Below are 230,686 nucleotides of genomic sequence, written 5' to 3' on the forward strand. Positions count from 1 at the left end.
AGCTTTGGCAAGGATTACGCCGAAACACTCCGACGCTGGCGTCAGGCTTTTGAGCAAAAGCTCGATGCGGTCCGCAGCCAGGGCTTTGACGAGCGCTTTGTGCGCATCTGGCGATTTTATCTGGCCTATTGCGAGGCTGCCTTTGATATGGGCAACACCGATGTAGTCCAGTTCACCTTGAGAAGGCCTGACCATGACTGATATTCGACGACGCCAAGCCCTGATCGTGGGCATCAGCCTTCTCGCCCCTACCCTTATTGCCATGACCCCTAATCTCTCGGCGGCCGCAGCGGCTGCCCCCCAGGAGCTGCGCTCCACCCTGCCCTCTGCCCATCTTGTTGGCAGTGGTCCCATGCGCTTTTTTGGACTGCGGGTTTACGAGGCGCGACTGTGGGCCATGCCGGACTTCGAGCCCAAAGAGTATGCACGCCAGCCCTTCGCCCTGGAGCTGATCTATGACCGCAAACTGGAAGGCGAAGCCATTGCCGAGCGTTCAGTTGCCGAAATGCGGCGTGTGGGCAGCTTCTCCGAGCAGCAGGCCCGCCAATGGCTGCTCCTGATGAAAAAGGCTTTTCCGGATGTCCTGGCACAAGATCGCCTGCTGGGCGTGACGGACGGAACCGGCGATGTCCGCTTTTTCCACAATGGACGTGAAACCGCCCGTATTCAGGACGCCGAGTACGCGCGCCTGTTTTTTGGAATCTGGCTGTCTGAGCAGACTTCAGCACCGGGCTTGCGAACGGCCCTGTTAGGCAAACGCTGATAAAGGCACAACCATGCGCCCCCCAGGCTCCCGCCCCTTAAAGCCGCTGCATTGGCGTACGGGACTCTCCTATGGAAGTCTTGGCCTGCCGCTGGCATTCGTGTCGCTCCCCTTATATGTGAACCTGCCGCATTACTACGCGGCGGTGGCCGGGGTGCCGCTGGCGGGCCTGGGCGCCGTGCTGCTGGCTACCCGCGCCGTTGACGCGGTGCTCGACCCTGCACTGGGAAGGCTGGCCGATCGTCTTTTGCATCGAGGCCTGGGCCAGGCCTGGCTGGCCGCTTTGTTGGGCAGCCTGATCATGGGCTTGGGTTTTGCCGCACTGTGGCATCCTCCCGAAGGTGGCCCACAAGAGGTGCTGATCTGGCTGGCGCTCAGCCTGCTGGTATGCACCTTGGCCTATAGCGCCGTCAGCATCTTGCATCAGGCCTGGGGGACCCGCTGGGGTGGTGATCCCAATTGGCGTGCGCGTGTCACCGCATGGCGTGAAGGCGCCACGCTTCTGGGAGTCTTGCTGGCCAGCATATTGCCCACCTGGTTAGGCTTTGATGCGACCAGTGTCGTGCTTTTTCTAGCCTTGGCCATAGGCCTGTTCGGGCTGCATCGCCTGCCGCCCGCTATCGCTCAACCCATGGGTTATGCACGGGGGCACAACAGTCCTGCATCAACCGCCTCGCCCTGTGCTGATGCCAGTTTCCGCAGGCTGTTATTCGTCTTCATGCTCAACGGCGTAGCCGCCGCCATACCCGCTACCTTGTTGCCCTTTTTCGTGGCGGACCGCCTGCAGGCCCCGGAGATGCAGCCGCTCTTTCTTCTGTGCTATTTCGGCGCCGCCGCGGCAGGGCTGCCTTTATGGGTACGGGCTGTCTCGCGCTGGGGACTGGCACCCAGTTGGCGGGCCGGCATGCTGACAAGCGTTGTCGCCTTTTCCCTGACACCCTGGCTTGATGCCGGCGACGGTGGCGCCTTCCTCGTTATCTGCCTGGCAAGTGGGCTGGCTCTGGGCGCGGATCTGGCCCTGCCGGGCGCTCTGCTAACCGGTGTCATCCATGAATCCGGTCAGGGCGGCTCGGGCGAAGGACGATATCTGGGCTGGTGGACTTGTGCTGCCAAGCTCAACCTGGCCCTGGCAGCCGGTCTGTGCCTGCCCCTTCTTTCCGCCCTGGGTTACCAGAGCGGCACAAGCGACCCGGCTGGCCTGCAGGCGTTGGCCTGGGCTTATGGCGGCCTTCCCTGCCTGTTCAAACTATTGGCGTGGGCTGGCCTGTGGCGCGCCGAGCATCTGCACTCATCCTGGAGACTGATATGAAACTGACAAACAGCCTTGTCTCAACCCTGCCCTGGCGGCGCGTCGCCCTGGGACTGACACTTATGGGCACCCTGGCCGGATGCGTGGGACCCACGGTGCAGGACTATGCCCAGGAACGCCCCGAATTGGACCTGCGTCAATATTTCAACGGCCCCCTGACGGCCCACGGCCTGTTCACAGACCGTTCCGGCAAAGTGGTCAAGCGCTTTACCGTGCGCATGACGGGCACCTGGAAGGGCGATGAAGGCGTGCTCGACGAACACTTTGTCTACAGCGATGGCACCACTCAGCAACGGATCTGGCATTTGAAGCATCTGGGTGATGGCCGCTACAGCGGACGCGCTGACGATGTGGTCGGCCAGGCCCAGGGCCAGACCGCGGGCAACGCCTTTCATTGGAATTACGTGCTGGCACTGCCGGTGGACGGCAAGGTCTGGAACGTGAACATGGATGACTGGATGTACTTGATGGATGGCCGCACCATGCTCAACCGCGCCGCCATGAGCAAATTCGGCATTCATCTGGGGGATGTGACACTGTCCTTCATGAAGGAGTAAGTGTGATGACACTGCTACACGCAAAACTCAATCCGCCGCTCAGTCACTGGCAAGGAAAATACGCCTGGATTGTCGGTGCCTCATCAGGCATAGGCAGAGCCACCGCGGAGGCGCTTCATGCGCAAGGCGCGCAGGTCATTGTCTCGGCCAGAGACGCCGATGCACTGCACGAGCTGGCCAAAGGCCGAAACGGGTTTGTCGTCGTCCCGCTGGATGTCACCGAACCTGAAACGCTGGCTGCGGCCAAGCTGAAAGTTCAAGCCTGCGTCGATATTGCTCCCGATCTGGTGCTGTATTGCGCAGGCAGGTACCTGCCACAACGGGCGACCGAGTTCAATCTTCTGGAGATGCAGAAACATCTGGCAGTCAATTATGTGGGTGCGCTGCATCTGCTCGATGCGGTCATCCCGATGCTGCTTGAGGCCGGACGCGGCCACCTGGCCCTGGTGGGTAGCGTGGCGGGCTACCGCGGGCTGCCAATGTCCCTGGCCTATGGGCCCACCAAAGCCGCACTGAATAATCTGGCGGAGAACCTCTATTTGGATCTGCACCCGTTGGGACTGGGCATTTCCATTATCAACCCCGGCTTTGTAGACACCCCGCTGACCGCCCAAAACAGCTTCAAAATGCCCGCGCTCATCACCCCTGAAGAAGCCGCCCGTCATATCTTGCACGGCTGGAAACAGGGGCAGTTTGAAATGAACTTCCCCCGTCGTTTTACCCGCTGGGTAAAGCTCATGCGATGCCTGCCCGATAGCTGGTACTTTTCGGCGGTACGTCGTGTCACTGGAATGTAAACGCAGCCGCACATGGAGACAGCACGCCACGCGCACTACCGCGCCCACACTCTGCGCCTGATACTGGGCGACCAGCTCAACCCACAGCACAGTTGGTTCCAGCAGGTGGACAGGCAGGTGGTTTATGTACTGATGGAGGTGCGTCAGGAAACCGATTACGTCTTGCATCATGCACAGAAAATTCTGGCCATTTTCGCTGCAATGCGCGACTTTGCGCAGCAGTTGCGAGCCGCTGGCCATCGGGTGCGTTATGTGACATTTGAAGACCCCAGCAACCGTCACTCCATCCCCGACAATCTGACGGCACTCGCGGCGCATTACGGTGTGCGCCAGGTGCAATGGCAACACGCTGACGAATGGCGACTGGATACTCAATTGCAACAGTGGGCGGACACGCAGGCCCTGACTTGCTCAGCGGTGGATAGTGAACACTTTCTGACCAGTCGTAATGAACTGGCCACTCAGATGCGCGGTCGTCGTCAATGGCTGATGGAGCATTTCTATCGCCGTATGCGCCGCCGATACCGGTTGCTGCTGGATAATCATGAACAGCCGGTCGGTGGCAAGTGGAACTTTGACCATGAGAACCGCAAACCCTGGCGTGGCACACCGGCTGAACCCACTGACTGGCGGCCCTGCCACGACCACCGTGTGCTTTGGGAAAAGCTGCAGCGTTGTGATGTGCCCAGCTTCGGCGACCCCCAGGCCAACGCCTTTCGCTGGCCACTGAATCGCCAGGAAGCGCTGAGCTGTCTGAAAGCCTTCATCACCCATGCACTGCCGCATTTTGGCGACTACGAAGATGCCATGTCCAGCCAAGCACCACGGCTGTTTCACTCCCTGCTCTCGTTTTCCCTGAACGTCAAAATGCTCCACCCGCTTGAGGTGCTGGAACGGGCCGAACGGGCCTGGCGGGAAGGTCAGGCTCCTTTGGCTGCCGTGGAAGGCTTTACACGTCAAATACTGGGTTGGCGCGAATACGTGCGCGGCATCTACTGGGCCCACATGCCGGGCTACGAAAGCCTCAATGCATTCGGGCACGACTTGCCGCTGCCGCACTGGTTCTGGACAGGGAACACCCGCATGCGCTGCCTGCAACAGTGCATTCAGCAGTCCTTGCAAAGCGCTCATGCTCACCATATCCAGCGCCTGATGGTGATCGGCAACTTTGCTCTGCTGGCTGGGCTCGACCCGGCTGCTGTCCACCGCTGGTACCTGGGCATCTACATTGACGCTTTCGAATGGGTGGAACTGCCCAATACCCTGGGCATGAGTCAGCATGCCGACGGTGGCCTGATTGCCACCAAGCCCTATATCAGCAGCGCCGCCTATTTACACCGCATGAGCGACTACTGTCAGGGGTGTGTCTACAAGCCCACGCAGAAGACAGGGCCACACGCCTGCCCCTTCAATGCCTTGTACTGGGACTTCCTTGCCCGCAATGCCCAAGAGCTGGGTGACAAGGGACGGATGACATTGATGTATCGCCAATGGCAGAAAATGCCTCCCGAACAACAAGCTGCTCTACGCACCCACGCAGAGCAGCTGCGCCAGAACCTGGGCACTCTGTAAGCCCCCCACATTGACCGAGGCCTGACATGCAATCCCTGCCCACCGCTTACCGTGCTCTTATTCTGGGCGGCTCTGGCGCCATTGGCGGTGCCATGGCCGCCCAGTTGGCCGCCGACCCTCGCTGCAGCGAGCTTGTTAGCCTGCACCGGCGCAGCACACCCGCCCTGGACTTCGATCAGCCACAGACGATCGCCGCAGCGGCCCGAACCTTGAGCACACAAGGCCCCTGGCATCTCATCGTGCTTGCGACCGGCATGCTCAGTGGTCCTACCGGGGGCCCTGAAAAGCGCTTGGCCGATCTGAATGCCGATCATCTGATGGCCAGCTTTAACACCAACGCGATAGGCCCGGCCCTGGTATTGGCCCATTTTGCACCGTTGCTGCCCAAGCACGAGCGCGGCATCCTGGCTGTGCTGTCGGCAAAGGTAGGCAGCATTGGCGATAACCGCCTGGGCGGCTGGTACAGCTACCGGGCCTCCAAGGCGGCGCTGAACATGCTGCTCAAAACCGCATCGATCGAGCTGGCACGCACCCATCCTCAAGCCGTGCTGGCCGCGCTGCACCCGGGCACTGTTACCTCAGCCTTGTCGGCTCCCTTTCGGGGCGCTCAAATCGGCCGCCCGCCTGCCGATGCGGCGCACGCGTTGCTGGCCACGCTAGACACACTCAGCCCAAAGGACAGTGGTGGTTTCTGGGCCTACAATGGTCAGGGACTGCCTTGGTAAGTTCTTTGCTCACCTTCACACACGGAGAATTCCATGCGCATCCTTCTGACAGGAGGCACGGGCCTCATTGGACAGGCCCTTTGCCGACACTGGCAACAACACGGCCACGAACTCTGGGTGTGGAGCCGAAAGCCCCAGCAAGTCCCCCAACTGTGCCCAGGCGCAACGGGCATCGCCGTGCTGGACGAGCTCAATGGCAGCGCGCCATTTGACGCGGTCATCAACCTGGCCGGAGCCCCAATTGCCAATCAACGCTGGACTGAGGCACGGCGCCAGCTTCTATGGCAAAGTCGGGTCGATCTGACACGCCGTCTGGTGGACTGGATGGGGCGACAAGCGTCGGTGCCCCCCGTCTTGATCTCGGGCTCAGCGGTAGGCTGGTACGGCGATGGCGGAGAGCAGCAACTGACCGAGGCCAGCGCACCGGGCAACAAGGACTTTGGCAGCCAGCTTTGCGTGGCCTGGGAGCAAGAGGCCGAACAAGCTCGCCAATGGGGGGTACGCGTGGTCTTGCTGCGTACCGCGCCCGTCTTGGCCAAAAACGCCGGGATGTTGGCTCGGCTGCTCCCCTCGTTCAGGCTGGGACTGGGTGCCAGACTGGGCGATGGGCAACAATGGATGCCGTGGATACACCTTGAAGACCAGGTCGCGCTTATCGACTACCTATTGCACAACCAGAGCTGTGAGGGCCCTTATAACGCGTGTGCGCCTCAGCCGGTGCGCAATGCAGAGTTCACCCGCGTCCTGGCTCAGGAGCTGGGCAAGCCAGCACTGTTTCATGCCCCGGCCTGGGCGCTGCGTCTGGCCTTGGGAGAGATGTCCGTTCTGCTGCTCGGCGGGCAACATCTGATTCCGCTGCGGGCCCAGCAAGCAGGTTTCAGCTGGCGCTACCCTGATCTGTCCGAGGCCTTGAGGGATCTGCTTCACAAAGCCTGAAAGCACGGTGTACAAGGACAGCGCCGCGATTTTGCCCCACGACCCTGCCCTATGAAACGGCCGCGCCCAATAGGCGCGGCCGTCGTCTTGTCTGCTTAAGTCAGGAAGTTCACAAAGCCAGTGATGATGACGGCGTTGAAAAAATCGATGAACAAGGAGCCGACCAGGGGAATCACAAAAAAGGCCTTGCGCGAAGGGCCATTATCTTCGGTGAAAGCCTGCATATTGGCCATGGCATTAGGCGTGGCACCCATGCCGAAACCACAATGCCCGGCCGACATCACTACCGCGTCATAATCCTTGCCCATGACCTTGAATGTCACATATCTGGCAAAGAAGAACATCAACACCGTTTGCGCAATCAGGATGACCAGCAGCGGCCCGGCCACCTCGGCCAGTTCCCACAATTTCATCACCATCAAGGCCATGACCAGGAAAAAGGCCAGGGACACATTGCCGATAATCTCAAACTCTTTTTCAGGCAGACGATAGCGACGCCAGTCAATCACGTTGCGGATGATGGCAGCCACCAGCATGGCTCCCAGATAGGCGGGCAACACAATCCCGCGCTCGCTCAGCCATTCGATAATGACACTGCCCACACCAATCGCGATGGAGAGCAGCACCACAGCATAAACAGGCATCTCAAAACCGCCCTCGTCGGTCTGAACAACTTCTTTAACCGTGGTTTCTGTAGGGTGAGCGGCATCCGCACCTTCGTGCTGGCGACGGTGGCGACGGTGTGGAGCGGGACCGTCGATCTTGTATTTCTTCATCAAGCGCTTGCCCAACGGACCACCAATGACGCAGCCCATCACCAGCCCCCAGGTGGAAGCGGCAATGGCGGCAGGCAAGGCGCCTACGGCGCCGGCACGCTCAAGCAAGGGACCAAAGGCAGCCGAAGTACCGTGGCCGCCCGTCATGGAGATGGACCCGGCCGCCAGACCCAGGAGAGGATTGGCGTTCATCAAAGCAGCCAGGCTTACGCCCATCACGTTCTGCAGAATAATCAGGGCAACGGCACAGCCCAAAAACAAGCCGACCGCCACGCCCCCTTTTTTCAGCAGCTCGAAACTGGCTGAAAAGCCGATGGTGGTAAAAAAGGCCATCAGCAAGAAGTTGCGTATATCGTCGTTGAACGCAAAGCTAAACGAACCGGTCTGGTGGCCAACCAAGGCGATCAAAGCAAAAATCAAACCGCCAATAATGGGGCTGGGAATAAAATATCGGGCCAGCACAGCAACACGATTCTTTATATATTCTCCCAGCACGAGAAAAACAGCCGCCAAACCTACCGTTTGCGCTATATCGAGCTGAATGTTCATCTATCCGTTCCTTACATCTTTGGGATAAGGGGCCTGTACCTATGTGTCTGACAGAGGCTTCAAACCAATTTGTTCAAATAGGCATGTCCATCGTCGCTACTTCGTCCTTGTGGGGCAAAGGCATGACCACCAACAGCGTAGTAAAACCGAGAAAAATAACACGAACAGGTGCCTAATGCCGCCAATTCCCACGAATAAGACCGCTCTATTACAAAAAAACCCGCCACAAGGCGGGTTGGAGAAAGAAGCGGAGTTAGCGGTCGCGCTCTACCGAAAACGCGCACAAACTTAACAAAACCTGTTTGAATTCGCTCTCGGGCACATCCGCCAGCGCCTGAACCGCCAGTTGTGCTTCGGCCTTGGCCGCTTCACGGGTGTAAGTGAGCGCATCAGTCTGTTCGATGGCGCGGGCCACTGCGGCAAAATCGGCATCGCCGGTTTCAATCGCCGACTTGATGAGTTGAACCTGCTCGGCCGTACCCACTTCCATGACACGGATCAGAGGCATGGTCGGTTTGCCCTCACGCAGATCGTCGCCTACGTTCTTGCCCAGGGCCTGGGCGTCGCCAGTGTAATCGAGCACATCGTCCACCAGTTGGAAGGCCGTACCCAAATGACGACCGTAAGCGGCCATGGCCGCTTCCATGTCGGGCGAGGCGCCCGCAACAATCGCACCTACCTGTGCAGCCGCCTCAAAGAGCTTGGCCGTCTTGTAACGCACCACCTGCAGGTAACGCTCCAGCGAGACGTCGGGATCATGTACGTTCAGCAGCTGCAAAACCTCGCCTTCGGCGATCACGGTAGTGGCTGCCGAGAGCACGGCCATGGCAGGCATGGAATTGGACTGCACCATCATCTCGAACGAGCGCGAATATAGATAGTCGCCTACCAGTACGCTGGCTGCATTGCCATACACCGCATTGGCGGTATGACGACCGCGACGCATATCGGACTCGTCAACCACATCGTCGTGAAGCAGGGTGGCCGTGTGGATAAACTCCACCACGCCCGCCAATAAATGGTGTGTGCTCCCCTGATAGGCCAGCGCGCGGGCTACCAGCAACAGCAGCGCAGGACGCATGCGCTTGCCGCCTGCACTAACGATGTATTCACCAATTGTGCGTATTAGCACCACATCCGAATTCAAGCGTTCACGAATGACGACATCAAGAGCCTTCATGTCGTCGGCAATAGGTTCAATCAGGGTGGACAGGTTCAAAACAGAATTCCGGACGAGTAAGGGAGGGGGCCGCTGTCGGCCAATCGTAACTTGGTGATTATACGATTTTGAATCGCTTTGGGCCCATTGTTACGCCTCAAGCACAACAGTGATCGCAGAAAAAGGTGCCAAATTAGCGATAATAAGCGTTTCAACCTGAATCGGAGACCGTCTTGAGCTCGCAAGACCTGAGTACCCTGATCAGCCGGGCCGAGCGGGTTCTCGCTCAACTGGAAGCCTGGTTGCCGCCTGCTCCCCCCCCTATCGACTGGGACTGCACGGCGTTTCGCTGGCGCAACAATGGTTCGCGTGGCTGGCTGGAGGGCGTGCAGCACGTCGCCACCATTCGCACCGACGATTTGCATCATATTGAACGTCAAAAGAGCATTATTGAGCGCAACACCCGTCATTTTCTGGACGGCAAACCGGCCAATAATGTATTGATGACAGGGGCTCGCGGCACCGGCAAAAGCTCGCTGGTCAAAGCCATGCTGGCCAAGTTTGCCGATCAGGGCCTGCGCCTGATCGAAGTGGACAAATCCGATCTGGCGGACCTGGGGACCATTATCGACCTGATCAGCTCCCGCCCCGAACACTTCATCATCTTCAGCGATGACCTGTCGTTCGAAGAAGGTGAAGCGGGTTACAAAGCGCTCAAATCCGTTCTGGACGGCTCCGTGGCCTCGCCCGGCGACAATGTTCTGATCTACGCCACCTCCAACCGACGCCATCTGATGCCCGAGTACATGAAAGAGAACCTGGGGGTCTCCACATCGGCAGACGGTGAGATCCACCCCGGCGAGGCAGTAGAAGAAAAGGTATCCCTGTCCGAGCGCTTTGGACTATGGTTGTCGTTTCACCCCTTTAAACAAGATGACTACCTGGACATTGTGTACTACTGGCTGGGCGCATTGGGCTGCCCGGCAGAACACATCGAAAGCTCGCGCATGGAAGCCCTGCAATGGGCGCTGGAGCGCGGCTCGCGCTCGGGCCGGGTAGCACGTCAATTTGCTAGAGATTGGACCGCTAGACATGTCTAAACCCACGCTGGAAGTGGCCGTTGGCGTTTTATTGAACCCCGACGGCCGGGTGTTGCTGGGAAAACGCCCGGCCGATAAACCGTGGCCGGGCTGGTGGGAACTGCCGGGCGGCAAGATTGAGGCGGGCGAGAGCGTTCTCGAAGCGCTGGTACGGGAACTGCGCGAAGAGCTCGGAATTGAAACCACGCTTGCGCATCCTTGGGTCACCTACACCCACGAATACCCAAAAAATTTCGTCAAACTCTCTTTTTGTCTGGTGCGGGAATGGGAGGGCGAGCCCCAATGCCTGGAAGGACAGGAGCTTGCCTGGGTCAACCCCCAGGGGCCGCTGGAGGTAGGGCCTGTGCTGCCGGCCACGGAGCCACCCATGAAGTGGCTGCAACTGCCCGAACGCTACCTGATTACCCATATTGAAGAACCAGGCCGCCTGCCCGCCTACCTGGAACAGCTCGAGCAGGCCCTGCAACAGGGACCGGCCCTGGTCCAGTTTCGCGAACCGGCCTGGGCTGCCCGCCCCGATGCCGAATTTCATCTTCATCAGGCGTTCCTGCAGGTCGTCACGCTGTGCCAACGGTATCAGGCCCGCTGCCTGGTCAACAGCCTGCATCCAGAAAGTTGGTGGGATCACGCCGATGGCGTGCACTTGCGCGCCAGCGACGCCCAAGCCTTATCCGCCAAATGCCACGATACCCTGACAAGCGTTCCCGCGATCAGCAAGGGCCTGATCGGCATGTCCACGCACAATGAAAGCGATATTGAAATCGCCCGCAAAATCCAGGCAGATTTCCTCGTGCTGGGTCATGTGCTGGACACCGCTTCGCATCCCGACGAACCCGGCATGGGCTGGGCCCGCTTTGCCCGTCTGGCAGAACAGGCTGGCCTTCCCGTCTTTGCCATAGGCGGACAATCGGCGCATACCCTGGCCGACGCACGCACGCATGGCGCACACGGTATTGCCGGCATGCGTCACATGCTGGACAACAACCCGGCATGACGCCCCACGTCACCATTTCGGAGCACGAAGGTGTCCGTTACCTGCACCTGGGTTCAGCCTGGGTGCAGGGGGCCATGCGCCTGGCCGCCCCCGATCAGCTTGAGCTGCACTACATCCGACAGATGATGATCTGGACGCTGTTTCAGCATGCCCCTCAACGCATTGCCCAGCTCGGGCTAGGCGCAGGCAGTCTGACACGTTTTTGCTACCAGCATTTTCCACAAGCGCGTATCGACGCGGTGGAAATCAACCCGGAAGTGGTGCGAGCCAATCGCCTGTTGTTCCATCTGCCGCCCGATGACGAGCGTTTGAGCGTGCATACGGTCGACGCACTGGACTACCTGGATGCCCTACATGGCGAACTGGATGTGCTGCAGGTGGATGTGTACTCCGATCAGGCCGAACATCCCGCCCTGGAAAGCCAGGACTTTTACCTAGCCTGTCGGCGAGCCTTGGGTCCGCAGGGTTTGTTGACGGTCAACCTGCTGGGCTCTGAGCTGGTTCATGCTCGCAATCTGCATGCGCTGCAAAAAAGCTTTGCCGCCGTAGTCTGGTTACCAGAAACACACGACGGCAACCTGGTCGCGCTGGCGTTTGTTGACCCGCCACAAATTGATTTTGATGATTTATACAAGCGTGCCGATCAGATTCAAGCCACCTTGGGCTTGGCTGACGGCGAAGAATGGGTAGAGGGACTCTACGCCTGGATGGACCAGGAATAAATCCCCCCTCGCAAGCACGCCAAGGCATCCGCAAGCTGGAAGAACGATCCCGTCAGCGGGCAGGACCCCGCACGTCCTCACTGGGCGGCGGCACCTGATGCGCTTGCAGCCGGCTGCGCGGCGACTGTTTTCTTCATACCCGCTTTTGCCACTTCTTCTGCTGTCATCCCGGTTTGTGCGTCCCAGCCCCCTCCAAGTGCCACCATCAGCTTGACCGCTGCCCGCAGGCGCTGGGACTCCAGATCCAGCGCCTGCCGCTCTGCCGACAAGGCCGTTGCCTGAGTTTGTGCCAGACTCAGAAAATCCACCAGGCCAGCATCAAACTGATTGCGCGTCAAACGCAGGGACTCCCGTGCAGCGGCCAGGGACCGTGCCTGACTGGCCTGCTCCCGCTCCAGCCCATAAAGCTCGGACAAGGCATCTTCCACTTCTTTGAGCGCATCCAGAACAGTCTGGCGATAGCCCGCCAATTGCTCGTCATAGCTGGCTTGCGCCTGCTCGACCTGAGCGCGTCGCGCGCCAAAATCCAGCAACGTCAAGGCAAAGGCCGGTCCCAGTGACCAGACACGCGCTGGCGCGGTCAGCCATTCACTCAGATCACTACTACTGAAACCGCCACTGGCTTTCAGGTTCAAACTGGGAAACCAGGCGGCCTTGGCCACCCCGATCTGCGCATTGGCCTGCGCCATGCGACGCTCGGCGCGCGCGACATCCGGACGGCGCTCCAGCAAACTGGAAGGCAGGCCCACCGGAATATCCGGGGCCACCGGCCAAGGCGCATTAGGCACCACGTCAAACTGCGAGGGCGGGCGTCCGACCAGAACCGCCATCGCATGCTGATAGCTGGCCTTCTGGCGATCCAGAGCCAGACGCTGGGTGCGTGCCCCTTCAAGCTGACTCAAGGCAGCGGCTACATCCGCGGGTGTCGAAAAGCCAGCCTCCAGGCGATTCTGATTGATTTGCAAGGAACGCTCATACGCCGCCACGGTTTCATCCAACACCCGCGCACTGGATTCGGCACTGCGGTACTGCAAATAGGTCTGCGCCAATTGGGATTGCAAACTCAGCCGCGTTGCCGCCAGGTCCGCCGCACTGGCCTGCAGGCTCGCATCGCCCGCTTCCACCTGACGGCTGATCCGCCCCCACAAGTCCACTTCCCAATTCACTGTGACGCTAGCGTCATACGCACTGCTGCTTTGGCTGGTAGCACCCGAGCCGCTGCCACGTCGTGTCGTACCGACCGAACTGCCCACCTGCGGAAACTGTGTCGCCCGGGTACCTGACACCGTGGCCTGGGCCTGACGCACCCGTGCCTGAGCCTGCTGCAAGGTGAAATTCTGCTCGTTCAGACTTTGCATCAAGGCATTCAGCACCCCGTCATTGAGACTTTCCCACCAAGGGCCACGGTCATTCAGATCTGCCGGCTCAGCCGGCTTCCAGGCCGTCGCGCGTACTGCTTCCCGAAAATGCTCACCAACTGGCGCCTGCGGCCGCTGATAGTCAGGGCCGACAGCGCACGCAGACAGGGCCATCACCATGGCTGCCAATGCAAAACGCGGAAAAATCAGGACGTTGGAAATAGGCATATCAGCTTATAGAGTCGAAGTTGTCTGGTTCTTGCGGCGCATGAAACGATGACGCAGACGATCCAGATAAAGATAAACGACCGGAGTGGTATAGAGCGTCAGAATCTGACTGAGCACCAGCCCGCCCACAATCGTGACCCCCAAAGGCTGGCGCATCTCGACACCGGGCCCAGAGGCCACAATCAGGGGGATAGCGCCAAAAATGGCAGACAAGGTCGTCATCATGATGGGGCGAAAACGTACCAGGCAGGCCTCATAAATCGCCTCACGCGAGCCCATGCCGCGCTCACGCTCCATTTGCAAGGCATAGTCCACCATCATGATGGCGTTTTTCTTGACGATACCAATCAGCAAAAACACCCCGATCATGGCAATCAGGTTGAACTCGCCACTGGTCATCATCAGGGCCAGCAACGCGCCGATTCCGGCCGAAGGCAAGGTCGACAAGATAGTCAGCGGATGCATATAGCTCTCATAGAGCATCCCCAACACAATATACAAAGCCACCAGAGCCGCCAAAAACATCAAGGGCTGCTTGGCCAGGGCATCGAGCATCTGGGCCGTGTTGCCTTCAAATCCGGCCTGAATCTCGCGGGTGGGCAATTGAATGCGCGCCATGGCCTGCTCGATTGCTGCTGTCGCCTCGCTCAGGGTGACTCCTTCGGCCAAATCGAAAGAGACAGACTCGGCCACCAACAGTCCCGTGTGGTTGATGCTGCGCGGCGCAGTTCCCGCACTAAAGCGGGTAAAGGCAGACAAGGGAACCCGGGTTCCATCCTTGGCCACCACTTCGATTTCCTTAAGCGATTCCAGGTCCTGGGCAAAACGCGGCTCCACTTCCATCACCACGTAATACTGGTTCAAGCGACCATAAATTGTCGAGACCTGGCGCTGGGAAAAAGAGTTATTCAGCGTTCCAGCCACCATGGCCATGTCAATGCCCAGACGGGACGCCATATCACGATCGATCTCCAGCTGAACCAGGCCCGCCTTATCGTCCGTACCGGTATCCACGTCCACCAGTTCAGGCAGTTCGGCCATGGCCTGCTGCACCTTGGGCAACCAGGTTTTCAACAGCTCCAGATCGCTGCCCATCAAGGAGTAATCATAGGAGCCGCTACGCCCCCCTCCTCCGCTGCCTACCGGGATATCCTGTTGCGGCACCATGAACATGCGTGCACCCGGCGTAGTCGACAAAGGCTCGCGCAGGCGATTGACGATGTCCGTCGTGCTGGCCTTGCGCTCATCCATGGGCTTGAGTTCCACCAGAATAAAGGACGAGGTACTGCCGCCCCGGCCCCCGGCAAACACCGCAACCGAGCGAATGTCCGGGTCCTGATTCAGGATGGAGCGAAAGTGCTCCAGCTTGGGCACCATGGACTGAAACGAGGTACCCCTGTCCACCCGGAAAAAACCCATCAACTGTCCGGTATCTTGCTGGGGGAACAGGCCCTTGGGCACCACGGTATACAGATACACATTCAGACCGATGGTGGCAAACAAGGAAAACAGCATCAGACGATGATGTTTGAGGGCCCACTGCAACGAGCGGCGATACGCCCGCCAGCTGACATTGCCAATCCAGCCTAAAAAGCGGCTGATTGGATGCGAACCCTCCGACTCCTGCGGCCCGGGGCGCAGCAAGCGGGCCGACATCATCGGAGTGAGCATCAGAGAGATCACCAACGACACCAGAACGGCCGTACACAGCGTGACTGCAAACTCCATGAACAGCCGCCCTGCCAGCCCCCCGATCAACCACAAGGGGATGAACACCGCCACCAGCGACAAGCTCATGGCCGTTACGGTAAAGCCCACTTCACGAGTCCCGCGCAAGGCCGCCCGCATCGGTGACAGACCTTTTTCCAAATAACGCATGATGCTCTCGAGCACCACAATCGCATCATCCACCACAAAACCCGTCGCCACGATCAAGGCCATCAGGGAAATGGTATTGAGCGTAAAGCCGAACAGATGCATGAACGCAAAGGTACTGATCAGGGAGGCCGGGACCGCAATGGCGGGAATCAGGGCGGCCCGCCAATTTCGCAGAAACACCAACACCACCAGCACCACCAGGGCTACCGCGATAATCAGGGTAAGCTGAGCCTCTTCCAAGGTGGCCCGGATACTGGGCGTGCGGTCCTGTGCGACCGTCAACTGCGCCTGACTGGGCAGCATTTCCTCGATATCGGGCAACCGTTCGCGAATGGTGTTGACGGTCTCGATAATATTGGCGCCCGCCTGACGACGCACAATCAACAACACCGCTTCCTGGTTGTTCAAATAGCCCAGGCTGTGAATGTTCTCCACAGAATCCTCAACCTTGGCGACATCGCCCAAACGGATCACCTGTCCGTCCTGGTTTTTCAGCACCAGAGGCTCAAAAAATCGTGCCTGGTTGTACTGCTTGCCCGAGTTGATCTGCCATTGACCCTGCTCGCTTTCCAGATACCCGTTGGGACGCAAACTATTGGCGTTATTGATGACTGCACGCACATCATCCAAGGCAATGCCAGCCGAGGCCAGGGCTTTGGGGTTCAAGCCAACCCGCACCGCCGGCAAGGAACCGCCCCCCACATCCACCGAACCCACACCCGGAATCTGCGCCAGCTTTTGCTGCACAATGCCGCTGGCCATATCAAAAAGCTGGGCCTTGCTGGCCGTTTGCGACGTCAGCGCCAGCACCATGATGGGCATGGAGGAAGGGTTGACCTTCTCGTAGGTCGGGACGCTGGACATGCCCGAGGGCAGCATGGGCCGTGCCTGATTGATGGCAGCCTGCACATCGCGGGCGGCCCCCTCAATATCTCGATCCAGATCAAAAATCAGCATGATCTGGGTGGAGCCTTCGCTGCTGCGCGAACTCATCTCTGAGATCCCGGCAATGGAACCGAGGGCCTGCTCCAGCGGCGTTGCCACACTGGAGGCCATCGTCTCAGGGCTGGCGCCTGGCAAGTTGGCTGAAATCGCGATCACCGGAAAATCCATTTCCGGCAAGGAGGATACCGGCAAGAGGCGCAATGCCAATGCGCCCACCAGCACCATCGCCAGCGCCAGCAGGCTGGAGCCCACTGGACGAAAAATGAACAAACCTAGCAAACGTTTCATGTCGACTCGCGCACCGACTTGGCACCACGGCGGGTAAAGCGATCAAAAAACAGATAGATCACGGGAGTCGTAAACAAGGTCAGCACCTGACTGACCAGCAGCCCCCCCACCATGACCAGGCCCAGGGGCTGGCGCAGCTCTGCGCCAGAGCCGGTTGCCAGCATCAGGGGGATGGCGCTGAACAAGGCCGCCAGGGTGGTCATCAAAATAGGGCGAAAACGCAGTAAAGCCGCCTGATGAATCGCCTCCTGAGGACTGACCCCCTGCTCGCGCTGAGCCTCCAGCGCAAAGTCGATCATCATGATGGCGTTCTTTTTCACGATGCCAATCAACAGGATGATCCCGATCACCCCGACCATATCCAAATCCCGCCCGGCCAGCAGCAACGCCAGCAAGGCCCCGATCGCGGCAGAGGGCAAGGTAGACAGAATCGTGATGGGGTGTATGTAGCTTTCATACAAAATCCCCAGCACGATATACATGGTCAGCACCGCAGCGAGCATCAGCCACAGCGTGCTGGACAAGGACGCATGAAAGGCTTTGGCCGCACCCAGATAGCGGGTGTCCACCGAGGATGGCATGCCGATCTCGTCAGGGACGGTTTCAATCGCTTCAATCGCGTCGGACAAGGAATAGCCGTCCGCCACATCAAAGGACACATTCACGGCGGGAAATTGACCCAGCCGCTCCACCGACAAGGTGCTTGGCACCAGCTCGATACGCGCCAGGGAGGTAATGGGCACCGGCGTACCTGCCGTGGTCATCACGTAAATATTTTCCAGGTCCTGCGGGTCCTGGCGATACTGGTCCTTGACCTCCAGCACCACCCGATATTGCGCAGACTGCGTGTAGATCGTGGAGATCAAACGCTGACCAAAAGCGTCATACAGGGCATCGTCGATATTGGCCTTGGTCACACCCACGCGGGCTGCGGCATCCCGGTCGATATCGAGCAGCACCTGCAAGCCCTTGTCCTGCAGGCTCATGGAAGCATCTTTAATCTGCGGCAAGGCTTTGACCGCCTCCAGCCAACGCGGCATCCAGCGAGTCAGCACCGCCGTTTCCGGATCGGACAAAGCCATCTGATACACATTACGGCTGATCTGGTCATCCACCGTCAGTTCCTGAATGGACTGCTGGTAAACCGTCAAACCCGGAATATCCTTCAGGCGCGCATCGAGTCGGGCCATGATTTCGTCGGCCGTGGCACGGCCCGAGCCGATCGGCTTGAGGGCAATTTGCAGGCGACCATTATTCAAGGTGGCATTGGTGCCATCCACGCCGATAAAGGAGGTCACGGCCTGCACATCCGGGTCTTCAAGGACGATGGCAACCGCTTGCTGCTGCAAGTCCCCCATGGCACGGAACGACGCGGTTTGAGGCCCCTGCGTAATCGCCTGGATCAGGCCGGTGTCCTGTTGCGGAAAAAATCCTTTGGGAACCACCAGGTACAACAGCCCTGTCATCAGCACCGTGCCCAACGCCACCCATAGAGTCAAGGTCTGGTGACGCAACACGACCCGCAGGCCACGATCGTACGCGGCAATGATGCGATCCATCTGTTCGCCCAGCCAGGTCGTGAAGCGGCCATACTGACGCTCATCCTCGGGCTTGAGCATGCGCGCGCACATCATGGGCGTGAGCGTGAGCGAAATGAACAGGGACAACAGGATAGCCACCGCCAGCGTAATGGCAAATTCACGAAACAGACGGCCGATCACATCACTCATAAAGAGCAAGGGAATCAACACGGCAATCAGGGAAATGGTCAAGGACAGCAGCGTAAAGCCAATCTGCGCAGCCCCCTTCAAAGCGGCCTGCAACGCGGATTCACCTTTTTCAATGTAGCGGGCAATGTTCTCGATCATCACGATCGCATCATCAACCACGAAGCCGGTGGCCACAGTCAGCGCCATGAGGGTCAGATTGTTAACGCTGAAGCCCCACATCAACATGATGGCAAAGGTGGCGATCAGGGAGATAGGCACCACGACGCTCGGTATCAAGGTGGCCGTCCAGGTGCGCAGAAAAACAAAGGTCACCAACACCACCAGCACGATGGCCAGCATCATTTCCTTTTGCACATGGTCAACCGAATCGCGAATGGTCTGCGTGCGGTCCGTGGCCACCTCAACGTCCACGCCCACCGGCAAGGAACGGCGGATCTCGGGCAACAGACTCTGAATCTGATCCACGACATCAATGACATTGGCCCCGGGCTGACGCTGAATATTCAGCAAGATCGCCGGGACTGTGCCCATCCAGGCCGCCTGACGCACATCCTGGGCATCCCGCAGCACCGTGGCCAATTCCCCCAGGCGTACGGCTGCGCCGTCCTTGTAGCTGACAATCAGGTTTTCATAGTCCCGCACCGTCTTCAACTGCTCGTTGGCGCCGATGCTGGTCGAGCGCTGGGGACCGTCCAGATTCCCTTTGGGTTGATTCACGTTGGCGGCAACGACTGCCTGCCGGATGTGGCTGAGAGTCAGATTGCGTGCAGCCAGGGCATTGGGATCTGCCTGAATACGTACGGCAGGCTCCTGCCCCCCGGCAATACTGACCAGGCCCACGCCTGTGACCTGTGACAGTTTCTGCGCAACACGCACGTCAATAAGATCACGCACCTCGTGCAACGGCATATTCGGGGAGGTCACCGCCAGAGAAATGACCGGGGTATCAGCCGGATTGACCTTGTTGTAGATGGGGGGGGCCGGCAAATCATTGGGCAACATATTTGAGGCGGCATTAATGGCCGCCTGCACTTCTTGCTCAGCCACATCCAGGGGCAAGCCCAAATCAAACTGCAAGGTAATGCGCGATGCGCCGCCTGAGCTGGACGAAATCATCTGCGACAGGCCCGACATGCTGCCAAACCGCCGCTCAAGGGGGGAGGTAATTAAAGACGCTACCACATCCGGACTGGCGCCCGGATACAAGGTAACCACCTGAATCGTGGGATAGTCCACCTGCGGCAAGGCGGCTACAGGCAGCATACGATAGGCCAGCAAACCCGATACCAGCAGGGCTACCATCGCCAGGGTGGTAGCCACCGGGCGCAGGATAAAAATACGCGACATGCTCACGGCTTACTCGCTTGCTGGACGTGGACGGCGACCCTCACCCGTACGCGGATTCTGCGCTGTGCCGGCGGCATCAGCCTGAACAGGCTTTTCAACGGCCTGACCATCCTGGTTCATCACCTCGACCTGCGAGCCTTCACGCAGACGATCGGTGCCTTCTACCACAACGCGATCGCCTTCTTTCAGACCGCTTGTCACCAGGGTTTGCTCCAAGGTGGCTGTCCCTAGCTCCACCACTTGAATATGAACCTTGTCCTCGGCATCCAGGGTATAGACATAGGTTCCCACCGCCCCCCGCTGCACCGCATGAGAAGGAATGAGCAATCCCTGGTCCTGCCCCAGAAACACTCGAGCATTGACAAACTGATTGGCAAACAGGGTTTCATCGGCATTTTCAAACTCGGCCTTCACCTTCAAGGTGCCGGTATTGATGTCGATCTGGTTGTCCAGTGCCTGCAAGCGGCCTTTATCCGACAAAATCTGTCCCTTGCTGTCGATCAGGGTCACGCGCAAGGGGGACTCACTTTGTCTCATGGCCTCCAGCAAGCGACTTAGCTGGTTTTGAGGCAAGGAAAATTCCACACCGATGGGGTCAATCTGGGTAATCAGAACAATGCCATCGGTATTGCCGGCTGACACCAGATTGCCCTGGTCCAGCTTGCGCAAACCCAGGCGGCCCTCCAGGGGCGCGGTAATGCGCGTGCGGTCCAATTGAACCTGGGCACGCGCCACCTCAGCCTGATTGGATTTGATCTGCGCCTGCAGTTGCTGAACCGCCGTTTCCTTGGTCTCCAAAGATTGACGGGAAATCGAATTTTGTTGAAATAGGATGCGGTGGCGTTGCAGCTCTTGTTGCGCCCCTTTTAACTGGGCCTGATTTTGCGCCAATTGTCCGCGAGCCTGATCCAGCTGCACCTGATAGGTGCGCGGGTCAATCTCGGCCAGCAGCTCGCCTGCTTTCACACGCTGGCCATCGTTGAAATAGATGCGTTCGAGCACGCCGTCGACCTGCCCACGCACAGCCACCGTTTGTAAGGGCTTGACGGTGGCAATCGCATTAACGGTTTGATCGATCAAACCTTGCTGCACGGTCGACACATGAACCGGAACTTTCGTGGCCCCCATCATGCCGCGCGGCCCCCGCAAAGGGCCGGCGGTATCAGAAGAGGAAGACAGGGCGTAATAAACAAGGCCTGCCGTGACCAGCAGCCCTACCACCACCCAGACATAGAAAGATCGGGACCGCCGACCCCTGCCTGCGTTCAACTCCGACATGAATACTCCCCGGCTAAAACTCAATTGTCTCTACGCACAGTCTAAAGAAGCGTTTAAACGTCTCCATCGCTGTAACGACAGGCATTATGCCGCCAAATATTGGCAGCCCGACCGGTCAAACGACAAAGCGTCCCTCACGCCAGACCGCGCTGGCACAGCAAGTATAAAAGCGGCTGTCTGAACCTTATATGAACAGCGTTTTCAGCCGAAGTTGCAACGAGCCAGCCGAAAGGGAATATCCACGGTCACGGCCTGCGGTTTTAATTGATTGTCTTGCTGTACAAAGCGTATCCAGATGACATACCGGTTCGCGCTCATTTCGGGATAGATGCACGCCCCCGCATCCACCCAGACGCGCAGCAGCTGGAAGGTTTTGCCAGCCAGCATCTCCTGATAGGAGCCATCGCGGGCAATCTGGTCGGCCGAGTCGCCGGACTGACGCAGCAGACGCAAGATCAAGGCCAGGCCTTGATAAAGCGGTAAAAAAGACTCGGACCAGCGGCGCAAATCCTGAACGCGATCCTTGTCCGGCCGCTGTTGCCAGGAATAATAAGAAGGCATATCCACCGGGGAGGTGCCGCCGGGCACGGCGACCCGGCCGCGCAAGCTGGTCAGCCATTCATTCTCACGCAAACCTTGTCCCACCCGCCCTTGGGCAGACAGGTCGGCGGCCGCGCGCACGATCTGCTCGATCATCTTGTCCAGTGCCTGCAACTGCACCCCAGGGTGCTCGCGCAGTGCGGCCAGCGCCACGCGCTGACGTTCCAGATCCTGCAAAACGGCCGAACGCAAGTCGGTTCGATCTGCAATGTCCAGCAAATCAAATAAAGTCGCTACTGCGATCTGGTGCGAGTACGCATCCTGGTTGGCCGAAAAATGAAACAGCCTATCGAACAAGTATTCGACTCTCAGTAAAGCCCGGACACGCTCATTGCATGGGTATTCGTATAGAGTCACGCGTTTAAAAACCTTTATTTGTCGGCTGGGGGTCAGACACGGTGTGGTGTCAGGCAGTCAAGGCACACCAGCGTTGGTGTACAGCCCGCGCCCGCTCTTCCAACACGGGCAACGTCGTCTGCCCATCGTTCAGAACCACATCATCAGCCACCGCCAGGCGTTGCTGACGTTGCGCTTGTGCGGCCATGATACGTTCAATTGTGGCCACTGCCAGCCCGCTGCGCTTTTGCACGCGCGCGATCTGGGTCGCCTCATCACAATCGACAACGCAAATCCGGTCCACACGGTCGCTCCATCGTCCTGACTCCACCAGCAAGGGTACAACCACAACAAGATAACATCCCTGCGCCTTCAAGGTCTGTGCTTTTGTTACGTTCCAAATCAGAGGATGAATGATCGCCTCCAGGCGATGACGGGCGGCCGGATCAGCAAACACGCAGGCTCGCATCCAGTCCCGATCCATCGAGCCGTCAGCGGCCAGGGCTTCGGCACCAAAAGTATCGCGGATAGGCCCAATGGCCAAGCCACCGGGCGCGGTCAGCTCATGGGCGATCACATCCGTATCCACCACCGCCGCCCCCCAGGAAGCAAAAAAATTGGCCACCTGGCTTTTGCCCGATCCAATTCCACCAGTCAGCCCAATTGTCAGCATGTGCAATCCACGGATAAAAAACAAAACTGTAACGTACCCGCGCCAATCCTCCTACCCTCGATAGGTCTGATACTGTCCCGCCAGGCCAGGTCTAGCGTAGAATTCAGCTATCACCAGTCCACGGAAGCCCGCCATGTCTTTCCTCAAGATTTCTCCTCTGCGTTCACTGCCCCTGCTCTCGCTTGTTTTGCTGGCAGCCTGCGCCCAGGCACCCGTTCAGCCCACCCCTAACGAAGGCCGTGACTCTACCCAGAAAGACGCCCTGCGCCAGGCACAAGGCAGCAGCACCGCCCGTGCCCCCTCGCAAATCAATCTGGGTTTTGGCAATCAGGAAGGTCTGCGCGCCATTACCCCGGCCAGCGCCGAGCAAGCCCCGGCCGCCCAGGCCGATCACAGTGTTGCCGAACTGGCCGAGCCCAAAACATTTCTAGGCACCCTGTCCTGCCCGCCCCAAGGTGGCATTTGCGAACCTTACAAAATCAGCGTGACCCTGGCGCCAGCCGGTCAATGGCGTTTAAGAGCCACCCCGCTGGGTGCTGGTCAGTCTTACCACAAGGGCGGTTGCTGGGTCCCCATCGGCACACAGCCCACCCGCATCGCCTTGTTGGCGGACAATGACTCGACCCTGGCAGATCTGAGCTTTGTAAACAACAATGTCTTGCGCGTTAACACCTTCAACCAGCAACGTCCCACGCTGGAGAGCCACTTGACCCGACAAGCGGATCTGGACCCGGTCAGTGAGCTGGACAGCCAGCCAATCCCCGCCTGCCGCTAAGTGCTATGGTGCAGACTGCCCGCCCATCAAACAGGGCGGCAGCACATCGCGCAGCGCCGGCTCACTAAAGACAAAACGAGTCAGCTCAACCGCATTGCGCACGCGTAACTTCTGAAAAACGCGTGCCCGATGCGCTTCGACCGTGCGCTGGGAAATCTCCAATTCGGCCGCAATCACTTTATTCGCCTTACCCGTCGCGATATAGGACAGGACATCGCGCTCACGCGGGGTCAGGCTTTCAAAAAGCACAGAAGCGGGAAGGTGGCTATTCAATACCATATCAGTCTCGTATATCTGTACCAGGCGGCCAGGCCACCTGTAATGTGAAGAATTAACCATAGACAGAGTTTGTCATTTTAGGCAGGGACTACGCGACTGTTAACTTGTGCAGGATGTTTTTGTCATAGGACTAATATAAGTAGCCACGTTTCAGTGATCTAAAAAAACAGCTATTTACCAGCCCATATCGGTGCTTGAAACCTGCGACGGCGAGTGCGCTCCCCCAACCAGACTCCGGCAGCAGCCCTAAAGAGACACCCACCCTGTACAGGCCCGACGCTTGCACTGGGTCCAGGGGCTAGGTACCGCGCCAACTGAGTCCAGCCTGCCCCTGCCCTTCTCGCTTTGGGATGCCCCTGCCCCACGGTCAATAAGACAAAAAGACAAACAGACCAAAAGCACGCAGATATGAAAAAAGCACAGTAAAAACTGTGCTTTTCTAACCAAATAACACAAGAAATCAGGCTTTAGTCATTTCCAGATTATCAATCAAACGCGTTGCACCCAGTTTGGCCGCGGCCAACGCCACCAAAGGCTCGCCTGCCTGTATCTGCTCCTCGCTCGGTTCGAGCAAGTCCGACTGACGACGCAAAGCCATGTAATCCACTTTCCATCCCAGATCGGTCAATTTGCCGGTCGCATACGCCTCAATCTCCTGACGGCTTTGACCTTGTTGCAAGCGTTCCTTCATCTCTTGCAGCGTCTGGTAAATCTGCGGGGCCTGGGCGCGCTCTTCCGGACTCAAATAGCGATTGCGCGAGGACATGGCCAAACCATCCTCTTCTCTGACCGTCTCGTGCGCCAGAATCTCCACCGGCAACTGAAATTGACGCACCATCTGACGCACCACCATCAACTGCTGGTAGTCCTTTTTGCCAAAGACGGCGACACGCGGCTGTACACAGGAGAACAGCTTCAGAACAACCGTACACACGCCTTCGAAAAAGTCGGGACGGAAATGACCTTCCAGAATCCGCCCCAGATGATCGGGCGGGCTGACGCGGAAACTCTGCGGCTCGGGGTACATTTCGCGTTCCGAGGGCGCAAACAAGACATACACATCGCGCTCTTGTTCCATCTTCTGCGCATCTTCCTGCAAGGTGCGGGGGTAACGATCAAAATCCTCGTTAGGACCAAATTGCAGGCGATTGACAAAAATACTGGCCACCACCGGGTCGCCATGCTGGCGCGCCATCTTCATCAGGTCCAGGTGAGCCCGATGCAAATTCCCCATGGTTGGAACAAATGCCACGCGTGTCTGGCCCTGAAGCTGATCGCGCAGTTCTTGGATGTTATGAACGACTTTCAAAAAATTCTCCGCTACGGAATAAGATCAGGCCCATCGGCCTGCGCTCGAATATACGTCAGGCGCAAATAAATAGGAGCGTAGGGCTCGGCCTGCGTGATTTCAAGCAGTGACTCTCGTGCCAATTCCAGCATTGCCAGAAAATGCACGACAAGCACCGCTGTCGGATCACCCTGATCCAGACGTTCATTGAACAGCTCACTAAACTCCATAAAGCGAACATGCTGCAAACGTCGCAGAATCTGGCTCATGTGATCCCGCACCGACAACTGCTCACGGGTAATCTTGTGACTGGCGTTGAGCTTGGCCCGCTTTAAAATCCCCAGCCAAGCCTCGCGCAAATCCTCTGCACTCACCTCCGGCGGGATCGCCTCAATAACCAGTTCGGCCTGGGCATTGGCCAGCAGAAAATCGCGCCCCGCCAGGGGCAACTGGTCCAGACGGCGCGCCCCTTCCTTCATGCGTTCGTATTCCAGCAAACGGCGCACCAGCTCCGCACGCGGATCATCCACTTCTTCACCCGTGTCCGCACGTCGCACCGGCAGCAGCATGCGGGACTTGATCTCGATCAGCAGCGCAGCCATCAGCAGGTACTCACCCGCCAACTCCAGATTGCTGGCGCGAATCTGCTCCACATACGCCAGATACTGCCCGGTGACCTGGGCCATCGGAATATCGAGCACATTGAAGTTCTGCTTGCGGATCAGATACAGCAATAAATCCAGCGGGCCTTCGAACGCATCCAGAAACACTTCCAGCGCATCGGGCGGAATGTACAGATCCTGGGGAATCGCAAACAGCGGCTCACCATAAAGACGCGCCAGCACATCCTCGGGCTGAAGAGCTGGCGTGTCCACAACAGTCTGCTGTGCAATCTCGGTCACAGGCGCCGGCGCAAGGATTTAGTTGTTTTCGTAGTACACGTAAGGTTTCTGGGGCGTGCGGGCCGCCTTGTAACCATCTTGCAGTTCCTGATCAATCTGCTTGTCCCACAGACGATAACGCCCCTCACGCTGACGCGCTTCGGTATCGGGATTCTGAGCTTTATATTGTTTGAGAAACTGGGTAATTTCGGATTCGAAATTCTTTGCCATAATACCTGTACGCCTAAATAAATTGGATAACAGAAAAGTTTGAGTTTACTGCACCGCACACCAGAGAGTTCGCCGCATGGCATCTGAACAGACCGAAGCTGCCCCACCACCGGCAACCCTGTCCCCTCAAGAGCGTCGGGCCATACGCATTATTCCCTACATCGTGGGATGTGCCTTGTTCATGCAAATGCTGGACTCGACCGTAGTGGCCACAGCCCTGCCCACCATGGCCTTGTCGCTGGATACCAGCGTCATCCGCATGAATACCATCATTACCAGCTACCTGCTGGCAGTGGCTGTGTTCGTGCCTATCAGCGGGTGGGCTGCGGACCGCTTTGGAGCGCGCAAGGTGTTCCTGGCCGCCATTCTACTCTTTACCGCCAGTTCTGTTGCATGCGCCCTGTCCCAGACCCTGACCCAACTGATCATTTCCCGGGTGGTCCAGGGCATGGCGGGGGCCATGATGGTACCGGTAGGACGCATTATCTTACTGCGGCGCGTCCCTAAAGATCAGCTTTTAAGCGCCATGGCCGTGCTGACTTTACCCGCCTTGCTCGGCCCTATCATCGGCCCGCCCGTGGGTGGTTTTTTAGTCACGTATGCCAGCTGGCACTGGATTTTCCTGATCAACATCCCCGTCGGAGCCTTGGGTATTGCCCTGGTACTACGCTATATCCGCGAGGACTATCCCACCGACCGGCCTCCCCTGGACTGGCTGGGCTTTATCTTGAGCGCCATCTGCCTGGCCACCCTGGTAACCAGCTTTGAGAACGTCGGCCACGGCACCCTGAACTGGTCCACCCTGGGCTGGCTGACCCTGGCCGGACTGATCGCCGGCCTGTGGTATGTCTGGCACGCCCGCCAGGTAGCCTATCCCATCATTGACCTGTCCTTGCTGCGCACCAAAACCTTTGCCATATCGGTACTGGGCGGCAACCTGTGCCGCTTCTCGCTCGGAGCTTCCCCCTTTCTACTGGCAATCATGTTGCAAACCAACTTTGGCATGAGCGCGCTGGCAGCAGGTCTGATCACCTTTACCGGTGCGATTGGTGCACTGGGCATGAAGCTGGTGGCCCCACCCATCATCCGGCGCTTTGGCTTTCGCAATGTACTGATCATCAATGCCTGGCTGACCGGCCTGTTCATCGCCTTGTGCGCCCTGTTCCAGGCCACGACCCCAATGTGGCTGATGATTGCCGTGCTGACGGCAGGTGGTTTCTTCCGCTCCCTGCAGTTCACCGCAGTCAACACCCTGACCTACGCCGACCTGGAATCCGAGGCCATGAGTCAGGCCAGCAGCTTTGCAGCCATGGCGCAGCAGTTGGCCATCAGTCTGGGCGTGGCTTGCGCGGCCGTCACCTTGAACATCAGCATGGCCCTGCGTGGTGCCAGCAGTGTGCAGACGCAGGATACGATTTGGGCTTTCCTGATTCTGGGTGCGATTACCGCCTTATCCAGCCTGTCTTTTGCCCGACTATCCCCCACTGATGGCGATTCGTTGCAACAGGCGCCACGCACGACCAGAAAAACGAAAGCATAGGGCTCAGTCCGAAGGTATGCCGCCTGCTTTGGCAAGTCTTGCCCAACGTCTCCTGGCGCACCGATCTGCTGTGTCTGCCTTAGTCCGGCTCCGCTGCCCGCGAAGCCTGATCAGTGAGCAGCATCACCAACTTGCAGTCCGGCCGGATAGCCAGCCGGAACGTAAACTGCTGAAAACGCTTGACACCTTTTTTGGGATGGCGGAAATCCCGCAATCCCCCCTCCCGCTCCACCACGGTCTGGCGTCCCCACCAGAACGCGAATACCTGGCTTTGCTGCCCCAGTTCCTGAATAAGCGCCTGTATATCGGCCTCATCCGCATGTGCGCCGACATCGGCGCGAAACTCGGCCACGACACGGCTGGCACGCTGCTCCCAGTCCACCACCAAATCGCGTGCGGCCGGGTCCAGAAAGATGTAACGCAGCAGATTGGGCTGCTCGCTGCGATCGGGCCAGCCATCAAACAAGTCCAGCAAGGCCTCGTTACGCGCGAGAACATTCCAGCTGCGGTCCAGAATATAAGCAGGCGCGGAGATACTGTCGACACAGGCGCTCAAGCCCTGCGGCAAAGGCTGAATATCACCTTGCCAATGCTCAGGATCGGCGCAATCGGCCAGCTCAAACAGGTAATGACGTTCCGCTCTGGCCAACTTCAACACGGTGGCCAGCCGGGCACAGACAGTCGGGGACACGGTCACATCGCGGCCCTGCTCGATCCAGGTGTACCAGGTGGTGCTGATATCGCACAGCTGGGCCACCTCTTCGCGGCGCAAACCAGGAGTACGACGACGCACTCCCGGGGCCAGACCGACGTCGAGCGGCCGGATACGTTCTCGCGCATGACGCAAAAACCGCCCCAAAGCCTGACGTCGGGTTTGGGAGGTGCTCTCGGCGCCTCCCGTACCAGGCCCCGTCGTTCCCATATCAGCCCAGCACGCCCGACAAGGTGCGGCGCACATCTTCTTCCGTACGGCCACTGCGCTTGATGTAGTCCTGCAACTGATCCTCACCAATATTGCCCACGTTAAAATACTTGGACTGCGGGTGGCTGAAGTAAAAGCCCGACACACTGGAAGCCGGAATCATGGCGTAACTGTCGGTGATGAACATCTCGATGTCTTCGCACTGCAGAACACGGAACATGTCGTGTTTAACCACGTGCTCCGGACACGCCGGGTAACCCGGTGCGGGACGAATACCCTGGTATTTCTCGTCGATCAGTTCTTCGTTGGACAGACGTTCGTCCGTCACATACCCCCACAAATCCGTGCGGACACGAGCGTGCAGACATTCTGCAAAGCCTTCTGCAAAACGGTCCCCCAGTGCTTTGATCATCAGATCTGAGTAATCGTCCCCTGCGGCCTGGAAACGCTCGGACAGCTTGTCCACGCCAATCCCGCCGGTGACTGCAAACATGCCGATGTAATCGGCCACGCCGCTTTCTTTGGGAGCAATGTAGTCGGCCAGACACTTGCTATCTACGCCTTCACGCTTGACACCTTGCTGGCGCAGATTACGCCAGGTAAACAGGACTTCGCTGCGCGATTCGTCCGAATAGACCTCGATGTCCTCACCATTGACCGTATTGGCGGGGTAAAAGGCAATGACGCCATTGGCGGTCAGCCAACGGCCCTCAATGATCTTTTTCAACATGGCCTGTCCTTCGGCAAACAAGGTCTTGGCCTGCTCGCCCACCACCTTGTCCTCCAGAATGGCCGGGTACTTGCCAAACAAGCTCCAGGTCTGGAAGAACGGCGTCCAGTCGATGAACTGGGCAATATCGGCCAGATCATAATTCTTGAAGGTGCGGCGTCCAATGAACTTGGGGCGTGGCGGGACATAGGTTGTCCAGTCAATCGCAGGCTTGTCCTGGCGCGCTTTTTCCAGCGAAATCAAAGGGGTGGCTTTACGATTGGCATGGCGCTGGCGCACTTGTTCGTATTCCTCGCGCACTTCGGCCAGAAACTCTTCCACATTATCCGAGACAAGCTGCGTGGCCACACCGACGCAGCGGCTGGCGTCCGGTGTATAGATGACCGGGCCGTCGTAATGCGGCGCAATCTTCACCGCCGTGTGGACCCGGCTGGTGGTCGCGCCACCAATCATCAGAGGGATATTGCGTTCACGGAAGTAAGGGTCACGCTGCATCTCGGACGCAACATAGGCCATTTCTTCCAGACTGGGGGTGATCAGGCCGGACAGCCCCACGATATCGGCTTCCACTTCTTTGGCCTTGGCGAGAATCTCGGCGCAAGGCACCATCACCCCCATATTGACCACTTCGAAGTTATTGCACTGCATCACGACGGACACAATGTTCTTGCCAATGTCGTGTACGTCGCCTTTCACCGTGGCAATCACCATGCGGCCCTTGGAGCGCACATCCCCACCTGCCGCTTCAATCTGGCGCTTTTCTTCCTCAATGAAAGGGACCAAGTGGGCGACGGCCTGCTTCATCACACGCGCAGACTTCACCACCTGCGGCAGGAACATCTTGCCTTGACCAAACAGGTCACCGACCACGTTCATGCCGTCCATCAACGGCCCTTCAATGACGCTGATGGGACGACCGCCCTGAGCAGCGATCTTCTGACGCACCTCTTCCGTGTCTTCCACGATGAAGGTGGTAATGCCATGCACCAGCGAGTGGATCAAGCGCTGCTCGACCGTGGTTTCACGCCAGCTCAGATCTTCCTCTTTTTTGGCGCCCGAGCCTTTGACGCTCTCGGCCATTTCCACCAGACGCTCGGTGGGGGTGCGCTCATCAGCCGGATCGGTTTTGCCCTTAGGTTCGGCCCGGTTCAGAATCACGTCTTCAATCAGATCGCGCAGATGCGGTTCGATATCGGCATACACACCCAGTTGGCCCGCATTCACAATCCCCATGGTCAGGCCTTCCTGAATGGCGTAGTACAGGAAAACGGTGTGGATGGCCTCGCGCATGGCTTCGTTGCCACGGAAGGAGAAGCTGACGTTGGAAATACCGCCGGACAAGCGGGCGTGCGGCAGATTTTTGTGAATCCAGCCTACACCCCGAATAAAGTCCAGCCCATAGTTGGCGTGCTCATCCATGCCGGTTGCCACGGCAAACACGTTGGGGTCGAAGATGATGTCCTCAGGCGGAAAGCCCACCTCATCCACCAGCAAACGGTAAGCACGTTCGCAAATCTCTACCCGACGCTCGTAACTATCGGCCTGACCCTGCTCGTCAAAGGCCATCACCACAATGGCGGCGCCATACTTGCGGCACAAACGAGCGTGCTCCAGGAAAGGCTCAACGCCCTCTTTCATGGAGATCGAGTTCACGATGGCCTTGCCTTGCACGCAGCGCAAACCAGTTTCAATGACGTCCCATTTGGAGCTGTCGATCATGATGGGCACGCGCGCAATGTCCGGCTCGGAGGCGATCATGTTCAGGAAGCGATGCATGCAGGCTGCTGAGTCCAGCATGCCCTCATCCATATTGATATCGATAATCTGCGCACCGTTTTCCACCTGCTGCCGCGCCACCGACAAGGCTTCTTCGTAGTTTTCCTGCTGAATCAGGCGCAAGAAAGCCTTGCTGCCCGTGACGTTGGTACGTTCACCCACGTTCACAAACAGGGTGTCTTCATCAATGTTCAAAGGCTCCAGACCCGACAGGCGGGTTTTAACGGGCACCTCAGGAACAACTCGTGGAGGCAGCTTACGGCACAGCTCGGCAATGGCGGCAATGTGCTCGGGCGTCGTGCCACAGCACCCACCCACCATATTGACCAGACCCGCTTGCGTAAATTCCTGCAGCAGGCTGGAGGTATCGGCGGGGGTTTCATCAAAGCCGGTTTCGGCCATGGGGTTGGGCAAGCCGGCGTTCGGGTAGACACAAACGTAGGTATCGCAAATCTTGGACAGCTCGGCCACATAGGGGCGCATCAAGGCGGCACCCAGCGCACAGTTCAGGCCAATCGTAATCGGACGGGCATGACGCATGGAGTTCCAGAAGGCTTCCACCGTCTGGCCGGACAGAATGCGGCCCGAAGCGTCCGTGACCGTGCCCGACACCATGACAGGAACGCGCTCACCACGTTCGTCAAAGACCGTTTCCAGGGCAAAGACAGCCGCTTTGGCATTGAGCGTGTCAAAAACGGTTTCGATCAGCAGGATATCCACGCCGCCATCGAGCAAGGCACGCACCTGCTCGGTGTAGGCCACCCTCAGTTGCTCAAAGGTGACGTTGCGGGCGGCGGGGTCATTCACATCGGGAGAGATGGAAGCCGTTTTAGGTTGTGGGCCCAGCGCACCAGCCACAAAACGCGGCCACTCGGGCGTGCTGAAGGCATCACGCGCCTGACAGGCCAGTTGCGCCGACGCCAGGTTCAGGTCATAGCTGATGCCCTGCAAATCGTAATCACCCTGGGCTATATCCGTCGCACCAAAGGTGTTGGTGCTGATGACATCGGCCCCGGCCGCCAGGTACTGGTCGTGAATCTCGCGAATAATGTCGGGACGCACCAGCGACAGCAATTCGTTATTGCCCTTCACATCCTTGTGGTGATCCGCAAAGCGTTCGCCACGGAAATCGGCCTCGCCCAATTTGTACCGCTGAATCATGGTGCCCATTGCACCGTCCAGAATCAGGATTTGCTGCCCCAGACGTCGGGCAAACTCCGCACCACGGGTGTAGGCAGAGATCGGGTAAGGCAAAGCGGGATAGGACACTAAAAACTCCGTAACACGAAACGGGATGTTGACAGCCTCTGGCAGCAAGAAGCACAAGAATGGTGGATTGGCGCCACAATTGTAGCGCTTTGTACGGGAAATCCGACCTAAACACTTAACCTTTGCCCCCACGGCATGTAACATTTTCGGCTCGGAAAGAGGTGCTTTCCGGCCCACACTCCGCTGGGCCTGGGAAAGTCAAATGGGAAACGTGAGCGGTTCATACTGAAACTGCCAAACGTGCTGCCCCCGCAACGGTACCTGCTACGCGCAAAGCCCGACACCAGCCTGCTTCTGACCCTGACTTTACGGCCGTCCTCCCGTGGACGGCTTCGCTTATCGATGTGCGGGGACGCACATCTCACAGGAATCTCCATGACTCTACTGTCCATCAGACCCTTGATGGTCGCCCTGGCGGGCGCCCTGCCCTTGATCGCCACGGCCCAAACCACTTCTGTCACCAAGCTGGATCACATTGTGGTTACGCCAAGCCGCCTGGCACAGCCACTGAAAAACGTGGTGGGTGACGTCACTGTCATTGATCAGGAAACCTTGCAAAAAGCAGGCCAGAGCAGCGTCGCCGATATTTTGCAGCGTCAGCCCGGAGTAGAAATCTACAGCAGCGGTGGCCCACAAACCACAACCGGCGTCTACCTGCGCGGCACCAACCCGCAACATACCCGCGTGATGATCGACGGCATGCGCATCAACAGCTCTGCCAGTGGTTCGGTGAACTGGCAGGCAATTGATCCAGCCCTGATCGAGCACATTGAAATTGTGCGTGGCGCCGGCAGCAGCCTGTATGGCTCGGATGCCATCGGAGGGGTGGTGAACATCATCACCAAAAAAGGCGGCAGTGAACGTGCCTTGAGCGCCTGGGGAAATATGGGCCTGGGCTCGCAAGATACCTTCAAGGCCAGCGCCGGTTTTTCTGGTGCGGCCCAAGGCTGGGATTACAGCCTGGCCTCCAGCTACGGTAGCAGCGATGGCTTCAATGCCACCAATCCCCTGTCCTTTAGTTACAACCCCGACAAAAACGGCTACACCCAGCACGGGCTGAACGGCTCGTTGGGATATGAATGGTCAAAAGGCCAGCATTTGGGGCTGACCGCTATCAACAGCTACATGGATGGTCAGTTCGACAACGGTCTGTTCGAGCGCCGTACCCCCAGCACACAGACCCGCCAGCAAGCCTATGGTTTGACCAGCACCAACCAGTTGTCCGAAAAGTGGACCAGCCGCCTGAACGCCTCATTGAGCAAAGAAACCGTAGAGAACCGGGCTTTTGCCGCTCGATACGCCACCTTGCAGCGCCAATACAGTTGGCAAAACGACCTGACTGTCGCCCAGGGTCAAACCGTCTCCCTGCTGGCCGAACGTCTGGAAGAACGGATGAGCCACAGCACCGTGCACAAGGACGACAAGCGCAACACCAATGCCTTTGCCCTGATTTACCGTGGCGATATTAATCAACACCACCTGCAAGCCAGCGTGCGTAATGACAATATCAGTGGCTATGGCAACAAGGTGACGGGCGGCCTGGGCTATGACCTAGACATCACCAGCAACTGGACAGTAGGTGTCGCCGCCAACACGGGCTTTCGTGCACCTACGTTCGCGGACTTGTACTCGCCCTACAATTGGGGCTTTCAGGGCAATCCGGACCTGAAACCGGAGAAATCACGCAATGTGGAAGGCCATATCCGCTATACCGACGACACGACCCAACTGGGGATGGTGGTCTACCAGAACCGCATCCGCGACATGATCAACCCCTATGTGTGTGATGCCAATTTCGAATGCACAACCAGCAATACGGAAAAAGCACGGATCACGGGCCTGACCTTGACAGCCGTAAAGCAACTGGGCGACACCACCTTGAGTGCCAGCGCCGACTTTGCCGACCCCAAGGATAGAAATACGGACAAGCAACTGATCCGCCGTGCCAAGCAAAACTACAAAGTGGCCGTGGAACACACGTTCGGGGATCTGAAAACCGGCGCTGAATACCTGTTCGCTTCCCACCGTTATGACGATGCGAAAAACGAACAACGTCTGGGCAGCTATGGTCTGCTTAACCTGACCGCCAGCTACCCGCTGACCTCCAGCCTGGAAGCCCAGCTGCGCTGGAACAACGTGTTCGACAAGGACTACACCCTGGCTCGCGGTTACAACAACGCTGGCTCCAGCGTGTTCCTGAACTTTGCCTGGCGTATGTAAGCTGTTCACTTGGCCTTGGTCAATTCTGGCGCGGCCCCGTTCAGGGGCCGTGCCATTTACGGAGGCTGCATGATGCCCTCTTTGCCTGCGACTTGTCGTCTACAGCCCGCCAAGCGCTCTGTCTGGAGCGGACTGCGGCGGTGGAGCTTGCGTTGCCTGTTCGTGCTGCCTTTGGCATTGCCCGTCCCGGCCCCAGCACAGGTGCAGACTCAAGTACAGCCCGAGATACAGACCAGCACGGAACACAGCACGCCAGAAATACAGAACAAGCAAGAAGATACAGAAACACAAAACGCCACGACCGATCAGGAAACCCAATCCTCACCAACCGTCGCTACAGCCCGCGCACGCGCAATTAGTCTGGCCCCTCACATCACTGAGATCCTGTTTGCGGCTGGAGCACAAGACAGCCTGATCGCCGTCGACAGTTCCAGCGACTACCCGCCTGCTGCCAAGGATCTGCCCAGCATTGGGGACGCCTTGCGGGTCAACCCCGAACGACTGCTGGCGCTTAAACCCGACCAGGTCTGGGCCTGGCAGCCCAACCAGATCGGACCTGAATTGCAAGGACAATTGCAACAAGCCTCGATCCGCCTGATCTTTGCCGCCCCCAAGACACTGGACGATATTCCCGCCTTCATCCGTCTGGCTGGCGACCGTCTGGACACCGCCGAGGCCGCTGTGCCTGCCGCCGCTTTGCTGGACCAGCAAATCGCAGCCCTGCGCCAGAATAGCCGTCTGGGCCACACCGTCAGCGTATTTCTGGAAATAGGCTCCGAACCCTTGTACACCTTGGCCCGCGACCCCTTGATCCAGGATGTGCTCAGCACTTGCAAAGCGCAGAACATCTACGCCCGCCACGCCGCCGTCGCACCCGCTATCAGTCTGGAAGACGTTCTGCACAAGCGTCCGCAAGTGGTCATCCTGGCTTACCGTGACCCCGCCCAGCTGCGCGCGCGCCATCTGTTCTGGGAAAAGCATCTGGGGCTCAGTCCCCACGCGTTACTGAACCTGAACCCGGACGCCCTGTACCGTCCCGGCCCAAGGCTGATAGAGGCCACTCGCCAGTTGTGCGAACAACTGGACCGCTATCGGGCCCAGGCTTTTTGAACGGTTTTTCTTCTGCCGCTTAAAACTGATACTTCACTGCCAGCATCATATTGCGCGGCTCACCCCAGGTGTAGGTGCTGTACCTGACCGGCGTAACCGGGCCGGCTGACCTCCCCCCACGTTTTGCTTTGCCAACGTGCGCCACCGCCCAAGGTCAGTCCCTTCCAGCCGCCCTCGAAATCATAGGTGGTGTAGCGCTTGAACTGATGCTCGGGTGACAAGATGGACACGTTATCGCCGTCCTGGCGCGAGAGCTTGTAAGCGTAACCCGCATGCATCTGCCGTTGCGACGTCAGTTGACCCGCCAGCTCGAACTCTACCCCATGGGTGCGCACGCCAGGCACCGCTCCATACGCGATGCCGCCCGAGGGCGTACGTCCTCTCGTTTCTTTACCGAAGTTGTCCTGCCGCAGCTGAAAATAAGCCAGGCTGGACGTCAGTCGACCTTCCATGAATTCGCCTTTGAGCCCAACCTCAGAGTTATCCCCGCGCAAGGGGTCCAGGACACGACCGCTCTCGTCTTGCAGGTCTTGAGGCTGGAAAATCGTGGTGTAGCTGGCGTAGACCGAGAAGTTGTCATTAAGGTCATAAACAGCCCCCAAGTAAGGCACCCATACGCCGGTCTCGCACATCTCTTCCTTGCTGTAATTGGCTTGTAGAGGGGAATAAAGACAAAAAAGCGTACAGCGCCAGACAGGACGTCCAATCAACGGGGACGGCACATTAACCGTCCCCGTGGGTCCGCAAACGAGGTAAAGCGAAGCGCGGGCTGGTGGACCATCCTCAGAACCAGCCACACTCAGCGTAGGCTTGCTGCACTCTCACATCACAAAGGACGGCAGGGTCAATACCGCATGGGTAGGTTGACGACGCAAGCCCTCCACATCATCCAGACGGGTTTGAGCACGCCGAGACAGATGCTTGAGCACTTGACTGCGCTCCACAGTAGGCAACGTCGCCAGAGCGTTTTCAATGGCGCGCCCGGACAGATCATTGAGCGCATAAGCGTATTCGCGGGCGCCGTGTGTTTGCAGCAGCTCCAGCAAATAATCCTGACGCTGGCGGGTGGCAGCCTGACGCAGCGCTTCTTGCAAAGCCAGGTTGCAGGGAGCAGAGCGAAACAGCGTGAGACGGAACATAGCATTCTCCTTCAGACCCGGGGTCCAGAAAGAGTGCTCATCTTCTTAGAGAAGCCCGCTTCGTGGTCCGGCGTCCGTTTGATTGGTCATTAAGAAGGCCGCCCTGGAACAGGGACAAAGCCATGAAGAGGGATCAGGGTCCATTGCGTTGTAAACCTGAGTGGTTAAACAAGAAGATCCGAAGGTTTTCCGAACCGGCACTATTTTCGCATCGTGCCCCAGGGCTTGTCTGCAAGGCATTGGCCTACGTGGCCTCACCCTTTGGACATCCCTTTTATACTTAGGGATACCTCCTTTTGCCGTTCGCCTGCAAAGGCTGGCCAGTGTCGTGCCGCGGCCAAACTGCCCATTCCAGCTGGGCGACCGACAAACTGGCGTGGCTTAAAATTGATGGGTCACACCCAGAGCGACACGGCTGGTACGCGGTTCACTGACATGGACGGCTGTCTCCATGTCATAGCGCCGCCCTTTGGCCGCAAAGACATAAAGGCTGGTGCGCGGCGACAAAGGATGCACATAAGCGACAGACATCACCTGGAGGCGGCCAGCCTGTTCCCCGGTCGCTTCCCACCTCCAGTTCGGGCGCCCCAATGACCACTGCCACTGAACCTCGCCCTTGCCAAGCGGAATGGCCGAGCCCACGTACCAGGTATCCAGGCGGCCGCCCTGAACAAACTCCGTCGGCCCCAGGCCACCCAGCCCCCTCTGCTGCCAATACGTCGGGCCTTCATCGCCATTCAAGCCCACAAAACCGTTGCTCTGACGACTCCAGCCTGCCGCCACACGAGCAAATCCGAAGTCATAGCTGGCCCCCAACTGCAAGGCGGTGGGCCGATTGGATTCGATCCGGCTCAAACTCTCATGACTGGCTGCCAGTAACCAAGGGCCCTGCTCATAACGCAGCGCCAGGCTGTATAGCTTTGTGCGCGCATCAGCCAAACCAGACAAGCTCTGCTCGCCAACATCGCCGCTGTAGCTCAGTCCGAGCTGCAGGCCCGCCCACTGTGGGCTACGCCAGCTGAGCTGCTGAGAGACCTGATAAATGTCCGAGGCACGCATCAACGCCCCCATCCCGAAGTCTTTCCAGGAGCCCACTTCAATAGCAGAGACAAACTCCTGACCGACGGTGTGCTGACGTCCAAACCGCAGTTCACCCCACTGATCGCTCCCCAGCCCCAGCCAGGCCTGGTAGTTGAATAGCCGCGCCGACTCGTCGCCCCGTCCTGTGGCCAGATCAATGCCACTTTCAAGATTGAAGGTGGCACGCCCCCCCTCCCCCAGAGAGTCCTGGCCCCGAATCCCCCACAAGGAGTCTGCCTGTCCGCCACTGAGAACGCCTCGTTGCGAGCCTTGACCGCTCACATGCGTCCAGCCCAAACCGGCATCCACAGTGCCATAGAGCTGCGCGGAGGTTTCGGCATCACTGTGACCCGGCACCAACACGCCACCAAGCCCGCCCAAGGCCACGCACACCACCCAATAAGTACTGCGCAAACGCAAAGGCCGGGCGTGGCAGACCCCATGACCCTGGCCACGGTGCCTCAGGTGTCTTGAAGCCGGTTCTGCAAACAGACTGGGGTCAGGGTAAAAAGACTCGGTCGGGTTCATGCGCACCTCTCGCTCGTGATACAAGGACAGCCATCCAGCCCGGCTTGGACACGAGCTGCTTTCTTGTCATCGTAAAAAACAAAAACCGCTATTTATCATCTCAGACGTGCCCAGCCCGACCCTCTGTCCGATCCCTTGATTGCGCCTTAGGACGGCTACAAACGGGAAAACGCCCACCAACTCCATCCCCCGCAGACTCTGACCCGGCGCTGGAACCGACCGGTGTGGGCAGACCCACCCTGCTTGGCAGGCCCGTGCATCAGGAGCAACAGGATTTTCGCATCGCGGCCCTGACAGAGCCAGTGGGCATTAGGCCTGTCTGCATAGACTTGAACATAAGGCGACTATGCCAAGGTATAGCGTTGCCCGGTCGACAGCCCAATGTGGCCAGCACATCGGGTCATGCTTTGGCCCGAGCCGCCTCCCTGCCCCGCACCGGCAAGGCCGCCTAAGGGTTTTCCTGCGGGCCCCGCCCAAATGGATTATTCTTGCAATGTTTGCCCAGCAAAAAACCAATTCTTGATCCGTCCACAGGCACGGATGCGCAACAAAGCACCACCATGACCCAAACAGTGAACAACGATCCTTTTATCCTGGCCGGAACCCACTACCAATCCCGGTTATTGGTAGGCACCGGTAAATACAAAGATTTTGATGAGACGCGTCAGGCGATTGAAGCGAGCGGCGCTGAGATTGTGACTGTGGCTATTCGCCGCACCAATATCGGCCAGAATGCCAACGAGCCAAACTTGCTCGATTACCTGCCGCCTTCCAAATACACGCTGCTGCCCAACACCGCCGGCTGCTACACGGCCGAGGATGCCGTGCGCACCCTGCGCCTGGCGCGTGAACTGCTGGACGGCCACAAGCTGGTCAAGCTGGAAGTGCTGGGCGACTCCGGCAATCTGTTTCCCAATATGCCTGAAACCCTGAAAGCCGCCAAAACCTTGGTGGATGAAGGCTTTGACGTCATGGTGTACTGTGCCGACGATCCTATCCAGGCACGGATGCTGGAAGACATCGGCTGTGTCGCCATCATGCCTCTGGCCTCCCTGATTGGTTCGGGGATGGGCATTATTAACCCCTGGAACCTGCGCCTGATCATCGATCAAAGCAAGGTGCCGGTATTGGTGGATGCTGGCGTGGGCACCGCTTCGGACGCCGCCATTGCCATGGAACTGGGCTGTGATGGCGTCTTGATGAATACCGCTATCGCTGGCGCCCGGCAGCCTGTCCTGATGGCCAGCGCCATGAACCTGGCGGTACAAGCCGGTCGCCAGGCTTATCTGGCGGGCCGCGTGCCGCGCAAATACTACGATGCCGACCCCAGCTCCCCAACCGAAGGGCTGATTCACTCCCGTACCTGAACGAGACATGATTCCCAATACGCTGACCATTGCCGGAGTTGACCCCTCCGGCGGCGCCGGTATTCTGGCTGACGTGAAAGCCATGAGCGCCCTGGGCGCTTATGCCACCGCTGTCATTGCCGCGTTGACGGCACAAAACACCCAAGGGGTAAGCGGCATCAGTCCGGTTCCCGCCGAATTTGTACGCCAGCAGATCACCACTCTGTTTGCCGACGTACGCATTGATGGCGTCAAGATCGGCATGTTGGGCCAGGAGGCCGTCACCACGGTGGTGGCCGAATGCATGGCTCAATTCAAACCCAAGCATCTGGTCCTGGACCCGGTCATGATCGCCAAGAGTGGCGATCATCTGCTGGAAAAATCCGCCGTGCATGCCTTGCGTGAACAATTGGTACCCCAGTGCACCATGATCACGCCCAACCTGCCCGAGGCCGGTGTATTGCTGAACGCCCGGCCGGTAGAGACCGTCAAGGAAATGCGCCAGGCAGCCGAGCGTCTGCGCCGTCTGATGAACCACAGCGATGAACGCTGGGTTTTCCTGAAAGGCGGCCATCTGCCCGGCTCAGAATGCATCGATTTGCTGCATGATGGCGACAAAATGATAGAAATGCCGGCCCGGCGTATTGATACTGCCAATACCCACGGCACCGGTTGCACCCTGTCGGCAGCGCTGGCAGCCCTGCTGCCCCAATACGACCGTGTGCCTGATGCCGCTCTGGCGGCCAAAAAGTACCTGTACGAAGCCATCGCCCGTTCGGGTGAGCTGACGGTGGGCAGCGGCCACGGCCCGGTACACCATTTCCATAAACTGTGGCCATCGTCCTGATACGTGCCGTTTGATCGGGCCGCTTGATGGCCCCTGTCTTATGTCTACACTTGGAATTATTGTCGCCATGCGCGAGGAGCTGGAGATTGTGCTGGAGCGCCTGCAAGCGCCACAGACCATCCAGCGCGCTGGCATGAGCTTTCATCGCGGCAGCTATCTGGGCAAGCCCGTCGTCGCCGTGGTCTGCGGCGTGGGCAAAGTCAATGCCGCGGCATGCACCCAGATGCTGATCTCGGAGTTTTCCGTAGGCAGCATCATCAATATCGGAATCGCCGGCGCCGTTGAACCCAACATCCGGCCTGGCGATATTGTGATTGCCGATACCCTGGTCCAGCACGATGTGGAGCTCAAAGCCCTGGGGCTGGCGCCCGGACAGGTCTTTCGCCTGGATACCTTTGATTTTCCCGCGGACCCGGCCCTGCTGGCGATAGCCCAAACCGCAGCCCAGCAAATCGAAGGGCATCGGGTTCATACTGGCCGAATTGTTACCGGCGACCAATTTATTGCATGTAACGATAAAATACAGTGGTTGAGCACCACCTTTGACGCTATCGCCTGTGAAATGGAAAGTGGCGCCATTGCCCAGGTGTGCTATCTGAATACCGTGCCTTTTGTCTGCATACGCAGTATTTCGGACAATGCCAACAACGAAGCACACATGGATTTTGATACCTTTTTGCCCATTGCCGTCAGTAACGCCAGCACTTTGCTGCATGCGATGGTGCCGTCCTGCTAAGCCCAAGCGCGCATCTTTATCCATGCGCTGGCTTATAATCGGCTCTTTGCCAAGCCTTTAGTTTTCTGGAAGCTATGAACCATATTGCGCTGTCTGAACTCGAACGTGCCCGTTACTACATGGTGGAGCAGCAAATCCGTCCCTGGAACGTATCCGACGAAAACGTGCTGCAAGCGTTGGTCGCGGTCCAGCGTGAACGCTTTGTGCCCCCGTCTTTGCGCTCGTCGGCTTTTTCGGACACCGAGCTGCCACTGATCATCAATGCCGTGGACACGCACGAGACCATGCTCTCGCCCAAAGTGGAAGCCCGCCTGACGCAGGAACTGCTCTTGCAGCCCAGCGACGGCGTACTGGAAATCGGTACTGGCTCGGGCTACCAGGCGGCGTTGCTCGCCCACCTGTCGCAGCAAGTGACCTCTATCGAGATCGACAGCAAGCTGGCCGCGTTCGCTCAGGAGAACCTGCAGCGTAACAATGTACGCAACGTCAAGGTGGAAGTGGGCGACGCCCATGCTGGCTGGGGTACGACCGAATACGACGCCATTCTGGTCACTGGCTCAGTCCCTGTCATTCCTGACGCCCTGAAATATCAACTCTGTATCGGCGGGCGCCTGGTAGTGGTAGTCGGTCAGAATCCGGTCATGACGGCAGTGCGCATCACTCGCACCAGCGCAGCCAGCTTTGAGACGACGCCCTTGTTTGATACCTGGATCAAACCGTTACGCGGCACCGCGGTTTCGCAGTTTCGCTTTTAAGCACGCATGCGGTGCATGATTTCCGTGCGACTGGCGCTGTGCTCGCTGCTTGCCTTGAGCAGCACCGCCCAGGCGCAGGATCTGTTGCAGGCCTGGAATCAGGCCTTGGCTCGTGAACCCCAATTTGGCGCCGCCCAAGCGCTCCGTCAGGCGGATCAGGAACTCGTTCCGCAAAGCCGGGCGCAATTATTGCCACACATCAGTACGATTGGTACGGCCGAGCTCCAGGAGCGCCGTCAGACCGGCCAGCTATCCAATCAACAAGCCAGCAATCGGGCCGCCTGGACGCTGACGCTGAGCCAGCCCATCTACAACCGCAATGCCTGGGCACGCTACGAACGTGCTCAGTTACTGGCGCAAGGAGCCGATATTCAGCTTAGCCTGGAGCGGCAGGACTTGATGTTGCGCGTCAGCCAGCATTATTTTGATGTGCTGGCCGCGCAAGACACGCTCTCTACCCTGACCGCCCAGCAGGCTGCTATTGAGGAGCAGTTACGCGCGGCCGAGCAGAACTTTGAGCTGGGCGGCACCACCATTACCGACGCCTACGAAGCCAAATCACGGCTGGACCTGACCCGTGCCAACGTCATTCAGGCGGAAAATGCCTTGCAGGTAGCGCGAGACAAACTGGCAGCACTGACGCTGGAACGCGCTGAAACACTGGCTCGCCTGCGTGACCCCCTGGTCTTGCCTGCTCCCCAGCCCGCAAATCTTCAGGACTGGCTCGATCAGTCCCGTCAATCTGGCCTGAGCGTTGCCTTGGCGGAGATCAAGGCGCGAGCAGCTGAAGAGCAATTGAAAAGCATCCAGGCACTGCATGAGCCTACCCTGGCACTGAAAGCCCAGACAGGTAGTGGCAGTGACCAAACCCTGTTCGGCCAAACCGGCGGTGGCCCCCGCTCCTTAAACAGCGCGCTGGGTCTGGAACTGAGCATTCCCATTTTCCGGGGGGGTGAGACCCGCTCTCAAGTTCGTGAGCAAAGCTCGCGGCTGCAGCAGGCCCGCTACGACTACCAATTCGCCATTCAGCAGTCTCTTCAGCAGACACGCCAGTACTTCTCGGGTGTCACCACTGGTCTGGTGCGGGTAAAAGCACTGGAAACGGCCACCCAATCCAGCCAAGATGCACTGGAGGCCAACAAGCTGGCATACGAGGTCGGTGTGCGCGTCAATATCGACGTACTCAATGCTCAGCAGCAGCTTTATGAAGCCCGACGCAGTCTGGCACAAGCCCGCTACGAGGTCCTGATGAACAGTCTGCGTCTGAAAGCCGCCAGTGGCACCTTGAACGAAAACGACCTGCGTGCTGTCAACGATCTGCTTGAACCGGCATCCTGAAGCCTGCGCTGGCAAGAGACACGAACCAGGCACCGCAATCTGGCCCTAGAAGCAAGACCTCTCCAGCCAGACTCGAGAACTCATACATACGCTCAATATCTGCCTCCGAGACACATACGCCCAGCCCACCAGATCAAGCACGAGGGCCGCATCACATCTTGCTCAGCCACTGATAAACGCAGGAGCAGTCCTGTCTGGCTTGGGCCCAATACTCCGGCATCTATCAAACACTAAACCATCCTGGGCATCAGCAGACCCTCGAGCTCCCTGCTTGCAAGCAAAAAAAATCCCAGACCAAGCCGGGATTAAACACATCCATTTGTATTTCGCTTTCAGTCGCGCAGCTTCTTGACCAGTGCTGTCGTGGAACGCTGAAACTCAAAGGGAATGGCGACGGCATCGCCTCCCCAGCTACGCACCAGTGCCGTTTCGGGCAAGGCTTCCATATCATAGTCACCGCCCTTGACGATCAAGTCTGGGCGCAGGGCGGCAATCAAGGCTTCCGGGGTGTCCTCATCGAACAGGACCACGGCATCCACGCAAGCCAAGGCAGCCAACAAGGCGGCGCGATCCTGTTCGGAATTGATGGGGCGCTCCGGGCCTTTGTTCAAACGGCGTACCGACGCATCGGTATTCACCCCTACGATCAGTGATGCACCCAGCTGCGCGGCCTCATCCAGGTAGCTGACATGCCCGCGATGCAAGATATCAAACACACCATTGGTAAAGACCAGCGGACGTGCCAGGCGACCCTGCTCCACAGCCTCACGCAACGCCTGCAGTTCCAGCACCTTGGCCTCGAAACGCGCACTCATATCAAGCCTGCACCAGGGACGAGTCCGATCCAACCTGACGAGCCAGTTCCTTACGGTAACGGTTCAATTCCTGAACGGTTTCAAACGAGCTGCCCATCAAAAGCGACATATTGTGCAGGATACGCGAGCTGACTTTATGCTCCCACTCCTTGTCAAAACGAATCTGCGTATCCAGCCAGTTTTCCAGCCAGCCGGGTGAAGGCAGCTTGGACTGCACGGTATCTTCCGGGAACATGGCCTTGTTGACGTGCAAGTTGGTGGGATGCAATGCCTGGGCCGTGCGATGCGCCGACGCCATCAGCACTCCAATCTTGGAGAAGGCCAGTCGGGCTTGCAGACCGAATTCCTGGCCCTTGTGTACCAGGGCACGCTTCATATAGCGCAGGTACGCACCGGCATGACGGGCCTCATCCTGGGCCACGATCTTGTAAATGGCCTTGATGACAGGTTCGGTGTGCCAGTCTGCGGCACGACGGTACCAGTGGTTCAGGCGAACCTCGCCGCAAAAGTGCAGCATCAGGGTTTCCATGGCGGGAGCCGGATCAAAATCAAAGCGCACTTTATGCAACTCTTCTTCGGTAGGCATCAGCTCGGGGCGGAAACGGCGCAGGTATTCGATCAGAACCAGTGAGTGTTTTTGCTCCTCGAAGAACCATACGGACATAAAGGCGCAAAAATCGCTGTCATCTTTATTGTCACGCAGGAACATCTCGGTTGCCGGCAAGGCAGCCCACTCGGTAATGGCGTTCATTTTGATGGTGTAAGCCTGCTCGTCGCTCAGCTTGCTGCCGTCAAAATCATCCCATGGTATGTCATGCGCAAAATTCCAGCGCACCGCTTCCATGGATTTAAATAAGTCATGGTAAAGCATAACGATTCCTAAAAAGAATCAAGCGGTTCCTTGAGGGCGGCCATTTACCGTCCGGAAGGCGCCGGAAAGCGCCAGCTTAGCAATACGCTGGCGGACCTGCGTCTATCGTAGAACCTGCAGTTATCAGAAATATGTCAGCCACAAAAAAACTGACACGCTGCGGGGTCGTCACACTTAACGCCCCACCAAAGCCCAGATGGCCACCCCGACCGCCACCGCCAATACAGCACATAAGGCGGTCAACAATCGGTTGGTCTGCTGCTGCGACTGACGCAGCAGCTTAAGTTCCTGGTTCAACGCCTGCCCTGTCTCTGGTCTATTCAGGCTGGAATAAACCAGACGCGGAAGCTGCGGCATGATCTGGGCCCACTGCCCGGCTTCCTGTTTCAAACGCGAGTAAAAGCCCGATGGTCCAATACGCTGGTACATCCACTTTTCCAGATAAGGTTTGGCGGTATCCCACAGATCCAGTTCCGGATCCAGGTCCCGCCCCATCCCCTCCACATTCAGGAGAGTTTTCTGCAGCAGCACCAGCTGCGGCTGAATCTCCACATTAAACCGGCGCGAGGTCTGAAATAGACGCAAGAGCACTTGCCCCAGCGAGATCTCGGACAAAGGCCGATCAAAATACGGTTCACACACCGCGCGTACCGAGCCTTCCAGCTCTTCCTCGCGGGTTTCTGGCGGCACCCAACCAGACTCAATATGCAGTTGGGCTACCCGGCGGTAGTCGCGCCGGAAAAAAGCCAGAAAATTCTGTGCCAGGTAGTTTTTGTCGAACTCGGACAAGGAGCCCACGATGCCAAAATCCAGGGCAATGTAACGGCCCAGCGTCTCAGGGGCATCCGACACATAAATATTGCCAGGGTGCATGTCAGCATGGAAAAAGCCGTCGGTAAACACCTGGGTGAAAAAAATCTCCACCCCTTTGCGGGCCAGATCTTTCAAGTCCACGTTGGCCGCACGCAAACGATCAATCTGATTGACGGGGATACCCTTCATGCGATCCATGGTGAACACGGTGGATGCGCAGTAATCCCAATGCACTTCAGGCACGATCAGCAACTGGGTGCGCTCGACATCCTTGGTGAAATTGCGGCGCAGCTGACTGCAATTGGAGGCTTCACGAATCAGGTCCAGCTCGTCGTTCAGATACTTGTCGAACTCGGCGACCACCTCACGCGGCTTCAGACGACGGGCATCCGGTCCCAGACGTTCCATGAACGCGGCCAGAACCCGCATCAGGCGCAGATCTTTGTGAATGACCTCACGCATGCCCGGACGCAGCACCTTCACAGCGACCTCGCGGCCATTGTGAAGGGTGGCAAAGTGAACCTGGGCGATCGAGGCCGAGGCGACGGGCGTGCGATCAAACTCCTGGAACAGATCGTAAGGCGAGGCACCCAACGCTTTCTGAATCGTCGCCTCCGCCACGTCGGAAGGAAAAGGCGGCACACGATCCTGAAGCATGGCCAACTGTTCGGCGATATCCATCGGAATCAGATCCCGGCGCGTAGAGAGCACCTGACCGAACTTCACAAAGATGGGGCCCAGACTTTCCAAAGCCAGGCGCAAACGCACACCGCGCGGCAGCTTGGGCTTGCGGCCCAGACGCACAACGCGCAACAGGCGGGACGCCCAGGGATGGCGGATACTGGAGAGCACCAGCTCGTCCAGACGAAAACGGAATACAACCAGCAGGATGCTCAGCAGACGGCACAAGGAGAACATATTCAGGACTCCCGCCGACGTGCATCAAGACGACTCAAGCGCTGGTCCAGCTCGTTCAGACGCTGGACCAAACTGGACGCCTGCCCGCGCATCCGATCCAGTTCGGGACGGGTGACCAGCAAGGCACTTTCCTCGGTCAGGTACTCGGTGGCATTGCCGGCCAGACGCTGCCCCAAATCCCGCAGCCCGGAAACAGCCCGTCGCGCGCCACTGAACAGACGCACCGCCATGACATCGCCCACTATCTTGGCCAGATCATGTTCCGCATCCCAGCGCAGATTGGCCGCCAGATCAGATACCAGATTAGCCAGACCGGCCTCACCTTGCACATGCATCAGTTGCGCCACCCGGCTGAAATCGCCATCCTGCAAAATTTGTGGCAGCTCCGGCAGCTTGTCCTGAGGCAGGGTCAAGGTCACATCAGGAACCACAGCGGGGTGGCCCTGCTCCAGCTTGCCCTGGGAAGTGATGGTGTAGACCAGTTGTAAACGGCCCACAATCAGCGAGACGGTTTTACCTGCATGCGCCTGCAAACGATCGCGCGCCCAGTCCTCGCGATCAAGCAAGGCATTGAGCAAACGCACGCCCACGGCGCTAGGTTCTAGGAATGAAGGGATACCAAGCATGTCCATGCAAGTCTACTGCCGGGGCGAGTAAACCAGTCCAATTAAAACAGCCAGTTTAACCCGACAGACACACGGCCGGATGCACGAGACTAAAGGAACACGGGCAGATGGGATCACAGAGAAACGAGAGCGCTCATAACAGAACAGCCGCCTGAACAAGAAGGCGGCTGTTTGTTTCGATAAAGATCAAGCGTTGGGGTCAACCGGGATCTGCTGAATGCCTGCCAGCAGCCAGCCGGCGCCGTCAGCTTTAAACAGATTCCAGACTTCCTCGAAGCGGAAGGCCTCGGCACCCGCCTCTTCACGCAACATGCCGGAGTAACGAACACTGGCCAGGTGACCATCGGCCACTTTTTCAATGCCCAGCAGCTCCGCATTGAGCAGGACCACCTCAGTCACGTTCTCACCCTGACGCTGGGCGATCTGAGGGGCAGCTTCCTTGAGCAGATCATCGGTCAAGAATGTACGCAGCTGTTCGACATCGCCCTTGTCCCACAGCTTCTGGATTTCCACAAACTGGGTCTTGGCATTGGCCAGGAACGTCGGCGTATCAAAGTCACCAGGGATAAACCAGCTCTCATCGACCGGAGGTGCGGGCATAGCGGCAGCAGCGGCCGGCTGTACAGCAGGGGCAGCGGCAGGAGCCGGTGCCGGCGCAGCCTGGGGCTGTTGCCAGGGGCTGCGAGCAGGCTCGGCATTACGCATCATGGACTGACCACCGGCTTGCTGCATGGCAGGACGAGCCGCCGAACCACGCAAACGGCGCACGATAAACAGCACAGCGAAAATAACCAGGCCAATCAGCAAGAGGCTGGACATCATTTCCAGGAACGCACCACCCAAGCCCATGCTGGAGAGCAAGGCGGCAATACCCAGGCCGGCGGCAATGCCGGCGATCGGGCCCAGGAAGCGGGACATACCCGACTTGGCAGCCGTACCCGCAGCGGCCGTACCGGCAGCAGCAGCGCCAGCAGCAGGAGCCGCCGAGCGAGTCGTGTTATTGGCCGCGGCTGGCGGCGTCGCAGCCGAGCGATTACTGGTGATATTGGAAGACTGGCGGCCAAAACTGGAGCCACCACCCATACGACGTGCTTCCGCATCGTAGGAAACGGTCAGCAAAGCGCCGGTGCTAAAAGCCAGCACAGCGGCCATGAAGTAACGAGAAAGCCGTCCAGACATAGTCACAAACTCCTGACCAGGACAAGCGCTTGACACACAGGGGGTTGAGCCCCCGGCCATACCATCCCAGTCGGTTATTCAAGAAAACTTACGATAAGCTGAACATTAACATGACACGTACACCTGCACCATGTTTTTTTTACCCTGTGTGACAGACAAAAAACAAACGGCACCCAAGGGTGCCGTGATAGAAAGACAGAATTCGCAGCGGATCAGTCCAGACGAATGCCTTCATGCAACGCAGCCACACCGGCTGTCAGATTGAAATACTGCACGCGCTCCAGCCCCACGTCCCGCATCATGTCCGCCAGCGTTTCCTGGTCAGGATGCATGCGAATGGATTCGGCCAGATAGCGATAGCTTTCCTCATCCTTGGCCACCAGCTTGCCGATACGGGGCAGCACGTTAAACGAGTACCAGTCATAAGGAGCCTGCAAAGGCTTGGCCACGCGGGAAAACTCCAGCACCAGCAACTTGCCGCCCGGACGCAGCACGCGTTTCATTTCGGCCAGCGCACGGTCTTTGTGGGTCATATTGCGCAAACCGAAGGCTACCGAGACGCGGTCAAAATAGCCGTCGGGAAAAGGCAGATGTTCAGCATCGCAAACCGCAACCGGGGTAATGATGCCCTTGTCCTGCAAACGATCACGCCCCACGCGCAGCATGGAACTGTTGATATCCGTGTGCCAGACCTCGCCATCGGCACCGGCCTGACGCGCAAAGGTCTTGGTCAGATCCCCTGTTCCCGCCGCAATATCCAGCACCTTCATTCCCGGTCGAACGGCTGCGCGTCCAATGGTGAAGGCTTTCCAGATACGGTGCAGGCCGCCCGACATCAGATCGTTCATAATGTCGTAGTTGTTAGCCACCGAATGAAAAACCTGGGCGACTTTGCCCGCTTTTTCGCTTTCGGCCACGGTTTGAAAGCCGAAGTGCGTATCGGCATTCTGGGCGGAGGGGTGAGAAGGACGCTGTTTTTCCATAATGGCATAATCGTAACGCAGATTTCCCGGTACAGAAACGAAAATCCCGCCCGCTGACAGCCACCCTTTCGCGCACATTCACAAACCTGAAACATTAACGCCATATGATGGCCGTATTACGTGCAGTCAGGAATTGAAGTGCCTCCCGTATTGCCCTTGAGCGGCCTGAGCCCTGCGGCAGGTTCCCGTGCTCAAGCCCGATACAGACAGGCCGCCGACCTGACCCCTCTTTTATTTTTTATCGGACCAGTCTGAAGCTAACAATGAGTACAAGCATATTAGTCGTGGAAGATGAGCCTGCGATCCAGGAGCTGATCTCTGTCAACCTGTCTTTTGCCGGCCATAAAGTGCTGCGCGCCTTTGATGCTGAGCAAGCCCAGATCCTCATCCGTGCCGAGCTGCCAGACTTGATCCTGGTGGACTGGATGTTGCCCGGCTCTTCGGGCATCAATCTGGCCCGCAAATTGCGTTCGGACGAACGCACGCGACACATTCCCGTCATCATGCTGACCGCCAAAGGCTCGGAGCAGGACAAGGTGGACGGCCTGGAGGCCGGTGCAGACGATTACATCACCAAGCCCTTCTCGCCCAAAGAGCTGATTGCCCGCATCAAGGCCGTGTTGCGCCGCCGCGCGCCTCAGTTGACCGACGATGTGATCTCCATTGGCAACCTGCAGTTGGACCCCAGCACACACCGCCTGTCCAGCCAAGGCATGGCCCTGACCATCGGACCGACTGAGTTTCGCCTGCTGCACTTTTTCATGACGCACACCGAGCGCGTTTTCACCCGCTCCCAGTTGCTGGATCAGGTGTGGGGCGACCATGTGTTTGTTGAGGAACGCACGGTAGACGTGCATATCCGCCGCCTGCGCAAGGCGCTCGAACCGAGCGGACACGACAAACATATTGAAACGATCCGTGGCTCAGGCTATCGTTTTGCCCTTTCCCCACTGGAAAAGGCGCCGACCGCCTGATCCCATGTTCAGCATATTTACGTCTATTGTTATCTGGGCCCTGTTGGGCAGCCTGATCGCCTGGTGGCTCGGTCCATTGATCGGTCTTGCCCTGTTTTGTGGAGGACTGCTCCTACTGCTGGTCATCAGCACCTTGCAGTTATCCCGCGTTGAACGCTGGACTCGCAACCTGAACGACCCGCCCCCTCCCGCAGTCGGCCCGTGGGATGCCATTCTGGCCCCCATTTACCGCCAGTTGCGCCGCGACCGCCAGGAAATTCAGGACCTGAATCGTTACGTAGACGGCATCATGATGGCAGCCGAGGCGCTGCCCGACGGCGCCATTACCCTGAACGGGGATATGGAACTGCAATGGTGCAACCAAACCGCCTGTGAGCACATCGGCCTGAATCTGGCCACAGACCGTCACCACAGCATCTTCAACATCCTGCGCGAGCCCGAGTTTTCCCGCTACGCCCGCCAACCCCAGTGGGATGGCCCCCTGATGCTGCATCTGAACAAAGATGGGCGGGAGCGCTCTTTGCTATTGCAATTGACGCCTTACGGTTTGGGCCAGTTCCTGATTGTGACTCGCGATGTCACCCAGGTTGAAATGCTTGAGACGACCCGCAAAGACTTTGTGGCCAATGTGTCCCATGAGCTGCGCACCCCCCTGACGGTATTGCTGGGTTTTCTGGAAACGCTGCAGGATATGCCGGCCGACAGCCTGCCTTTGGAACAGCGTCAGCGCTACGAGCAAATGATGCTGGAGCAAACGCGCCACATGCAGTCGATTGTGTCCGACCTGCTGACCTTGTCCACCCTGGAATCTTCCCCCACCGTCGAAGGTGACGTCGTACAGGTCAGCCAGTTGATTGAAAGCGCCTTGAAACAGGGCGAGGCCATTTCGGGCGGGCAGCACAGCTTTGTCACGGACATAGATCCCCGCATTGCCATTCAGGGCATGGAAACCGAGCTGAGCTCGGCCGTCTCCAATTTGATTACCAACGCGGTGCGCTATACCCCCAAGGATGGCACCATCACCGTACGCTGGTATTTGAATGACAATGGGGAAGCCTGCTACAGCGTTCAGGATACCGGTATCGGCATCGCCGCCCAGGATATTCCCCGCCTGACTGAACGTTTCTACCGTGTGGACAAGGGCCGCTCCCGTTCCACAGGCGGCACCGGGCTGGGCCTGGCGATCACCAAACACATTATCGTGCGACATAATGCCGATCTGCAGATTCAAAGCCGTCTGGGCGTAGGCAGCGTGTTTATGTTGCGTTTCCCCAAGAGCCGGGTCCGACTCCAGGACAGCTAGAACATACGGGGCCATATTGGCCCTACAATAAATGGCTCTGAAGACCACGTTGCCGGCCTTATGCCGCACAGGAGCCAAGCATGTCCCATACCAACGAGCTGCGCCCTTTCCACCTGGCTTTTCCGGTCCATGACCTGGCCGTTGCACGCCAGTTCTACGGACAGACCCTGGGCTGTCCCGAAGGCCGGTCCTCTGACCAGTGGATCGACTTCAATTTCTACGGCCACCAGATCGTGGCACACCTGGCCCCGTCGGAATGTGGCAGCAACGCCACCAGCGCGGTGGACGCTCATAATGTGCCCGTTCGACACTTTGGCGTCGTCCTGGACATGGCCACCTGGCAGGCCCTGGCAGACAAACTGGTCGCCGCCGGCACCCAGTTTGTCATCGAACCGTATATCCGCTTTAAAGGTGAACCCGGTGAACAGGCCACCATGTTCTTCATGGACCCATCGGGCAATGCCCTTGAGTTCAAAGCCTTCAACAATCTGGATTCGCTTTTCGCCAAATAAAGATGCATACCTCCTGGCAACTTAGCGAACAGGGCGACCGCTGTCTGCGCGTGCAGTTCAGCGGCGAGCTATCGTTGGACACGGGCCTGCGCTGTACCCGGGCTGCGCGTCTGCTGCGTGAGCAGGCACCGGCCTGCGTCCGTGATCTGGTCCCCAGCTTTACGGCGGTGGCCATCCACTTCTATCCCGATGGCAGCACGGACCAGCTCGCCCGTTTGCGCGACTATGTCCATCACGCACTGGTCGACCTGGATGCCGTGAGCGATCAGGTCGCCCCCGGCGCATTGGTGGATATTCCTGTTTGCTACGGCGGCCCCTTCGGCCCAGACCTGCCAATCCTTGCCGAGCAGTTGGGGCTGAGCCAGGAACACCTCATTGAGCTGCACGGCAGTCAGCCCCAACTGGTATTTATGGTGGGCTTCGCACCGGGGGCTCCCTATATGGGCATCTTGCCTGAACCGCTGAATGTACCGCGCCGTGCTACGCCGCGCACCGTGCTGCCCAAGGGCTCGGTGGCAATTGCCAACCGGCAGACCATTATTTACCCCAACGAGTCTCCCGGAGGCTGGCATTTGATCGGCCGCTCGCCGGTCAGCTTGTTCGATGCCCGGCGCTCTCCCGCGGCCTTGCTTGCCCCCGGCGACCAGGTGCGCTTTGTGCCATTGCCTCACGAACAATTTGATCTTTGGACTCCCGCATGACGGTACATATCCTCAAGCCGGGCATGCTAAGCAGCCTGCAGGACCGAGGCCGGTATGGACACCAGCATCTGGGCGTATCGCCCAGCGGCGCGATGGACGAGCGTGCTCACCGCCTGGCCCATTTGCTGGCAGGCAATACCCCCGAACAGGATCTGGCCAGTCTGGAAATGACGGTACAAGGCCCCAGCCTGCGCTTTGATGAACCCGCCTTGTTTGTCCTGACGGGCGCAGACCTGGATGCCACCCTGGATGGCCAGCCCGTCGCTGCGCTACGCCCGACGCTGGCGCGCGCCGGACAAACGCTAAGCCTGCAAGCCGCTAAACCCGGCCACGGTGCGCGTGCGTACCTGGCGGTGCATGGCGGATTTCAGGTCGAACCCATACTGGGCAGCCAAAGCACCCATATGCGTGTAGGCCTGGGTGGATTTGAAGGCCGCGCTTTGAAAAAAGGCGACCAGATTGCGCTGGCCCGGCCACTCCCCAAGGACGAAACGGTGCTCAGTCGTCTTCAGGCCGAGCTGGATGAATTGCGCATCTACCTGCCCGCCGCCCTGGCCCTGAGCCCACGGGAGCGCCTGCGCGTCATTCTGGATCAAGCGGATCTGTTTACCGACGAGTCGCTGGTCTTGTTTCAAAGCCAGCACTATCGCATCAGCCCCGCATCAGAACGCATGGGCTACCGTCTGGAAGGTCAGCCCTTACGCCGTACGTCATCTGAAGAACTGCTGTCCGCCCCCACGTGTTTTGGCACCATTCAAGTGCCTAACGATGGACAGCCCATTGTGCTGATGGCCGACCGGCAAACTACAGGCGGCTATGCCCGCATCGCTCAAGTCGCCAGCGTAGACCTGGCCCAGATCGCCCAACGCGTACCCGGTCAGAGCCTGGGTTTCGAAGTGGTGACCGTGGAGCAGGCGCAGGCACTGGCGGCTCGTCAGGAGCAGGCCTTCACGCGCCTCAATGAAAGTCTGGAGTCGTTGCGGCAGGCCCTGAAACGCTGTCTGGCCTAGTTTCACAAGAGGCCAACAACAAAGCCTCTGTCGCGGCTTGCTCTCCTTCGTTCTGCCCTCGGGACGCAAGACTATCCGGCAACCTGAGCCATTCTTTGCTGATGAGCCCTCGGGCAACAACATAAGGCGCCTTGCTGGATCGCGGCTCGGCCTGCCGCTATCGAACTCAAGCACAAAAAAACACCTCACTTGATAAAGTGAGGTGTTTTTATGCGGATGCTGCTGACCGCAAGCCCTAAGACCTTCAAGTCCTCGCCCGTGTTACAGGAACAACTTGTAAGCGGGGTTGCCGGTCTCATCCCAATACGGGTAGCCAAGATTGCCCAAAAAGGCCTTGAACTCTTTCTTGTCCGAAGCAGGAACCTGGATACCGATCAAAATACGACCGTAATCGTCACCCTGGTTACGGTAATGAAACAGACTGATATTCCAGTCCTGATTCATGCTGGAGAGAAATTTACGCAACGCGCCGGGGCGCTCCGGAAACTCGAAACGCAACAAGACCTCGTCGGTCGCCTGACTGGATACACCACCCACCATATGTCGCAGATGGGTTTTAGCCAGTTCGTTACCGGTCAGGTTCAAGGTACCAAAGCCTTTTTTTACAAATCGCTCTTCCAGCTTCTCGATTTCTGCTTCCGAAGAAATCGACATCCCCACAAAAACGTGTGCCTTTTCAGGATCGGACATGCGGTAGTTGAACTCAGTGACCGAACGGGTCCCCAAGGCGTCGCACAGGCGGCGAAAGCTGCCTTTGGCCTCGGGAATCGTCAAGGCAAACAGTGCTTCACGAGCCTGACCTACGTCGGCGCGGTCGGCAACCATGCGCATGCGGTCAAAGTTCATGTTCGCGCCCGAGGTCACCGCAATCAGGGTCTTGTTTTTAAGCTTGTGCTGGGCTGCGTAACGCTTGGCACCGGCCAAGGCCAGGGCACCGGCAGGCTCAAGCACACTGCGGGAGTCCTGAAATACATCTTTGATCGCCGCACAAATCGCGTCCGTATCCACGACGACAAAATCATCCACGTACTGACGCACCAGACGGAACGTTTCCGAACCGACCTGTTTGACCGCAGTACCATCCGAAAACAGGCCCACATCGGTCAGGTTCACGCGGCGACCCGCCTTGATGCTGCGCACCATGGCACAAGAATCTTCGGTCTGAACGCCAATGACCTTGATTTCAGGGCGCAAGGCCTTGATGTAGGTAGCAACACCAGCCGCCAGCCCACCCCCGCCAATCGCCACAAACACCGCCTCAATCGGGCCTGAATGCTGCTGCAGTATTTCCATGGCCACCGTGCCCTGCCCGGCGATCACATCGGGATCGTCGAACGGGTGTACAAAGGTCAAACCTTCGCTTTTTTGCAGCTCCAGAGCATGCTGATAGGAGTCGGAATAGCTCTCGCCCTCCAGCACCACTTCTCCACCCAGGTTGCGCACGCCATCAATCTTTACTTGCGGGGTGGTGGTGGGCATCACGATGACGGCACGGCAGCCGAGCTTGCGCGCTGCCATGGCCACCCCTTGGGCATGGTTGCCTGCCGACGCGGCCAATACGCCCCGCTTCAATTCTGCGGCCGACAAATTGGCCATCTTGTTATAGGCACCGCGCAGCTTGAAGCTAAAAACAGGCTGATAGTCTTCGCGCTTGAGCAGCACCGTGTTACTAATTCGTGCCGATACCTGAGGAGCGGGTTCAAGTGGTGTTTCGATGGCTACATCGTACACTTTCGAGGTCAGAATGCGCTTTAGGTAATCGTTCGACATGACTCAGCTTTACTTAACAACCGGTTTTGCCACCAAGGCCAGCCGCAGGCCCCTGCCTGAGACCGCTCACCGGGAAAGAAAAACAGAATACCATAGGCGCAAGCCCTCACTGGCGTCCATTATTTCCTCTCTTACCCACCCACTTTACTTATGCAAGCCTGGACTTCTGATCTCATTGCTTGGCTCTTGAACACCTTGTCTTTACCGGAAGTGGGCCTCAGTGCCATTTTCATCGTCAGTCTGGTCTCGGCGACCCTGCTTCCCCTGGGTTCCGAACCGGCTGTCTTCGCGTATATCAATCTGGCTCCCGATATGTTCTGGCCCGCGGTGCTGGTGGCAACAGTCGGCAATACGGCGGGTGGCGCCATCAGCTATGCCACGGGCCTGGCGGCCGAAAAAGCCTATGAGGCCTGGCGCGAGAAACATCCCCAAAGCACGGATGAGGACGAGACCAAGCCCAGAAACAAGGCCGCTGGCCGCTGGCATGAGCTGGGGCAGCGCTGGCTGATCCGCATGGGCCCGCCCGCCCTGCTGTTGTCCTGGCTACCCGTCGTGGGCGATCCCTTGTGCGCGGTAGCCGGCTGGCTGCGTCTGCCTTTTTGGCCCAGCGTGTTTTACATGGCGGTGGGCAAACTGGGGCGCTATATCACCATGACTGCCGGTTTGCTGTGGATTTTCCCCAAGCTGGGTTGGTAAATTGCTGCAAACTCGCCGCAAACCTCTCATTAACCCTGTTTCCCGCCGGTAGTAAGGGGGCAGCCCGGCGACGATTCGTATACACTTGTCTTTTGCCTATCTGCTCCTCGTTGAGCCGCCCTTTGACGGGCCTTGCCAATTATCGCCATGAACGCCCCCATTGCAAGCAAGCACCTGGCTGCCCAGGCACGCAACAACGACACGCCGCGCCTGCGTGAAATCCCCTACAACTACACCTCGTACTCAGACCGGGAAATTGTCCTGCGACTGCTGGGTGAGGAAGCCTGGGAAAAGCTGTCCGAGCTTCGCTCCGAACGCCGCACCGGCCGCTCCGCCCGCATGCTGTTTGAAGTCCTGGGTGATATCTGGGTCGTCAAGCGCAACCCCTATTTGCAGGACGATCTGCTGGACAATCCCAAGCGCCAGCATCAACTGATCGAAGCCCTGAATCATCGTCTGAACGAGATCGATCAGCGTCGTGACAGTGCCGTGCCCGATCGCGATGCAAAGGTTTTGCGCCTGTTGCACGCCGCCCGGGGTGCCGTCGCTGCGTTCGAGCAGGAATTTACCGATACCCGCGAACTGCGCCAGAAGATCGTGCGTTCACTCTCGCGTCTGACCGCCAAGGACAACATCAAGTTTGATGGCCTGTCGCGTGTCTCGCACGTCACTGACGCGACCGACTGGCGTGTGGAGTACCCGTTTGTCGTGCTCACGCCCGATCACGAAAACGAAATGGCCGCCCTGGTTCGCGCCTGTATTGAACTGAAGCTGACCATCATCCCGCGCGGAGGTGGTACCGGGTATACCGGTGGCGCCATTCCACTGAGCTGGCGCTCGGTTGTGATCAACACCGAAAAGCTGGACACCATTGGCAAGCCTGAACAAATCACGCTGCCTGGCATGTCCGAACCGGTCACCACGATTCTGACCGGCGCCGGCGTGGTTACCCGCCGTGTCGCCGATGCGGCCGAAGCCGCAGGTACCGTCTTCGCGGTCGATCCCACCTCTGCCGATGCCTCCTGTGTCGGCGGCAATATCGCCATGAACGCGGGTGGTAAAAAAGCCGTACTGTGGGGCACCGCGCTGGACAACCTGGCCTGGTGGCGCATGGTCGATGCCCAGGGCAACTGGCTGGAAGTGACCCGTCTTGAGCACAATATGGGCAAGATCCACGACGTGGAAATGGCCCACTTTGAAGTCAAATGGTTTGATGGCCGTTACGCCCCCGGCGCCCAACTGCTGCGCAGCGAAACCTTGCACATTGAAGGCCGCCGTTTCCGCAAGGAAGGCCTGGGCAAGGACGTAACCGACAAATTCCTGGCCGGTTTGCCAGGTATCCAGAAAGAAGGCTGTGATGGCCTGATCACACAGGCGCGCTGGGTATTGCACCGCATGCCGGCGCATACTCGCACCGTCTGTATGGAGTTTTTCGGCCAGGCCAAACAGGCCGTGCCCTCCATTGTGGAAGTCATTGACTACCTGAATGGCGAAGGCAAGCGTATCGGCGCCATTCTGGCCGGTCTGGAGCACTTGGACGAACGCTATCTGCGCGCTGTGGGCTATGCCACCAAGAGCAAGCGCGATGGCCTGCCCAAGATGGTTCTGATTGGCGACATCGTGGGCGATGACCCCGATGCTGTGGCAACGGCCGCCTCGGAAGTCGTGCGTCTGGCCAATGGCCGCTCCGGTGAGGGTTTTGTGGCGGTCAGTGCCGAAGCACGCAAGAAGTTCTGGGCCGACCGTGCCCGTACTGCTGCCATTGCCCGCCACACCAACGCCTTCAAAATCAACGAAGACGTGGTGATCCCCCTACGCCGCATGGGCGAGTACACCGAAGAAATTGAACGCATCAATATCGAGCTGTCCACGGACAACAAGCTGCGTCTTACCCGTGAGCTGGAAGATTTCCTGCAAGGCGATCTGCCCGTTGGCAAGATCGAGGACCACAACGATGCCGAGCACACCCGCGAAGAAATTCTGAACGAGCGTCGTCACGACGCCCTTCAGGTGGTACGCAGCGTGCGCCAGCGCTGGCAGTGGTTGCAGGACAACCTGGACAAGCCCCTGAAAGACGCGCGGGCCGAGCTGGCCGAGATTGGCGTGCCGCTGGACAGCGCCGCCATCGACGCCCGTTTGCAGGCCGACCCGGACACCTCGATCTTCCAGCTATTACAAGACCACACCATCCGCACATCCTGGAAGAGCGAGATTCGCGAGAATCTGGAACACATTTTCCCAGGCGCCGACTGTGCTGCGGTGCTGGCCGAACTGCAGGCCATTCACGACCGCGTGCTCAAAAGCCGTGTATTTGTCGCCCTGCACATGCACGCTGGCGACGGAAACGTACACACCAACATCCCCGTGAACTCAGATGACTACGGCATGCTGCAGCAAGCCAATGTCACCGTCGCCCGCATCATGCAAATTGCACGCGGTCTGGACGGCGTGATTTCCGGTGAGCACGGTATTGGCCTGACCAAGTACGAGTTCCTGACTCAAGAAGAGCTGGAACCTTTCCAGAACTACAAGCGCGAAGTGGACCCGAACAACCACTTCAACGCCGGCAAGCTGATGCCCGGTGCGGATTTGAGCCGCGCCTGGACCCCCAGCTTCAACCTGCTGGGCCACGAATCGCTGATCATGCAGCGCAGCGAAATCGGCTCCATCTCCCACGCCATCAAGGATTGCTTGCGTTGCGGCAAGTGCAAACCGGTCTGTGCCACCCATGTGCCACGCGCCAACCTGCTGTACTCGCCCCGCAACAAGATTCTGGCCACCTCTTTGTTGATCGAAGCCTTCCTGTACGAAGAGCAGACACGCCGCGGGATCAGCCTGAAGCACTGGGAAGAGTTTGAAGACGTGGGCGACCACTGCACCTTGTGCCACAAGTGCTACAACCCCTGTCCGGTCGATATCGACTTTGGCGATGTGTCCATGGAAATGCGTTCCTTGCTGAACCGCATGGGCAAGAAGTCTTTTAATCCGGGCTCGGCCGCGGCCATGTTCTTTCTGAACGCCAAAGATCCGCGCGTCATCAAAGCGACGCGTACCGCCATGATCGAGGTGGGCTACAAGGCGCAGCGTGCTGCTCACAATCTGCTGGCGGCGCCGGCACGCAAACAGGTCAGTGCGCCGCCTGCCACGATTGGCAAGGCACCGATTCGCGAGCAGATCATTCACTTTGTCAACCGCAAGATGCCCGGTGGCCTGCCCAAACAGACTGCCCGTAAACTGCTGGACATCGAGAACTCGGACTATATCCCTATCATTCGCAATCCCGAAGCCACCTCGGTAGATTCGGAAGCCGTGTTCTATTTCCCAGGCTGTGGTTCGGAGCGCTTGTTCTCGCAAGTCGGTCTGGCAACCCAGGCCATGCTCTGGCATGTTGGCGTGCAGACTGTGCTGCCTCCAGGCTATCTGTGCTGTGGCTACCCGCAGCGTGGCAGCGGCCAAAGCGACAAAGCCGAGAAGATGATCACCGACAACCGTGTGTTGTTCCATCGCATGGCCACCACCCTGAACTACCTGGACATCAAAACCGTGGTGGTGAGCTGTGGGACCTGTTACGACCAGTTGGCAGGCTACGAGTTCGACAAGATTTTCCCCGGTTGCCGTCTGATCGATATTCACGAGTTTCTGCTGGAAAAAGGACTGAAACTGGAAGATGTGCAAGGCGTACGCTATATGTACCATGACCCTTGTCACAGTCCCATGAAGCTGCAGGACCCCATGAAAACGGTCAAATCCCTGGTGGGCGATAGCACCATCAAGGCAGACCGCTGCTGTGGCGAGTCCGGCACGCTGGCGGTGTCACGCCCAGACATCTCCACGCAGATCCGTTTCCGCAAACACGAAGAGCTGCAGAAGAACCAGGATGCTGTTCGCGCCGATGGTTTCCAGGGCGAAGTCAAAGTGCTGACTTCCTGTCCTTCCTGTCTGCAAGGCTTGTCCCGTTACGAGGACGAAACCAAGATGGATGCGGATTACATCGTGGTGGAAATGGCCAAGCACATGCTGGGTGAGAACTGGATGGCGGACTACGTCCGCCGTGCCAACGACGGTGGTATCGAGCGCGTGCTGGTGTAAGCCTCGCGCCTCACATTCCGCAAACAGGCCGGCTTTATGTCGGCCTGTTTTGTAAATGCCATATCGGTATTGTTTAGCACTGGGCAGCCCCCCAGGTAAAAGCGTTCCTCGGTGGGCAGCTACACGAAGAAGCAGCATGGGGCTTTCTTGATCGCTGAGCCATTAGCAAGATAAAGGTGCCCGGCAACGGATAACGCGACAACGGTGCCATGAGGAGGCTTTTCTGTCGGGCCACTCAAGCTAATATCCCCTTCGCAGCACCTCCCGCACAAGACGCTGTATGGAAGCTTTTTCAGAATAGGTGTTTTTATGTCTATGGATGATCCATTGTTGCTCAGCCTCCAACGCCTACTGCGCAGCGAACGGACTGCTTCGCTGGGCACGCTCAGCAACCAGGGTTTGCCGGTGATTTCCCGCGTTCCCTTTGCGATCTGCCCCGAGCAAGCCAACATCATCATTCACATCAGTGAAATGGCGGCCCACACCCGTTATCTCATGCAACGTCCCGACGCCAGTCTGATGGTCAGCCAAAGCGAACATGGACAGGATGCCGTCCATGACCTGCCACGCGTCACCTTTCAGGTGCTGGCCCGCCAGCTCGAACGAGGTCAGGCCGATTTTGATCAGGCCCGGAAAGCCTATATAAGACGCTTCCCCGATATGGAGTTTCTCTGTCATTTCACGGACTTTCACTTCTTTGCTTTGGATCTGGTACGCGTGCGCCATATTGCAGGCTTTGCTGCCGCACGTACGTTGAAGCCTGAACCGGTACGTGCCCTGTTGGCAGAATCATCAACAGGTCAGGACTGACGCCTCCTTGAATCAATACGCACTACCGCTCTACTCCATTGCCTGCGCCTTGACCGCTTACTGCGGTTTTCCACCGCAAATTCAGTCTAGTGGGTTTCGGGTAAAAGGCCGATTTGTTGTCACTTTGCTGCCGCTACCGCAATAAAATCCGGAGCCGCTGTTTCTCCCGGCAGTTGAGTAGTCTCTCGATTAAACGCCTCTCCTCCTACGGAAAGCCCCTGCGCACCCGTCTGCCCAAAAGAAAAAGTTGTCACGTTTTTGTCGCTCTCAAACGCTAGGCATGACAAAACGTAAATTCAGTCGCTATAAGATTCAACGGCCATGACGTTAAATGTACTGCAGGAAACCGATCGGTACCGATGCACGACGACTTGCCGCCCCGTCTAAGACCCCCTGGAGAGAAAGAGATGTCGAACAAGACACGCAGCACCTATGTTCTGGTGCAGATGGCGATGCTGACCCTGGCTTTGCCCGGCATTGCGTATGCTGAGCCTGACAGCACACTGGAACAATGGCGCAGCAAAGAATATAAGCGCCAGCCTGGTCTAGATATGGTCAATGCCGCCAAAGCCTACTCACTGGGTTTTACCGGCAAAGGCGTCACAGTCGGCTATCTGGACTCTGGCATTGAGGCCAAGCACCCTGAGTTTGCAGGGGCCATTGCAGGCGGCTTTGACTTCAACACGAATACCGCCTACGCCAACGACCAAGGCATAGACTCCGACCCACCGTCAGGTCACGGCAGCCACGTTGCAGGCATTATCGGCGCACGTCGTGACGGCGTTGGCATGCATGGTGTCGCGTTCAACAGTCAGCTTTTTGCCGTCGCTTACGACGGCACGGATGAGGACGACGACATGCTTGGCAATGATCCATATGAACCCGACCCGCGTGAAGCGGCCGCCGCCTTTGATCGCGTCGCCTCGCAAGGCTGGAACTATTTGGCACAGTTCAAGCTGCCTATCATCAACAGCAGCTTGGGAGTCAATGGCTGCAATGATGTCAGTTCCCCACCCCCCTGCAATGTCGTGGATTATGGCTCCCCCGAAGGTGTACTGGATTGGCAGCCGCTGGCGATCAACGCATTTCACAACAGCGTAGCAGCAGGCTCTCTCATGGTATTTGCTACCGGTAACGAATCTCAGGACCACCCTGACCTGCTGGCTGGCTCCCCCTATTGGTTCCCCGAGCTGAAAGACAACTGGCTGGCTGTAACGGCCCTGGCTGAGGATGGCTCCCTGGCTTCCTACGCCAATAAATGCGGAGTTGCTGCCGAGTGGTGTCTGGCCGCCCCGGGGGGTGACGATAAGCCCGGCATCAATTCGGTCAATTCCTCGGGTGGCTATATCGCTTTTAGCGGCACCTCCATGGCCGCCCCGCATGTCGCGGGTGGAGCGGCTTTGGTCAAGGAGGCCTTCCCCTATTTCACCGCTTATCATTTGCAGCAAACCCTGCTGACTACCGCCACCGATATGGGCGACCCCAGCACGTACGGCTGGGGCCTGATGAATGTAGGCAAGGCCGTGCAAGGGCCCGCGCAATTTACCCGCCTGTTCGACGTCGATACGCTGGGCTACAACTCGACTTTCGCCAATGACATCAAGGGCACAGGCGGCTTGCACAAGCGCGGCGCCGGCTCTTTGGAGCTGACGGGCAATAACAGCTATACCGGCGACACCACCGTCAGCGGTGGTCGTCTGGCCGTCAATGGCACGCTGGCTTCTGCTGTGATCGTTGAGCGTGAGGGAACGCTGGGGGGGGCCGGTACGGTCGCACAGGTCGATAACTACGGCACCTTGGCCCCCGGTAATTCTGTAGGCACCTTGACCGTCAGCGGCGACTATACCGCCCATGCCGGTTCGGTGCATGAACTGGAAGTCGGCACCGCAGGCGCAACAGATCGTCTGGTGGTTGGCGGTGCTGCCCATATCGACGGCACTCTGAAGCTAGCCGGCGGCCCTTTCCGTCAAAACGTCGCCTATTCTTTCATGGAGGCAGCCCAGGGCGTGACCGGGAAATACAGCCACATTACGTACGACATGGCATTCCTGTCGCCAACGCTGCTCTACGGCCCCGGCCTGTCCTTGATGATCCAGCGCAATGACACCCCCTTTGCAGCATTTGCCCATACCCGCAACCAGAAAGCCGTGGCCAACGCTCTGGATACCGGCTCGGACCAGCCACCAGCCGCGATGGCTGAACTGTATGACACGGTGCTCAATGCCCAGTCCAGCCAGGTCGCAGGCTATATGGAACAACTGCAAGGCCAGATCCATGCGGGCACCACCTCGGCACTGCTCAGCAATGGCGATCTATTGCCCCGTACCTTGGGCAAACAAGCCTCGGGCGCCCGTCATGCCACAGGACAAGACACCGTGCTGTGGGCGGACGTGATCCATCAACAACGCGATCTGGACGGCAACGAGGACAGCCAGGATGTACGCCACAAAGTCGGCGGCCTGTTCCTGGGTGGCGATACCTCCATCGGCGAACAAGGCTGGCGCATGGGTGCGTCTTTGGGCTATCTGGAAAACCGCATCAAACTGGATGATCGCCGTCAGAGCTCGCGCAGCAACAGCTACAGCGCCGCCCTGTACGGTACGCAGGCGTGGGAAATGGGCTCAGGCAGCTTGAACCTGCTGGCCGGTGCCGCCTACACCCGTCACCGTCTGGACAGCGAACGCTCGATCTTCGTTCATCAGAACGAGACGCTGAAAGCCGACTACAAGGCCCACAGCGTCCAGGCCTTTGCCCAATTGGCTTACCGCATGCCGGTGAGCCCTCGCTCCAGCGTGGAGCCTTATGCCAGCGTCAATTGGCACCAACTGCGTCACGGCTCCTTTAGCGAATCAGGCGGTCAGGCAGCACTGCGAGGTAACTCCCAGCGTCAGAACCTGAGTACGGTCACGCTGGGGCTGCGAGGCACCACGGAGCTGGACCTGTCCAAAACCACGGTGGCCCTGAGCGCCGGTTTGGGCTGGCGTCACGCCCTGGGTGATACCACCCCTGAACGTGAACTGGCCTTTGCGGCCCTGCCCGGCAGCAACTTTCGCGTAAGCGGTGCACCCATCGCCAAGAACGCCGCCGTTGCCGAATTGGGTGCCGAACTGAAAGCCGGCAAAAACACCTCTTTTGGCTTGAACTATCAGGGGCAGTTTGGCCGCAACCAGGATCATGCCGGTTCACTGTTCATGAAACTGCGCTTCTGATTGAAACCCTCAAGGCGGGCTTGGCATTTAGCCAAACCCGCTGCGAGCTTACAGGCGACCAACAAAAATCCCTGCGATACGCATGCATGGCATGGGTCCCCACAAGAACACGATCTCGACAATACTGCAGTCCCTAACAGCCGGATTAAACGGCTATGCCGTTAAATGAAAGATGCCTTGAGGACCTCCACGGCAGGTTTTCACAACGAGTGGCCACCCTCCTTAGCAAATCCAAGTAGATAAGACATGTCGAACAAGAAACGCAACACCTCTATGCTGGTGCAGTTGGCTTTGTTAAGCCTGACTTTACCTGGTATCGTCCACGCCGATTCTGAGAGCTCGCTGGAGCAATGGCGCACCAAAGAATATAAGCGTCAACCCGGCCTGGACATGATCAATGCCGCCAAAGCCTATTCGCTCGGCTTTACGGGCCAGGGCGTCACGATCGGTTATCTGGACTCGGGCATTCAGGCAGATCACCCGGAGTTTGCCGGCGCTATTGCAGGAGGCTTTGACTTTACCAGCAACAGCCTCTACGCCAATGGCCAAGGAGTCGATACTCAGCCTCCTGCCGGGCACGGGAGCCATGTTGCCGGAATCATGGGTGCGAGACGTGATGGAGCAGGCATGCACGGGGTCGCTTTCAATAGCCAGCTTTTTGTCGCTGCTTACGGCATGGTTGCTGACGATGATGATGATGATGATGATGATGATGACAATGACGGCACTGCACCGACTCCAGACGATATAAGGGCCTTTCAAGATCGAATGCTCTCTAATGGCTGGAACTATCTCGCCCAATTCAAGCTACCCATTATCAATAGCAGTCTAGGGCTCAATGACTGCTCAAGGTCCTATAACCCGCCCTGCCATATTGTGGACTATGGCTCAGCGCAAAGTGCCCTAGAGGCCCACCCTCTGATCATTGAGTCCTTCAAGAACAGTGCGCAGGCCGGCTCCCTGATGGTGTTTGCTACCGGCAATGAATCTCAAGACCACCCCGATTTTCTGGCCGGTTCTCCCTATTGGTTCCCCGAGCTGAAAGACAACTGGCTGGCCGTGACGGCAGTAGGGGAGGACGGTTCATTGGCCGTCTACGCCAATAAATGTGGGGTTGCCGCCGAGTGGTGTTTGACCGCGCCAGGGGGGCAGTGGGATCCTGGCATCAACGCCGTCAACTCGGACGGCGGCTATACCTATAAAAGCGGCACCTCCATGGCATCACCACATGTGGCCGGAGCAGCAGCATTAGTCAAGGAGGCCTTCCCCTATTTCACCGCTTATCATCTGCAGCAAACCCTGCTGACTACCGCCACCGATATGGGCGACCCCAGCACGTACGGCTGGGGCCTGATGAATGTAGGCAAGGCCGTGCAAGGGCCCGCGCAATTTACCCGCCTGTTCGACGTCGATACGCTGGGCTACAACTCGACTTTCGCCAATGACATCAAGGGCACAGGCGGCTTGCACAAGCGCGGCGCCGGCTCTTTGGAGCTGACGGGCAATAACAGCTATACCGGCGACACCACCGTCAGCGGTGGTCGTCTGGCCGTCAATGGCACGCTGGCTTCTGCTGTGATCGTTGAGCGTGAGGGAACGCTGGGGGGGCCGGTACGGTCGCACAGGTCGATAACTACGGCACCTTGGCCCCCGGTAATTCTGTAGGCACCTTGACCGTCAGCGGCGACTATACCGCCCATGCCGGTTCGGTGCATGAACTGGAAGTCGGCACCGCAGGCGCAACAGATCGTCTGGTGGTTGGCGGTGCTGCCCATATCGACGGCACTCTGAAGCTAGCCGGCGGCCCTTTCCGTCAAAACGTCGCCTATTCTTTCATGGAGGCAGCCCAGGGCGTGACCGGGAAATACAGCCACATTACGTACGACATGGCATTCCTGTCGCCAACGCTGCTCTACGGCCCCGGCCTGTCCTTGATGATCCAGCGCAATGACACCCCCTTTGCAGCATTTGCCCATACCCGCAACCAGAAAGCCGTGGCCAACGCTCTGGATACCGGCTCGGACCAGCCACCAGCCGCGATGGCTGAACTGTATGACACGGTGCTCAATGCCCAGTCCAGCCAGGTCGCAGGCTATATGGAACAACTGCAAGGCCAGATCCATGCGGGCACCACCTCGGCACTGCTCAGCAATGGCGATCTATTGCCCCGTACCTTGGGCAAACAAGCCTCGGGCGCCCGTCATGCCACAGGACAAGACACCGTGCTGTGGGCGGACGTGATCCATCAACAACGCGATCTGGACGGCAACGAGGACAGCCAGGATGTACGCCACAAAGTCGGCGGCCTGTTCCTGGGTGGCGATACCTCCATCGGCGAACAAGGCTGGCGCATGGGTGCGTCTTTGGGCTATCTGGAAAACCGCATCAAACTGGATGATCGCCGTCAGAGCTCGCGCAGCAACAGCTACAGCGCCGCCCTGTACGGTACGCAGGCGTGGGAAATGGGCTCAGGCAGCTTGAACCTGCTGGCCGGTGCCGCCTACACCCGTCACCGTCTGGACAGCGAACGCTCGATCTTCGTTCATCAGAACGAGACGCTGAAAGCCGACTACAAGGCCCACAGCGTCCAGGCCTTTGCCCAATTGGCTTACCGCATGCCGGTGAGCCCTCGCTCCAGCGTGGAGCCTTATGCCAGCGTCAATTGGCACCAACTGCGTCACGGCTCCTTTAGCGAATCAGGCGGTCAGGCAGCACTGCGAGGTAACTCCCAGCGTCAGAACCTGAGCACGGTCACACTGGGGCTGCGGGGCACCACGGAGCTGGACCTGTCCAAAACCACGGTGGCCCTGAGCGCCGGTTTGGGCTGGCGTCACGCCCTGGGTGACACCAACCCCGAACGTGAACTGGCCTTTGCGGCCCTGCCCGGCAGCAACTTTCGCGTGAGCGGTGCACCCATCGCCAAGAACGCCGCCGTTGCCGAATTGGGTGCCGAACTGAAAGCCGGCAAAAACACCTCTTTTGGCTTGAACTATCAGGGGCAGTTTGGCCGCAACCAGGATCATGCCGGTTCACTGTTCATGAAACTGCGCTTCTGATTGAAACCCTCAAGGCGGGCTTGGCATTTAGCCAAACCCGCTGCAAACCTGACAGGCGGCCAACAAAAATCCCTGCGATGCGCGTGCATGGCAGGGATTTTTCTGGACCACATAAGCGGTGATCGATCGGCCTATAAGGATCAGCGATCCGATTCCTTAAAGCTGCAGACGGTATACACCGACAGGCCGGAGTCTGTTACCGCTTTGGAGCCGCCCAGCTCGGGCAGATCAATAATAGCCGCGGCTTCCACCACATTGGCCCCCAAACGCTGCAACAAGCGTGCAGCCGCCAGCAAGGTCCCGCCGGTCGCAATCAAATCATCAATCAGCAGTACGCGCTGACCAGGACGCACGGAGTCAGTGTGCATCTCCACACTGGCATTGCCATACTCCAGGGAATATTCTTCCGCCACCGTATTGAAAGGCAGTTTGCCTTTCTTGCGTACCGGTACAAAACCCAGATTCAGCTCATACGCCAGCACCGAGCCGACGATAAAACCGCGAGCATCCACACCCGCCACCAGATCCAGTTTTTGTCCCATGTAACGGTAGACAAACAGGTCAATCAGTACCCGAAAAGAGCGCGGGTCTTGCAACACCGGGGTGATATCGCGGAACGTCACCCCTGGCTTGGGCCAATCCGGCACATTGCGAATGATTTGACGGATGTACTGGGTGGGATCTATTTGCATGTCAAAGCTTCTACAACAAAAAATCCGGGCGCAAAGGGCGCACTTGGATACGTTGCAAGTGTACACAATTGGGCAGCAGCAACAAGGGCTCATCCCGCTTGTGCCCGCACGTTGTACTAATACGACGCGATTGAGTGGAAACTCCCGCAGACTTGACCGAGAAGGTCTTTTAGTTCGACGCTACAGTCGTTGCACGCGAGACAGCGACACGCTGCAAACGCCCTGCCTCGAACTGATAAACACAATCAACCAACGGCAGCAAACGCGTGTCGTGAGTCGCCATAATCACGGTTTTGCCCCGAGCGGCCGTCAGGATATCTTGCATCAGGGCCTGACTGGTCGGGCCGTCCAGACTCGCCGTGGGCTCATCCAGGAACCAGATATGGGCCGGCGACAACAAAACACGGGCCAGACATAAACGGCGCTGCTGCCCCAACGACAGTTGCTGCCCCCCTTCACCCAGCCAAGTGTCCAAGCCTTGTGGCAAGTCACGCACGACTGAATCCAGCTGGGCATCGTGCAGTACCTGCCACAGGCGCTGCTCGCAGGCCCCCGGATCGGCCAGCAGCAGATTATCGCGTACAGAACCCAGAAACAGCGGCGAGTCCTGCGCCAGCAAGGCGCAATGATCAAACCAACTGGCACGGCTCCAGTGTGGAGCCGGCTCGGCCTGAATAAGGTATTGCGGACCAGGCACCGGCAACAAGCGCATCAATACGCTTAGCAAGGTTGATTTGCCCGAACCGCTAGGGCCAAAAATCGCAATATGCTCGCCGGGCGGAACGTGCAGCGACAAGTGCTCCAGTACCGGCTGCGAACCATAAGCGAAACTCAGATCGGAAACGTCCAAGGAAGCGGGCCCATCCAGAACAATGGCCTGACCTTGCTCCTGCTGTGCTTCAAGCGGTTCATCTAAAATTCCCAACAAGCGTGTACTGGCCGCCTGAACTTCACCCAAGCGTGACGCTCCTCGCATCATGGGAGCCATAATCTCGAACAAACCCAACAAAGCAAGAACCAAACCGACCCATAAGGGCCCGCTCATGGCTTGTACATTCACCTGCTGCGCACCCACCAGCAAGCAGATCAGCAGGGCTACGCCCATAAGAAACTGTTGGAAAAACTGACCGGCAATGCCCCAGCCGTTGCTACGCAACCGGGCCTGACTGAGCGCTTGGGCCAGCTTGTCCACTTGTTGCTGAACCACATCAGCTGCTCCAAACACCTGAATGTCGGCGTAAGCCCGTATCGCTTGATGCACCAGAACACGCTGGCGATTTTCCAGCTGATGGACCTGCTCGGCAGCACGGCTGGCACCCCGGGCGCAAAGGTAGGGAATCAGGCAGGCTGCCACCAGCAGGCAGGCCAGAATCAGCCAGGCCCACCAGGACAACCAGGTTTGCAAAACGGCACTGAACACCAGTCCGGCAAACACGGCAGTGGTCAAAGGCACCAGAATCAACAAGAGCACTAGATCAAGAACGGCGACATCCGAGGTCAGACTGGACGCCAGCTCGCCATCACGAAACTGCGCCAGACGGGACTGACTAAAGCGACTCAAACGCCCAAAAACCAGAGTCCGGATGCGAACCTGCAAATCCAAGGTCAAAGCATGGCCGACCACACGCTCCAGATAACGGGAAGCGATACGCCAAAATGACAAACCACGGATCATGGCGGAGGGGCCGAACAGATTAAAGACGATCCCCAAGGTCGCCAGAAAGGCGCTGCTCAGGAACCAGCCTGCGACCCCGAGCAGGCTGACGCCGGCTGCCACCGTACTGATCGCCAGAAGTACCGTGAACAGAACCGCTCCACGGCGTGCGCGCAAACTGGCACCTAAAAGGCGAAACCACGCTTTCATGCCGTCAACACTCCTTGGGCAATCTGCAAGCGGTTGGAACACATAGCCGCCAATTCCTGATCATGCGTGGCCACAACCAGACAGCGGCCCTGACAAAAGCGCAGAACATTGCGCATAACGCGATCTCGTGTGGCTGCATCCAGGCGGGAACTGGGCTCATCCAGCAAGACAACATGCGGGTCCGTCAAGAACAGACGCGCCAAGGCCAGACGCTGTATCTGACCGCCGGATAGCCCAAACCCCCCTTCACCCAGCTCAGTCTGCAGGCCGGCTGGCAGGGCTCGCACGAAATCGGCTGCACAGGCTTGTTCCAGGGCTTGCCACAGTTGCTCCTCATTGGCCTGCGGTGCTGCCAGACGCAAGCCGTCGGCAATCGTGCCCATCGCTAAAAAAGCCTGCTGTGAAATCAGTACCACCCCGTCATGACGAGTCAGCAAGCGTCCGGCAGTATCGCTGTTGCGCAGCAAAATCTCGCCCTGAGACAGGGGACGCAATCCAATCAGACTCTCCAGCAAGCTGGTCTTGCCCGAACCACTGGCTCCCAGAACCGCGTAAGACTGGTCTATGTACAGCTGCAGTCCGGGCACCTCAAGCAAGGTTCCACACCCACCCAACTGAGGCAAATGGACCTGACGCAGGACAAGAACCGGTAAATTGGGAAATACCGTTTGCACGTCCAGGCTGGAAGGCGCGGGAGGGATCAGATCCTGACCCAGGCTGGCCCATAATCGATCGATTTCCACAGCGGCCGCACGAGCCGCCGCGCGGTCATGGTAATTGGCCGCCAACTGGCGCAGGGGTTGATACGCCTCAGGTGCCAGGAGCAAACAGAACAAGCCTTGTTGCAAGCTGATGCCCGAGAAGGATTCCCCCAAGTAACCCAGATACCCCAGGCCAATATAGACAGCAATACCTGCTACGCCCAGGGCCGCAAAAAACTCCAGCACAGCCGACGATAAAAACGCGATGCGCAGCACTTTCATGGTGCGTGTGCGCAACTCCTGACTGGCCAATTCCACACGCTGCAACTCGTCCTGCCCCCGGCCCATCAGACTCAGGGTAAAAATGCCACGCAGACGATCGGCAAAAAACCCCGACAGACGCAGCGTTGTTTGTTGTTGTTCACGGCTGGCCGCTTCCGCCCCCCAGCCCACCAAGGCCATGAACAGAGGAATCAGAGGCGTGCTCAACAAAAGAATCAAGGAGACAATGCCATCCACCGGCAAGACCGCCAGCACCAGCGCCAAGGGCACCAGGGCCGCCGCAGCCATGCAAGGGATGTAGCGCGTCACAAAGCCATCCAGTGCTTCGATTTGCGTAATCAAGCTAGTAGAAAGTTCACCGCTATTGCTAGCCCGCAAACGCGGCATCGTACTGCGGAACAGTCGGGCAAAAAGCTCCGAGCGCAGATCTTGTTTCAGATGTTCTGAAACTTTTTGAGCGCGGCGTTCCCCCAAAGCGGCAATGGCGGCGCGCAGCAGCAAAAGTGCGGCCACCATAAGGATAGAGAACAACTGCTCTGTCCAGGGCAGCCCGTCGACCACAATGGCCTGCACAATCTGTGCCAGCAACCAGGCCTGGGGGATCAGCAAGGCGCCGGCCAGCACCGGCGCCAACATGGAAACCCGCAAAGCCGTGCGGGCGCGGCTGGAAAACTGCCCCAGCCACTGCTGCGCGTTTGGACTTTGCGGGGTCAATCAGGCCTCGATATCTGCATTGGCCTGGGAGGCGGCTGCATTTTGCAACGCAGTGTTCTCACGCAGCTCGAACCACATCGCATTCAAGATGGAGAATGCGCAGGCCAGACCCAAACCTAGAACCCAAGAGAAGTACCACATAGGTATTGGCCTCCTTAGTAAGAATGAGAAGAATCTTTCATGCTGGCAACCGATACCTTGCCACGCATGACGCTGTACACCCACGAGGTATAGAGCACGATGATGGGCAGAAACACCAGCGTGACCAGCAGCATGATCCACAGGGTCAGGTGACTGGCCGAGGCATCAAACAAGGTCAAACTGGAGCCGGGATTCAAGGACGATGGCAGCAGGAAAGGGAACACGGCAAAACCAAAGGTCAGAATGATGCCGGCCAGTGCCAGGGACGAGAACAGCAGGGCCAGCAAGCCACGACCACGTCCCGCCAGCAAAGCCCCGAGCAACAGGCCTGCAAAACCGATAATCGGTGCCGCCCACAAAGCGGGCCAGGTTCGGTAGTTGGCTAACCATCCGCCTTCGACCATCTCGACTGTCTTGCCAATCGGGTTGGACATGGCATGGGCCACTTCCGGCCAAGGCATGCTGTAGCCATTCATGGCAGTGATCCACCAGCCACCGGCAGCAAACGCCACGATGGCCAGCAATCCCAACGGCATGGCCCAGGCACGAGCACGTCGAGCGACCTGATCGCTGCCTTTCCAGGCCACCACGACCGCCCCCTGAAAGGCCAGCATCAGGATGCTGAGCAATCCACACAGGATGGCAAAGGGCTGGAACAGACCAAAAAAGTTACCTTGATACAGGGGACGCAGCGTGGTTTCGTCAAAGCCAAACGGCACACCCAGCATGACATTGCCAATCGCGACTCCGAACACCAGGGCACAAACCACACCGGAGGCGGTCCAGATCGCATCCCAGTTACGACGCCAGCGCGTAGAACTGAGCTTGCTGCGGTACTTGATGGCAACCGGGCGCACTATCAGGGCCACCAGCAGCAACATCATGGCCAGATAAAAACCCGAGAATGCCATCGCATACAGCAAAGGCCAGGCGGCAAAAGCCACCCCGCCGGCCACAATCAGCCAGACCTGGTTACCTTCCCAGACCGGGCCAATCACGTTGTAGAGCGTACGCCGCTCGTCATCACTGCGCGCCACCAGCGGCAGCACCATGGCCACCCCCAGATCAGCCCCGTCCATGATGGCGAAAGCAGCCAACAAAACGCCCAGCAGCAACCACCAGATGATGCGCAAGGTGTCGTAATCGAGAAGAATCAGGCTATCCATAATGGTTTCCCCTCCTTAACCGCGCAGCAACGGCGCGTTGCGCGAACCATAAGACAAGGCGGACGGTGCAGCGGTCTCGCCCCCCTCGTCCGGGCCTTTGCGTATTGAGTGCAGCATGACCTTGATGCCAATCACCGCCAGGGTGGAGTAGAGCAGCAAGAAGATGCTCATACTGATCATCAGGTCTACAAAGGACAGGCCCGAAGCTGCATAGTAGGTAGGCAGAACGCCTTCAATCGCCCAGGGCTGTCGTCCAAACTCGGCCACAAACCATCCACACTCGATGGCAATCCAAGGCAGAGGGATACTCCAGACAGCCGCCTTGAGCAGGCGTGGGTGGCGTTGCAGGCGGTCACGCGATGCCAGCACAAAGGCCACAATGAAGAACAGGATGAAGTACAGCCCCAGACCCACCATCACACGGAAGCTCCAGAACAAGGGAGCGACCTGTGGCACCGTATCCCAGGCAGCCTGAGCAATCGTGTCGGTGTCGGCCTTGGTGATGTCATCCGTGTAGCGCTTGAGCAGCAGCGCATAGCCCAGATCCTTCCAGTTATTATCAAAGACCCGGCGGGCTTCAATATTGCTGGCATCGGCGCGAACCAGCTGAAGGGCCTCGTAAGCGCGCAAGCCATTGGCAATACGGATCTTGGCATGCTCTACCAGCTCATTGATGCCCAGCATGGGCGTACTGACCGAGCGTGTCCCGATCAGGCCCATCACCCAGGGAATTTCCACGGCGAAGCGGTTTTCACGGGCCTCCTGATCGGGCCAGGCAATCAGATTGAAACTGGCAGGCGCTTCCTCGGTCTCCCACATGGATTCCATGGCTGCAATTTTCATTTGCTGATGTTCGGTCGTCAGATAACCGCTTTCGTCACCCAGGACCACGACAGACAAGGAAGCGGCCAAGCCAAAACTGGCGGCTACGGTCATCGAACGCTTGGCCAGGTCGATATGACGCCCGCGCAGCAGGTACCAGGCACTGATGCCCATCACGAACATGGCCCCCAGCACATAACCAGCACTGACGGTATGCACGACTTTGGCCTGCGCGACAGGGTTGAGAATGACCTGGGCAAAGTCGGTCATTTCCATACGCATGGTATGGGGATTGAAGATGGCGCCTACCGGATTCTGCATCCAGCCGTTGGCGACCAGAATCCATAGGGCCGACAGGTTGGTGCCAATGGCGACCAACCAGGTGACGATCAAATGCCCCAGCTTGGAGAGACGATCCCAACCAAAAAAGAACAGGCCGACAAAAGTGGCTTCCAGGAAAAAAGCCATCAAACCTTCAATGGCAAGCGGGGCGCCAAAAATATCGCCCACATAATGACTGTAATAAGCCCAGTTCATGCCGAACTGAAACTCCATCACAATCCCGGTGGCCACACCCAAGGCAAAGTTAATGCCAAAGAGCACTCCCCAGAACTTGGTCATGCGGCGCCAGATGGCCTTGCCCGTCATGACATACACGCTTTCCATGATGGCCAGCAAAAAAGACAGGCCTAGCGTCAAGGGCACAAATAAAAAGTGAAACATCGCGGTGGAAGCAAATTGCAACCGCGACAAGGTAACGACATCCAGATCAATCATGACGACCCCCAGTTTGATCAGCTTTGCGAATCTTTCCGGCGAAACCCAGCACCTTCTGAACTTTGCTACCTAAGCGCATCAGATTTTGCAGGGTTTCGGGCGGCAAGTGATGAACTTCGTCAAACCACCCACAAGCCAACTCAATCAACTCCAGCATTTCGTTAATGCGCTGCTGCCCGTATGCTTCTTCATCATTGACGGGCGCTTCCATAAGGATACTGCGCAACAAGGTTAATGTGGGGTCAATCTCGCGCTTGCGCTTTTCCTCCACCAAGGTACGAAAAATATCCCAGACATCCTTGGGGGATTCGAAATATTCGCGTCGCTCGCCGATCTTGTGCGTCATATTGACCAGACGCCAAGACTGCAGCTCGCGCAAGCTCATGCTGACATTGGAACGGGAGATGCCCAGCGTTTCGGCAATCTCGTCGGCGTGGAGGGGTTCGGGTGTAATGAACAAGAGCGCATAAATCTGGCCTACCGTTCGGTTGACCCCCCAGCGCCCGCCCATTTCCCCAAAGTGCAGAATAAAACGTTCTGCCTGTGGTCCTAGATTCATGGCTTCCTGAATTTTCAGTAATTACTGAAATTACAAAACAAGACGTATCTTAACCCTAAACTATTACGCCCGCCACTGGTCCAAACGCTTCTGATCGTACAATGTGCCTCCTGCGAATCAGCATGCCAAGCGCACACTTCACGTTTACAATTCCGCCATGAATACACCGGCACATTTCGATCCCGAACACATTCTGTCCTCGGCACGACGCACCTTCGCCATTGAAGTAGAGGCGTTGCAGGCGCTGGGTCAGCGCCTGGACCAGAACTTTGTCCAAGCCACCCAGTTGCTCGTGCACTGTCAGGGCCGGGTAGTGGTGACCGGCATCGGCAAGTCTGGCCACGTTGCGCGCAAAATCGCCGCGACACTGGCGTCGACTGGCACGCCGGCTTTTTTCATGCACGCTGCCGAGGCCCTGCATGGCGATCTGGGCATGATTACCAAGCAGGATGTGGTCATTGCCATTTCCTATTCGGGCCAGGCCCAGGAGCTGGTCACGGTGCTAACCGTGCTGCGGCGGATGGGTGCCAAGCTGATTGCCATCACAGGGCACGCCCAGTCCGAACTGGCTCAGAACGCCGATTTGCACCTGGATGCTCATGTCGAGCATGAGGCTTGCCCCCTCAACCTGGCCCCTACGGCCAGCACCACCGCCGCCCTGGTCCTGGGTGATGCGCTGGCCGTCGCCTGTCTGGAGGCCCGAGGCTTTAGCCGTGAGGATTTTGCCCGCTCCCACCCAGGTGGAGCGCTGGGCCGACAACTCCTGACGTTTGTGCGCGACATCATGCGCAGCGGCGAGCAGTTACCCGTCGTTTCCCCCGACACCCTGGTCCCTGATGCCCTGATCGAAATGTCCAGCAAGGGAATGGGCATGACGATCGTCACCGATCCCCAGGGCCGGCCGGTGGGCCTGTTCACCGACGGGGACCTGCGCCGCCTGATTGCGCGCGCAGGCGACATACGAAACCTGCCCGTGTCCGAAGGCATGTCGCGTGAACCGCGCAGCATTGCCGCCGAGGCGTTGGCCATTGAAGCGGCCGAGCAAATGGATGCCCTGCGCATCAGCCAAATGCTGGTATTGGACGCAAACGGGCTACTATTGGGAGCTCTGCACATGCACGACCTGTTGGCTGCAAAGGTAATCTGATCATGATGAACACGCCCACTGCCCCGCTTCACCCCGCTGAAGCCCAAATTCTGGCCAAGCTGCCCGAACTCGTTCGAAACCAGTTGCGCCAGTTGCGCATGATGGTCTTTGACGTGGATGGCGTATTGACCGACGGACGCCTGTGGTACAGCGCGAACGGCGAGGAATTCAAAAGCTTTCACGCGCTCGATGGCCATGGTTTGCGCATGCTCGGCGAGAGTGGCATCGGCGTGGCTCTGATTACCGGGCGTGAAAGCGGTATCGTGTCACGTCGTGCTGCCGAACTGGGCATTCCCTTCGTCCACCAGGGCGTACGCGACAAAATTGCCGTGCTGACGCAGCTGGCACAGGAAAATGGTCTGTCCCTGAGCGAGCTGGGATATATGGGCGACGATCTGATCGATTTGCCTGCCATGCAGCGCGTGGGGTTCTCCGCCAGCGTTCCTGAAGCGCCCTTCTATATTAGCCAGATCGCCAGCTGGGTGGCCACACAGCCTGCCGGCCACGGCGCGGTGCGTGAGTGCTGTGATGCCATCCTGGCCTCCCAGGGACGCCTTGCCGCTTTTATCACCGGGGGCCCCTTGAAGACCACGGGAGTCATTCAGTAATCATGCGCGACCGTCTACCTACCTTCATTTCCCTGTTGCTGCTGGCTTTGCTGGTACTGGCAACGCTGTGGGCGGTCGATTACACGCAACGCTCGGTCGCGATTGATCCCCCTCGCCGTGTTACCCACGAGCCCGACTCCTGGGCGCGCAATTTCACCATGATCAGCTCCGATGAAACGGGCATGGCAATCAGCCGCCTGGACGGAGAAATTGCCTATCACTACCCCGATGACGACTCACACGACATCACCTCCCCGCGGGCCGTCAGCAACCGGCCCGACTCGCCCCTGACGATTGCCACCTCGGACACCGCCCATATGAATGCAGGCGGTGACGTCATCACCATGAAGGGCAATGCCCATATCCACCGACAGGCCACGCCCGAGGAAGAGGCAATGGACGTGCGCAGCGAAGTGCTGATCATCCTGCCCGAGGAAGACGTGGTGTACACCAACGAACCGGCATTGGTCGTGAACGGCCAGTCCACCATGCGCGGCACCGGAATGCGTTACGACAATCGCGTTCGCCAATTGAACGTCATGTCGGAATCCGACGTTAAAATCTCGGGCCAGCAAACACAAAAAGCGCGTTCCTCCAATAGCTCTAAGGATTCCCCTCCATGACTACGCCTGACAGCGCCCGCCTGGGCCACAAGCCCATGCTCTCCTTTGGCCTCGTGCGCGGTGCCCTGGCCCTGTGCCTGAGCACAAGCGCTCTGGCCATGCTGCCTGCGGCCCCCGCCCTGGCCCAGGCAGCGGCCTCGGCGGCTGCCGAACCGGACACCTCTGTATTGTCCGATACCTTGACCTACGACGATATTGCCAAGCAAACGGTTTACAAAGGCAACATCATCCTGACGCGCGGCGCCATGACCTTGATGGCCGACCAGCTCGCAATCGAACAGGATGCGGAAGGCTTCCAGCATGGAACGGCCACCGTCAGTGAACGCCCCCGTGTCACGATTCGACAAGAAGACCCGGCCAAATTTGAGCTGATCACGGCCGAAGGCGTTCGGGCCATCTACAACGGCAAGACCGAAGAGGTCGAGCTCATTGGCAAGGCGGTGGTCAATCGTTATATTTGCGGCAAACTACAAGACTCCATTCAGGGGCAACGCGTGATCTACCGGCAAAAAGACGGCACGTACCAAGCGTTCGGGGGAGCCGACTCCGCCACACGAGACGGTCGCGTACGCTCTGTGGCGCGCCCCCGCGCCAATGCCGATGCAGCCCTGGCCGAATGCCAACGCAAGTCTTCCTCCCGCAAATAGACCGGACACCCCTGAACCATGGTTGCTCCTAACAACCCGTCTACCCCCACCCGCGCCAGCCACTCGACCAAAGGCAGCCTGATTGCACAAGGCCTGCGCAAAACCTACGGCAAACGCACCGTTGTGCAGGACGTTTCCCTGAATGTGGAAAGCGGTGAGGTGGTAGGCCTGCTCGGCCCGAACGGAGCTGGCAAAACCACCAGCTTCTATATGATCGTAGGCATTGTGCCTGCCGATGCTGGCCGCATCGAAATTGACGGCACGCCCATTACCGCCATGCCCATGCACAAGCGCGCACGGCTGGGCCTGTCGTATCTGCCGCAGGATGCGTCTGTCTTTCGACGTCTGACCGTAGAGGAAAACATCCGCGCCGTACTCGAACTGCAACTGGACGAGAACGGCCGCCACATCAGCAAGCAAGACATCAACGAGCGCCTGGAAACCCTGATTAACGAGCTGCAGATCGGGCATATCCGGCAAAACACCGCCCTTTCCCTGTCAGGCGGCGAGCGGCGACGCGTGGAAATTGCCCGTGCGCTGGCCAGCAACCCGCGATTTATTCTGCTGGACGAGCCCTTTGCCGGGGTGGACCCGATTGCCGTGATCGAGATTCAACGCATTGTGCAATTTCTCAAGGGGCGCAACATCGGCGTGCTGATTACCGACCATAACGTGCGCGAGACACTGGGCATTTGCGACCGGGCCTACATCATCAGTGAGGGCACCGTTCTGACCAGCGGGCATCCGTCCGAAATCATCGACAATGAAGCTGTGCGCAAGGTTTATCTGGGATCGAACTTCCGGATGTAAGCCAATTTCAAGCCTGGTAACCGGACCGGGCGGGGCCAAGGGTTTTCCTGCACATCACAGATTGATTCAGGTCATGTTATCTGACCCACATATAGGTATACTGGGATATCCAAGATCAGTAGTAAGGAGGCTAAAGACGACGATATCCCCCCTCTAGAACAAGTTGTTTGACTACTACGGAGAGCCTATATGAGCCTTAACATCACTGGCCGTAATCTTGACATAACTCCTGCCATTCGCGACTACGTCAAAAGCAAAATTGGTCGAATTGAAAAGCACTTCGACAACGTGGTTGACTCGCAGGTTATGCTTTCCATTGAACGTCTGAAGCACACTGCCGAAGTGACCGTCCGTGTCCCCGGCAAAGATATTCATTGCGCATCTTCAGACGAGAACTTGTATGCCGCGATTGATCTGCTGGCCGATAAGATTGACCGACAGATCCTGAAATACAAGGAAAAGGCAAACAGCCATGCGCATGAGCCCGCCAAGCGGCTCGAAGTTCCGGCTGCCTGATCACGCCGAACTGGTACAGCAGGCATAGCCCTGCCAACAAACCCCGTACTTTTCATAAGTTCGGGGTTTTGTGTTTCAGGGCGTATCTGTCCGCCTGTTGTTAGCCATCCAAAAAATGTTTAGCTAAAAAACATTCCCCCCTATAATGGCCGTCATGAATCTCTTGTCGCGTATATTGCCTTTGTCCAACGTGGTTCTAGATCTTGCTGTCACCAGCAAGAAGCGCGCTTTTGAACAAGCCGGACTAATATTCGAGAACCATCACGGCATTGCCCGGACAGCCGTTTTCCATAGCCTGATCGCTCGCGAGCGCCTGGGCTCCACCGCTCTTGGTCACGACGTTGCTGTGCCGCACGGTCGGATCAAGGACCTCAAGGAGCCTTGTGCCGTTTTCATGCGTCTGGCCGAGCCGGTGCGTTTCGATCCCAGCGATGGCCGTACCGCCAGCCTGCTGTTCTTTCTGCTGGTTCCCGAGACGGCCACTCAAATCCACCTGGACTTGCTGGCCGAGATCGCCCGCCTGATGGCCGATCAGGATATCCGTCAGGCACTGGCACAGGAAACGGACCCGGTTCAAATACACCAGCTCCTGACCCAGACCCCCGATCTCAACGCGGAACATTCCGATGCTGACAGTTCAAGAACTGGTCAATGATAATCACGACAAGCTCGAGGTAAGCTGGGCAGCCGGAAAACATGCTGCCCTGCGCCCCATCCCCGACCTTGGTGCTTCTGCCGCGGATCTGGTCGGCCATCTGAACCTGATCCATCCGGGCCGCATTCAGGTTTTCGGCCCCGAAGAGCTCTCTTTCTACAGTCGCTTTGACGTCAAGCGTCGCCTGCATCACCTGGATGATCTCAGGCAAGGCGGAGTTCCCGCCCTGTTCATCGCCAATGACGCCGTCGCTCCCGACGACCTGATCCAGTTTTGCGAAGAACAAGGCGTACCCCTGCTCTACACGCCTATTGATGCCGCCCAGCTCATTGATCTGCTGCGCATTTATCTGGGCAGACGTCTGGCCCCGAAAACCACCATGCACGGTGTCTTTATGGATGTGCTGGGTTTGGGGGTACTGATTACCGGCGAGTCGGGACTGGGAAAAAGCGAACTGGCGCTGGAATTGATCTCGCGTGGTCACGGTCTGGTGGCAGACGATGCGGTCGAACTGTCCCGCACCGCCCCCAACATGATTGACGGTCAGTGCCCACCCCTACTGCAAAATCTGCTTGAGGTACGGGGCCTGGGTCTGCTGGACATACGCACCATTTTCGGCGAAACCTCCGTTCGTCGTAGAATGAAGCTTAAACTAATCGTGCACCTGGTCCGTTCCAACCCCGACAGTTTCGAGCGTCTGCCCACCCAGGACCAGACGCAGGAAGTGCTGGGGGTCGACATCAAACGTGTCATGCTCCAGGTGGCCGCAGGCCGAAACCTTGCGGTGCTGGTGGAAGCGGCGGTGCGCAATACCATCCTCGCTTTCCGCGGCATTGACACCATGGGCGATTTCATCGAACGCCAGGCACTGGCTATCATGAATAGCCGCGAAGACTAGGCACCCCAGGGCCATTCGCACTCAGCGTGCCCTGAGGGCTTTGTCCTGTTTCACCTAACCGCCGCCCGCCTGCCGGGCAGCGACTCGGAGCCTTTTGCCACAATGCTGAAAGTTGTATTGATTACCGGCATATCCGGTTCGGGAAAATCAGTTGCCTTGCGTCTGCTGGAAGATACCGGCTATCTCTGCATAGACAACCTGCCTCCCCGATTTCTGGCCGAATTTGTTCAGCGTTCTGCTGAACAGGGGCTGGAGCGACTGGCCGTCGCTATTGACGTGCGCGGCGCCGGTGATCTGGACATCCTGCCCGGAGTCATCAGCAAGCTGAACGAAGAAGGCTATGCCCTGCGCGTACTGTTTCTCAATGCCAGCGATCACACTCTGATGCAGCGTTACTCGGAATCGCGTCGCCGTCACCCGCTGACAGACCGCCTCCGTCAGGACGGCCGCTCCCCCTCGCTGCAGGAATGCATCGAAGCAGAGCGGGAAATGACCGCTCCTTTGCGCGAACTGGGCCACATTATCGACACCACGGACCTGACACCCGGCCAGCTGCGCGCCTGGATTCGCGATCTGGTGCAGGCCGATCGGGCCAGCGTGGTGCTGACCTTTGAGTCCTTTGCCTACAAACGTGGCGTGCCCGGCGATGCCGATCTGGTATTTGACGTGCGCTGTCTACCCAACCCGCACTACGACCCCGAACTGCGTCCCATGACAGGCCGGGACGAGCCAGTGGCCAAATGGCTGGCCCAGTTCGGCTCCGTGGAAACCATGATCGATGACATCGCGGGTTTCGTGCGGCGCTGGCTACCTTTATATATGCAGGACACTCGCAATTATCTGACTGTAGCCATTGGTTGCACGGGCGGTCAGCATCGCTCTGTCTATGTAGCGGAACAACTGGCACTGCGTTTTGCCGATTATGCGCCCTTGCTGGTACGCCATCGCAACCAACCGCCTATCAATCCCGTCCCATGAGTCATTCCCTTTTTTACAAATTAGGCGCCGTGCTGAGCATACTGGCCTTGCTGGCCGGGTGCTCATCCAGCCCCAAGCGCGCCAAACCCAAAGCCAAACCGGGGGCCACCGTTTCAGCGCCGCGAGGCGGAGGTTATTACAAAGACGATGGCCCCCACTCTCGCATACCGGCCAATCTGCACGCCACTCCCAACGCCACCCCTCGCATAGAACCGATCGCCCGCAGCAATACCCGTCCCTATACCGTGCTCGGCAAAAGCTTTGTTCCTCATACTTCCCACAAAGCCTTTACCCAGACCGGCACCGCTTCCTGGTATGGACGCAAGTTTCACGGCAAGAAAACCGCTAATGGCGAAACCTACGATATGTATGCCATGACGGCGGCCCATCCCACCTTGCCTATTCCGAGCTATGCGCGTGTGACCCGGCCCAAGACAGGCAAATCTGTCATTGTGCGCATCAACGATCGCGGCCCCTTTCACAGCTCACGCATCATCGATTTATCCTACGTCGCGGCAGCCAAGCTGGACTTGATTGCGCCCGGCAGCGGCACTGTCCTGGTGGAAGCGATTACCGAGGAAGAAATACGTAATGGCAGCTTTGAGCAGGGCGACATTGAGCTGGCCCAGGCCGAGGCTGAAACACCCCTCGACACACTGGCCATCGCCGAACCCCAATCCAGCCTGACCATCACGGAAACGCTGGAGCCTACGCCCGATGCCTTGTCTGCCCTGCCGCAAGAAGAGCTGACGATAGAGCTGGATGATTCTCCCAGCTGGAGCAGCGATGCCAACGATCAGCAGTTGATTGTGCAGGCGACGACAACAAACACCAGCAAGCCGCAGGCTCCTTCGGGTCAAAGCCGGGTTTACCTCCAGTTCGGCGCATTCTCTGCAAGAGAGAATGCCGCCGCCCTGGCGCAACAGCTCAATCGCCAGATAGCGCAGGTGGAATACCGCGATGCCCAGGTTCAGACCCACAACGATCTGTACCGCGTACAGATCGGGCCCTACCCCAATCGCACCGAAGCGATTAACGCGGCCTACCGCATCAAGCAAAAAACCGGTCTGAGCCCCTCTGTCGCTGTGCGCTAAGGTATTGGGAGAAGCAATCCGACCGGCTCCAGCTCACTAGCCTTGGGGCGCGTTTGCCAAGCCCCAGGCATAGAGTACATCGCGGGAAATCCCGGTTGCCTGACTGGCAATGCGGGCGGCGTCCCGCAATGAAACCTGCTCCAGCAGGGCCTTCATCCACCGCTGCGTAGTTGCATCCAGAACGGGCGCATCCTCATCAGGCTCTCGCGGGGCCTCATGCAAAATCAGCACAAACTCCCCTTGCTCCCGGTGACTGTCTTCATCCAGCCAGGCCAGAGCCTGCCCCAGGGGCACGGTGTGAATCTGCTCGAAACGTTTACTCAGTTCACGCGCAAAAGTCAGCTCCCGCATTGGGCCGCATACTTCTTGCATATCGCGCACGGCGGCACGCAGGCGGTGGGGCGACTCGAACATCAACACCGGCATGCCCAGGCTGGACCAATGCTGCAGCCACTTGCGACGCGCCACCGTCTTGGGCGGCATAAAGCCGGCAAACGCAAATGCAGGGTTCTCGTCGCTCGTGGCGCCACTACCCATCAAGGCGGCAATAACGGCCGAGGCTCCGGGCAAAGGCACGACCTGAAACCCGGCTTGCCGCACTGAGCGCACCACACGCGCACCCGGGTCACTGACAGCAGGTGCCCCCGCATCCGATACCAAGGCCACTCGCTGCCCTTGCTCCAGACGCTGAATAATGGCCTGAGCCGCCTGCGCCTCGTTGTGACGATGAGCCGCCATCAGCGGCGTTTGTATGCCCCAGGCCTGTAAAAAAGGGCGCGTTGCCCGTGTGTCCTCGGCCGCAATAATGTCACACAGCTCCAGCGCCTGCCAGCCGCGCAGGCTAAGGTCTCCCATATTGCCAATGGGCGTGGCCACCACATACAGACAAGAGGATGGCCAGACCTGGCCCTGTACCTTGTCCATCATGCTTTGCCAGACTGCCGCGTTCACTGTCCGGTTTTCGGTATCGCTCATGCTCGATCCTGCTTATTCATCATCGTGTATCCCTATGAACCTCTTTGACTACGCCCGCCAGGCTCAAAATCGGCAACTGCGACGCAAACCGCAGCGTCGCCCAGCAAGCAGAAAGGCTGAGCCCAGGCGCTCTCCCAGTCAGACAAGCGGCGATCAGGCCGAACAGCGCGCCTGCGAACATGTCCTCGCTCATGGAGCCCGCGTTCTGGCCCGCCAATTACGTACTCGCTTTGGGGAAATTGACCTGGTCCTGTGCCATCAAGAGCAACTTGTGTTTCTGGAAGTGCGCCAGCGCAATCACAAGACCTACGGAGGGGCGCTTGCCAGTGTAAACCGGGATAAGCAACGGCGCTTGATCCTGGCCGCCCAACACTGGCTGCCAATCCTGAGCCAACGCTATTTTCATGGCCGGCTGCCAGCCTGCCGTTTTGACGTGATCGCGATTGAAGGCGATACCCTGACCTGGGTCCAGCAGGCCTTCGAACAAACTTGAGCCCGTTCCAACCAGGCCTGACTAGCTGGGAATTTTTCGGCAAGGACACTGTCCTATAGAAAAAATCGGGCACCTGCCCCTATTTCAATCCGGATACAGCATCTGGTTTCAATACCGTGGCGTTTTTTTCAACATGACACGTTCTGCCTGCCCCACAGGGAAATTCTCCATGCGATAATGCGCGCTATGGACCTTATCGCCTTAATGACTTCGCATTTCGACGATTCCGTCGATACCCTCAAAGCCAGCACCCGCGAACTGGCCGAACCTTTGGCCGCCGCTGTCGAGCTATTGTTTGCCACCCTGGCTAACGACGGCAAGATTCTGGCTTGCGGAAACGGCGGATCAGCAGCCGACGCCCAGCACTTTATTGCAGAGCTGGTGGGCCGTTTTGAGCGCGACCGCCTGCCTTTGGCCGGCATTGCGTTGAACACCGATACCTCGATCATGACGGCGGTGGGCAACGATTACGGCTTTGACAGTATTTTTGAACGCCAGGTCAGTGCCTTGGGCCAGACTGGCGACATTCTGGTGGCCATCTCCACCAGCGGCAACTCGCCTAATGTCATCCGCGCCATCGAGGCCGCCCGCGAGCGCGATATGGTCATCATTGCCCTGACAGGCAAAGGCGGCGGAAAAATCGCCGAGCTGCTCTCGGACACAGACATTCATCTTTGCGTACCGCACGATCGAACCATGCGTATTCAGGAAGTACACATTGTTCTGTTGCATGCCATGTGCGATGGCATTGATGCCCTGCTGCTGGGAGATCCCCTATGAAACACCGTTTGATTCTGGCCGCCCTGCTGGCCAGCACCACACTGACCGGCTGCGGACTACTGGTGGTCGGCGGCGCTGCCGCCACGACCGCTGTCGTAGCTACCGACCGTCGCACCACAGGCGAACAGGTCGAGGACAAAACCATTGTCATGAAAGCCGGCGCGGAAACACGTCGCCTGCTGGAGAACAAGGAAGGTCGCATCAACACCACCTCCTACGCCGGGCTTGCCCTGCTGACGGGGGATGTGCCCACCCAGGCTGACAAAGAAGAGGCGGGACGTCTGGTCTCCAAAGTCGACAAAGTCACTCGCGTGGTCAATGAATTGCGCGTGGGCGAGCCCACCCCGTTGAGTGTGCGTTCGAACGACTCCTGGATTACCACCCGGGTCAGCACCGCCTTGCTGAACGCCAAGGACGTGCCTAGCCGCACGATCTCCACCACAACCGAGCGTGGCGTAGTCTACCTGCTGGGCCGTGTCACTCACGAAGAGGGCGAGCGCGCCGCGATTGCCGCCTCCAGCGTGCCCGGCGTGAACAAAGTGGTCAAGCTCTTTGAGTACGTCAGCGCCGAAAGCCTGGCACAACCTTTTAGCACCAACAATCAGCCAAGCACTGCCCCCGCTGGCACAGCGGCTCCGGCAGCACAGCCTGCTCCCGCCTCTTCTGTAGAAGTGATGCCTGTCCAATGAAAAAAGTAGTCATCATTGCCTTTGTCGTTGCCATCGCTGTAGGTCTGGGCGTATGGACCATGTCCGGCAGCGCCAAGGCCAGCGCCCCGGACGTCGCCTTCACCGACCTCAATGGCAAACACTTTGAGACCAAAGATCTGCAAGGCAAAGTAGTCCTGGTGAAGTTCTGGGCCACGGACTGCACCACCTGCGTTGCGCAAATGCCTGACAACATTGAGAACTTCAATGCCTTGTCCAGCAAGGGATTTGATATCGTGGCCGTCGCCATGAAGCACGACCCCATCAATTACGTGCGTAATTTCACCCAGTCCCGCCAACTGCCGTTCACGGTTGTCCATGACGACAAGGGCGATATCGCCAAGGCCTTTGGGGACGTCCGTCTGACGCCCACTGCCTTTTTACTCGACAAACAGGGTTACATCATCAAGCGCTACCTGGGCAACTACGACAAGCAGGAGTTCATTGCTACTGTCGAAAAAGCCCTGGCCAGCAGCTAAGCTCCTGTTTTTGCCCCAGCCACATAACCCCGGGTACCAGCAGTGGACCCGGGTTTTCTTCAAGTGAGCGCATCAATGAGCACCACAGATCCGCAGAATTATTCCTCGACCGTCAAAGCAGAAGTTTTGTCCGAGGCCCTGCCCTATATTCGTCGCTTCCACGGCAAAACCGTTGTCATCAAGTACGGTGGCAATGCCATGACCGAAGAAGCTTTGCAGCGCAGCTTTGCCCATGATGTGGTCTTGCTCAAGCTGGTTGGCCTCAAGCCCGTTGTGGTGCACGGTGGCGGCCCCCAGATCAACGACGCCCTCAAGCGCGTGGGTAAGGAAGGCACTTTTATCCAGGGCATGCGCGTGACCGACGCTGAAACCATGGAAGTGGTGGAGTGGGTTCTGGGTGGTCAGGTACAGCAAGACATCGTCATGATGATCAATGAAGCCGGCGGCAAGGCCGTCGGTCTGACAGGTAAGGACGGTGGCATGATTCGTGTCACCAAAAAAATGCTGCCTGACGCCGAGCATCCCGGCCAACTGCTCGATATCGGTTTTGTGGGCGATATCGAAAGTATTCAGCCCGAGGTGGTCAAAGCCTTGCAAGATGACCAGTTCATCCCCGTGATCTCCTCGATTGGATACGGCGAGGACGGTCAGGCTTACAACATCAATGCCGACGTGGTGGCCGGCAAAATGGCCGAGGTGCTCAGTGCGGAGAAACTGGTCATGCTGACCAACACCCCCGGCGTGCTGAACAAGGAAGGCCAGTTGTTGCGCCGCCTGTCGGCTCAAACGATTGACGAGCTCTTTGCCGACGGCACAATCTCCGGTGGCATGCTGCCCAAGATTTCCTCGGCTCTGGATGCCGCCCGCAACGGGGTCAATTCCGTCCATGTCATCGACGGACGTGTTCCCCATTGCCTGCTGCTGGAAATCCTGACTGACCGTGGTGTTGGCACCATGATCAGCTCGCATTAATCCGTGCGCGCTCCAATCCGTGCCCATGCCTGGGCACGGCCTTTGTCTGCCTGCCAGCCCGATGAGACCATCTGGCTGTTTGACCTGGATAACACCCTGCACAATGCCTCTCAAGGCATTTTTCAGGCTATTGACGGGCGAATGCGTATCGGCGTGGCGCAAACCCTGGGTGTAGACATGGACGAGGCCGACCGGCTGCGTCTGGAATACTGGCAACGCTATGGCGCAACCATGATTGGCCTGCATCGCCATCACGGCGCCGACCCGGCGGCCTTCCTCAAGCACGCGCACGATTTTGATGTGCCTTCCCTGATCAGTGCCGAGCCGGGCCTTGCCTACCAGCTGCGCCGCCTACCGGGCTATAAGCTGTTGTTGACCAACGCGCCCCAGGACTACGCACATCGTGTTCTGAAGGCACTGAATTTGCTACCGGTTTTTGATGGCCTGTGGGCTATTGAGCACATGCAACTGCAAGGTCGCTATCGCCCCAAGCCCTCGCAGGCGCTGATGAAGCAGGCCTTGGCCATGCTCAAGGCGCAGGCTCGCGACATTGTGCTGGTGGAAGATACCTTGCGCAATCTGAAAAGCGCCCGACAGCTGGGGATGCAAACCATCCACATCTATAACGCGGGCACTCCCTTTAGCGCCATGTATCATGGCCGCAGCCCTTATGTCGATCACCGCATCAACCGCATCGCCCAACTGGTCAAGAACTGGCCACGCCTCTAAGGGCCTTACCATCCCTGTCACGATAGCGAGCCAATTCCCTTTTTCAGTGATGTGTCGTCAAGAGCGGCCATTTTTCTGCTCTTGACTCACCGACATACACTGCGGTCAGAAAAAAATCAGACCTGATGGCGCTGTTCCACCGCTTCGGCACCGCATACCGGGCAGGCCGGATCTTTACGAAAACGCACCGTATGCCAATTCATGTTGAAGGCATCCACGCTTAACAAACGGCCGACCAAAGGCTCTCCGAAGCCGCCTAACAGCTTCAAGGCCTCGACTGCTTGCGCACTACCCACCATACCCAGCAAAGGCGACAGAACGCCTGTGGTAGCGCAGCGCAATTCCTCAACATCATCGGCTTCGGGGAACAGGCAGTGGTAGCAAGGGGCGTCGGGCTGACGCAGGTCATAGGTGCTGACCTGCCCCGAAAAACGAATCGCCGCACCGGACACCAATGGTTTACGCAGGGCCACGCAGGCGCGGTTAATGGCGTGGCGGGTCGCAAAGTTGTCGCAGCAATCCAGCACCAAATCGACTTGCCGAACCCAATGCATCAAGCCCGCTTCGTCCAGACGCTGAACGACAGGAGTGACCTTGACTTCAGGATTGAGCTGCTCAATATGCAGCTTGGCAGACTCGACCTTGTCCCAGCCCAGACGATCAGTGGTGTGAGCAATCTGGCGTTGCAGATTGCTCAATTCCACTTGATCATCGTCGACCAGAATGATGGAGCCCACCCCCGAAGCCGCCAGATACGCCACCACCGGGGAGCCCAGGCCTCCCGCTCCAACTACCAGGATGCGGGAGGCCAGCACCCGCTCCTGCGCTTCCACCCCGAACTCGTCGAGCAGAATATGCCGCGCATAGCGCAGTAATTGCTGATCTTCCACGTCAAGAGCCTGTGTTTACGGAGTTACCGGCTCGAGCCCTTTCGGGGTGATTCGGAACCGCTCAACGCTGGGTTGCTGATTCAGGGGACTTTTTTTTTCAGTCGATTCGGACGCCACGTCCTTCTCGCGCTGGGCAGCAGCCTGCTTGGCGGCAGCAACTTTGGCCGGATCATTTTTCATGACCGGACGTCCCGCCAAATGGTTCAGCGCCTGCTGCAACTGATAATCGTCGTCACCACCAAACTCGAACATCTTGAATTCGGGGCTCATACCCAGATCAGGCTGTTCTTCTTCGGTGCTTTCATCCACTTTACTGTTGAGCAAATGGCGTTTGAGATCCACCTCACGAGGCAGACGGAACAAATTACCTTGTGCGGTATCGTCCACCACCACATCTGGCTGAACGCCCGTCACCTGAATCGACGTGCCGTTAGGCGTGTAATACAAAGCGGTGGTCAGCTTCAGCCCTGAGTCCTCGGACAGCGGCACCACGCTTTGCACCGAGCCCTTGCCGAAGGTGCGATTACCAATAATGGTGGCCCGCTTGTGATCCTGCAAAGCACCAGCCACAATTTCCGAGGCCGAGGCCGAGCCCACATTCACCAGCACAACGATAGGCACGGTCTTGAGCCAGTCCAGCTTTTTCAGGACGTCCGCATCCGTGTCGAGCTCACCCAGCACGGACTGCATGGACTTGACGTAATACTCGCGATTGGACGAGGGGATACGACCTTTGGTCGATACCACCAGGTCACCCGAATCCAGGAAGGCGGACGAGACGCCAATAGCGCTTTCCAGCAAGCCACCAGGATCGTTGCGCAGGTCAATGACCAAACCTTTCGGTGCGCCAGGGCCTTTGTAGACTTCGGACAACTGCTTGATCAGATCAGCCGCCGTGCGTTCCTGGAACTGGGCAATGCGCACGTAGGCCACGTCGTCAGCCAGCATCTTGGAGCGCACGCTGCGCACCTTGATGACATCGCGCACCAGATTGAATTCCAGCGGCTTGTCCCGGCCAGCACGACGAATCGTCAGTTTGATCGATGTATTGGGCTCGCCACGCATTTGCTTGACTGCATCATTCAGGCTCAAATCCTTGGTCGGTTTGCCATTGATGTGCGTGATGATGTCGCCAGCCAGAATGCCGGCACGGGCAGCCGGTGTGTCTTCAATCGGCGAGATGACTTTGGGCATCCCGTCCTCGCTACCGATTTCTATGCCCAGACCGCCAAACCCGCCCTGGGTCATGGCTTCCATTTCCTTGAACGCATCCGCATCCAGATAGGCCGAGTGCGGGTCCAGATCGGTAAACAGCCCCTTGATCGCATTATTGACCAGGGTCTGATCCGTCAAAGGTTCCACGTACGTGTTCTTGATGGCAGCGAACACATTGGCGAACTGTTGCAGTTCGCGCAAAGGCAATGGCTCGCCGCGTTGAGCGACCGCAGTAATGCCAAGGCTGATCAAAATACCGCCCACAGCACCTGCTGCCACTAGTCCAATGCTGCCAATCCTTCGAGTGCTCATGCACATTCCCATTATTTTCAGATTCAAGACGGGGCCACCTCCCGGAGCTGACCCGACCATGCATTATAAGAGTAGCGTAAAGCGCCGACCAGCGTGAACTGGGCTTGAGTCGCTACCCTGCGCTACAAATGCGAGCAAAAGTAAACGGCGGCCCAAAAAACTCAGGGCCCCAGCCAAACCTGCGGATTAATGGGCTTGCCCTGATGGCGCAACTCAAAATACAGGCCCGGCTCAACCTGCCCGCCAGTCGCCCCCACCCGCGCAACAGCGTCTCCGCGCCCCACGACATCACCGACCTGCTTGAGCGTGCTCTGGTTATAAGCGTAAACGCTCAGGTAGTCGCGCCCATGATCAATAATCAGCAAATTACCAAACCCGGTCATCCAACTGGCAAAGACCACCCGACCGGGGGCCACCGCACGGACCGTAGTTCCGGCTGACGCCCGCAACACAATACCGCGCCAAATACCGCCGTCAGGCCGCTCGGCACCGAACTTGCCTTGCACTTGTCCCCGCACGGGATAGGGCAAGCCCCGCTTCAAGCCCTGAAATCCACCTTCGGGCTCCAAGGCAGGCGCGGCAGACTGCTCCACAGGCTCTTCCTCCACCTGCACCTCCCGCACCTTGGGAGCAACAGGCTTGCCAATCGGCTCGCTAGGCTCGGATGAGGCCTCCAGACTATCAGACAGCAACCGCTCGTTTGTCGTCGGTGGCGTGTAGGTCAAGGGCGGACGCGGAATGGCTTGTGCCGGCTCTGCTGGCGCCGGTTTGCTGGGCGGCAGGGCTGGCGGCAATGGTGGCTGAGTAGCGCGGGCGCGCTCCAACAGCTCCCGCTCGCGTTCCAGACGCGCCTGCTCACGGGCGGCCTGCTCCTGCTCGGCCTTGCGACGCAATTCCTGCTGGCGAAGCTGCTCGGCCTTGCGCGCCTCCTCGGCACGACGAGCGGCCTCCCGGCGACGTTGCTCTTCAGCACGGCGGGCTAGCTCGGCCTGGCGGGCAATCTCGGTTTCCAGCCCAGAGATCAAGTCTCCCAGGCGCTTGTCATTGCTTTGCAAATTGGCTGCCTGGCCACGCTGGCGCTCGAGCTCCGCGCTGATGTCCGCCACCACCTTGGCCCGCTTTTCTTTCTGTTCCTGCAAGGCCACTTTCTGGGCAGCCGCCTCAGCAGCCAGTTGCTCCTGTTCTTTTTCACGCGCGGCAAGCTGAGCCTGCAGGCGATCCAGTCGCTCTACAGTACGACGCACCTGATGCACCTGCTCGGTCTGTTGACGCGACACATAGCCCAAGTAATACAACTCGCGGTTGATGGCGTTGGGGTCATCGCCGGACAAGAGGGCGGCCCAGGGAGAGACGCCATTGGCGTACTGCGCGCGCAACTGCTCGGCCAGTTCCTGCTGACGCTGCGCTTTAAGCGCCTGTTGTTCGCGAATCTGCTTGCCTAGGGTGCCCAGCTGCTCGTGCAACTGCTCTTGCCGCTGTTCGATCTGGGCCAGCGTGCGATCGATATCGGAGATCGCCTGCTCGGATTCACGCAAGGCATTGGCCGCATCACGACGAGAGCTTTCACTGCTGTCAATGCTCTTGCGTAAGGATTCGATTTTCTGGCGCAGCTCTGCCTGCTGCTTTTGAGCCTGGGCCTGGCGCGCGGCCAGATCCGGGTCCACAGCCAGTACCGGAAAGGTCCAGGCTGCCAGCAACAGGCAAACGCTGTAGCGCCACATTGTTTACTGCGCCTTGCCCTGATTGGCGACCGCTTGCATCTGGGCCGCAATCGCTTCCTGGTCGCCCAGGTAGTAATGGCGGATAGGACGCAGGTTCTCATCCAGCTCGTATACCAGTGGCTGACCGGTCGGAATGTTCAGGTGAACAATATCCTCATCGGAGATGCCGTCCAGATGCTTGATCAAAGCGCGCAGGCTGTTGCCATGAGCGGTTACCAGAACACGGCGTCCGGAACGGATGGCCGGCGCAATGGACTCGTCCCAGAACGGCACGACACGGGCCACGGTGTCTTGCAAACATTCGGTGCGCGGCAATTCATCGGCCGGCACACGGGCGTAACGAGCATCAAAGCGTGGGTTGCGTGGATCATCCTCGGCAACGGGATCAGGAGCGATTGCATAGGCACGACGCCAGATCAGAACTTGATCCTCTCCGTACTTTTGTGCGGTTTCGGCTTTATTTAAGCCTTGTAAAGCACCATAATGGCGTTCGTTCAAACGCCAGCTCAAACCGATAGGAGTGTGCATGGCGTCCATCGAATCCAGGGCGATCCAAAGGGTACGGATAGCGCGCTTGAGGACCGAGGCAAAAGCCAGGTCGAACTCAAAGCCGTTTTCTTTGAGCAGATCACCGGCCTGCTTTGCCTGTTGGCGCCCGGTTTCGGTAAGATCGACATCGGTCCAGCCAGTAAACCGGTTCTCCAGGTTCCACTGGCTTTCGCCGTGCCGCATCAATACAAGTTTATACATGGTAAAAACAGCCTCGAGGTTGAAAAATTGGCGCCACTCTATAATCGTGTGATCCGACCTTTTTTTCTTGCTTTTCTTGGTAATCAACAGGATTTAACGTGGACTTCATCTTAAGTCAGAACAATCTTCTAATTTTAGCAATTGCGGTGCTTGCCGGCATTATGCTGTTAATACCCAGCTTTTTCAAAGGCCGTGCCGGGCGCGCAGTTTCAAGCTCTGAAGCGGTACAGATGGTAAACCAGAAAGACGCTATTTTGATTGATCTACGTAGCGCCGATCAGTTCAAGACCGCGGCAATTGCGCAATCGCGCAACATCCCGGCTGCCGACCTTGACGCCAAGGCCAACAGCCTGCCCAAAGACAAACCTGTCATCCTGGTGTGTGAAACTGGCCGTAGCGCCCAACGCAGCGTTGCGGTTCTGCGCAAACATGGCATTGAGCAGGCCTACACACTGGAAGGCGGTATCCAGGGCTGGATGCAGGCCAGTCTGCCCGTCAAAAAATCGTAAGCTCTCCTTCTACGAGGCTCTCATGGCAAAAGTCACGATGTACTCCACAATGGTGTGCCCTTATTGTGTGCGCGCTGAAATGCTGCTCAAACAACGCGGCGTCACCGAAATCAATAAAATCCTGATTGATCGCGAACCGGAACAGCGCGCCCTGATGATGGAGCGTACCGGTCGACGTACGGTTCCCCAAATCTACATTGGCGACACCCATGTAGGTGGCTACGATGATCTGGCCGCTTTGGACCGTGAAGGTGGTCTGCTGCCTTTGCTGGCTGCCTGATTTTTTTTCTAACCATTTTTTTATCCCATAGGATCACCCATGGCCGACCAGAACAACACAGCCGCTGAACAAGAAGCTCAACAACCCAGCTTCAGCCTGCAGCGCACCTACATCAAAGACCTGTCCATCGAAATGCCCAATGCCCCCCAGATCTTTCTGGAGCAAGAGGCCCCTTCCGTGGAAGTGTCCATCAATGTGGGCGGCCAGCGCCTGGCTGACACGGTTTACGAAAGCACCGTGACCGCCACAGTGACCACACGCATTGGCGACAAGGTCATGTACTTGGTGGAAGCCACCCAGGCCGGTATTTTTGAAGCTGCCAACATTCCTGAAGAGCAGCTCGAGCCCTTGCTGGGCATTGTGTGCCCCACCATGCTGTACCCATACTTGCGCGCTGCCGTGGCCGACGCCATCAACCGTACGTCCCTGCCTGCCCTGCATCTGACGGAAGTGAACTTCCAGTCCCTGTACGAGCAGCGCCTGGCTCAGCAACAGGGCGCAGCCCAAACTGACGGCCAGCCTTTGCAGGCCTGATGATGTCAAACGCGCACACTCCTGTTCGTGTCGCAGTCCTGGGCGCAGGCAGTTGGGGCACGGCGCTGGCCGCCCTGGCCAGCCTCCAGGCTCCCACGATGGTGTGGGCGCGCAAATCATCCACAGCTCATGCCATCGGGCAGGATCATCGCAATCCCGCCTACCTGCCCGATGTCCTGCTCCCCGAATCGCTACAAGCCAGCGACAATCTGAAGCACGTCATGGATTTCGCACTGGCCGACGATACCGGGCCCGCCCTCATCATTCTGGGTGTGCCTGTTCGTGGTCTGGCACAGACCTGTGTGGACCTGGCGCAGCACTTGCCCGCCACACGCCGTCATCCTGTCCTGTTGGTCTGGACCTGCAAAGGCTTTCATCAGGAAAGCGGTTTACTACCCCATCAGATTGTGCGCGAAAGCCTGCCTGAGCGCCCCTGGTTAGGCCGGGCCGTATTGTCTGGTCCCTCTTTCGCGCTGGAAGTGGCCAAAGGCCTGCCTGTCGCCCTGACCCTGGCCTGCCAACCCGCCTCCATGGCGGACATCGCCCTGGCCGCTCTGCATGGCAAGCAAGCCCGCCTCTACACCAGCACCGACATGATCGGTGTGGAAGTCGGTGGCGCTGTCAAAAACATCATGGCAATTGCCTGCGGCATTGCCGACGCACTGGGCCTGGGCCACAACGCCCGTGCCGCCCTGATTACCCGAGGCCTGGCTGAAATGCAGCGTCTGGGTGTCGCTCTGGGCGGTCACGCAGAAACCTTCTTCGGACTGGCCGGTCTGGGAGATCTGGTCCTGACCGCGACCGGCGAGCTCTCCCGCAACCGGCAAGTTGGCCTGGCGCTGGGCGCCGGAGAAAGCCTGGACAGCATCCTGGCCACCGGCATTACGGCCGAGGGGGTACGCTGCGCCCGCGCGGTTCTGGAGATGGGCAAGGCGCACCACATTGAACTCCCCATTACCGCCGCGGTCTGCCAGATTCTGTTTGAACAGCTCTCCCCGCGTGAAGCCGTCCACGCCTTGCTCACTCGCGAGGCCAAGCAGGAAGGCCATTAACCCCGCTTGCCATCTGGTCTGGCTTCTCCTTGTCAGGCCGGCGGTCAACCGTCTTTTTATTCAACATCAAAACAATGTCATTGCTTGCTCGTTCTCGTGATCTTCTGCTCCGCTCCGTGCTGGGGCTGGCCTGCACCGGTTTGCTGGCGCAGGCTGCTCAGGCCCAGTCCAGCTGGCCTGAACGTCCCATTCAGATGGTGGTGCCCTTCCCGGCAGGCTCCTCGCCTGACGCGCTGGCCCGTGCCATTTCCGAACCCCTTTCCCAGGCCCTGGGGCAGACCATCATTGTGGACAATCGCCCGGGTGCAGGCGGCAATATCGGCACCCGCTTTGTTGCTCATGCCAAGCCCGACGGCTACACCCTGCTGCTGACCATTAACGGCCCCATGGTGACGGCTCCCACCCTTTACAAGACCTCGCTGGGCTACGACCCGCTGAACGATCTGCAGCCTGTCTCCATGATTGGCACCAGCCCCAACGTTCTGGTCGTACCGGCTGACTCACCCGCCAATACAGTAGAGGAGTTCATTGCCCTGGCCAAATCCCGCCCCGGTGAATTGAACTACGGCTCTGTCGGCCCCGGCAGCTCGGCCCACCTGGCGATGGCCATGCTCGAGCATGCCGTCGACATCAAGCTGGAGCAAATCCCCTACTCCGGTTTTCCACAAATTCTGACGGCCATTATTGGCGGAGACATTGACGCCGCCTTCATGGTTCCAGGCATTGCCATGCCGCAGGTTGAGGCTGGTAAAGTCAAGGCATTGGCCGTGACGTCCCTGCAGCCCAGCGAATTGCTGCCGGACTTAACCACCATGGCACAAGCCGGTCTGGAAAACTTCGAGGCAATCTCCTGGGATGCTTTCTTTGTCCCTCACAACACCTCGGAGGATGTCGTCAAACGTCTGAACCAGGAAATCACCACCATCTTGCAACGCGACGATATCAAGGCCAAGCTCAAGGCCTTTTACTTTTCGTCCGAACCCTCCACCCCCCAAGCGCTGACGGACAAGATCGTGGCCGACAAAGCTCGTTGGGATGAGGTGATCGAACGCCTGAATCTGTCGCTGGAATAAAAGCCTCGACTCATTCCTCTGCAAATGGCCCTGCGAACCTCTTGGTTGCAGGGCCATCTTTCTGTGGATTCGACCACCATCACGCACAGTCCGTCCAAGCTCAACGGACTGTGCCGCCTCACTGCCAGCCCCATGTCATGGCGAAGCAGACCAGCCCCCCTTTACACCCCGCCCTCATAGCCTGCCTGCCGCCAGGCCTCAAACACACAGACCGCCACCGCATTGGACAGGTTCAAACTACGCTGCCCAGCCAGCATGGGCAAACGAATCCGCTGCTCCTGAGGAAACAATGCAAGCTGTTCGGCCGACAAACCTGCAGTTTCACAACCAAACACAAACACATCACCCGGCTTGAAGCTTTGCTCCGCCAGCAAATGGCTGCCGCGCGTCGTCAGAGCAAAAGCCCGATCGGCCGCGGTGCCGGTGGCGCGCAACGCCTCTTCAAGGCTGTCATGCACCTTGACCTGGGCCCATTCGTGATAGTCCAAGCCGGCACGGCGCAGCTTGCTGTCCTCAAGCTCAAAGCCCAAAGGCCGTACCAGATGCAGGACACAGCCTGTATTGGCCGCCAGACGAATGACATTGCCCGTATTGGGAGGAATCTCGGGCGAAACCAGGACGATATGAAACATGAAGAACCCAAAAAAACACAGAAAAGCCGCCAGCTGGCGACGCAACAGAAAAGACTAGAACCTCGTTGACTTCCAGGGCGCCCGAGCCGCGACCAAGGCATACACCGGGCCGGCGCCGGCCACACGACAGGCACGCGCCAGTGCATCCAGCGTGGCCCCCGTCGTCAACACATCATCGATGAGCAGCACGGCACGCCCGTCAAGCGGCTCCAGCACCTGAAAAACACCCCGCATGGCTTGCCTGCGAGCCTGACGCCCCAGAAACTTCTGGGCCACGTCCTGACGTGGCGACAATGCGACGACATGCAGACATGCCGCTAAACCCAAACGACGCGCTACGCGCTGAGCCAGCACGGCTGCCGGGTTAAAACCCCGACGGCGCAAGGCGTCGCGTTGTGAGGGAACCGCTATGACCCGACACCCATCATCCAGTGCTGGCCCGTAACGGCGCCATTGCTGCAACATCAATTCCGCCAGCACCGCTGCCACCTCCAGCCGACGGGAAATTTTAAACGCATGAATCAACATATCGCCAGGATGTTCATAGTCAAACCCGGCCACGGTGGCTTGCAAGGAAAATTGCCCCGCTCCGCAATCCGGGCAGGCCAGCAAGGCCAGGGGCGGCAAGGCCAGCGCACACCGTGGGCATCGCAAGTCATGAACCGGCCTGAGCAGGGCATGACGACACCAGGGACACAGCGCCCCGCTTGGTGAACGCAAGCCACACAACATGCAGGGGCGGGCCGGCAGGGGAAGCCCTACAAGACGATGGAGCGACTCGCGCCCGAACTGGGGATGCGCCATAATAGATCATTACCTTTCAGAGCCAGGCTGATCCGATCACAGCACAAGCTCCTGATCCACGCCAGCAACGTCCGCGCAATTATGTCCCAGTTACCTTCTTTGCCTATCAACTCCGCCCACGTCGAGCAGCAATTCAATCGCCGCGCTCCCCTGGATCACGCTCAGTTTCTCTACGGTGAAGTCGCCCAGCGGATGTTGTCCCGGCTGGCCTTGGTACGGTTACAGCCCACGCATATTCTGGATGCAGGCTGTGGCGCCAGCCACGCGCTCGAACCGTTACGCTCACGCTATCCGGACATGAAATACACCGGTCTGGATCGCAGCGCGAAGTTGCTGGACGTGGCTCGCGAGCGTTACCAGTCCAAACCCAGCCTTTGGCAGAAACTGCGCAATCAGCCTACCCCGGCTGCCAGCTGGATTCAGGCTGATATGGCCGATACCGGCCTACCGGCTGAAAGCCAGGAACTGATCTGGTCGAATATGGCCCTGCACTGGCACCCCGAGCCCCATCGGGTACTGGCCGAATGGAATCGTCTGCTCAAACCTGAAACGCTGGTGATGTTCTCCTGCCTGGGGCCCGGTTCTTTTGCCGAACTGCGCAGCGCCATGGAGCAGGCAGACCTGGGCACCAGAACGCTGGAATTCGTGGACATGCACGACTTTGGTGATCTGCTGCTGGAAAGCGGCTTTGCCGATCCTGTCATGGATCAGGAACTCGTCACCCTTACGTACCGCAGCGCCGAGAAACTGCTGGATGATCTGCGCCTGCTGGGCGGCAACCCGCACCCTCAGCGCAAGGCTAGCCTGAGCACCTTGCCCTGGCGTCAGCGTCTGCTCAATGCGCTGGAAAAGCAGCGCCACATGGACGGAACCCTGCACCTGAGCCTGGAAATAGCGTACGGACATGCCTGGCGTGCCCGCAGTCGCCGCAGCACTCATGGAGAGGTGAGCGTACCCATCTCCACCATCAGCCGCCGTCCCAAGCCTCAGGAATAGGCGGCACCCCCAAGCCCGTTCCAAGGATGGGCAAGCAGATGGGCCCTCTCTGACAAAAAAATGGTTTAGGGGTACACTTTTGCGGTTAGCCAAGCTGGCTAACAATGTTCTCAGGGCGGGGTGCAAGTCCCCACCGGCGGTAATGGCACAGCCTAGCCCGCGAGCGCCTGACCTTGTGTCAGGGACAGCAGACCCGGTGTGATTCCGGGGCCGACGGTATAGTCCGGATAAAGAGAGAACGGGATATCTTCACCCCTGTACAGGAGCCATCCTGTTGGGGGCTTGAGCTGTCCTGCTTCCTGCATGCCCTGTTTTTGTTGTCATAAAACAGGAAACCAACATGAACAGCATTACCCCAGCCAATCGTCTGGCCCCTCGCATCGCTTTTATTCAAGCTTGCTGGCACAAGGACATTGTGGATCAGGCCCGCCAGGGCTTTATCGACGAAGTCACCTCCTTGGGCCATGACAGCAGCCTGATCGACTTCTTTGAAGTAGGCGGTGCTTTTGAAATCCCGCTACATGCACAGCGTCTGGCCCAATCGGGACAATACGCGGCGATTGTAGCGGCGGGCCTGGTCGTAGATGGTGGCATCTATCGCCACGACTTTGTGGCCACCGCAGTCATTCAGGGCTTGATGCAAGTGCAGCTCAGCACTAATGTGCCTGTGTTTTCAGTCGTGCTGACTCCGCACCACTTCCATGATGGCAAGGAGCACCACGATTACTTCCATCGTCACTTTGTGATCAAGGGCCAGGAAGCGGCCCGCACGTGTCTGGATACCGTCGCCAAGTTGCAGTCCCTGCCTGTGGCACAGGTCGCCGCGCTCTAAACGACAAGGCGGCCTGTCAGGCCGCCCCTCCATCCCCCCCGGCCCGCTGCTCCTGGCAGCGTCGGGACAGACTCAAACCCTGTCGACCCCTATTGGGGCACGGCCCGTCTCAAGACTGGTTACGCTTGCGCGACGAGTCGATACCCAGCTGTTTGAGTTTGCGGTACAAGTGGGTTCGCTCCAGACCGGTACGCTCGGACACGCGAGTCATGCTGTGATTTTCACGGCGCAGATGATATTCAAAATAAATGCGCTCGAACTCGTCACGCGCTTCACGCAAGGGCAAATCCAGGGAAATGCTGCCCAACTGGGACTCATCCTGCTCGACCTCGGGTACGGTCATGGCAGGGGCCATGCCAGGCGCCATCGGCGCTGCCTCAGGACGACGCTCCCCACCCTGCACCACCGGACGAGCTGCCGCTGCCAATGTCTTGGGCGCAACGGTACGCTCCAGACCGGAAGCAACGGTCTTGAGCAAACGCTGCATGGTGATTGGCTTTTCCAGGAAATCCACTGCACCGATACGGGTGGCTTCCACCGCCGTATCCACCGTGGCGTGGCCGCTCATCATGACCACCGGCATATCCAGCAAGCCTTGGGAAGCCCACTCTTTGAGCAGACTGACACCGTCTGTGTCTGGCATCCAGATATCCAGCAAGACCAGATCGGGGCGGCCCCGCAAGCGTGCCTCGCGAGCCTGGGCGGCATTCTCTGCCAATTGCACGGTATGTCCTTCGTCGTAAAGAATTTCCGACAAAAGTTCCCGAATGCCGATTTCGTCATCAACTACCAGAATTCTGGCCATAAAACGTCACCTACGTGATTTTTACGCATTATCGTTTGCTCGCCGCCCAGAGTCCAGACGAATATGCTGGCCAGCAAGCCGGGTAAAGAGGATGGAAATGCGAGCCCCCCCCTCACGGCGATTGGAAACATCGATTCTGCCGCCGTGCTCCTCGATGATTTTCTTAACTATAGCAAGTCCCAGACCCGTGCCGGTGGGCTTGGTGGTTACGTATGGTTCAAAAACACGCACCAGCATCTGCGGATCAAAACCCGGCCCGTTATCTGAGACCACAAAACTGACCGTCGTAGCCGAGTCGGAACCTTCTACGCCTGCAATCATGGTTTTAACAAATACATGCGCCTGGTCAAGTGATTGATCCTGGGCAGCGGCTTCCCGAGCATTGGCCAGCAGATTATGAATAACCTGACGCAACTGTGTGGGGTCCCCCAGGACCATCGGCAAATCCGGGTCCAGTTCCACGTCAATCGCCACACTGTAACCGTCGTCCCGAACCATGCCTTCTTCCGGGTCCCAACCATATAAAGTCAGCACTTCGGTAATCAGCTCGTTCAGATTCAAAGCCTGCATCTGAGTGGCGGGCTTGCGGGCATACTCACGAAAATCCTCCACCATCTTTTTCAGGGAGGCAACCTGGTTGACGATGGTATTGGTGTAGCGCAGCAGCATGGCCGCATGCACCTCGTCCAATTGCGATTCCAGCTTCATGGCCAGACGTTCGGCAGACAGCTGAATAGGCGTTAAGGGGTTTTTGATCTCGTGCGCCAGGCGTCGGGCCACTTCGCTCCAGGCCACCAGACGGCTGGCAGAAATCACGTCAGTAATGTCATCAAACACCACCAGATAACCCGTGGGCTGGCCGTCGACCCGCAGCAAGGTGCCCCGAGCCAAAACGGTGACGATAGTATCACGCGCCTCATTGCCTTCTTTCATGTCCAGCTCAAACTGCTGCTGCCAATAAGGATGATCGGACCCCATGGCCTGATGCGTGGAAAACGCTTCGCGTATGACGGATGCAAACGTCAGCGCTCCGTCCAAGGTCTCCAGCGGGCGACCTTTTATGGAGCGCAAATCCACTTGCAGGATTCGTTGCGCCCCTTGGTTGAACATGGTCACGCGAAACATTTCGTCAAAGGCCAACACCCCGCTGGACAGATTGCTGAGCACTGACTCCAGATACATATTGGAGCGCTCCAGCTGCAAGCGATTTTTCTCGACCATGCGGCGCGCCTCATCCAGTTGCCGGGTCATGGCATTGAACGAGCGGGTCAACTGGCCGACCTCGTCCTTGGCGGGCGGTTCAGGCAAGGCCCGGTAATCCCCCACCCCTACCGCCTGCGTCCCGGCAGCCAGCGTCAGCAATGGGCGCGTCAGACGGCGAGACAGGGCCAGGGCTGCAGCCACAGCGGTAAACACCGCCAGAATCAAGGCCAGTGTCAAGGTGATGCCGTAGAGCTTGCGCAAGCCCTGACGGGACAAAGCCAGCTCCTGATAATCCCGAAACCCCTGCTGGACCTGGTTGGCATTACGGGCGATCTTGTCGGGCACAGGCTGGATCACCTGCAGCCAACGCGAGTCCGCCGTACCGCTCAGGCTTGCTGTAAAACGGTTGGGATCGGCCAGCGGCAGCACCGCCCGCAAACGCAAGCCGGTCGACTCTGCCGGCACACCCCCCTCGTCCAGGCCATTGTCATGTACCGGGGCATCATCATCCACTTCAGCCGCCGCGTAACGACCCGAAATACGCAACTGATTCATTACGCTGGAAGGGGGCATGTCCGGTAGCAAGGTGTCATACCGTGAGGACGAAAAGGCAATCAAGCGGCCATTGCCAGAAAACACCATGGCTTCGGTCACACCGCTGTTTTCCCGCAATGAGATCAGCAGACTGCTGTACTGGGCGCTATCGGCTTTATTCAGCGCCGCCACCATTTCCTGGGCGCGGCCTTCCAGCTCGCTGAGCTGCGAATCCAGAGCCGCCCGCCCCAGACTCAGCCCTGACTCCAAGGCCGAATCCACTCGTACGTTGAACCAGGACTCGATCGAGCGCGACATGAACTGCACCGAGAGCAGATAGATCAGCGCACCCGGAATAATCCCGATCAGTGTGAAATAAAAAGCAAAGCGCGCCGTCATGCGGGCCCCAAACTGGCGCCTGCGTATTTGCCTGAACAGGCGAATCGTCAGCATCAGCACCCAGGAAATCAGGGTGGCCGCCAGCACGCCGTTGAGCACCAGCAAAAGATCATATTGCTGTGCGTAGCGCGAGGCGTTGCCTGTTGACCAGACCAGCAGCGTAAACAGCGCTAACGCGCTGACTCCCGCTCCAAACAGAGCGGTACGCAAGATCCAGCGGATCAAGGTTGGGGCTCGTCGACGGAGACGGAAAAGGAAAAGGTTTTCCATGGGGTGGCCAATGTCCAGGCAGAACTATTGATGGCATCCACTTGAAAGGGGCGAGCCAGCAAGGAGGTATCCAGGCGCAGACGCACACGACCCTGGTATTCCTGGTCGCGGTCCAGATCCGCCACATAGGCAACTGCCCAGCCACGGATATGGCGCAGCATGGCCAGTGCATCATTCATGGAGGATTCGGGCAAAGACAGGTCCCCGGTTCCCACACGCCACTGTCGGGTTAACGCGTTATACACAACCCGCCAGGTTTGTTGTTCTTTAACAACATTTTTATCAAACCAATACCAACGGGGCTGAGCCAACTCAACTTCAACCGTGAAATACAGCGGCACCCCTTTCTCGGCAGCCGTCCGCAACTCCGGACTGAGTTCGAACTCGATATCCGCGTCGATATACAGCTTTTCGTCCCGAATATGGGGCTCGACCTTGACGACCCGCTCTCCCGACGTGGCAACCGGCACAATCGTATTGGCCGAGCTGAGCGCGCAGTTGAAAATCAGCAGAAAAGACAGGAAAACGCGCCACATCGTGATTAACCGCAAAAAGGACAAAGTCAGAGCCCTAATTGTGACAAGTCAAACCGGGCGCGTAAATAAGGCATAGAAAAAACCGTCGCCATCTGCCAGAGATCGTCCTGCAACGCCGGGCAAAATCTGGCCAGGAGAGTCCAAAAGCTGCGCCTCAGGATGACGGGCCAAAAACGCCTCGACCTGTTGCTGACCTTCGGCCGGAAAAATCGAGCAGGTCGAATACAACAAATGTCCACCTGCTCGCAACGTGGACCACAAGGCATCCAGTATAGAGCTTTGCAGACGGGCGGTATCGGCAATGTCCGACTCGCGGCGCAACCAGCGAATATCCGGGTGACGACGCACAATGCCCGATGCCGTACAAGGTACATCGGCCAAAATCGCATCAAAGGGCTGACCATCCCACCATTGGGCCGGACGCGCCGCATCACCCCGTTTCAATTGAACCTTGTCGCTGGCCAAACCCAGACGACGCAGGTTGTGATCCACACGCTCCAGACGCTCGCCGTCCGAGTCCAGGGCCAACAAGGAAACATCCGCCTGCTCCAGCAAATGAGCGGTCTTGCCACCCGGAGCCGCGCAAGCATCCAGCACGCGCATGCCATCCTTGACCGGCAAAAGCAGACCGGCTTGCTGAGCCGACCAGTCCTGCACCGACCACCAGCCCAGATCAAAACCCGGAATCGCCTGAACCGGCATGGCCTTATCCAAAGTCACCGCGCCAACTCCAGGACTGCTCGACGCAATCCCGGCTTCAGTTAGCACCGCCTGCAAACGCTCTACCGAACAACGGCGCTGATTAACACGCAGCGTCAATGGACCGGGGCGGTTGGCCGCTTGCAGCAAGGCTTCCCAATCACGCGGATACGCGCGACGCAATTCCTTGACCCACCAGCCGGGGTGATTCCAGCGTGCCTCGGGACGGCTCTCGACCTGAGACAAGATCATCTTGCGCTCGCGCGTGAAGCGGCGCAGCACGCCATTGACCAAACCCTTGGACAGACGCAGCGCAGCCTGACTGTCTGCCGCTCGCACCGCCTGATCCACCACGGTATGGACGGCATACACTGGCACATCCGGGCGATCCTCAAACGCCTGGGCATCCTCCTGCACCCGCATGGCCGTATCCAGCAAGGCCAGCGACACCATCAGCAGGGCATCCAGCCAGCTATTGCTGGGCTGGCGCGGCACCAGCGTGATACGAATCTGACGAGCGTGGCCCAAACGGCGCAGGACATGAAAGCTGACAGACTGCACGGCCGCACGCGCCGCGGCGGGCGTCGCGGCCAGGCTTTCAGTCAGGGATTTGCCGGCCAGCACGCCTTCAATATTGCGCGCGCTCAGCAGCATGACTTCGGACAGGGGCAAGGAGGGGGAAAGATGGGTGTCGGACACAGAACAACCGCTAGAAAAGAAAAATATGACTGCGACTGTAGCACTATTTACCGCATAAACCGGGCTCAAACACACAAGATCCGCACGCATCGGGGCACGGGACGGTAAAATCAAGCCTATTTCCCAATTTCGAGCCCTCAAGCTCCAGAAGGACCCTCTATGAGCGCCCCCAAAGTCGGATTCGTGAGCCTGGGTTGTCCCAAGGCCCTGGTCGATTCTGAACGTATTCTTACTCAACTGCGCACCGACGGCTATCAGATCACCCCCAGCTACGACAATGCTGACGTGGTGGTGGTCAATACCTGTGGCTTTATCGACAGCGCCAAGGCCGAATCGCTGGAAGCGATCGGCGAGGCACTGGCGGAGAACGGCCGCGTCATCGTCACCGGCTGCATGGGTGTGGACGAAGGACTGATTCGCGAGGTCCATCCCTCCGTGCTATCAGTCAGCGGCCCCCAGCAGTATGAGCAGGTATTGCGCGCCGTGCGTGAGGCCGCCCCGCCTTCGCTGGATCACAATCCTTATATTGATCTGGTGCCTCCGCAGGGCATCAAGCTGACCCCACGTCATTACGCCTATCTGAAAATTTCCGAAGGCTGCAACCACAGTTGCAGCTTCTGTATTATCCCTTCCATGCGTGGCAAGCTCGTCAGCCGCCCGGTAGGCGAGGTACTGGGCGAGGCCGAGCGTCTGGTCAAAGCCGGCGTCAAAGAACTGCTGGTCATCTCCCAAGATACCAGCGCCTACGGGGTGGATATCCGCCAGCGTACCGGCTTTTGGAATGGCCGCCCGGTCAAGAGCAGCATGGTGGAACTAAGCGCTGCCCTGTCCGAGCTGGGCGCCTGGGTGCGTCTGCACTACGTCTATCCCTATCCACACGTAGACAACATCATTCCCCTGATGGCCGAAGGCAAGGTGCTGCCCTACCTGGACATCCCTTTCCAGCACGCCAGCCCCTCGGTGCTGCGCGCGATGAAACGCCCTGCATTTGAGGACCGCACCCTCTCGCGTATCAAGCAGTGGCGCCAGGACTGCCCGGATCTGACCATACGCTCGACCTTCATCGTTGGTTTCCCCGGCGAAACAGAGGACGACTTCCAGTACCTGCTGGACTGGATGAGCGAGGCGCAACTGGATCGCGTGGGCTGTTTCCAGTATTCGCCCGTCGAAGGCGCACCGGCCAACAAACTCGATGGCATCGTCCCTGACGAGGTCAAACAAGAGCGCTGGGAACGCTTCATGGAACATCAGCAAGCCATCTCCACCGCTCGCCTGGCTGCCAAGGTAGGCCGCGAGATGGATGTACTGATCGATGAGATCGACGAGGACGGCGACGCCGTAGGCCGCTCCAGCGCCGACGCCCCCGAGATCGACGGCAACGTTTTCATCACCAGCGCACAAACCCTGGAACCCGGTCAAATGGTGCGCGTGCGCATTACCGACTCCAGTGAATATGACTTGTTTGGCGAACAGGTTTAAGCGCTGACCAGCCCCGATGGCTCAAGCAGGCCCGTGTCACTCTGATGACACGGGCGCTATACATCAAGCTGCCCTTAACCGTCCCGTACTCTTGCCCAACTGTCCCCGCCCCAACACCGGACATGGGCAGCCGGGCACCATTCCAAGGATCTGTCATGCCCGTCTACCAATTAGATCAACATGCCCCGCAAATTGACGACAGCAGCTTTGTTGCCGACGAGGCAACACTGATTGGCAAGGTCGTACTGAAAGAGCACAGCAGTGTCTGGCCAGGTGCGGTCATTCGTGGCGATAACGAAACCATCACCGTAGGAGCAGGCTCCAACGTCCAAGAAGGTGCCGTCCTGCACACCGATCCGGGCTACCCGCTGACCATTGGCGACCATGTCACCATCGGCCACCAGGCCATGCTGCACGGCTGCACGATCGGTGAAGGCGCCTTGATCGGCATTCAGGCTGTGGTCTTGAACGGGGCCGTCATCGGTCGCGATAGTCTGGTGGGTGCCGGCGCGCTGGTCACTGAAGGCAAAGTCTTCCCTGAACGCAGCCTGATCATTGGCTCGCCCGCCAAAGCGGTGCGCACCCTCAGCGATGAAGACATTGCCAAGCTGCGTCAGAACGCCCGCGTTTACGCTGAGCGTGGCGGCCACTATAAAACGGCCTTAAAGCGCATCGACTAATCCCTGTTCTCGATTTGTTTTCAACTGGAAAGACCTATGGCCAAAACCATTCTTGTTACTGGCGGTACCGGCTTTATCGGCTCTCATACCTGCGTCGAGCTGATTGCCCACGGTTATCAGGTTCTGATTCTGGACAACCTGAGCAATAGCCAAAAAAGTGTTCTGGATGCCATCACGAAAATCACCGGCACTCAGGCCGGCTTTATCGAAGGCGATATCCGGGATCGGGCCTTGCTCGACACTATTTTCCAGCAAAACGCGATATCTGCCGTTATCCATTTTGCCGGTTTGAAAGCGGTGGGCGAATCCGTTGCCCAACCCCTCAAGTATTACGACAACAACCTCACGGGCACGCTAAGCTTGCTGCAAGCCATGCAACAGGCCAAGGTACGAACTCTGGTGTTTTCGTCCTCCGCCACCGTGTATGGCGACCCCCAGCAACTTCCCATTCCCGAGACACATCCGCTGTCCGCCACCAATACCTATGGCCACACCAAACTGGTGCTGGAGCAGGCAATGGGCAATCTTTACCACAGCGAGCCGGGCTGGCGTATTGGCTTGCTGCGTTATTTCAACCCGGTAGGCGCCCACGAATCGGGACTGATCGGCGAGGCTCCTCAAGGCATTCCCAATAATCTGATGCCCTACATCGCTCAGGTTGCGACGGGGCAACGCGAACAGGTCCAGGTTTTTGGGCACGACTATGACACGACGGATGGCACGGGCGTGCGCGACTACATCCATGTCTGTGACTTGGCCAAAGGCCATGTCGCCGCCTTGGAGTACCTGGAAGCCAAAGACAGTGAACTGCTGACTGTCAACCTGGGAACGGGGCGTGGCTATTCTGTTCTGGAGATGATTGCCGCCTTTGCGCGCAGTTGTGGGCGCCCTATTCCCTACACGCTGGCCCCACGTCGTCCTGGAGATATCGCGGCTTGCTGGGCAGACACGGAAAAAGCCCGCGAAACCTTGGGCTGGGAAGCCAAAAAAGGCATTCAGGAAATGTGTGATGATGCCTGGCGCTGGCAGTCGGGGCAGGCCTGACCCGTGCATGCGTGCCATCGCCATTGGCGATGGCACGTTGACAGATGGTTGATTTGCAAGGAAGAAAACGGGTCCTAGAATAAAGGTGTCAATCTAAAAACCACCCTCAGAGACAGATTCCCATGAAAACCTATCGCATCGGCCAGATCGTTCCCAGCTCCAACACCACGATGGAAACCGAGATTCCTGCCATGTTGCAGGCACGTTACGCCGAGTTTCCTGAAGAGCGCTTTACGTTCCACTCGTCGCGCATGCGCATGATGCACGTGAACCCCGAAGAACTGAAAGCCATGGACATTGCCAGCGACCGCTGCGCGGTTGAGCTGAGCGACGCCCGCATGAACGTGATGGCCTACGCCTGCCTGGTGGCTATCATGGCCCAAGGCGACGGCTACCACCGCGTCTCGCAAGAGCGTCTGCAGAACACCGTTAAAGACAACGGCGTGGACATTCCCGTGCTGAGCTCGGCCGGTGCCTTGGTCGATACCCTGAAAGAATTCGGCTACAAGAAAGTCTCCATCATCACGCCGTACATGAAGCCGCTGACCAAGCGCGTGGCCGACTACATCGAAGCAGAAGGCATCGAAGTTCAAGACTCCATCAGCCTGGAAGTGTCGGACAACCTGGAAGTGGGTCTGCTGAATCCAGAAAACCTGCTCGAGCACGTCAAACGTCTGAACCACGACGGCGTGGACGCCGTCATCCTGTCCGCTTGCGTGCAGATGCCTTCCCTGCCTGCCATTCAACGTGCCCAGGACCAGATCGGCAAACCCGTTCTGTCCGCCGCAGTGTGTACCGTGTACCAGATGCTCAAGACACTGGGTCTGGAAACCCGCGTTCCCAACGCAGGCCACATCCTGTCAGGCGTCAAGCCACAAGCCTGATCCAGCCAGCCTGGTGACGCACAACCCTGTCGACCTTACATCGGCAGGGTTTTTTTATGCCTGATCAGTTTTCAACAGAGGGGGATGCCCCCATGAGGATGAACACTCCAGCGCACGCGGTCACCTAAACGCGCGGCTTGCCCACCACCGCCGCTAAGGAACGTCTTGAAGGCCGCAGCTTATGCAGACATGCTGAAAAAAACGATATGATGCCAGCATGAAACTGGACCTTCTGACCCTCAAACTATTTGTCCGAATACTGGAAGAAGGCACGATCAGCCAGGCGGCTGAACGTGAGCACATTGCCGCCGCCGCGGTCAGCCGCCGCATCGCGGATCTGGAACAGTCTCTGAACACGACCTTGCTGCTGCGCACCAACAAAGGGGTCAGCCCAACCGCCGCAGGTCTGGAGTTGTTGTACCGCTCCCGGGCGCTGCTCAATAGTGCGCAGGAAATCGAAACCCGCCTGCAGGCCTTCTCACAAGGCCTGCAAGGTTTGGTCCATATTCTGGCCAATACCTCCGCCATCTCACAATTTCTGGCTGAACCGCTGGGCGAATTCGGGCGTCAACATCCGGCGATTGCCCTGCAACTGGAAGAACAAACCAGCCTGGACATTATTCGCGCCCTGTCAGAGGGCAAAGCAGACCTGGGAGTGTTTACCCGCCTGCCTTACGCCGCCGATATCCAGGCCTATCCGTTTCGCAGTGACAAGCTGGTGGTACTGGCGCCCATCCATCATCCTTTGGCCAGGCACGAGAAAGTACGTTTTGAGCAGACTCTGGAACATGAGCAGATCACGTTGCTAAGCGGAACACAGCTGCATTACCAGATCACCAAAACCGCCATGGAGGCCAACCGCTCCGTGCGCATTCGTACCGAAGTATCGGGCTACGACGCCATGTGCCTATTGATCAACGCCGGAATGGGGATTGGCATCTTGCCACGCAAGAGCGCCAGCATTTACCAGATCCCCAATACACGCATGATTGAACTGGACGAAACGTGGAGCCAACGGGAAATTCTGATTGGAGTACGTCGGCGCGATGATCTGCAGCCCAGCGCTGAAACCTTGCTGAGCTTTCTGCTGGACAGCAGTACCTGAGCACGAGCTCTCTGGAGGCAGCAGCAATCTGTGCCCGACAGGCGGTCAAACTGCCACCCCGTCATGGGCAGGTCCGAAGCCCCTGGCATTTAGCTCAGTACGCTGCCCCTGGCTGAGCAACAGGCACGGCAATCTCATCCTTGAACTGACTCAGCAACACCGTAGCGGCTTGCCGCAGCAACACGGCGTCCACGCCGACGGCGACAAACAGGGCTCCCAAGGACAGGTAGCGATGCGCAGCCTGAACATCCGCCTGCAAAATACCCGGCGCCTTTCCCGCCTGACGTATACGTACAATTGCCTCTTCAATCGCCGCCAGAACCGCCGGATGTCCTGGTTCGGTCAAATAGCCCATGCTGGCGGCCAGATCAGCCGGACCAATAAAAACCCCGTCCACGCCTTCCACCGCCAAAATCTCATCCAGGTTTTCCAGGGCTTGCCGTGTTTCAACCTGGCATAGCACGCACATTTCCTGATTGGCCCGCTCCAGATAATCAGACGTGGCCCCCCAGCGGGCCGCGCGAGCCAAGGCAGCACCCACACCCCGGATACCATGGGGCGGATAGCGAACCGCCGCCACGGCCGCCCGGGCTTGCTCGGCATCCTGCACCATGGGAATCAGCAGGTTCTGAGCCCCTATGTCCAGCAGCATCTTGATCTGCACGGGATCATTCCAGCTGGGACGGACAATCGGCGCGATCGGGTGGGCCGCGACCGCCTGCAACTGCGCCAGCAAGGTCTGCACCGTGTTGGGAACGTGCTCGCCATCGAGCAAGATCCAGTCGTACCCCAGGCCAGCACACAAATCCGCCACGTACGGGCTGGCCAAGCCATGCCACAAACCGATCTGTGGCCTGCCTTGCTGCAAAGCCTGCTTGAATGTATTGACCGGATGCATCCTATCTCTCCTTGTGGTCTGCGTGGGCATCAAACAAGCAGTGTAGAACGCACACGGGCAAAATGAACGTGAACACGAGGTTTATGTCCGGTACGTCATCGTCCATGGACGGCAGATGAAAGACAAAAAAAGGCCCCACACCGGGGCCTTTTCAAGGCAAGACAACAGGCGGTGCTACAAAGCCTGCCCAACCTGTTTGACCAACTCGCCAAAACGGGGCGTCGTGCGGTCTCGTGGGCGAGGCAGGTCCACCTCGATCCGAGCACTGACCCCTGCCGGACTGCCTCCCAGCACGATAATGGTATCGGCCAAAAAGACAGCTTCATCAATGTCATGCGTCACAAATAACACGGCCGCTGAACTACGCTGCCACACCTGCACCAGCTCATCCTGCAAAGCCTGACGGGTCAGGGCATCGACCGCCGAAAAAGGCTCGTCCATGAGCAGTAAATCAGGCTGTACGGCCAGAGCACGAGCGATACCCACCCGCTGCACCTGCCCACCCGACAATTGATGCGGCCAACGGTCTTTCAGGTGGGCCAGCCCTACCTGATTCAAGGCCGCCTCAACTCGCTGCTCGCGCTCCTGACGCGACAGCCCCAGACCTTCCAGCCCATACGCCACATTTGAAGCAATGCGTCGCCAGGGCAGCAGGCGGCTGTCCTGAAAGACAAACGCATTGGCGCGCCGACCGGGGCTATCGTGCAGATTGGAGCGCAAATGTCCGAAGCTGGGTTGGCTCAAACCAGCAGCAGCCCGCAACAAGGTGCTTTTGCCAACACCGGAGCCACCCACAATCGCCACAAAATGCCCGGCCTGAACATCCAGGTTCACATCACGGATCACCGGCGCCGGCGCACCGGGGTATTGAAAACCAAATCCCTGGAACTGAATCAAGGCTGCCACTGAAGTACCCATTTGTTAAAAGTCAGAAACAGCATGTCGCACAAGGTGTAAACCACCGAGATGATCAGCATGTAGACCACAACCGCATCGTAAGCCCCTACCCCGGCTGCGGCATTCATTTCCTGTCCCATGCCAGGAACACCCAGCAGCTCGGCTGCAATCAGCGTCATCCATGCCTGTCCGATGCCGGCGCGCACGCCGCTGAGCAATCCGGGGCTGATGGCAGGTAAAACTACCGTCCAGGCGCGGGAGAAATAAGAGTGGTGCCCGAAGGCAGCCGCCAATTCGTAATAGCGTGGATCTACCGAGCGCACAGCACTATACGTGGCAAAGTAGTTCAGCCAGAACACGCCAATAGCGATTACGAAAGCCGCCCCGGCATGGCTAACCTTGAACCAGGCAATCGCAAACACCACCCAGGCCAGTGGCGGGATGGGACGCAGCAGACGCACCAGGTAGGCCTGCAACAAGTCAAAGCGATGGATGGTTGCCGCAGCCAGACCAAACCCAATCCCCAGGATGGTGCCAATGCCCAAGCCCCAGAAATAATGCACCAGACTGGACTGGGCAGCGGGCCAGAGCCGGCCAGCCTCGATTTCCTGAAACAGGGCCGATGGCAGGCTGAAGGGATCAGGCAGCGTACCGCGAGGAGCCCAGCCATAAACATAAGCCAGACGCCACACACCAATAAAAAGCACAAGGCCGGCTACACCGTAAACCATCCGCTCCAGGCCTCGACGCCACAAGGCATCGAGCCAGACGCCGTCAGAAGCGGGCGCAGCAGCGGGCGGCAAACTTGCTTCTTTTGCAACGCTCATCAGGGAGCCGCCTTTTCGTAGAAACGGATATCGAACAAGCTTTGTACATCGTCAAGCTTGGTCGCCAAGGTGCCCAAGGACACCTGGAAATCCTGCAGTTGAGCCGTGCCGTCAATAATCTTGCGGGGGTCAGGCTGAAACTGATCACGCGAGCGTTCGATGGCTGCTTGAACGATCTCTTTAGGCAAACGTCCACCGCCCACATACTTCTGCACATACGGGGTGGCCTTGGCAGGCTCATCGCGCAGCATGGCTGTGGCACGCAAATGGGCATTGACCAGATGCTGAACCAGCTCAGGCCGGGATTCGATCAGACCTTCGCGCACCAGCAGCACCGAACCAGGCTCATTGGGGAACAGTTCACCACCGTGCGCCACAATTTTGGCATCAGGCTGACGCTGCAAAATCTGACTGACCGTAGGCTCCAAAATGGCAGCGGCGTCCACCGCATGATTGCTCAAAGCCTGCTGAATCTGAGCCTCGCCCTGGTAGATGACCTCGACCACATCCGGATCAACTTTCAGCATATTGCGCAGCCAATACTGCAAGGCCGCCTCGGGAACAGCGCCTTTAGGGTAGCTGGCAACCTTGGGCTTACGGCCCTTTTCCTGCGTAAACCGGGCAACGGCGGCGGCAAAATCCGGTTTGTCGGCATCCAGATAAGCAGACAAATCCCCAATCGCCACCACACTGACCTGCTCCACGATATTCGAGGCCAGAACCTTGACGTCGGCCTCTTTGGCTCTGGCGACCAAAGCCGGACCAATACCTACGTAAGCGACATCCAACTGTCCCGCAATCAGCGCCTGGGTCAATGCGGGTCCGCTTTGAAACTGCACCAATTTGGGCTCAGGCTGCCCTTCTGGCAGTAAGTCGCCAGATCCTAAGGCAACGAACAATTGAGCGGCAGGCATGATGGGCAGATAGCCGATCTCCAGCGTTTGCTCAGCAGCCTGGGCGCCAAAAGAGACAGAAAGAGCAAGAAGGCCAGAGGCTACATAACGGGAAAACATAAGGATCTCGTAGAACAGGCTAAAACTGAAGCTTAAACCTGTTGGGGAGACGCATCTTTATTTGCTAATAACCAAAAAGCATTAAAACAACCCTCTTTACACCTTCTGCTCTGATACCTGCCAGGCTCCCCCTCCGACACTCAATGGCGTCCGGGAGCAAGCAAGTGATGCCCCTCCTGAACAAACAACTGCCCCAGCGAGGTGGAGCCATAGACATTCAAATGATTGTTATCGAAATAGGCCATGCGTCCGGCATACCGGCCCTGCTCGGCAAACGGACGCGCCACCGCCCCGACGTCGACCCAATACACATTGGGGATTCGGTCCACAATCTGTTTGATGATCGCATTGGCAGCCTGCGCCTTCTTTCCTGGCGCTCGTTCAATATGTATGCCCAAACGACTAAAAAGCTCTTGGCGAATGGGAGAGACAGCAAGCTCGGGGACATCCGACAATACATAAACCGGTGTGCTGGCCGCGATACTGCGTAAGGTATGTTCGAGCTTTGAGAGGTAATCGGGGTCAGCCGCCTCCGGTTCTTCGCCCAACTGATAAGACCAGAAGGAAGTGAAAATGACGGCCTCATACTGCCGATAGGCTGTGGCTATATATTCCTTAAGATTCTTACAGGGCTCGCGCGAGGATTCAGGCAAGACATGCTCATTAAAACCAAATACCGGAGAGCAGGAGCTGCCTGTTACCACGTACGCCTGCCACCCCTCTTTACGTCCCACTTCGTCCACAAACGAATTCAAAGCCGCTGCATGAGAATCACCTGTCACCAATATCCGCGGAGATTTCTCCGGATCGCCACGCAAACAGCGCTTGTCAAACGTGCCATGGCAAACATCGGTGCCATAACTCAAGAGCGCAGGATCAAGATCCAAAGACGGCTTGACCGCCTTCAAACCCAGCCCCAAGCCCGCCAGAGCAAGGGCCGGGAGCAAGAACAAAGCCAGAAAAGCCGTCGTGAACCCAACGTTCCAGCGTTTGCAGCGCTGCTCCACCAGCCTGTAGGACAGATAGGCCAGAATAAACATGCAAGGCACTGCCACCAGCAACCAGCTGAGCGGCAACACATAAGCGCCATAAACATAGCGCAGATACGCCAAAATCGGCCAATGCCATAGATACAAGGAGTAGGAAATCAAACCTACCGCGACCATATAGGGTCTCTGAAAGACCCACATGACCCAGCCGCCGGTCGCCTGTTCCGAGCGCCCACCGTAAATGAAGAGTCCAGCCCCGAGGCAGGGAATAAGGGCATTGAGCCCAGGAAAAACAGACTGCTTGTCCAGCATCAGCAGCCCGCCCACTATCAGCATGATCCCAGTCAGCTGAAGCAAGTGACATCCGCGTCGATGGCTGTACACCGGCAGAAAAGCAAATAAAGCGCCTACCAACAACTCACTGAAACGTAAACGCAGTAAAAAATAAACCGAATCTCCTGCATGCGTAGACAGCAAATAATACTGGCTATAGGCAAACCCCAGCGCCACCCCGCACGTCACAAACACAGTCAGAGACAGATCCAGGGTATCCTTGCCACGTCTGGAAAAGAACCTGAAAGCCAGCAAGAACACAAGAGGCCAGATAAAATAAAACTGCTCTTCTATGGAAAGCGACCAAATATGCAATAACGGCTTTTCATCGGAAGCAATATCAAAATAGCCACCGTCTTTGGAAAAAAACTGATTCGCCAAAAAAGCAGAAGAATAAAGAACAGAACTAAAAAGCCGATCAAAATCTTCTGGAAGAAGAAGAAAAAATCCAGCCAATAAAGAAAACAGCAAAACAATATAGAGCGGTGGCAGTATTCTTCTAATTCTTCTTTTGTAAAAATCAAAGAAAGAAAACCGCCCCTGCATGACTTCATTTTTTATGATGTGACTAATCAGAAACCCTGAAATCACAAAAAAAACGTCCACCCCGATAAAACCACCGGGCAGCCAATCGGAATTCAGGTGAAAAATCAGGACTGATAGCACAGCCAGGGCGCGTAGACCATCGATGTCACTTCTATATTTCATCATCTTATTTTTACGACCAAGAACGCATCAGTCCTGTATAAAATCCATCAGACCACTGTTATAGTGCGTACCCAGGCAGCGGTCTGCCAAGACACTTCCTGCCGCAAACCAGCCTCGGCATCCTGTCCACAGGGTTCCACATCGGACACCCAGACTGTCACTTCAATACAACAGACATAGTGACAAAAACCACCCAGACACGCACTTACAACCAGCAACAAATACTATCATTGCAGTTCGGCTTTACTTGCTAAGTTTCTCTGATAAGTTAGCGCCAAACGTCCGCCTAACGCAGATGGGACACCATTATTGCTCAAGCACTCCCACACTGGGTCATTCACTCGGTTAGTCCCCCTCACACGCCCTGACTGTACCGGCCAACTTGTAACACATTGGGTTTTTTATTTGATATGCCTGACCAAGGAGCCGGTATTACTGTTTTATAAGGCCCCTACTTCAGAAAAAAGCTCGTTAAAAAATTTCGAAAATAAACGTTTTAAACCCATTGAGATTAGAATTGAAGGTTGAGATCTTCAGTTCAGCGAAACGTTGACTATCATCCGGAGAATGCGTGAACACTGTTAGCCAGAACCCTGAAGCCAATACAAGAAACATTAGTCTGAGCGATCTAATTAGGCTGTTTTGGAAATCAAAAAAAATAATTCTAGCAGTCACTCTGCTGTGCACCTGTCTTTCCATTGGCTATTTGGTGTTGGTACAACCCACCTACCAAGCCACCACGCGAGTGCTGCCTCCTCAGGCAAGCGATTTGGCCGAGTACGTCGAGAGCGTGAATACGATAGACACGGGCATTTCCGAGAAAGACACTCCACGTCCACTGGACTCCGCGCATGTTTACGGGATTTTCTACACCAACCTCAAATCAGACTCGATCAAAAATAAATTTTTGACGCAATACTACCTTCCTTATTTTGCGCCCAAAGATGAAGTCGAGACCGAGCAGGTTGCAAAGCGTCTGGACAAATCCTTGAGTATTACAGGCTCTACGGCAGAGGGTGGCGGCCTGAACGTTTCCATTAAAGCGAAAGATCCAAAACTGGCGGCTCAGTGGGCCAATGACTATACACAACTTGCCGTACAGGCTACTCATGCCGAGCTGCTCAAGAACCTGCAAAGTGAGATCAGCGCAAAAAAACAAAGCACCGAAAACCGGATAGCAACGCTACGTCAGCTGGAGCAGGACCTTCAGAACCTGAAAATAGGGCGCCTTCAGGACGCCTTGACCGTGGCCAAAGCCATGGAACTGGAAGCGCCGATGCCAGGCACAACTGTCATCACGCTGGACAACAGCCCCGGCAATGAAAACAGCTTTATGCGGGGGACACGATCGTTACAGGCCGAGATAGACGTGCTTAGCAAGCGCAAGGATCAGGACGCCTACATTGCTGGCTTGCCCAAACTGCTGACTCAGCAGGCCTTGCTGCAGACCCTCAACAGCAATCCCGAGTTCTCGGTAGCCCGCATCGATATGGCTGCACAGCCACCGTATGAGCCCATCAAGCCAATCAAACCCTTGGTCTTGCTGATAGGGATTATTTTCGGTCTATTCCTGGGGATGTTTGTTGTACTGATTGTCAGCACAATCAGAAATGATTGAAAGCTGCTGTTTGCCACCGCGCTCGCACGTAGCCTTTCACTACCATATACGACCGTAGGATATGAATACCTTACCTAGCCGCCGCTTTCAGAAAAAACACGAGCAAATCCTGCTCTCTTCGCCATTCCTGCTGTTTGTAGGCTGGCTGGTTTCCGTTGCCCTGCCCACTGCCCTGCATTGGGGCTTGAACGGCTTGCTGACACCCGATCTGGGCCAGAAAACGGCCTTGATCGTGGCCTCCATCGCCTTTGTCATTTGCCACTTTGTGGTTCGCAAGATCAACACGTCCTATCCGGGCGGACAGTCGAGCATGTTCATTGCACCGCAAGTCATCACCATTTACGTGCTGGTTGCGCTGGTCTCCCTGCTCTTAACGCTGAACCTGTCTCGCTTTATCCTGCTCACGAGCGGTGCCTGTGCCTTGCTCTGGTTTTACCTGGAGCATTTCAGCACGCAAAAATATCGCCGCTTAAAGCTGGCGATTATCAAAGGGGGGATGAGCGATCATTTGTTTGAGCTGGACAATGTTGACGCTCGAGAGCTGACAACACTGGATTTGCAGAACGTTCGATATGATGCGGTGGTGGCGGACTTCAACGACCTGAGCAAAGACGATGAACGTTTTCTGACGCAATGCGCGCTCAAGCGCATTCCTGTCTATGACGCCAGTCTGGTTTATGAGTCGCTTTCAGGGCGTGTGCGAATCAACCGCATGTCCGAGAACAACCTCGGAGCCTTGCTGCCCACCAAAGTCTACGAGACCACCAAACTGCTGATGGACCTGGGAATCGTCCTGCTGTCCTTACCGATCGTGCTGCCCATTGGTCTGATCACTGCCTTGCTGATCAAACTGGAAAGCCCTGGACCAGTTATTTATACCCAGCAACGCATTGGGCTGGGTAACAAGGAATTTACCATTTATAAATTCCGCAGCATGCGCTTTGATCGCGAGCAGCCCGAGCAGTTTGCGGGCGAGGACGACCCACGCATCACGCGTGTTGGCAAAATCATCCGCAAGCTGCGTATTGACGAGCTTCCGCAGTTTCTTAATATCATCAAGGGCGAAATGAGCCTGATCGGCCCGCGCCCCGAACAGCCCAACTTTGTCAGGGCGTTCGACGAGCAGATTCCGTTTTACAACTACCGCCATGTGGTCAAGCCAGGAATTACGGGCTGGGCGCAAGTGCGGCAAGGTTATACGGATGATGCAGACGCCACCCGCATCAAGATCGAGCATGACTTCTATTACATCAAGAACTGCTCGACCTATCTGGATCTGCACATTGTCTTTCTGACCATCAAAACCATGCTCACCGGTTTTGGCGCTCGTTAAGGAAAACCAAAGAAAATCAACTCAAATAAAAGAAAGACTACAAGCACTAAGTCGAGCGCACTTCCTCGATAATCTTACGAAGGCGCTCAATCACTCATCCTGTTTTTTCAATAGATCAAGAGAGCAAACAAGAATTAAAGAAAACCACAAAAACGGCCAAACATAAGCCTTTGAAATTAAAGAAGAAAAAAATGCATAAACGAACATCAAAACCGGAAAATGAAAATACACATTAGATCGAAAAAATTTTAAATTACAAAATATATAAATAAAAACCAACACAATTATAAATAAAAAAATTAAAAAATAAGCAATTCCGTATGCAGCCCAATATGAAAGCAAGTTGTGTATATATCCACCAGAATCCCCATCCCTCAATATCTCATACCCATAACTACCAAAAATAAAATTGTTAGATATTACCTCCATTCCCTCTTTAAAATAATTAAGCCTCCCAACAAAAGAAGGATCGGACCAAGGGTCTGTCAACAAAACCAAAAACCTACTATTTGAGGACGAACCAAAAATCGCCATAACAAACAAAAAACAGACACCAAGAATAGAGGAAAAAAGAAATAAAATATTTCTTTTAACAAAAATCTCAAAAACAACTATAGAAATAATAAAAAAATATAAACTTGATCTTGAATAAGTATAATAAATACCAAAAAGAGAAACCACTAAATAAAAATACTTATATAAACCGACTGCATATATATAAACTAGAAGACCTATTACCGCAAATGCATCAGACATAGCCAGATATACTAGCGGAGCCCCTTCTTGTTGGTATAGCTCCCAGGTCCCATAAACTTCTCTTCCTCGAAAAACCCCATCTATTACAACGACAATCAAAGGTAAGAGAGAGATATAAATGAATCCACGCTTATCTTGAGATAAATACTGATGAACACGATCAAAAGAAAGACAAAGCGGAAGCAAGCAGGAAATTTGTATTACTGTAGAAGCTAAAGACTTTAACGCCAGAGCAGGACTAACATTATAAATAGAGGACAAACTAAAAAAAGCAACAAAACTGCCATAAAAAAACAATAACAGCGCCAACCAAAAAAAAACGCCTCTTTTTTTATTTTTTAACACATCAAGAAAAAAAATAAAATAAAAAGCCGATAAAACAAAAGGCACGGATATAAAAGGAAACCAAGAAAGAAAATTATGATTATATTTTAAATAAGAATAGGCAGGATAAACTCCAACAAAAAGCAAGAAAATCACCAATGCCACTTTTCCATAAAAAATTTCTTTGGCATTCATAAGAATCATCTACCCGCAAGATATTTTTCCAAAGCTACACGAACCCTATAAGTCGCTTTAGATGCCAATGAAATATTGGCCAAACGATCTTTTATAGACAATTCCTTGAAAAACAGTAAGCCCAATAACTTGCCATTTTTTCTTAAATTTTCTGCACTTATTCTTGCACTTAAGCTCCGCACATCTTTATCGCTTAGATTTAATTTATACTTTTCCAAAAACAATAAATAAGCTTTATTTCTTGAGCCAATAATTTCATTTTTTTTATCAAAATCAACGCCAAAACCCATAGAATTATTTTCATGAATTCTATAAAGCAAAATTATTTCACGAGTCCATTTTATTTCTCTAGCGAAAAATTTTATATGCAACGACGTCCAAATATCTTCATTAGGAAGTTGTTCTGGAATAGGAAATATTTTTTCTGCGAAGAGACGTGTGAATCCAGCAGCCCCACCACTAAGATTTGGAGCATCTTTTTTTGGATAAACAATACCGTCGTACTTTTTATTGTTACTAAAGCTTTTTATTTTTCCTGTCGCAACATCCACATTACCACTAAACAGTGCAACTCGTTTTTCAATAGACTGTGGTGGCAAAATGTCATCACCAGCAAATAAAAAAACATAATCCCCAGAACAAAGCGCCCACCCTTGATTGAAGGCTGCTACCTTTCCTTTTCCACAGGCGCTATAAACCTTCAACCGACTATCCTGCTTAGATAAATCAGCAAGCAAAGCCTCTGTATTATCTAAAGAATTATCATTAATTACAATTATCTCAATATTTTCATACGTTTGAGAAAAAATGCTTTTTATAGCTTCCTCGATATATTTTTCTACATTTCTTACGGGAATAATTATTGAGACACGGCATTCTTTATACATTGACTATTTCCTTTCCCGCAAAAAATTTTTATAGAACAAAAACCGCACCCCACCTCCCAATAACCGCAAAGGAATCCGAGTCATAATATTAAACAAAAATTGTGAATAACTTATAAACCCACTGATCCGAAAATCACGCTGAAATTTATATTCATTTATTGCATAGGACCACCCGCCCCGCCTCTTTATCATTTCAATTCCAGCCCTGGCATACACCAAAGGCATCCCTAAATTTGCAGTTTTCGCACCCGCTTGAATAAGGCGAACCCATAAACCATAATCTTCATACAGGCTCTCATCTCTATACCCCCCTAAATCTTCAACTTTTTTCTTTTTAAACATAACAGTCATATGATTAAAAGGATTTCTGTATTTTGCGAACTTTACTATCTCTAAATGATTTAAAGGCACTTTCTTTAGACCATAGGCATCAGAAATAGAATTTTCGAACTCAACAACCCATCCACCTATAATATCAACACTAGGGTTCTTTTTAATATAAACAATTTGCTTTTCAAAACGATCTGGAAAATTTATATCATCAGTATCAAACCTAGCCACCCACTCAAAACTGCAATTCTTCAAACCCTCATTTAATGCACGCCCTAAACCTTGATTTTGTTTAAGCTTAATAATTTTTAATGGCAGTCGGTCACTATAGGCATCTAGAACAGTCTGCAAATCGTCTGTGATCGGCCCATCCAAAACCATAACAATCTCATCTGCAAGCAGCGTCATATTTAGCAAGCTATTTAACGCCTGATCTAAATAAATAGGTTTTTCTCTAGCATAAAGAGACATTAAAACAGAGAATTTCATTCGGAGCTCCCTGATTTAAGAACAGAACGATAAAACCCTGTTAATTTCTTCCATTTATAATATGATGTTCGATAATAGTCATGCTCAACTCTACCGGCTTTTAAATAAGCATCCAAATCAGACTCTACCCATCCCATTTTTTTGAGAAAGTAAGCTTTATCTTCTTCTAACTCATACCTACTTGGGTACGGTATATTTTTTAAATCTTCTATTGCAATTTCTCTAGTAATTTGCCCAGTAACAATTAAAGTACTAAGATGAACTCGACGTTTATCAATTCCAAATTTTACTGGAAGTATGTAACCTTGATAAAACCGAGTGAACACAGACTCGTAATGTTTATATGGATAAGGTTTATATCCGTATTTTTCCTGGAGTTTTTTCATAGCAGAAAATTTATTAAACTCCATTAGATCCAAGACGGAAACCCAATGCACTTTTTTAACTAAAGCAAATCGAATATAATCAAGCACCCCAAATAAAGGAAAAGTTTTTATTTTTACATCAGAAAATTTTTTTGAGATATCAAGAATATTTTCTTTATCAAACTTAAACCAATTCCAACTTCTTGGAATTCGCATTCCCTCTGTGGCCTCATTGGTCCCGGCCAGCAAATGCTTCAGGCCATATTTAGCCGCCTGCTGGTAATTCACCGCCGTCATCGCGTTGTCGTATAAAAGCTCGATATCGACAACATTGGCATCAAAAAATGCCTGCATCAGCTTGCGGTACTCATGCCAGTCAATCACATGGGTATACAGATCCACGCCCAGACCATTGATCAGGTTCTCAATATTGTTCTGCGCGAGCTCGGAGTTCCAGCCATTATCCATATGCACAGCCAGAGGACGCAATCCAAGCTCAACGGCCTTGACCAGCACCCAGGAGCTGTCTACCCCGCCTGAAACCCCGACAATGCAGTCATAAGGCTTACCTTTGCCCTGCGCCTTGACCTCGGCCACCAAGGCCTGCAAGCGTCGCTCTTTTTCTTCCGGTGCCAGCCCCAACGTGTTCTTGGTGCCTGCCTCCAGGTCCGTGCAGTAGTTGCAGACGCCATCACTGTTGAAAACAATGTCGCGTGCGCTGGTGTCCATCACACAGCGCGTACACACCTGGTAATGTTGATTCATTCAATATCATCCAAAGAGTCAAACTCGGCCCGTTTCGGGTAATTGATCAATACCGCACGGTGTGGGCCTTTGAATACAAACATGGCGCCGGCCGCGACGGCCGAAGCACCGGCCTTCAATGCCAGGTTGAAATCGTCCATCGAACGAGCTCCGCCCAGGGCCACCACGGGCACCGGCAAGCGGCTGGCAACCGAATGGATCAAATCCAGATCGTAGCCGTCCATCATGCCGTCATGGTCTACTGCGCTCAAGAGGACTTCCCCTACTCCCGCATCAACCCGTTCAGCCAAATAATCGTAAATAGGGCGGTTCAGCAATTTACCCGACTGCGAACTATACAGCTTGGGCTGCTTGAGCCAGTTTTTTTTAATATCAACACCCAACACCACACTTTGCTGGCCATACACCCGGGCAATATCCTGTATCAAGCGCGTATCGTTCAGCACAGCCGATTGCAAACTGACCTTCTCAATGCCCAGATCAAAAATCCGCTCGACCTGCTGCATGTTCTGGATACCGCCCCCGTACGTCAAGGGCATAAAGCACTCTTCGGCAAACAGGCGCACCACATCCAGATCAGGCGTGGTACCTGCGCTGGAGGCGCCGATATCCAACACGACCAGCTCATCGACCTCCTTCTCGTTGAAGATACGAATTGCGTTGGTCGGGTCGCCCACGTATTTGGGATCTTGATAGCGGCGGGTTTTAACCAGGCCCCCATTTTTCAAAGACAGGACAGGAATAACACGTGGCTTCATGCGGTCTCAGCCATAAAGTTCTTCATCAAACCAAATCCAAACTGGTGACTTTTCTCGGGGTGGAACTGGACGCCCATGACGTTCTCGCGCTGGAAGGCGGCCACGAACGTGCCGCCATAGTCGGCTGTCGCCAAGACATCCTGAGCACAAGCGGCCTCGACCTTGTAGGCATGGACAAAATAAAAGCGATGACGGCGCTCGCCTTCCTGCAGCAAGGGGTTGGGCTTGGCAATATCCACTTCCGACCATCCCATGTGGGGGATCTTCAAGGGACGTTCGGGCGTGCTTTGAAAGCGCCGTACCTGGGCATCAATCCAGCCAAGACCGGGCAAGGTGCCTTCTTCGCTGGCACGACACATCAACTGCATGCCCAGGCAGATGCCCAATACGGGCTTTTTATCCTGCAGGGCATAGTGCTCCAGAACAGGCAAAAACCCCCGATCGTGCAATTGCTGCATACCGTGGTCAAAGGCCCCCACGCCCGGAATAATCAAGCGCTCAACGGCCATGACCTCCTGCGGGGCAGACACCTTGCAGGCCTCTCCTCCCAGCTTTTGAATCATTCGGATGACCGAATTAATATTGCCACAACCGTAGTCCAGGATGCCGATCATAAACTTGCTCGCTGTTTGTGCGATTCACCACAACTATATCGATACGAAATGGCCAGATACACCACGTACAGCAAGGCGTAGGACACCGAGTAAATGAGGATCGCCGCAGACTCGGTACCCACGTAACTCAGCACTCCGTAGGTCATGGCCAGCAGACAGATCTGCCATATCAGATCGACTTGTTGTTTGTTAAATATATATATTACGTAACTTAACGGGCTGGCGATGAAACGCAAGGTAAACATCGGGACCAGCAATACGCTCATCAAGCCTGCGGGGCGCCACTCTTCACCAAAGGCAATGGCAAAAACGGGCTCCGACAAGAAGTAGGCGCCAATGGCAAAAATGACGGACCCGGCGCCCAGTACCCAAAACGTACGTACGTACTCGTGGCGGCACTCGCCGCGCTCACGAAACGCCATCGATGCCTGGCGTTTGAAGACATCCAGAACCGCCTTGCCAAGAAACGACAAGGGCAACCCCAGCACACGGATCACCAACGCCAGATAACCGGCGCTCTCTGCCCCAAAACGATAGGCCACAATCATGACGGGCAACTGGATTGCCAAGGCATTGATAAAGTCGGCGGGTAAGGAATATGCCAGAAACTTCCGATGGCGTCTGGCATAGGCCTGCATCAATGGTCGCCAGCGCCGTATCCAAGCCATCGACACCGGCAATAGCCACATACCATAGGCCTGCGCCAGCAGCAAACCCAGCACATACGACACCGCCAGCGCCGTCGCGGTAGGCCAAATGAACCCGGCGGCAATCTGCAACACCACCACAAAAATCGACTGGGCCACTCGCATCATGTTCAATTGACGAAAGCGCCCTTCTGCTGCTGCCCAGGATTGCCAGGCCTGATTCAATGCGAACAGGGTGGCACAAGGCACCAAGACAAGTAACAGCATCAAGCTGTCAAAGTAGTTGTAGCCAGTCAGCACATGCACCAAGCCCAACACAAGCACTACCAGTATGGCTGCCAGCAGAGTCGTGGCCAGAACGGCAAACGCAGCGGCATTACGAAACCGCCCATCCCGCTCCAAGGCCAGCGACACCTCCAAGCGTCCCGTCAACGCTGTCGATAAAATAATGACAATCCCCAACCAGGCGGAGAACAGACCAAACTGGCCTGGCCCGAATTGGCGAGCAATCAGCAAAGCGCCCAGCACAGGAATTACCTGAGCGATCGCCGATCCAGTAAAGACGGAGAGTACGGTTTTCCAGTAACTATTTAGCATAAAAATGGCTGCGGAATTAAGCCGCAGCCTTAAACGAGATTAAAGCGGTACGCATGCCTGTAGCGCTTGGACGATGTGATCCATATCGTCGTCTTTCAGGTAAGGCCCCATGGGCAGACTCAGGACCTCGGTGGCGATCAGGTCGCCCACCGGCAGCACCGCATCCAGATCCTGCACGGCGGGCTGTCTGTTCAAGGGGATAGGGTAATGCACAGCAGTGGGCACACCCGCTTTGAGCAAGCTTTCCTGTACCTGGTCGCGCTGTTTGACCCGGATCGTGTACTGGGCATACACGTGACGGTTGTGGGGCTCCACAAAAGGCGTGCTCTCGATGCCAATGGCCTGCAGGCTGGTTTGATAACGCTGGGCCACGCGCTGACGCATCTCCAGCTCTTCAGACAAAATCGCCAGTTTGGGCAGCAAGATCGCCGCCTGCAACGTATCAAGACGACTGTTGATGCCGATGCGGATGTGATGGTAGCGTCGATCCTGTCCATGACGGGCAATCTGGCGCATTACTGTTGCCAGACCTTCATCATTGGTGAAAATCGCCCCGCCGTCCCCGTACCCTCCCAAGGGCTTGCTCGGGAAAAAGCTGGTACAAGCAATCGTCGTCAGGTTACAGGAGTAGCGTCCTTTGTAGGTTGCGCCAAAACTCTGGGCAGCATCCTCAATGACAGCCAGGCCGTGCTTGGAGGCAATCGCATTGATAGTGTCAAAATCCGCGCACTGACCATACATGGACACCGGAATAATCGCTTTCGTACGCGGCGTGATCGCCGCCTCCAGCAAAGCGGGGTCCAGGTTGTACGTCAGCGGTGCCACGTCCACATAAACTGGCTTGGCGCCCAACACGGCCACCGTCTCCGCGGTCGCCACATACGTAAAGCCGGGAGTGATCACCTCGTCACCGGGCCCTACACCCAAAGCCATCAACGCAATTTGCAAGGCATCCGTGCCATTGGCACAACTGATGCAATACTTGGCCTGTACGTAATCGGCCAGCTTTTCTTCCAGCTCTGCCACCTCTGGGCCAAGAATATAGCGACCATGCTGCAAAACCCGCGCAATACCTGCATCAATCTCAGACTTGATGCGCATTTGCTGGGCATGTAGATCCGTAAATTCAATCATTGCTGTTGGACTTCCCGTTTAATCAAACGATCATTGTGCAGCTCATAGATAGCTCCTGAATGCGGGCAGACGCACTGTCCAGTCCCCTTCACAGGCAAATCCAGCTGCTCTCCAAATTCACTCATCCAGCCTTTCTGACGGGCAGGCACACCCAGCATCAGGGCGTAATCGGGCACATCCCTATTGATCACTGCACCTGCCCCCACAAAGGCAAACTTGCCTATGGTGACCCCACAGACAATCGTGCAGTTCGCCCCCAATGTCGCCCCGGTGCGCACCAGTGTGTCACGATACTGATCCTTGCGCTCAATAAGAGAGCGTGGATTATAGACGTTGGTAAAGACCATGCTGGGGCCGCAGAATACGCCTTCTTCCAAGGTGACGTTGTCGTAGACGGAAACATTGTTCTGAATCTTGCAGTTGTCCCCTATCAGCACCTTGTTGCCAACAAAAACATTCTGGCCTAACGATACCCCCGCCCCGATCCTGGCACCTGCACAGACATGCACAAAATGCCAGACGCGTGAACCCGGTCCGATCTGTGCGCCTTCATCCACAATGGCTGTTTCGTGTTTGTAATAGCTCATTTTTTCAGGAAGGGGTGGTAATCACCCTGCAAAGGCATGATGTCTGCGGTGCGAATAAACTGCACAGTCGAGATTGCAGTGCGATTTTCTTCCAGACCAAAGCCACGGCCAGCCAGAATCTCTTCGTAGCTGCGCGTGTGCAGGTCGGTAAAGCCACCCGAAAACTCGATTTCCTCGCCATCTACCGTGATCGAGCGGAACGTGCGCATGCCTTTTTCCTGGGCCGATTGAGGCACGTCTTCCACGTCAATAGACAGGAACCAGCGCACCCGTGCGTTTTCATATTCCAGAAAACCCGCTGCCTTGCTATCCGTACGGGTATGCACCACATTACGTTGCAGATCGCCAAAAATAAAATGCAGCATATCAAAGAAATGCACGCCAATATTAGTGGCAATACCGCCCGATTTTTTCACATCGCCTTTCCACGACTGGTGATACCAGTTGCCACGAGAGGTGATGTAGGTCAAATCCACATCGTATTTATCTTTTTTGTTTTTGTTGTTTAATACTTTTTCCCGCAGTTCGATAATCGCGGGATGAACACGCAATTGCAAAATCGTGTTTACTTTACGTCCAGTATCGCGCTCAATATCCAGCAGGCCATCGATATTCCAGGAATTGAGCACCAGAGGTTTCTCACAAATGGCATCCGCACCGGAGCGCAGAGCAAATCTCATGTGAGAGTCATGCAGGTAATTGGGCGAACAGATGGACATATAATCGACTGCTTCGCCCGTTTGAGCACGACTGAGCTTGTCGATATGACGATCAAAGCGTTCGAACTCTGTAAAAAAATGAGCGTCGGGAAAGTGGCTGTCGATAATGCCTACCGAGTCATTCGGATCCATAGCAGCAACCAGCACGTTACCGGTTGCCTTGATCGCCTGCATATGACGAGGTGCGATGTATCCACTTGCACCAATGAGAGCAAATTTCTTCATGTTTCCTAGTGTTTCTTAAAAAATTTAAAAGCCGATGTCTTGACTCTGGCTAACGATAGGCAACTCTACACTTTACCGAAATATTTTTAATATTTTTTTAAATTGTGCTTAAAAATATAACTGCAAAAAAATAGAACCACTTAATTACTGTCAGTTTTAAAAGGATGCACTTTCCGCAAAAAACCGCTTATACAGCACCATCAACCCGCAGGCAAAACCTACCATAAAACGTTCAAGCATTTCCAACAAGCAGTACAGCACGACGACGCTGATGCATCAAAGCCATCAGAACCGCCAGAGACATCAAAAAGAACAATAAAGTATTATTGCGAATCAACATTATTTGCGTTTGCCCGTAAATAATATAGCCGCCTATCAAGCATAAACCGCCCAGGGCATAACTGCGCAATACTGAATCCGCATGGCGGATATATGACAGAAAATACCATGCCGCGCTGAACATCATCAGCAGCAGGGACAACAAGGCCAGCCCCCCATACAGCATCCAGACTTCCAGAAAAGTATTATGGGTATTGGCCAAGCCCGCAGGTACTGCTCCAATCAAGCCTGCTTCCCGCTTTTCTTTCAGCGTCTGGCGAAACTGAACTTCACCGATACCCAGCAAGGGACTGTCGTCAATCGCGTCCCATGCCGCTTCCCAGATCGCAAACCTGGCCCCCAGAGAGCTATAGCTACTGGCGCCGTTGGCCTGGTATTCGGACAAGTCTGTATAAACCTGTGCCACACGGGTTTTGACAAGGGGAGATTGATACGCCAAGACGCCGGCAGCCGTACCGAGCACGGCCAGGACAATGACACAGGCCATCGCATTGCTGCGTCGCAAATATGCCAGCAAAAACAGAAGAACAAATAAAGGGATGGCTACCCAACCACCACGCGTACCCGAGTAGTAAGAGCCCAGCAGGCCACAGAGCATGCCGACGGCCAGGAGCACCAGCCACAGACGGCGATGGGGATGGGGGTGGGGGTTACTGATTACCCAGCACAAGGCCACACCCAGCAATACCGCCATAGTCAACGACAGATTTCCAAACTGAATGGCCCCGGTAAAGCCAAAGGCCTTGAACTCACCGACTTGCCACATTTTCCAATAGGCCACAGCCAAACCGCTGACCGCTCCCAAGAGCAAGCCAGCCCATAAAGCCCCCGGCTTAGGTGGAAAACGACACAAACATAGAATCAATAATGCGCCGAGAGCAAATTTGACCGGGACCTCAAAGCTGCGCGCATAGCTACCGTGCCAGACTGTCGCTCCTATACTGATGCCCGCAAAAAGCAGCATGCAGACCCCAATAAGCTTTTCCTGTTTTTCCAGGGAAAGAGCTGGCAACGCAGGAATTTTCCACAGTGCAAAAAGGGCCAGCGCCCCCATCGCGTACGAATACAGATCCTTGGTGGACAACAGGCTTGCATAGAACAAGAACACAAGCCCCGATGTCAAACGGTTGCCTGGACCAGTCAAAAGAGAGGGAAGAGTCATATGCGACGAGACGAAAAAAACCTAAAGCGACGGTAAACGATACTCGTACTGACTGGGACCAGGACACTTTCGGGCGGGTCTGTCCTGCCAAGCAAATAAAAGCGACGTAACAAATTATAATCGCCGTAACACCCGGCGTGCCGTTCAAAGAGAGCAACTAACCGTGTAACTGCGTAGCGGTCCTTGATTTATATACGCCCGTACAACAACCCCTGGCCGAAAACTCAAGAAATCGGACTGACACCCCAGGCTTGAATGTCTGCTATCTTGCAAACTGGGTGAAGGCAAACACCTGGCCGCCTACGCCCTTTGAGGGTTTACCGTATCATGACCGTTGCGCAGTTCCCAGCTCACCCCCACGCGCCCACTCCAACTATGCGTATTCTTGTGACAGGCGGCGCCGGCTTTATTGGCTCCGCGCTTATCCGGCATTTGCTTCAAAGCAGCGACCACCACATCCTGAATCTCGATGTGTTGAGCTATGCCGGCAATCTGGAATCACTTGCACAAGTGCAGGGGCATCCAAACTACACGTTTCATCAAACCAATATTTGCGACGCTGCGCAGATAGCCACGCATCTACAGCAATTCAAGCCGGATATCATCATACACCTAGCTGCAGAGTCACATGTTGACCGCTCTATCGACGGACCTGCCCAGTTCATTCAAACCAATATCGTGGGCACCTACACCTTGCTTGAGCAAAGTCGCCAGTATTGGGAAGGACTGAGCACGCGAGACAAGCCGCATTTTCGCTTTCATCACGTTTCCACGGACGAGGTCTATGGTGATCTGGGCAAAACGGATGCACTCTTTACCGAGACGACCGCCTATAACCCCAGTTCCCCTTATTCGGCCAGCAAAGCCAGCTCCGACCATCTGGTGCGGGCCTGGCATCGCAGCTATGGTCTGCCGGTCGTCATCAGCAACTGTTCCAACAACTATGGCCCCTATCAATTTCCGGAAAAACTGATTCCCCATATGGTGCTCAGTGCCCTTAAAGGCCAAGCCTTACCGGTGTATGGGCAAGGAGACCAAGTACGCGACTGGCTGTACGTCGAGGACCATGTGCGTGCCCTGATCGCCGTGGCCACACGGGGAAAGATAGGTCAGACTTATAACATCGGGGGAAACCAGGAACGGAGAAATCTGGAGGTAGTACAGGCGATCTGCTCCATTCTTGAGGAGCTTTGCCCTCGCAAACCGGCAGGCCTGGCCCTTTATTCAGACCTGATTACGTTTGTCGAGGATCGACCCGGTCACGATCAGCGCTATGCCATTGATGCCAGTAAAATAAGGCGGGAGCTTGGTTGGCAGGCTCAAGAAAGCATAGAGACGGGCCTGCGCAAAACCGTACGCTGGTATCTTGAAAACACGTCCTGGTGGGAACGCATCCTAAGCGGCGCCTACCGTCTGGACCGTCTGGGAAAACAGGTGTGAAAGGAATTGTTTTGGCGGGGGGCTCAGGTACACGCCTGCATCCGATTACGATGGGTGTGTCCAAGCACTTACTGCCTGTCTACGACAAGCCGATGATCTACTATCCCTTATCCGTACTCATGCTTGCGGAAATACGGGAGATTCTGATTATCTGCACCCCAGAAGATCGGCCTAATTTCCAGAGCCTGCTAGGTGATGGCTCCCGCTTTGGCATAACACTTTCCTACGCCGAGCAGGCCTCACCAGACGGTCTGGCTCAGGCCTTTCTGATCGGAGCGGACTTTATCGGCAAGGAGTCCGTCTGCCTGATTCTGGGCGACAATATTTTCTACGGCTATGGCTTTAGCCAAATGCTGCGCACCGCCCGCAGCCGCGCTGAAGGCGCCACCATTTTCGGCTATCCCGTCAACAATCCGGAAAGCTTTGGCGTTGTAGAAATAGATGCAGAAGGCAAAGCCCTGTCGATTGAAGAAAAGCCGATGGTGCCCAAATCTCACCTTGCCGTTACCGGCCTGTATTTTTACGATAATCGGGTCGTGGACCTAGCCCGCCAAGTCACCCCATCGGCTCGCGGCGAGCTGGAAATTACCGACATCAACAACGCCTATCTCCGTTTGAATGCGCTACATGTCTCCATACTCGGGCGTGGCTTTGCGTGGCTGGACTCAGGCACTCACGAAAGTTTGATGGAGGCGGGTTCGTTTATTCGTACCATTGAACACCGTCAAGGCCTGAAAGTGGCTTGTCTGGAAGAAATTGCTTTCAATCAGGGCTGGTTACCCAGATCCGCTCTGCAGGCCCAGGCCCAGGCCTTGGAAAAAACAGGCTACGGGCAATATCTGGCCCGCTTGCTGCACCCATGATATGCACATTCATACCACCTCTTTACCCGGCGTTCTGATTATTGAGCCGCGCGTCTTTCACGACGAACGAGGCTATTTCAAGGAAAGCTTTAATGCGGCTCGCTATCAAACGCTGGCCGGCATAGACAGTGTCTTTGTACAGGACAATCAGTCCTGCTCCAGGGCCTGCGTTCTACGAGGACTGCATTTTCAAAGGACCAGGCCTCAAGGCAAGCTGATTGGCGTTACGCGCGGTGCCATATTTGATGTCGTCGTTGATATAGACCCCCACTCCAGCACATTCGGACACCATCTTGGCGTAGAACTCAGCCAGGACAATCACAAACAGCTGTGGGTCCCGCCTGGCTATGCGCACGGTTATTGTGTGCTCAGTGCCGAGGCGGATGTCAGCTATAAATGTACGGACTACTATCGACCCGACGATGAAGGTGGGCTGGCCTGGGACTGCCCACGGTTAGGCATCGACTGGCCCATTCCGAACCCCATCCTGTCTGCCAAAGACAAAATGCACCCGGGATTGGAGCAATTTCTGCGGCCATGACCAGGATTTTGATCAGCGGTGGGCACGGCCAACTCGGTCAAGCACTCACCCAGCAAGCCACCCACTTGCACCTCATATCTTTGGGGCATCAGGAACTCGACGTCACGCAACGCGCCTGTCTTGAACGCGCCCTGGATCGCCACCAGGCAGATATCGTGATCAACGCTGCCGCCTACACCGCGGTAGACAACGCTGAAACCGATGTCGAACGGGCATACCGAGTCAACGCGATCGCTCCGGGCTTGATGGCGTCGGTCTGTGCCGAGCGCGGTATTCAGATGCTGCACCTTTCCACCGATTATGTTTTTGATGGTCTGGCCGCTCAGCCATATGCGGAAGACGCGCCGACCAACCCTATCAGTGTCTATGGACATAGCAAACGAGAAGGGGAACAAGCCGTTCTGCGCGCCCTGCCCTCGGCCCTCATTTTGCGTACCAGCCGGGTGTTCAGCCCATTTGGGAACAACTTTCTGACTCGTCTGTTGACGCTTGCTCAGGAACGCTCGGAATTGAGCCTCGTAGATGATCAAACAAGCGGTCCGACCTATGCCCCCCATCTGGCGCGGATCGTCTTGCAGCTGGCAGAAAGGCTGCTTGCATCAAGTTCAGACACAGGCTCGTTACCGCTTACAGGCATTGTCCATTTCTCTGGCCTTCCCTGCATCAGCTGGTACGGTTTCGCCCAGGAAATCATTGGACAAGCGGTCAAGCTGGGCTTGCTGGGCACCGCGCCGACACTCACCCCCATCCCGGCCAGCCACTACCCGACACCTGCCCGACGACCTGCCCAATCAGGACTGCAGCAAGACCGTGTAGACGCCCTGCTAGGCAAGGACACTATAGAAAGAGACTGGCGCAAGGGAATTGAACACAGCCTTTTGTTTCTGCAAAAAACCCGCTAACCCGGGCATGAAACACCCTGTCTGAGCAACTCAAACCCGGCAGACAACAAGACCAAGCCTAGGCTTGTACGCCAGATTCGAATTTGAAGCCCCCATCTCTTCTCACCCAGCGGGGCAATCAGCATCATTGTCAGTGTGATCGCTGCTGCCCCTCTGAGCCCCCTCCAGACGCAAAAAAGCCACCCCTGGGGGTGGCTTTTTCTCGGACACTGCCGATGTCTGGATCAGTGCTTGCGCACGTCACGCAAACGACGTGCTGCGGCTGCCTGAGCGGCCAGCATGGCCAGCTCGGCTTCCACAACAGCGATATCGGCCTTGTCCTTGGTGTTGCGCAGGGCCTCTTCCGCATGTTTGCGGGCTTCCAGCGCCTTTGCTTCATCCAAGTCGTGTGCGCGAATCGCGGTATCCGACAATACAGTGACTTTCCCAGGCTGAACCTCGAGTATGCCGCCAGCGACAAAGATGTGCTCTTCGCTGCCATCGTCCATAACGATCTTCAGCGTGCCGGGACGAATCCGCGAGATCAGGGGAGTGTGACCGGGCAAAATACCCAATTCTCCAGCCTCGCCGGGCAGCGCCACGAACTTTGCCTCACCAGCAAAGATCGATTCTTCGGCACTGACCACGTCAACATGAAGCTTAGCCATGAGCAATCCTTATTACTGAATAGTCTTGGCTTTTTCGAAAGCCTCGTCGATGGAACCGACCATGTAGAACGCCTGTTCTGGCAGAGCATCACACTCGCCGTCGACGATCATCTTGAAGCCACGCAGGGTTTCAGCCAGTGGAACGTACTTACCAGGCGAACCGGTAAACACTTCAGCCACGTGGAAAGGCTGAGACAGGAAGCGCTGGATCTTACGGGCGCGGGCAACGGCCTGTTTGTCTTCAGGAGACAATTCGTCCATACCCAGAATGGCGATAATATCGCGCAGTTCCTTGTAGCGCTGCAGCGTTTGCTGAACACCGCGAGCCACTGCGTAGTGCTCTTCACCCACGATTTGTGGATCAAGCTGACGGCTGGTGGAGTCCAGAGGGTCCACAGCGGGGTAAATACCCAGAGCAGCAATGTCACGCGACAACACAACGGTGGAGTCCAAGTGCAAGAAGGTCGTAGCAGGCGATGGGTCAGTCAAGTCATCGGCTGGAACGTAAACGGCCTGAATGGACGTAATCGAACCGGTCTTGGTGGAGGTAATGCGCTCTTGCAGCTTACCCATTTCCTCGGCCAGCGTAGGCTGGTAACCCACTGCGGAAGGCATACGACCCAGCAGAGCGGACACTTCGGTACCGGCCAGCGTGTAGCGGTAGATGTTGTCCACAAAGAACAGGATGTCACGGCCTTCGTCACGGAACTTCTCGGCCATGGTCAGGCCGGACAGTGCCACACGCAGACGGTTGCCTGGAGGTTCGTTCATCTGACCGAACACCATGGCCACTTTGGACTCGCTCAGGTTGTCCATCTGGATAACGCCAGCATCGGCCATTTCGTGGTAGAAGTCGTTACCTTCACGGGTACGCTCACCCACACCGGCAAACACGGACAGACCGCTGTGTGCCTTGGCGATGTTGTTGATCAGCTCCAGCATGTTCACGGTCTTGCCCACACCGGCACCACCGAACAGACCAACCTTACCACCCTTGGCAAACGGGCAAACCAGGTCAATCACCTTAATACCGGTTTCCAGCAGCTCTACGGAAGGCGACAGTTCGTCGAAAGTAGGTGCAGGCTGGTGAATGGCGCGGCGCTCGTCGGACTGGATAGGACCGACTTCGTCAATGGGGCGACCCAGAACGTCCATAATGCGACCCAGGGTGCCAACACCCACGGGAACGGAGATGGGAGCGCCCGAACCGGCCACTTCCATACCGCGGCGCAGGCCGTCGCTGGAACCCATGGCGATGGTGCGAACTACACCGTCACCCAATTGTTGCTGTACTTCAAAAGTCAGGCCTTTTTCTGCGAAAGCCGAACTTTCGTCAACGAGCGTCAATGCTTCGTAGACTTTAGGGATGCTGTCGCGGGGGAACTGAATATCCACCACGGCGCCGATGCACTGAACGATGGTACCGTTGCTCATGTTGAGTCCTTGCAATATAACTTTGATGGTGTGCCTTGCCGTGATTACACAGCGGCGGCACCCCCCACGATTTCAGAGATTTCTTTCGTAATCGCTGCCTGGCGAGTCTTGTTATAGACCAGCTGAAGATCGGCAATAACGGTCTTGGCGTTGTCCGAAGCGGCTTTCATCGCCACCATACGAGCAGACTGCTCGGAGGCCATGTTCTCGGCAACGGCCTGATACACCAGACCCTCTACGTAACGCAGCAACAAGTCATCAATAACCGACTTGGCATCGGGTTCGTAGATGTAATCCCAACCGTATTCGGAAGAGTTGACGCTTTCTTGAGCGACTACCTGATCACCAGCCTGGAAAGGATCTTTCAGACCGGAAGGCAGAGGCAACAAGCGAATAAATGTTGGGTCCTGCTTCATCGTATTGACAAAGCGGCTGGTCGCCAGATAAACAGCATCAATGCGGCCTTCCACGAAGTCGTCGATCTGCACCTTGATAGCGCCAATCAGACGTTCCAGGTTAGGCGCATCGCCCAAACCCACTTCCTGAGAAACCAGATTGGCACCCACACGCGCCAATGTTCCCGCGGCTTTACCACCCAGAGCCGTCGTCTGAACTTTAATACCTTTGTCTTCAAACTCGCGAACACGCGCAAGTACCAGACGCAGAATATTGGTGTTCAGGCCGCCACACAGACCTTTGTCCGTGCTGACAACCACGATACCTACCGATTTGACTTCGGCGGGCTCAACCATGTAGGGGTGAGTGTAGTCGGGGTGCGCCTGCATCAGATGCGAAGCAATCTCGCGCACCTTATCTGCATAGGGACGGCCAGCACGCATCCGCTCTTGCGCCTTGCGCATCTTGGATGCCGCCACCATCTCCATGGCTTTGGTGATCTTGGACGTGTTTTGCACGCTCTTGATCTTAGTACGAATTTCCTTGATTCCGGCCATCACACTTTCCTGTAAGGGCATTATCGGGAGCCCGACTAGGTTGTCGACTCCCGCTAATCATGACGCCGGGGTTTCCGGCGCCTGCCAACAATGATTAGAAAGCGCCGTGCTTTTTGAAGTCCTGGATGGCTGTAACCAACTCAGCCTCGTCTTCTTTAACCAGTTCCTTCTTGCTTTCGATACGCTCAACCAGAGCAGCGAACTTGCTGCGCAGGTGATCTTTCAGGCCTTTTTCGAAAGGCAGAACCTGAGCGACTTCCAGATCGTCGAAGTAACCGTTGTTCACAGCGTACAGGCTCACGGCCAGTTCCCACACCGCCAGAGGCTGGTACTGGGGCTGCTTGAGCAGTTCGACCACGCGCTTACCACGCTCCAGCTGGCGACGGGTTGCGTCGTCCAGGTCGGAAGCAAACTGAGCAAACGCAGCCAATTCACGGTACTGAGCCAAGTCGGTACGAATACCGCCGGACAGTTTCTTGATGACCTTGGTTTGAGCAGCGCCACCCACACGGGACACCGAAATACCGGCGTTAATAGCGGGACGTACACCAGCGTTGAACAGGTCGGACTCCAGGAAGATCTGACCGTCAGTAATCGAAATCACGTTGGTTGGAACGAAAGCGGAAACGTCACCGGCTTGCGTTTCAATGATGGGCAGTGCGGTCAGAGAACCGGTCTTGCCTTTCACTTCACCGTTGGTGAATTTTTCCACGTACTCAGCGTTCACACGAGCAGCACGCTCGAGCAGACGGGAGTGCAGGTAGAACACGTCGCCAGGGTAGGCTTCACGGCCTGGTGGGCGACGCAGCAACAGGGATACTTGACGGTAGGCCCAAGCTTGCTTGGTCAAGTCGTCATAAATGATCAGGGCGTCTTCGCCACGATCACGGAAGTATTCGCCCATGGTGCAACCGGAGTAAGGAGCCAGGTATTGCATGGCGGCGGACTCGGAAGCCGAGGCGGCCACAACAATCGTGTACTCCAGAGCACCGTGCTCTTCGAGCTTGCGCACCACGTTGTTGATCGTGGAGGCTTTTTGGCCCACGGCAACGTAGATACATTTAACGCCATTGCCCTTTTGAGCAATGATGGTGTCCACAGCCACGGCAGTTTTACCGGTCTGACGGTCACCAATGATCAGTTCGCGCTGACCACGGCCGATTGGCACCATGGAGTCCACGGCTTTGGTGCCGGTCTGCATGGGCTGGGAGACGGACTCACGGGCAATAACGCCAGGAGCCACTTTCTCGATGACGTCAGTCATCTTGGCGTTGATCGGGCCCTTGCCGTCGATAGGCATACCCAGGGTATCAACCACACGACCCAGCAGTTCGGGGCCAACAGGTACTTCCAGAATGCGGCCAGTTGTTTTAACTGCGTCGCCTTCGGAAACACCGGTGTATTCACCCAGAATCACGGCGCCGACAGAGTCGCGCTCGAGGTTAAGGGCCAGACCGAACGTGTTGTTCGGAAATTCGAGCATTTCGCCCTGCATCACATCGGACAAACCGTGGATGCGCGTAATACCGTCGGTCACGGATACGACCGTGCCTTGTGTACGAACGTCAGTCGACGCACCCAGGCCTTCGATGCGGCTCTTGAGCAGTTCGCTGATCTCGGACGGATTAAGTTGCATGTTCAGACTCCTGAAATCCTGTTTACTGACTCGCGCTATGCGGTCAGCGTATCGCGCATGCTGGCCAGCCGGGCCTGCACGGAAGTGTCGAGCACCTGGTCACCAACAATTACCCGAATACCGCCGATAAGGTCAGCGTCGACGGTCACAGTCGGTTTTAGCTTCAGGCCAAACTTTTTCTCCAGCCCAGCGGTCAGCTCAGCAACCTGAGCCTCAGCCATCGGGAAAGCACTGATAATTTGTGCCTGCGCCGTGCCTTCGAGTTGGTGTTTCAATAGATCAAACTGTTCTGCAATCTGTGGCAGCAGCAAGATGCGCTGGTTATCCACCAACAATTGAAGAAAGTTGCGAGCCTTTTCGGTGACCTGTGACTTAACCAGGCCCGTAAAGAGTTCGAGTCGCTGCCCGTTATTCAGGCGCGGATCGTTCAGTGCCTCGCGCACATCGTGGAGACCGGCCACCTGAGCCATTTCGGACAACAGGGCCGACCACGATTCGAGGCCCTGGCTGTCGTCGCGTACCGCGGCGAACAGGGCTTCGGCGTAAGGTCTGGCAATAGTCGATAGTTCAGCCATGGCCTGCCTTGATGTTAAAGTTCTGCCTTGAGCTGCTCGAGCAGCTGGGCGTGCGCATTCGCGTCAACTTCGCGTCGCAAGATTTGCTCGGCACCCTTGACAGCCAAGGCAGCCACTTCGCTACGCAGACCTTCACGTACGCGTTGCACTTCCTGGTTAGCGTCTTGCTGGGCCTGCGCAATAATGCGGGCTTTTTCGGCTTCAGCTTCACGACGAGCTTGCTCCAAAAGAGCAGTCGCTTGTTTTTCAGCGTCGACAATACGTTGATGGTTGTCGGACTTGGCCGAGGCTTCCATCAGGCTGATACGCGCTTGGGCCTGTGCCAGATCGGCCTTGCCTTTGTCAGCAGCAGCCAAACCATCAGCGATTTTCTGACGACGATCATCGATTGCTTTCGTCAGTGGCGGCCATACGAATTTCATCGTAAACCAGGCCAAAACGAAAAACACGATCATCTGAAAAAAGAGAGTCGCGTTTAAATTCACGGTCGTATCCCTTCAATACCACGTGTGTAGGAGGCGCTAGCGTCCTGACACATGTATGTTCAAGTCGACAAGCGGTGCATGATCAAACCGAGCAACACACCGCTAACGACGACTGCCTGCCCGTCTGCCAGGAATGGCAACGGACTCGCCTTATTACCCAACAAATGGGTTGGCGAATGCAAACAACATGGCGATACCGACACCGATCAGGAAAGCAGCATCGATCAGACCGGCCAACAGGAACATCTTGGTTTGCAGAGCGTTCATCAGTTCAGGCTGACGAGCCGATGCTTCCAGATATTTACCACCCATCAGGGCGATACCAATGCAAGCGCCAAAAGCGCCCAGACCGATGATGATACCGCAAGCAAGAGCAACGAAAGCTACGTTGGTCATGACAACTCCTTGGTTAAAAATCAGGTGTAATTCAAAAAAATCAAAGCGTTAGCAGGCCAGGCCTGCTCCCCCCAACCAGACACCATTGCCCGGTCGGAATCGGATTAATGGCCTTCGTGTGCTTGTCCGATATAGACAAGGGTGAGCATCATGAAGATGAACGCCTGGAGCAACACAATCAGAATGTGGAAAATTGCCCACACAGAACCGGCCAGAATGTGACCGATACCCAGTCCCAGGCTGGCGCCATTAAACCCTGTCCATGCGCCACCCAGCAGAGCGATCAACATGAAAACCAGTTCACCGGCAAACATATTGCCGAACAACCGCATCCCCAAAGACACAGACTTGGCCGCGTATTCGATGCAGTTCAGCAAGAAGTTGAAAGGTGCAAGCACGACAGCCATCAGGCCGCTTGCGGTGAACGGTGCAGTAAACAGCTCTTTGACAAAACCGCCGGGGTGCTTGATCTTGATGCCGTAGTAGAACATCAGCAGCAGCACGCCCAGAGACATACCCATAGGCACGTTCAAGTCGGCGGTTGGCAAAATACGGTGGTAGTACAGCGGGTCGCCATGCTCGGAAGCCAGACCAGTCTGAATGAAAATCCAGCCCAGACCGTCAACGGGCAACAAGTCCAGCACGTTCATCATGACGATCCACAGGAATACCGTCAGCGCCAGAGGCGAGACGAACTTGCGGGACTCGGCATTGGGAACAATGGATTTGGCCTGGTCTTCAACCCAGTCAACCAGCATTTCAACAAAAGACTGCAAGCGGCCTGGCACACCAGCTGTAGCGGCCGAAGCAGCACGCCACATAAAGAAAACCACAACCAGACCCATCAGCAGGGACCAGAACATGGAGTCGTAGTTAATGACACCGAAGTTGGCCAGAACATCCTGTTTTTCACCCAAGTTGTTCAAGTGAACCAAGTGATGCTGGATGTACCCTGACTGAGGCGAAATATCACTAGCAGCAGCCATCTGTATTTACCCTGTGATGTATACGTTATGGGACAAGCCCGTGAAACAAAAATCCCTTATGGCAGCTTGCGAAAAAACAGCAGCAGCACATATCCCTTCAAGACACACAGCAGGCCAAACAGCAAGGCAGGCCAGACCAGCCAGCCTGTATTTGCCATGGCAGCAGTTGCCAGTGTCAATACCGCAAAACCAAGCTTGAAGGCCTCTCCCCAGAAAAAGGAGAGCGCTCCGGCGTTGCCGCCGCCCATCAAACCCAGCAAAAGACGCAATGCGAACAATGCGTTAGGCACAAAATAAGCAGCCGCACCAATCAGTGCTGAGGCTGCTGCAGATGCGCCGGAAATCCATGCCGACAGAACAATAGCCAACAGGCCCATAAAAGCCTGGGCAGCAAGTGTACGCACAATTCCTTGCCCTGCCCGGCGAGCCATACGGCTACGTTGCTCAGGCGTCAGTACAACGGGTTCAGGAATGGGCGACATATCTCCTGCTGGGTGCACCTTGGCTGGGGTGCCTGTTTGCTGATCAATCGGCTCGCTCATAGTAGGAAACAATCAGATAACGTTGTGTGGGTGGATGCACTGCAAAGGCTTCTAGCCAATCCATCCGCGCAATATTATCGGCCCCTTTTAAAAGCCGCTGTCGTCAAACCCATAAAGTATAGCGTCTTTTTTTTGTTGTAAGCAAATTCAGCCTTGCTTGTTTGATACTTAATGCAAGGCTGATATTCGCAATCTCAATGACATCAAGGGGTACGCTTATTTTGTAACATTGCAGTGCAGCAATTTTACAACACGTCCCTCCGTTTTACCGGTTCTTGAGAAATTTAGCGGTGCTTGAACTCAGGCTTGCGCTTCTCGACAAACGCACGCATGCCCTCTTTCTGATCGTCAGTGGCAAACAGGCCGTGGAAATTGCGACGCTCGAACAGCAAACCCTCTTCCAGCGAGGACTCGAAAGCACGGTTCACGCATTCCTTGGCCATCAGAACCGAAGGCAAAGACATGCTGGCAATAACGGTTGCGGCGTCCAGTGCCTCTTCCAGCAATTTGTCGGCCGGCACCACACGAGATACCAGACCCGAGCGCTCGGCCTCTTCGGCATTCATCATGCGAGCGGTCAGAATCAGATCCATGGCCTTGGCCTTGCCTACGGCGCGAGGCAAACGCTGTGTGCCACCAAAGCCGGGGATGACCCCCAGCTTGATCTCGGGCTGGCCAAACCGGGCCGAGTCGGCCGCAATAATGAAATCACACAACATGGCCAGCTCGCAGCCGCCGCCCAAGGCATAACCGGCTACGGCCGCAATGATAGGTTTGCGGAAACGGCGCAGCTCTTCCCAATGACCTCCCAGATAATCCTGAGAGCTGACATCGTGGTAATTCCAGTCTTTCATGGCGCCAATGTCAGCACCGGCCGCAAACGCTTTTTCATTACCGGTCAGCACGATACAACCGATTTCGTTGTCGGCATCGTATTTTTTCAACAGGGCATACAACTCGGCGATCAGCTCGTTATTGAGCGCATTCAAAGCCTTGGGCCGATTTAATGTCAATAAAGCAACACGACCATGCACCTCTGCTTTGACTAAGGGTTCGTTCATGCTGACTCCCAGAAAAATTAAATAGAATAGGGGAATGGAACCTACACCCGTACTTTACCGTGCCGAGCCGACCGATCTCGCCGGCCACCGCCTGACTGTCCAGATACAGATCACTTCCCCCCAAACAGATGGCCAGATCCTGAGCCTTCCGGCCTGGATTCCCGGCAGCTACCTGATCCGCGACTTCTCGCGTCAGATCGAAAGCATAGCCGCCTTCTCTGGCGACGAACCGGTTTCCATCCGCAAGCTGGACAATCACCGCTGGCAATGCGAACCCTGCCAAGGCCCCTTGAGTGTGCAGTACCAGGTCTACGCCTGGGACCTGTCCGTACGCGGCGCGCATATTGATCAGACCCATGCCTTCTTTAATGGCACCAGCGCCCTGCTGGCCGTTGAGGGTCAGACTGAACAGCCTTGTCTGCTGGAACTGGTAGCCAATGAGGACATGGAAGATTGGCAGGTCTACACCAGCCTGCCCGAAGCCATTGGCGTGCCGGGAGCCGCGCAACGCTATGGATTTGGCGTGTACCGTGCCAGCAATTATGACGAGCTGATCGATCACCCCATTGAAATGGGCACCCCCCAGGTCATCAGTTTCTTTGCACACGGCGCAGAGCATGAACTGGTCTTTACCGGCCGCATCCCCAATCTGGATTTGCCGCGTATCGCCCGTGATGTCGAAAAAATCTGTGCCGAACAGATCGCCTTCTTCGAACCAGACACCCGACGCGCCCCCTTTCTGGATTGCAGCTCGCGCTATGTATTCATGACCATGGTGACCGAGGACGGGTACGGTGGCCTGGAACACCGCGCCTCGACTGCTCTAGTCGCCTCGCGCAGCGATCTGCCCACCCAAGGCCAGGACAAGTCGGTAAAAAGCCCCGGCTACCAGACTTTTCTGGGACTGGTCAGCCATGAGTATTTTCATACCTGGAATGTCAAACGCATCAAACCTGCAGCCTTTGCGCCCTATGACCTGAGCCGCGAGAACCACACCCGTCTGCTGTGGGTCTTTGAAGGTTTCACCTCGTACTACGATGATCTGATGCTGTTGCGCTCGGGCGTGTTGAGCGAGGCAGACTACCTGAAACTGCTGGCCAAAAACATCAATGCCGTTGTGCGCGCCCCTGGACGCTTCAAGCAGTCCGCCGCGCAAAGCTCGTTTGATGCCTGGACGCGCTATTACAAACAGGATGAAAACTCCCCTAATGCGCTGGTCAGCTATTACAGCAAGGGCGCCCTGATCGCACTGGGCCTGGATTTGCGCATTCGCAGCCATACCCAGCAAACCAAGAGCCTGGACGATGTCATGCTGTTGATGTGGGCACGTTATGGCCGTGACTTCTACCAGGGCAAGCCACACGGCATCCCCGAAGACGCCATGCCCGCCCTGATTCTGGAAGCCACCGGTTACGACGCCACAGACTTTATCGCCCGCTACGTGGAAGGCTGCGAGGACCTGCCCCTCAAGCCATGGCTGGCCGAGCAAGGCTTGAAGCTGGAATGGCAGGCCGCTTCCAAGTTGCCCAACCTGGGCGCCCGTGTGCGTCAAAGCGCAGGGCAATGCCAGCTCGCTACCGTCTTTACAGAGGGTGCAGCGCATCAAGCCGGACTATCTGCGGGGGATACTCTGGTGGCCATTGACGGCTTGCGTGTCAGCGACACTGCCAGTCTGGAACGTCTGCTTGCAGCGTATGAGCCCGGTCAGACCGTTCAGATCCACGCCTTCCGCCGCGATGAACTACACTGCTTCACACTGCAACTGGCGCGCCCTGCTTTGGACGAGTGCGTCCTGAGCCGCCCCTCCTGACCTCTTTTCTGGGCCTGCCGCTCACGGCGGGCCTGATACTTTGCCTTTGCCATGACCACACGCCGTATTTTCATCAACAATCTGGTGGTGCAAGCCTCGATTGGCATGCTCGAGCACGAGCTGGTTCACCGCCAGCCGCTGCATATTGACGCCGAGTTCGACACCACCATCACCCAAGACGTCCAGGACCACGATATTGGCACGGTGCTGGATTACCGGCAGTTGCGCCAGGCGCTGATCGAGGTCAGCACCCTGGAGCACACGAACCTGCTGGAAACGCTGATCGAACGGCTGGCAGAGCGCATCCAAAATGAATTCCCAAGCGTGGAACGCGTTAAAATCCGCGCCAGCAAGCCCGAGGCCTTTGCCGACTGCGATGCCGTGGGCATTGAAATCGAGCGTAGCCGCTAAGCCCCTGCCCTTGCCCCGCCTCTTGCCGGGGCCACGATGACCTCTCTTTCGCTTTCCCTTATGTCCCAAGACACCAGCCCCCTGCCTTCTTCCGAAACCGACATCCCCGTGTTTGCCAGCAAGGCTGAACGCAAACAGCGCGTCAATGACAACAAGTTGAGCAAACGCATCATGCGTGAAGTGGGCCGCGCCATCGGTGATTTCAACATGATCGAAGAAGGCGACAAGGTCATGGTCTGCCTGTCCGGCGGCAAGGATTCCTACGGCCTGCTGGACGTACTGATGACCCTGCAAAAACGCGCGCCCATCAAGTTCGACATCGTGGCCGTGAACCTGGACCAGAAGCAGCCTGGCTTTCCTGACCACATCCTGCCCGAGTACCTGGAAAAACTGGGCGTGCCCTATCACATCGAAACCCAGGACACGTACTCGGTAGTGACGCGCGTGATTGCCGAAGGCAAAACCATGTGTTCGCTGTGCTCACGCCTGCGTCGCGGCATTTTGTACCGCGTTGCCAAGGAGCTGGGCGCCACCAAGATTGCCCTGGGACACCACCGCGATGACATCCTGGCCACCTTCTTTCTGAATCTGTTTTATGGCGGTCGCATGAAAGGCATGCCGCCCAAGCTGATGTCGGATAACGGCGAGCACATCGTGATCCGACCACTGGCCTATGTGCCCGAAAAGGATTTGATCGCCTACGCCAAGCTCAAAGAGTTCCCCATCATCCCCTGTAATCTGTGCGGCTCACAAGAGAACCTGAAACGACAGGAAATCAACCGCATGATTGCGGACTGGGACAAGAAATTCCCACACCGATCCTGGAACGTGTTTGGCGCCTTGACCCGTGTAGTGCCATCCCACCTGATGGACCCCAAGCTGCATAACTTTGCGGACTTGAAGGTGACTGGCCAGGCTGACCCGGAGGGCGATAAAGGCTTTGATCAGGATTATTTTGACGATCATCTGCCAGAGAGTCTGCTGGCCGCTGGATTTGAAGAGGATGCCGACGACGCCGCACCTACCGTACGTCAGGATGCCTTCACCCCTGCCAAGCCCGCAGCATCCGGTGAGCAACAGATTGTGTTCATGAGCAAAAGGCGCTCCGGACAGTAACGCGAGTGGTCGGCGCTCCCAAACCGGCAGCCTTCTGGGCGATCAGGCTGAAGTTCGCACCCAAGTAGCACAGCAGACCATCGTTTTATCTCTCGAAACCCAGGGCCAGCGCGGCCCTCGGCGCCGGCAGAGCCGACATCCCATCTTGTTGATCTGCTTGCCGTCCGCAAATACACAAGCGACGGACAATAAAAAGCCCCGATCGAAATCGCCGGCATCTGGAATGACGTCCAGGTCCTGGTGGTTTCGATCGGGGCTTTTCGTACCTACTGTCCAGCTATCTGGCTTTAGTTCGGCTTTTGCGTGCCATCCCAGCGCTCACCGGGTACCTGAATATCAAACAATTCCAGCACCCGCATCACCGTGTGATCGACAATATCGTCAATACTTTTGGGACGCAGATAAAACGCAGGCATAGGCGGAAAAATGATCCCGCCCATTTCTGTCACAGCCGTCATATTACGCAGATGCGCCAGATTAAACGGCGTTTCCCGAACCAGCATCACCAGACGGCGACGCTCTTTCAAGGTGACGTCGGCCGCCCGGGTAATCAGGTTATCGGACAAACCATGCGCCACCGCTGCCAAAGTCCGCATCGAACAGGGCACAACCACCATGCCTGCAGTCGGAAAACTGCCGCTGGCCAAGGTTGCGCCCACATCACGAAAGTTATGCACCTGATCGGCCAGAGACTGGATCTCGTTTTTGTCGATATCCAGCTCGTATTGAATGTTCAGCACCCCAGAGGGAGAGATGACCAAATGGGTTTCCACATCCGGACAGGACTGCAACACTTGCAGCAGGCGCACGGTATAGACGGCCCCCGTGGCCCCGGTCATGCCAATGACCAGGCGTCGCTTGGCTCTCACTCCAGAGCCCCGGCCTCACGCAACATGGTTTCCAGTTCGCCGTTCTCGTACATTTCAGAAACAATGTCCGAGCCACCAACGAACTCGCCCTTGATATACAGCTGAGGGATAGTGGGCCAGTTGGAGAAATCCTTGATGCCCTGACGCACTTCGGCGTCGTCCAGCACGTTAACCACAACCACCTGGCTCAGGCCGACCGCACGCAAAATCTGCACGGTACGGGCGGAAAAACCGCACTGAGGCGCTTGAGCCGTGCCCTTCATAAACAGCACAACAGGGTTTTCCGTTACGGTTTCGCGGATGAAATCTTGAACTTCACTCATGATGTTCTCTTAAGAAAAGAATTAACACTGTCCACCTGTGACGCGCCGGATTCCTGCCAGATCCTCATAGCTGATGACCTGTTTGAACCCCGCCTGCCGCAGCATATTTTGCACATGGTCGGCCTGATCCCAGCCGTGTTCCATGAGAAGACTAGCACCCGGACGTAGATACGGCCCGGCCCCCTGAACTATTGTACGCAAATCCGTCAAGCCGTCTGAGCCATCGGTCAGTGCCTGACGCGGCTCGAACCGCACATCGCCCTGCGCCAGATGTTCGTCATCCACTGCAATGTATGGAGGGTTGGACACGATCAGGTCAAAAGGTTCCTGGCCTGTCACGGCATCGTACCAACTCCCCAGACAAAACTCGACTTTCCCACACAAACGCTGCGCATTTAAGCCCGCCTGCGCCAACACCAGCGTGCTGATATCACTGGCCACCACATGGGCATCGGGACGGGCCAGAGCGAGCGATACGGCAATGGCGCCACTGCCGCAACCCATATCCAAAATGCGAGGAGATGGAATATCACGCACCCGCTCAAGCGCACGTTCAACCAGTATTTCCGTGTCAGGGCGCGGGATCAGTACCGACGGCGACACCAAAAACTCATGCCCCATAAACTCACGGACCCCGACGATATACGCCATGGGTTCACCCGCCAGGCGGCGAGCCTCCAGCGCCTGATAAGCCTGTATTTTTTCCAGCGGCAACTCATCCGTGTCATGCGCGATCAACCAAGAGCGGCTCACCCCCAGCACCTGCGTCCACAACATGTCGCGCTCAAGGCGCGGCAAAGGACTGAGCCGCTGCAAGGCACGCAGCGTACGGGGAATATCGGCAGGCAAGACCAAGGGCGACATGACCGGCTCACCGGGCAGGCTCATGCTCACGCCTGCGCCAGGGCAGCCAGCTGGCCAGCCTGATGTTCGGATAGCAAGGCCTTGATCAGCTCATCCAGGTCGCCGTCCATGATGTAGCCCAACTTGTACAAGGTCAGGTTGATACGGTGATCGGTCATGCGGCCTTGCGGGAAGTTGTAGGTGCGGATGCGCTCGGAGCGATCACCCGTACCGACCAGGCTTTTACGCTCGGCGGCTTCTTTGTCGGATTGCTCGCGCTGCTGCTTGTCTTTCAGACGCGCAGCCAGCACCTGCAAGGCTTTCTCGCGATTGCGGTGTTGGGAGCGGTCATCCTGACACTCCACCACCAGGCCCGTCGGCAAGTGGGTCAGACGCACGGCTGAGTCCGTCTTGTTCACGTGCTGACCACCGGCACCGCTGGCGCGGAAGGTATCCACGCGCAAATCCGCGGGGTTGATGGTGATTTCAGCCAAGCCTTCGGCTTCGGGCAGCACGGCCACCGTACACGTCGAGGTATGAATGCGGCCCTGGGCTTCGGTTTCAGGCACGCGCTGCACACGGTGCGCACCAGATTCGAACTTCAGACGACCATAGACATCTTGGCCTTCAATACGCACGATGACTTCTTTGTAGCCACCCACTTCCGAGTCGCTGGCGGACATGATTTCTGTGCGCCAGCCGCAGTTTTCGGCGTAACGCATGTACATGCGCAACAAATCACCCGCAAACAGGGCGCTTTCATCACCACCGGCACCGGCACGAATTTCAATGAACACGTTGCGGGTATCGTCCGGATCACGAGGCAAAAGCAGAATCTGCAATTCGTCTTCCAGTTGCGCGATGCGCTCTTTACCCAGCTTGTATTCTTCCTCGCCCATTTCTTTCAGCTCGGGGTCGGTCATCATGTCCTGGGCTGCCTGCAAATCACCCTCGGCCGCTTCGTAGCTTTTGAACGCCGTCACAACCGGGTCCAGCTCGGCACGCTCACGCGACAGTTTGCGAAATTCGTCCATATTGCCGGCAATTTCAGGCTCGGCAAGCATGGCATCCACTTCATGCAGACGACGAGCCAATTGCTCAAGCCGACTGCGCATAGAGTCTTTCATAGGGAATAGCCTAAAGGGAAAATCAGAAGGTCTGGGCGCAGTTCAAAGCAATCAGGCTGCACCGCAGAAAAGTCGGTGGACAGAAAGCAGCCTGGACGCTAACGCCGGCGAGTTGTCGATGGCAGCAGGCGAGGCAACAGATTCAGCAGTTGTTCGCGCTCAGCACCTTCGCTGCGCGTCAATTCAGCCATGGGACCATGCATATACTTCTGCGTCAGCCCATGAGCCAGCATTTCGATGACGTCAGCCGGATCGTCGCCACGGGCCAGCATGCGGCGCGCACGCTCCAGCTCGTGCTGACGCACTTTTTCGACCGATTCCTGCACATTCAAAATGGCAGGCACAATCGCACGATTGCTGAGCCAGTGCATATAGTGCTGCACCTGGGTGTCGATAATCGCCTCAGCCTGAACCACCGCGGCCTGTCGGGCATCGGCCCCCCGCTGCACAAAGCGGCCCAGATCATCCACGGTGTACAGGTACACGTCGTCCAGGCGACCCACTTCAGTTTCAATATCGCGGGGCACAGCCAGGTCGACCATGACCACCGGACGGTGACGACGCGAGCGCACGGCCCGCTCCACCATGCCCAAGCCCAAAATGGGCAAGGTACTGGCCGTACAGGATACGACGACATCAAAATCGGCCAAGCGGTCGGGCACATCTGCCAGCTTCATGGTGTTGCCCATAAAGCGCGAAGCCAGGCTTTCCGCACGTTCCTGAGTGCGGTTGGCCACCACGATGCTACAGGGGTTCACCGCCGCAAAGTGCGTGGCGCACAGCTCGATCATTTCGCCTGCACCAATAAACAGCACCTTGGCCTGGCTCAGATCGCCAAACACACGCTCCGCCAAACGCACGGCTGCCGCAGCCATCGATACCGAATGAGCACCAATCGCCGTTTGTGTACGGACTTCCTTAGCCACCGAGAAGGTGCGCTGGAACAATTGATGCAGCAAGGTACCCAGCGAACCAGCCTCGTTGGCGGCCCGCACGGCATCTTTCATCTGCCCCAGAATCTGGGGCTCGCCCAGCACCATGGAATCCAGGCCACTGGCTACGCGAAACGCATGACGCACAGCCTCGTTCTGGTTGTAGCGATACAGGTGCGGGGTGAGTTCGGCAGAACGCAGGCTGTTGAAGTCCGCCATCCACTCAGGAAGACGCTCGGCCACATGGGGTTCGGCCGCACAGTAAATTTCGGTACGATTACAGGTAGACAGAATAGCTGCTTCACGGACCCCGGTGCCAAAAGTGGCACGCAAGGTATCAAGCGCAGGCTTTAACACATCGATCGGAAACGCAACGCGTTCGCGCACGGCAACCGGCGCGGACACATGATTCAGACCGAAGGTTAGAACATCTACAGACATGAGCAGTACAGGCTATAGCCCCGAAAAAGACCGAGACAAGCAGTTTCGCAGACGCAAAACGCATGAAAGATAAGTGATTTTACGCCGCAAGCCGGATTTTTGCCAAAAATGTTACTTGAATTGCCGTTTTGTGATTACAATTGCACTCCTTTATGCAGCCTGCTTTTGCTTGAAAAGGGCCCTCCCCTAGGGGTACGGCACATTTGAAGTTCAAAAGATGCATAAAATTTTTGTTGTACTATGCGCACAAATAAAAAAACGTGGTATAGTTCTATTTTTACCGAGCAGTACACGTTGGCCTGGTAGCTCAGTCGGTAGAGCAGAGGATTGAAAATCCTTGTGTCGGTGGTTCGATTCCGCCCCAGGCCACCAAGAATTCAAGCAAAAGCCCAGTCAAACGACTGGGCTTTTTGTTTTTCCATTCCAGTTGCGCCTGGCTAAATGCCCTGTCTGCGCGGCTTGCTCCTCATTTCTTGGCCCGATACAGCCCACTCTTACAGTTGCTGCTGGGGTAACGGTTGCATTGCCTGCGCTGGATATCCGATCAACGGTAGGAGGCCCGTTCTGCTCCTATCGCCTCAGCCGACGAATTTCCATCTCTTTGGCTCAGTCTGGTACCCTCAGCCGGCAAGACGTCTAAAAAACCAGAGACGTCCGTGCGCAACGTGCTGAGGCTGGCCCGACTCGGGCTCGATTTTTGTGCCGTCCGATGCCAATTCGTACTTAGCCGCGCTGATACTGCAAACAACGGCCCTTATACGATACTTCCTTACCCTCGGGCATCACGATAGGCCGATCCCGCAAACACACTTGCCGCACCAGCTCAAAACCGTGGCGCTGCATTTCCTGGGTAAATTTATTGCGATGCCCCCGATCCGGGTCTACCACCCAGACTTCAGCCTGTGATTTTGCATGCTGATTGACCAACGTGGCCAATTGAGCAGGCGTATTGCCTTCATACAGCAGATCACTGCCCACAATCAGGTCGTAACGCTGCCTGGCGGGAGTCAGGCCCAGGGAGGCCAGCAAATCAGGGCAGGTTTGCTCCCCCCACTGCGCATGGACATACGGCAGGTCGGACAAACCATTAAGAGCCTGATTCAGCTTCAGAAAATGCGGCACCATGGGGTGACAATCGCTGGCGTGAATGTGCGCCCCCCGTTTGTGCATGAGCAAGCTGGTCAAGCCCAGGCCACAGCCCAACTCCAATATCGTTTCCCCTGCCCGGATGGGTCGGTTCTTGAGCTTGCGTGCCAACTGGATGCTGGAAGGCCAGACGAGGCCGAACAAGGGCCAGACCGCAGGCCCTATACCCAGGGCCTGGGCATGGCCCTGCGGGTCGGCATACTGCATATGATCAGCCAAGGAACGAATACGCAAGGATTCTGCGGCCGAGATTCGTATATGCTGGAGACGGGTTTTTAAGGTAGCGGATGAAGATGAGGTAGAGCCATATAAGTCTGACATAGACCGATGATCGTCCATATCCGACAAAAAAGCGAATTTTGCCAGAATTTACCGTGGCTTAAACTATAAATAACCGAATTTACACACAATTTTGCATCACGCCGCCACCAAGGATCACTCTTGTTCAAAGACTTGATTAAAGACCTCAACGACCAATCAATTGTAGAGCCCGACATCTTTTTGGACGTGCCCTTCGTTCCCAGCGACGATCGGGTTATCGACACCATGTTGCAACTGGCCCAGGCAGGACACAAAGACCTGCTGTATGACCTGGGATGCGGGGATGGGCGCATTGTCATTGCCGCTGCCAAAAAATACCACTGTTCTGGCGTCGGCGTGGAGCTGGACCCTTTGCGGATTGCAGACGCGATGGAGCAAGCCGGTCATGCAGGCGTGGAATACCTGGTGGATTTTATTGAAGAGGACCTGTTTACCGTTGACTTCAGCCAGGCCACCATCGTGACGCTTTACCTGATGGACACCATCAATGCCATCCTGCGCCCGCGCCTGTTGCAAGAACTACGCCCAGGCGCCCGCATTGTCTCTCATGCTTTTGACATGGGGGACTGGAAAGCAGACGAAACCTTGCATGTCGGCGGCATCAAAATCTACAAATGGATTGTGCCCGCACAGGTGAGCGGAGAATGGGAATGGGAGGGGTTGGACGGAACCGATTACCGTCTGAAGCTCAAACAGCGCTATCAAGATGTCAGCGGAAAAATCTGGATGAATGGCAAGCCAGCCCGATTGATCGACCTTCATCTGTGCGGTGATTGCCTGAATCTGAGCGTCCAGGCAGACGGCGCCTCGCCTATCATCATCTCTACGCTGTACTTTGGCCATCAGGAACTGCTATCGGTCGAAGAAGAAGGCTGACCTACCCGCCCCCCTACCCTGGCCACGTCCTGGCAGCGCTCACATCTTGTTGACAAAAGGAAACGTCTCTTAACGCCCAATTGTCTCTGCAATGCTAGGCTGATCTAACCCCTGTTTACCCAGCAAAGGAGTCAGCCTTATGCGTTTTTCTTCTCTTAAATCCCGATGCGCAATGGCTCTGGCCACCGTGAGCGCTACCCTTGCTTTATCTGCCCCCTCACTTGCCGATGTCATCATTCCCATGAATCTGGCGACCGAGAGTGGTGCTGGCGAGCAGATTGGTCAGGTAAGCGTACGACAGACCGAACATGGGCTGGTTTTTACGCCAGAGCTAAAGAATCTTAAGCCGGGCGTGCACGGTTTCCACGTGCATGAGAACCCCAGCTGCGCTCCGAGCAACAAAGATGGCAAAGTCACGCCTGCTGGGGCGGCTGGCGGCCATCTGGACCCGGACAAGACCGGCAAGCATGGTTTCCCTTGGGGCAATGGCCACCTGGGTGACCTGCCCGCCCTGTATGTGCAGGCAGACGGCACCGCCAGCACACCGGTTCTGGCACCGCGCCTGAAGTCTCTGGATCAGATCAAAGGTCGATCGCTGATGATCCACGAAGGCGGTGACAACCACTCCGACCATCCTGCTCCCCTCGGTGGTGGCGCCGGACGCTTTGCTTGCGGAGTGATCAAGTAACGGCCTTCATCCCTGTCACTTTTTCAAGGAGATACCATGAACACCACGATTGAGTCTTCCTTTGAACAACTGCAAGAGATGATCAAGGACATTCGCTTTGCGATGTTCGTCACACATGCTGAAAACGGCCAGTTGCACGCCTGGCCCATGACAACCCAAAAGGCAAAAATGGGGTCGAATCAAGAAGACTACGAGCATGACAAGCTCTGGTTCTTCATGTCGCGCAGCAGCGATCCAGTGGCCAACCTTCTGGCCAACCCACATGTGAATGTGAGCTATGCCGATCCCAAAAGTGATACCTATGTATCGGTGTCCGGTATGGCTCGTCTGGTTGACTCCATGAACCAGAAAGAACGTTTCTGGAACACCATGACGGAAGCCTGGTTCAAAGAAGGAATTACCGACCCAGACCTTGCCCTGATCTGCGTACACATTGACAGCGCAGAGTACTGGAGCGTGCGGGAGGGCAAGCTGGCCCAGGCTGGCAAAATGCTCAAAGCCACCCTGATGGGTGAGCGCTTAACCGAGATGGGTGAACACGGTAAAGTCACCCCCCACCGCTAAAGAGACGTCCCACCCGGCCAGCCTTAAGGCCAAAGCACAAAGCCCGGTCATGCACCGGGCTTTGTTTGACAGACGTCTTAAGGACGCTGGTTCCTTGACTGTTTGAGGGGATGAAGTACCAGCCAAAAGGCTGATTGGGTGGATCAAAGGGGGGCGAGCTGCTTGCAGGAGTGGCTGGGCCGCAGCCTGTTGGGCTGCTGAGCAGATGCACAGGGTCGCACATTGGTTTACATGGACTCGTTGGCAGTAGTGTCGATTTGCCCACTATCAGGCCTGTTTGAGCCAACGGGCAAGACGAGTATATAAAGGCCCGGTCAGTACCAGTACGCACACCATCCGCGCCACCTGAAAGGACGTTACCATCGGCGCCCCCAGCTGAAGCACTTTGGCCGTAATCGCCATCTCGGCTATGCCCCCCGGGCTGACACCCAGCACCAGCGTGGGATAGGCAATGTCAGACAAACGATACAAGCCGTAAGCAAAACCGAATGCCAACGCCAGATTAATGAGGTTGCTGACAGCCGCTACCCCCAGGTAGCGAGGAGCACGTCGGAAAAAATCGGGGCCGAACTTATCGCCCAAGGCCCAGCCAATGCACAGTTGCCCCAGATTGGAAATCTGCACCGGCAAGCCCGACAGAACAATGTCCTGATACGTCAGAACGGCCACCACCAGCAGGGGGCCCAGCACCCAGGGGTTGGGAAGACGCAGGATCTGAAAGATCAAGCCTGCCGCACTGCTTAACACCACTAACAGAGCCAGTCCGGGCAGATTCAAAAAATCCGGTCGCAGCACGGCCCCGGCCTGCTCACCCGAAAACCCCAGGGCTTCGAACGCAAAGGGGATGATGAGCACCACCATCAACACCCGCAACCCATGCGCCGAAGCGACCAGATCTGGGCGTGCACCATAACGCTCGGCCAGCCCGGTCATCTCACTGGCTCCGCCTACCGCGCTGGCAAACCAGGCGGTGCGCAAATCCGTACCCGCAAAACGGGTCAGCATGAAGGTCCCTATGCAGCACAAAAGCAAGGCAAATACCATGCCCATCACAATAAACAGGGCATTGCTGCCAATCAGCTGCACCATGGATGGCGTGAAATACAAGCCCAACGAGGCCCCGATCACCCACTGTCCGGCATTGCGCGCCAATGGCAGACACACTGCCGGGCTGCCCGCCATCTTGGTGGCCGCGGTCAGAATCAAGGCACCCAACATCCAGGGCAAGGGCATGCTCAGATATGTCGCCCCCATCGCACCGACCAACGCCACCCCAAAGCCCAGGACAATTCGTATCCAGATCGCCATAACCGAAACAACAAGGCCAGGCCGCAGCCTGGCACTTTCTCCTCATAAACGCCCCACCGCAGGGGTGGGGACTTCCTCATGGTGTTTTCTTATGCCCCTGCTCTGCGTGCAGCGATGCGACGCAGCAGGATCGGACCCACACTAACCAAAAGTGCTGCGATCCACAAGGCGATCGATACCGGGCTCTCGAACAGAATGCCAAGCTGGCCGTCGGTAATGGACAAGGCCCGACGCAAATTCTGTTCCATCATATTGCCCAAGACCACACCCAGCACCATCGGCGCCATAGGCACATTCATTTTGCGCAGGAAATAACCCAGCACCCCAATGCCAACCACCAGCAGTAGATCAAAAGTCGTGCCATTGATGGCATACACGCCGATATAACTGATGGCCAAAATGCCAGGCACCAGCAGGCGCGGTGGAATGGCCAGCATGGACGCAAAGACCCGAACCATGGGCACGTTCATCAGAAACAGCATGACGTTGGCGACCATCAAGGAAGCGATCAGGCCCCAGACTATCTGTGGCTGCGACTCAAACAGTACCGGCCCGGGCGTGATGTTATACAAGGTCAAGGCCCCCATCATGACCGCCGTCGTCCCCGAGCCGGGCACTCCCAAAGTCAGCATGGGAATAAAAGAACCCGTGGCGGCACTGTTGTTGGCCGCTTCCGGCGCAGCCAGACCTCGCATATCACCCTGACCAAACATGGCGTTAGGGTCCCTGCCTTCGATATATTTCTTCTCATTGGCGTAAGCCACCGCAGAGGCCACGCTTGCCCCGGCTCCGGGCAAAATGCCAATGAAAAATCCCATCAGGCCACCGCGCACCGTGCTCCACCAGGTCAGGCCCAGCTCTTTCAGATTAAAGAGCTTGCGCTTGCTTTTAGGCACTTCAATCGACACGCCACCCAGCAGGTTTTCCAGCATCTGCAGCATCTCGGCCACCGCAAACAAACCGATCACGACAACCACAAAATCTATGCCATCGGCCAGATTCGGGATATCGAAACTGTAGCGATACACCCCTGAGTTGGCATCCACGCCCACCGTGGAGATAAACAGCCCCAGCATGGCCGCCAGAATACCCTTGACCGGCTCATCACCCAACAGACTGGTCAGGGCGCAAAAAGCGAACACCATCAGCACAAAGTACTCGGCGGGGCCAAAGGCCACGGCCCAGCCAGCCAGCATCGGGGCCAGCAGCACGATGCCGCAAATAGCAATTGTGGAGCCAATAAAGGAGGCAAATGCCGACAAGGACAAGGCCACACTGGCCATCCCTTTGCGAGCCAAAGGATAACCATCCAGGGTGGTCATGACCGCAGCCGCCTCACCGGGCACGTTGATCAGAATAGAGGTAATCCGCCCACCATACTCGGCCCCCACATAGACGGCCGCCAGCAGAATCAGGGCCGATTCGGGCGGCAATTTCATCGCAAAAGCAATGGGCACCAACATGGCCACGCCATTGATAGGCCCCAGGCCTGGCAAGACGCCGACAATGGTACCGATAAAGGCGCCGATCGCCGCCACCAGCAGATTCTGCGCGGAAAAGGCGACGCCAAAACCGACACTCAAATATTCCAATATCGAGCTCATAACCACGCTCCCAGAATGCCATGTGGCAGGACCACGTCCAGGCCCAGGTCAAACAAGACGAACAGCCCCCCTCCCATCGCCAGCCCCCCGATCAGGGCCTGCTTCCAGGAGCCGCCAAACAAACGCCCCACCAAGGTGGCCATCATCGTGGTGGCGACAATAAAGCCCAACCACTGAAACAGCCAGGCATAGGCAGCCAGATAGGCCACCATCATCAAAATGCGCCCGTTCGCGCCGGGCGGATTGGCGGCAACTTGCCCACCGCCCTTGAGAATCAGGCGCAATCCGCACAGGGCGATGATCAGGGCCAGCAACAACGGAAAGGCCTTGGGCCCAACGGGTTCGTACGAAAAGGGGGGCTCTAGGTCATAGCCAAAAGCGGTGATGAGGGCGGCAAACACCAGCGCGCCCACGCCAAGCACGCGATCATTTAGCGTCATGATGGAATTCTCCGGATTTTCCCGCCGGAAGCGGCGGGGCAGACAGTGGGCTCCCGACGCGCAGCGGCCGGGAGCGCCGTAAAGACTTACTTCTTGATCAAACCAAACGAGTCCGCCAATTCGCGGTACTGAACCACCTGTTGCTTGACGTAGGTATCCAGTTCCTGGCCACTCATATTGAACGGAAACAGGCCTTGTTGAGTCTGCAGACGCGCAAACTCCGGGGTTTTCATGAGCTTGTCAAAAGCTTGAACCCACCATTGATATTGCTCGTCAGAAACCTTGGGGCCGACGTAAAAGCCACGGATAATCGGCCATTCGATATCAAAGCCCTGCTCTTTGGCGGTAGGGATGCTGGCCATCGCGCCGTCAAGCCGCTTGTCATTGAACACCGCCAGGACCCGGATGGGCGCGCCGCCCTCCAGCATGGTGTGAGCCTCGGCCGCATCGCCCATGTAAGCCTGAATATGGCCGCCACGCAACGCTGTCATGGCCTCACCGCCGCCCTCAAAAGCGACAAAGCGCATTTTGCGGAAATCCACATTGGCTGCTCGCGCCGTCAGCGCGGCTTTCATCCAGTCCTGCCCACCGACCGAGCCACCTGCACCCAGCACAATCTTGCTGGGGTCGGCCTTGAACGCCTCCATCAGCGCCTTCAGATCCTGGTAGGGCGAGTCGTCACGCACAATGGCCACCCCGTAATCACTGCCAATCGATGCCAGCCAGCGCACATCGTCTACGGAATACTTGCCAAATTTGCCCTGCGCCAGATTCAGCAAGGAGCCTCCCGAAAACGCCGCGATTGCATTGCCGTCACCCGGGCGCTGCGCAACGATGTGGTTATAGGCCACCGCCCCTACGCCACCAGGCATGTAAACGGTACGCATGGGGTTGTCCAGCAGCTTGGTTTCCAGAAAACCATTCACAGCTACACGACAGGTCAAATCAAACCCGCCGCCCGGCTGAGCAGGCGCGATGCACTCGGGTTTAGGTGGTTGCTGGGCGCTCACACCGCTCAAGCTGCTCAGGCCCAAAAGGCTGCCTGCCAGCAGCACCCGTAGTTTCATGTGGATAGTCATTGAATCGCCTCCAAGAGGATCGTCGTCGTTGTAATGGTTGCGACCTTACCGGAGCGAAGCTTTCGCCTACCTTTCAGTTCTGCCAAAAAACGATATTTTCAAGGGTATACCCTGAATCAGAGGTTCAAGAGTCCAGGGCATTGAACTCCAGGCGCACGATCAGACCACGCTGGCCCGGCCCTGGCTGAAGGCTCATCCGGGCATCGTGAATCTGGGCAATCGCCTGCACGATGGCCAGCCCCAACCCCGACCCTTGCAAAGCCTTGCCCGCCTCGCCACGACGAAAGCGATGCCCCGCCTTGGCCATATCATCGGCACTCATGCCCGGCCCATCATCCTCGACCTGTATACGGCACACGTTTCCCTCTTGCTGTACCGACACGGTGATGCGAGCACCTTTTGGACAATACTTGATCGCGTTGCTGACCATATTGCTGAGGGCCTGCTGCACCAGCCACGCCTCGCCTGCTACCCGCACCGGTCGGGAAGGCGCTTCCAGCCCCAGGTCCTGACGGCGCGACCGCGCCAGACTCCATAACTCATCGACCACCTGTGCCGCCTGCTGACACAGATCCACGGTTCCCAATGCAGCCCGAACCCGTAGTTGATCCGCCGCATCCCGCACTCGTGATAAGGCCACCATCTGATGCGTCATCTGCGCCGTATTGTTCAAACGCTGCTGGATGGCATCGAGCACCTCTTTCATCTCTGCGGTCTTGGCCAGCGACAAGGCAAAATCCACCTGGGTCAACAAGACCGCCAAAGGCGTTTTCAACTGATGAGAGGCATCATCCAGAAACTGCTGCTGCTCTCGCGACTTGCGGGCATAACGCTCCATATGCAGGTTGATGGTCTGCACCAAGGGCCGTACCTCGCGCGGCAGACTGACGTCACTGATCGGCTCCAGATTGTCGGGAGAGCGGTTCCTGACCTCGGCGCTGAGCTTGCGCAAAGGACGCAAGGCCAGCAAGGTGCCGACCAGAATGAGCACAATAAACAGGCTCAACACGGCCAGATCCTGAATCAGATTCTGAAAAATCACATTGCGAATGAAGGCATCGCGCTCACTGAGATTCTCACCGGCCTGTATCAAAACCCGACTGTGCTGATAGGTCTGCAGTCGCCCGTCCGACTCCAGTGCGACCGCCGCGATTCGCAAGGGTTCGCCCAAATACTGGGCATCATAAAAAACCGGCTGATTACTCTGTAATCGCTTGGCGGGCAACGGCATGCCCGTAAACCCAATCTCCGACAGCCCATCTTCGGTGGCGATCCGAAAATACACCTGGCTGCTGATGGTGTACTCCATGTACTCCATCATGTAGTAGGACTGCTCCATCGCCAAGCCGCCACTGATGGTGGTCACATTGGCCGCCATGGACTTGAGCGCCCCGGCCAGAGCCCGATCAAAGGCCGCGTTCACCTGATCCTTGAGCATCATGCTGGACACGAACAAGGACACGCCCGATGTCAGCAATGCCACGGGGATCAACATGCACAGCAAAGTACGACGCAAGCTGCTCAGGGCCATGGTCGCTCCCGACAGAAAGCCACGTTAGGGCTCCTCATCCGTGACAGGCTCCAGGCAATAACCGACCCCGCGCAAGGTCACGATATGCACATCCGAGTCCTGCAGTTTCTTGCGCAGACGGTGCACCAACACTTCGATAGCCTCGATATTGATTTCATCCTCATCCTTGTCGTTGAGCCGGTCCAAAATGAACTGCTTATTGACTGGCTCTCCGCTGCGCTGCACCAGAATGCGCAACACCTCCGCCTCACGCGGCGACACGGACAAAAGAGCGCCATCCAGCGTGAAGCGCTGTGTGGACAGGTCGTAGGCCAGGCTCGCACAGGCCATACGGGGCTTTTCCTTGCCGCGGCTGCGGCGTATGAGCGCATTGACGCGTGCCATCAGTTCTTCAATCCGGAAAGGCTTGGGCAAAAAATCATCTGCCCCACACTCGAGCGCCCCCACGCGTTCCTGAAGCGAGTCGCGCGCGGTCAAAATCAGGACGGGCGTGCGGTTGTCCTCGGAGCGCAGGCGCGCCAGCAAAGCACGACCATCCATGCCCGGCAACCCCAGGTCCAGTACCAGGGCATCAAATTCCTCGATCCGCAAGCGGTGATAGGCCACCATTCCGTCGTTGGACCATTCAACCGTAAATCCTTTCTTTTGCAAGCTGCGCGTCAGCCACAAGGCCAAATCAGGCTCGTCTTCGATCAGTAAAATACGCATGGCGGAAAGTAAAAAACAAAACAGGACAGCAACAATAATAAGCCGCCAAAGGGCACGGCCCGCGTTTCAATGATCCGCCGGCTCGGTCAACTCCAGCACAAAACGACGCAGCCACCGGCTTTCCTCATCGTGCTCCTTGTTGATATCCCAGATCATGGACACTACAAACGAGGGCACACGCAGTGGCACTGGCGAGACAGCCAGACGGCTATTGCATTCCACGAAGGAGCGGGCGGCATAGTCCGGCATGGTCAACACCAAAGGACTGCCGACAATCGCATTGATCGCCCCCGAAAAGTGGGTAAATGAGGCCTTGACCTTGCGCTGCAGGCGCTCGGCATCAAACAGTTCATCTACAAAACCACGCAGCCCGTCAAAAGACACCCGGCCGTGATGAGCATGAAGGTACTCCTGCTTGCTGATGGGACTGGAGAACTGCACCGAATGGCGATCATAAATGCAGATATAAGAAGCCGAAAACAGGACCTGTGATTTGTGCATGGTGCTCAGGAACTTGGGACTGGAGCAGATGGCCAGATCCGCCCCGTGCTCCTGCATGCTTTGCGGCCACAAATAGCTGTTGGTCTGATAGAAGGAAAAACTGATGGTCCAGCCTTGCTCGTTGGCCGTGCGGATCATGCGTTTGGCCAGCATATTCTCCAGATCATCCGATAAGGCAATGCGAAACACCCGACTGGAACGAGTGGGGTCGAAGTCCTGATCGGAGGTCAGCAGCGTCGAAATGCTTTTCAGGGCTTCGGATATCTGCGGAGCAATCTCCAAGGCGCGATGCGTGGGAGTCATGCCATGCGAGCCCCGCGTGAACAACTCGTCATTAAAGACCACCCGCAACTTGCGCAAGGACGCGCTGACCGCTCCCTGGGTCAGAAACAAGGCATTGGCGGCCTTGGTGACGCTGCGCTCATTCATCAAACACTGAAACACCAGCAACAGGTTCAAATCCATGCGCCTGATATTAGCGATATTAATCGAAGCCATTTTTCTAATTAGTTTGAATAATTATTTGGCTTGATTAGACTAAAAATCAGCCACAACCACAATAAGGGCCAGGTACATACCTGCCCCACTCGAGGAGATTGTTATGGGCACTGCTACCACCGCCCCTTCCCACGCCAAACCGGCCCCCCCAGGCCAGCCGGGTCTGAGCCGAAAACAAGTGCTTGCCGTAGGTATCGGCAACTTTATGGAATGGTTTGATTTCGCGATTTACGGCTACTTTGCAGCCGTCATTGGCAGCATCTATTTTCCATCCGACGCCGCCGGGGTTTCCCTGTTGTCGTCCCTGGCCGTATTTGCGGTGGGCTTTGTCTCACGTCCCTTTGGTGCACTGATTCTGGGTCCCATTGGTGACCGCTTCGGGCGCAAGACCGTGCTGATGATTACCGTCTTTGGCATGGGCGTCTTTACCACCTTGATTGGCCTGCTGCCCGGTTACGCCACCCTGGGTATCACAGCGCCTATCCTGCTGGTCATCCTGCGTTTTTTGCAAGGCATGATGGTGGGCGGAGAATGGTCGGCAGCCGGTATTTTCCTGGTGGAAAGTGCCCCCGCCCATCGTCGCGCCAGTGCCGCCAGCGTGGTCACCTTTACCGCCGGTATCGCTTTTCTGGTGGGGACCGCCACAGCAGCCGCCATCAATGCCAACCTGAGCGATGAGCAAGTCTACAGCTGGGGCTGGCGTGTACCTTTTGTGCTGTCCATTGTGATGACGTTCATTGCCGTCTTTATCCGTCGCAAGCTCAATGACACGCCGGTCTATCACGAGCTGCAGGAAAAGAAGGCCAACCACACCCTGGAGCGGGTTTCGTCCAAAGACAAGTTCAATGCCTTTGTCCTGTCCTTCGCATTTTCGGCCCTGTTCCTGGTGTCGCTGTATTTCTTCATCACCTACGCCAATAACCACCTGGTCTCCGTTTTGGGGCTGAGCAAGACAAATGCCCTGTGGCTGTGCAGTGCGTCCCTGGTGGTGTATTGCATCCTGCACCCGCTGGTTGGCCGTTTCTCGGACCGCTACGGACGACGCAAGCTGGCCTTGTTTGCCGCCGCTGGCCTGACCGTCATGGCCTACCCGATTTTCCTCTTGATGAACACTGGCAAACCGGCCCTGATCCTGCTTGGCCTGACCATTCTGGCCTTTCTGGTAGCCATCTCCGCCGTCATGAACGTGGTGCTGCTGGTGGAAGTATTCCCGGCGTCAATCCGCTCCACCGGCGCCGCCTTGGGCCACAACGTTTCATCGGCTCTGTTGGCCGGACCGGGCCCCTTCATTGCCGCGGCTCTGATCCAGTACACCGGCAACCCCAACGTACCGGCCTGGTATCTGGCCGCGGTATCCCTGGCGAGCTTGCTGATTCTGTATACCCGCCTGCCCGAAACTCAACATGTGGACCTGTCCGCGGGCTAACCCCTAAAGGAGAGTAGTTATGAGCAAAGTTGCTGTTATACAAGCGGCATCCATTCCCTTTGACTCTGCCAGCAGTGTCGACAAAGCCGCCACTATCTTGCAGCGCGTTGCGGCCAACGGCGCCACACTGGCGGTCTTTCCCGAGGCCTTTCTGGGGGGCTACCCCAAAGGCATCAGCTTTGGCAGCGTGATCGGCAATCGTCGTCCCGAAGGCCGCGCCCTGTATCAACGGTACGTTGAGGGTGCCGTCACCTTGGGCGGCCCTGAACTGGAAGCCCTGGCCGAGGCGGTCACCCAGACCGGTGTCTACACCGTGATGGGCGTAATCGAAAAAATGGGTCGCACCCTGTACTGCACCGCCTTGACGCTGGCTCCCGGCAAAGGCGTGGTGGGCATTCACCGCAAGCTGATGCCTACCGGACAGGAACGTCTGGTATGGGGGTTTGGCGATGGCTCCACCATGGGGGCAGTCGACACGCCACTGGGCCGTCTTGGCAGTGTGATCTGCTGGGAAAACTATATGCCGGCCCTGCGTCAGACCATGTACGCCCAGGGTACTGAAATCTACTGCGCGCCTACTGCTGACGATCGCCCCACCTGGGCCTCGTCCATGATCCACATTGCCGTCGAAGGCCGCGTGTTTGTGCTGTCCGCCTGCCAGGCCATCCGCCTGAACGCCTATCCCGACGCCTTTCAGAAGGAATTTGCTCTGCCCGGCGAATTTGCACCGGACAGCTACGTCATGCATGGCGGCAGCATGATCGTCAGCCCTACCGGCCAAGTGCTGGCCGGCCCGGTATTCGACGAAGAAACCGAGCTGTACGCCGAACTGGACATGGATTTGCTCAAGCAGGCCAATCTGGACTTTGATGTCTACGGCCACTACTCGCGCCCCGATATCTTCTCCCTGCATGTGGACACCCGTGCCAAACAGGTAGTAAGGCTGCAAACCGAAAACTCAGACGAGTAAAACCGCGACGCCCTGCCTCGTAAGAGAAAGCGGCCCCATCGCGCCTGTCAGGTGATGGGGTCGGGCCTGCGGGACACAACACAAATCGTCTGCGCTGTACGCTGGGCCAGGGGTTCTTTAACGGCGCTTTGCCGACCGCAAGCTCCGGTGAGGTCACTGAGCCCCCGCTTCTGCTCCTCGTGCGCGTTGACTATCTAACGGTGTTCAGACCGAGTCCTTCAAACACAAGGCCGAATTTAAAAAATCCCATGCAAATAGTAGGTGAATACCCGCATCACCGACTACACTTGCGGCTTCGGCGTGAAAACCTCAATAGAATCAAGATTGTCCTTGATCAATTTGGTACGCGCTTTGGACAGTAAGGCATACGCTCAACGCTTATACTGTTCAACTATAAAACAGGGGCAACGCTCATAAGGCCACCCCCTGCAGATTTCAAACACGAAAACACATCCTATTGGAGAGCCGCATGGTTAACATGAATCGGCGTCAGTTCTTCAAAGTGACGGGGGCCTCGCTGGCCAGCTCCAGCATGGTCTTGCTGGGCGCTGCGCCCACCCCCGCCATGGCGGAAGTCAGGCAGTACAAACTGACCCGCATGACAGAGACGCGAAATACCTGTCCTTATTGTTCTGTTGCCTGTGGGGTACTGCTGTACTCTCGCGGTGACGGCGCCATGAATGCCGAGCCCAGCGTGGTTCACATCGAAGGCGATGCCGATCACCCCGTCAATCGCGGCACACTCTGTCCCAAAGGCGCTGGCCTGGTGGATTTCATCAAGAGCCCCAACCGACTCAAATATCCGGAATACCGTGCCCCCGGCTCGGACAAGTGGGAACGCATCTCCTGGGAAGACGCTTTCTCGCGTATTGCCAAGCTGATGAAGGAAGACCGCGACGCCAACTTCCAGACCACTGCCGACGATGGCACCGTGGTGAACCGCTGGCTGACCACGGGCATGCTGGCTGCCTCGGCAAGCAGTAACGAAGTGGGTTACGTCACCCATAAAGTCATCCGCAGCATGGGTGTTCTGGCGTTCGATAACCAAGCACGTGTCTGACACGGCCCGACGGTGGCAGGTCTTGCCCCGACGTTTGGCCGTGGAGCGATGACGAACCATTGGGTCGACATCAAGAACGCGGATATTGTGCTGATTATGGGCGGCAACGCAGCCGAGGCGCACCCCTGTGGTTTCAAATGGGTAACCGAGGCCAAAGCACACAACAATGCAAAACTGATCGTCGTGGATCCACGCTTTACGCGTTCGGCATCCGTGGCGGATTTTTACGCGCCTATACGTACTGGTAGCGACATCACCTTCCTGGGTGGCGTCATCAAGTACCTGTTGGATAACGACAAGATCCAGCATGAGTACGTGCGCAACTACACCGATATGCCCTTTATCGTGCGCGAGGACTTTGACTTCGAGCAGGGGCTGTATTCGGGCTACAACGAAGAGAAACGCAGCTACGACAAGTCCTCCTGGGACTACGAGCTGGGCGAGGACGGCTACGTCAAGACCGACCCCACCTTGCAGCACCCCCGCTCGGTCTACCAGTTGCTGCGCAAACACTACGAGCGCTACACGCCCGAGATGGTGGAACGCGTCTGCGGCACGCCCAAGGACAAATTCCTGAAAGTCTGTGAGATGCTGGCCTCGACCGCAGAGCCCGGTCGTGCAGGCACCATTCTGTATGCACTGGGCTGGACGCAACACAGTATTGGTTCGCAGATCATCCGTACCGGCGCCATGGTGCAGTTGCTGCTGGGCAATATTGGTATTGCCGGCGGTGGCATGAACGCGCTGCGCGGGCACTCCAACATTCAGGGCCTGACGGACCTGGGTTTGATGTCCAACCTGCTGCCCGGCTATCTGACCTTGCCCAACCAGGCCGAGAAGGATTTTGACGGCTATATTGGCGCGCGCGCCCAACAGCCACTACGTCCCAATCAGCTCAGCTACTGGCGCAACTACAAGAAGTTCCATGTCAGCCTGATGAAAGCCTGGTTCGGTGATGCCGCCCAGGCCGACAACAACTGGGCCTACGATTACCTGCCCAAGCTAGACAAGCTCTACGACATGCTGCAGGTGTTCGAGCTGATGGACGAAGGCAAGATGACAGGCTATATCTGTCAGGGCTTCAACCCCCTGGCGGCAGCGCCCTACAAGGCCAAGCTGCTGCGTGCGTTCTCCAAGCTCAAGTACATGGTCATCATGGACCCGCTGGTCACGGAAACGTCGGAGTTCTGGCGTAACTACGGCGAGCACAATGATGTCGATACCGCCTCCATCCAGACCGAAGTCTTCCGACTGCCCACCACCTGTTTTGCCGAGGAAGAAGGCGCACTGGTGAACTCGGGTCGTTGGCTGCAATGGCACTGGAAGGCCGCCAACCCACCGGGCGAGGCCAAGAGCGATATTGAAATCATGAGTACGCTGTTCACGCGTATCCGCTCGCTGTACGAGAAAGAAGGCGGCGCCTTCCCTGATCCGATCCTGAACCTGTCCTGGCCCTACTCCAATCCGGACGATCCGACCGCCGCTGAACTGGCCAAGGAGTATTCCGGACGTGCCCTGGTCGATCTGGTCGATCCCAAGGACCCGACCAAGATCACGCGCAAGGCCGGCGAGCAGCTCGATGGTTTTGGCGAACTGCGCGACGACGGCAGCACGCTGAGCGGTTGCTGGATCTATGCCGGCGCCTGGACGCAGCAAGGCAACCTGATGGCTCGCCGCGACAATAGCGACCCGACCGGCATCGGCCAGACGCTGAACTGGGCCTGGGCTTGGCCAGCGAACCGCCGGGTGCTCTACAACCGGGCTTCCTGTGACCTGAACGGCAAACCGTTTGACCCGCGCCGCAAGCTGATTCACTGGGACGGCAAGCGCTGGGTGGGGGCGGATATCCCTGACTACAAGGCCGATGAGAACCCGGCTGACGGCATGGGGCCGTTCATCATGAACCCCGAAGGGGTAGCCCGCTTCTTTGCCCGTAAAGGCATGGCGGAAGGCCCATTCCCCGAGCATTACGAGCCCTTTGAAAGCCCTTTGAGCTACAACCCGCTCAGCCCTGATGAGCCTCGTGCCATCACCAACCCGGCAGCCCGTATCTTCAAGGACGACCTGGCCGCCATGGGTACGGTAGACAAGTTCCCCTATGTGGGTACCACCTACCGCCTGACCGAGCACTTCCACTACTGGACCAAGCACGTCAAGCTCAACGCCATCGTGCAGCCCGAACAGTTTGTGGAAATTGGCGAGGAACTGGCCAAGGAAGTGGGCATTGTGCAGGGCGACCGCGTCAAGGTGTCCTCCAACCGTGGCTACATCAAGGCCGTGGCGGTGGTGACCAAACGCATCAAGGCCCTGAACGTGGATGGCAAGATCGTCCATCAGGTGGGAATCCCGCTGCACTGGGGCTTTGTGGGTCTGGCCCGACCCGGTTTCCTGATCAATGCGCTGACCCCGCCAGTAGGCGATGGCAACTCGCAAACGCCGGAGACCAAGGCCTTCCTGGTTCAACTTGAAAAGGTTAAGGAGTAAGCCATGGCCTTGCAATCACTTGATATCAAACGGCTCTCCGCAACCACCACCCCATCGCCCAGCGTACGCGAGCCCGTGGGCGGAGAGGTGGCCAAGCTGATCGACACCAGTAAGTGCATTGGCTGTAAGGCCTGTCAGGTCGCCTGCATGGAATGGAACGATACGCGTGACGAAATCGGCCACAACGTCGGGGTGTATGACAACCCGGCCGACCTTACCGACAAGTCCTGGACCATCATGCGTTTTGCGGAGTATGAGAACCCCGCTGGCGATCTGGAATGGCTGATTCGCAAAGATGGCTGCATGCACTGCGAGGACCCGGGCTGTCTGAAGGCCTGCCCCTCGCCGGGCGCCATCGTGCAGTACACCAACGGCATCGTCGATTTCCACGAGGAAAACTGCATTGGCTGCGGCTATTGCGTAACCGGCTGTCCCTTCGATGTGCCTCGCATTTCGGAAAAGGACAAGAAGGCCTACAAGTGCACCTTGTGTTCGGACCGTGTCGCTGTTGGTCAGGAGCCGGCCTGTGCCAAGACCTGTCCGACTGGCGCAATTGTCTTCGGAACCAAAGAAGACATGCAGCAGCACGCGGCCGAGCGTATCGAAGACCTGAAATCGCGTGGCTTTGACAATGCCGGCCTGTACGATCCGGCCGGCGTGGGCGGCACCCACGTCATGTACGTGCTGCACCACGCCGACAAGCCCGAGCTGTACAGCGATCTGCCCAAAGATCCGCAAATCAGCCCGATGGTCTCGTTGTGGAAGGGCGTGGCCAAGCCCCTGGGGGTCGCGGCCATGGCACTGACCGCCCTGATTGGTTTCTTCCACTACATCCGAACCGGTCCTAACGAGACTGACGAGGAAGACGAGCGCCGCGCCGACGAGGAAGCACGCAAGATCCAGGAGGCCCACCATGACTGATCACAACCGCAAGGACCTGATTCAGCGCTACACCACCAGTCAGCGCATCAATCACTGGATCATTGCCATCAGCTTTGTGCTGCTGGCCTTGTCCGGTCTGGCGCTGTTTCATCCGTCCATGTTCTGGCTGAGCCATCTGCTAGGCGGCGGGCCCTGGACACGCATTCTTCACCCATTCATTGGCGTGGTGATGTTTGTGTGCTTTTTCCTGTTTGCGGCCCGCATGGTGCGGCACAATATGTTCTCCAAGGGTGACGCAGCCTGGCTGCGTCACTTCAAGGACGTACTGGACGCCAAGGACGAGCGTATCCCCGAGGTTGGGCGCTACAACGCCGGGCAAAAAATCCTGTTTTTTGCATTGGTAATCTTCATGATTGGCCTGCTGGCAACCGGTGTGGTGATGTGGCGCGAATACTTTTCCGCCTTCTTCCCCATCTGGGCCATCCGTCTGGCCTCCGTGCTGCACGCGGCCTGCGCCTTGCTGATGATTTGCGCGATTATCGTGCACATCTACGCCGGGATCTGGGTCAAGGGTTCGGTCAAGGCCATGACCCGCGGCACGGTGACCCGCGCCTGGGCCTGGAAACACCACCGCGCCTGGTTCCGTGAGGAAATGGAAAAAGGTCAACGCCGTTCCGCCAAATAAGCGGTAATCTGCTTTATCAGTAACCCGGCTGCCATGCGCCATTTCGGGCATGGCAGCCTTGTTTTCAGGAGTCTGTCTTGCAACGCATCCTTCCGCGCGGCGAAATTGAAAGTCTGGACCACACCTCCATCCCCCGACTACGCCTGCCTGTGCGAGCCAGCGTTTTTGCGGACCGGGCGGCGCGTCTGCGTCAACTGGCTGCCGACAACCCCGTCGGCGCCTATCTGCAGTTGCTGGCGCACCTGGTGGACGGCCAGCACACGCAACTAAGCGCCCTTTCCCCCACTGAGCTGCCCGCTGATGTGCTGGAAACGGCCCAACGGCACGGCATGCCGCCCTTGTTGGCCTCGGGCTGGAAGCGCGATCCGCAGTGGCTCAGCATCTTGAGCAACCTGCTCAATCACATGATCCAGAACCCGGACGTGCCCGCTCCCGCGCAAGAGGTCTGCCAGGGCCTGCTGAAAGCAGCCCAGTCCGATCCGCAAAAGCTGGAAGACCTGGCTGACGCGATTCTGGCCGAACAACTGCCGGAACAAGAGGGCGCCGCGGCCCCTTTTGTCATGGCCGCCTTGCAGGTGTACTGGACGCACCTGGCCTGCTCGCTGACCGAAGGCCAACTGTCGGTCACCAGCCCCTTTGGCGTGTGCCCGTCATGCGGCAGCCTGCCCGTATCCAGTGTGGTGCGTGTCGGTGGTCGTGAAGACGGTTGCCGTTATATGTGTTGCCCTCGCTGCAGCGTGGAATGGCATCTGGTGCGAGTCACCTGCTCGCACTGCGAAAGCACCAAAGGCGTGGCTTACCACGCGATCGAGGATGGCCCGGAAGGAATCAAGGCCGAGTCCTGTGACAACTGCCACACCTACCGCAAAATCTTCTATCAGGAAAAACAGCTGGGCATCGACCCGGTTGCCGATGATCTGGCCAGTCTGGCTCTGGATGTCTTGATGGGCGAAGCAGGTTATTCCCGTGCCAGCGGCAATCCCCTTCTTTGGCAGCAGTCTTAAGCTAAGATTCCCCTACGCCTTGCTGTCGTGCACGCAAGGCGTAGCCGAGAGACCTTGCCCACAGACTTTGCCTGCCTTTGAATGATGAGCCCCACTCCCGAACTCTCCCCCGCCCACATCCCCTCCCTGGACCGCCTGCTGCGCTCGTCAGAGTTCCAGCCTTTGCTGCGCCAGTTTGGCCACTCCCGCCTCAGTCAACACACTCGCGGTCATTTGCAGGCACTGCGGGAAGCGGTGTTAAAGGGTGCGCTAAGCCCCCAGGATCTGGAGCCCGCGCAGCTCGCCAAAGCCCTGCAAGCACAGTTGCAAGCAGAGTCCCGCTTAAAGCTGCGCCCGGTCTTTAATCTGACCGGCACCGTGCTACACACCAATCTGGGGCGTGCCATGTTGCCAGAGGACGCCATTCAGGCCGTTGTCCAGGCCATGCGCTCACCCGCCAATCTGGAATTTGATCTGGCAACCGGGGGGCGAGGCGACCGTGATGACCTGATCAGCCCCTTGCTGTGCGAACTGACTGGCGCCGAGGCCGCTACTGTCGTAAACAATAATGCAGCTGCCGTGCTGCTGATGCTCAGCACCCTGAGTCCCCAATGCGAAACCGTGGTGTCACGCGGCGAGCTGGTTGAAATTGGCGGAGCCTTTCGCATTCCCGACATCATGAAACGCGCCGGGGCGCTTTTACATGAAGTCGGCACCACCAACCGTACCCATGCGGCCGATTACGACAACGCCGTCAACGAGCGCACCGCCATGTTAATGAAGGTGCATTGCAGCAACTACGCCGTCAAAGGTTTCACCAAAAGCGTTTCGGTAAGGGAAGTGGCACAGATCGCCAAGAAGCACGGCCTGCCCACCAGCGTCGATCTGGGCAGTGGCACCTTGGTTGATTTAAGCCAATGGGGCCTGCCACCCGAGCCTACCGTGCGCGAAACCATCGAAGCGGGCGCCGATATCGTGACTTTCAGCGGTGACAAGCTGTTGGGTGGCCCACAGGCAGGCCTGATCGTAGGCCGCGCCGATCTGATCGCCAAGATCAAGAAGAACCCGCTCAAACGCGCCTTGCGTGTAGGCAAAATCACGCTGGCAGCACTGGAGCCCGTGCTGGCCTTATACCGTTCGCCAGAGCGCTTGCCCGAGCATCTGACTACCCTGCGTCTGCTGACCCGACCTGCGGCTGAAATGCGCGCCCAGGCACTGCGTTTGGCACCAGTCCTGCAGCAATGGGTGGGCACACAATTTGCTGTCGAACCCACTGCCATGTTGAGCCAGATTGGCAGCGGGGCGTTGCCCGAAGATGTGCTGCCCAGCTTCGGGCTGCGCTTTGCCTACAAAGGGCCGGGCCGTCCGGGCCGCCATCTGACCCAACTGGAAGAACGCCTGCGCAGTTTGCCCCAGCCCGTCATCGGACGCATTGCGCAAGATGCCTTCTGGCTCGACCTGCGCTGTCTGGAAGAACACGCTGAACCGTTGCTCAGCGCACAACTGAATCCCGAGCAAGCATGATTGTTGGTACTGCAGGCCATATCGATCACGGCAAAACCACTTTGATCCGCGCCTTGACGGGCGTGGATACCGATCGTCTGGAGGAGGAAAAAAAGCGCGGCATCTCCATCCAGTTGGGCTATGCCTACACGCCTCTGCCCGACGGCCAGATCCTGGGCTTTATTGATGTGCCCGGCCACGAGCGCCTGGTACACACCATGGTTGCAGGTGCCACGGGCATTGATTTTGGCTTGCTGATCGTGGCGGCAGATGATGGTGTCATGCCACAGACCCGCGAACATCTGGCCGTGCTGCAATTGCTGGGCTTGAATGCCGGTGCCCTCGTACTGAGCAAGGCCGATCGGGCCGATACCGCTCGCCTTGAATCGGTCAAGGCGGAACTACGAGCGCTTGCTCACGGCACCTTTCTGGAACAGGCACCTGTCTTTGTGGTGGATGCCTTGAGTGAGGAGCATCCCGGCCTGCAAGCGCTGCGCCAGCATCTGCATACGCAGGCCATGCAATCGACCCGGCAGGAAGGGCAAGGTTATTTCCGTCTGGCCATTGATCGTGTGTTCACCTTGCAGGGCCACGGGACAGTGGTGACCGGCACCGTGCATGACGGTACGCTGGATCTGGATGGCCCCCCGGTAGACCTGCACCTGATGCCACGCGGCACGCCGGTACGGGTACGCAGTATTCATGCTCAGAACCGGGCCTCACGCCAGGCCCGCGCCGGACAGCGTTGCGCCCTGAACCTGGGTGGGATCGATGTGCAGGATATCGAGCGTGGCGACTGGCTGGCCGACGCCCGCTGTTTTATCCCTTCTACACGTATCGACGTGGAACTGAGCCTGCTGGACAAGGACATGCCCGCCTTGCGTACTTGGTCGCCCTGGCATGTGCACCTGGGCGCCGCGCACCTGACAGCCCATGCCGTGCCTTTGGAGGGCGACGCCTTGCAAGCCGGTCAGACCGCTAAGGTTCAACTGGTCTTTGACCGACCTATCTGCTCCATGACCGGTGAACGCTTTATCTTGCGCAACGCACAGGCCAGCGAAACAGTCGGTGGCGGGATTGTGCTGGACCCGAACGCACCAGACCGCAAACGACGCTCTACGACACGACTGTCCTGGCTGGACGCCCTGGCACAATGGGCGCGCGGCGGACCACTGAAAGGCCTGCTGGCCCACGCACCTTACGGCCTGGACGAAGCAACGCTCCTACGTCTGTCGGGTGGAACGCAGCACCGCTTGATCGCTCCTGCAAACGCCCGCTGGCACACCGGGTCCCGCCCACAAAGTCAGCCTATTTTGCTCGGTGATGCACGCCTGGAAGCGCTCTGCCAACACGTAGAAAGCGTGATGCTGCAGTTTCATGAGCGCTATCCGGACGAACCGGGCCTGTCCGTCAGCCGCTTGCGCCGCATGGCGGCACCCACCATGCCCGACGCGGTCTGGCAACTCTTAAGCGAGCATCTGCTGGCAGAACAGCGCCTGGCTCGACAGGGTGCCTGGCTGCATACCCCAGGGCACCGCGTCACGCTCAGTCCCGATGATCAAATCCTGGCCGCAGCCCTGCTGCCGTTAATCGACGCTGGCCGCTTCGATCCACCCTGGACACGCGATCTGGCCAAAGAAACCGAGGCGCCCGAGGAGCAGACGCGCAACGTGCTGCGCCGACTGGTCCGCCAAGGCGAACTGTTTCAGGTCGTGCATGATCTGTTCTACCACCGTCGTCAGATTGCGGCTCTGGCCCACATCGTCGAGGAACTGCACACGGGTCAAGGAGTCAGCGCCGCCCAGTTTCGGGACGCAACCGGATTGGGCCGCAAACGGGCCATTCAGATTCTGGAGTTTTTTGATCGTATCGGCTATACACGACGGGTGCGTGATCGCCATGTTTTACGAGGCGAGGCCTGGGCAGCAGCGGATTGAACCAAAAGCGCGAAGTGGGTGCCGAAGCAGACGGCTCCCCGATCGTTGAAGCCTGACCGGCCCTAACGTATGATAGGGCCTCTTGAAGGAAAGCATCCGTGCCCGGTGGCACGGCCGGGCTTCAAACCCGGTTGGGGGCGTCAGACGTTCCCAGGTAGGTTCGACTCCTGCTGCTTTCCGCCACCTGCCTTTGAGCGAGAGATCGCCTGCGATCTCAAACGCCCCCAAGACTATTCACCCCTGGGTTTTACTCAAGTGCATCGGCATGATGCTTTAAAGCCTTGCGCACGTAATACTCGAAGCCAATCTCGGACCGGCGAGGGCGCAAGATCCAGTCATGTGCCTCTCGCCCCAGCTCCGGAAGAATCGGCTTGATCTGCCCGGCAGACATAGCCAGCAACTGCATCCGCGCGGCACGCTCGAACTGCAAGGCCAGCACACAGGCTTCTTCGATGGAGCCGGCCGCAATCAACATGCCGTGATGCGCCAGCAAAATCGCACGCTTGTTACCCAAGGCCTGGGAGATGATCTGCCCTTCTTCATTGCCGACAGGCACGCCAGGCCAGTCTTTCAGGAAAGCACAGTCCTCGTACAGCGTGCAGTTATCCATATGAGAGACTTCTAAAGGCACGCCCAACATGGATAAGGACGCCACATGCAAAGGATGGGTATGGATAATGCAATTGACGTCGGGTCGTGCGCGATACACCCAGGAGTGAAAGCGGTTCGCCGGATTAGGCATGCCCTGCCCTTCCAGAACCCTCAGGTCCTCATCCACCAGCAAAATATTGGACACACTGATCTCATCGAAGCCCAAGCCTAACTGCTGGGTGAAATAGGTACCTTCCTGCTTGCCCCGCCCTGTAATTTGTCCCGCCAAGCCGGAGTCATGACCGCCGTCAAACAGAATTCGACAGGTCAGGGCCAACTTTTCTCTAACACTGCGTTCCGGAACCTGAAACTGAGCCTGCATCTGTTCCTGCGCGCGAGCGATCAACGTTGATTTGGACAAATCCATCGTCGTAGTCATGAGTATTCCTTGTGAACAGCCTGGAGCATCCAAAGACACAGAGCCTCGTGCTTGAACCAGGCCCCTGCGCAATTGAAAAGAAGTCGCTTCAGTGATGGCGATCCTGGCCCAGGCCAAGAACTGCTGTGAAGGCTGATACAGCATGGGCCGTATCCACGAGATGAAGAGCGTGTTGTTTGGAATTGTTCTGACTACTTCTTCAAGCAAGCATGTTTCCTTTAAAGCCAAATCCTGTCAATCAGGAAACCCTATTTCCTTACGAACCATAGGCTTTCAAGACTGATTTCGGGCTGCCAACGCTGACCGCTTGACCGTGGTGCTCTCCGCCTTCCGCCGTTGACGTTACAGTTATGTTGCAACCCAGCAACGCGTTTAGCAATTATTCTCATTTTTAATACCAATACTGCATTTTGCTTTTGAATTGAAAATGAGAATGGGTATCATTAATGTCGCTGTACGGGGAATACGGCCAGTAAGAGCAAGGCAACCGCAGCACACGCTAAAAACAGACACAAATTGGAAGTCGTCAATGAAATCTCTCTTTACCGTAAAGCGCTTGCCACTCGTTCTGGCAAGCGTTTTTGCTGCCAGTGGTGCAGTTGCTCAAGACAGCACACCCGTTCAACTTAGCCCTGTTGTCGTAACCGCTTCGGGCTTTGAGCAGGATATTAAAGAAGCTCCGGCTTCGATTACCGTCATTACCCGCGAGGACCTGGAAAACAAGTTTTACCGCGATGCCTACGACGCCCTGTCAGATGTACCCGGCGTGATTGTGACGGGCGGTGGCGACCGTCGTGACATTACGATTCGCGGCATGAGCTCCAAGTACACGCTGATCCTCATCGACGGCAAACGCCAAAGCTCTACCGAAACACGAACCAACTCGGACTCTTCCGGTGTGGAAGGCGGCTGGACCCCTCCCCTGACCGAAATTGAACGTATCGAAGTGGTGCGTGGCCCTATGTCCTCACTGTATGGCTCCGACGCCATGGGCGGTGTAATCAACATCATTACCCGCAAGGTGCCCAAGCAATGGGGGGGAGCCGTCCGCCTGGACAGCACCTTGCAATCGCATAGCCGCTCCGGCGATATCTTCCAAGGCAACTTCATGCTGGGCGGGCCGATCAAAGACGGCCTGCTGGGTTTGCAAGTCTATGGTCAGCAGACCAATCGTCAAGAAGACGATATCTACAACGGCTATCGCAAGCGTGAGTCCTTTGAAGTCGGGGCTAAGCTGAGCCTGACTCCTTCGGACAACCACAGCTTTGTGCTGGAAGGCAGCAGCAAGCGTCAAAAATACAACTCCACGCTGGGTAAAACCGTCGAACCCGTGGCTCCGGGTACCGCTTGCGGTCGCTTTGGCTGCCCCGCCAGCTCCGAAACGGATTACCGCGGTGAGAAAGTATCCTTGACCCACAACGGCAACTGGGGCTTTGCCACGTCCGACACCTACGTGCAGCAGGAAGACTTCAACAACAAGTCACGGGATATGCGCATCAAAAACACCGATGCACGTACCGCCTGGGTCGCTCCATTGGGGGATCATTTGCTGACTATCGGTGCTTCTTACCAGCATCAGAAGCTGAACGATGAAACCGGTAACCAGCTCACCACGGGCATCAGCCGCATCAAACGCACCCAGTGGGCGCTGTTCATGGAAGATGAGTGGAGCCTGACCAACCGCTTTGCCCTGACTGGCGGCCTGCGCTACGACCACGACGAAAACTTTGGCAAGCACGTCAGCCCTCGTATTTATGGTGTGTGGTCGGCCACCGACAACTGGACGATCAAAGGCGGGGTGTCCACAGGCTTTCGTGCCCCCGACTTGCGGCAAACCATCCCCGGTTGGGGCCAGGTCAGCCGCGGTGGCAATATGTACGGCAATCCTGATCTGAAGCCAGAAAAATCGCTGTCCCAGGAATTTGGGGTGATGTATGACACGCTGGAAGGCTTTTCTGCCGGCGTGACCCTGTTCAACAACGACTTCAAGGACAAGATCACCCGCGTGTCGTGCCCGAGCACCAAATGCACTGACGGTCCCAACCAGTTTGGTTCCAACCCAACCACCTACGAAAACGTGGACAAGGCAGTCACTCGCGGCATTGAAACCAATTTCACGTGGGATCTGGCCAAGGACTGGACCTTGAAGGCCAACTATACCTACACCGACTCCAAGCAAAAGAGCGGTCCTAACGAAGGTCAGCCTCTGAATCAGATGCCCAAGCACATGGCCAATGTCAGCCTGGACTGGCGCCCGACCGAGAAGATCAGCACATGGGCACGCGTGAACTACCGTGGCAAAGAAAGCGAGCCAGTCAGCTCGGCTTCCTCTTCCAGCACACGCGCTCCGTCCTATACCTTCGTGGACTTGGGCGGCACCTACAAGCTGAACAAGAACGTAGACCTGTACGCAGGCATCTACAACGTACTGGATAAACAAGTCCGTTATGAAGACTACAGCTACGTGGAAGATGGCCGCCGTTACTGGCTGGGCGTAGGCCTGCGTTTCTAAAAACCTTGCCCCCCGCCAATGGCCGGCACCTCGGGTGCCGGCCATTTTTATTTCTCCACGGCATTCGCACCTCTTACCCGACAGATAAGCGCTTCCTTGCGCCCCAACAGCGCTAGACTAAAGCCTTGTTCGCCAGTTTTCTGGCGCCTGAGTCACCACAGTCGGGAGCTGACCTTGTCGTCCGTCGAGCCTGATCTTGCGATCTATGCTGGCCCTCATGCCTATCGTCACATTCAAAACCATGGCTTGCATGCCAAAGACATCAGCACGCTGATTGGCAGCGCCGGAGGGCCCAAGGCCCTGGCACTGACCGGGCTGGATCAGTATCTGTTTGGAGACTGGCTCAACACCCATGACGAGCCGCTCTGGCTGTTTGGCAGCTCGATTGCCTCCTGGCGCTTTGCCTGCGCCGCCCAGAACGATCCCTACAAAGCCTTTGCGGACTTTGCCCAGCTTTACATACACAGCCCGTTTATGCCCCAATCCACCGTGGCGGACATTACGCGCTCGACGCAGGGCATGCTCCGAACCTTGCTGGGGAACGCGGACGCCCAGGCGGCCATCCTGAACCACCCACGTTATCGCTTTGCCATCACCGTTGCACGCAGCAAAGGCTGGGCCAGCTCTCGGAACCCCAGGCAGCTCGGCGCAGCCTTGCTGGGCTGCATGGTCGGAAACTATGTCCATCCTGCCATCCCTCACTGGTTTTTTGAGCGGGTCATTGTGCATGACACCCGCAGCCCCTTGCCGATTGAGGACAAGCATCGAAAACAGGCTCGCTATGCCGCGCTGGACGAACACAATCTGTTCGAGACCCTGGCAGCCAGCACCGCGATACCACTTGTGATTGACGGGGTGGATGCCGCTCACAACTGGCCTGCCGGGCTCTACCGGGATGGCGGTCTGGTCGATTACAACTTTTGCGCACTGGATCTGGAGGGCCCCGGCCTGAGCCTGTTTCCCCATTTCACCCAGAACATCAGTGCCAGCTGGTTCGACAAATACCTGCCACGCTGGCAAAAGGCACGTCGGCCACATAGCCTGGACAAGCTGGTTTTGCTCTGTCCCACACCCCGCTTTTATCAGCGGCTGAACGAGTGCAAAATTCCCAGCCGGTCCGACTACAAGCGTTTATCGGATGCAGACCGGCGTCAGGCTTGGCAAAACTCGGTGGAACAAAGCCAGCGCCTGGGCGAGCAGTTTGCTCAATGGGTGGCCACCGACCAGCTCGCGCAGCGTGTCCGTCCGCTCCCCTTCCCCTAGCTAAAAGCCTGCAGGACCCACAGGCAATTTAGTATCATTTCACCTTCAACCTATTTCCTGGTGCGTGCTCATGGATACCCCCGTTCGTCTGACCCAATACAGCCATGGAGCCGGTTGCGGCTGCAAGATCTCTCCCAAGGTACTGGACATTATCCTGGCCGGCAGTGGCGCCCAGAATCTGGACCCGAATCTGTGGGTGGGCAATACCTCCCGCGATGATGCCGCCGTGTACGGCCTGAACGAGGAAACAGGCGTCGTCTCGACCACTGATTTTTTCATGCCCATCGTGGATGACCCGTATGACTTCGGGCGCATCGCCGCTACCAACGCCATCAGCGATATCTATGCCATGGGTGGCAAGCCGATCATGGCGATTGCGATTCTGGGCTGGCCCATCAACGTGCTGTCTCCGGAAATCGCGCGCGAAGTGGTGCGTGGCGGACGCGCCGCCTGCGATGCTGCCGGCATTGCCCTGGCGGGAGGCCACTCCATTGACGCGCCCGAACCTATTTTTGGTCTGGCCGTTACAGGCGTCGTGGATAAAGCACAGTTAAAGCGCAACGACACCGCCACCGAGGGCTGTCAGCTTTATCTGACCAAGCCTTTGGGCATCGGTGTTCTGACCACAGCCGAAAAAAAGGCCAAGCTGCGCCCCGAAGACCAGAATCTGGCTCGCGACTGGATGTGTACGCTGAACAAGCCCGGTAGCCGCTTTGCCCAACTGGCCGGCGTGAAAGCCATGACGGACGTAACGGGCTTTGGTCTGCTGGGTCACCTGATTGAAATGGCCGATGGCAGCGGCCTGACTGCCCGTTTGAATCTGGACCGCGTCCCTTTGTTGCCCGGCATTGAATACTATCTGGAACAAGGCTGCGTCCCCGGCGGAACCCAACGTAACTTTGACAGCTACGGCCACCGCATTGCCACCATCAGCCAGGACCAGATCAACATCCTGTGCGATCCGCAAACCAGCGGTGGGTTGCTGATCGCTGTGGAGCCTTCTGCCACGGCCGAATTCATGACCATGGCGGCCGAACTGGGTTTGAAACTGGACGCCATCGGGGAATTCATCCCCGCCAACACCTACGCTGTTGAAATTGCTTGATGCGCCCTGACACCCACGACTACCGCGAGCTGTTCCTGAATGATGTACCTTTGATGGACGCTCGCGCTCCGGTCGAATTTAGCAAAGGGGCCTTTCCCGGCGCACTGAACCTGCCCCTGATGAACGATGAAGAACGTCATCAAGTCGGGATTTGCTACAAGCAGCATGGTCAGCAAGCGGCCATCGCCCTGGGTAACAAACTGGTCAGCGGTTCCATTAAAGCAGCCCGTCTGCAAGCCTGGGTGCAGTTTGCACAGACGCACCCTGAAGGCTACCTCTATTGCTTTCGGGGCGGCCTGCGTAGCCAGATCACACAAACCTGGCTACGCGAAGAGGCAGGCATCCTCTACCCCCGTGTGGTAGGGGGCTATAAAGCCATGCGCGGCTTTTTACTGAACAATCTGGAACAAACCGTCAGCAAGGCCCAGTTCCAGGTGCTGGGCGGCATGACAGGCACCGGCAAGACCGATGTGCTGCTACAGCTTGAACACAGCCTGGACCTCGAAGGCTATGCGCATCATCGGGGCTCCAGCTTTGGCAAACATGCCACCGGCCAGCCCAGTCAGATCGACTTTGAACATCGTCTGTCCATCGCCATGCTGAAAAAGACAAACCAAGGACATCAGCGCTTTGTACTGGAAGATGAAAGTCAAACCATAGGACGTTGCAGCCTGCCGCTCAGCCTGTATCGCGGGATGCAGCACTGGCCGATCATCTGGCTGGAAGACAGTCTGGAAAACCGGATCACGCGCATTGTGCGCGACTATGTTCAGAACCTGCATGCCGAGTTCACCCAAGAACACGACCCGCAAACGGGCTTTGCCCTGTTTGCGGCGCAGTTGCGCCAAAGCCTGTCGCGCATCACCAAACGACTGGGGCATCAACGCTACCAGCAGCTCTCCGCCATCATGGACGCTGCCTTGCAAGAGCAGGAACGCAGTGGCGCACTGGATGGGCACCGCGATTGGATTGGCGGCTTGCTGACGCAATATTACGACCCTATGTACAGTTATCAACGCCAACAGAAAGCCGAGCGCGTCATTTTTCAGGGTGACGCCGAGGCAGTGCTGAATTATTTGCGTCACCCGGCCTGATCCAGGCGCCCGCCCCGTCCACAGCAAGGCCGTCCATCTTTTCACGCAAGCGCGGGCAGCCTGAGCGGGGCCTGCGCCCACGCTTGTCAGAATCTGTCCTTGCGCTGACACAACGAGTAAACAAAGGGTAACCCCTACCATCTTGCAAGAATCTTGTTGCAGGTGGTACGAAATGAAGTCCCTCAAATGCTTGGTCCGGCATGTCCAGTTGCGCACGCTGTGGCTCCTTCTCTTTGTTCTGGCCGCCTGTTTAAGCAGTCCCGCAGCCCACTCCACTTCGCGCATTGCCCATTTTCTGCCGGACATTGCCCTCAATGAGATTTTCCCCGCCGCCACACATGCCAGCGAGCCGGAAGGCAAGCTGCCTGTATCCAAAGTCTTTAAGGATCAGGAACAACTAGGGTATGTGTATGTGACGACCGATATCGTCAACACCCGCGGCTACTCCAGCTTTCCCATCGATACTCTGGTTGCTCTGGACATGGAAGGCAGCATCGTCGCTGCCAGACTGCTGGAACACCACGAACCCATTGTCTTGATCGGCATCCCCGAGTCCCGGGTAGAGGCGTTCATTCAAGGCTATATCGGCCAGAACTACATCAAGAACCGGCCTAAACCGGGCGCACCGCCTCCTGTTGACATCATCAGTGGCGCTACCGTGACCCTGATGGTGGTGGGCGACAGCATCATGCGTTCCTCCCAACTGCTCGGCCGGCAAGAAGGCATAGGCCAGCCTGCCGCTCCCGCCGTGGCGCAGGCCACCGTCAAACGCAGCATAGACACCCGCAACCACACCCTGTCCAGCTGGGACGAGCTGCTCCAAAGCGGCGCTGTCCAAGGCCTGCATGTCAGTGTGGCCGATATCAACCAGGCCTTTAAGGACAGCGGCCGCAGCGAGGCCGCTGCCCACCCCCAGGAGGGCGACCCGCAAGACACCTTTATCGATTTGTACGTTGCCCTGGTAAGCGTGCCCAGCATCGGTCAAAGCCTGCTGGGAGAGGCCGATTACAACTACCTGCAACAAGAACTGAAACCCGGCCAGCAGGCCATGCTGGTCGTGGGCAATGGGCTGTATTCCTTCAAGGGATCGGGCTATGTGCGAGGCGGGATTTTTGACCGCATCGAAATCATCCAGGACCTGGACAGCTTTCACTTCACCGACCTGGATCACCAACGTCTGCCCGGCGTGAAAGCCGCAGGTGCTCCGGATTTCAAAGAAGCCGCCCTGTTCAAGATCCCTGCTACCGCCACCTTTGATCCTGTTTTACCCTGGCGACTGCAACTGTTGGTACAGCGTGTGCTTAGCGTCAAAGACAAAGCCTTTGTCACGCTGAACCTGAATTACCAGCTTCCTGACTCCTATTTGACGGCGCCCCCTCCAGCAGCCGCTGCAGCGGCCCCCGAAGCCGCAGAGCACGATGACCTGGAAACCGCCAGCGAGCCTTTGTACAAGCAAATCTGGGCTGGCAAGAAGGTACAAATTGCCGTGCTGCTGGTGTCTTTGCTGACCTTGGGCGGAGTCTTCTTCTTCCAGGACACGCTGACAAAACACGAGGTGTTCTACCGACGCTTTCGTATTGGCTTTCTGCTGTTCTCCCTGGTCTGGATTGGCTGGTACGCCTCGGCCCAATTGTCCGTGGTGAATGTACTGACGTTCTCCCACGCCCTGCGCACCGATTTCCGCTGGGAATACTTCCTGATGGATCCACTGGTCTTCATTCTGTGGATTGCTACCGCCATTTCCCTGATTTTCTGGAACCGGGGCGCCTTCTGTGGCTGGCTCTGTCCTTTCGGAGCACTGCAAGAGCTGGCCAACAAGCTGGCCCGCTTCCTGCGCATTCCCCAGATCAAGGTGGCCTACAGCGCCCATAAACGGCTGGTAGCCATCAAGTACGTGACCTTCATTCTGCTGTTTGGCTTTGCCCTGTACGACATGGCCGTGGCCGAAAAGATGGCCGAAGTCGAACCCTTCAAGACCGCCATCATCCTGAAATTCATCCGCGACTGGCCCTTCACGATCTTTGCCGTACTGCTGCTGATTGCCAGCCTGTTCATCGAGCGTTTTTACTGCCGCTATCTCTGTGCCCTGGGCGCTGCCCTGGCCATCCCCGCCCGCCTGCGCATTTTTGACTGGCTGCGTCGCTACCCCATGTGTGGCAACCCCTGTCAGCGCTGTGCGACCGACTGTCCCGTACAAGCCATCGAGCCCGAAGGCCCCATCAACCCCAACGAATGTATCCAGTGTCTGAATTGCCAGATGCTGTATCACCACGAGAAAAAATGCCCGCACCTGATTCAAAAGATCGCCAAGCGCAAGCGAGATAAACCGGCCCCCGTTGCCGTTGCCAGCTCGCTGCAAGACGATGCTGCTGCCCGCCCTACCGTGCGTCCACGCAGCGTAGACAGTACCGATTCCACCCCCGCCACGCCGTGAGACGCCTGGGCGCGCCCCAGCGCCAAGTCGGTCACGTCATCACACACAAGGAAAATCACACCATGTCCGAGAACAAGCAGGATAAACAGGGTCTGAGCCGCCGCGCCTTTTTGGGCACCGCCGCCTTATCCGGCGCTGCTGTGGTCAGCGCCACCCACATTGGCAATGCCTTGGCCGATACCAAAAAGGCGCCGAACGGGCAAAGCGCCCATATTGAGCCGGGCGAGCTGGACCAGTACTACGCCTTTAATTCCGGTGGTCAGTCCGGCGAGATCCGCATCATGGGTCTGCCCTCCATGCGCGAACTGATGCGCATCCCGATCTTCAATATTTGTAGTGCCACCGGCTGGGGGATTACCAACGAAAGCCGCCAGATCATGCGCGCCAATCTGACGCCTGAAACCCTGGCGTTTGCAGACTCCCTGGGCGGCATTTTGCCCAATGGCGATGCTCACCACCCCCATATGTCCTTTACCGACGGGACCTATGACGGGCGCTTCATCTACATCAACGACAAGGCCAATAACCGCGTGGCTCGCGTGCGCTGCGATGTCATGAAGTGCGACAAGATCATTGAGATTCCCAATGCCGACGGTATCCACGGCCTGCGCCCGCAACGCTACCCACGCACCGGCTATGTGTTCTGCAACGGCGAGCACATCGTCCCCCTGCCCAATAACGGCACAATCTTTGGCAACCCCAAGGAAAACTATTTCTCGGTGTTTACCGCCATTGATGGCGACACCATGGAAATCGCCTGGCAGGTGATCGTGGACGGCAACCTGGACAATTGCGACGCCGACTACCAGGGCAAGTACGCGTTCTCCACCTGCTACAACTCCGAAAAGGGAATAGATGTAGGCGAGATGAGCGCCAACGAGCAGGACTGGGCCGTGGTGTTCAACCTGAAAGCCATTGAAGACGGCGTCAAGAAAGGCGACTTCAAAGAAATGCAGGGCGTCAAAGTGCTGGATGGCCGCAAAGGCTCGCGCTACACCCGCTACATCCCCGTACCCAACTCCCCCCACGGTTGCAATGCCTCCCCCGATGGCATCCACGTGGTCTTTAACGGCAAGCTCTCGCCCACCGTCACCATGATCGACGTGCGCCGCCTGGATGACTTGTTTGCCGACAAGATCAAACCACGCGACTGCGTAGTGGCAGAACCTCAACTGGGCCTAGGCCCACTGCACACGGCCTATGACGGCCGCGGTAATGCCTACACCACGCTGTTTATCGACAGCCAGATCGTGAAGTGGAACATTGCCAAGGCCATCGAGGCGTATCAGGGCAAGGACGTAGACCCCATCATCCAGAAACTGGACGTGCACTACCAGCCCGGCCACAACCACACCACCATGGGCGAGACCAAAGAGGCCGATGGCAAATGGCTGGTGTCGCTGAACAAGTTCTCCAAAGACCGCTTCCTGAACGTAGGCCCGCTCAAACCCGAGAACGATCAGTTGATCGACATTTCAGGCGATGTGATGAAGCTGGTCCACGATGGCCCAAGTTTTGCCGAACCGCACGACATGCTGCTGGTTGCCGCCGAAAAAGTACGACCCAAGCGCGTCTGGACTCGCGACGATCCATGGTGGGACAGCGCACGGAAGATGGCCGAGAAAGATGGCGTCACCCTGGAAGGTGCCTCCAAGGTCATCCGGGATGGCAACAAGGTTCGGGTCTACATGACTGCCGTGGCACCCGTGTTCTCCGTGCCCAGCTTTGAGGTCAATCAGGGCGATGAAGTCACCGTCGTAGTCACCAATATGGAAATGATCGAAGACTTGACCCACGGCTTCACCCTGTCTGGCTATGGCGTGGCCATGGAAATTGGACCGCAGCAAACCAGCTCGGTCACCTTCACGGCCTCTCGCCCCGGTGTGCATTGGTACTACTGCCAGTGGTTCTGCCACGCCTTGCACATGGAAATGTCCGGTCAGATGAATGTGAAACCCAAAGCCTGACGGTGACATGAAGCCTTTCCGCCTGCTCCCCGCCCGTGCACGATGCCTCAGCCCAACCCTGGTGCTGAGGCTGGCCTTCAAGCCGCTTACGATCCTGGCCTTTGCGGCCAGTGGTCTGGCTGCTCAAGCGGCCACCATTGAGGTGCCTGCCGATACCGCGCTGCAAGCCGTTATCGATGCCGCCCAAGCCGGCGACATCCTGATGCTGGCTCCCGGCACGTATCAGGGCAATATCATCGTGAACAAACCTTTGACGCTTCAAGGCCCCAGCAACCGGCAAGCCGTGTTGATGGGCGAACGTGAAGGTCGCACGGTGTGGGTCCAGGCGGAAGATGTGCAGATACGTCAGATCACCGTGCGCAATTCCGGCTTGAGCCTGCCGGATATGGATGCGGGCATCTTCCTGGACAAGCCCGCCCATAACGCCCTGATCGAAAACAACGACATCCTCGACAATCTGGTGGGGGTATATGTCTGGGGGCCCCACAACGCGCTGGTGCAGCACAACACTATCGTGGGCAATAAAGAGCTGCGTCTGAATGAGCGTGGCAATGGCGTGACCGTCTGGAACTCCCCCGGCTCACGCATCTTGTACAACGATATTTCCTGGGGTCGCGACGGGATTTTTTCCAATACCAGCCGCGACAATGTGTTCAGCCACAACCGCTTTACCCAGCTACGCTATGCGGTGCACTACATGTACACCAATAACAGCGAGGTCAGCAGCAATGTCTCCATAGGCAATGACATTGCTTATGCCCTGATGTTTTCGCAGTTCCTGACGGTACGTGAAAACATCAGCATCAACAGCACACATCAAGGCTTGATGCTCAACGCCGCCCAGCAATCGACCATTACCGACAATATCGTGGACGGGGCCGAGAAAGGCGTTTTTCTCTACAACGCCAACTTCAACAAGATCTCCGGCAACCTGATTCAGAACACCCAGATCGGGGTGCACTACACCGCCGGTTCCGAAGGCAATGAGATCACGGAAAACGCCTTCATCCAGAACCAGAATCAGGTGAAGTATGTGGGCACCCGCTACCTGGAGTGGTCCAGCAAGGACCGGGGCAATTACTGGAGCGATCACAGCGCCTTTGACCTGAACGGTGACGGCATCGGTGACACCGCTTATCGCCCCAATGGCCTGATTGAACAACTGGTGTGGCGAGCCCCTTCGGCCCGCGTGCTCTTGAACAGCCCCGCCGTTTCCATTGTGCGCTGGGCGCAAACCCAATTTCCTGCCATTTTGCCCGGCGGCATCATCGATAGCGCACCGCTGATGCGTGCGCCCGACAATCCCGTCTGGGAGCGCTACAAGGCCCATCATGACTCCATCCAATAACCGCCCGGCCCCTGTCTCGCTGTCCAATGTCAGCAAACTGTATGGCCAGCAGCGCGCTACCAACGCGGTGAACTTCGAGCTTTACCCCGGCCAATGCACGGTGCTGGCTGGCCACAATGGCGCAGGCAAAAGTACTGTCATCAAACTGATTCTGGGCCTGATCCGTGCCGATGAAGGCAAGGTCACCTTGCTGGACCACGATGCGGGTTCATCCCAGGCTGTCCGGCTGCGAGCCCATATCGGCTACCTGCCTGAAACCGTCGCCTTGCACCCTGCCTTGACCGGCACCGAAACACTGGCGTTTTACGCCCGCCTCAAAGGGCTGCCGACCAGTGACAACCAGGCTTTACTGGCACGTGTCGGCATTGCCCAAGCGGCTCACAAACGCGTAGGCACGTACTCCAAAGGCATGCGCCAACGGCTGGCACTGGCCCAAACCCTGCTGGGCAAACCCCGTGTGCTTTTGCTGGATGAACCCACAACCGGACTGGACCCGGCCTCCCGTCTGCTGTTCTACGAGATCGTGCAAGAACTGCGCGATGCCGGGGCCACCATCCTGCTCAGCACCCACGCGCTGGCAGAAATGGAACGACTGGCCGATCGCATCATCGTGATGCAGCAGGGCCGCAAAATTGCAGACGGCACCTTGTCCGACCTGCGCCAGCATGCCGGCTTGCCGGTACGCATTCGCCTGACCGTGGAACGCATACCGGACCCTGTGCCACCGCACTGGAAACCCATAGGCACAAACCGCCTGGAGCGTCATTGCACTGAAGCGGAAAAAATCCAGATCCTGCGTGAGGCGCACACCCTGCCTGGCTTGAAGGATCTGGAGCTGGAGTCCCCCGGTTTGGACGAGCTTTATGCGCACTTTTTAAAGCGCGAGGATTACTGAGCCATGAACCCTGTCCTGATCATCATCCAAAAGGAAGTGCGCGACGGGCTGCGCAACCGCTGGGTACTGGCAGTCACCCTCTTGCTGGCCACCCTGGCCTTGTCGCTCGGCTTTCTGGGCAGCGCCCCCACCGGCAGCGTCAAGGTCGACCCGTTGACTGTGACGGTGGTCAGCCTGTCCAGTCTGTCTATTTTCCTGATCCCGCTCATCGCCATGCTGCTGTCCTACGATGCCATTGTGGGCGAGATCGAACGCGGCACCCTGTCCTTGCTGCTCAGCTACCCGGTCCATCGCTGGCAGGTACTGGTGGGCAAATTTCTGGGTCATGCCCTGATCCTGAGCCTGTCTACCGTCGTGGGCTACGGCCTGGCAGGCATCACCTTGCAAGTGGCGCATGGAGGCCTGGACTTCAGCGTCTGGACGCCCTTTCTGGCCATGATGGGGGCCAGCGTTCTGCTCGGCGCCAGTTTCCTGTCCATGGGCTATTTCATCAGCACCCTGGTCAGAGAACGTGCAACGGCAGCAGGTCTGGCCATCGGTATCTGGCTGTTCTTCGTGGTGATTTATGACATGGCTCTGCTAGGCATTCTGGTTGCCGATCAAGGCGCCATGATCACCGCGTCCTGGCTGAACATCATTCTGCTGTTCAACCCCACCGACGTGTACCGCCTGCTAAATCTGACCGGCTATGAGAATGTCGCCATGTTTGCCGGCATGGCCGGTTTAAGTGAACAGGCTCGCCTGCCCGCCAGCGTGCTGATGGGCGTTCTGCTGCTATGGATCGCTGTGCCTTTTGGTCTGGCAAGCCTGGTATTTAAAAGAAAAGCATTATGAAAAAACTGCGCACTTTTCTGTTGCTGTGCCTGGGACTGATACTGGCCGCTTGTGGCCAGCCTGAGCCTATACAGGCCCCACCGCCGCCCGTCGTCCAGATCCCCCACACCGCCGTAGGCCACTATTGCGGCATGTACCTGTTCGAGCACCAAGGCCCCAAAGGGCAAATTCTTCTGCGCGAACGCGAAGCGCCGCTCTGGTTCACCACCATACGCGAGGTCTTTGCCTACACCATGCTGCCTGAAGAATCCAAAGCCATCGCCGCTACTTATGTCCAAGACATGGCCCAGCGCGATCAGGACGGTCAGTTCCCCGAACAAGCCTGGATACCGGCACAAGATGCCTGGTATCTGATCTACAGCCGCTATACCGGCGGCATGGGCACCATCGATGCCCTGCCCTTTAGCCAGGAGCAGGCCGCCAAGGACTTCCAACAACAACATGGCGGCCAATTGGTTCGCTTTGCCGACATGCCGGAGAACTACATCTTCGGTGCAGTCGCACTGCCTTGAAACGCTTATCTTCCTGATCCCAGGTATTTGCCATGACTTCTACTCCTGTTTCCCGTCGTCGTTTTATCGGTATCGTGGCCGCGACCAGCGCACTGACTTGCGTGCCTTGGGCAGTCAAAGCGATGCAAGCGGTCCCTACCCCGCTCAGCTCCTGGCAAGGTGTGGCTTTGGGTGCGGACGCACAACTGCATATCCACCACCCCGACCCGGTTTTTGCACAGACCTTGATCGATCAAGCCTTGTCCGAAGTGCGACGACTGGAGCGAATATTCAGCCTGTATCAGGAAGACAGCGCCTTGCGACGTCTGAACCGCGACGGCTATCTGAAGCAAGCCCCCGGTGATCTGACGCGTCTGCTACAGGAATCACAACGACTTAGCGCGCTGACCGACGGGGCTTTTGACCCGACGGTGCAAGTACTCTGGGAACTGTATAGCCAAGCGGCCCAAGGCAAGGGCAATCAGGCGGCTGTCCCAGACGCAGCCCAGATCAGTCAGACACTGCAACAAGTCGGCCACCAGGCCATACTTATTCAGGAGGACTCCATCTGGCTGCAGCGGCCAGGCATGGCCTTAACCCTGAACGGTATTGCCCAAGGCTACATTACCGACCGCATCACCGAGCAGCTCAAACAGGCAGGGCTGGAACACGCCCTGATCGACATGGGAGAGATACGCAGCGTCGGCCTGGCTCCGGGCAATCGTCCCTGGCGGGTTGGTCTGACAGGGGACCCGGCAGAGCCAACCCGCCTCTTGAATCTGGACGTACGCAATCAGGCCGTCAGCACTTCGTCGGGCGCGGGAACCGCACTGAGCCATGATGGCTCTGTCACTCATCTGTTCAACCCGGCCAATGGACAGGCTCGACCCTTGTATCGCAGTGTCTCGGTCGTGGCGGGCAACGCCACCATTGCCGATGCCTTGTCCACGGCGTTCTCATGGATGTCGCCCCCAGCGATTGCGCGGGTTCTGGCCAGCGACCCCGGTTTGCAGGCATGGGTCCTACCCTATGATGGCAAACATCTGGTGCCGATCCATTCGTAAACACCCCGTCAAACCCGCTTACCAGGGGGCGCTCAAGCCCGACAAAGCCTCGTACAATGGCGGTTTCGTCTACCGCAGGCCTAATCCCCATGTCCGTGAACTGTCCAAGCCTTCCCTCTGCTGCCCCTTTGCCCGGTCTGCCAGAATGGACCGGGTTTTGTGAGGCGGCGCGTCAATCCGATCGCTACGCACTGGACCTGCACTGCCTGAAGGCAGCGGGCCTGCAAGTGGACTTGAGTGGGCAACGGCACTCGCCAGAACTACAGGCGGCCGGAGCCGCACTACTGGCCGCCCGCCATTTCGATCAGGCTCGCACACAATTGCTGAGCGGTGGCATCGTCAACAATACCGAGCAGCGCGCCGCCTGGCATAGCGCCCTACGCGCCCCTGCCCCCATCGCAGACGTGGCCAAGGAACGTGAACGCATGAACGAATTCGTGCGTGTCGCTGACTCCGAGCGCCGCTGGCGCAACATCATCCATATCGGCATTGGCGGCAGCGACTGGGGCGTGCGGCTGTCCTTGGCTGCCTTTGGCTATCGTCACAGCTGGCGCAATGTGCGCTTTCTGGCCAATATCGATGGCCATGCGCTAGAACATGCCCTATCGGGCATGGACCCGCATGACACCCTGATTGTCATTGCCTCCAAATCCTTCACCACCACAGAGACCTTGAAAAACGGGCAACGCGCCCTGGAATGGCTGCAGGCTGCCGGCGTCGCCAACCCCTATGAACAGATTGTGGCCGTTACCGCCCGTCCGGACACCGCCGCACGCTGGGGCGTGCCGCAAAAACAAATCTTTCAGTTCTGGGATTGGGTCGGTGGGCGCTTTTCACTCTGGTCTGCCGTCAGTCTGACCACTGCCCTGGCCGTCAGCAGTGATGTGGTGGCCGGGATGCTGTCAGGCGCGGCTGCCATGGATCAACATTTCCAGGAAGCCCCCATTGCCTCCAACGTGCCCGTGCAAATGGCTCTGGCGGGGGTGGTCAATCGCAGTGTACTGGGCTATGGCTCACTGAATATTTCGCCCTACGATTTTCGCCTTGGCAATCTGGTCCCCTACATCCAGCAATTGGATATGGAGTCCCTGGGCAAATCCGTCACCACCGGCGGAGAGCCCGTAGGCGTCGCCACGGGCGCAGCCGTCTGGGGTCTGGCAGGAACCGACGCGCAGCACACCTTTTACCAGTGGCTGCACCAGGGCAGCGACGGCGCTCCCGTTGACTTTATTGTGTGCCAGCAGGCGGATCACCATCAGGCCGAGCACCATCATCTGTTGTTGGCCAATTGTCTGGCCCAGCGCGAGGCGCTGATGCGCGGCAAAACCTACGAACAGGCCCTGGCCGAATGCGAGCAGCAGGGCCTGGGCGAACAGGCCGCCGAGCTGGCCCACCACCGTGTCCACTCGGGCGGACGCCCCAACACGCTGATCGTGCTGCCGCGTCTGAACCCGTTCTCACTGGGCGCCTTGCTGGCCTTGTACGAACACAAGATTTTCGTGCAGGCCCTGATCTGGGGTATCAATCCCTTCGATCAGTGGGGCGTGGAATACGGCAAAGTATTGGCCAATGGGATTTTGCAGGAGCTGTCTGGTGAAAAAGAGATCTCTGTCATCCATGATGCGTCTACTCGGCATTGGATAGACGTTTTCAAAGGCTAAGCACACTAACTGCCAAATATCATCATTTACGCAAAAGACCTATGTAGTAGACGCATCTAGGGACAATTTATATCGAGAAAAAATTATAGGCCTATAAAATCCTAGGTCTATAGGCTTAAGGATGATATACAGAAGTGGGCACAAAATCAAATGAGCTGATTTACAATAAAATCACGATGATTTTATGCACTATCCAATACCCTATAAAAATCCGCAGATCGCGATCAAGAGAAAAATACTCGCACCCATAAATCAACACTGGAGCAAAAATGCTTAAAGAATTGGATCTAAAATATAGATTTGGATTTTTGATAGAAACAAAACAAGAAAAACTAAATACATCACACTGCAGTTTTCTTAACTCTTGGGATTTCACACAATGTGGAGAGGCCGTCATTGCTCACCACCACGAAGCAAAAATATCGAAATTCCAATTCAAAGATCATTTTGTTTTCACTTTAGGTGATATCTTCTGCGCACATGGAACCGAAAATTTAGAAAACACATTAAAGCAATTCACAGAAGAAAATGACTGGGATGCAATTGATAACCTATCTGGAAGATTTGCTATATTAACTTATAACAAAAAAAACAATAGTTTTGAAAAAATACTAACAGACCCTATTGGGTCCCGAACCCTATTTTACTCCACCATTCAACCAGGTTTAGTAGCAAGCCACTCGTCACTTCTAGCGGAAATTTTAAATATAAACAGAGACCAAGAAACAATAGAATTTACAAAATCAGAAGATTTTCTAACAATAAGAACAAAATTTCTACCAGCTGATTTGACCATGTATAAAAACATATATGGATTACCAGCCAATCATTACTATTCATTTGAAGAACACAAAGCCATCAGATTTTGGCCAAGAAACCCAATAAAACCAAATAACATTGAAAATCTACTTGAGATAAGCAAAGAGTATCTACTTAAACAAATTGAATATTTTTCAGCATTAGGAAAAAGGCCCGTTATAGGATTAACTGGAGGAGTAGACTGCAGATCAATAATAGCCGCCTGGAATAGCCGCAAGATTCATTTTAAATGCTTAACTTGGAATCGAAATCTATCAAATGAGGAAGTTATAATTATAAAAAAAATAAGCTCACATCTATACGCAGACAGCTATTTCCTAGATGTTAAAAAAACCGAAAACACAGAACCATTCAAGGCACTAAAGAATTCTGGCTATATAAATCGAGGAAGTTTTATAGGGGGCGCAGTTCTTACAGCACAAACAGCTGAGTTTTCTGGCCCAAGCGATATATTTGTGAGAGGCTTAGGAGGAGAAATTTTGCGCGGCATGTTTAACAAAAAAACAAGCAAAGAAAGTAAAATAGAAGACGGAACATATGCCATTAACTTGTACAAAACTAGTCGACTAAAAAATCCAACGACAGAATTCCGCCTATTCGTAGAAAAATCATACAATGATTTTTTTGATAGAATAAATTTAAAAAATCAAAAATTATTCAATTATGATTTTGGAGATTTAATTTATTGGGAACAAAGAATGAGCATGTGGGCTGCCTCTCTGCTTAACGAAGCCGACCCCGCACTCAAAAACATCGCTGGATTAAATAGCAGGAAAATGTATGAAGCAGCTTATGGACTTCCAGATGAAGAGCGCTTTCAGAGAGAGCTACTATTAAAAATCACTTCTAACTTTGACCCTTATCTTGCTAATTTACCAGTCACCTAGACTTAGCCAGAAAAAACTGTTCTAAAAACTTTATTAATTAAAGCAAACCCACGATTCTCATCCATTCCCCAGCCAACTCCCCAATAACCCTGTTTTTTCGCTGTGTTACAGACTGCCCCTCAATGGAGTTCCAGATAAAGTAATCCACATCCCCACACGGCGTCCCCAGAGCTGCGTAGACCGAGGGCATGATGGGAACATGGTCGCCATACCAACACAGGCTGGCTGGCCTATCTGAAGAGCTCAAGGCTCCGCGCAGATGGGTCAGCATGGCATCAGCATTACGGATATGGCGCAAGTAAATCGTCAGATCCTCGCAGCCTGGCGGGGGGGCTTGCTGGTACAAGGCCTCGATATCACCCGCTGCCACCTTTTCCAGATGCAAAGGCCCGTGGTTCTCCATCGTAATCACATGAATGAATACCGGCCCGGTGGCCTGCTCCAGCACACTGGCAACTTTCTCCGCCACCGCCAGATCGCCGATATAAGGGCCTGTACGCTCTACATCGGCAAAGGTTTTGATGTCCAGAAACTCGTCAAAACCAAATAATGGAAACACGCGATGGCGTTGGTAAAAGCTGGCGGGATAAGGGTGAATGCAGATCGTACGGTAACCCTGCTGCTTCAACCAGGAAGCCAAAGTCGCCACGGACCATCCCGCGCACACGGCGCGATAAGGATTAAAGCGGTGCACACCCAACGCACGGTTTTCTATACCGCTTAAGAAGGAAAACTCCGAGCGCACCGTGTTGGCTCCCCAGGCGGGAACCTGCAAATATCCGCTGGCAACCGCTTCAGATTTGAAGCGATCAAACTCCGCCAGAATCTCTGGCCGAATCCTGTCAGAAATTCGCCGGGCATCAAAGAAGGACTCGCTTTGCACGGAAACCAGATGAGGCAGATCGGCCAAGGAATCCGCAGCGCTCAGAACAGACGTGGTCTTCGGAGCTGCATTTTCAAAAGGGGAAGACAAGCTTGGACGTTCTCGGCCTTGCTGCCAATAACGCCAGAAGCTGGCTAACAGCCCCAGGGCTTGCGCGTCCTGCTCCGGTGCAATCTGCACCATCAAACGCGCCCTATTGCCCCACAGCAACAAACCCAGGCTAAGCGCACCAATCAAGGCCAAGGCGCCCCATTGCCCTGTCCAGGCCGCCCGCAAGGCGGGCACGGCTTCCAGCCACAAGCCAATCGTCAATGCGGCAATAAAACCCGCTGCTGCCAAAAAGAATTTGCCCCATCCCAGAAAAGGAATATAAAGCCGAGGGTGACGGATCGCATCCGTAAAATATTCGTAATCCTGAAACACAAAGGCTTCACGCAACGCCTTGAACTTGGCATTGCTGACCACAACCAGCAGCAGGAAAAAGGCGCACAGCAAGGCCGTGGCAAAGATAGGCCGCCCCAGCACAAAAACCAGCACGACATACGCCAGGCCATACAAACCCATATGCAAAGCCCAGGCCGCTGCAGGACGACGCAAGCGGGCTGCCGTTTGCAAAAAACGCTCCAGCCCGACTGTCAGAGCCAGCCCCGACAAGGCAGCCAGGATTGCAGTCCAGAATCCCGGCTCAAGCGTCATAACCGATCTTGCTCAGAATAAAGACGGACACCCGGGCGGGCAGCACCGCCAGAAACCAGCAACCAAGATTCAATGGAAACGGAAAGCTGATGCGCGCTTTATTGGCTTTCAGGCCACGGGCAATACGACGAGCCGCTTTTTTCGGAGTCCACAAAAACGGCTTGGGGCCTGGCATAGCATCACACATGGGCGAGCTAACGTAGCCTGGCATCACCACATTGACCTTGATCCCCTCCGGGGCCAACCAGCCGCGCAAACCTTCACCATAAGCTTTGACAGCCGCCTTGCTGGCGCTATAGGACGGCGTGGTGGGCAAACCAAAGTAGGCCGCCAAGGAACTCATAAAAGCGATCTGACCGCGCCCTCTCGCCCGCATGGCAGGCAGCACCGATTGCACGACTCGCAGCGAGGCCTTAACGTTGATATCCAGCAGCAGCTCCGTATCTTCCCAGGCCTCCGGCTCGCCATTGGGGCCAACATGAATATTCATGCCCGCATTGACGATGACAAGATCAAACGCGGCACATTGCGACAAGCAGGCATGCAAGGCATCCAGATCACGCAAATCCAACTGATACGTCTGTACCTGGGCGCCCGCTAGCCGGCAGCGTTCGGCCAAAGGCTCCAGAATCGCGGCATTGCGACCATGCAAAGTCAGCTCTGTACCGGGCTTAGCATAGTAAAGCGCCAGCTCACCACCAATAGCACTGGTGGCACCGGTAATCAAAATCCGTTCCTGCCCTGCTGGTTCAGCTACGCCCACGCGCTCTCCTTTCTTGAAAGGACCAGTACAAAACCATGCCAAAGCCGACACACACCGTGGCATTCAAAGGAACCAACAAGTAGTTACCCATACGTATGGCCACATACATGGCCCATGCGGAATACAGGAAAGTGAACACTTCACCAATCAACAAATACAGATTGATGCGGGGCTGTCTTGCTGCCTTCTCGCCCTCGCCTTTGGGCGTACGGTTAAATTCTCCGTAGACCTTGAAGGCGGCTCGGACGCCACCGACAAAATAATACCAAGCCATAGGCGGGAACATAGCGACATACAAGTAGGTATGCCACACCGTCCCCAATACACCTGGCCTATCCTCAAAACGCGCGCCCTTGCGAGCCCCAAAGGCATTATTCAAGGCCCAGACAGCGACCAACAAGAAAAACAGCGGCGCACCCCACAGTAAGACCACATGGTCGAAATCCAGCAAATAATTCAGGGGCAGGCTCAACAAAATCAAGGCGTAAATAGACGCCAGCATGACCGATGAAAACATCATGGAAAACGCATGCATGCGCTTCATCAATGGCATATCCTGATGCCACATCTGCCCCAAATGCTTGAAGGCACTGTGGATCAAACCACGGCCCCAGCGCTCCCGCTGCACCCGGAACGCACTGATGTTCTCAGGCAAGGTGGACATGGACACCACATCGCGCAGATAAGCGTACTTCCAGTCCCCAAACTGGGCCCGATAACCCAGGTCCACGTCCTCGGTAATGGTAGAGGCATTCCAGCCACCCAGGGCCTCCACGCAAGCGCGCCGCCAGACACAGGAACTGCCGCTTAAGGAGGCCATATCCCCGTCTTCACTCAGGCCTACCGTCACATATTGCTGGTGACCCATTTCCATGGCCTGAAAGCGGGTCAGAAAAGAATGGTCGCGGTTTTCATAACCAATACCTGTCTGCAAAAAACCCAGCCTCTCGTCCTTGAAGGGTGGAATGGTTTTTTGCAAAAAATCAGCGGGAGGTAAAAAATCCGCATCGAAGATCGCAAAAAACTCGCCCTGGGAATGCTGAATGCCATGCACCAGATTCCCGGCCTTATAGCCTGCACGATCAGCACGCTGAATGCGGCGGATTGGCACACCTTGCCGAGCACACTGATCCACCTTGTTTTGGGCCAACAGCGCCGTCCTATCGGTAGAGTCATCCAGCACCAGAATTTCCAGCGCCGAAAACGGGTAATCCAGACGACAAGCCGCATCAATCAGACGCTCGACAACGGCGGCCTCGTTATAAATCGGTAATAAAACGCTGACCTTGGGATACCAATCCTGCGGCAAGGCGGCAGACGTCTGCACGAGCTCGCTTAGCTTGCGACGCTCCACCCGCCGCGAGATCAACAGTACCCGCAGCTCCAAGAGCACGTACAGGGCAAAGGCCCCAACAACCAACAAGAACAGCGCCTGAGTCAGGTACGCAAAAATGCTCACAATCATGGAAACAAGCGCACCCTAGAAGCCGACCACATCAGCCAACTCCTGGAGGCGATGCTCCCAGGTGTGGAACTGGCGCACATAAGCCGCCCCCGCCGCCGCACGCTCGCAGTCCTGTGCAGTGGGACCTTGGCGCAGACGAGCAAATAATTCACTGGCCTGCTCACGGGAATGCACCACGTGGCAGAAGTCACGGAAATAACGATCCACCGCGCGACCGGGGTTAGTGACCGCAATGCCTCCACTGGCCAGAATTTCCAGCAAGCGACGTGAGCACATGGTGTCCGAGTCTGTGACCGAATTCACATTCAGGCACATCACGTGCTCTTTGTAGATACGCCCCGTTTCTCGGTGCGGCACCTGAGCATGCACCTGTAAATGGGTCGAACGAGGAAAACGGAACTCAAGATGCCGGGACAGCCTGTCATGATTTCTGTCGTAGGCATTCAGATGCAGTTGAGCATCCTCACACGCCCCAAAAATCATGTCCAGGAAACGGCGACGCTCACTGAGGATGCGGCGGTAATAACTGCCCGTAAAACACCCTTCCTTGCGGGTAAACTCAAAGCCCGTGAAATGATGAAACGCTGGCTGATACGGCATGCTCAAGGTATTCACAGGCACATCAGGGCTCAAGCGGGCGCGATAGCGCGGCAGGCAATCGCTGTCCGTGGTGAATACATAATCAAAGGCCTTGGCCACATCGATGAAGTGCTCGAAATACGCCCCGTCGTCCTTGTTCCAGAACACCGTAGGCACGCCCTGATCTTTAGCAAACTGCACCAGCTTGTAAATCGTGCGAGGCGTACGCAAACGGATCAGCCGCGACTGCTTGGCCAGCTCATACCGCCACGCGCCACCCAGCCCATGAAACACGGACTCCACAAAAAGCAGATCAGGCTTCCAGGAGGAGATGACCTCCTGATAATTGCGCGGGTTAAGAATACGAATAGAGCACTCGGCGGACAGGCAGTCTGCCGTAAAGTAGTCCGAGACCAAGGCTACTTTCAGTTGCCCAAACTGCCCTGCGGGCTTGCCGTCTTCACTGACGGTGGGGTGCGTATAAATACGAGCACCCAAAGCCCGGATTGCACGACCGATCATGAATTAGCCCCGGCCGGCAACGCATGCACCACAAAGTCCGCCCAACTACGACGCTGCGAGGCTTCTTCGCGCGCCAAGGCACCATCCTGCGCCAAGACTTCCGGCCCCGCCTGAAACGCCTCATCCAGCACACGGGCCAAGTCCTGTACATCACCCGCTTTAAAAAAGCGCACCGAACGACATGGACCAACTTCATCCTGAAACACCGGCAAATCCGGCACCAGAACAGGCTTGCCCATCGCCATCGCCTCGACCAGCTTGATGGGAGGCACAATGCGGCACACTTCAAAGGGACGACGAGGAATACATACCAATGCAGCCTTGGCCTGCAAAGCACGGGCCTCTTCAGGCGAGACCCGGCCCACAAACAGCACGTGCTGCTCCATACCCAGACTTTGTACCTGTTCCTGCAACTGAGCACGCGCCTCCCCATCCCCAATAATGGTCAGGGTCACATCCTTGCCACGGCCCACCAGATCCGCCACAGCGTCAATCAAAACATCCAGCCCTTCATAAACAATCAGAGAACCGGCGTAGACAATGGTATTGGGCTGCACATCCTGGGAAGCGGCAGGAATAAAACGCGAGGGGTCCACGCAATTGGGCATCAAGCCCATGCGTGCCGGGTCTACATTCCAGTGCTCACGAGCGTACTGCCCCAACTGCTCGGAAATAACAAACAAACGGTCTGCCTGACTGGCGACCAGCCCCTCCAGCTCCAACCCTTGCTTGAAACCTTGTGAGTCCCGGAACTCCGGCATGCGGGAGGCCCGGCTCAGCTCCCATAAGCCACGCATTTCATAGTGAAACGGAATGCCCAACTGACGCGCAGCAATCAAGGCAGGCAAGGCATTGACGTGGTTGGAAGCAGCATGAATGACGGCGACGCGTTGCTTGATGGCTTCCTGGGCGATGGAGGTGGCGGCTTCGATGGCGAACTGCATGACGGGGCGCTTGTTGGAGGGATTACGAGCGTGGGCGTAGCGCACCCCATCCACCAGGGTTTCGTCTAGCTCGGTGTCCACCAATCTGTCTTTACGATCCCATGGATAACCGGGGCGTGTCAGCACGCAGATATCCCCGCCTGCCGCTTGCATGGCGCGGATAATTTCATGAGTCCGAGTGGTGTAACCACTGATGTGATACGGCAAGGCACTGGCTGGCACATACAGCAACCGTCCTGGCACGGGCTCGTAAGGTGTTTCACGGCGCTGACCGCGTCGAGTCTGCCGACGCACCGTAAATAAGGTCAAACGCCGGCTCAGAGCCATCCAAGGCTCCCGCAACAGCCCACGCCATAACTTAAAGAGCATTTTCCTCAGGCCTTTTTCTGAATTTTATTGTCCGGTTCTGCTTGCAGCTCTGCCAGCGACAAGTCCACCGTATCAGGCACACCAATTTTTCCGCGAGCCTTCAAATCCAGAAACTCTGCCGTTGTAATCACGTCATAGTCTTTAGTCAGGCGGGCCAGCAACTTGCGATAACCTTCCAAACGGCTATCGTCACGATATTCACCCAAACCGTTCTCGTCCCAGAACAACAAGGACCAGGAGTGCAGCAAGAAAACCGCAAATGAAGGGTTGCCACTAAGCGTATTCAACAGTAACTGCCCCCACCAGGGGCGGAAGCGGAAATAGCTGGACTCTGGGTAAGTAAGGCGAGCCCACCACTCCGGCTTGCCTACCTTACCTAAAATCCGTTTCTCGGTCATGGGCACTTCAATTACGCCGTTGGACCAAACAAAAGGATTGTTCGTGGGCTTGCTGTAAATACACTGATTATTATGCATGGCGCATACAGAATTGTTGAAGGACAAAGGAATACCCACTGCCTTCAGGGCACGAATCGTATCCGCATTCCAGCGGAACGAACCCGCACGATGCGCCAGAACCGGCTTGCCTGTTACCTCGGACATCAAACCCGCAAAGTGCTTGAACACGAACTCGGCACGAGCCTGCTCGGTGTACTGGTTCATGTACTGTGGACGGTTCGACAAACCATGCTCTTTCCAGAAGCTGTCAGGCAAGTACTCCGGATGCGTGTGTAGTTGCACATCCTGACCTTGCTCATCCAACCAACGCACCACTTCTTTCAGTTCGCCCAGACGGGAGTAAGCCCCGCACAAGTCGGTAAAGAACACATGCTTGGCACCGAACTCGTCACCGATCTTGCACATCTCGGCCACCCCGGCCGTACCCTTAGGAAATCGCCCCCAGATCAGACGATTAACATGGTCGTCAGAGGCCCGCTTGGGCAGCGCCTCTGTGTCGACCGTAATCATTGCGTAGCGATCCCTCATACCTGTGTTTCTACCTGCTCTAAGTTAACTGTTCGCGAAAGACGGATTTTACCCCGCGCCTGCAGATCCAAAAAATCTGCTGTAGTGATCACGTCGTAGTCCTTAACAACTCGTTGCAAGAACAGGCGGTAGCCCTCCAGCAAACGATCGTTGGTGTAGTGGAAATGACCATTTTCATCCAAATCCAACAAGGACCAGGAATGCATCAACACCACCGAGACTTTGGGTAAAGACCACAGAGGATTCTTCCAGAAAGTCGTAGGCCGCGAACCATATTGAAAATAAGAAGACTCCGGATAAGTCAGGCTGGACCAGCGATCTGGTTTGGCATCGGACATACCGGGTGTAAAACGCTCTGTCACCGGGACTTCAATCGTGCCGTTGGACCAGGCGTAAGGCAAGCAATCAGGCTGACCTGTTGGGCAGCGTTTTAACAAAGCAGCCCGCATGGACTGGTTGAACGACAAAGGAATGCCGACCGCCTGCAAAGCACGGATTGTGAGGGCATTCCAGCGGAAAGAACCGGCGCGATGGGCAAGGATGGGTTTGCCGGTAACGTCGGAGATCAGCTTGCCGAAGTGTCGGAAGACGAATTCGGCACGGCTTTGGTCTTTGTACTCATTCATTAAAGCTGGACGATGGTCCAAACCGTGGTCCACCCAGAAAGACTTGGGCAAGGTTTCAGGATGGGCATGTAGTTGCACATCTTGACCTTGTTGATCCAGCCAGCGAACTGCTTCCAGCATGTCAGCTTGCTGCCCCAGCGTGGCGCACAAATCTACAAAGAACACATGCTTGGCACCGAACTCGTCGCCAATAGCGCTCATTTCGCGGATGCCAGCAGCTCCGGTGGGGTGTTCGCCCCAGACCAAGCGTTGGACGTGTTTGTCCGACGCCCTGCGCTGAAGTGCTTCGGTGTCAACTGAAAGGATTAAAAAACGATTACTAAAAATCAAACGGTAAGCTCAGCGTCTTGATAGTATTTCCTAATAGCTGTTTTTGCATCAAGACCATTAGGGAAACCAACACTATGATTTCTAATAGATTTTTTTTGCGCTACATCATTTCCACTAAAATGAATTCTCTTCAATACATTGGGAAACTTAGCCTCAAGGATAGCCTCCATCATCGTATGATGGCTGATTGTATAATCGTCTAAATTACAATAACTCAAACATTCTTTAGGCCCAGGAACAGCATTAAACATAGATAAAAGACTAAAATCCTCAAACTCATCATCATTAGCAGAAACAGCCTTTTCTAAGTCAGAAAACTGAGAATGCTTTCTCGGGTCAAACTGACAATTCGATACCATTGCTGTTTGATTAAATCTAGCAGCCATATCTAGAGCCACATGCCCTCCGCCGCTACTGCCATAAAACAAAATATTTTTTATAGAGTATTTCTTAACATAATAAGAAACAACATATTCAATCAAATCTCTTTGACTAACCTTTTTTGTATCCAAAAACCACCCAAGATAAACAGAGCTGTCTCTATAAAACTCCAGGAGCATATCTGAAAAACAAAGGACGCTAGGAGCACCAACAAAAGACAGATTACTTAGCCTAAAAACAGGAAGAGCTGTCCCCGCATCATTAGAAGTTGGGGGCTTAATGGCACCATGAAAAGAAACAAATAAACTATGGGAGTTATTATCTTTAAATGAATGACTTAATCCATCAAAAACAAAATATTTTAAACCATCATAATGGCGGGCGAATTTCGGTTCGAAAAAAGTTAATTTCTTTCTATCAAATCCGATTTCCGAAGAAATCTCATCATTAGAGCAATAAAACCCACCCTCGCGAAATCCCACTATATCAGCTAAAGAACTATCAACAGGGGAATTAGCAAGAATCTTAGTAACAATTATTTTCTTCTTATTTACGTACGATTCAAAAATAGAGTTAACCACAGGCTGAGTGCTTAAATAAGAAGGTGAAGCCCAACCTAAAAGCTTCTTTCCATCATCAAAACCATAATTGCATTTGAAATTCAGATCACCAACCTCATCTACACTTTTTATCGAAACTGTATCCACACCATCAAAACTTCTAGCAAAAACAGATTTTTTTGAAGAATCTATATTAAATCTAGGATCTAAATTCCATGAGAGTTCAATTTTCCTGGATTGCTTCGAATCTGAGTAGTTACATATAAAATCAATTACGTAAACCTCAACTGAAGGCTTAAACAATATCACCCTAGTGTGAATATATGAATCTCGCTTATGGTTGACGGTACCTTTCGATATCCAATAACCTGAACAATAGATAGGTTTATCTGCAAACCCAGAGCCATACATATCTTTAGGGCTTCGACTAGAGCTTTTTTCGTCAACGACTAAAGTGTTATGAGCATATCCACTAGTAAAATACGCTCTAAATCTATCACTTTTATAGCCGTACTTGCCACTATCAATTAATAAATATTTACCTTTTTCTTGCCACACGAAAGATAAACAATCCGAGTGCTTATGCACACCGCTATGAAAAGAGCCTTGAAAAAAGAGAAAAGAGCTTTTATCTAATTCAACTGTTGGCTTGGATCTAACAACAACATAACCATCCAATAGCGCAGAAATATAGCGACCATTAGAGTTATGGTCCCAATTGTAAATAAGCCGATTATTTGCAAGCTTTGTTGCCGTCCCTGAATCCCCTACAGGAACACACTCCAATGATGGAGTTACCAACCAATGTTTTGCAAGATCACCTTGATCTATGATTTTATCAATCTTAGATTTCTCGATACCCTTCCACCAAGGAGCATTGATTAAAGAAACAATCTTTTTTAAAACAAAAAAATGATATTCTGGGGAATTCTCTGTATGCACGCCATATTCACCTAGCTGGTTCTTTAACAACAGTTCCATACTAGATACTGCATAATCCCTTACCCCTTGGAGATTAAGCCAATCGGCCTTCTTAACCAAACATGCTAAAGACATAAGACCATGGACTTGAAATAAACCATGATTTCCATAATTTAAATTATTAGGATTAGATAAGTTACATATATGTCTCTCTATAAGACTCTCAAGATTATTAATTTTATGAGAAATGCGAAGAGCTTTACACCGCAAAACAAAATAAGTGAGTTTCAAGGCTCTGATGCCAACAGCCATGTCGTACCAGAACCAATCACCAACCTGGTCGACCGTACTAACAGCAGCGTCCCAATCATTAATCACCTGGGAGATATAAGATACATCCTGCGGCTCAAATCGCAATAAAAATGGATCTATCATACGCCACGCCTGAAGCTGATACATCCAATTCCGATCATCATAAGGATCAGCAAGCCAATCAATTGGAAAAGAAAATTTATGGGCTTTAAGATCTTCACGACCCATTGCCATAAAACCTTCTCGCTTGTAACGCTTAATCTCAGCTTCTAAATCCTTAAACCTTCTAATCTCATAAAAACGATCATCCAAATAGTCACCACCAAAAGCATCTATAAACACCATTTCTGACTTTTTTATAGAAACCTCATTAGACCATTTCTTTTCAATCCCTTTAGCAGTTTTAATATATAGCAAAACACGCCAATTACCAATTGAAGCTAAAGTTTTAAAACCAGGAGCATCCTTTTCATCTATATAACCAATTTTTTCTACAACAACTCCATCTTTATAAAGCCGGTAAGCGATTTGACCGAAACCATTTAATTTTGCCTGAATAAAAAACAAGCCATTTTCAAAAAAAAACTTAATCATATCTTTCATGTTAAAAACACACTAAGAATCAAAGCCATGATATCTAGCCAAGACATTCTGAGCAACTTCAGCGGTTTTAATCCAAGTCCTCTGATTCTCAACCCATGCTCTACCATTCATGCCTAATTTTTGTCGAAGTTCATTATTATGAATTAAAGTTTTTAGCTTTTCCGCTAAGTCTTTAATACTTCCCTTCTCGAAAACCAAGCCTGTTTCATTCTCAATGACCATCTCCCTCAAAGCTTGAACAGAAGAAACTAAAATCGCTTTCTGCATCGCCAAAGCCTCCAAAGGCTTCATTGGAGATACCATTTCTGTAACTGGTTGCGGTTTCCTTGGAAATGGAGCTATATCAATTAATGAATAATATGCCTCAACTTGTTCATGAGGAATACGTCCAGGCATAATCAGCTTTTCCGTTAACCCTTCCTCTGCGGCAACTCTCAAGATTTCTGCTGTGATCGGCCCACGCTCTGACCCAGATGCATTTTCATTTCCTACTAACAATAACCTAAAGTCAATATTTTCTTTCACTAGCAAAGCACATGCCTGCGCTAAATTATCAAGCCCTTCATACTGGACAAAGCTTCCTATATAGCCGATAACAGGCACATCACCTGGGATACCCAACTTAGTCGCTAAGTCTTTGTCTCGAACTCTAGGAGAGAATTTTTTTGGATCGCAAGAATTAGGCAGTATTGTAATTTTATTCTGACTCACCCCTCTTCTGATTAGCTCATCTCGCATTGGCGAAGTCAACGTAAACACCTCATCTGCATACGTAGCTGCTAATTTCTCATTTTCAATTTGGGTCACATATAATCTAGTATTTTTAAAATCCGGCTCTCTAGAAAGTCGTGTAATCTCCCAAAAGCCTCGAACCTCATATATAAAAGGTATGCCTACTTGTTTAGCTGCAATTGCAGCCGGAATTGCATTCAAATGATTAGACGCAGCAACTACTACCTCAATTCTGTGCTCTTTCAGAAAATCAACAATTTTTTCAGAAGCCGATAACATATAATCCACCGCACTCAAACCCTTGCGCGATGGATCAAAAATTCTTAGATACCGTAATCCGTCAATGACATCCTCTGATGGCAGTATCTTCCCCTCATGATCTCCTGGTATATCAAATGGGTAACCAGGTCGAGATGCACAAACAACGTTATAGCCTAGTTCAGTCAATGCCACAGCCAAACCATGACCTCGAGTAGCATAGCCTCCCGATGAGTAAGGAAGGCTATTATGCAGAAAATAAGCTATTTTCTTTGAAATAGGGGTATAAGATTTATTTTTTGTTTTTGATAATTTATTTTTTATTAAATCATACGCACCAGAGCTTTCTCTTATCTTCTCTCTTGCCTTTTCGATCCACTCAGCAGTGCTCAATCTTTTTTTTCCGATTTTTGAAATAAGATTGATCGCATTCTTCGCTATCTCATACTGCCCCACCTTTAAAGCAGCCCAAAATAATGACCTTAGAACTTTTTCATTTCCATGGATTGAATACGCGCATTTTAAAACACTGAAAATATATTCGCTTTTATTATTTTCCTTAAGCCATTTTTGAGAATCCACTAAGTCCAAAGACAACAGCTCTTTAACATTATCTTTATTGGCTATATTCGTCTTAAAAAAGCTTAATGCAGCCAAGTACCCACTTGAGGCAGCAGTCCAAAAACCAAATAATAGCTGCTCATCAGCACTCTCACCCTTATTGTATCTCTTTGCCCTCTCAGCTACCCACCCACCATTCAAAACAGCTAATGTCTCCACAAATTCTGCAATAGAAGGATCAGATTCTTCTTTATGATAACTCGGAACTTCTTGCAATTTTTTCTTGCAAAAATAGATATTAACTTTAAAAAACTCTTCACCTAAAAAATTAGACGCTTCTTGATAAAGCTCTAAAGCCCCTTGGAAATCTCCATTTTTATATTTATTATATGCATCTGAAACAAGCTTACTTGAATTGTTCATATACAACTCTTTATTGTTCGGTCACTTTTCAGCAACCGAACAAAAAAACCTTTTATATTAGATGAGAATCAAACAACCAAACCGACAACATCAATCATATTTTCCTTACCTAGGATCATATCAATGTTCTCAACAAAGGATTTATGCTTCACTAATACACATATAACATCTGCTTCTACCAAAGCTTCTTGCAATGAAGCCAACTTGATGTTTTCAGCTTTTAAGCTAGAAGGCAAAACATTCACATTCGGCTCAACAGCCTGTACTTGGCATCCGATCTCACTAATTTTCTTTGTAATCTTTAAAGCCGGACTCTCGCGCAAGTCATCAATATCGGGTTTAAAGGCCAGTCCCAAGCATGCCACTTTGATGTCTGCCATGCGTGCATCAGGACGCAGCGACAGCACTCCGGCAATAGCGGCTTTGACTTTCTCTACAACCCACTCAGGTTTGTAATCGTTGATCTCGCGAGCCAAGCGAACAATGCGAGCCTCTTCTGGTGTTTTGTCCACGATGAACCAAGGGTCCACAGCGATGCAATGACCACCCACCCCGGCACCAGGCTGCAAAATATTAACGCGTGGGTGACGGTTAGCCAGGCTAATCAGTTCCCACACATTAATATTCAAGCGATCACAAATCAGGGACAGCTCGTTGGCAAATGCGATATTGACATCGCGGAAGCTGTTCTCGGTCAGTTTGCACATTTCAGCGGTACGGGCATTGGTTGGCACCAAAGCACCTTCCACAAAGATCCGGTACAGCTCAATCGCCATCTCGGTCGCTTTTTGGGTCATGCCACCAATGACGCGGTCGTTACTCACCAATTCATGAACGACACGACCTGGCAAAACACGCTCTGGGCAGTAGGCAACCTGAATGTCAGCTTCCTCGCCTGCTTGCTGAGGGAAACTCAAATCAGGGCGGGCCTCGGCCAGCCACTGGGCTAACTGCTCAGTCGTGCCCACAGGGGAAGTGGACTCCAGAATGACCAGATTGCCTTTGGCCAACACGGGTGCAATGGCTTTGGCGGCGTCGGCGATATAGCTCAGGTCAGGTTTGTTGCCTTCCAGGAAGGGGGTGGGGACGGCAATCAAAAACGCGTCAGCGGGTTCTGGCGTCAGCGTAGCGCGCAAATAGCCACCGTGCACAGCAGCCTGCACCAGCATATCCAGTTCAGGTTCAACAATATGAATCCGGCCTTGATTAATTGTGTCGACCGCGTAAGCGTTTACATCAACGCCAATGACATTTTTACGGCGGGAAGCAAATAATGTGGCAGTAGGCAGGCCAATATAGCCCAGGCCGATCATGGAGAGAGTTTCAAACATGCTGGTTTTCCGAATCAAGAGATCAAGGTTTTTAGAATTTCGCTAATACGGGTGGCGGCTTTACCGTCCCCATAGGGGTTGTGCGCTCGCGCCATACGCTCATATTCCGCAGCGTCATCCAGCAACTGCGTGGCTGCGCTGACAATGGCGTGTGTTTCTGTTCCCACCAAACGCACCGTTCCAGCATCCACGGCTTCCGGGCGCTCGGTTGTGTCTCGCATCACCAATACCGGTTTGCCCAAAGAAGGCGCTTCTTCCTGAATGCCGCCGGAGTCGGTGACCAAAAGGTCGCAACGATCCATTAGGTAAACAAAGGGCAAATAATCCAGTGGTTCGATCAAATGAACATCGGAAACGTCGGATAAGATACGACGTACTGGTTCCTGAACATTTGGATTCAAGTGCACGGGATACACCACCTGCACATCGCCACGGGAGGCAATCTGGCGCAAGGCCAGGCAGATGTTTTCAAAACCAGAGCCAAAGTTCTCGCGACGATGCCCCGTCACCAGAACCAAGCGTTTAGCTGGATTGATAAAAGAGAATTGCGACTCAAAACGGCTACGCAGCTCAGAGTCCTGGCGTACGCGTGCGGCTACATCCAGCAGCGCATCAATGACAGTGTTGCCCGTAATATGCACCGTCTTGGGATCCACACCTTCATGCAATAAATGAGACTGCGATTGCTCGGTTGGAGCAAAGTGCACATCAGCCAGCACACCCGCTTGGCGACGGTTCATTTCCTCTGGCCAAGGCGAGTACTTGTTGTGAGTACGCAGGCCAGCCTCTACGTGACCGACCTTGATCTTGGCGTAATAAGCTGACAAGGCTGCAGCCATCGTGGTGGTCGTATCACCATGCACCAAAATCATGTCTGGTTGCCATTGCTTGTACACATCACGCATACCCAACAACACATTGCTGGTGATGTCATACAGGTCCTGACCTGGCTTCATCAGGTTCAAGTCAAAATCAGGTTTGATAGAAAAAATATCCAAAACCTGATCCAGCATCTGGCGGTGCTGACCCGTGACACACACGCGCGCTTCAAATGCAGAGTCAGCAGCCAATGCCTTAACGACTGGTGCCATTTTGATGGCCTCCGGTCGTGTGCCAAATACAGTCAAAATTTTCATAACTTACTTTGAGTTTTTAGGGTGAACAGTTAATAAACAGGCGTCTTTTTCAAGTTTGTATTCAGTGGATGTACCTGCAAGTCCTCGGGCTTCTATATCTGCCAACCAATGCTGAGCGATTTGCTTTTCATCCTCACGGATATAGTCATCCATCAAAAAATCAATCTGGGCATTAGGGAAATGCTCCATCAACAAAGGCCCTGCGGGGTATCGGGCTTGAGGGCCCGTAGCCGCCGGAGGACCGTCCACAATAACTAAAATGCGCTTTCGAGGAACTTGCTTTTGTCTGGCCAGTTTGGCCAAGGTGCTTTGGCAGCTGTAATACGGATAAACTTGGCCGTCCGCAGACTGCCAGTCCTTAAGTGGTGCCAGTGTCAGCTGTACTGCCTGCTCCAACCCTGCTTGTTGGAGATGAGCTAAGGTTTGCTCGTAATACGAATCCAAATGCTCAAAAGACACGAACTGGGTCTGTCGGGTATCACCACGTTCCGCCATCAACGCTAATGTCTTAGCCACAATAACGGTGGACACGCCTGACCCAAACTCAATGACCAGGTCGTAGGGTTTAAGCACCAATTGCCGCATCAAACATAATGCAAAGTCTGCAGAGATTGGCCAACTGTGGGCCTCACTGTTAAATGCAGGTAGCACTCCAGTGACAAAATACTCTTGCATCCCAACAAAGGACTGGAGCTGACGTACAGCATTAGCACTATTCTTCTTCACTGCTATTTCAAGATGGCGACGAATACGGAGCAGCTCTTCGGATTGCTTTTTAAACAATTCCTCTTGTATCCCTGGAACTGCCGCTTCACGAGCGGCCAAGGACTGCACTTGGGCACTCAAACGCTCTAGCAGATCTGTTTCACGCGCAGTCTGCGCCGACAATGATTGCTGTAACTCCAGTTGGCGTGCCTCCAGTGCGGCTTTACTCTTTTCCAAGCTCAGTTGCTCTTTAGCTTGCTGCAACAACTCTCCCTGACGCTGTGCAGCCAAAGCTATGTACTCATCACGAACTTGAAAAGCTTGACTCAATTGAGCCTGCAAAGACTTATGGTCTGTTCGCTCCACATTGATTTGCTGCCTTGCCTCATCTCGTTCCTGCGTTATTGCCTGAACTTGAGATTGCAACGCGTGCACTTCATCCAAGCGCTGGGCAGCAAGCACAACCAATCCATCACGGGCCTGCCTTAACTCCTGCACTTGCAAAAGCAAAGAGTCCTTTTCTTCCTGAGTGTCTCGCAGTTGCACCCGAAATTCCTCACACTCTGCAACTGATTCCTCTAACTGCACCAGCAGGGACTCAACCTCCTCCAAACGTTGCTCTGCAATTGCAAGTGACTCATCATGAGCGATACGCAAAATTTGAAGCTGCGACAAGGCTTCCTCTTTCTCGCGGTGGTGCATCTGCAGCTCGCCCTTAAGCTGCTCACATTGCTGGGCCATATCCGCCAAGCCACCTTGCACAGTGACACATTGTTCAAACCATTGCCCTGCTTGTGCCTCTTTGTCCTCCAGAGCTTGCCTGATCCGTTTCAGATCAGCTTGCAAACCCACGCACTCACGTTGCGTCTGTAACTGCAACTGTTCTTCTTGCTCCAGCTCACGCTTCAAATCCGCTACTTGTTTGAGTGCAGCCTGCGTATTGCCCTGCTCCTGACGCATGAACTGTCGCTGCTGATCTTCTTGCTGGCCTCGCTCTTGAAGGGTTTTCTGATGATCCTGCTGTAACTGCTGGATCTGTGCTCGCAATGCTTCAACTACTACAAGTTGCTCTTGTTTTTCTTGATTCAGACGCTGCACCTCATCGCGCACGCTAGACAGCTGTATTCCTTGCTGTTTAAGCCTACTGACCATCGCGTTGCGTGATTCAGCCAACTCCGCCCACTGACGCTGCACCGCCGCATGCTGCGCCTCAACCTCAGATACAGAGCGGACTTGATCCAAACGAAACTCTTTCGCCTGCTTCAGCAAACGATCACGCTGACGCGCCTCAGAGTCAGTAAAAGACACATCCTCGGGTAAGAGCGCCAAGAGTGCTTCTGCCTCAAGCAAATCACCAGACTCATGCAATCGGAACGCCAACCATTTTTGACGAAACCCACGTGGCTCCAACGCAAAGGCCCGGCGCGCCATCGTCGCAACCAAGGTTGGTTCAACCGTCATATAAGTCCGGGCTACAGCTGTCCACGCACTGGCTTGCACACTTTTTGAAACTGAAGCCTGATCCAGCAAGGATTCGACTTGAGAGTCCCCCCCTTGCTGATACGCCTGAATAACTTTGTCGAAAGATTTCCCACCCAGTGCAGCAGGAGGCTGGGTGCGACGACTTTGACGCCAAGCCTGACGCAAACGCCCCGGCACCGAGATCAACGAGCCTGTAGACTGCACACCCTCAATCAAAATGTCGCCAAGCTGTTTAGCTAAAGCATATTGAGTCTTTAAGTCATGTAGCTGGGTTTGCACCTTAAGCAGGCACTCCAAGCGAACACTTTCCGCCTGAATTTCGATAAGCCGCACATCCACAGGTGCCACATTAATGACTGTCGGCTTCAAATCACGCCCAGCTGCTTGGGGGTGATCATACAAACGCCCTAACTCTTCCTGCACAACTTGCAGTTGATCAAACAACAGCCGGTTCTCCTCTTCCAAACATTGCACATGCGTGGATACCGGTTTCTCATGACCTAATTCAGAAGGCACAACAGGTGAAATAGACATTTAGATGGGCTTCCTATCTTTCTTATTAATCCACATGGTCCAGGACAATGCTCTTGAGCAGCTTCAAAATCCCGGCCAGGATCAGCGCCAACAGCAAGGTCACCAAGGTGTTGTACAGACGGCGTGGTTCCATCGGATACTCAGGCAAGGTGGCGGACTGCAGCACAGACACTTTCTCCAACATGCGAGTGGCGTCAATCCTGCCTTTCTCCAAAGCAGTCAAAGACGACTTGTAGAGCTCTTGCGTGAACTGCACATTCATCTCCAAGCGGTAGAACTCTTCTACGTACTTATTCAAGGTGCCACCCGATGGCGTCGCCAATTTGAGTTTCTCCGCTTTGATTTGCGCATCTACAGCCTTTAAAGACTGCTTGAGCATCTGGATGTTGGGATGGTCGCGATCCAGACTTTTGGGTAAGGAGGCCAACTGGGTCTGCAACTGCGCGCGCTGCCCTTCTAACGTCGCGATAATGGCGTTGATACTTTCCGCGGTCGCCTGGGGCGACAACAAGCCAGCCTTGTTTTGGTAGTTCAGCAGCTCCTGGCTGGCTTTCTGAAACCGTTCCTGAGCCTGATCAACCTGCGTGACCAGAAAATTGACTTGTACCTGGGCCATCTCATGGCCCAGCTCGTTCATATAACGTTCGCCTTCCTGGACCAACAGCTCGGTGATGGCCTGTGCCATCGCAGGCTCATAGGCCTGGACCTGAATGCGCAGCACGCCCGAAAACTCGTCGAACTCGACCTTCACTCGTGATAAATAATGGCGATGGAACCATTCCATCGACGCATCCTGGAACCACATGCGGGAAATCACGTCGTGCTCCGACGAACTGTAGTGAGTCCGTAAATCCAGCGACTCATCCAGCTTCTTCAACATATCCACGGAAAGCAGATAGTCGCGCAGCAGCAGCTGATTAGCCCGGTCCGCAGATGCAACCCCCGATACCAGCATGCCCAGGTCAAAAGAAGGTGAGCCAACCGAGTCCGTCTTACGTATGATGACGTTCGCTTCGGAAACGTAGCGGTCCGAGGCAAAGAACAGCCAATAAGCCGTCGTCAGAACAGCCAGGATCAAAATCAGGCGTACCGCATGATCGAAAAGCCGCAACGAAAACCAGGCGCGCACACGCGCTATAAGCGAAGGTTTCTTAAGCGCCTCCTTGTCGGAAGAAGCACCAGGAGACTGCAGCGGAACGTGGGGTGTATCTGTCATTTTGGAAGTGAATCCTTGTAGGCGTTAAGCGCATCATCGATCTGGTCGAACCAGTGCGCTTTTCCCTTATGCAGCCAGACACCAGCCTGGCAAAACTGTCTTAACGTATTGTTGTCGTGCGCGACCATAATCAGGCCGGCGCGGTTGGTCATGGTTTTAAAAGCATCTGCGGCTTTCTTGCGAAATGCCGCATCGCCTGCGGCGGTAACTTCGTCGGAAATGTACACATCAAAATTGAAGGCGAAAGACAAGGCAAATTGCAGCCTTGAGCGCATGCCCGACGAGTAGGTATAGACTGGCTCCTCAAATGCCTGTCCCAGTTCCGAGAAGTCTTTGATAAACGCCAGGCGGTCTGCCAGATCATCTTGATGACCATGAACACGGCATACGAACTTGGCGTTCTGGCGCCCGGTCAACGTACCTTCCAAGCCGCCATTGCCCATCGGCCAGGACACACGACACAACCGCTCTACAGAGCCTTTGTTCGGGTGGTCTACCCCCCCAATGAGCCGAAGCAGGGTTGATTTACCCGCTCCATTAGACCCAATGAGCCCCACATTGACCTTGGGTGGAATAGTTAGATTCACACCTTCCAGGACCCATTTGCCGACACCGTGGGCCGTTTTGTAGCGTTTGTAAACGTCATTGACGATGATCATTTCATCACCAACTGCTGGGAGAAACGTCGGTACAGCAGCAAGCCCAAAAACAAACTGGTGATACCCCACGCATACAGATACGCCATGCTTACCCCAGGCACCATATGGTAGTAACTTGAAAAGCCATGCCGCACAAACTCCAGGCCATGCACTAAAGGATTAAGAAGCAACCAATCCCGATAGGGCTGAGGCACAGCAGAAACTGGCATGATGACACCCGAAAGCAGATACAAGGGCATCATCAGAATCTTCAGAATATGCTCGGTTTCACGAACCAAGGCCATCAAGACCGAAGCGACCAGTCCGTAGCCCACGCCAAACAGCCATAAACCAAACATGGCGATAAAAACCCGCAAAGGGTCATCAGGTCGAACGTCATGCCCCAGCAAGGCCACCCCCGTCAGAATGACAGCCGCGACCAGGACCATCAAAAATGCTTCTAATGATCCACGTGCAATAGCCGTATCAAACGGGTGAACTTGCCGATACGCGAACAAGGGCCTGTTGCTATCTGCCGCATACATCACCTGCATCGCCGTACGGCGAAACATAAAAAACGCCAGCATCCCCACCACAATCCAGACGGTGACATCAATACCGCCCACGGTACGCAGGCGAATCACCGTAAAGATGAAGGTGATGAAACTGATATGCAGCACCGGTTCCATCAACAACCAGAACCAGGCAGCCCGCATATCAAACAGTCGATCCAAGGATTCGCGCAACAGCAGCGCCCGCCACACCGCCCAGGTGACGGCCATGGGACTGCGCACCTGATTATTCATATCCACCCCTGTTAGAGACGTTGGTTTGCGTCATCGTGCGCATCACTTCATCATGTTGTTCAAGGTCGTGCTAGGCACCGCCACCGACACCACCAGGCGCAAGAATTTCTGGAACTCTGCTGCTGGCGAGTTGGATACGTAGATCACGTCCTTGTCCTGAACCGGGAAGTTCTGGGTGACAAAAAACGAGGCGGGATCGCGCAGATCAATTTCGTACACCACGGGTACCACGCCTTTCTTGTCCAGCAAGGTCGACTCGGTCGCCCCCTCCACCAGCGCGGCGTCCTCAAAGCGGAAAACAAACACACCGCGAGCGTCAGCCCGCGAGGTGTCCAGACCGCCGGAACGGGCCAGCGCCTGCACCAGAGAAATGCCCTGTGCTTCAAAGGGTATTTCTTCGTTCTTGCCGGTTGCGCCCAGAATAGAGAAGCTCTGGTTCTGGTAGAGCGCCGTGATCACATCGCCCGGTTTGAGCATGATGTTCTGGTTCGGATTGCGGATGATGGTATCCAGCGCCATCGTCGCTGTGTTTTGCTCACGCGAGAGCTGAATGGCAATGCGGTTGACCGCCTGCTTGACCCCACCGCCTGCCGCCAGCGCGTCCAGCAAACGTTCGCCTTTGGGCGTCAAGGGCATCAGAATGCTTTGATTGACCTCGCCAACCACGGTCACGTTGGAAGTATTGTTCTGAATCACCCGCACCAGTACTTGAGGGTTGTTGGCCTTGCCTTGCAAACGCTTGGTAATGCTCTCTTCAATCTGTTGGGTGTTGCGGCCCTGAACCGGAATGCGGCCCGCAAACGGCATGCTGATCATGCCATCGGGCGTCACCATCTGCTCAGGAAAGGCAACGGCGTTGGTCGTTGCTGCGGTCGCCTTGGGGTCCAGGGAAATACTGCCAAACAACATGGCAGGCGGCGCCTCCCAAACGGACACTTCCAGAACGTCGCCGGGGCCGATCAGATAGTGGTTTGAACCGCTGCTGGGGAATTGCGCCGCAAAGTCGCCCATGCGTTTTTTTGCGGCCAGCTTCTTGGTCAAGGAGTCGGTGACATTGACCAGGGTGATGCCCTCAATCCGACCTTCGCGACGTTCCTGTACCTGCTGGCGGCTGGGGCCGTCGGCGGGCATCCAGTCGGGCATCGTGGCGCATCCGGCCAGTACCGAAACCAAGGCGCTGGCCATGAAGGGACGTCCCAGTGCTGCCATCTTGCTAACTGCTGTGTGTAGTAATTGAGCCATGCTTATTTCTTCATGAGCGTGTGAACGGTCTCACACGCCAGATCTATGTCATCGCGGCTATGCGTGGAGGACAGGAAAAAGCGCAGCCGTGCCGCTTTTTCTTCCACCGCCGGATGAATAATGGGTTGCACATTCATGCCGGCATCAAACAACTGACCGGACAGTTTGACTGCTTTAAGAGAACTGCCTGTGATCGCGGGAATGACGGCATAGCCTTGGGCAAAGCCGGTATTGATTCCCATCGAACGCATCAAATTCAGAAACTGCTTACCACGCTCTTGCAGGGCATGCACACGCTCGGGTTCCCGGCGCATGATCTGCAAGGCTTGGAGCGAGGCAGCCGCCAGCACAGGAGAAATACCCACGCTGTACACAAAGCCGGAGGCGGCATATTTGAGCAATTCCACCAGCGCACGGTCACCTGCGATATAACCGCCGCAACTTGCCAAGGTCTTGCTCAAGGTCCCCATCCAGATGTCCACGTCACCGCCGGCCACATCAAAGTGCTCGTGCGAACCACGACCGGTTTTGCCCAGCACGCCCAATGCGTGAGCCTCATCGACCATCAAGAACGCTTTATAGCGCCGTTTTATGTCAGTAAATGCAGGCAGGTCGGGGATGTCGCCATCCATGCTGTACAAGCCTTCGATCACAATCAGCACGCGTTCGAACTGCCCCCGAATCTCGGCCAGAATGCGCTCCAGCGCAGCGCTGTCGTTATGGGGAAAGGAACGGCGAGCGGCACCCGATAGCTGGATGCCTTGCAAAATACTGTTGTGAATCAGGCTATCGTGGATGACCAGATCCTTGGGGCCAAACAAGTAACCAATGGTGCTGACGTTGGTGGCGTGTCCGCTGACAAATACAACGCAGTCCTCCACCTCGTAGTTACGGGCCAGTTCTTCTTCCAGTTCACGCTGCACACGACGCTCGCCCGCCACCAAACGGCTGGCCGAGGCAGAGGTGCCGTACTGGTCCATGGCGGCTTTGGCCGCCGCATTCACTTCCGGGTGTGCGGACAGACCCAGATAGTTGTAATTGGCAAAGTTCAGATAATCGCGCCCGTTGATACGGGTACGTGCCGCGGCCGCGCCGTCATGGCTGCGAAAAAAGGGATTACGCACCCCCATGCGATCCGCCATGGCCTTGGGCACCAGCATTTTCTCGTAGCCAGGGTGCCGGTCAAAGCGGGTAAAGGCATCCGGAATGGCGCTGGCCACCGTGCGATCGGCCATACGGCCATCACTGGCCGCCTGCCCCGTCTTACGTCCCAAAATGCGCTGTATCAATTGTGCTTTGCTGCCTGGCGCCAGATCGTTCTTACTCATTGATCAGTGATGTTCCTTTTTCTGCCAAGCGCTGTACGTCCTGCGCCAGACCTTGCAAATCCGCCTCGGACATCTCGTCTCCATGCTGACGTACGACACCGGCGACCAAATGCCCTGTTTCCTGTTCGGCTACATCCCCGTCCACGGCGATCAGCTTGTCCACAATGCGGGTGGCCACGTTCCAAACGGTCGGCGAGTCGTTCAGCACCATGGCGGGCAACTGCACACCAAACCGTTGCTCCAGACCCAAGGCCAGCTCCACGGCCATCAGGGAGTCCATGCCCAGGTCATGCAAGGAACGCTGTGTTTCGATGCGGTCCACTTCCGTGCGCAAGATGCTGGCCACTTCCTGCGCCACCCACTCGGCCACCAGGGCGTGGATCTGCTCGGGCGTCTTGCCCTGCATCAGCGCCTGAATATCCTGGCCTTCACTGCCCGCCTCATGATCCTTGAGGGCACGGTTCAGAATGGCAAAGCGTTCGCTCTGCGCGCAGGCCAGCAAGCGGGACAGGGCACTCCAGTCGAAGTTGGCGACGATGGACACATCGCCATTGCAGGCCAGCACACGATCCAGCTGATCCAGTGCCTGCTCGGACGGCAAGGGTGCCTTGCCCAATCGTTTGCTCAAGCTGTCTTTGACGGTTTCATTGCGAGTCAAATAACCGGCATCACCAATCGGCCCCCAAGCAATGCACGAGGCGGCCAGACCCAGACGCTGACGCAAGCGCGTCAGCCCTTCCAGGCCCGCGTTGGCCGCCACGTAGTTCGCCTGCCCCGGATTACCGATAGCCGTTGTCACCGAGGAATACAGCACGAAATGCGACAGGGCCAGATCCCGAGTGGCCTGGTGCAGATTCCAGGCACCGACCAACTTGGTTTGCAGCACCTTGTCCAGACTGTCCTGATCCATATTGGCGATCAGGCGATCATCAAACACGGCAGCAGCATGCAACACTCCGGTCAGCGGGCGATCGCCCGCCTGAATGTGTGCCACCACGGCCTGTACGGCAGCGTAATCGGTGACATCACAGGCCACGATGTGTACATGACAGCCTTGTGCGCGCAGTTGCTCTTGCAATTCAGGCGCTCCGGGCGTATCCGCACCACGGCGTCCGGCCAGCACCACCGAGCGCAGGCCACGCTTAACCAGCCACTGAGCCGATGCCAGACCAAAGCCCGACAAGCCGCCCGTAATCAGCCAGGTTCCCTGTGCGGACAAGTCCACGGAAGCGGCCACTGGCTCAACTGGCAACGTGGGTTGCGCATCCTTTAAGCCGACCACCAGCTTCCCAATATGACGGGCCTGCTGCATGGCGCGGAATGCGTCGACCACATGATCGGCACCGAAACGGCGATACGGCAGCGGGAACAGTGCGCCATCATGAAACAGGTCCATGACTTCTTTGAACAGGCGTCCTGCCAAAGCGGGACGCCCCGTCAACAATTGGTCGGCATCAATACCGAAATAACTGATATTGCTCTTGAAGGGACGCAGGCCAATCGGTGTGTTCTCGAAGAAATCACGTTTGCCCAGCTCCAGGAAACGGCCAAATGGGCTCAGCACATCGAGGCTGCGACGCATGGCTTCACCGGCCAGCGAGTTCAGCACCACATCCACCCCTGTCCCACCGGTGGCATCCATCACATCCTGTGCAAAGCTCAGGCTGCGCGAATCAAATACATGGTCGGCGCCCAGCAGGGCGGCAAATACCCGTTTTTCGTCCGTGCCGGCCGTGGCATAAATTTCTGCCCCCAGGTGTCGGGCCAACTGAATAGCCGCAATCCCCACCCCACCTGCAGCGCCGTGAATCAGCACTTTTTCACCAGGCTGAATATGAGCCAGATGCGTCAGCGCGTAATACACCGTGAAGAACACGGTAGGAACGGTGGCCGCCGCCTCAAAACTCCAGCCTTCGGGCATGGGGGCGATTGCGTCAGCTCGCGTCACGACATGGCTGGCAAAGCAGGAGGACCCAAAGCCCATCACTGGCTGGCCCACGGTCAAGTGCGTGACACCGGCGCCCAGACGAGTGACGACCCCCGAAAACTCCAGGCCCAGGCTGGCACCGGCAAAACCGTTTTCTACGGCTTCGTCTGGCAACAGCCCCATCAGGTACATCACATCGCGAAAGTTCAGGCCGGCAGCCATGGTCCGGACTTCAACCTGGTCCGCAGCCAGTTCGGGCTCTTGCACCGCCTGCCACTCCAGGTTGCGCAATTGTCCTGGCACCTGGAAGTCCAGCTTGAAGCGGGTATTCTGGCTCAACGGTGCCGTCGTTTTCTGAGTGGACTCTACCAAGACCAAGGTATGACGCGCGTCTTGCGACAAGACAATTTCTGTGGCCCTATCCGGCCACAACAACTCTCGCTCCAGACGCGCCGCAACATCGCCGGCACTCACATCACCGGCCAGATCAATCAATGTAGAGGACAAGGCTGGCAGCTCGTTCATGACGACGCGGGCAAAGCCCCACAGGGCCGACTGGGCGGGGTTCACCACCCAATCCAGCTTTTGTGCCGTTGCAGGCAAGGCTCCGCCTTGTGTCACCAGGAACAAGCGGCTGGCGCCAGCACGGGCGGACAGGCGCTGGGTCAAGTTCAATAGCGTGGCGCTGTTCTGGCTCACGGCGTCAAGCGTATCGCCCCATCCCAGCATAGACACCACGTTGAGGGCGCCTTCCCCCATCAGCGCAGCATCCTCCAGCGGCCATGCCTGAGCGCTGACGCTTTGCCCTGTGGCTTGCAGGCGCGCCTGTAAAGACTGGGCCTGACGCTGGGAATGCCTATCAAATATGAGCAGCCAATTGCCAGCGGCCACGGTCTCCTGGTCCTGTTGGGCCTGGGTGCCCGCTGCACTGGCCACAAGCAGATAAGCGCCTTCGTTAAAGTCCTGAGCGGCTGGCTCCGGGGCGATCAGCGCCTGCTCAAAACCGGCCTCATCCAAGGCCTTGCGCCAACCCGCTGGTGATAGCAAGGAGGAAGATGGCGTATCGCTGCTGACATGCCACCAGCTCGGGTCCAGGCCGGACAGGAAATCCGCATGCCAATCGGGATGACATTCCGCCAGCAATAACACACCACCCGCACAGAGCCATTGCTGGCTACGCACCAACGCCGAGGACACCTGCACGGTGCGATGCAAACTGTGACGCAAGATCACCACATCAAACGGCGTGGTGTCGCTGCGCTCCAGCTGCCACTCCTGCAGGTCAAAACCGATAACCTGCACATTGGCCAGATCATGATGCTGGGTGGCCTGACGCGCCTGCAAATCAGCGTCCGGTAAAGCCAGCACATATTCAAATCGATCTTCAGGCAGACACGCCGCCAGGGTTCTGGGCAAATCGCTGGGCCCCACCGCGACTTCCAGCACACGCAGTCGCTGGGACACAGGCAGGTTCATCGCCAGCGCATGCAACTGGTTCTGCAACGCCAGACGTACCCCACGATACATGGGGTCATCGTCATACAGCACTTCCAGCACCGGGGATCGACGCAGGGACGCCAACAGGGCCTCACCTGCAATCTCTCCACGCAGCAAAGCGGGGAGTTCACGGCCCACTAACCCGATCTGAGCAAGCAAGGGCAGACTGTCCGGCGAATCCTGCAAAATGCTGCGCCACAAGTCCTGGGCTGCAGGCATGTCAGCCTGCTCCACCACACACCCGTCCTGAGCTTCTTGCAGCAGACCCTCTGCACGCAGCAGCGCTGTCATCCAGCGGCCATAGGGACTGTTCACGACCTCGTCGCTTCGCTCAGCGGCCTGGGTCTGCAGGAAGGCTTCATACACAAAAGACAGGCTCAAGGCATCGAGCAAGGGCAGGGTTTGCTGAAACCAGTCCTGACGCACCTGCTGCTGATCCGCCAGCGCGGCCCAACCACCTTGGACCAGCTGGTCGGGCGAGAGCGTAACGGCGGCTCGCTCATCACGCGGATGAGGACGCAGGTAAGGAGTGATCTGCCAGGTAGAGACGGCCTGACGATCCTGCCGCAAGAAATAGGCAGCACGGAAGCGGCAGGCCTGGGCGCTGGCCAACAAACGGCCATCGGCACCATAGAGTTCAAAATCCGCCAGTACGGAGCGGGCGCTGCTACGGCGTAGGTGAGCACGGAAATGCGTCACCTGCCCGTCGGTGGACAGCGTAAATCGTCCTACCTTCACGGGTAACAGGGCCACGCCTTGACCAGCCTCGATATCCCGTGCAAAGAAATCCACTAAGGACTGGTAGCACACGTCCATCAAGGCCGGGTGCAGCAAATAGCCGCCCTGCTCCAGGCTGACAGGCAGGGCCAGCTCTGCATTCAGGTAAGCGCCTTGAACCCGGGAGGCTTTCAGGCCCTGGAAAGCCGGGCCGTAATCCAGACCCAGGGAATGCGCCAGACGATAGTGGCGTGCCTGGTCAATCTGCAGTTCAGCCGAATCCAGAGGGGATAGCTGAGCCAAGGGCATGCGCTCATCCGAGGCCAGAATACGACCGCTGGCATGCACAACCCACTCATCCTGGCTCAGGCGTTGGCGGCTCTTGATATGGAAGCTGCCATCGCGCGGGCTCAATACAAAACGCAGGCTGCGGGCATGTTCTCCGTCAAAGACCAGGGGAGCCAGAATATCCAGTTCATCGACCAGAATCAGTGTCTCTCCCAGCCATTCACGGGCGGCGGCCAACGCCATTTCCAGGTACGCGGCACCGGGGAACACCATCGCCCCGCCCACTTTGTGGTCGGCCAGCCAAGGCAAGATCACCGGATCAAGTACGTTTTCCCAGCTGATGTCACTGTCGGGCAAGCGCCAGCCCAGCAAGTCATGCACACGACGACGCTCCATGGAGCGCATCCCCTCTGCGCTGGCTTTGTACCAGTGGCGTTCGCGCTGCCATGGATACAGTGGCAGGCTCACCGCTTTACCGGGCACCGGAAAGCGGCCCTTCAACTTGGAGGGCAACAAGGCCAATGTGCGCAGTGCGGTTTCAGCCAGACGCTGCGGACCATCATCCTGCTTGCGCAGAGAGGACAGCACCACACCCTGAACCTCGCTTTGACTCAAGGTGTCACGAATATAGCGTTGCAAAATGGCATGCGGGCCAATTTCCAGGAAAACACGACACCCCTGTCTGGCGAGACACGCAATGGCTTGCTCAAACTGCACCGGCTCACGAATATTACGCCACCAGTAGTCCACGCCCAGCTCTTGCGCCGGCAGTTCCTGACCAGTCACGGTAGACACAAAACGGGCCTGGGGTGCCTGCTGACCAGGCTGCAAATCGCCCAGATTCTGTTGCAGGTGCGGCAACAAGCCATCCATATAAGGACTGTGAAACGCGTAATCCAGATCCAGCAGGCGAAAGAAAACGCTTTGGCCTTCCAGCGCAGCTTGGATACGTTGCAATCCATGCAGGCTGCCCGACAAGGTAATGTTGGACGGGCTGTTCACCCCTGCCACGTTCACCCCCAGGTCTGAGCCCAGGCCATCGAGCAAAGTGTTTACCGCATCCAATGACAGGCCAATGACGGCCATCCGACCTTGCCCCCGGGTCAGCCCTTGAGCCTGACTACGAGCACAAATCACACGTATGGCTTGGTCCAGGTCCAGGGCGCCGGCGGCCCAGGCGGCCGCAATTTCGCCCACGCTGTGACCGGTCACCGCATCGGGCCGGATACCATCCTCGCGCAGCATGCGCGTCACAATGACCTGAATGGCAAACAGCAAAGGCTGGGCAACCGTGGTGTCGTCCATGCGGGAGGCCGCGGCGTCAGCCTGCAGTTGCTCCAGCAAGGAAAAACCGGCCAGAGGCCGCATCATCGTATCCAGCTCGGACAATAAGGCAGCAAAGCGGGGAGACTGGCGCAACAGGCTCAGGCCCATCCCCAACCACTGTGCGCCGTTACCGGCATACACAAAGGCCAACTGGCCTTCTTTATCCAGAGAATCTACCGTATACAGACCTTGCGGGTCCTGGCCTTGAGCGAAGGCTCGCAATTGCGCCACGCCCTCCTGAACCGTTTCAGGATGAATAATCAGGCCACGCGCCAAAGTTTGGCGACGATGTGCCGCAGCGTAACTAACGTCGTAAAAATCTTCGCCAGTCTTGCCGTCGAGCAAATCCGCGTAATTGCCCGCCTGCGCACGTAGTGCGGCTTCCGTTTTTGCGGACAGGACCAATGGTGGCAGACCCAGCTCGGGTTGTTGTGCCCCGACAGGGGCCTGCGCCACAGGAGCCTGCAGCAAGACATGCGCATTCGCCCCACCAAAGCCAAAAGAATTCAGGCCAGCGACCAAAGGCTTGCCGTCGGCACGCTGCAAGGCACGACCCTGAACAAGCAACTCCAGATTCAGGCCGTCAAAATCAATCGCGGGATTGGGCGTATGTAAGTGCAAGGCAGGCGGCAGTGCCTTATGCTGCAGGGCCAGCACCGTCTTGACCAGCCCGGCCATGCCGGAGGCGGACTCCATATGCCCCAGATTCGCCTTGACCGAACCGATGGGCAGGCGCTCTTTACGCGCTTTGCCATACACCGCGCTGATCGCCCGGGTTTCAATCGGGTCACCCACGGCCGTACCAGTTCCGTGGGCCTCCACAAAGTCCACGTCCCCCGCAGCCAGCCCACTGCGCTCCAGCACGGAACGCATCAATTCGATTTGTCCTTGGCAACTGGGAATCGTGATGCCCGTCTTGCGGGCACCGTCTGCATTCACTCCCGTGGCCAAAATGACCGCCTGCACCTGATCCCCGTCAGCTAATGCCTGCTCCAAGGGTTTGAGCATCAACACCGCACCGCCTTCGGAGCGCACGTAGCCATTGCCTGATTCATCAAATACCTTGCAGCGGCCATCGGCCGACAACATCGAGGCCTTGGTAAAACCGACAAAAGGATAAGGATGCAACAACAGATTGACGCCACCGACCAACGCGGTCGAAGCCTCGCCACTGCGCAGACTGGCGCATGCCTGATGCAAAGCGACCAGCGAGGACGAGCAGGCGGTATCGACCGCCATGGACGGTCCGTGCAAATCGTAGATATAGGACAGACGATTGGCCGCAATACTCATGGTATTGCCGGTCATCATATGGGAGGTCAGGCTGGCCAGATCGTCCAGCCCCCGCATGCCGTAATCCAGCCCGGAAATGCCGACATAGACGGCGCAGTCACTGCCGGCCAGCGTCGAAGGCAGGACGCCGGCGTTTTCCATGGCTTCCCAGGACAACTCCAGCAACAGGCGCTGCTGAGGGTCCAGCCACGCGGCCTCACGTGGAGAGATGCCAAAAAAATCTGCGTCGAACTCGTCGATGCGCGAGAGCACCCCTGCCGAAAAGGTGATGCTGCGGCCTGGCTCGGCGCGCTTGTCATGCTGCAGCTCGGCCGTTGCCCAGCGATCGGCCGGAATTTGCGTGACCAGATCGCGCTTTTCAATTAGGGCATTCCAGAACTGATCGGGTTGCGACAAGTCACCCGGAAAGCGAAACGCCATACCAATAATGGCGATTGCACCAGACGAAACATTGCTTTTATTAATATCCGTACCGGATGCTTCAAACTTCTGAGCACCCTTGCCTGTATTTTGAGACACGCACCCTACCCTTTCGATCTTTACTGACTTGCCCTGTCACCCCGGAGCACGGAATAGTCATATTTGATAAAACGCTATTTTGGACAACGACCTTTAACTCCGTCGCGTCTCACGCAGCACACCAGTAAACAATGGCGAAACTTACAGCTAGTTACTACGAATTACAAATTTTAATTACATGGAAAAAATATTTATTCCATATAATTTCAAAATATCTGTTTTCGATTTTTATTTAAGCAATAGTGCAAAAAACAAATATAAAAACTCAATCCAAAACAATATTGAATTTTTATTTATTTTCTTGCCATCAAACACCGGCGTTTGAAAAATAACAAAGCCTTGGAAGCATTTACCAAGGCAGTCGCGTCAAGCCACCAGGGAAAATATCAAATTCTTTTTATTTCGCAGCCACACTACGCAAAATAAAAAACTTAATTTAATATTCGGCAAAAACCTTTTTCGACCGAAAAAGCGCCACGTTCCAGACGGTCGCCGCCAGCACTTCAAAAAGATTTTCAGTTGCGAATGTTACCATTACGCAGTTGTTCTAATCTATAAAGAATTGAAATGAAGCAGGGGTGCTCTGTAACAATCCGATGCTGCACCAGAGGCGCCATACAGTCATGTGAACAACTATTAGGTGGCTCATAGACTCGGCCTCGGTGTGACTGTAGAACAACGGCTCAGACCAGATAAAACCAACCAGTCGTATCCAATGTACTCATTTTTGATACAAACTCGACCGCCTCGTGACGGGTGCAATACCTTTACCATGGCCGCGCAACAAGGATTGCGGGCTTGCGCCTGACAATATGTGACCAAAGCAGTGTTTTCCCTTAGCCTGTACAAAAACGCCCGAATCAGGGCGTTTTTTTTCGGGGTTATCCCTCATCTATAGGCTGGTTCGCCTAGGCGCTATACGAATTGTCTTATGGCGCGCCTGTCGCACGCCGTTACATTGAGATGGCTACATCTAATAATTAATCCACTCTGGAGACATCTCATGGGTACGAACGCGACCACCGCACCCGTCGACGAACGATTACCGAATGGCAGGCTGGCTGCATTGGGCCTGCAGCACGTTTTGGTAATGTACGCCGGTGCCGTCGCGGTTCCACTAATTGTGGGCCGGGCTTTAAATCTGTCGTCTGAAGAAGTATCTATCCTGATCGCCGCAGACCTGTTTGTCTGCGGCATCGTATCCATCATTCAATCGATGGGTTTTACGCAGTACTTTGGCATCAAGCTGCCTGTCATGATGGGCGTTACCTTCGCTGCCGTGGGTCCCATGGTGTCCATGGCCCAGTCCAACCCCGGTCATGAGGGCGCTCAAATGCTGTTTGGCACCGTCATCGGGGCCGGGATCATCACCATGATCATTGCCCCTGCCGTGAGCCGGATGCTGCGTTTTTTCCCGCCGGTGGTCACTGGCACGATTATTGCCATGATCGGCATTACGCTGATGCGTGTGGGCATCAACTGGATTTTCGGCAATCCTGTCGGCCCGACTGCGCCCAGCGTCATCAACCCCGACCATCTGGCCTGGATACAGCACGCCCAATCCGCTGCCGCCATGCCCGGCTCCGCCCTGCCACCGCCCCCGGAAGGACTGGCCTTGAAAGCCACCGTTCCCAACCCCCGTTACGCCAACCTGACAGGTCTGGGCATTGCGGCCATCGTACTGACATCGATTCTGTTGATTGCCAAATTCGCAAAAGGCTTTCTGGCTAACGTGGCTGTCTTGCTGGGTATTGTCATTGGCGCGGTTGTGGCCTCGGCCATGGGCATCATGACTTACGAAAAAGTGGCCAACGCGGCCTGGGTTGATCTGGTTCTGCCGTTTCACTTTGGCATGCCCAAGTTCAACATTTTGCACATTGCGACCATGACCCTGGTCATGATTGTGGTGCTGATTGAATCGACCGGCATGTTCCTGGCGCTGAGCGACATGACGGGCAAGAAGGTGGATCAGAAGGATCTGGCGCGTGGTCTGCGTACCGATGGTCTGGGCACCTTGCTGGGCGGTATCTTCAATACCTTCCCCTACTCCAGCTTCTCGCAGAACGTGGGTCTGGTCGCCGTAACGGGTGTGCGCAGTCGCTTTGTGTGCGTGGCAGGCGGCGTGATTCTGATTATTCTGGGCCTGCTGCCCAAGATGGCCGCCTTGGTGGAATCCTTGCCTACCGTGGTTCTGGGCGGTGCCGGCATTGTGATGTTCGGTATGGTCACCGCCACCGGCATCCGTATTCTGTCCGGCGTGGACTACAAGACCAACCGCAACAACTCCATGATTGTCGCCATCTCGATTGGCGTGGGCATGATCCCGCTGGTGGCGCCCAATTACATGCAGTGGATGCCCCACGCCATCCATCCGCTGATCGAATCGGGTATTTTGCTGACCTCGATGGCCGCCGTTTTACTAAACCTGTTCTTTAATGGCGCCAAAGAAGACACCCACGCAGCGGTAGAAGCCGCCAAACACGCCGAAGCGTAGTTAACGCCCGGCATGATTGAAAACCGGCCTGTTTGTTGTCATGATGAAAAACAGGCCGGTTTGATCGACACAGGTGCCCTGGGTCTGGGGGCCACCGCTCAAGGCCAAACGGGCCATACGGCGAACAGCGCTTGTCTCAGGAAGCAAAACGCCGCGCCCCCGCCACACACAAGGCGGCCCCCATCGTGACCCAGATCATGCTGGCATTGACGGCCTCGCCCAGCAGGACCGCAGCCAATGCCAAGCCCATAAAAGGTTGCAGCAACTGCAACTGTCCGACTGCCGCGATGCCCCCCCTGCGCCAGTCCTCGATACCAGAACACAAAGCCCAAAAACATACTGAAGACCGACACGTAGCCAAACCCCAGCCAGGCCGAGAGGGTGACCGTGTCAAAGCTGGCGGGCCAGAACCAGATCATCATGAGGAACATCAAGGGCAAGGACAGCACCAACGCCCAGCAAATTACTTGCCAGCCTCCCAGGCGGCGCGACAGACGCCCACCTTCGGCGTAGCCCATGCCACAGACCACCACCGCTGCCAGCATATACAGATCGCCTTGCCAGGCCGCTTCCAGCCCTTGCTGCGCGGCATAGCTCATCACCAGCAGGCAGCCCAAAACAGAGCATAACCAGAACACGGGTTTATGCCGTTCACCGGCCAAGACCACCCCAAAAAGCGCAGTGCACAAAGGCAACAAGGCGACATACACAATAGAATGCGCCGAAGTGATGTACTGCAGGGCCAGCGCGGTCAACAAGGGGAATCCCAGCACGACACCAAAACCGACCACGGCCAGGGACAACAGATCCGATCGCTGTGGCCGTGCCACGCGCCCCAGCAGCAACCAGACGCTGGCCAGCAACGCAGCCACGACGGCTCGCGCACCCGTCAGGAAAAATGGGTCCATACCCAGCACAGCGACCCGTGTAGCCGGTAAAGAACCAGCAAAAATCGCTACCCCCATAAAACCATTCAGCCAGCTGACCGCCTTGCTATCCATCGCTTTTTCTCCCCCAAAGAAGCTTGTCAGTACAACACAGCTATGCCAGGATACCCAGGCACAGTCCAGTACAGTTTTAAAAAACTGTATTGGCCTTTATCCCCATACACCGTGCCTAACCCTGCCTCATGCCTGCCTTGACCCGTATCGACCACCTCATGCAATCCGTGCGTGAACGCATCGCCGCACGGACCTATCCGCCGGGCACACGCCTGCCTTCTGTGCGGGCACACGCCCGTTCATCCGGCGTCTCGGTCTCTACGATTGTGGAGGCGTACGGCCGGCTGGCGGCAGAAGGGCTGATCGAAGCCCGGCCCGGCTCCGGCTTTTATGTGACGGCCCCTTTGGCCCCCCTGAGCCTGACGGCCCTGGAACCTGCACTGGACAGGGATATAGACCCTTTGTGGATCTCTCGTCAGTCTCTGGAGGCCGACGACGATGCACTCATGCCCGGCTGTGGCTGGCTGCCCTCGGACTGGATGTATGAACAAGGCGTGCGGCGGGGGCTGCGCAAAGCAGCACGCAGTGCCAGCCAGGACCTGACGGACTATGGCTCACCCCTCGGTCTGGAGCCTCTGCGACAACGACTGGCCCGCCGTCTTGTGCAATCTGATATTGAAGTTGGGCCGCATCAAATCATGCTGACCGATTCAGGCACTCAGGCTATTGACCTGATTTGCCGATTTCTTCTGGAAGCAGGCGATACCGTGCTGGTGGACGACCCTTGCTACTTCAATTTTCACGCTTTGCTACGGGCGCACAGGGCCAACGTCGTCAGTGTGCCCTACACCCACCAGGGGCTGGATCTGACCGCTTTTGAAGCGGCACTTCAACAGCACAAGCCCCGCCTCTACATCAGTAATTCGGGGATCCACAACCCGACCGGAGCACGGCTTTCGGCCGCTACAGCGCACAGTGTTCTGGCAATGGCGCAGCGTGCCGACCTCTACATTATCGAGGACGACATTTTCGGCGATCTGGAAACGCGCCCGACAACCCGTCTGGCGGCACTGGATGGCTTGTCCCGCGTCGTGCAAATAGGCAGTTTTTCCAAAACCCTGTCGGCGTCGCTGCGTTGCGGCTACATCGCCGCACAGGCGCCCTGGATAGAAAGTCTGGTGGATTTGCGCACGGCAACCAGTTTCAGCAGCAACCGCCTGGCTTCGCATATTCTGAACAGTGCGCTGGGCGACAGCGGCTATCGTAAACATCTTGAGCACATTCGATACCGGCTGTCCAAGGCCATGGACGTGACCCTGACGCGCCTGGAGCAGCTCGGCCTCAGTCCGTGGCTACGCCCGCGCGAAGGCATGTTTCTCTGGGCCCGTCTGCCCGAAGGCCACGACGCCCTGAGTCTGGCTCGCGCCTGCCTGCCCCATGGCGTGATCCTGGCTCCTGGCCCCGTGTTCAGTCAAGCAGCGGATGCCGCTCAGTTCTTGCGCTTTAATGTTGCCCAATGCAGCGACACGCGTATTTTTACGGTGCTCAAGAACGCGCTTGATCAAGCGCGACCCGATTAAGCCCTTGAACAGTGTTCGCCCTCTTGCCACGGAAACGGGCAATGATGCTCTGCCGGGGGTGGGGGATTACAATCTGTTCTGTTGGGCGGCCCATGCGGACCGCCGCCACCGATCCCATTCCCATGTCCCCCAAAGACTTACGCGATTTATTCCTGCTGGCCGCCATCTGGGGCGGCTCATTTTTATTTACCCTGCAGGCGGTTCCCGACTTTGGCCCTTTCCCGCTGACCGCCGTGCGCGTCGGTGTCAGCGCCCTGGCCCTGATGAGCTATATCACCGCCACGGGCCGCCTGCTAGTGTTCCTGGCGAACTGGAAGCCCATTTTTGCGCTCGGAGTCCTCAATGCCGCCGCGCCTTTTTCCCTGTATGCCTTTGCGGCATTGCGACTGGAATCGGGCCTGCTGGCGGTCCTCAATGCCATGGCACCCCTGTTTGGCGCACTGGTTGCCCGGGTCTGGCTCAAAGAACGCCTGACGCCCAGCCGCATTCTGGGCCTGTGCGTCGGCTTTTTAGGCATTCTGATTCTGGTGTACGACAAGCTCAGCTTTAACAAAGGGGCCGAAGGCTGGGCTGTCCTGGCGTCTTTGCTGGCCACCGTGTTTTACGGCATTGCCGCCAACTTCACCGCGCGCTATCTGCGCGGAGTCCAACCCCAAGCGGTCGCGGCTGGCAGCATGGTCAGCGCCACCCTGGTTTTGCTGCCCGCCGCCATATACTGGTGGCCGGCTCAAACACCAGGCGTGCCCGCCTGGGGCGCGGCGCTGTCCCTATCCCTGTTATGTACCGCCGTTGCCTACCTGATTTTCTATCGTCTGCTCGCCAACGTCGGCCCCTCCAAAACCATCACAGTCACATTTCTGGTGCCACCTTTCGGAGTGCTCTGGGGCGCCTTGCTGCTGGACGAAGCGCTGACCGCGCAAATGTTGATCGGCATGAGCACGGTCTTGTTGGGTACATTGCTGGCCACCGGTCTGATTGGCAGACGCAAGGCGGTCTAAGTCAGCCCCCACCGCCTTGCCCCACTCGTCAACTAGTTGAATGCATGTTTGACGCTGGCTGTCTGTCCTGATCGCACCCGTACCGTGCTGCTAAACGGCGGCAGGCCGGCATTTTTAATCAGGATGCGGTGTGTGCCGGCCGGCAAGGACAAGGACTTCAACGGCGGGCTGACTCCCTGCTTGCGTCCATTGACATAGATCTCGCCCCACGGCCGCACATCCAGCACGACGGTACCTTTGGCCGTGGGCGCCGCTTGCGTCGGTGCAACGGCTTCAGGCTTGGCAGTATCCGCAGGGGTCGGCTCAACCCGCGGTAGACGGCTCGGCTCATCGGACGCTTGCTCTGGCTGGGCTGGCTGCGATGGCAGGGCATCCAACCCAGCCGACATGTCTGATACCTGTACCGCCTCGGCAGCCGGCTCGACAGCCTGAACCCGTGCCTGCCCGGCTAACACGCTGGCTTGAGCCGACATGGGCGCCAACGATGGAATGGCATCGGTCGTAACGGGTTGCACCGCCTGAAGCGCGACTGGTCCGCCTTCCTGCCCCTGCCCGGACACGGCAACGGATAACCCTGGCGGGGAAGACGGCTCACTCTCGCTCGAGGTGTTCGGGAGCGCCGCGACTGGCTCTGAAACGGCCTGTACGGACCCCTCTGCCGTCGGCAAACCCCGCAGATCCGCCTGGCCCTCCTGCCCTTTGGGAGCCGCCCCTCTGGAAGGGGTTTCGGCCATCAAGGCCTGGCCGCTCTCTGTGGTGGCAACAAGCGATCCTGACTCCTCACTGCCTGTGCTCCAGTACCCTACTGCCAGCCCTACCACCA

The 230,686-nt window shown here is 56.4% G+C and carries 196 protein-coding genes, 2 tRNA genes, 1 pseudogene and 2 riboswitches (2 of these 201 only partly in view); of the genes and pseudogenes, 97 read left to right on the forward strand and 102 right to left on the reverse strand.

Annotated elements, in window-relative coordinates:
• The 8 genes in view from FE795_RS14735 to FE795_RS14770 are tightly spaced (at most 33 nt apart) and all read left to right on the forward strand, a layout consistent with a single transcriptional unit that may run on beyond the window.
• Positions 1 to 201: the end of an SAM-dependent methyltransferase gene (locus FE795_RS14735; RefSeq protein WP_131070928.1), read on the forward strand. The gene continues 1,071 nt to the left of window position 1, outside the view; only the last 201 of its 1,272 coding nucleotides appear in the window; its start codon lies beyond the left edge, outside the window; the stop codon is at positions 199 to 201.
• Complete coding sequence (locus FE795_RS14740) at positions 194 to 763, forward strand: chalcone isomerase family protein (protein WP_003801988.1); 570 nt, start codon at positions 194 to 196, stop codon at positions 761 to 763. The genes FE795_RS14735 and FE795_RS14740 overlap by 8 nt, the downstream gene beginning before the upstream one ends.
• Positions 764 to 776: 13 nt before the next feature.
• Entirely contained in the window at positions 777 to 2,072 is a 1,296-nt protein-coding gene (locus FE795_RS14745) for an MFS transporter (protein ID WP_219235137.1), read from the forward strand.
• Positions 2,069 to 2,629 carry a DUF3833 domain-containing protein gene (locus FE795_RS14750; protein WP_219235139.1) on the forward strand — a complete coding sequence of 187 codons (561 nt, stop codon included), beginning with the start codon at positions 2,069 to 2,071 and terminating at the stop codon, positions 2,627 to 2,629. Before FE795_RS14745 ends, FE795_RS14750 begins: the two co-directional genes overlap by 4 nt.
• A 5-nt stretch (positions 2,630 to 2,634) precedes the next feature.
• A complete protein-coding gene (locus FE795_RS14755; RefSeq protein WP_131070930.1) occupies positions 2,635 to 3,426 on the forward strand; it encodes an SDR family NAD(P)-dependent oxidoreductase in 792 nt (263 codons plus the stop codon).
• Positions 3,427 to 3,438: 12 nt separating this feature from the next.
• Positions 3,439 to 4,998 carry a cryptochrome/photolyase family protein gene (locus tag FE795_RS14760; protein ID WP_219235142.1) on the forward strand — a complete coding sequence of 520 codons (1,560 nt, stop codon included), beginning with the start codon at positions 3,439 to 3,441 and terminating at the stop codon, positions 4,996 to 4,998.
• 26 nt (positions 4,999 to 5,024) lie between these two features.
• The gene (locus FE795_RS14765; protein ID WP_219235144.1) at positions 5,025 to 5,723 is read left to right on the forward strand and encodes an SDR family NAD(P)-dependent oxidoreductase; all 699 of its coding nucleotides are present in this window, start codon (positions 5,025 to 5,027) and stop codon (positions 5,721 to 5,723) included.
• A gap of 33 nt (positions 5,724 to 5,756) precedes the next feature.
• Positions 5,757 to 6,659 carry a TIGR01777 family oxidoreductase gene (locus FE795_RS14770; RefSeq protein WP_059318230.1) on the forward strand — a complete coding sequence of 301 codons (903 nt, stop codon included), beginning with the start codon at positions 5,757 to 5,759 and terminating at the stop codon, positions 6,657 to 6,659.
• A gap of 95 nt (positions 6,660 to 6,754) precedes the next feature.
• Here FE795_RS14770 and gltS read toward each other — a convergent pair whose 3' ends face one another.
• Positions 6,755 to 7,984: a sodium/glutamate symporter gene (gltS, locus tag FE795_RS14775; protein ID WP_003802010.1), complete on the reverse strand. Its 1,230-nt coding sequence runs from the start codon at positions 7,982 to 7,984 to the stop codon at positions 6,755 to 6,757.
• A gap of 253 nt (positions 7,985 to 8,237) precedes the next feature.
• Complete coding sequence (ispB, locus tag FE795_RS14780; RefSeq protein ID WP_003802015.1) at positions 8,238 to 9,203, reverse strand: octaprenyl diphosphate synthase; 966 nt, start codon at positions 9,201 to 9,203, stop codon at positions 8,238 to 8,240.
• Positions 9,204 to 9,376: 173 nt separating this feature from the next.
• On the opposite strand from ispB, the gene FE795_RS14785 reads away from it, so the two are divergent.
• Genes FE795_RS14785 through FE795_RS14795 form a run of 3 tightly spaced genes read left to right on the forward strand, consistent with a single transcriptional unit; the run spans position 9,377 to position 11,959 of the window.
• Positions 9,377 to 10,243, forward strand: coding sequence for an ATP-binding protein (locus FE795_RS14785; RefSeq protein WP_003802018.1), 867 nt, complete (start codon positions 9,377 to 9,379; stop codon positions 10,241 to 10,243).
• The gene (locus FE795_RS14790; RefSeq protein ID WP_059318229.1) at positions 10,236 to 11,237 is read left to right on the forward strand and encodes a Nudix family hydrolase; all 1,002 of its coding nucleotides are present in this window, start codon (positions 10,236 to 10,238) and stop codon (positions 11,235 to 11,237) included. The genes FE795_RS14785 and FE795_RS14790 overlap by 8 nt, the downstream gene beginning before the upstream one ends.
• Complete coding sequence (locus FE795_RS14795; RefSeq protein WP_003802022.1) at positions 11,234 to 11,959, forward strand: spermine/spermidine synthase domain-containing protein; 726 nt, start codon at positions 11,234 to 11,236, stop codon at positions 11,957 to 11,959. The genes FE795_RS14790 and FE795_RS14795 overlap by 4 nt, the downstream gene beginning before the upstream one ends.
• A gap of 77 nt (positions 11,960 to 12,036) precedes the next feature.
• Here FE795_RS14795 and FE795_RS14800 read toward each other — a convergent pair whose 3' ends face one another.
• The 6 genes from FE795_RS14800 to coaE form a co-directional block, all read right to left on the reverse strand.
• On the reverse strand, positions 12,037 to 13,545 hold the full coding sequence (locus FE795_RS14800) for an efflux transporter outer membrane subunit (RefSeq protein ID WP_219235147.1): 1,509 nt from the start codon (positions 13,543 to 13,545) through the stop codon (positions 12,037 to 12,039).
• A 6-nt stretch (positions 13,546 to 13,551) separates the two neighbouring features.
• Positions 13,552 to 16,656, reverse strand: a complete 3,105-nt coding sequence (locus FE795_RS14805) for an efflux RND transporter permease subunit (protein ID WP_003802025.1) — start codon at positions 16,654 to 16,656, stop codon at positions 13,552 to 13,554.
• Positions 16,653 to 19,739 carry a multidrug efflux RND transporter permease subunit gene (locus FE795_RS14810; protein ID WP_039943396.1) on the reverse strand — a complete coding sequence of 1,029 codons (3,087 nt, stop codon included), beginning with the start codon at positions 19,737 to 19,739 and terminating at the stop codon, positions 16,653 to 16,655. The genes FE795_RS14805 and FE795_RS14810 overlap by 4 nt, the downstream gene beginning before the upstream one ends.
• Before the next feature lie 3 nt (positions 19,740 to 19,742).
• Positions 19,743 to 21,011 carry an efflux RND transporter periplasmic adaptor subunit gene (locus tag FE795_RS14815; RefSeq protein ID WP_003802031.1) on the reverse strand — a complete coding sequence of 423 codons (1,269 nt, stop codon included), beginning with the start codon at positions 21,009 to 21,011 and terminating at the stop codon, positions 19,743 to 19,745.
• A gap of 201 nt (positions 21,012 to 21,212) precedes the next feature.
• A complete protein-coding gene (gene zapD, locus FE795_RS14820; RefSeq protein WP_039943397.1) occupies positions 21,213 to 21,968 on the reverse strand; it encodes a cell division protein ZapD in 756 nt (251 codons plus the stop codon).
• 49 nt (positions 21,969 to 22,017) lie between these two features.
• Positions 22,018 to 22,620, reverse strand: coding sequence for a dephospho-CoA kinase (gene coaE / locus FE795_RS14825; protein ID WP_003802037.1), 603 nt, complete (start codon positions 22,618 to 22,620; stop codon positions 22,018 to 22,020).
• 133 nt (positions 22,621 to 22,753) lie between these two features.
• Between coaE and FE795_RS14830 the strand changes: the two genes are divergently transcribed.
• Entirely contained in the window at positions 22,754 to 23,395 is a 642-nt protein-coding gene (locus tag FE795_RS14830) for a hypothetical protein (RefSeq protein WP_219235148.1), read from the forward strand.
• A 3-nt stretch (positions 23,396 to 23,398) separates the two neighbouring features.
• Here the strand turns inward: FE795_RS14830 and FE795_RS14835 are convergent, their stop codons facing one another.
• The 4 genes from FE795_RS14835 to FE795_RS14850 all read right to left on the reverse strand — a co-directional run bounded on the left by FE795_RS14835 (position 23,399) and on the right by FE795_RS14850 (position 26,074).
• The gene (locus tag FE795_RS14835) at positions 23,399 to 23,674 is read right to left on the reverse strand and encodes a response regulator transcription factor (RefSeq protein WP_003802043.1); all 276 of its coding nucleotides are present in this window, start codon (positions 23,672 to 23,674) and stop codon (positions 23,399 to 23,401) included.
• A 460-nt stretch (positions 23,675 to 24,134) separates the two neighbouring features.
• Positions 24,135 to 24,983, reverse strand: a complete 849-nt coding sequence (gene panC / locus FE795_RS14840; RefSeq protein WP_003802045.1) for a pantoate--beta-alanine ligase — start codon at positions 24,981 to 24,983, stop codon at positions 24,135 to 24,137.
• Positions 24,984 to 24,994: 11 nt separating this feature from the next.
• Entirely contained in the window at positions 24,995 to 25,837 is an 843-nt protein-coding gene (locus FE795_RS14845; RefSeq protein ID WP_219235149.1) for a segregation and condensation protein A, read from the reverse strand.
• Between the two features lie 45 nt (positions 25,838 to 25,882).
• Positions 25,883 to 26,074, reverse strand: coding sequence for a DUF3460 family protein (locus FE795_RS14850; protein WP_003802050.1), 192 nt, complete (start codon positions 26,072 to 26,074; stop codon positions 25,883 to 25,885).
• Between the two features lie 76 nt (positions 26,075 to 26,150).
• On the opposite strand from FE795_RS14850, the gene FE795_RS14855 reads away from it, so the two are divergent.
• Positions 26,151 to 27,614, forward strand: coding sequence for a DHA2 family efflux MFS transporter permease subunit (locus tag FE795_RS14855; RefSeq protein ID WP_003802053.1), 1,464 nt, complete (start codon positions 26,151 to 26,153; stop codon positions 27,612 to 27,614).
• Between the two features lie 79 nt (positions 27,615 to 27,693).
• Here the strand turns inward: FE795_RS14855 and FE795_RS14860 are convergent, their stop codons facing one another.
• Together FE795_RS14860 and metH are read right to left on the reverse strand one after the other, a co-directional pair.
• Positions 27,694 to 28,536 (reverse strand): helix-turn-helix transcriptional regulator, encoded by an 843-nt coding sequence (locus tag FE795_RS14860; protein WP_219235151.1) that lies wholly within the window; start codon positions 28,534 to 28,536, stop codon positions 27,694 to 27,696.
• Between the two features lies 1 nt (position 28,537).
• The gene (metH, locus tag FE795_RS14865) at positions 28,538 to 32,311 is read right to left on the reverse strand and encodes a methionine synthase (RefSeq protein ID WP_003802056.1); all 3,774 of its coding nucleotides are present in this window, start codon (positions 32,309 to 32,311) and stop codon (positions 28,538 to 28,540) included.
• Positions 32,312 to 32,453: 142 nt separating this feature from the next.
• Positions 32,454 to 32,617: riboswitch (cobalamin riboswitch) on the forward strand.
• Between the two features lie 69 nt (positions 32,618 to 32,686).
• Between metH and FE795_RS14870 the strand changes: the two genes are divergently transcribed.
• Both FE795_RS14870 and FE795_RS14875 read left to right on the forward strand, forming a co-directional pair.
• A complete protein-coding gene (locus tag FE795_RS14870; protein ID WP_219235154.1) occupies positions 32,687 to 34,531 on the forward strand; it encodes a TonB-dependent receptor plug domain-containing protein in 1,845 nt (614 codons plus the stop codon).
• 69 nt (positions 34,532 to 34,600) lie between these two features.
• A complete protein-coding gene (locus FE795_RS14875; RefSeq protein ID WP_230406207.1) occupies positions 34,601 to 35,641 on the forward strand; it encodes an ABC transporter substrate-binding protein in 1,041 nt (346 codons plus the stop codon).
• A 59-nt stretch (positions 35,642 to 35,700) separates the two neighbouring features.
• Here FE795_RS14875 and FE795_RS14880 read toward each other — a convergent pair whose 3' ends face one another.
• From FE795_RS14880 to FE795_RS14890, 3 genes are all read right to left on the reverse strand, one after another.
• A complete protein-coding gene (locus tag FE795_RS14880) occupies positions 35,701 to 36,273 on the reverse strand; it encodes a TonB-dependent siderophore receptor (RefSeq protein ID WP_219235155.1) in 573 nt (190 codons plus the stop codon).
• 189 nt (positions 36,274 to 36,462) lie between these two features.
• Positions 36,463 to 36,780, reverse strand: coding sequence for a hypothetical protein (locus tag FE795_RS14885; RefSeq protein ID WP_003802063.1), 318 nt, complete (start codon positions 36,778 to 36,780; stop codon positions 36,463 to 36,465).
• A gap of 381 nt (positions 36,781 to 37,161) precedes the next feature.
• Positions 37,162 to 38,412 (reverse strand): porin, encoded by a 1,251-nt coding sequence (locus FE795_RS14890; RefSeq protein WP_219235157.1) that lies wholly within the window; start codon positions 38,410 to 38,412, stop codon positions 37,162 to 37,164.
• A 536-nt stretch (positions 38,413 to 38,948) separates the two neighbouring features.
• Between FE795_RS14890 and FE795_RS14895 the strand changes: the two genes are divergently transcribed.
• From FE795_RS14895 to FE795_RS14915, 5 genes are all read left to right on the forward strand, one after another.
• Entirely contained in the window at positions 38,949 to 39,755 is an 807-nt protein-coding gene (locus tag FE795_RS14895) for a thiazole synthase (RefSeq protein WP_003802067.1), read from the forward strand.
• Between the two features lie 7 nt (positions 39,756 to 39,762).
• Positions 39,763 to 40,581 carry a bifunctional hydroxymethylpyrimidine kinase/phosphomethylpyrimidine kinase gene (thiD, locus tag FE795_RS14900; RefSeq protein WP_003802069.1) on the forward strand — a complete coding sequence of 273 codons (819 nt, stop codon included), beginning with the start codon at positions 39,763 to 39,765 and terminating at the stop codon, positions 40,579 to 40,581.
• A 40-nt stretch (positions 40,582 to 40,621) separates the two neighbouring features.
• On the forward strand, positions 40,622 to 41,317 hold the full coding sequence (locus FE795_RS14905) for a 5'-methylthioadenosine/adenosylhomocysteine nucleosidase (RefSeq protein WP_219235160.1): 696 nt from the start codon (positions 40,622 to 40,624) through the stop codon (positions 41,315 to 41,317).
• A 74-nt stretch (positions 41,318 to 41,391) separates the two neighbouring features.
• Positions 41,392 to 42,072, forward strand: coding sequence for a protein-L-isoaspartate O-methyltransferase family protein (locus FE795_RS14910; RefSeq protein ID WP_003802073.1), 681 nt, complete (start codon positions 41,392 to 41,394; stop codon positions 42,070 to 42,072).
• A 15-nt stretch (positions 42,073 to 42,087) separates the two neighbouring features.
• Positions 42,088 to 43,410 carry a TolC family outer membrane protein gene (locus FE795_RS14915; protein WP_230406208.1) on the forward strand — a complete coding sequence of 441 codons (1,323 nt, stop codon included), beginning with the start codon at positions 42,088 to 42,090 and terminating at the stop codon, positions 43,408 to 43,410.
• 332 nt (positions 43,411 to 43,742) lie between these two features.
• On the opposite strand, the gene rfaE2 is transcribed toward FE795_RS14915, so the two are convergent.
• The 6 genes from rfaE2 to ubiE all read right to left on the reverse strand — a co-directional run bounded on the left by rfaE2 (position 43,743) and on the right by ubiE (position 49,615).
• On the reverse strand, positions 43,743 to 44,225 hold the full coding sequence (gene rfaE2, locus FE795_RS14920) for a D-glycero-beta-D-manno-heptose 1-phosphate adenylyltransferase (protein WP_003802078.1): 483 nt from the start codon (positions 44,223 to 44,225) through the stop codon (positions 43,743 to 43,745).
• A gap of 1 nt (position 44,226) precedes the next feature.
• The gene (locus tag FE795_RS14925; protein ID WP_003802080.1) at positions 44,227 to 45,096 is read right to left on the reverse strand and encodes a ferritin; all 870 of its coding nucleotides are present in this window, start codon (positions 45,094 to 45,096) and stop codon (positions 44,227 to 44,229) included.
• A gap of 174 nt (positions 45,097 to 45,270) precedes the next feature.
• Complete coding sequence (gene ubiB / locus FE795_RS14930) at positions 45,271 to 46,827, reverse strand: ubiquinone biosynthesis regulatory protein kinase UbiB (protein WP_059318224.1); 1,557 nt, start codon at positions 46,825 to 46,827, stop codon at positions 45,271 to 45,273.
• Between the two features lie 2 nt (positions 46,828 to 46,829).
• Complete coding sequence (locus FE795_RS14935) at positions 46,830 to 47,459, reverse strand: ubiquinone biosynthesis accessory factor UbiJ (RefSeq protein WP_003802084.1); 630 nt, start codon at positions 47,457 to 47,459, stop codon at positions 46,830 to 46,832.
• Between the two features lie 180 nt (positions 47,460 to 47,639).
• A complete protein-coding gene (locus FE795_RS14940; RefSeq protein ID WP_219235164.1) occupies positions 47,640 to 48,632 on the reverse strand; it encodes a Tim44 domain-containing protein in 993 nt (330 codons plus the stop codon).
• Between the two features lie 212 nt (positions 48,633 to 48,844).
• Positions 48,845 to 49,615 (reverse strand): bifunctional demethylmenaquinone methyltransferase/2-methoxy-6-polyprenyl-1,4-benzoquinol methylase UbiE, encoded by a 771-nt coding sequence (ubiE, locus tag FE795_RS14945; RefSeq protein ID WP_039943448.1) that lies wholly within the window; start codon positions 49,613 to 49,615, stop codon positions 48,845 to 48,847.
• A gap of 263 nt (positions 49,616 to 49,878) precedes the next feature.
• Between ubiE and phoB the strand changes: the two genes are divergently transcribed.
• The 5 genes from phoB (at position 49,879) to FE795_RS14970 (ending at position 54,115) form a co-directional block, all read left to right on the forward strand.
• Complete coding sequence (gene phoB / locus FE795_RS14950; RefSeq protein ID WP_035270329.1) at positions 49,879 to 50,589, forward strand: phosphate regulon transcriptional regulator PhoB; 711 nt, start codon at positions 49,879 to 49,881, stop codon at positions 50,587 to 50,589.
• Between the two features lie 4 nt (positions 50,590 to 50,593).
• A complete protein-coding gene (gene phoR, locus FE795_RS14955) occupies positions 50,594 to 51,892 on the forward strand; it encodes a phosphate regulon sensor histidine kinase PhoR (protein ID WP_059318222.1) in 1,299 nt (432 codons plus the stop codon).
• Positions 51,893 to 51,972: 80 nt separating this feature from the next.
• Entirely contained in the window at positions 51,973 to 52,404 is a 432-nt protein-coding gene (locus FE795_RS14960) for a VOC family protein (RefSeq protein ID WP_219235166.1), read from the forward strand.
• 2 nt (positions 52,405 to 52,406) lie between these two features.
• Complete coding sequence (gene pxpB, locus FE795_RS14965) at positions 52,407 to 53,105, forward strand: 5-oxoprolinase subunit PxpB (RefSeq protein WP_003802096.1); 699 nt, start codon at positions 52,407 to 52,409, stop codon at positions 53,103 to 53,105.
• Positions 53,102 to 54,115 (forward strand): 5-oxoprolinase subunit C family protein, encoded by a 1,014-nt coding sequence (locus FE795_RS14970; protein ID WP_219235168.1) that lies wholly within the window; start codon positions 53,102 to 53,104, stop codon positions 54,113 to 54,115. Before pxpB ends, FE795_RS14970 begins: the two co-directional genes overlap by 4 nt.
• A gap of 261 nt (positions 54,116 to 54,376) precedes the next feature.
• Here FE795_RS14970 and ilvA read toward each other — a convergent pair whose 3' ends face one another.
• Positions 54,377 to 55,885 carry a threonine ammonia-lyase, biosynthetic gene (gene ilvA / locus FE795_RS14975; protein WP_219235170.1) on the reverse strand — a complete coding sequence of 503 codons (1,509 nt, stop codon included), beginning with the start codon at positions 55,883 to 55,885 and terminating at the stop codon, positions 54,377 to 54,379.
• A gap of 150 nt (positions 55,886 to 56,035) precedes the next feature.
• Between ilvA and FE795_RS14980 the strand changes: the two genes are divergently transcribed.
• The 6 genes from FE795_RS14980 to FE795_RS15005 all read left to right on the forward strand — a co-directional run bounded on the left by FE795_RS14980 (position 56,036) and on the right by FE795_RS15005 (position 67,745).
• Positions 56,036 to 56,581 (forward strand): YqaA family protein, encoded by a 546-nt coding sequence (locus tag FE795_RS14980; protein WP_003802101.1) that lies wholly within the window; start codon positions 56,036 to 56,038, stop codon positions 56,579 to 56,581.
• 147 nt (positions 56,582 to 56,728) lie between these two features.
• A complete protein-coding gene (locus FE795_RS14985) occupies positions 56,729 to 60,670 on the forward strand; it encodes a DUF3683 domain-containing protein (protein ID WP_219235172.1) in 3,942 nt (1,313 codons plus the stop codon).
• 309 nt (positions 60,671 to 60,979) lie between these two features.
• Complete coding sequence (locus tag FE795_RS14990) at positions 60,980 to 61,480, forward strand: HugZ family pyridoxamine 5'-phosphate oxidase (RefSeq protein ID WP_230406209.1); 501 nt, start codon at positions 60,980 to 60,982, stop codon at positions 61,478 to 61,480.
• A gap of 407 nt (positions 61,481 to 61,887) precedes the next feature.
• Positions 61,888 to 64,689, forward strand: coding sequence for an autotransporter domain-containing protein (locus FE795_RS14995; protein WP_219235174.1), 2,802 nt, complete (start codon positions 61,888 to 61,890; stop codon positions 64,687 to 64,689).
• Between the two features lie 246 nt (positions 64,690 to 64,935).
• Positions 64,936 to 66,354, forward strand: coding sequence for a S8 family serine peptidase (locus tag FE795_RS15000; protein WP_219235176.1), 1,419 nt, complete (start codon positions 64,936 to 64,938; stop codon positions 66,352 to 66,354).
• Complete coding sequence (locus FE795_RS15005) at positions 66,333 to 67,745, forward strand: autotransporter outer membrane beta-barrel domain-containing protein (protein ID WP_230406210.1); 1,413 nt, start codon at positions 66,333 to 66,335, stop codon at positions 67,743 to 67,745. The genes FE795_RS15000 and FE795_RS15005 overlap by 22 nt, the downstream gene beginning before the upstream one ends.
• 140 nt (positions 67,746 to 67,885) lie before the next feature.
• Here FE795_RS15005 and FE795_RS15010 read toward each other — a convergent pair whose 3' ends face one another.
• From FE795_RS15010 to FE795_RS15040, 7 genes are all read right to left on the reverse strand, one after another.
• Positions 67,886 to 68,437 carry an adenine phosphoribosyltransferase gene (locus FE795_RS15010; protein WP_003802109.1) on the reverse strand — a complete coding sequence of 184 codons (552 nt, stop codon included), beginning with the start codon at positions 68,435 to 68,437 and terminating at the stop codon, positions 67,886 to 67,888.
• A 169-nt stretch (positions 68,438 to 68,606) separates the two neighbouring features.
• Positions 68,607 to 70,301 carry a thiol reductant ABC exporter subunit CydC gene (gene cydC, locus FE795_RS15015; RefSeq protein WP_219235179.1) on the reverse strand — a complete coding sequence of 565 codons (1,695 nt, stop codon included), beginning with the start codon at positions 70,299 to 70,301 and terminating at the stop codon, positions 68,607 to 68,609.
• Positions 70,298 to 71,998 (reverse strand): thiol reductant ABC exporter subunit CydD, encoded by a 1,701-nt coding sequence (gene cydD, locus FE795_RS15020; protein WP_230406211.1) that lies wholly within the window; start codon positions 71,996 to 71,998, stop codon positions 70,298 to 70,300. Before cydD ends, cydC begins: the two co-directional genes overlap by 4 nt.
• Positions 71,999 to 72,139 (reverse strand): cytochrome bd-I oxidase subunit CydX, encoded by a 141-nt coding sequence (gene cydX / locus FE795_RS15025; protein WP_003802112.1) that lies wholly within the window; start codon positions 72,137 to 72,139, stop codon positions 71,999 to 72,001.
• A 14-nt stretch (positions 72,140 to 72,153) separates the two neighbouring features.
• Entirely contained in the window at positions 72,154 to 73,305 is a 1,152-nt protein-coding gene (gene cydB / locus FE795_RS15030; protein WP_003802113.1) for a cytochrome d ubiquinol oxidase subunit II, read from the reverse strand.
• A 15-nt stretch (positions 73,306 to 73,320) separates the two neighbouring features.
• Positions 73,321 to 74,904 (reverse strand): cytochrome ubiquinol oxidase subunit I, encoded by a 1,584-nt coding sequence (locus FE795_RS15035; protein ID WP_003802114.1) that lies wholly within the window; start codon positions 74,902 to 74,904, stop codon positions 73,321 to 73,323.
• Positions 74,897 to 75,463 carry a GbsR/MarR family transcriptional regulator gene (locus tag FE795_RS15040; protein WP_003802115.1) on the reverse strand — a complete coding sequence of 189 codons (567 nt, stop codon included), beginning with the start codon at positions 75,461 to 75,463 and terminating at the stop codon, positions 74,897 to 74,899. Before FE795_RS15040 ends, FE795_RS15035 begins: the two co-directional genes overlap by 8 nt.
• 157 nt (positions 75,464 to 75,620) lie before the next feature.
• Between FE795_RS15040 and FE795_RS15045 the strand changes: the two genes are divergently transcribed.
• From FE795_RS15045 to FE795_RS15090, 10 genes are all read left to right on the forward strand, one after another.
• The gene (locus FE795_RS15045) at positions 75,621 to 76,610 is read left to right on the forward strand and encodes a KpsF/GutQ family sugar-phosphate isomerase (RefSeq protein ID WP_003802116.1); all 990 of its coding nucleotides are present in this window, start codon (positions 75,621 to 75,623) and stop codon (positions 76,608 to 76,610) included.
• A 2-nt stretch (positions 76,611 to 76,612) separates the two neighbouring features.
• Positions 76,613 to 77,218 carry a KdsC family phosphatase gene (locus FE795_RS15050; RefSeq protein WP_003802117.1) on the forward strand — a complete coding sequence of 202 codons (606 nt, stop codon included), beginning with the start codon at positions 76,613 to 76,615 and terminating at the stop codon, positions 77,216 to 77,218.
• A gap of 2 nt (positions 77,219 to 77,220) precedes the next feature.
• A complete protein-coding gene (gene lptC, locus FE795_RS15055; protein WP_003802118.1) occupies positions 77,221 to 77,841 on the forward strand; it encodes an LPS export ABC transporter periplasmic protein LptC in 621 nt (206 codons plus the stop codon).
• On the forward strand, positions 77,838 to 78,488 hold the full coding sequence (lptA, locus tag FE795_RS15060; RefSeq protein ID WP_003802119.1) for a lipopolysaccharide transport periplasmic protein LptA: 651 nt from the start codon (positions 77,838 to 77,840) through the stop codon (positions 78,486 to 78,488). Before lptC ends, lptA begins: the two co-directional genes overlap by 4 nt.
• 18 nt (positions 78,489 to 78,506) lie before the next feature.
• Complete coding sequence (lptB, locus tag FE795_RS15065) at positions 78,507 to 79,298, forward strand: LPS export ABC transporter ATP-binding protein (protein WP_003802120.1); 792 nt, start codon at positions 78,507 to 78,509, stop codon at positions 79,296 to 79,298.
• 189 nt (positions 79,299 to 79,487) lie between these two features.
• Entirely contained in the window at positions 79,488 to 79,814 is a 327-nt protein-coding gene (gene hpf / locus FE795_RS15070; protein WP_003802121.1) for a ribosome hibernation-promoting factor, HPF/YfiA family, read from the forward strand.
• A gap of 154 nt (positions 79,815 to 79,968) precedes the next feature.
• Entirely contained in the window at positions 79,969 to 80,469 is a 501-nt protein-coding gene (locus FE795_RS15075) for a PTS sugar transporter subunit IIA (protein WP_059318337.1), read from the forward strand.
• Positions 80,441 to 81,367, forward strand: coding sequence for an HPr(Ser) kinase/phosphatase (gene hprK, locus FE795_RS15080; protein ID WP_003802126.1), 927 nt, complete (start codon positions 80,441 to 80,443; stop codon positions 81,365 to 81,367). Before FE795_RS15075 ends, hprK begins: the two co-directional genes overlap by 29 nt.
• A 102-nt stretch (positions 81,368 to 81,469) precedes the next feature.
• Positions 81,470 to 82,345, forward strand: a complete 876-nt coding sequence (gene rapZ / locus FE795_RS15085; RefSeq protein ID WP_003802127.1) for an RNase adapter RapZ — start codon at positions 81,470 to 81,472, stop codon at positions 82,343 to 82,345.
• Positions 82,342 to 83,439: a septal ring lytic transglycosylase RlpA family protein gene (locus FE795_RS15090; RefSeq protein ID WP_003802130.1), complete on the forward strand. Its 1,098-nt coding sequence runs from the start codon at positions 82,342 to 82,344 to the stop codon at positions 83,437 to 83,439. The genes rapZ and FE795_RS15090 overlap by 4 nt, the downstream gene beginning before the upstream one ends.
• Before the next feature lie 36 nt (positions 83,440 to 83,475).
• On the opposite strand, the gene rsmI is transcribed toward FE795_RS15090, so the two are convergent.
• The gene (gene rsmI, locus FE795_RS15095; protein ID WP_003802132.1) at positions 83,476 to 84,414 is read right to left on the reverse strand and encodes a 16S rRNA (cytidine(1402)-2'-O)-methyltransferase; all 939 of its coding nucleotides are present in this window, start codon (positions 84,412 to 84,414) and stop codon (positions 83,476 to 83,478) included.
• A 34-nt stretch (positions 84,415 to 84,448) separates the two neighbouring features.
• Between rsmI and FE795_RS15100 the strand changes: the two genes are divergently transcribed.
• The 6 genes from FE795_RS15100 to FE795_RS15125 all read left to right on the forward strand — a co-directional run bounded on the left by FE795_RS15100 (position 84,449) and on the right by FE795_RS15125 (position 88,574).
• Positions 84,449 to 84,907, forward strand: coding sequence for a YraN family protein (locus FE795_RS15100; protein ID WP_059318215.1), 459 nt, complete (start codon positions 84,449 to 84,451; stop codon positions 84,905 to 84,907).
• A 186-nt stretch (positions 84,908 to 85,093) separates the two neighbouring features.
• Positions 85,094 to 85,687, forward strand: coding sequence for a phosphoheptose isomerase (locus FE795_RS15105; RefSeq protein WP_003802136.1), 594 nt, complete (start codon positions 85,094 to 85,096; stop codon positions 85,685 to 85,687).
• Positions 85,684 to 86,376, forward strand: a complete 693-nt coding sequence (locus FE795_RS15110; protein ID WP_003802139.1) for a BON domain-containing protein — start codon at positions 85,684 to 85,686, stop codon at positions 86,374 to 86,376. The genes FE795_RS15105 and FE795_RS15110 overlap by 4 nt, the downstream gene beginning before the upstream one ends.
• A complete protein-coding gene (locus tag FE795_RS15115) occupies positions 86,373 to 86,873 on the forward strand; it encodes a peroxiredoxin family protein (protein ID WP_219235181.1) in 501 nt (166 codons plus the stop codon). Before FE795_RS15110 ends, FE795_RS15115 begins: the two co-directional genes overlap by 4 nt.
• A 75-nt stretch (positions 86,874 to 86,948) precedes the next feature.
• Positions 86,949 to 87,845, forward strand: coding sequence for an acetylglutamate kinase (argB, locus tag FE795_RS15120; protein ID WP_003802143.1), 897 nt, complete (start codon positions 86,949 to 86,951; stop codon positions 87,843 to 87,845).
• A 3-nt stretch (positions 87,846 to 87,848) separates the two neighbouring features.
• Positions 87,849 to 88,574: a pyrimidine 5'-nucleotidase gene (locus FE795_RS15125; RefSeq protein WP_003802144.1), complete on the forward strand. Its 726-nt coding sequence runs from the start codon at positions 87,849 to 87,851 to the stop codon at positions 88,572 to 88,574.
• Between the two features lie 116 nt (positions 88,575 to 88,690).
• Here FE795_RS15125 and FE795_RS15130 read toward each other — a convergent pair whose 3' ends face one another.
• From FE795_RS15130 to gpmA, 4 genes are all read right to left on the reverse strand, one after another.
• The gene (locus FE795_RS15130; protein ID WP_003802145.1) at positions 88,691 to 89,464 is read right to left on the reverse strand and encodes a HesA/MoeB/ThiF family protein; all 774 of its coding nucleotides are present in this window, start codon (positions 89,462 to 89,464) and stop codon (positions 88,691 to 88,693) included.
• 15 nt (positions 89,465 to 89,479) lie between these two features.
• Entirely contained in the window at positions 89,480 to 90,991 is a 1,512-nt protein-coding gene (locus FE795_RS15135; RefSeq protein WP_039943413.1) for a S41 family peptidase, read from the reverse strand.
• Positions 90,992 to 91,152: 161 nt separating this feature from the next.
• Entirely contained in the window at positions 91,153 to 92,712 is a 1,560-nt protein-coding gene (locus tag FE795_RS15140) for a murein hydrolase activator EnvC family protein (RefSeq protein ID WP_003802147.1), read from the reverse strand.
• A gap of 3 nt (positions 92,713 to 92,715) precedes the next feature.
• Positions 92,716 to 93,462, reverse strand: a complete 747-nt coding sequence (gpmA, locus tag FE795_RS15145; RefSeq protein WP_219235183.1) for a 2,3-diphosphoglycerate-dependent phosphoglycerate mutase — start codon at positions 93,460 to 93,462, stop codon at positions 92,716 to 92,718.
• A 161-nt stretch (positions 93,463 to 93,623) separates the two neighbouring features.
• Between gpmA and FE795_RS15150 the strand changes: the two genes are divergently transcribed.
• The 5 genes from FE795_RS15150 to FE795_RS15170 all read left to right on the forward strand — a co-directional run bounded on the left by FE795_RS15150 (position 93,624) and on the right by FE795_RS15170 (position 96,910).
• The gene (locus FE795_RS15150; protein ID WP_237714429.1) at positions 93,624 to 93,971 is read left to right on the forward strand and encodes a rhodanese-like domain-containing protein; all 348 of its coding nucleotides are present in this window, start codon (positions 93,624 to 93,626) and stop codon (positions 93,969 to 93,971) included.
• Positions 93,972 to 93,993: 22 nt separating this feature from the next.
• The gene (gene grxC, locus FE795_RS15155; RefSeq protein WP_003802150.1) at positions 93,994 to 94,251 is read left to right on the forward strand and encodes a glutaredoxin 3; all 258 of its coding nucleotides are present in this window, start codon (positions 93,994 to 93,996) and stop codon (positions 94,249 to 94,251) included.
• Between the two features lie 39 nt (positions 94,252 to 94,290).
• Entirely contained in the window at positions 94,291 to 94,785 is a 495-nt protein-coding gene (gene secB, locus FE795_RS15160) for a protein-export chaperone SecB (RefSeq protein ID WP_003802152.1), read from the forward strand.
• Entirely contained in the window at positions 94,785 to 95,837 is a 1,053-nt protein-coding gene (locus tag FE795_RS15165) for an NAD(P)H-dependent glycerol-3-phosphate dehydrogenase (RefSeq protein WP_003802154.1), read from the forward strand. The genes secB and FE795_RS15165 overlap by 1 nt, the downstream gene beginning before the upstream one ends.
• Before the next feature lie 74 nt (positions 95,838 to 95,911).
• Entirely contained in the window at positions 95,912 to 96,910 is a 999-nt protein-coding gene (locus FE795_RS15170) for a Bug family tripartite tricarboxylate transporter substrate binding protein (protein WP_003802156.1), read from the forward strand.
• A 161-nt stretch (positions 96,911 to 97,071) separates the two neighbouring features.
• On the opposite strand, the gene FE795_RS15175 is transcribed toward FE795_RS15170, so the two are convergent.
• Together FE795_RS15175 and FE795_RS15180 are read right to left on the reverse strand one after the other, a co-directional pair.
• Positions 97,072 to 97,542 (reverse strand): tRNA (cytidine(34)-2'-O)-methyltransferase, encoded by a 471-nt coding sequence (locus tag FE795_RS15175; RefSeq protein ID WP_219235185.1) that lies wholly within the window; start codon positions 97,540 to 97,542, stop codon positions 97,072 to 97,074.
• Between the two features lie 54 nt (positions 97,543 to 97,596).
• Complete coding sequence (locus FE795_RS15180) at positions 97,597 to 98,346, reverse strand: ComF family protein (RefSeq protein WP_230406213.1); 750 nt, start codon at positions 98,344 to 98,346, stop codon at positions 97,597 to 97,599.
• A gap of 81 nt (positions 98,347 to 98,427) precedes the next feature.
• Here FE795_RS15180 and FE795_RS15185 point away from each other — a divergent pair, with 81 nt between their 5' ends.
• Together FE795_RS15185 and FE795_RS15190 are read left to right on the forward strand one after the other, a co-directional pair.
• Positions 98,428 to 99,342 (forward strand): methyltransferase domain-containing protein, encoded by a 915-nt coding sequence (locus FE795_RS15185; RefSeq protein ID WP_059318214.1) that lies wholly within the window; start codon positions 98,428 to 98,430, stop codon positions 99,340 to 99,342.
• Between the two features lie 102 nt (positions 99,343 to 99,444).
• Positions 99,445 to 99,586: riboswitch (FMN riboswitch) on the forward strand.
• A 96-nt stretch (positions 99,587 to 99,682) separates the two neighbouring features.
• A complete protein-coding gene (locus FE795_RS15190) occupies positions 99,683 to 100,174 on the forward strand; it encodes a 6,7-dimethyl-8-ribityllumazine synthase (RefSeq protein ID WP_003802166.1) in 492 nt (163 codons plus the stop codon).
• Positions 100,175 to 100,283: 109 nt separating this feature from the next.
• On the opposite strand, the gene FE795_RS15195 is transcribed toward FE795_RS15190, so the two are convergent.
• The 4 genes from FE795_RS15195 to rsmB are packed head-to-tail and all read right to left on the reverse strand — an operon-like array spanning position 100,284 to position 105,274.
• Entirely contained in the window at positions 100,284 to 100,979 is a 696-nt protein-coding gene (locus FE795_RS15195; protein ID WP_003802167.1) for a response regulator, read from the reverse strand.
• Positions 100,980 to 101,000: 21 nt separating this feature from the next.
• Positions 101,001 to 103,337, reverse strand: a complete 2,337-nt coding sequence (locus tag FE795_RS15200) for a sensor histidine kinase (RefSeq protein ID WP_165477574.1) — start codon at positions 103,335 to 103,337, stop codon at positions 101,001 to 101,003.
• Positions 103,337 to 103,921, reverse strand: coding sequence for a DUF4390 domain-containing protein (locus FE795_RS15205; RefSeq protein WP_003802169.1), 585 nt, complete (start codon positions 103,919 to 103,921; stop codon positions 103,337 to 103,339). The genes FE795_RS15200 and FE795_RS15205 overlap by 1 nt, the downstream gene beginning before the upstream one ends.
• A gap of 48 nt (positions 103,922 to 103,969) precedes the next feature.
• Positions 103,970 to 105,274: a 16S rRNA (cytosine(967)-C(5))-methyltransferase RsmB gene (rsmB, locus tag FE795_RS15210; RefSeq protein WP_059318336.1), complete on the reverse strand. Its 1,305-nt coding sequence runs from the start codon at positions 105,272 to 105,274 to the stop codon at positions 103,970 to 103,972.
• Between the two features lie 204 nt (positions 105,275 to 105,478).
• On the opposite strand from rsmB, the gene rimO reads away from it, so the two are divergent.
• The 5 genes from rimO to FE795_RS15235 all read left to right on the forward strand — a co-directional run bounded on the left by rimO (position 105,479) and on the right by FE795_RS15235 (position 110,511).
• A complete protein-coding gene (gene rimO / locus FE795_RS15215; protein ID WP_059318213.1) occupies positions 105,479 to 106,798 on the forward strand; it encodes a 30S ribosomal protein S12 methylthiotransferase RimO in 1,320 nt (439 codons plus the stop codon).
• A 155-nt stretch (positions 106,799 to 106,953) separates the two neighbouring features.
• Positions 106,954 to 107,478: a gamma carbonic anhydrase family protein gene (locus FE795_RS15220; RefSeq protein WP_219235187.1), complete on the forward strand. Its 525-nt coding sequence runs from the start codon at positions 106,954 to 106,956 to the stop codon at positions 107,476 to 107,478.
• Positions 107,479 to 107,514: 36 nt separating this feature from the next.
• Positions 107,515 to 108,522, forward strand: coding sequence for a UDP-glucose 4-epimerase GalE (gene galE, locus FE795_RS15225; protein ID WP_003802174.1), 1,008 nt, complete (start codon positions 107,515 to 107,517; stop codon positions 108,520 to 108,522).
• Positions 108,523 to 108,644: 122 nt separating this feature from the next.
• A complete protein-coding gene (locus tag FE795_RS15230) occupies positions 108,645 to 109,406 on the forward strand; it encodes a maleate cis-trans isomerase family protein (protein WP_003802175.1) in 762 nt (253 codons plus the stop codon).
• A gap of 217 nt (positions 109,407 to 109,623) precedes the next feature.
• A complete protein-coding gene (locus tag FE795_RS15235; RefSeq protein ID WP_003802176.1) occupies positions 109,624 to 110,511 on the forward strand; it encodes a LysR family transcriptional regulator in 888 nt (295 codons plus the stop codon).
• A 94-nt stretch (positions 110,512 to 110,605) separates the two neighbouring features.
• Here the strand turns inward: FE795_RS15235 and hpaI are convergent, their stop codons facing one another.
• From hpaI to FE795_RS15260, 5 genes are all read right to left on the reverse strand, one after another.
• The gene (gene hpaI / locus FE795_RS15240) at positions 110,606 to 111,409 is read right to left on the reverse strand and encodes a 4-hydroxy-2-oxoheptanedioate aldolase (RefSeq protein WP_219235189.1); all 804 of its coding nucleotides are present in this window, start codon (positions 111,407 to 111,409) and stop codon (positions 110,606 to 110,608) included.
• Positions 111,410 to 111,583: 174 nt separating this feature from the next.
• Positions 111,584 to 112,327, reverse strand: coding sequence for an ABC transporter ATP-binding protein (locus tag FE795_RS15245; protein ID WP_230406214.1), 744 nt, complete (start codon positions 112,325 to 112,327; stop codon positions 111,584 to 111,586).
• Positions 112,303 to 113,133, reverse strand: a complete 831-nt coding sequence (locus FE795_RS15250; RefSeq protein WP_230406215.1) for an ABC transporter permease — start codon at positions 113,131 to 113,133, stop codon at positions 112,303 to 112,305. The genes FE795_RS15245 and FE795_RS15250 overlap by 25 nt, the downstream gene beginning before the upstream one ends.
• Positions 113,133 to 114,146, reverse strand: coding sequence for an ABC transporter substrate-binding protein (locus FE795_RS15255; RefSeq protein ID WP_003802180.1), 1,014 nt, complete (start codon positions 114,144 to 114,146; stop codon positions 113,133 to 113,135). Before FE795_RS15255 ends, FE795_RS15250 begins: the two co-directional genes overlap by 1 nt.
• A 140-nt stretch (positions 114,147 to 114,286) precedes the next feature.
• Complete coding sequence (locus FE795_RS15260) at positions 114,287 to 116,179, reverse strand: acyltransferase family protein (protein ID WP_219235191.1); 1,893 nt, start codon at positions 116,177 to 116,179, stop codon at positions 114,287 to 114,289.
• A gap of 568 nt (positions 116,180 to 116,747) precedes the next feature.
• Here FE795_RS15260 and FE795_RS15265 point away from each other — a divergent pair.
• Both FE795_RS15265 and FE795_RS15270 read left to right on the forward strand, forming a co-directional pair.
• The gene (locus FE795_RS15265) at positions 116,748 to 117,794 is read left to right on the forward strand and encodes an LPS O-antigen chain length determinant protein WzzB (protein ID WP_219235193.1); all 1,047 of its coding nucleotides are present in this window, start codon (positions 116,748 to 116,750) and stop codon (positions 117,792 to 117,794) included.
• A 61-nt stretch (positions 117,795 to 117,855) separates the two neighbouring features.
• Positions 117,856 to 119,127, forward strand: a complete 1,272-nt coding sequence (locus FE795_RS15270; RefSeq protein ID WP_219235195.1) for a sugar transferase — start codon at positions 117,856 to 117,858, stop codon at positions 119,125 to 119,127.
• Between the two features lie 90 nt (positions 119,128 to 119,217).
• Here FE795_RS15270 and FE795_RS15275 read toward each other — a convergent pair whose 3' ends face one another.
• The 11 genes from FE795_RS15275 to FE795_RS15325 all read right to left on the reverse strand — a co-directional run bounded on the left by FE795_RS15275 (position 119,218) and on the right by FE795_RS15325 (position 129,981).
• Positions 119,218 to 120,402 (reverse strand): O-antigen ligase family protein, encoded by a 1,185-nt coding sequence (locus tag FE795_RS15275; protein ID WP_219235197.1) that lies wholly within the window; start codon positions 120,400 to 120,402, stop codon positions 119,218 to 119,220.
• A gap of 5 nt (positions 120,403 to 120,407) precedes the next feature.
• Positions 120,408 to 121,289 carry a glycosyltransferase family 2 protein gene (locus tag FE795_RS15280; protein ID WP_219235198.1) on the reverse strand — a complete coding sequence of 294 codons (882 nt, stop codon included), beginning with the start codon at positions 121,287 to 121,289 and terminating at the stop codon, positions 120,408 to 120,410.
• 3 nt (positions 121,290 to 121,292) lie between these two features.
• Positions 121,293 to 122,108, reverse strand: a complete 816-nt coding sequence (locus FE795_RS15285) for a glycosyltransferase family 2 protein (protein WP_219235200.1) — start codon at positions 122,106 to 122,108, stop codon at positions 121,293 to 121,295.
• On the reverse strand, positions 122,105 to 123,238 hold the full coding sequence (locus FE795_RS15290) for an N-acetyl sugar amidotransferase (protein ID WP_219235202.1): 1,134 nt from the start codon (positions 123,236 to 123,238) through the stop codon (positions 122,105 to 122,107). Before FE795_RS15290 ends, FE795_RS15285 begins: the two co-directional genes overlap by 4 nt.
• Entirely contained in the window at positions 123,235 to 123,996 is a 762-nt protein-coding gene (locus FE795_RS15295; protein WP_219235204.1) for an AglZ/HisF2 family acetamidino modification protein, read from the reverse strand. The genes FE795_RS15290 and FE795_RS15295 overlap by 4 nt, the downstream gene beginning before the upstream one ends.
• Positions 123,993 to 124,610, reverse strand: coding sequence for an imidazole glycerol phosphate synthase subunit HisH (gene hisH, locus FE795_RS15300; RefSeq protein ID WP_219235206.1), 618 nt, complete (start codon positions 124,608 to 124,610; stop codon positions 123,993 to 123,995). The genes FE795_RS15295 and hisH overlap by 4 nt, the downstream gene beginning before the upstream one ends.
• Complete coding sequence (locus FE795_RS15305) at positions 124,607 to 125,854, reverse strand: lipopolysaccharide biosynthesis protein (RefSeq protein WP_219235208.1); 1,248 nt, start codon at positions 125,852 to 125,854, stop codon at positions 124,607 to 124,609. The genes hisH and FE795_RS15305 overlap by 4 nt, the downstream gene beginning before the upstream one ends.
• Positions 125,855 to 125,893: 39 nt before the next feature.
• Positions 125,894 to 126,988 (reverse strand): DegT/DnrJ/EryC1/StrS family aminotransferase, encoded by a 1,095-nt coding sequence (locus tag FE795_RS15310; protein ID WP_219235210.1) that lies wholly within the window; start codon positions 126,986 to 126,988, stop codon positions 125,894 to 125,896.
• Positions 126,985 to 127,575: a UDP-2-acetamido-3-amino-2,3-dideoxy-D-glucuronate N-acetyltransferase gene (gene wbpD / locus FE795_RS15315; RefSeq protein ID WP_219235212.1), complete on the reverse strand. Its 591-nt coding sequence runs from the start codon at positions 127,573 to 127,575 to the stop codon at positions 126,985 to 126,987. The genes FE795_RS15310 and wbpD overlap by 4 nt, the downstream gene beginning before the upstream one ends.
• Positions 127,572 to 128,519 carry a Gfo/Idh/MocA family protein gene (locus FE795_RS15320; RefSeq protein ID WP_219235214.1) on the reverse strand — a complete coding sequence of 316 codons (948 nt, stop codon included), beginning with the start codon at positions 128,517 to 128,519 and terminating at the stop codon, positions 127,572 to 127,574. Before FE795_RS15320 ends, wbpD begins: the two co-directional genes overlap by 4 nt.
• A 232-nt stretch (positions 128,520 to 128,751) precedes the next feature.
• Positions 128,752 to 129,981 carry an O-antigen ligase family protein gene (locus tag FE795_RS15325; RefSeq protein ID WP_219235215.1) on the reverse strand — a complete coding sequence of 410 codons (1,230 nt, stop codon included), beginning with the start codon at positions 129,979 to 129,981 and terminating at the stop codon, positions 128,752 to 128,754.
• Positions 129,982 to 130,395: 414 nt separating this feature from the next.
• Here FE795_RS15325 and rfbB point away from each other — a divergent pair, with 414 nt between their 5' ends.
• The 4 genes from rfbB to rfbD are packed head-to-tail and all read left to right on the forward strand — an operon-like array spanning position 130,396 to position 133,766.
• Complete coding sequence (gene rfbB / locus FE795_RS15330; protein ID WP_219235217.1) at positions 130,396 to 131,460, forward strand: dTDP-glucose 4,6-dehydratase; 1,065 nt, start codon at positions 130,396 to 130,398, stop codon at positions 131,458 to 131,460.
• A gap of 50 nt (positions 131,461 to 131,510) precedes the next feature.
• Complete coding sequence (gene rfbA / locus FE795_RS15335) at positions 131,511 to 132,323, forward strand: glucose-1-phosphate thymidylyltransferase RfbA (RefSeq protein ID WP_230406339.1); 813 nt, start codon at positions 131,511 to 131,513, stop codon at positions 132,321 to 132,323.
• A 1-nt stretch (position 132,324) separates the two neighbouring features.
• On the forward strand, positions 132,325 to 132,864 hold the full coding sequence (gene rfbC / locus FE795_RS15340; RefSeq protein WP_219235219.1) for a dTDP-4-dehydrorhamnose 3,5-epimerase: 540 nt from the start codon (positions 132,325 to 132,327) through the stop codon (positions 132,862 to 132,864).
• Complete coding sequence (gene rfbD / locus FE795_RS15345) at positions 132,861 to 133,766, forward strand: dTDP-4-dehydrorhamnose reductase (RefSeq protein WP_219235221.1); 906 nt, start codon at positions 132,861 to 132,863, stop codon at positions 133,764 to 133,766. The genes rfbC and rfbD overlap by 4 nt, the downstream gene beginning before the upstream one ends.
• Positions 133,767 to 133,990: 224 nt before the next feature.
• On the opposite strand, the gene FE795_RS15350 is transcribed toward rfbD, so the two are convergent.
• The 10 genes from FE795_RS15350 to FE795_RS15395 all read right to left on the reverse strand — a co-directional run bounded on the left by FE795_RS15350 (position 133,991) and on the right by FE795_RS15395 (position 142,481).
• Positions 133,991 to 134,413, reverse strand: coding sequence for a F0F1 ATP synthase subunit epsilon (locus tag FE795_RS15350; RefSeq protein WP_003805014.1), 423 nt, complete (start codon positions 134,411 to 134,413; stop codon positions 133,991 to 133,993).
• Between the two features lie 12 nt (positions 134,414 to 134,425).
• Positions 134,426 to 135,847: a F0F1 ATP synthase subunit beta gene (atpD, locus tag FE795_RS15355; protein ID WP_003805012.1), complete on the reverse strand. Its 1,422-nt coding sequence runs from the start codon at positions 135,845 to 135,847 to the stop codon at positions 134,426 to 134,428.
• Between the two features lie 44 nt (positions 135,848 to 135,891).
• Positions 135,892 to 136,800 (reverse strand): F0F1 ATP synthase subunit gamma, encoded by a 909-nt coding sequence (atpG, locus tag FE795_RS15360; protein ID WP_003805009.1) that lies wholly within the window; start codon positions 136,798 to 136,800, stop codon positions 135,892 to 135,894.
• Between the two features lie 94 nt (positions 136,801 to 136,894).
• Entirely contained in the window at positions 136,895 to 138,436 is a 1,542-nt protein-coding gene (atpA, locus tag FE795_RS15365) for a F0F1 ATP synthase subunit alpha (RefSeq protein WP_003805007.1), read from the reverse strand.
• Positions 138,437 to 138,471: 35 nt separating this feature from the next.
• Entirely contained in the window at positions 138,472 to 139,011 is a 540-nt protein-coding gene (locus FE795_RS15370; RefSeq protein ID WP_003805005.1) for a F0F1 ATP synthase subunit delta, read from the reverse strand.
• A 14-nt stretch (positions 139,012 to 139,025) separates the two neighbouring features.
• Positions 139,026 to 139,496, reverse strand: coding sequence for a F0F1 ATP synthase subunit B (locus tag FE795_RS15375; protein ID WP_003805003.1), 471 nt, complete (start codon positions 139,494 to 139,496; stop codon positions 139,026 to 139,028).
• A 153-nt stretch (positions 139,497 to 139,649) separates the two neighbouring features.
• The gene (gene atpE, locus FE795_RS15380) at positions 139,650 to 139,892 is read right to left on the reverse strand and encodes a F0F1 ATP synthase subunit C (protein ID WP_003805001.1); all 243 of its coding nucleotides are present in this window, start codon (positions 139,890 to 139,892) and stop codon (positions 139,650 to 139,652) included.
• A gap of 104 nt (positions 139,893 to 139,996) precedes the next feature.
• The gene (atpB, locus tag FE795_RS15385) at positions 139,997 to 140,878 is read right to left on the reverse strand and encodes a F0F1 ATP synthase subunit A (protein WP_003804999.1); all 882 of its coding nucleotides are present in this window, start codon (positions 140,876 to 140,878) and stop codon (positions 139,997 to 139,999) included.
• Positions 140,879 to 140,934: 56 nt separating this feature from the next.
• Entirely contained in the window at positions 140,935 to 141,360 is a 426-nt protein-coding gene (locus FE795_RS15390) for an ATP synthase subunit I (RefSeq protein ID WP_003804997.1), read from the reverse strand.
• A 344-nt stretch (positions 141,361 to 141,704) separates the two neighbouring features.
• The gene (locus FE795_RS15395) at positions 141,705 to 142,481 is read right to left on the reverse strand and encodes an enoyl-CoA hydratase (RefSeq protein ID WP_003804995.1); all 777 of its coding nucleotides are present in this window, start codon (positions 142,479 to 142,481) and stop codon (positions 141,705 to 141,707) included.
• A gap of 34 nt (positions 142,482 to 142,515) precedes the next feature.
• Between FE795_RS15395 and FE795_RS15400 the strand changes: the two genes are divergently transcribed.
• The 3 genes from FE795_RS15400 to ttcA are packed head-to-tail and all read left to right on the forward strand — an operon-like array spanning position 142,516 to position 145,818.
• Positions 142,516 to 144,291 (forward strand): M61 family metallopeptidase, encoded by a 1,776-nt coding sequence (locus FE795_RS15400; protein WP_219235223.1) that lies wholly within the window; start codon positions 142,516 to 142,518, stop codon positions 144,289 to 144,291.
• 51 nt (positions 144,292 to 144,342) lie between these two features.
• Entirely contained in the window at positions 144,343 to 144,702 is a 360-nt protein-coding gene (gene folB, locus FE795_RS15405) for a dihydroneopterin aldolase (RefSeq protein WP_003804991.1), read from the forward strand.
• A 60-nt stretch (positions 144,703 to 144,762) separates the two neighbouring features.
• Positions 144,763 to 145,818, forward strand: a complete 1,056-nt coding sequence (gene ttcA, locus FE795_RS15410) for a tRNA 2-thiocytidine(32) synthetase TtcA (RefSeq protein WP_003804989.1) — start codon at positions 144,763 to 144,765, stop codon at positions 145,816 to 145,818.
• Positions 145,819 to 146,105: 287 nt separating this feature from the next.
• Here ttcA and FE795_RS15415 read toward each other — a convergent pair whose 3' ends face one another.
• The 5 genes from FE795_RS15415 to hemA form a co-directional block, all read right to left on the reverse strand.
• Positions 146,106 to 146,687, reverse strand: coding sequence for a UbiX family flavin prenyltransferase (locus FE795_RS15415; protein ID WP_003804987.1), 582 nt, complete (start codon positions 146,685 to 146,687; stop codon positions 146,106 to 146,108).
• Positions 146,684 to 147,010 carry a Grx4 family monothiol glutaredoxin gene (gene grxD / locus FE795_RS15420; RefSeq protein ID WP_003804985.1) on the reverse strand — a complete coding sequence of 109 codons (327 nt, stop codon included), beginning with the start codon at positions 147,008 to 147,010 and terminating at the stop codon, positions 146,684 to 146,686. Before grxD ends, FE795_RS15415 begins: the two co-directional genes overlap by 4 nt.
• A gap of 21 nt (positions 147,011 to 147,031) precedes the next feature.
• Complete coding sequence (gene prmC, locus FE795_RS15425; RefSeq protein WP_219235225.1) at positions 147,032 to 147,898, reverse strand: peptide chain release factor N(5)-glutamine methyltransferase; 867 nt, start codon at positions 147,896 to 147,898, stop codon at positions 147,032 to 147,034.
• Between the two features lie 2 nt (positions 147,899 to 147,900).
• On the reverse strand, positions 147,901 to 148,980 hold the full coding sequence (gene prfA / locus FE795_RS15430; protein ID WP_003804980.1) for a peptide chain release factor 1: 1,080 nt from the start codon (positions 148,978 to 148,980) through the stop codon (positions 147,901 to 147,903).
• Positions 148,981 to 149,078: 98 nt separating this feature from the next.
• Entirely contained in the window at positions 149,079 to 150,353 is a 1,275-nt protein-coding gene (hemA, locus tag FE795_RS15435) for a glutamyl-tRNA reductase (RefSeq protein ID WP_219235226.1), read from the reverse strand.
• A gap of 296 nt (positions 150,354 to 150,649) precedes the next feature.
• On the opposite strand from hemA, the gene FE795_RS15440 reads away from it, so the two are divergent.
• A tRNA-Phe gene (locus tag FE795_RS15440) sits at positions 150,650 to 150,725 on the forward strand.
• Between the two features lie 351 nt (positions 150,726 to 151,076).
• Here the strand turns inward: FE795_RS15440 and FE795_RS15445 are convergent.
• Positions 151,077 to 151,733, reverse strand: a complete 657-nt coding sequence (locus FE795_RS15445; RefSeq protein WP_230406216.1) for a class I SAM-dependent methyltransferase — start codon at positions 151,731 to 151,733, stop codon at positions 151,077 to 151,079.
• Positions 151,734 to 151,940: 207 nt separating this feature from the next.
• Here FE795_RS15445 and FE795_RS15450 point away from each other — a divergent pair, with 207 nt between their 5' ends.
• From FE795_RS15450 to FE795_RS15460, 3 genes are all read left to right on the forward strand, one after another.
• Positions 151,941 to 152,696 (forward strand): class I SAM-dependent methyltransferase, encoded by a 756-nt coding sequence (locus FE795_RS15450; RefSeq protein ID WP_219235231.1) that lies wholly within the window; start codon positions 151,941 to 151,943, stop codon positions 152,694 to 152,696.
• 139 nt (positions 152,697 to 152,835) lie between these two features.
• Positions 152,836 to 153,384 (forward strand): superoxide dismutase family protein, encoded by a 549-nt coding sequence (sodC, locus tag FE795_RS15455; RefSeq protein WP_003805039.1) that lies wholly within the window; start codon positions 152,836 to 152,838, stop codon positions 153,382 to 153,384.
• Positions 153,385 to 153,420: 36 nt separating this feature from the next.
• Positions 153,421 to 153,948, forward strand: coding sequence for a pyridoxamine 5'-phosphate oxidase family protein (locus tag FE795_RS15460; protein WP_003805041.1), 528 nt, complete (start codon positions 153,421 to 153,423; stop codon positions 153,946 to 153,948).
• A 267-nt stretch (positions 153,949 to 154,215) separates the two neighbouring features.
• Here FE795_RS15460 and FE795_RS15465 read toward each other — a convergent pair whose 3' ends face one another.
• From FE795_RS15465 to FE795_RS15495, 7 genes are all read right to left on the reverse strand, one after another.
• On the reverse strand, positions 154,216 to 155,256 hold the full coding sequence (locus FE795_RS15465; protein WP_003805043.1) for an AbrB family transcriptional regulator: 1,041 nt from the start codon (positions 155,254 to 155,256) through the stop codon (positions 154,216 to 154,218).
• A gap of 89 nt (positions 155,257 to 155,345) precedes the next feature.
• Positions 155,346 to 156,860, reverse strand: a complete 1,515-nt coding sequence (locus tag FE795_RS15470) for a tripartite tricarboxylate transporter permease (protein ID WP_003805046.1) — start codon at positions 156,858 to 156,860, stop codon at positions 155,346 to 155,348.
• Positions 156,857 to 157,300 (reverse strand): tripartite tricarboxylate transporter TctB family protein, encoded by a 444-nt coding sequence (locus FE795_RS15475; protein ID WP_219235234.1) that lies wholly within the window; start codon positions 157,298 to 157,300, stop codon positions 156,857 to 156,859. Before FE795_RS15475 ends, FE795_RS15470 begins: the two co-directional genes overlap by 4 nt.
• An 86-nt stretch (positions 157,301 to 157,386) precedes the next feature.
• On the reverse strand, positions 157,387 to 158,379 hold the full coding sequence (locus FE795_RS15480) for a Bug family tripartite tricarboxylate transporter substrate binding protein (protein WP_003805049.1): 993 nt from the start codon (positions 158,377 to 158,379) through the stop codon (positions 157,387 to 157,389).
• Positions 158,380 to 158,503: 124 nt separating this feature from the next.
• Positions 158,504 to 159,910: a sensor histidine kinase gene (locus FE795_RS15485; RefSeq protein ID WP_219235235.1), complete on the reverse strand. Its 1,407-nt coding sequence runs from the start codon at positions 159,908 to 159,910 to the stop codon at positions 158,504 to 158,506.
• A 24-nt stretch (positions 159,911 to 159,934) separates the two neighbouring features.
• Entirely contained in the window at positions 159,935 to 160,618 is a 684-nt protein-coding gene (locus FE795_RS15490) for a response regulator (protein WP_219235237.1), read from the reverse strand.
• A gap of 66 nt (positions 160,619 to 160,684) precedes the next feature.
• Entirely contained in the window at positions 160,685 to 161,584 is a 900-nt protein-coding gene (locus FE795_RS15495; protein WP_003805057.1) for a LysR family transcriptional regulator, read from the reverse strand.
• 136 nt (positions 161,585 to 161,720) lie between these two features.
• Between FE795_RS15495 and FE795_RS15500 the strand changes: the two genes are divergently transcribed.
• The 9 genes from FE795_RS15500 (at position 161,721) to FE795_RS15540 (ending at position 173,730) form a co-directional block, all read left to right on the forward strand.
• Entirely contained in the window at positions 161,721 to 163,043 is a 1,323-nt protein-coding gene (locus tag FE795_RS15500; RefSeq protein ID WP_059318178.1) for an MFS transporter, read from the forward strand.
• Positions 163,044 to 163,062: 19 nt separating this feature from the next.
• Complete coding sequence (locus FE795_RS15505) at positions 163,063 to 164,013, forward strand: carbon-nitrogen hydrolase family protein (RefSeq protein WP_003805062.1); 951 nt, start codon at positions 163,063 to 163,065, stop codon at positions 164,011 to 164,013.
• Positions 164,014 to 164,482: 469 nt separating this feature from the next.
• Positions 164,483 to 167,557 carry a formate dehydrogenase-N subunit alpha gene (gene fdnG, locus FE795_RS15510; RefSeq protein ID WP_153008905.1) on the forward strand — a complete coding sequence of 1,025 codons (3,075 nt, stop codon included), beginning with the start codon at positions 164,483 to 164,485 and terminating at the stop codon, positions 167,555 to 167,557.
• Between the two features lie 3 nt (positions 167,558 to 167,560).
• Positions 167,561 to 168,478, forward strand: coding sequence for a formate dehydrogenase subunit beta (gene fdxH / locus FE795_RS15515; RefSeq protein WP_003805067.1), 918 nt, complete (start codon positions 167,561 to 167,563; stop codon positions 168,476 to 168,478).
• On the forward strand, positions 168,471 to 169,124 hold the full coding sequence (locus FE795_RS15520) for a formate dehydrogenase subunit gamma (protein ID WP_003805069.1): 654 nt from the start codon (positions 168,471 to 168,473) through the stop codon (positions 169,122 to 169,124). Before fdxH ends, FE795_RS15520 begins: the two co-directional genes overlap by 8 nt.
• A 77-nt stretch (positions 169,125 to 169,201) precedes the next feature.
• Positions 169,202 to 170,128, forward strand: a complete 927-nt coding sequence (gene fdhE, locus FE795_RS15525) for a formate dehydrogenase accessory protein FdhE (RefSeq protein WP_059318177.1) — start codon at positions 169,202 to 169,204, stop codon at positions 170,126 to 170,128.
• An 84-nt stretch (positions 170,129 to 170,212) separates the two neighbouring features.
• Complete coding sequence (gene selA, locus FE795_RS15530; RefSeq protein WP_059318176.1) at positions 170,213 to 171,631, forward strand: L-seryl-tRNA(Sec) selenium transferase; 1,419 nt, start codon at positions 170,213 to 170,215, stop codon at positions 171,629 to 171,631.
• Positions 171,628 to 173,547: a selenocysteine-specific translation elongation factor gene (gene selB / locus FE795_RS15535; RefSeq protein ID WP_003805074.1), complete on the forward strand. Its 1,920-nt coding sequence runs from the start codon at positions 171,628 to 171,630 to the stop codon at positions 173,545 to 173,547. The genes selA and selB overlap by 4 nt, the downstream gene beginning before the upstream one ends.
• 87 nt (positions 173,548 to 173,634) lie before the next feature.
• A tRNA-Sec gene (locus FE795_RS15540) sits at positions 173,635 to 173,730 on the forward strand.
• A gap of 64 nt (positions 173,731 to 173,794) precedes the next feature.
• On the opposite strand, the gene FE795_RS15545 is transcribed toward FE795_RS15540, so the two are convergent.
• Positions 173,795 to 174,577: an aldolase gene (locus tag FE795_RS15545; protein WP_003805076.1), complete on the reverse strand. Its 783-nt coding sequence runs from the start codon at positions 174,575 to 174,577 to the stop codon at positions 173,795 to 173,797.
• A gap of 529 nt (positions 174,578 to 175,106) precedes the next feature.
• On the opposite strand from FE795_RS15545, the gene FE795_RS15550 reads away from it, so the two are divergent.
• From FE795_RS15550 to FE795_RS15610, 13 genes are all read left to right on the forward strand, one after another.
• Complete coding sequence (locus FE795_RS15550) at positions 175,107 to 177,089, forward strand: ligand-gated channel protein (protein ID WP_003805078.1); 1,983 nt, start codon at positions 175,107 to 175,109, stop codon at positions 177,087 to 177,089.
• A gap of 174 nt (positions 177,090 to 177,263) precedes the next feature.
• On the forward strand, positions 177,264 to 178,352 hold the full coding sequence (locus FE795_RS15555; RefSeq protein ID WP_003805079.1) for a hypothetical protein: 1,089 nt from the start codon (positions 177,264 to 177,266) through the stop codon (positions 178,350 to 178,352).
• Between the two features lie 70 nt (positions 178,353 to 178,422).
• Complete coding sequence (gene selD, locus FE795_RS15560; protein ID WP_003805081.1) at positions 178,423 to 179,457, forward strand: selenide, water dikinase SelD; 1,035 nt, start codon at positions 178,423 to 178,425, stop codon at positions 179,455 to 179,457.
• Positions 179,457 to 180,551 carry a tRNA 2-selenouridine(34) synthase MnmH gene (gene mnmH, locus FE795_RS15565; protein ID WP_003805083.1) on the forward strand — a complete coding sequence of 365 codons (1,095 nt, stop codon included), beginning with the start codon at positions 179,457 to 179,459 and terminating at the stop codon, positions 180,549 to 180,551. The genes selD and mnmH overlap by 1 nt, the downstream gene beginning before the upstream one ends.
• 172 nt (positions 180,552 to 180,723) lie before the next feature.
• Positions 180,724 to 182,985 carry a NosR/NirI family protein gene (locus tag FE795_RS15570; protein WP_219235239.1) on the forward strand — a complete coding sequence of 754 codons (2,262 nt, stop codon included), beginning with the start codon at positions 180,724 to 180,726 and terminating at the stop codon, positions 182,983 to 182,985.
• Between the two features lie 62 nt (positions 182,986 to 183,047).
• Complete coding sequence (gene nosZ, locus FE795_RS15575) at positions 183,048 to 184,952, forward strand: TAT-dependent nitrous-oxide reductase (protein ID WP_045929507.1); 1,905 nt, start codon at positions 183,048 to 183,050, stop codon at positions 184,950 to 184,952.
• Between the two features lie 7 nt (positions 184,953 to 184,959).
• Complete coding sequence (locus tag FE795_RS15580) at positions 184,960 to 186,300, forward strand: nitrous oxide reductase family maturation protein NosD (protein ID WP_230406217.1); 1,341 nt, start codon at positions 184,960 to 184,962, stop codon at positions 186,298 to 186,300.
• Complete coding sequence (locus FE795_RS15585) at positions 186,284 to 187,195, forward strand: ABC transporter ATP-binding protein (RefSeq protein ID WP_219235241.1); 912 nt, start codon at positions 186,284 to 186,286, stop codon at positions 187,193 to 187,195. Before FE795_RS15580 ends, FE795_RS15585 begins: the two co-directional genes overlap by 17 nt.
• A 3-nt stretch (positions 187,196 to 187,198) precedes the next feature.
• Positions 187,199 to 188,029, forward strand: coding sequence for an ABC transporter permease (locus FE795_RS15590; protein WP_219235243.1), 831 nt, complete (start codon positions 187,199 to 187,201; stop codon positions 188,027 to 188,029).
• A complete protein-coding gene (locus tag FE795_RS15595; protein ID WP_131071019.1) occupies positions 188,026 to 188,541 on the forward strand; it encodes a nitrous oxide reductase accessory protein NosL in 516 nt (171 codons plus the stop codon). Before FE795_RS15590 ends, FE795_RS15595 begins: the two co-directional genes overlap by 4 nt.
• A 32-nt stretch (positions 188,542 to 188,573) precedes the next feature.
• On the forward strand, positions 188,574 to 189,584 hold the full coding sequence (locus FE795_RS15600; protein ID WP_219235245.1) for an FAD:protein FMN transferase: 1,011 nt from the start codon (positions 188,574 to 188,576) through the stop codon (positions 189,582 to 189,584).
• 89 nt (positions 189,585 to 189,673) lie between these two features.
• The gene (pgi, locus tag FE795_RS15605; RefSeq protein WP_219235247.1) at positions 189,674 to 191,245 is read left to right on the forward strand and encodes a glucose-6-phosphate isomerase; all 1,572 of its coding nucleotides are present in this window, start codon (positions 189,674 to 189,676) and stop codon (positions 191,243 to 191,245) included.
• A gap of 269 nt (positions 191,246 to 191,514) precedes the next feature.
• Positions 191,515 to 192,951 carry an asparagine synthetase B family protein gene (locus FE795_RS15610; RefSeq protein WP_219235249.1) on the forward strand — a complete coding sequence of 479 codons (1,437 nt, stop codon included), beginning with the start codon at positions 191,515 to 191,517 and terminating at the stop codon, positions 192,949 to 192,951.
• A gap of 37 nt (positions 192,952 to 192,988) precedes the next feature.
• Here the strand turns inward: FE795_RS15610 and FE795_RS15615 are convergent, their stop codons facing one another.
• The 18 genes from FE795_RS15615 to FE795_RS15700 form a co-directional block, all read right to left on the reverse strand.
• Complete coding sequence (locus FE795_RS15615; protein ID WP_219235251.1) at positions 192,989 to 194,530, reverse strand: LTA synthase family protein; 1,542 nt, start codon at positions 194,528 to 194,530, stop codon at positions 192,989 to 192,991.
• Positions 194,520 to 195,293: an SDR family NAD(P)-dependent oxidoreductase gene (locus FE795_RS15620; RefSeq protein ID WP_219235252.1), complete on the reverse strand. Its 774-nt coding sequence runs from the start codon at positions 195,291 to 195,293 to the stop codon at positions 194,520 to 194,522. Before FE795_RS15620 ends, FE795_RS15615 begins: the two co-directional genes overlap by 11 nt.
• Positions 195,280 to 196,758 carry a glycosyltransferase gene (locus FE795_RS15625; protein WP_219235254.1) on the reverse strand — a complete coding sequence of 493 codons (1,479 nt, stop codon included), beginning with the start codon at positions 196,756 to 196,758 and terminating at the stop codon, positions 195,280 to 195,282. Before FE795_RS15625 ends, FE795_RS15620 begins: the two co-directional genes overlap by 14 nt.
• Before the next feature lie 15 nt (positions 196,759 to 196,773).
• A complete protein-coding gene (locus FE795_RS15630; RefSeq protein WP_219235257.1) occupies positions 196,774 to 197,859 on the reverse strand; it encodes a CgeB family protein in 1,086 nt (361 codons plus the stop codon).
• On the reverse strand, positions 197,856 to 199,130 hold the full coding sequence (locus tag FE795_RS15635) for a glycosyltransferase family 4 protein (RefSeq protein WP_230406218.1): 1,275 nt from the start codon (positions 199,128 to 199,130) through the stop codon (positions 197,856 to 197,858). Before FE795_RS15635 ends, FE795_RS15630 begins: the two co-directional genes overlap by 4 nt.
• A 47-nt stretch (positions 199,131 to 199,177) precedes the next feature.
• Positions 199,178 to 200,158: a polysaccharide deacetylase family protein gene (locus FE795_RS15640; protein ID WP_219235261.1), complete on the reverse strand. Its 981-nt coding sequence runs from the start codon at positions 200,156 to 200,158 to the stop codon at positions 199,178 to 199,180.
• Complete coding sequence (locus FE795_RS15645; RefSeq protein WP_230406219.1) at positions 200,155 to 200,985, reverse strand: polysaccharide deacetylase family protein; 831 nt, start codon at positions 200,983 to 200,985, stop codon at positions 200,155 to 200,157. Before FE795_RS15645 ends, FE795_RS15640 begins: the two co-directional genes overlap by 4 nt.
• A gap of 125 nt (positions 200,986 to 201,110) precedes the next feature.
• Positions 201,111 to 203,891: a heparinase II/III family protein gene (locus tag FE795_RS15650; RefSeq protein WP_219235263.1), complete on the reverse strand. Its 2,781-nt coding sequence runs from the start codon at positions 203,889 to 203,891 to the stop codon at positions 201,111 to 201,113.
• 12 nt (positions 203,892 to 203,903) lie between these two features.
• On the reverse strand, positions 203,904 to 205,865 hold the full coding sequence (locus FE795_RS15655) for a glycosyltransferase family 4 protein (protein ID WP_219235265.1): 1,962 nt from the start codon (positions 205,863 to 205,865) through the stop codon (positions 203,904 to 203,906).
• A 68-nt stretch (positions 205,866 to 205,933) separates the two neighbouring features.
• The gene (gene wecC, locus FE795_RS15660) at positions 205,934 to 207,196 is read right to left on the reverse strand and encodes a UDP-N-acetyl-D-mannosamine dehydrogenase (RefSeq protein ID WP_219235267.1); all 1,263 of its coding nucleotides are present in this window, start codon (positions 207,194 to 207,196) and stop codon (positions 205,934 to 205,936) included.
• 14 nt (positions 207,197 to 207,210) lie between these two features.
• Positions 207,211 to 208,332, reverse strand: coding sequence for a non-hydrolyzing UDP-N-acetylglucosamine 2-epimerase (gene wecB / locus FE795_RS15665; RefSeq protein WP_219235269.1), 1,122 nt, complete (start codon positions 208,330 to 208,332; stop codon positions 207,211 to 207,213).
• 3 nt (positions 208,333 to 208,335) lie between these two features.
• Positions 208,336 to 211,053, reverse strand: coding sequence for a coiled-coil domain-containing protein (locus FE795_RS15670; RefSeq protein ID WP_219235271.1), 2,718 nt, complete (start codon positions 211,051 to 211,053; stop codon positions 208,336 to 208,338).
• Positions 211,054 to 211,078: 25 nt separating this feature from the next.
• Positions 211,079 to 212,269 carry a chain-length determining protein gene (locus FE795_RS15675; RefSeq protein ID WP_219235274.1) on the reverse strand — a complete coding sequence of 397 codons (1,191 nt, stop codon included), beginning with the start codon at positions 212,267 to 212,269 and terminating at the stop codon, positions 211,079 to 211,081.
• Positions 212,266 to 212,928 (reverse strand): ABC transporter ATP-binding protein, encoded by a 663-nt coding sequence (locus FE795_RS15680; RefSeq protein WP_219235276.1) that lies wholly within the window; start codon positions 212,926 to 212,928, stop codon positions 212,266 to 212,268. Before FE795_RS15680 ends, FE795_RS15675 begins: the two co-directional genes overlap by 4 nt.
• Positions 212,925 to 213,713: an ABC transporter permease gene (locus tag FE795_RS15685; RefSeq protein WP_219235278.1), complete on the reverse strand. Its 789-nt coding sequence runs from the start codon at positions 213,711 to 213,713 to the stop codon at positions 212,925 to 212,927. The genes FE795_RS15680 and FE795_RS15685 overlap by 4 nt, the downstream gene beginning before the upstream one ends.
• Positions 213,714 to 213,755: 42 nt before the next feature.
• Positions 213,756 to 214,955 (reverse strand): polysaccharide biosynthesis/export family protein, encoded by a 1,200-nt coding sequence (locus tag FE795_RS15690; protein WP_230406220.1) that lies wholly within the window; start codon positions 214,953 to 214,955, stop codon positions 213,756 to 213,758.
• A 2-nt stretch (positions 214,956 to 214,957) separates the two neighbouring features.
• Positions 214,958 to 216,283, reverse strand: coding sequence for an aminotransferase class I/II-fold pyridoxal phosphate-dependent enzyme (locus FE795_RS15695; RefSeq protein ID WP_219235279.1), 1,326 nt, complete (start codon positions 216,281 to 216,283; stop codon positions 214,958 to 214,960).
• Entirely contained in the window at positions 216,276 to 223,850 is a 7,575-nt protein-coding gene (locus tag FE795_RS15700; RefSeq protein ID WP_230406221.1) for a type I polyketide synthase, read from the reverse strand. Before FE795_RS15700 ends, FE795_RS15695 begins: the two co-directional genes overlap by 8 nt.
• A gap of 1,003 nt (positions 223,851 to 224,853) precedes the next feature.
• On the opposite strand from FE795_RS15700, the gene FE795_RS15705 reads away from it, so the two are divergent.
• Positions 224,854 to 226,344: a nucleobase:cation symporter-2 family protein gene (locus tag FE795_RS15705; protein WP_003805495.1), complete on the forward strand. Its 1,491-nt coding sequence runs from the start codon at positions 224,854 to 224,856 to the stop codon at positions 226,342 to 226,344.
• 136 nt (positions 226,345 to 226,480) lie between these two features.
• Here FE795_RS15705 and FE795_RS15710 read toward each other — a convergent pair.
• Positions 226,481 to 227,345, reverse strand: a pseudogene (locus FE795_RS15710) (DMT family transporter).
• A gap of 128 nt (positions 227,346 to 227,473) precedes the next feature.
• Between FE795_RS15710 and FE795_RS15715 the strand changes: the two are divergent.
• Entirely contained in the window at positions 227,474 to 228,865 is a 1,392-nt protein-coding gene (locus FE795_RS15715) for an aminotransferase-like domain-containing protein (RefSeq protein ID WP_219235281.1), read from the forward strand.
• A 92-nt stretch (positions 228,866 to 228,957) separates the two neighbouring features.
• The gene (locus tag FE795_RS15720; RefSeq protein ID WP_230406222.1) at positions 228,958 to 229,863 is read left to right on the forward strand and encodes a DMT family transporter; all 906 of its coding nucleotides are present in this window, start codon (positions 228,958 to 228,960) and stop codon (positions 229,861 to 229,863) included.
• 32 nt (positions 229,864 to 229,895) lie between these two features.
• Here the strand turns inward: FE795_RS15720 and FE795_RS15725 are convergent, their stop codons facing one another.
• Positions 229,896 to 230,686, reverse strand: partial view of a PEGA domain-containing protein gene (locus tag FE795_RS15725; RefSeq protein WP_219235283.1) — the 3' portion only. Its footprint extends 646 nt past the window's final position; only the last 791 of its 1,437 coding nucleotides appear in the window; the start codon falls outside the window, past its right edge; its stop codon occupies positions 229,896 to 229,898.

The organism is Alcaligenes ammonioxydans (assembly GCF_019343455.1).
Classification (GTDB): domain Bacteria; phylum Pseudomonadota; class Gammaproteobacteria; order Burkholderiales; family Burkholderiaceae_B; genus Alcaligenes; species Alcaligenes ammonioxydans.

Coding starts and splice junctions, on each gene's coding strand:
- FE795_RS14740 (WP_003801988.1), top strand. CDS start 194: ATGACTGATATTCGACGACGCCAAGCCCTGATCGTGGGCATCAGCCTT.
- FE795_RS14745 (WP_219235137.1), top strand. CDS start 777: ATGCGCCCCCCAGGCTCCCGCCCCTTAAAGCCGCTGCATTGGCGTACG.
- FE795_RS14750 (WP_219235139.1), top strand. CDS start 2,069: ATGAAACTGACAAACAGCCTTGTCTCAACCCTGCCCTGGCGGCGCGTC.
- FE795_RS14755 (WP_131070930.1), top strand. CDS start 2,635: ATGACACTGCTACACGCAAAACTCAATCCGCCGCTCAGTCACTGGCAA.
- FE795_RS14760 (WP_219235142.1), top strand. CDS start 3,439: ATGGAGACAGCACGCCACGCGCACTACCGCGCCCACACTCTGCGCCTG.
- FE795_RS14765 (WP_219235144.1), top strand. CDS start 5,025: ATGCAATCCCTGCCCACCGCTTACCGTGCTCTTATTCTGGGCGGCTCT.
- FE795_RS14770 (WP_059318230.1), top strand. CDS start 5,757: ATGCGCATCCTTCTGACAGGAGGCACGGGCCTCATTGGACAGGCCCTT.
- gltS (WP_003802010.1), bottom strand. CDS start 7,984: ATGAACATTCAGCTCGATATAGCGCAAACGGTAGGTTTGGCGGCTGTT.
- FE795_RS14790 (WP_059318229.1), top strand. CDS start 10,236: ATGTCTAAACCCACGCTGGAAGTGGCCGTTGGCGTTTTATTGAACCCC.
- FE795_RS14795 (WP_003802022.1), top strand. CDS start 11,234: ATGACGCCCCACGTCACCATTTCGGAGCACGAAGGTGTCCGTTACCTG.
- FE795_RS14800 (WP_219235147.1), bottom strand. CDS start 13,545: ATGCCTATTTCCAACGTCCTGATTTTTCCGCGTTTTGCATTGGCAGCC.
- FE795_RS14805 (WP_003802025.1), bottom strand. CDS start 16,656: ATGAAACGTTTGCTAGGTTTGTTCATTTTTCGTCCAGTGGGCTCCAGC.
- FE795_RS14815 (WP_003802031.1), bottom strand. CDS start 21,011: ATGTCGGAGTTGAACGCAGGCAGGGGTCGGCGGTCCCGATCTTTCTAT.
- coaE (WP_003802037.1), bottom strand. CDS start 22,620: ATGCTGACAATTGGGCTGACTGGTGGAATTGGATCGGGCAAAAGCCAG.
- FE795_RS14830 (WP_219235148.1), top strand. CDS start 22,754: ATGTCTTTCCTCAAGATTTCTCCTCTGCGTTCACTGCCCCTGCTCTCG.
- FE795_RS14835 (WP_003802043.1), bottom strand. CDS start 23,674: ATGGTATTGAATAGCCACCTTCCCGCTTCTGTGCTTTTTGAAAGCCTG.
- FE795_RS14850 (WP_003802050.1), bottom strand. CDS start 26,074: ATGGCAAAGAATTTCGAATCCGAAATTACCCAGTTTCTCAAACAATAT.
- FE795_RS14855 (WP_003802053.1), top strand. CDS start 26,151: ATGGCATCTGAACAGACCGAAGCTGCCCCACCACCGGCAACCCTGTCC.
- FE795_RS14860 (WP_219235151.1), bottom strand. CDS start 28,536: ATGGGAACGACGGGGCCTGGTACGGGAGGCGCCGAGAGCACCTCCCAA.
- FE795_RS14870 (WP_219235154.1), top strand. CDS start 32,687: ATGACTCTACTGTCCATCAGACCCTTGATGGTCGCCCTGGCGGGCGCC.
- FE795_RS14875 (WP_230406207.1), top strand. CDS start 34,601: ATGATGCCCTCTTTGCCTGCGACTTGTCGTCTACAGCCCGCCAAGCGC.
- FE795_RS14880 (WP_219235155.1), bottom strand. CDS start 36,273: ATGTGCGAGACCGGCGTATGGGTGCCTTACTTGGGGGCTGTTTATGAC.
- FE795_RS14885 (WP_003802063.1), bottom strand. CDS start 36,780: ATGTTCCGTCTCACGCTGTTTCGCTCTGCTCCCTGCAACCTGGCTTTG.
- FE795_RS14895 (WP_003802067.1), top strand. CDS start 38,949: ATGACCCAAACAGTGAACAACGATCCTTTTATCCTGGCCGGAACCCAC.
- thiD (WP_003802069.1), top strand. CDS start 39,763: ATGATTCCCAATACGCTGACCATTGCCGGAGTTGACCCCTCCGGCGGC.
- FE795_RS14905 (WP_219235160.1), top strand. CDS start 40,622: ATGTCTACACTTGGAATTATTGTCGCCATGCGCGAGGAGCTGGAGATT.
- FE795_RS14910 (WP_003802073.1), top strand. CDS start 41,392: ATGAACCATATTGCGCTGTCTGAACTCGAACGTGCCCGTTACTACATG.
- FE795_RS14915 (WP_230406208.1), top strand. CDS start 42,088: ATGATTTCCGTGCGACTGGCGCTGTGCTCGCTGCTTGCCTTGAGCAGC.
- rfaE2 (WP_003802078.1), bottom strand. CDS start 44,225: ATGAGTGCGCGTTTCGAGGCCAAGGTGCTGGAACTGCAGGCGTTGCGT.
- FE795_RS14925 (WP_003802080.1), bottom strand. CDS start 45,096: ATGCTTTACCATGACTTATTTAAATCCATGGAAGCGGTGCGCTGGAAT.
- ubiB (WP_059318224.1), bottom strand. CDS start 46,827: ATGTTCTCCTTGTGCCGTCTGCTGAGCATCCTGCTGGTTGTATTCCGT.
- FE795_RS14935 (WP_003802084.1), bottom strand. CDS start 47,459: ATGGACATGCTTGGTATCCCTTCATTCCTAGAACCTAGCGCCGTGGGC.
- FE795_RS14940 (WP_219235164.1), bottom strand. CDS start 48,632: ATGTCTGGACGGCTTTCTCGTTACTTCATGGCCGCTGTGCTGGCTTTT.
- ubiE (WP_039943448.1), bottom strand. CDS start 49,615: ATGGAAAAACAGCGTCCTTCTCACCCCTCCGCCCAGAATGCCGATACG.
- phoB (WP_035270329.1), top strand. CDS start 49,879: ATGAGTACAAGCATATTAGTCGTGGAAGATGAGCCTGCGATCCAGGAG.
- phoR (WP_059318222.1), top strand. CDS start 50,594: ATGTTCAGCATATTTACGTCTATTGTTATCTGGGCCCTGTTGGGCAGC.
- FE795_RS14960 (WP_219235166.1), top strand. CDS start 51,973: ATGTCCCATACCAACGAGCTGCGCCCTTTCCACCTGGCTTTTCCGGTC.
- pxpB (WP_003802096.1), top strand. CDS start 52,407: ATGCATACCTCCTGGCAACTTAGCGAACAGGGCGACCGCTGTCTGCGC.
- FE795_RS14970 (WP_219235168.1), top strand. CDS start 53,102: ATGACGGTACATATCCTCAAGCCGGGCATGCTAAGCAGCCTGCAGGAC.
- ilvA (WP_219235170.1), bottom strand. CDS start 55,885: ATGTCGAACGATTACCTAAAGCGCATTCTGACCTCGAAAGTGTACGAT.
- FE795_RS14980 (WP_003802101.1), top strand. CDS start 56,036: ATGCAAGCCTGGACTTCTGATCTCATTGCTTGGCTCTTGAACACCTTG.
- FE795_RS14985 (WP_219235172.1), top strand. CDS start 56,729: ATGAACGCCCCCATTGCAAGCAAGCACCTGGCTGCCCAGGCACGCAAC.
- FE795_RS14990 (WP_230406209.1), top strand. CDS start 60,980: ATGTCTATGGATGATCCATTGTTGCTCAGCCTCCAACGCCTACTGCGC.
- FE795_RS14995 (WP_219235174.1), top strand. CDS start 61,888: ATGTCGAACAAGACACGCAGCACCTATGTTCTGGTGCAGATGGCGATG.
- FE795_RS15000 (WP_219235176.1), top strand. CDS start 64,936: ATGTCGAACAAGAAACGCAACACCTCTATGCTGGTGCAGTTGGCTTTG.
- FE795_RS15010 (WP_003802109.1), bottom strand. CDS start 68,437: ATGCAAATAGATCCCACCCAGTACATCCGTCAAATCATTCGCAATGTG.
- cydC (WP_219235179.1), bottom strand. CDS start 70,301: ATGAAAGCGTGGTTTCGCCTTTTAGGTGCCAGTTTGCGCGCACGCCGT.
- cydX (WP_003802112.1), bottom strand. CDS start 72,139: ATGTGGTACTTCTCTTGGGTTCTAGGTTTGGGTCTGGCCTGCGCATTC.
- cydB (WP_003802113.1), bottom strand. CDS start 73,305: ATGGATAGCCTGATTCTTCTCGATTACGACACCTTGCGCATCATCTGG.
- FE795_RS15035 (WP_003802114.1), bottom strand. CDS start 74,904: ATGATTGATCTGGATGTCGTTACCTTGTCGCGGTTGCAATTTGCTTCC.
- FE795_RS15040 (WP_003802115.1), bottom strand. CDS start 75,463: ATGAATCTAGGACCACAGGCAGAACGTTTTATTCTGCACTTTGGGGAA.
- FE795_RS15045 (WP_003802116.1), top strand. CDS start 75,621: ATGAATACACCGGCACATTTCGATCCCGAACACATTCTGTCCTCGGCA.
- FE795_RS15050 (WP_003802117.1), top strand. CDS start 76,613: ATGATGAACACGCCCACTGCCCCGCTTCACCCCGCTGAAGCCCAAATT.
- lptC (WP_003802118.1), top strand. CDS start 77,221: ATGCGCGACCGTCTACCTACCTTCATTTCCCTGTTGCTGCTGGCTTTG.
- lptA (WP_003802119.1), top strand. CDS start 77,838: ATGACTACGCCTGACAGCGCCCGCCTGGGCCACAAGCCCATGCTCTCC.
- lptB (WP_003802120.1), top strand. CDS start 78,507: ATGGTTGCTCCTAACAACCCGTCTACCCCCACCCGCGCCAGCCACTCG.
- hpf (WP_003802121.1), top strand. CDS start 79,488: ATGAGCCTTAACATCACTGGCCGTAATCTTGACATAACTCCTGCCATT.
- FE795_RS15075 (WP_059318337.1), top strand. CDS start 79,969: ATGAATCTCTTGTCGCGTATATTGCCTTTGTCCAACGTGGTTCTAGAT.
- hprK (WP_003802126.1), top strand. CDS start 80,441: ATGCTGACAGTTCAAGAACTGGTCAATGATAATCACGACAAGCTCGAG.
- rapZ (WP_003802127.1), top strand. CDS start 81,470: ATGCTGAAAGTTGTATTGATTACCGGCATATCCGGTTCGGGAAAATCA.
- FE795_RS15090 (WP_003802130.1), top strand. CDS start 82,342: ATGAGTCATTCCCTTTTTTACAAATTAGGCGCCGTGCTGAGCATACTG.
- rsmI (WP_003802132.1), bottom strand. CDS start 84,414: ATGAGCGATACCGAAAACCGGACAGTGAACGCGGCAGTCTGGCAAAGC.
- FE795_RS15100 (WP_059318215.1), top strand. CDS start 84,449: ATGAACCTCTTTGACTACGCCCGCCAGGCTCAAAATCGGCAACTGCGA.
- FE795_RS15105 (WP_003802136.1), top strand. CDS start 85,094: ATGGACCTTATCGCCTTAATGACTTCGCATTTCGACGATTCCGTCGAT.
- FE795_RS15110 (WP_003802139.1), top strand. CDS start 85,684: ATGAAACACCGTTTGATTCTGGCCGCCCTGCTGGCCAGCACCACACTG.
- FE795_RS15115 (WP_219235181.1), top strand. CDS start 86,373: ATGAAAAAAGTAGTCATCATTGCCTTTGTCGTTGCCATCGCTGTAGGT.
- argB (WP_003802143.1), top strand. CDS start 86,949: ATGAGCACCACAGATCCGCAGAATTATTCCTCGACCGTCAAAGCAGAA.
- FE795_RS15135 (WP_039943413.1), bottom strand. CDS start 90,991: ATGAGCACTCGAAGGATTGGCAGCATTGGACTAGTGGCAGCAGGTGCT.
- FE795_RS15140 (WP_003802147.1), bottom strand. CDS start 92,712: ATGTGGCGCTACAGCGTTTGCCTGTTGCTGGCAGCCTGGACCTTTCCG.
- gpmA (WP_219235183.1), bottom strand. CDS start 93,462: ATGTATAAACTTGTATTGATGCGGCACGGCGAAAGCCAGTGGAACCTG.
- FE795_RS15150 (WP_237714429.1), top strand. CDS start 93,624: ATGCTGTTAATACCCAGCTTTTTCAAAGGCCGTGCCGGGCGCGCAGTT.
- grxC (WP_003802150.1), top strand. CDS start 93,994: ATGGCAAAAGTCACGATGTACTCCACAATGGTGTGCCCTTATTGTGTG.
- secB (WP_003802152.1), top strand. CDS start 94,291: ATGGCCGACCAGAACAACACAGCCGCTGAACAAGAAGCTCAACAACCC.
- FE795_RS15165 (WP_003802154.1), top strand. CDS start 94,785: ATGATGTCAAACGCGCACACTCCTGTTCGTGTCGCAGTCCTGGGCGCA.
- FE795_RS15170 (WP_003802156.1), top strand. CDS start 95,912: ATGTCATTGCTTGCTCGTTCTCGTGATCTTCTGCTCCGCTCCGTGCTG.
- FE795_RS15175 (WP_219235185.1), bottom strand. CDS start 97,542: ATGTTTCATATCGTCCTGGTTTCGCCCGAGATTCCTCCCAATACGGGC.
- FE795_RS15180 (WP_230406213.1), bottom strand. CDS start 98,346: ATGGCGCATCCCCAGTTCGGGCGCGAGTCGCTCCATCGTCTTGTAGGG.
- FE795_RS15185 (WP_059318214.1), top strand. CDS start 98,428: ATGTCCCAGTTACCTTCTTTGCCTATCAACTCCGCCCACGTCGAGCAG.
- FE795_RS15190 (WP_003802166.1), top strand. CDS start 99,683: ATGAACAGCATTACCCCAGCCAATCGTCTGGCCCCTCGCATCGCTTTT.
- FE795_RS15195 (WP_003802167.1), bottom strand. CDS start 100,979: ATGGCCAGAATTCTGGTAGTTGATGACGAAATCGGCATTCGGGAACTT.
- FE795_RS15205 (WP_003802169.1), bottom strand. CDS start 103,921: ATGTGGCGCGTTTTCCTGTCTTTTCTGCTGATTTTCAACTGCGCGCTC.
- rsmB (WP_059318336.1), bottom strand. CDS start 105,274: ATGCTGCTGAGCGCGCGCAATATTGAAGGCGTGCTGGCCGGCAAATCC.
- rimO (WP_059318213.1), top strand. CDS start 105,479: ATGAGCGCCCCCAAAGTCGGATTCGTGAGCCTGGGTTGTCCCAAGGCC.
- FE795_RS15220 (WP_219235187.1), top strand. CDS start 106,954: ATGCCCGTCTACCAATTAGATCAACATGCCCCGCAAATTGACGACAGC.
- galE (WP_003802174.1), top strand. CDS start 107,515: ATGGCCAAAACCATTCTTGTTACTGGCGGTACCGGCTTTATCGGCTCT.
- FE795_RS15230 (WP_003802175.1), top strand. CDS start 108,645: ATGAAAACCTATCGCATCGGCCAGATCGTTCCCAGCTCCAACACCACG.
- FE795_RS15235 (WP_003802176.1), top strand. CDS start 109,624: ATGAAACTGGACCTTCTGACCCTCAAACTATTTGTCCGAATACTGGAA.
- hpaI (WP_219235189.1), bottom strand. CDS start 111,409: ATGCATCCGGTCAATACATTCAAGCAGGCTTTGCAGCAAGGCAGGCCA.
- FE795_RS15245 (WP_230406214.1), bottom strand. CDS start 112,327: ATGGGTACTTCAGTGGCAGCCTTGATTCAGTTCCAGGGATTTGGTTTT.
- FE795_RS15250 (WP_230406215.1), bottom strand. CDS start 113,133: ATGAGCGTTGCAAAAGAAGCAAGTTTGCCGCCCGCTGCTGCGCCCGCT.
- FE795_RS15255 (WP_003802180.1), bottom strand. CDS start 114,146: ATGTTTTCCCGTTATGTAGCCTCTGGCCTTCTTGCTCTTTCTGTCTCT.
- FE795_RS15260 (WP_219235191.1), bottom strand. CDS start 116,179: ATGATGAAATATAGAAGTGACATCGATGGTCTACGCGCCCTGGCTGTG.
- FE795_RS15270 (WP_219235195.1), top strand. CDS start 117,856: ATGAATACCTTACCTAGCCGCCGCTTTCAGAAAAAACACGAGCAAATC.
- FE795_RS15275 (WP_219235197.1), bottom strand. CDS start 120,402: ATGAATGCCAAAGAAATTTTTTATGGAAAAGTGGCATTGGTGATTTTC.
- FE795_RS15280 (WP_219235198.1), bottom strand. CDS start 121,289: ATGTATAAAGAATGCCGTGTCTCAATAATTATTCCCGTAAGAAATGTA.
- FE795_RS15285 (WP_219235200.1), bottom strand. CDS start 122,108: ATGAAATTCTCTGTTTTAATGTCTCTTTATGCTAGAGAAAAACCTATT.
- FE795_RS15290 (WP_219235202.1), bottom strand. CDS start 123,238: ATGAATCAACATTACCAGGTGTGTACGCGCTGTGTGATGGACACCAGC.
- FE795_RS15295 (WP_219235204.1), bottom strand. CDS start 123,996: ATGAAGCCACGTGTTATTCCTGTCCTGTCTTTGAAAAATGGGGGCCTG.
- hisH (WP_219235206.1), bottom strand. CDS start 124,610: ATGATCGGCATCCTGGACTACGGTTGTGGCAATATTAATTCGGTCATC.
- FE795_RS15305 (WP_219235208.1), bottom strand. CDS start 125,854: ATGCTAAATAGTTACTGGAAAACCGTACTCTCCGTCTTTACTGGATCG.
- FE795_RS15310 (WP_219235210.1), bottom strand. CDS start 126,988: ATGATTGAATTTACGGATCTACATGCCCAGCAAATGCGCATCAAGTCT.
- wbpD (WP_219235212.1), bottom strand. CDS start 127,575: ATGAGCTATTACAAACACGAAACAGCCATTGTGGATGAAGGCGCACAG.
- FE795_RS15320 (WP_219235214.1), bottom strand. CDS start 128,519: ATGAAGAAATTTGCTCTCATTGGTGCAAGTGGATACATCGCACCTCGT.
- rfbB (WP_219235217.1), top strand. CDS start 130,396: ATGCGTATTCTTGTGACAGGCGGCGCCGGCTTTATTGGCTCCGCGCTT.
- rfbA (WP_230406339.1), top strand. CDS start 131,511: ATGGGTGTGTCCAAGCACTTACTGCCTGTCTACGACAAGCCGATGATC.
- rfbC (WP_219235219.1), top strand. CDS start 132,325: ATGCACATTCATACCACCTCTTTACCCGGCGTTCTGATTATTGAGCCG.
- rfbD (WP_219235221.1), top strand. CDS start 132,861: ATGACCAGGATTTTGATCAGCGGTGGGCACGGCCAACTCGGTCAAGCA.
- FE795_RS15350 (WP_003805014.1), bottom strand. CDS start 134,413: ATGGCTAAGCTTCATGTTGACGTGGTCAGTGCCGAAGAATCGATCTTT.
- atpD (WP_003805012.1), bottom strand. CDS start 135,847: ATGAGCAACGGTACCATCGTTCAGTGCATCGGCGCCGTGGTGGATATT.
- atpG (WP_003805009.1), bottom strand. CDS start 136,800: ATGGCCGGAATCAAGGAAATTCGTACTAAGATCAAGAGCGTGCAAAAC.
- atpA (WP_003805007.1), bottom strand. CDS start 138,436: ATGCAACTTAATCCGTCCGAGATCAGCGAACTGCTCAAGAGCCGCATC.
- FE795_RS15370 (WP_003805005.1), bottom strand. CDS start 139,011: ATGGCTGAACTATCGACTATTGCCAGACCTTACGCCGAAGCCCTGTTC.
- atpE (WP_003805001.1), bottom strand. CDS start 139,892: ATGACCAACGTAGCTTTCGTTGCTCTTGCTTGCGGTATCATCATCGGT.
- atpB (WP_003804999.1), bottom strand. CDS start 140,878: ATGGCTGCTGCTAGTGATATTTCGCCTCAGTCAGGGTACATCCAGCAT.
- FE795_RS15390 (WP_003804997.1), bottom strand. CDS start 141,360: ATGTCGCCCATTCCTGAACCCGTTGTACTGACGCCTGAGCAACGTAGC.
- FE795_RS15395 (WP_003804995.1), bottom strand. CDS start 142,481: ATGAACGAACCCTTAGTCAAAGCAGAGGTGCATGGTCGTGTTGCTTTA.
- FE795_RS15400 (WP_219235223.1), top strand. CDS start 142,516: ATGGAACCTACACCCGTACTTTACCGTGCCGAGCCGACCGATCTCGCC.
- folB (WP_003804991.1), top strand. CDS start 144,343: ATGACCACACGCCGTATTTTCATCAACAATCTGGTGGTGCAAGCCTCG.
- ttcA (WP_003804989.1), top strand. CDS start 144,763: ATGTCCCAAGACACCAGCCCCCTGCCTTCTTCCGAAACCGACATCCCC.
- grxD (WP_003804985.1), bottom strand. CDS start 147,010: ATGAGTGAAGTTCAAGATTTCATCCGCGAAACCGTAACGGAAAACCCT.
- prmC (WP_219235225.1), bottom strand. CDS start 147,898: ATGAGCCTGCCCGGTGAGCCGGTCATGTCGCCCTTGGTCTTGCCTGCC.
- prfA (WP_003804980.1), bottom strand. CDS start 148,980: ATGAAAGACTCTATGCGCAGTCGGCTTGAGCAATTGGCTCGTCGTCTG.
- hemA (WP_219235226.1), bottom strand. CDS start 150,353: ATGTCTGTAGATGTTCTAACCTTCGGTCTGAATCATGTGTCCGCGCCG.
- sodC (WP_003805039.1), top strand. CDS start 152,836: ATGCGTTTTTCTTCTCTTAAATCCCGATGCGCAATGGCTCTGGCCACC.
- FE795_RS15460 (WP_003805041.1), top strand. CDS start 153,421: ATGAACACCACGATTGAGTCTTCCTTTGAACAACTGCAAGAGATGATC.
- FE795_RS15465 (WP_003805043.1), bottom strand. CDS start 155,256: ATGGCGATCTGGATACGAATTGTCCTGGGCTTTGGGGTGGCGTTGGTC.
- FE795_RS15470 (WP_003805046.1), bottom strand. CDS start 156,860: ATGAGCTCGATATTGGAATATTTGAGTGTCGGTTTTGGCGTCGCCTTT.
- FE795_RS15475 (WP_219235234.1), bottom strand. CDS start 157,300: ATGACGCTAAATGATCGCGTGCTTGGCGTGGGCGCGCTGGTGTTTGCC.
- FE795_RS15480 (WP_003805049.1), bottom strand. CDS start 158,379: ATGACTATCCACATGAAACTACGGGTGCTGCTGGCAGGCAGCCTTTTG.
- FE795_RS15485 (WP_219235235.1), bottom strand. CDS start 159,910: ATGGCCCTGAGCAGCTTGCGTCGTACTTTGCTGTGCATGTTGATCCCC.
- FE795_RS15490 (WP_219235237.1), bottom strand. CDS start 160,618: ATGCGTATTTTACTGATCGAAGACGAGCCTGATTTGGCCTTGTGGCTG.
- FE795_RS15495 (WP_003805057.1), bottom strand. CDS start 161,584: ATGGATTTGAACCTGTTGCTGGTGTTTCAGTGTTTGATGAATGAGCGC.
- FE795_RS15500 (WP_059318178.1), top strand. CDS start 161,721: ATGGGCACTGCTACCACCGCCCCTTCCCACGCCAAACCGGCCCCCCCA.
- FE795_RS15505 (WP_003805062.1), top strand. CDS start 163,063: ATGAGCAAAGTTGCTGTTATACAAGCGGCATCCATTCCCTTTGACTCT.
- fdxH (WP_003805067.1), top strand. CDS start 167,561: ATGGCCTTGCAATCACTTGATATCAAACGGCTCTCCGCAACCACCACC.
- FE795_RS15520 (WP_003805069.1), top strand. CDS start 168,471: ATGACTGATCACAACCGCAAGGACCTGATTCAGCGCTACACCACCAGT.
- selA (WP_059318176.1), top strand. CDS start 170,213: ATGAGCCCCACTCCCGAACTCTCCCCCGCCCACATCCCCTCCCTGGAC.
- selB (WP_003805074.1), top strand. CDS start 171,628: ATGATTGTTGGTACTGCAGGCCATATCGATCACGGCAAAACCACTTTG.
- FE795_RS15545 (WP_003805076.1), bottom strand. CDS start 174,577: ATGACTACGACGATGGATTTGTCCAAATCAACGTTGATCGCTCGCGCG.
- FE795_RS15550 (WP_003805078.1), top strand. CDS start 175,107: ATGAAATCTCTCTTTACCGTAAAGCGCTTGCCACTCGTTCTGGCAAGC.
- selD (WP_003805081.1), top strand. CDS start 178,423: ATGGATACCCCCGTTCGTCTGACCCAATACAGCCATGGAGCCGGTTGC.
- mnmH (WP_003805083.1), top strand. CDS start 179,457: ATGCGCCCTGACACCCACGACTACCGCGAGCTGTTCCTGAATGATGTA.
- FE795_RS15570 (WP_219235239.1), top strand. CDS start 180,724: ATGAAGTCCCTCAAATGCTTGGTCCGGCATGTCCAGTTGCGCACGCTG.
- nosZ (WP_045929507.1), top strand. CDS start 183,048: ATGTCCGAGAACAAGCAGGATAAACAGGGTCTGAGCCGCCGCGCCTTT.
- FE795_RS15580 (WP_230406217.1), top strand. CDS start 184,960: ATGAAGCCTTTCCGCCTGCTCCCCGCCCGTGCACGATGCCTCAGCCCA.
- FE795_RS15585 (WP_219235241.1), top strand. CDS start 186,284: ATGACTCCATCCAATAACCGCCCGGCCCCTGTCTCGCTGTCCAATGTC.
- FE795_RS15590 (WP_219235243.1), top strand. CDS start 187,199: ATGAACCCTGTCCTGATCATCATCCAAAAGGAAGTGCGCGACGGGCTG.
- FE795_RS15595 (WP_131071019.1), top strand. CDS start 188,026: ATGAAAAAACTGCGCACTTTTCTGTTGCTGTGCCTGGGACTGATACTG.
- FE795_RS15600 (WP_219235245.1), top strand. CDS start 188,574: ATGACTTCTACTCCTGTTTCCCGTCGTCGTTTTATCGGTATCGTGGCC.
- pgi (WP_219235247.1), top strand. CDS start 189,674: ATGTCCGTGAACTGTCCAAGCCTTCCCTCTGCTGCCCCTTTGCCCGGT.
- FE795_RS15610 (WP_219235249.1), top strand. CDS start 191,515: ATGCTTAAAGAATTGGATCTAAAATATAGATTTGGATTTTTGATAGAA.
- FE795_RS15615 (WP_219235251.1), bottom strand. CDS start 194,530: ATGACGCTTGAGCCGGGATTCTGGACTGCAATCCTGGCTGCCTTGTCG.
- FE795_RS15625 (WP_219235254.1), bottom strand. CDS start 196,758: ATGATTGTGAGCATTTTTGCGTACCTGACTCAGGCGCTGTTCTTGTTG.
- FE795_RS15630 (WP_219235257.1), bottom strand. CDS start 197,859: ATGATCGGTCGTGCAATCCGGGCTTTGGGTGCTCGTATTTATACGCAC.
- FE795_RS15635 (WP_230406218.1), bottom strand. CDS start 199,130: ATGGCTCTGAGCCGGCGTTTGACCTTATTTACGGTGCGTCGGCAGACT.
- FE795_RS15640 (WP_219235261.1), bottom strand. CDS start 200,158: ATGAGGGATCGCTACGCAATGATTACGGTCGACACAGAGGCGCTGCCC.
- FE795_RS15645 (WP_230406219.1), bottom strand. CDS start 200,985: ATGAGCGCTATTGGCGACGAGTTCGGTGCCAAGCATGTGTTCTTTGTA.
- FE795_RS15650 (WP_219235263.1), bottom strand. CDS start 203,891: ATGAAAGATATGATTAAGTTTTTTTTTGAAAATGGCTTGTTTTTTATT.
- FE795_RS15655 (WP_219235265.1), bottom strand. CDS start 205,865: ATGAACAATTCAAGTAAGCTTGTTTCAGATGCATATAATAAATATAAA.
- wecC (WP_219235267.1), bottom strand. CDS start 207,196: ATGTTTGAAACTCTCTCCATGATCGGCCTGGGCTATATTGGCCTGCCT.
- wecB (WP_219235269.1), bottom strand. CDS start 208,332: ATGAAAATTTTGACTGTATTTGGCACACGACCGGAGGCCATCAAAATG.
- FE795_RS15670 (WP_219235271.1), bottom strand. CDS start 211,053: ATGTCTATTTCACCTGTTGTGCCTTCTGAATTAGGTCATGAGAAACCG.
- FE795_RS15675 (WP_219235274.1), bottom strand. CDS start 212,269: ATGACAGATACACCCCACGTTCCGCTGCAGTCTCCTGGTGCTTCTTCC.
- FE795_RS15680 (WP_219235276.1), bottom strand. CDS start 212,928: ATGATCATCGTCAATGACGTTTACAAACGCTACAAAACGGCCCACGGT.
- FE795_RS15685 (WP_219235278.1), bottom strand. CDS start 213,713: ATGAATAATCAGGTGCGCAGTCCCATGGCCGTCACCTGGGCGGTGTGG.
- FE795_RS15690 (WP_230406220.1), bottom strand. CDS start 214,955: ATGGCTCAATTACTACACACAGCAGTTAGCAAGATGGCAGCACTGGGA.
- FE795_RS15695 (WP_219235279.1), bottom strand. CDS start 216,283: ATGAGTAAGAACGATCTGGCGCCAGGCAGCAAAGCACAATTGATACAG.
- FE795_RS15705 (WP_003805495.1), top strand. CDS start 224,854: ATGGGTACGAACGCGACCACCGCACCCGTCGACGAACGATTACCGAAT.
- FE795_RS15715 (WP_219235281.1), top strand. CDS start 227,474: ATGCCTGCCTTGACCCGTATCGACCACCTCATGCAATCCGTGCGTGAA.
- FE795_RS15720 (WP_230406222.1), top strand. CDS start 228,958: ATGCGGACCGCCGCCACCGATCCCATTCCCATGTCCCCCAAAGACTTA.